The sequence below is a fragment of the Kushneria sinocarnis genome (genome assembly GCF_003633775.1).
In the GTDB taxonomy this organism is placed as follows: Bacteria; Pseudomonadota; Gammaproteobacteria; order Pseudomonadales; family Halomonadaceae; genus Kushneria; species Kushneria sinocarnis.
The window spans coordinates 1-183,187 of record NZ_RBIN01000008.1; the positions used below are offsets into that span (position 1 = coordinate 1).

156 protein-coding genes and 2 riboswitches are annotated in these 183,187 nt (G+C 64.4%); of the genes, 66 read left to right on the forward strand and 90 right to left on the reverse strand.

Translation table 11 applies throughout. The annotated features are described in order from the left end of the window. Positions 1-251: 251 nt before the first annotated feature. Positions 252-614, forward strand: coding sequence for a hypothetical protein (locus C7446_RS13295; RefSeq protein WP_121173613.1), 363 nt, complete (start codon positions 252-254; stop codon positions 612-614). 42 nt (positions 615-656) lie between these two features. Here the strand turns inward: C7446_RS13295 and C7446_RS13300 are convergent, their stop codons facing one another. The 5 genes from C7446_RS13300 to cysC form a co-directional block, all read right to left on the reverse strand. Beyond that, positions 657-1,547, reverse strand: coding sequence for a hypothetical protein (locus C7446_RS13300; RefSeq protein WP_147408779.1), 891 nt, complete (start codon positions 1,545-1,547; stop codon positions 657-659). Positions 1,548-1,847: 300 nt separating this feature from the next. After that, entirely contained in the window at positions 1,848-3,017 is a 1,170-nt protein-coding gene (locus tag C7446_RS13305) for a glycosyltransferase (RefSeq protein WP_121173615.1), read from the reverse strand. Next, a complete protein-coding gene (locus C7446_RS13310) occupies positions 3,014-4,081 on the reverse strand; it encodes a sulfotransferase family protein (protein WP_121173616.1) in 1,068 nt (355 codons plus the stop codon). Before C7446_RS13310 ends, C7446_RS13305 begins: the two co-directional genes overlap by 4 nt. Next, on the reverse strand, positions 4,082-5,059 hold the full coding sequence (locus tag C7446_RS13315) for a sulfotransferase family protein (protein ID WP_121173617.1): 978 nt from the start codon (positions 5,057-5,059) through the stop codon (positions 4,082-4,084). Positions 5,060-5,141: 82 nt separating this feature from the next. After that, positions 5,142-5,777: an adenylyl-sulfate kinase gene (gene cysC / locus C7446_RS13320; protein ID WP_121173618.1), complete on the reverse strand. Its 636-nt coding sequence runs from the start codon at positions 5,775-5,777 to the stop codon at positions 5,142-5,144. Positions 5,778-6,008: 231 nt separating this feature from the next. Here cysC and C7446_RS13325 point away from each other — a divergent pair, with 231 nt between their 5' ends. The 4 genes from C7446_RS13325 (at position 6,009) to C7446_RS13340 (ending at position 12,942) form a co-directional block, all read left to right on the forward strand. Next, a complete protein-coding gene (locus tag C7446_RS13325; RefSeq protein WP_121173619.1) occupies positions 6,009-6,725 on the forward strand; it encodes a 2OG-Fe(II) oxygenase in 717 nt (238 codons plus the stop codon). 164 nt (positions 6,726-6,889) lie between these two features. After that, on the forward strand, positions 6,890-9,322 hold the full coding sequence (locus C7446_RS13330; protein ID WP_147408780.1) for a mitochondrial fission ELM1 family protein: 2,433 nt from the start codon (positions 6,890-6,892) through the stop codon (positions 9,320-9,322). Between the two features lie 177 nt (positions 9,323-9,499). Then, complete coding sequence (locus tag C7446_RS13335; RefSeq protein WP_121173621.1) at positions 9,500-11,905, forward strand: mitochondrial fission ELM1 family protein; 2,406 nt, start codon at positions 9,500-9,502, stop codon at positions 11,903-11,905. 5 nt (positions 11,906-11,910) lie between these two features. Further along, on the forward strand, positions 11,911-12,942 hold the full coding sequence (locus C7446_RS13340) for a glycosyltransferase family 2 protein (protein ID WP_121173622.1): 1,032 nt from the start codon (positions 11,911-11,913) through the stop codon (positions 12,940-12,942). On the opposite strand, the gene C7446_RS13345 is transcribed toward C7446_RS13340, so the two are convergent. Genes C7446_RS13345 through lptF form a run of 3 tightly spaced genes read right to left on the reverse strand, consistent with a single transcriptional unit; the run spans position 12,931 to position 16,111 of the window. After that, on the reverse strand, positions 12,931-13,971 hold the full coding sequence (locus C7446_RS13345; RefSeq protein ID WP_147408781.1) for an AarF/UbiB family protein: 1,041 nt from the start codon (positions 13,969-13,971) through the stop codon (positions 12,931-12,933). The two genes, C7446_RS13340 and C7446_RS13345, sit on opposite strands and share 12 nt — an antisense overlap. Next, the gene (gene lptG, locus C7446_RS13350; protein WP_121173624.1) at positions 13,968-15,029 is read right to left on the reverse strand and encodes an LPS export ABC transporter permease LptG; all 1,062 of its coding nucleotides are present in this window, start codon (positions 15,027-15,029) and stop codon (positions 13,968-13,970) included. Before lptG ends, C7446_RS13345 begins: the two co-directional genes overlap by 4 nt. Next, positions 15,026-16,111 (reverse strand): LPS export ABC transporter permease LptF, encoded by a 1,086-nt coding sequence (gene lptF / locus C7446_RS13355; protein WP_121173625.1) that lies wholly within the window; start codon positions 16,109-16,111, stop codon positions 15,026-15,028. Before lptF ends, lptG begins: the two co-directional genes overlap by 4 nt. A 213-nt stretch (positions 16,112-16,324) precedes the next feature. Here lptF and C7446_RS13360 point away from each other — a divergent pair, with 213 nt between their 5' ends. From C7446_RS13360 to C7446_RS13375, 4 genes are all read left to right on the forward strand, one after another. Further along, entirely contained in the window at positions 16,325-17,821 is a 1,497-nt protein-coding gene (locus C7446_RS13360; protein ID WP_121173626.1) for a leucyl aminopeptidase, read from the forward strand. Positions 17,822-17,941: 120 nt separating this feature from the next. Then, complete coding sequence (locus C7446_RS13365; protein ID WP_245977850.1) at positions 17,942-19,042, forward strand: branched-chain amino acid aminotransferase; 1,101 nt, start codon at positions 17,942-17,944, stop codon at positions 19,040-19,042. A gap of 70 nt (positions 19,043-19,112) precedes the next feature. After that, positions 19,113-19,859 carry a glucose 1-dehydrogenase gene (locus C7446_RS13370; RefSeq protein ID WP_121173628.1) on the forward strand — a complete coding sequence of 249 codons (747 nt, stop codon included), beginning with the start codon at positions 19,113-19,115 and terminating at the stop codon, positions 19,857-19,859. Between the two features lie 136 nt (positions 19,860-19,995). Further along, positions 19,996-20,427 (forward strand): DNA polymerase III subunit chi, encoded by a 432-nt coding sequence (locus C7446_RS13375; RefSeq protein ID WP_121173629.1) that lies wholly within the window; start codon positions 19,996-19,998, stop codon positions 20,425-20,427. 3 nt (positions 20,428-20,430) lie between these two features. Here the strand turns inward: C7446_RS13375 and C7446_RS13380 are convergent, their stop codons facing one another. Continuing rightward, positions 20,431-21,093: a TenA family protein gene (locus C7446_RS13380; RefSeq protein WP_121173630.1), complete on the reverse strand. Its 663-nt coding sequence runs from the start codon at positions 21,091-21,093 to the stop codon at positions 20,431-20,433. 161 nt (positions 21,094-21,254) lie between these two features. Between C7446_RS13380 and C7446_RS13385 the strand changes: the two genes are divergently transcribed. Further along, entirely contained in the window at positions 21,255-24,104 is a 2,850-nt protein-coding gene (locus C7446_RS13385) for a valine--tRNA ligase (RefSeq protein WP_121173631.1), read from the forward strand. Between the two features lie 182 nt (positions 24,105-24,286). After that, positions 24,287-24,988 carry a phosphatase PAP2 family protein gene (locus C7446_RS13390; RefSeq protein ID WP_121173632.1) on the forward strand — a complete coding sequence of 234 codons (702 nt, stop codon included), beginning with the start codon at positions 24,287-24,289 and terminating at the stop codon, positions 24,986-24,988. Positions 24,989-25,088: 100 nt separating this feature from the next. On the opposite strand, the gene C7446_RS13395 is transcribed toward C7446_RS13390, so the two are convergent. Continuing rightward, positions 25,089-25,532, reverse strand: coding sequence for a VOC family protein (locus C7446_RS13395; RefSeq protein WP_121173633.1), 444 nt, complete (start codon positions 25,530-25,532; stop codon positions 25,089-25,091). A 180-nt stretch (positions 25,533-25,712) separates the two neighbouring features. On the opposite strand from C7446_RS13395, the gene C7446_RS13400 reads away from it, so the two are divergent. Together C7446_RS13400 and C7446_RS13405 are read left to right on the forward strand one after the other, a co-directional pair. Then, positions 25,713-26,117 carry a DoxX family protein gene (locus tag C7446_RS13400; RefSeq protein ID WP_121173634.1) on the forward strand — a complete coding sequence of 135 codons (405 nt, stop codon included), beginning with the start codon at positions 25,713-25,715 and terminating at the stop codon, positions 26,115-26,117. Between the two features lie 148 nt (positions 26,118-26,265). Further along, positions 26,266-28,548, forward strand: a complete 2,283-nt coding sequence (locus tag C7446_RS13405) for a TonB-dependent siderophore receptor (protein ID WP_121173635.1) — start codon at positions 26,266-26,268, stop codon at positions 28,546-28,548. Positions 28,549-28,622: 74 nt separating this feature from the next. Here C7446_RS13405 and C7446_RS13410 read toward each other — a convergent pair whose 3' ends face one another. Beyond that, on the reverse strand, positions 28,623-29,315 hold the full coding sequence (locus tag C7446_RS13410) for a uracil-DNA glycosylase family protein (protein ID WP_121173636.1): 693 nt from the start codon (positions 29,313-29,315) through the stop codon (positions 28,623-28,625). 107 nt (positions 29,316-29,422) lie between these two features. Here C7446_RS13410 and C7446_RS13415 point away from each other — a divergent pair, with 107 nt between their 5' ends. Both C7446_RS13415 and C7446_RS13420 read left to right on the forward strand, forming a co-directional pair. Beyond that, positions 29,423-30,505: a metal-dependent hydrolase gene (locus tag C7446_RS13415; RefSeq protein ID WP_121173637.1), complete on the forward strand. Its 1,083-nt coding sequence runs from the start codon at positions 29,423-29,425 to the stop codon at positions 30,503-30,505. A 171-nt stretch (positions 30,506-30,676) separates the two neighbouring features. Continuing rightward, positions 30,677-31,609 carry a LysR family transcriptional regulator gene (locus tag C7446_RS13420; protein ID WP_121173638.1) on the forward strand — a complete coding sequence of 311 codons (933 nt, stop codon included), beginning with the start codon at positions 30,677-30,679 and terminating at the stop codon, positions 31,607-31,609. 10 nt (positions 31,610-31,619) lie between these two features. Here the strand turns inward: C7446_RS13420 and C7446_RS13425 are convergent, their stop codons facing one another. Beyond that, the gene (locus C7446_RS13425; RefSeq protein ID WP_121173639.1) at positions 31,620-33,245 is read right to left on the reverse strand and encodes an ATP-binding protein; all 1,626 of its coding nucleotides are present in this window, start codon (positions 33,243-33,245) and stop codon (positions 31,620-31,622) included. Between the two features lie 73 nt (positions 33,246-33,318). Beyond that, positions 33,319-34,029 (reverse strand): winged helix-turn-helix domain-containing protein, encoded by a 711-nt coding sequence (locus C7446_RS13430; RefSeq protein WP_121173640.1) that lies wholly within the window; start codon positions 34,027-34,029, stop codon positions 33,319-33,321. A 254-nt stretch (positions 34,030-34,283) separates the two neighbouring features. Between C7446_RS13430 and C7446_RS13435 the strand changes: the two genes are divergently transcribed. Beyond that, positions 34,284-35,909, forward strand: a complete 1,626-nt coding sequence (locus C7446_RS13435) for a ribonucleotide reductase N-terminal alpha domain-containing protein (protein WP_170150092.1) — start codon at positions 34,284-34,286, stop codon at positions 35,907-35,909. A gap of 360 nt (positions 35,910-36,269) precedes the next feature. Then, positions 36,270-36,611 carry a hypothetical protein gene (locus C7446_RS13440; RefSeq protein ID WP_147408782.1) on the forward strand — a complete coding sequence of 114 codons (342 nt, stop codon included), beginning with the start codon at positions 36,270-36,272 and terminating at the stop codon, positions 36,609-36,611. A 53-nt stretch (positions 36,612-36,664) separates the two neighbouring features. On the opposite strand, the gene C7446_RS13445 is transcribed toward C7446_RS13440, so the two are convergent. From C7446_RS13445 to crcB, 11 genes are all read right to left on the reverse strand, one after another. Continuing rightward, a complete protein-coding gene (locus C7446_RS13445) occupies positions 36,665-37,783 on the reverse strand; it encodes a 5-(carboxyamino)imidazole ribonucleotide synthase (protein ID WP_121173643.1) in 1,119 nt (372 codons plus the stop codon). Positions 37,784-37,828: 45 nt separating this feature from the next. After that, complete coding sequence (gene purE, locus C7446_RS13450; protein ID WP_121173644.1) at positions 37,829-38,329, reverse strand: 5-(carboxyamino)imidazole ribonucleotide mutase; 501 nt, start codon at positions 38,327-38,329, stop codon at positions 37,829-37,831. Between the two features lie 106 nt (positions 38,330-38,435). Beyond that, positions 38,436-39,074, reverse strand: a complete 639-nt coding sequence (locus C7446_RS13455; protein WP_121173645.1) for a glutathione S-transferase family protein — start codon at positions 39,072-39,074, stop codon at positions 38,436-38,438. A gap of 112 nt (positions 39,075-39,186) precedes the next feature. Continuing rightward, on the reverse strand, positions 39,187-39,627 hold the full coding sequence (locus C7446_RS13460; RefSeq protein ID WP_121173646.1) for a VOC family protein: 441 nt from the start codon (positions 39,625-39,627) through the stop codon (positions 39,187-39,189). A gap of 278 nt (positions 39,628-39,905) precedes the next feature. Next, positions 39,906-40,622 carry an extensin-like domain-containing protein gene (locus C7446_RS13465; protein WP_121173647.1) on the reverse strand — a complete coding sequence of 239 codons (717 nt, stop codon included), beginning with the start codon at positions 40,620-40,622 and terminating at the stop codon, positions 39,906-39,908. Between the two features lie 296 nt (positions 40,623-40,918). Beyond that, positions 40,919-42,589 carry a BCCT family transporter gene (locus C7446_RS13470; protein WP_121173648.1) on the reverse strand — a complete coding sequence of 557 codons (1,671 nt, stop codon included), beginning with the start codon at positions 42,587-42,589 and terminating at the stop codon, positions 40,919-40,921. Between the two features lie 178 nt (positions 42,590-42,767). Next, on the reverse strand, positions 42,768-43,706 hold the full coding sequence (pstB, locus tag C7446_RS13475) for a phosphate ABC transporter ATP-binding protein PstB (RefSeq protein ID WP_121173649.1): 939 nt from the start codon (positions 43,704-43,706) through the stop codon (positions 42,768-42,770). 24 nt (positions 43,707-43,730) lie between these two features. After that, the gene (pstA, locus tag C7446_RS13480; RefSeq protein ID WP_121173650.1) at positions 43,731-44,567 is read right to left on the reverse strand and encodes a phosphate ABC transporter permease PstA; all 837 of its coding nucleotides are present in this window, start codon (positions 44,565-44,567) and stop codon (positions 43,731-43,733) included. A gap of 16 nt (positions 44,568-44,583) precedes the next feature. Beyond that, positions 44,584-45,531: a phosphate ABC transporter permease subunit PstC gene (gene pstC, locus C7446_RS13485; RefSeq protein ID WP_121173651.1), complete on the reverse strand. Its 948-nt coding sequence runs from the start codon at positions 45,529-45,531 to the stop codon at positions 44,584-44,586. A 107-nt stretch (positions 45,532-45,638) separates the two neighbouring features. Continuing rightward, the gene (gene pstS, locus C7446_RS13490; protein WP_121173652.1) at positions 45,639-46,685 is read right to left on the reverse strand and encodes a phosphate ABC transporter substrate-binding protein PstS; all 1,047 of its coding nucleotides are present in this window, start codon (positions 46,683-46,685) and stop codon (positions 45,639-45,641) included. A 146-nt stretch (positions 46,686-46,831) separates the two neighbouring features. Next, positions 46,832-47,230, reverse strand: a complete 399-nt coding sequence (crcB, locus tag C7446_RS13495; protein ID WP_121173653.1) for a fluoride efflux transporter CrcB — start codon at positions 47,228-47,230, stop codon at positions 46,832-46,834. A gap of 100 nt (positions 47,231-47,330) precedes the next feature. After that, positions 47,331-47,411, reverse strand: a riboswitch (Fluoride riboswitch). Positions 47,412-47,496: 85 nt separating this feature from the next. On the opposite strand from crcB, the gene C7446_RS13500 reads away from it, so the two are divergent. Both C7446_RS13500 and C7446_RS13505 read left to right on the forward strand, forming a co-directional pair. Next, positions 47,497-48,336: a CvfB family protein gene (locus C7446_RS13500; RefSeq protein ID WP_121173654.1), complete on the forward strand. Its 840-nt coding sequence runs from the start codon at positions 47,497-47,499 to the stop codon at positions 48,334-48,336. 118 nt (positions 48,337-48,454) lie between these two features. Further along, the gene (locus C7446_RS13505) at positions 48,455-50,149 is read left to right on the forward strand and encodes an NAD-dependent malic enzyme (protein ID WP_121173655.1); all 1,695 of its coding nucleotides are present in this window, start codon (positions 48,455-48,457) and stop codon (positions 50,147-50,149) included. A gap of 86 nt (positions 50,150-50,235) precedes the next feature. Here the strand turns inward: C7446_RS13505 and C7446_RS13510 are convergent, their stop codons facing one another. The 9 genes from C7446_RS13510 to C7446_RS13550 form a co-directional block, all read right to left on the reverse strand. Then, entirely contained in the window at positions 50,236-51,645 is a 1,410-nt protein-coding gene (locus C7446_RS13510) for a sugar porter family MFS transporter (protein ID WP_121173656.1), read from the reverse strand. A 317-nt stretch (positions 51,646-51,962) separates the two neighbouring features. Continuing rightward, entirely contained in the window at positions 51,963-52,643 is a 681-nt protein-coding gene (locus C7446_RS13515) for a nucleoside/nucleotide kinase family protein (RefSeq protein ID WP_121173657.1), read from the reverse strand. Positions 52,644-52,785: 142 nt separating this feature from the next. After that, positions 52,786-53,754, reverse strand: a complete 969-nt coding sequence (gene tal, locus C7446_RS13520; protein WP_121173658.1) for a transaldolase — start codon at positions 53,752-53,754, stop codon at positions 52,786-52,788. 131 nt (positions 53,755-53,885) lie between these two features. Beyond that, positions 53,886-55,388 (reverse strand): xylulokinase, encoded by a 1,503-nt coding sequence (gene xylB, locus C7446_RS13525; RefSeq protein ID WP_121173659.1) that lies wholly within the window; start codon positions 55,386-55,388, stop codon positions 53,886-53,888. 27 nt (positions 55,389-55,415) lie between these two features. After that, a complete protein-coding gene (locus C7446_RS13530) occupies positions 55,416-56,891 on the reverse strand; it encodes a mannitol dehydrogenase family protein (protein ID WP_121173660.1) in 1,476 nt (491 codons plus the stop codon). Between the two features lie 77 nt (positions 56,892-56,968). Further along, on the reverse strand, positions 56,969-58,126 hold the full coding sequence (locus C7446_RS13535; RefSeq protein WP_121173661.1) for an ABC transporter ATP-binding protein: 1,158 nt from the start codon (positions 58,124-58,126) through the stop codon (positions 56,969-56,971). Positions 58,127-58,184: 58 nt separating this feature from the next. Next, a complete protein-coding gene (locus tag C7446_RS13540; RefSeq protein WP_121173662.1) occupies positions 58,185-59,006 on the reverse strand; it encodes a carbohydrate ABC transporter permease in 822 nt (273 codons plus the stop codon). Beyond that, on the reverse strand, positions 59,003-59,848 hold the full coding sequence (locus C7446_RS13545; RefSeq protein ID WP_245977856.1) for a carbohydrate ABC transporter permease: 846 nt from the start codon (positions 59,846-59,848) through the stop codon (positions 59,003-59,005). Before C7446_RS13545 ends, C7446_RS13540 begins: the two co-directional genes overlap by 4 nt. A gap of 195 nt (positions 59,849-60,043) precedes the next feature. Further along, positions 60,044-61,360 (reverse strand): ABC transporter substrate-binding protein, encoded by a 1,317-nt coding sequence (locus C7446_RS13550; protein WP_121173664.1) that lies wholly within the window; start codon positions 61,358-61,360, stop codon positions 60,044-60,046. Between the two features lie 423 nt (positions 61,361-61,783). Between C7446_RS13550 and C7446_RS13555 the strand changes: the two genes are divergently transcribed. After that, positions 61,784-62,809: a LacI family DNA-binding transcriptional regulator gene (locus C7446_RS13555; protein ID WP_121173665.1), complete on the forward strand. Its 1,026-nt coding sequence runs from the start codon at positions 61,784-61,786 to the stop codon at positions 62,807-62,809. Here the strand turns inward: C7446_RS13555 and C7446_RS13560 are convergent. Further along, positions 62,793-65,147, reverse strand: a complete 2,355-nt coding sequence (locus C7446_RS13560) for a mechanosensitive ion channel domain-containing protein (RefSeq protein WP_245977851.1) — start codon at positions 65,145-65,147, stop codon at positions 62,793-62,795. The genes C7446_RS13555 and C7446_RS13560 overlap by 17 nt on opposite strands. Positions 65,148-65,415: 268 nt before the next feature. On the opposite strand from C7446_RS13560, the gene C7446_RS13565 reads away from it, so the two are divergent. Then, entirely contained in the window at positions 65,416-65,673 is a 258-nt protein-coding gene (locus C7446_RS13565; protein ID WP_121173667.1) for a type B 50S ribosomal protein L31, read from the forward strand. A gap of 111 nt (positions 65,674-65,784) precedes the next feature. On the opposite strand, the gene C7446_RS13570 is transcribed toward C7446_RS13565, so the two are convergent. Beyond that, positions 65,785-66,843, reverse strand: a complete 1,059-nt coding sequence (locus C7446_RS13570) for a tellurite resistance/C4-dicarboxylate transporter family protein (protein WP_121173668.1) — start codon at positions 66,841-66,843, stop codon at positions 65,785-65,787. 48 nt (positions 66,844-66,891) lie between these two features. Then, complete coding sequence (locus C7446_RS13575) at positions 66,892-67,632, reverse strand: potassium channel family protein (RefSeq protein WP_342768382.1); 741 nt, start codon at positions 67,630-67,632, stop codon at positions 66,892-66,894. Between the two features lie 312 nt (positions 67,633-67,944). Here C7446_RS13575 and C7446_RS13580 point away from each other — a divergent pair, with 312 nt between their 5' ends. Together C7446_RS13580 and C7446_RS13585 are read left to right on the forward strand one after the other, a co-directional pair. Then, the gene (locus C7446_RS13580) at positions 67,945-68,265 is read left to right on the forward strand and encodes a hypothetical protein (protein ID WP_121173669.1); all 321 of its coding nucleotides are present in this window, start codon (positions 67,945-67,947) and stop codon (positions 68,263-68,265) included. 231 nt (positions 68,266-68,496) lie between these two features. Then, positions 68,497-69,492: an LLM class flavin-dependent oxidoreductase gene (locus C7446_RS13585; protein WP_121173670.1), complete on the forward strand. Its 996-nt coding sequence runs from the start codon at positions 68,497-68,499 to the stop codon at positions 69,490-69,492. Positions 69,493-69,561: 69 nt separating this feature from the next. Here the strand turns inward: C7446_RS13585 and C7446_RS13590 are convergent, their stop codons facing one another. The 3 genes from C7446_RS13590 to C7446_RS13600 form a co-directional block, all read right to left on the reverse strand. Next, a complete protein-coding gene (locus C7446_RS13590; RefSeq protein WP_170150093.1) occupies positions 69,562-70,302 on the reverse strand; it encodes an alpha/beta fold hydrolase in 741 nt (246 codons plus the stop codon). Positions 70,303-70,467: 165 nt separating this feature from the next. Continuing rightward, positions 70,468-71,844, reverse strand: a complete 1,377-nt coding sequence (locus C7446_RS13595; protein WP_121173672.1) for an NAD-dependent succinate-semialdehyde dehydrogenase — start codon at positions 71,842-71,844, stop codon at positions 70,468-70,470. Between the two features lie 221 nt (positions 71,845-72,065). Next, positions 72,066-72,638 carry a TMEM165/GDT1 family protein gene (locus tag C7446_RS13600; RefSeq protein WP_121173673.1) on the reverse strand — a complete coding sequence of 191 codons (573 nt, stop codon included), beginning with the start codon at positions 72,636-72,638 and terminating at the stop codon, positions 72,066-72,068. Positions 72,639-73,142: 504 nt separating this feature from the next. Here C7446_RS13600 and C7446_RS13605 point away from each other — a divergent pair. After that, entirely contained in the window at positions 73,143-74,030 is an 888-nt protein-coding gene (locus C7446_RS13605; RefSeq protein ID WP_121173674.1) for an MBL fold metallo-hydrolase, read from the forward strand. 147 nt (positions 74,031-74,177) lie between these two features. On the opposite strand, the gene C7446_RS13610 is transcribed toward C7446_RS13605, so the two are convergent. The 3 genes from C7446_RS13610 to dgcN are packed head-to-tail and all read right to left on the reverse strand — an operon-like array spanning position 74,178 to position 77,064. After that, complete coding sequence (locus C7446_RS13610) at positions 74,178-75,047, reverse strand: D-amino-acid transaminase (protein ID WP_121173675.1); 870 nt, start codon at positions 75,045-75,047, stop codon at positions 74,178-74,180. 35 nt (positions 75,048-75,082) lie between these two features. Further along, positions 75,083-76,069 (reverse strand): N-acetyl-D-Glu racemase DgcA, encoded by a 987-nt coding sequence (dgcA, locus tag C7446_RS13615; RefSeq protein WP_121173676.1) that lies wholly within the window; start codon positions 76,067-76,069, stop codon positions 75,083-75,085. Continuing rightward, positions 76,066-77,064 (reverse strand): N-acetyltransferase DgcN, encoded by a 999-nt coding sequence (dgcN, locus tag C7446_RS13620; RefSeq protein WP_211327958.1) that lies wholly within the window; start codon positions 77,062-77,064, stop codon positions 76,066-76,068. The genes dgcA and dgcN overlap by 4 nt, the downstream gene beginning before the upstream one ends. Positions 77,065-77,273: 209 nt before the next feature. Between dgcN and trhO the strand changes: the two genes are divergently transcribed. Further along, a complete protein-coding gene (gene trhO / locus C7446_RS13625; protein WP_121173677.1) occupies positions 77,274-78,224 on the forward strand; it encodes an oxygen-dependent tRNA uridine(34) hydroxylase TrhO in 951 nt (316 codons plus the stop codon). A gap of 24 nt (positions 78,225-78,248) precedes the next feature. Here the strand turns inward: trhO and glnE are convergent, their stop codons facing one another. Beyond that, positions 78,249-81,176 (reverse strand): bifunctional [glutamate--ammonia ligase]-adenylyl-L-tyrosine phosphorylase/[glutamate--ammonia-ligase] adenylyltransferase, encoded by a 2,928-nt coding sequence (gene glnE, locus C7446_RS13630; RefSeq protein ID WP_121173678.1) that lies wholly within the window; start codon positions 81,174-81,176, stop codon positions 78,249-78,251. Positions 81,177-81,344: 168 nt separating this feature from the next. Between glnE and C7446_RS13635 the strand changes: the two genes are divergently transcribed. The 4 genes from C7446_RS13635 (at position 81,345) to C7446_RS13650 (ending at position 84,347) form a co-directional block, all read left to right on the forward strand. Further along, positions 81,345-82,163 carry an amidohydrolase family protein gene (locus C7446_RS13635; protein WP_121173679.1) on the forward strand — a complete coding sequence of 273 codons (819 nt, stop codon included), beginning with the start codon at positions 81,345-81,347 and terminating at the stop codon, positions 82,161-82,163. A 90-nt stretch (positions 82,164-82,253) separates the two neighbouring features. Beyond that, on the forward strand, positions 82,254-83,357 hold the full coding sequence (locus C7446_RS13640) for an AbrB family transcriptional regulator (RefSeq protein ID WP_121173680.1): 1,104 nt from the start codon (positions 82,254-82,256) through the stop codon (positions 83,355-83,357). Positions 83,358-83,453: 96 nt separating this feature from the next. Continuing rightward, positions 83,454-83,885 carry an NUDIX hydrolase gene (locus C7446_RS13645; protein ID WP_121173681.1) on the forward strand — a complete coding sequence of 144 codons (432 nt, stop codon included), beginning with the start codon at positions 83,454-83,456 and terminating at the stop codon, positions 83,883-83,885. 3 nt (positions 83,886-83,888) lie between these two features. Continuing rightward, the gene (locus tag C7446_RS13650; protein WP_121173682.1) at positions 83,889-84,347 is read left to right on the forward strand and encodes a hypothetical protein; all 459 of its coding nucleotides are present in this window, start codon (positions 83,889-83,891) and stop codon (positions 84,345-84,347) included. Between the two features lie 19 nt (positions 84,348-84,366). On the opposite strand, the gene C7446_RS13655 is transcribed toward C7446_RS13650, so the two are convergent. From C7446_RS13655 to C7446_RS13665, 3 genes are all read right to left on the reverse strand, one after another. Continuing rightward, complete coding sequence (locus C7446_RS13655) at positions 84,367-85,557, reverse strand: multidrug effflux MFS transporter (protein WP_245977852.1); 1,191 nt, start codon at positions 85,555-85,557, stop codon at positions 84,367-84,369. 130 nt (positions 85,558-85,687) lie between these two features. Beyond that, a complete protein-coding gene (locus tag C7446_RS13660) occupies positions 85,688-86,071 on the reverse strand; it encodes a diacylglycerol kinase (RefSeq protein ID WP_121173684.1) in 384 nt (127 codons plus the stop codon). A 138-nt stretch (positions 86,072-86,209) separates the two neighbouring features. Further along, positions 86,210-86,782: a GNAT family N-acetyltransferase gene (locus C7446_RS13665; RefSeq protein WP_121173685.1), complete on the reverse strand. Its 573-nt coding sequence runs from the start codon at positions 86,780-86,782 to the stop codon at positions 86,210-86,212. 131 nt (positions 86,783-86,913) lie between these two features. Between C7446_RS13665 and C7446_RS13670 the strand changes: the two genes are divergently transcribed. Beyond that, the gene (locus C7446_RS13670; RefSeq protein ID WP_121173686.1) at positions 86,914-87,735 is read left to right on the forward strand and encodes an MBL fold metallo-hydrolase; all 822 of its coding nucleotides are present in this window, start codon (positions 86,914-86,916) and stop codon (positions 87,733-87,735) included. Positions 87,736-87,779: 44 nt separating this feature from the next. On the opposite strand, the gene dacB is transcribed toward C7446_RS13670, so the two are convergent. From dacB to trmB, 3 genes are all read right to left on the reverse strand, one after another. Beyond that, a complete protein-coding gene (gene dacB / locus C7446_RS13675; RefSeq protein ID WP_245977853.1) occupies positions 87,780-89,297 on the reverse strand; it encodes a D-alanyl-D-alanine carboxypeptidase/D-alanyl-D-alanine endopeptidase in 1,518 nt (505 codons plus the stop codon). 78 nt (positions 89,298-89,375) lie between these two features. Continuing rightward, positions 89,376-89,714, reverse strand: a complete 339-nt coding sequence (locus tag C7446_RS13680; protein ID WP_425454114.1) for a DMT family transporter — start codon at positions 89,712-89,714, stop codon at positions 89,376-89,378. Next, complete coding sequence (gene trmB / locus C7446_RS13685; RefSeq protein WP_121173687.1) at positions 89,711-90,412, reverse strand: tRNA (guanine(46)-N(7))-methyltransferase TrmB; 702 nt, start codon at positions 90,410-90,412, stop codon at positions 89,711-89,713. Before trmB ends, C7446_RS13680 begins: the two co-directional genes overlap by 4 nt. Before the next feature lie 190 nt (positions 90,413-90,602). On the opposite strand from trmB, the gene C7446_RS13690 reads away from it, so the two are divergent. The 3 genes from C7446_RS13690 (at position 90,603) to C7446_RS13700 (ending at position 93,409) form a co-directional block, all read left to right on the forward strand. Further along, the gene (locus C7446_RS13690) at positions 90,603-92,477 is read left to right on the forward strand and encodes a beta-ketoacyl synthase (RefSeq protein ID WP_121173759.1); all 1,875 of its coding nucleotides are present in this window, start codon (positions 90,603-90,605) and stop codon (positions 92,475-92,477) included. Between the two features lie 137 nt (positions 92,478-92,614). Beyond that, on the forward strand, positions 92,615-93,097 hold the full coding sequence (gene coaD / locus C7446_RS13695) for a pantetheine-phosphate adenylyltransferase (RefSeq protein WP_121173688.1): 483 nt from the start codon (positions 92,615-92,617) through the stop codon (positions 93,095-93,097). A 57-nt stretch (positions 93,098-93,154) separates the two neighbouring features. Next, the gene (locus tag C7446_RS13700) at positions 93,155-93,409 is read left to right on the forward strand and encodes a YfhL family 4Fe-4S dicluster ferredoxin (protein ID WP_121173689.1); all 255 of its coding nucleotides are present in this window, start codon (positions 93,155-93,157) and stop codon (positions 93,407-93,409) included. 72 nt (positions 93,410-93,481) lie between these two features. Here the strand turns inward: C7446_RS13700 and C7446_RS13705 are convergent, their stop codons facing one another. Beyond that, on the reverse strand, positions 93,482-94,888 hold the full coding sequence (locus C7446_RS13705; RefSeq protein ID WP_121173690.1) for an alginate export family protein: 1,407 nt from the start codon (positions 94,886-94,888) through the stop codon (positions 93,482-93,484). 233 nt (positions 94,889-95,121) lie between these two features. On the opposite strand from C7446_RS13705, the gene C7446_RS13710 reads away from it, so the two are divergent. Continuing rightward, positions 95,122-96,450 (forward strand): MATE family efflux transporter, encoded by a 1,329-nt coding sequence (locus C7446_RS13710; protein WP_121173691.1) that lies wholly within the window; start codon positions 95,122-95,124, stop codon positions 96,448-96,450. Between the two features lie 134 nt (positions 96,451-96,584). Next, positions 96,585-99,467, forward strand: a complete 2,883-nt coding sequence (locus C7446_RS13715) for an MASE3 domain-containing protein (protein ID WP_121173692.1) — start codon at positions 96,585-96,587, stop codon at positions 99,465-99,467. A gap of 80 nt (positions 99,468-99,547) precedes the next feature. Here the strand turns inward: C7446_RS13715 and C7446_RS13720 are convergent, their stop codons facing one another. Next, on the reverse strand, positions 99,548-99,853 hold the full coding sequence (locus tag C7446_RS13720; RefSeq protein ID WP_121173693.1) for a hypothetical protein: 306 nt from the start codon (positions 99,851-99,853) through the stop codon (positions 99,548-99,550). Positions 99,854-100,161: 308 nt separating this feature from the next. Here C7446_RS13720 and C7446_RS13725 point away from each other — a divergent pair, with 308 nt between their 5' ends. The 12 genes from C7446_RS13725 to C7446_RS13780 all read left to right on the forward strand — a co-directional run bounded on the left by C7446_RS13725 (position 100,162) and on the right by C7446_RS13780 (position 112,548). After that, positions 100,162-101,289 (forward strand): 2-keto-3-deoxygluconate permease, encoded by a 1,128-nt coding sequence (locus C7446_RS13725; RefSeq protein ID WP_121173694.1) that lies wholly within the window; start codon positions 100,162-100,164, stop codon positions 101,287-101,289. Positions 101,290-101,368: 79 nt separating this feature from the next. After that, complete coding sequence (gene larA / locus C7446_RS13730) at positions 101,369-102,631, forward strand: nickel-dependent lactate racemase (protein WP_121173695.1); 1,263 nt, start codon at positions 101,369-101,371, stop codon at positions 102,629-102,631. 33 nt (positions 102,632-102,664) lie between these two features. Further along, positions 102,665-103,591: an ATP-dependent sacrificial sulfur transferase LarE gene (gene larE, locus C7446_RS13735; protein ID WP_121173696.1), complete on the forward strand. Its 927-nt coding sequence runs from the start codon at positions 102,665-102,667 to the stop codon at positions 103,589-103,591. Continuing rightward, positions 103,584-104,324 (forward strand): nickel pincer cofactor biosynthesis protein LarB, encoded by a 741-nt coding sequence (larB, locus tag C7446_RS13740; RefSeq protein ID WP_121173697.1) that lies wholly within the window; start codon positions 103,584-103,586, stop codon positions 104,322-104,324. The genes larE and larB overlap by 8 nt, the downstream gene beginning before the upstream one ends. After that, entirely contained in the window at positions 104,321-105,562 is a 1,242-nt protein-coding gene (gene larC, locus C7446_RS13745; protein ID WP_121173698.1) for a nickel pincer cofactor biosynthesis protein LarC, read from the forward strand. The genes larB and larC overlap by 4 nt, the downstream gene beginning before the upstream one ends. Before the next feature lie 172 nt (positions 105,563-105,734). Next, positions 105,735-107,108 carry a four-carbon acid sugar kinase family protein gene (locus tag C7446_RS13750; protein WP_121173699.1) on the forward strand — a complete coding sequence of 458 codons (1,374 nt, stop codon included), beginning with the start codon at positions 105,735-105,737 and terminating at the stop codon, positions 107,106-107,108. After that, a complete protein-coding gene (gene pdxA, locus C7446_RS13755; RefSeq protein WP_121173700.1) occupies positions 107,105-108,112 on the forward strand; it encodes a 4-hydroxythreonine-4-phosphate dehydrogenase PdxA in 1,008 nt (335 codons plus the stop codon). The genes C7446_RS13750 and pdxA overlap by 4 nt, the downstream gene beginning before the upstream one ends. A 48-nt stretch (positions 108,113-108,160) precedes the next feature. Further along, positions 108,161-109,066, forward strand: a complete 906-nt coding sequence (locus tag C7446_RS13760) for an NAD(P)-dependent oxidoreductase (RefSeq protein ID WP_121173701.1) — start codon at positions 108,161-108,163, stop codon at positions 109,064-109,066. A gap of 66 nt (positions 109,067-109,132) precedes the next feature. Then, positions 109,133-109,909 carry a DeoR/GlpR family DNA-binding transcription regulator gene (locus C7446_RS13765; protein WP_121173702.1) on the forward strand — a complete coding sequence of 259 codons (777 nt, stop codon included), beginning with the start codon at positions 109,133-109,135 and terminating at the stop codon, positions 109,907-109,909. A gap of 130 nt (positions 109,910-110,039) precedes the next feature. After that, complete coding sequence (locus C7446_RS13770) at positions 110,040-110,552, forward strand: CinA family protein (protein WP_121173760.1); 513 nt, start codon at positions 110,040-110,042, stop codon at positions 110,550-110,552. A 39-nt stretch (positions 110,553-110,591) separates the two neighbouring features. After that, the gene (nadE, locus tag C7446_RS13775) at positions 110,592-111,422 is read left to right on the forward strand and encodes an ammonia-dependent NAD(+) synthetase (protein WP_121173703.1); all 831 of its coding nucleotides are present in this window, start codon (positions 110,592-110,594) and stop codon (positions 111,420-111,422) included. A 64-nt stretch (positions 111,423-111,486) separates the two neighbouring features. Continuing rightward, complete coding sequence (locus C7446_RS13780) at positions 111,487-112,548, forward strand: ion transporter (RefSeq protein WP_121173704.1); 1,062 nt, start codon at positions 111,487-111,489, stop codon at positions 112,546-112,548. 8 nt (positions 112,549-112,556) lie between these two features. On the opposite strand, the gene C7446_RS13785 is transcribed toward C7446_RS13780, so the two are convergent. The 3 genes from C7446_RS13785 to C7446_RS13795 form a co-directional block, all read right to left on the reverse strand. Continuing rightward, positions 112,557-113,921, reverse strand: coding sequence for an APC family permease (locus tag C7446_RS13785; RefSeq protein ID WP_211327959.1), 1,365 nt, complete (start codon positions 113,919-113,921; stop codon positions 112,557-112,559). Continuing rightward, positions 113,908-114,801 carry a methyltransferase domain-containing protein gene (locus tag C7446_RS13790; protein ID WP_121173705.1) on the reverse strand — a complete coding sequence of 298 codons (894 nt, stop codon included), beginning with the start codon at positions 114,799-114,801 and terminating at the stop codon, positions 113,908-113,910. Before C7446_RS13790 ends, C7446_RS13785 begins: the two co-directional genes overlap by 14 nt. Before the next feature lie 158 nt (positions 114,802-114,959). After that, the gene (locus C7446_RS13795; RefSeq protein ID WP_121173706.1) at positions 114,960-115,817 is read right to left on the reverse strand and encodes an SDR family oxidoreductase; all 858 of its coding nucleotides are present in this window, start codon (positions 115,815-115,817) and stop codon (positions 114,960-114,962) included. Positions 115,818-116,154: 337 nt separating this feature from the next. Between C7446_RS13795 and C7446_RS13800 the strand changes: the two genes are divergently transcribed. Both C7446_RS13800 and C7446_RS13805 read left to right on the forward strand, forming a co-directional pair. Then, a complete protein-coding gene (locus C7446_RS13800) occupies positions 116,155-117,378 on the forward strand; it encodes an EAL and HDOD domain-containing protein (protein WP_170150094.1) in 1,224 nt (407 codons plus the stop codon). A gap of 106 nt (positions 117,379-117,484) precedes the next feature. Further along, positions 117,485-118,516 (forward strand): acyltransferase family protein, encoded by a 1,032-nt coding sequence (locus C7446_RS13805; RefSeq protein WP_121173708.1) that lies wholly within the window; start codon positions 117,485-117,487, stop codon positions 118,514-118,516. Here C7446_RS13805 and C7446_RS13810 read toward each other — a convergent pair. From C7446_RS13810 to C7446_RS13835, 6 genes are all read right to left on the reverse strand, one after another. After that, positions 118,494-118,883 (reverse strand): I78 family peptidase inhibitor, encoded by a 390-nt coding sequence (locus C7446_RS13810; protein ID WP_211327960.1) that lies wholly within the window; start codon positions 118,881-118,883, stop codon positions 118,494-118,496. The two genes, C7446_RS13805 and C7446_RS13810, sit on opposite strands and share 23 nt — an antisense overlap. Positions 118,884-118,954: 71 nt before the next feature. Beyond that, complete coding sequence (locus tag C7446_RS13815) at positions 118,955-120,577, reverse strand: amidase (protein ID WP_170150095.1); 1,623 nt, start codon at positions 120,575-120,577, stop codon at positions 118,955-118,957. 215 nt (positions 120,578-120,792) lie between these two features. After that, positions 120,793-121,107 carry a hypothetical protein gene (locus C7446_RS13820; protein ID WP_121173710.1) on the reverse strand — a complete coding sequence of 105 codons (315 nt, stop codon included), beginning with the start codon at positions 121,105-121,107 and terminating at the stop codon, positions 120,793-120,795. Then, complete coding sequence (locus C7446_RS13825) at positions 121,107-123,389, reverse strand: FdhF/YdeP family oxidoreductase (protein ID WP_121173711.1); 2,283 nt, start codon at positions 123,387-123,389, stop codon at positions 121,107-121,109. The genes C7446_RS13820 and C7446_RS13825 overlap by 1 nt, the downstream gene beginning before the upstream one ends. A 37-nt stretch (positions 123,390-123,426) precedes the next feature. Further along, positions 123,427-124,221, reverse strand: a complete 795-nt coding sequence (locus C7446_RS13830) for a formate dehydrogenase accessory sulfurtransferase FdhD (protein ID WP_121173712.1) — start codon at positions 124,219-124,221, stop codon at positions 123,427-123,429. Between the two features lie 135 nt (positions 124,222-124,356). Continuing rightward, positions 124,357-125,022, reverse strand: coding sequence for an HAD family hydrolase (locus tag C7446_RS13835; RefSeq protein WP_170150096.1), 666 nt, complete (start codon positions 125,020-125,022; stop codon positions 124,357-124,359). Between the two features lie 150 nt (positions 125,023-125,172). On the opposite strand from C7446_RS13835, the gene fhuF reads away from it, so the two are divergent. Further along, on the forward strand, positions 125,173-125,943 hold the full coding sequence (gene fhuF / locus C7446_RS13840; protein ID WP_170150097.1) for a siderophore-iron reductase FhuF: 771 nt from the start codon (positions 125,173-125,175) through the stop codon (positions 125,941-125,943). Between the two features lie 12 nt (positions 125,944-125,955). Here the strand turns inward: fhuF and C7446_RS13845 are convergent, their stop codons facing one another. Genes C7446_RS13845 through C7446_RS13865 form a run of 5 tightly spaced genes read right to left on the reverse strand, consistent with a single transcriptional unit; the run spans position 125,956 to position 133,004 of the window. Further along, positions 125,956-127,263 carry a lysine N(6)-hydroxylase/L-ornithine N(5)-oxygenase family protein gene (locus C7446_RS13845; protein ID WP_121173714.1) on the reverse strand — a complete coding sequence of 436 codons (1,308 nt, stop codon included), beginning with the start codon at positions 127,261-127,263 and terminating at the stop codon, positions 125,956-125,958. Continuing rightward, positions 127,256-129,160, reverse strand: a complete 1,905-nt coding sequence (locus C7446_RS13850; RefSeq protein ID WP_121173715.1) for an IucA/IucC family protein — start codon at positions 129,158-129,160, stop codon at positions 127,256-127,258. Before C7446_RS13850 ends, C7446_RS13845 begins: the two co-directional genes overlap by 8 nt. After that, positions 129,160-130,056 carry a GNAT family N-acetyltransferase gene (locus C7446_RS13855; RefSeq protein ID WP_121173716.1) on the reverse strand — a complete coding sequence of 299 codons (897 nt, stop codon included), beginning with the start codon at positions 130,054-130,056 and terminating at the stop codon, positions 129,160-129,162. The genes C7446_RS13850 and C7446_RS13855 overlap by 1 nt, the downstream gene beginning before the upstream one ends. Then, the gene (locus C7446_RS13860; protein ID WP_121173717.1) at positions 130,053-131,762 is read right to left on the reverse strand and encodes an IucA/IucC family protein; all 1,710 of its coding nucleotides are present in this window, start codon (positions 131,760-131,762) and stop codon (positions 130,053-130,055) included. Before C7446_RS13860 ends, C7446_RS13855 begins: the two co-directional genes overlap by 4 nt. A gap of 36 nt (positions 131,763-131,798) precedes the next feature. Further along, positions 131,799-133,004 carry an MFS transporter gene (locus C7446_RS13865; RefSeq protein ID WP_121173718.1) on the reverse strand — a complete coding sequence of 402 codons (1,206 nt, stop codon included), beginning with the start codon at positions 133,002-133,004 and terminating at the stop codon, positions 131,799-131,801. A gap of 332 nt (positions 133,005-133,336) precedes the next feature. On the opposite strand from C7446_RS13865, the gene C7446_RS13870 reads away from it, so the two are divergent. Then, entirely contained in the window at positions 133,337-133,765 is a 429-nt protein-coding gene (locus C7446_RS13870) for an HIT family protein (protein WP_245977854.1), read from the forward strand. Here C7446_RS13870 and C7446_RS13875 read toward each other — a convergent pair. Together C7446_RS13875 and C7446_RS13880 are read right to left on the reverse strand one after the other, a co-directional pair. After that, complete coding sequence (locus C7446_RS13875; RefSeq protein WP_121173719.1) at positions 133,748-134,170, reverse strand: hypothetical protein; 423 nt, start codon at positions 134,168-134,170, stop codon at positions 133,748-133,750. The two genes, C7446_RS13870 and C7446_RS13875, sit on opposite strands and share 18 nt — an antisense overlap. Beyond that, on the reverse strand, positions 134,167-134,763 hold the full coding sequence (locus C7446_RS13880) for a hypothetical protein (protein ID WP_121173720.1): 597 nt from the start codon (positions 134,761-134,763) through the stop codon (positions 134,167-134,169). The genes C7446_RS13875 and C7446_RS13880 overlap by 4 nt, the downstream gene beginning before the upstream one ends. A 296-nt stretch (positions 134,764-135,059) precedes the next feature. Between C7446_RS13880 and C7446_RS13885 the strand changes: the two genes are divergently transcribed. The 5 genes from C7446_RS13885 to ahcY all read left to right on the forward strand — a co-directional run bounded on the left by C7446_RS13885 (position 135,060) and on the right by ahcY (position 143,821). Then, positions 135,060-137,072 (forward strand): BCCT family transporter, encoded by a 2,013-nt coding sequence (locus C7446_RS13885; RefSeq protein ID WP_121173721.1) that lies wholly within the window; start codon positions 135,060-135,062, stop codon positions 137,070-137,072. A gap of 142 nt (positions 137,073-137,214) precedes the next feature. Next, entirely contained in the window at positions 137,215-138,351 is a 1,137-nt protein-coding gene (locus tag C7446_RS13890) for a glycerate kinase (RefSeq protein WP_121173765.1), read from the forward strand. A 987-nt stretch (positions 138,352-139,338) separates the two neighbouring features. Continuing rightward, positions 139,339-140,985, forward strand: coding sequence for a glycine/sarcosine N-methyltransferase (locus tag C7446_RS13895; RefSeq protein ID WP_121173722.1), 1,647 nt, complete (start codon positions 139,339-139,341; stop codon positions 140,983-140,985). A gap of 125 nt (positions 140,986-141,110) precedes the next feature. Next, positions 141,111-142,271 (forward strand): methionine adenosyltransferase, encoded by a 1,161-nt coding sequence (gene metK, locus C7446_RS13900; RefSeq protein WP_121173723.1) that lies wholly within the window; start codon positions 141,111-141,113, stop codon positions 142,269-142,271. Between the two features lie 13 nt (positions 142,272-142,284). Beyond that, positions 142,285-142,374: riboswitch (S-adenosyl-L-homocysteine riboswitch) on the forward strand. Between the two features lie 22 nt (positions 142,375-142,396). Continuing rightward, positions 142,397-143,821, forward strand: coding sequence for an adenosylhomocysteinase (ahcY, locus tag C7446_RS13905; RefSeq protein ID WP_121173724.1), 1,425 nt, complete (start codon positions 142,397-142,399; stop codon positions 143,819-143,821). A gap of 96 nt (positions 143,822-143,917) precedes the next feature. On the opposite strand, the gene C7446_RS13910 is transcribed toward ahcY, so the two are convergent. The 7 genes from C7446_RS13910 to C7446_RS13940 form a co-directional block, all read right to left on the reverse strand. Further along, the gene (locus tag C7446_RS13910) at positions 143,918-144,811 is read right to left on the reverse strand and encodes a polysaccharide deacetylase family protein (RefSeq protein WP_121173725.1); all 894 of its coding nucleotides are present in this window, start codon (positions 144,809-144,811) and stop codon (positions 143,918-143,920) included. Positions 144,812-144,939: 128 nt separating this feature from the next. After that, positions 144,940-147,156 (reverse strand): xanthine dehydrogenase family protein molybdopterin-binding subunit, encoded by a 2,217-nt coding sequence (locus C7446_RS13915; protein ID WP_121173726.1) that lies wholly within the window; start codon positions 147,154-147,156, stop codon positions 144,940-144,942. Between the two features lie 31 nt (positions 147,157-147,187). Beyond that, a complete protein-coding gene (locus C7446_RS13920; protein ID WP_121173727.1) occupies positions 147,188-148,171 on the reverse strand; it encodes an FAD binding domain-containing protein in 984 nt (327 codons plus the stop codon). After that, positions 148,171-148,848: a (2Fe-2S)-binding protein gene (locus C7446_RS13925; protein ID WP_121173728.1), complete on the reverse strand. Its 678-nt coding sequence runs from the start codon at positions 148,846-148,848 to the stop codon at positions 148,171-148,173. Before C7446_RS13925 ends, C7446_RS13920 begins: the two co-directional genes overlap by 1 nt. 320 nt (positions 148,849-149,168) lie before the next feature. After that, the gene (locus tag C7446_RS13930) at positions 149,169-151,415 is read right to left on the reverse strand and encodes a xanthine dehydrogenase family protein molybdopterin-binding subunit (protein WP_121173729.1); all 2,247 of its coding nucleotides are present in this window, start codon (positions 151,413-151,415) and stop codon (positions 149,169-149,171) included. Positions 151,416-151,430: 15 nt separating this feature from the next. After that, complete coding sequence (locus tag C7446_RS13935) at positions 151,431-152,414, reverse strand: FAD binding domain-containing protein (RefSeq protein ID WP_121173730.1); 984 nt, start codon at positions 152,412-152,414, stop codon at positions 151,431-151,433. A gap of 1 nt (position 152,415) precedes the next feature. After that, positions 152,416-153,021 (reverse strand): (2Fe-2S)-binding protein, encoded by a 606-nt coding sequence (locus C7446_RS13940; protein ID WP_121173731.1) that lies wholly within the window; start codon positions 153,019-153,021, stop codon positions 152,416-152,418. Positions 153,022-153,297: 276 nt separating this feature from the next. Here C7446_RS13940 and C7446_RS13945 point away from each other — a divergent pair, with 276 nt between their 5' ends. Beyond that, positions 153,298-153,960 carry a TetR family transcriptional regulator gene (locus C7446_RS13945; RefSeq protein WP_121173732.1) on the forward strand — a complete coding sequence of 221 codons (663 nt, stop codon included), beginning with the start codon at positions 153,298-153,300 and terminating at the stop codon, positions 153,958-153,960. 39 nt (positions 153,961-153,999) lie between these two features. On the opposite strand, the gene C7446_RS13950 is transcribed toward C7446_RS13945, so the two are convergent. Continuing rightward, complete coding sequence (locus C7446_RS13950; RefSeq protein WP_121173733.1) at positions 154,000-154,986, reverse strand: aldo/keto reductase; 987 nt, start codon at positions 154,984-154,986, stop codon at positions 154,000-154,002. A 317-nt stretch (positions 154,987-155,303) separates the two neighbouring features. Here C7446_RS13950 and C7446_RS13955 point away from each other — a divergent pair, with 317 nt between their 5' ends. Then, positions 155,304-156,152: a formate/nitrite transporter family protein gene (locus tag C7446_RS13955; RefSeq protein ID WP_121173734.1), complete on the forward strand. Its 849-nt coding sequence runs from the start codon at positions 155,304-155,306 to the stop codon at positions 156,150-156,152. Positions 156,153-156,222: 70 nt separating this feature from the next. Here the strand turns inward: C7446_RS13955 and C7446_RS13960 are convergent, their stop codons facing one another. The 8 genes from C7446_RS13960 to gndA form a co-directional block, all read right to left on the reverse strand. Next, a complete protein-coding gene (locus C7446_RS13960) occupies positions 156,223-156,636 on the reverse strand; it encodes a hypothetical protein (protein WP_121173735.1) in 414 nt (137 codons plus the stop codon). Positions 156,637-156,733: 97 nt separating this feature from the next. Then, positions 156,734-158,236: a fumarate hydratase gene (locus tag C7446_RS13965; protein WP_121173736.1), complete on the reverse strand. Its 1,503-nt coding sequence runs from the start codon at positions 158,234-158,236 to the stop codon at positions 156,734-156,736. Positions 158,237-158,351: 115 nt separating this feature from the next. Next, the gene (locus tag C7446_RS13970; protein WP_121173737.1) at positions 158,352-159,635 is read right to left on the reverse strand and encodes a TRAP transporter large permease; all 1,284 of its coding nucleotides are present in this window, start codon (positions 159,633-159,635) and stop codon (positions 158,352-158,354) included. After that, positions 159,632-160,282 (reverse strand): TRAP transporter small permease, encoded by a 651-nt coding sequence (locus C7446_RS13975; protein WP_121173738.1) that lies wholly within the window; start codon positions 160,280-160,282, stop codon positions 159,632-159,634. Before C7446_RS13975 ends, C7446_RS13970 begins: the two co-directional genes overlap by 4 nt. 29 nt (positions 160,283-160,311) lie before the next feature. After that, entirely contained in the window at positions 160,312-161,328 is a 1,017-nt protein-coding gene (locus C7446_RS13980; RefSeq protein ID WP_121173739.1) for a DctP family TRAP transporter solute-binding subunit, read from the reverse strand. 151 nt (positions 161,329-161,479) lie between these two features. Then, positions 161,480-162,340: an HpcH/HpaI aldolase/citrate lyase family protein gene (locus C7446_RS13985; protein WP_121173740.1), complete on the reverse strand. Its 861-nt coding sequence runs from the start codon at positions 162,338-162,340 to the stop codon at positions 161,480-161,482. A gap of 298 nt (positions 162,341-162,638) precedes the next feature. Next, complete coding sequence (locus tag C7446_RS13990) at positions 162,639-163,799, reverse strand: hypothetical protein (RefSeq protein ID WP_121173741.1); 1,161 nt, start codon at positions 163,797-163,799, stop codon at positions 162,639-162,641. A gap of 139 nt (positions 163,800-163,938) precedes the next feature. Then, positions 163,939-165,354, reverse strand: coding sequence for an NADP-dependent phosphogluconate dehydrogenase (gndA, locus tag C7446_RS13995; protein ID WP_121173742.1), 1,416 nt, complete (start codon positions 165,352-165,354; stop codon positions 163,939-163,941). Between the two features lie 317 nt (positions 165,355-165,671). Between gndA and C7446_RS14000 the strand changes: the two genes are divergently transcribed. Together C7446_RS14000 and C7446_RS14005 are read left to right on the forward strand one after the other, a co-directional pair. Continuing rightward, complete coding sequence (locus C7446_RS14000; RefSeq protein WP_170150098.1) at positions 165,672-166,400, forward strand: Crp/Fnr family transcriptional regulator; 729 nt, start codon at positions 165,672-165,674, stop codon at positions 166,398-166,400. Between the two features lie 143 nt (positions 166,401-166,543). Continuing rightward, entirely contained in the window at positions 166,544-167,281 is a 738-nt protein-coding gene (locus C7446_RS14005; protein WP_245977855.1) for a Crp/Fnr family transcriptional regulator, read from the forward strand. Positions 167,282-167,350: 69 nt separating this feature from the next. Here C7446_RS14005 and C7446_RS14010 read toward each other — a convergent pair whose 3' ends face one another. After that, positions 167,351-167,995 carry a hypothetical protein gene (locus C7446_RS14010; protein ID WP_121173744.1) on the reverse strand — a complete coding sequence of 215 codons (645 nt, stop codon included), beginning with the start codon at positions 167,993-167,995 and terminating at the stop codon, positions 167,351-167,353. Positions 167,996-168,142: 147 nt separating this feature from the next. Beyond that, positions 168,143-170,923, reverse strand: a complete 2,781-nt coding sequence (gene polA, locus C7446_RS14015; RefSeq protein WP_121173745.1) for a DNA polymerase I — start codon at positions 170,921-170,923, stop codon at positions 168,143-168,145. A 158-nt stretch (positions 170,924-171,081) separates the two neighbouring features. On the opposite strand from polA, the gene C7446_RS14020 reads away from it, so the two are divergent. The 6 genes from C7446_RS14020 (at position 171,082) to C7446_RS14045 (ending at position 178,044) form a co-directional block, all read left to right on the forward strand. Next, positions 171,082-171,387, forward strand: coding sequence for a DUF2782 domain-containing protein (locus C7446_RS14020; protein ID WP_121173746.1), 306 nt, complete (start codon positions 171,082-171,084; stop codon positions 171,385-171,387). Positions 171,388-171,504: 117 nt separating this feature from the next. Beyond that, positions 171,505-172,461, forward strand: a complete 957-nt coding sequence (locus C7446_RS14025; protein ID WP_121173747.1) for a homoserine kinase — start codon at positions 171,505-171,507, stop codon at positions 172,459-172,461. A gap of 131 nt (positions 172,462-172,592) precedes the next feature. After that, the gene (locus C7446_RS14030; RefSeq protein ID WP_147408783.1) at positions 172,593-173,216 is read left to right on the forward strand and encodes a hypothetical protein; all 624 of its coding nucleotides are present in this window, start codon (positions 172,593-172,595) and stop codon (positions 173,214-173,216) included. Between the two features lie 239 nt (positions 173,217-173,455). Continuing rightward, positions 173,456-174,430, forward strand: a complete 975-nt coding sequence (locus C7446_RS14035) for an NAD-dependent epimerase/dehydratase family protein (protein ID WP_121173749.1) — start codon at positions 173,456-173,458, stop codon at positions 174,428-174,430. A 64-nt stretch (positions 174,431-174,494) separates the two neighbouring features. Then, a complete protein-coding gene (speA, locus tag C7446_RS14040) occupies positions 174,495-176,420 on the forward strand; it encodes a biosynthetic arginine decarboxylase (RefSeq protein WP_121173750.1) in 1,926 nt (641 codons plus the stop codon). A gap of 274 nt (positions 176,421-176,694) precedes the next feature. Further along, positions 176,695-178,044, forward strand: coding sequence for a GntP family permease (locus C7446_RS14045; RefSeq protein ID WP_121173751.1), 1,350 nt, complete (start codon positions 176,695-176,697; stop codon positions 178,042-178,044). Positions 178,045-178,190: 146 nt separating this feature from the next. On the opposite strand, the gene C7446_RS14050 is transcribed toward C7446_RS14045, so the two are convergent. The 5 genes from C7446_RS14050 to C7446_RS14070 form a co-directional block, all read right to left on the reverse strand. Beyond that, the gene (locus C7446_RS14050) at positions 178,191-179,006 is read right to left on the reverse strand and encodes a peptidylprolyl isomerase (RefSeq protein WP_121173752.1); all 816 of its coding nucleotides are present in this window, start codon (positions 179,004-179,006) and stop codon (positions 178,191-178,193) included. A gap of 29 nt (positions 179,007-179,035) precedes the next feature. Continuing rightward, complete coding sequence (narI, locus tag C7446_RS14055; RefSeq protein ID WP_121173753.1) at positions 179,036-179,716, reverse strand: respiratory nitrate reductase subunit gamma; 681 nt, start codon at positions 179,714-179,716, stop codon at positions 179,036-179,038. 17 nt (positions 179,717-179,733) lie between these two features. After that, positions 179,734-180,483 carry a nitrate reductase molybdenum cofactor assembly chaperone gene (gene narJ / locus C7446_RS14060; RefSeq protein ID WP_070981354.1) on the reverse strand — a complete coding sequence of 250 codons (750 nt, stop codon included), beginning with the start codon at positions 180,481-180,483 and terminating at the stop codon, positions 179,734-179,736. Beyond that, positions 180,476-182,050: a nitrate reductase subunit beta gene (gene narH, locus C7446_RS14065; protein ID WP_121173754.1), complete on the reverse strand. Its 1,575-nt coding sequence runs from the start codon at positions 182,048-182,050 to the stop codon at positions 180,476-180,478. The genes narJ and narH overlap by 8 nt, the downstream gene beginning before the upstream one ends. A gap of 630 nt (positions 182,051-182,680) precedes the next feature. Then, positions 182,681-183,034, reverse strand: coding sequence for a DUF488 domain-containing protein (locus tag C7446_RS14070; RefSeq protein WP_121173755.1), 354 nt, complete (start codon positions 183,032-183,034; stop codon positions 182,681-182,683). Between the last annotated feature and the right edge of the window lie 153 nt (positions 183,035-183,187).

The window sequence follows — 183,187 nt, forward strand, 5'->3', positions numbered from 1 at the left end:
ACGGACCACCTGAGGTGGTCAGAAAATGATCGCTGACGCGATGGTTGTGCCACTCTGAGCCCTTCAACCGCTCAGAGACGAATTGATCAGCGATTCCTAAGGGACCCTGGAGGCAACCGAACAAAAAACCCCTGTTTGCTTTCGAGCACTTCAATTATCTCGGCCTGATTCGACATTACCAGCAGCTCTTTGGTATCGACAGGGTACATGTCTTTGCCTATGAGCAGCTGCGTCATGACCCTCAGTCATTCATGCGTGATTTTTCTGCCCGTACAGGCCTGGATTTCGATCCTGATTCAATCAGGACAGGCAGCGAAAACTCTTCATATCTGCACCGAACCCTGGCTCTGGCGCGTTTTCTCAACCATTTCACTTATCGGGATGTCGCTGACAAGAAATATCTCGTGTCGCTGTTTCCCAAGCACAAGCCCATCAGAAGAATTCTGGAAAGATTCAATCATAGTGCTCTTGCCGGACGCCGACTCTCCTCCGAGGAGCTACTGGGCAGCCAGATCAGTGATGACATTGAATCGATTTATAACGAAACCAATCCTGCCCTGGCTCGCGAAACAGGTCTGCCGCTTGCCGAACTCGGCTATCCCGGCCTTGCCTGACGCAGGAATTGGCAGACGATCCCGAGGCGAATCGCAACAGCATCAATCCGATCCGGCAAATACGGAGGATTGTTCATCCAGGGGGCTTCCGAGCGGACGACTCATATCCGTCCTGTTTCTGACAACTTCCTCAGAGTAAAGAAACCGTTCGAAGGCTTTAACGTCTACCGAGTGCCCCTGATCCACCAGGATCTTCTTCTTGGTCCAGCGTGCCAGGGTACACAGCTCTATAAAGGGTAGCCCGGCCTCGAAGGCAGGCAGGTCAAGCCTCTCCAGCAGCCGGCGATGGAACAGGTCCCAGAAGGGTTCCGGCCATCGCCAGCGCGCCTTCATCAGCCCGGTGCCCAGCAGCTGGCCGGACTGCAGGCTTTCGGCATCGATGGCGCAGACCCGACCATCCGGTCGCTGCACGAAGTTCTTGAAGCCCGGGTCCGTATAGTCGTAGCCGAGCCATAACTGTCCCGGCATCAGACGCTCGGCCGCCTCCGTCAGCTCTCCGTGAAGTCGGCCATCGAGCAGCCCGACCTGATGGAGGAATTTCAGATCCTGCTGCAGCTGCCGGGGAAAGGGCGTTTCCCGCGGCGGCATTCGTTCCGGATCATGGTCATAAAGCTCAACGTAGATATCCAGCAGACGGTCCACGAGCGCGTGATCGGGCCTTTGCAGCGTTTCGCCTTCGACATACTCGAGCCAGAGGGCACTTTCATGGCGGAAGATGACTGTCGGGAAGAGCTCACTGCTTTCGAAGGCCCTGAGGCGGCGCTCGATGTCGGCAGCAATCGATGAGTCATCAAAGGTCAGATACTTGGTGTACAGGCCATTGACCGAGAGCAGGGAGACATCCTGACCTTTCTGCTGTCGCCTGGCGGACAGACGCCTGACCACGCGGGTCATGCCGAAGCGGCTTTTACCTTGCAACAGTGATCTGATCATGATCGATGGCCTCGAGCGTGCCTCTGATCGCACCCTGGTCGTCTATCGCAGCTCATGAGTCCCGCCCATGAAGGGCACCATGAAAAGCGGCGAAGGGTGTCACCCACCCGGTGGATGGCAGAGCAGGGGCTATTACCCCTTATTTGAAAACAGCGTTCACGTTAAGTGTCCATTAATACCTGTATAAAAGTAACAGAAGCTGTCATCAAGGCCCAATCGGGTCGATAGTCACAAGGCAAGCGGTCGGAACAGTCCGCCAGGCGTCAGCCAGCGAGCATTACGGACAGGCATGGCGCTTGATCAGCGCGGCCGGGCCAGCAGCACTTCGACATACTGGTTGATCGCGCCGCCCACCGAGAAATCATCCGCCCGCTGTGCCAGCAGGGCGCCGTTGACCGGCTCACACAGGGTTGCTTCGATGGCATCGGCCAGCGCCGGCTCATCGCCGACCGGTACCAGCCGACCATAACGCCCCTGCCCCAGGATTTCCGCCGGCCCTGCCGGGCAGTCGGTGGCCACTACCGGACAGCCGCAGGCCATGGCCTCGATCAGCACACTCGGCATGCCCTCCGAAATCGAGGAGAGCACCAGCAGATCGGCGCGCGCCATCCACGCAAAGGGGTTATCGATCCGCCCGGGCAGGGCCACGGCCTGCTCGAGACCGAGTTCACTGCGCAGGGCCTCCAGATGACTGCGCTGGTCGCCCTCCCCCAGAATGATCAGGCGGACCTCACCCATGCGTTGGCGCAGGCGTGCCAGCGTGCGCAGCAGGGTGGGATAATCCTTCTTGGTCACCAGCCGGCCGACCGCCAGCAGCACCGGCACCTCGGCATCCTCCAGCCAGCTACACTCAACCGGCTCGGCTGCCCGCTCCTGCAGTTCGGGACCCACCACCTGATTGTAGATCACGCGAATGCGCTCGGCGGGCAGCGTCGTCACCCGCTGCAGGTTATCCGCCACGCCATGGGAGACGGCAATGGCGCCCTCGGCCGACGGATAGAGCAGCGGAATCAGCCGGTCCCGCCGGCGGGCGCGCACGTTGCGATACGCCTCGCTCGAGGCCAGATGGACCACATTGCTCTGTCGAATCACCACCGGCACCCTCGAGCCCGCCAGCCGTCCGGCCGCCAGCCCGGCAAGATTGGGCGGAATCGACATGGTAAACAGTACATCAGGGCACTCACGGCGCAGATAACGCGCGATCAGCGGTACACAGAGCGCCAGACGCTGCTTGTTGCGCAGGCGATCCACGAAACCGCGCCCCAGCTCGAGTAGCCGGGCACCCTCGGGGACGGCTTCACGCCAGTGCGGACTGCTGCCCGGCACCAGCAGATCGACCCGATGCCCGGCTGCCATCAGGGCCCGGGCAACGCTGATCATCATGCGCTCACGCGATCCCAGCGGCAGCGCACCCATCAGCATGGCAATGCGTGCGGGTCGATTCGATCGGGGTTCGGCAGATGAGCTCACGGCTCGGCTCCGGCACGCCCCGGCTGTCGAGATGTCGAAGTCTGCTCCCCGGCAGCAAAGCGCCGAAGGAAGTCATGGCGCGACAGGTAGCCTTCCACCTCATCCGCCAGCTCGGGAGGCCAGCTCACCTGATCACCGGTCCGGCTGGGCTTCTGAAAGACGATCGAAGCGCAGTCGTCCAGGTAGCGATCGGACACCGGGGTACAACCGAGCGCTTCCAGCAGGGCGCGCAGCTCCCGCCGCGGGTCCGCGATCAGATCATCAAGATAGACATCCCGCACCCGGTCCGGGTAGCGCGCCTTGAGCTGCGCCATCAGGTCGGTATTGGCAAAATAGCCCCGTGCCGCGGCGTCCAGGCTGGTGTGCGTGCGACGGGCCCGGGTAGCGATATTGTCCCACGGGTTGCGGATGACATGAATGAACTCGAAGGGAACCGGCAGCAGCGAATCGAGCCGATCGATCAGCTCGGGATGGCGACGCAACAGGCGCAGGGTGCCATTGCCCTTCTTGTCGCCGGCCACGGTCAATTGCTCATAGCGCCCCTGGTACTGGTTCGGGACCTGATAGTCGTACCCGGTATATTCGCGGCCGAGGTAGTCAAACAGCATGGCATTGAGCTTGATCGCCCGTACCACCCGCTCGAAGTCATGCCCGTGGTGAAAATGCTTGAGCGCATGCATCTCATGGGCAATGACCACCGCGGGATGCGCATCCAGCAGTGAGCCGACCAGCGAATGACCACTGCGGCTGTAACCGACGAAGAACACGAAGCGCGCCGGGGACTGCGCATCAGGGCACCAGTCGGCCAGCGCCGGGCCGCTGCGCGCGAGCAGACGATCCACCAGCCGGTAGCTCTGCATCGACTCCCGGGCGGGCTGCACGCCCCGCACGATGCGGGCGGCATCACTCAGCGCAGCAGCATGATCCTGACGCAATAACTGCCAGCCGCCACTCAGCGCCCAGCCGGCGCCGCGTGCCAGCTCTCCGGTCAGCTGCCGGGCACGTTCACGCCGCTTGGCGGTCAGCCCCCGCGAGGGCGTGCGGGCCGTCTCGAAAGCGGTCATTCAGGCAGCACCCCGACTGGTGAGACGCCCCCGACCGAACCGGCGCAGTTTCGACACCGGCGAGTCCAGACTCCGCTCGAGATAGTCGATGTGTCGCAGTGCCGGCCCCATGGTCAGGAACTCCTGCTGCACGCGTGCCATGTCACGCCAGAGCTCGGGGGCCTCGGTCGACACCCGATCGCTGGCCAGCCCCTCCAGCCACTGCCAGACCTGGTCGATCAGCGGATTGAGGCGGGCCCGGGCATCCGGGTCCTCCCCCTGATGGTGGCGCAGCGCGGGATTGACGAATTCGCGACCGAAGACCCCGATCTCGCGTTCGACTTCCTCGGTGACAGGTAGCGACAGTCGCGCCGCGAGCCGATGCATCTGCTGCTCCGGTTCACTCATCAGCCGATCGTAATCCACCACTGTAAAGCGATGGCTGCGCAGCAGATGAAAATAGGGCACCAGCCGAATCAGGCACTCGAGATCGCTTTTCTCCTGGCGGCCGCGCACTTCACTGAGCTTGGCACGCGAGCGCGCCACCGATAGCGGATGGCGCGCGGCAATCACATAGCTGACCTCTACACCGAGAGTCGCGAACACCTGCTCCCAGAAGGGCAGCAGGCGCATGACACCACCGGATTTGAAGCCCCACAGCGGCGAGTTGCCGAAGCGCTCGCGAATCACGCGCACGGCTTCATCATGCAGCGCGTGCCAGTGACGGGTCTGCCACTCCTGCTCATCGATCAGGCGCAGGCTGGTGCCGGTGCCCTGCAGTTCGAATTCGTGATGCAGGCGCTTGTTGATCGAAAGCAGCGCCTCGTCCTCGAAGAACCCCTTGGGGTTCTTCGACGTGCCGCGCTTGAGCTGACCCCCGAGGTCCACCCCCAGCGATTGCACGCCGCGGGTCAGGGTACTGGTCCCACTGCGACCGGCGCCGATCACCACGATCGCCCGCTGGGGGGCGTCCCCGGTCGCACTTGTTTCAACAGTCATGCCTGCTCCTGTTATGGCTGTCCGGCAAGCAGGGGCGAAGGCACGGTCGCCCGATGCATCACCCCGGCCCGGCCCCCATGGCTCAGCCGACGCTACCTGCGCTGTCGGATGCCCCGGACAGACAGAGTGCCAGCAGCTGTTCGATGTGGCGCTGCGGGCTGTCCGTGGCATGCAGGCTCAGCTCCGGCTGCATCGGCGGCTCATAGGGGCTGTCGATGCCGGTAAAATCATGAATCTCGCCCGCCCGGGCACGACGATAAAGCCCCTTGGGATCGCGCTGTTCACAGAGCCCGAGCGGCGTATCAACAAAGACTTCCTGAAACTCTCCGGGTCGGAACAGGGATCGGGCCTGCTGACGGTCACGGGCAAAGGGAGAGATGAAGGCCGTCAGCACGATCAGCCCGGACTCGACGAACAGATGCGCCACCTCACCGATCCGGCGGATGTTCTCGCTGCGATCGGCCCGACTCATGCCGAGATCGCGACACAGTCCGTGACGGATGTTGTCGCCATCGAGCAGCATGGTATGGCAGCCACGCCGGTTGAGCTCGGCCTCGAGCACATTGGCCAGCGTCGACTTGCCGGAGCCGGAAAGCCCGGTAAACCAGATGCAGCGCCCGGCATGGGGCTTGAGTCGCCCGCGCATCTCGGGCGTGACGCTACCGGTATTCCAGACCACGTCCGCAGGGCTGTCGTTATCGCGATACTCGAAGGCCATGAACCCATCGCTACAGGTGAGTGTGGCGGCAGTATAGCCGTGAAGCGGGAATAGATGAGCTCATTACGCTGACAGACCGACATTATGGAAAACTTAAAATGCCGTCGAAAGGCGTCAGCGACCTGCCACTGTCATGCCAATGGAGACGATAGTCCGGGCAAGGTTGATTTCGCAGGGCGCAGACCGGATGATCGGCTCATTCAATCCCGAAGCCAGATCAGGTTTTCCATCATGAGCTATCTCGATTTCGAGGCCCTGGAGAAGATGGATGAACGGGCCTTCCTGAACCGGCATCCCTATCCCTGGGCCAATCCGGCGGGCCTGCTGACCGATGAAGGTTTCCGGGCCCTCAAGGAGAGTCTGCCGGAAGAGGAGCGCTTTACCCGGATCTTCGGCAAGCCGCGTCAGCACGGCCAGAAGCCGCATGATCGGCTGTCGCTGGATTACGAACCCGGCATGGAACTCTCCCCCCACTGGCAGGCCTTCATGGAAGAGCTGCACGGGCCGCAGTATCGGCGTTTTCTGGCGCGCATGCTGGACACGAACCAGTTCAGCCTGAAGTGTCACTGGCACTATACGCCGGCCAGCTGCTCCGTATCACCGCACTGCGATGCCAACTGGAAGCTCGGCTCGCACATCTTCTATTTCAACACCGAGGAGGACTGGCGGCCCGAATGGGGCGGTCAGACGGTGGTGCTGGACGATCACGGCCGCTTCAAGACCCGAAGCGCCCCCGAGTTCGAGGATTTCGACGAAGAGATCGAATCGACCGCCATGGGCAACCAGAGCTTTCTGTTCACCCGCCGCGGCAACTCCTGGCACGGCGTGCGCGAAATCACCTGCCCGCCGGAGTACTACCGCAAGGTCATGATCGTGGTCATTCGCGATGCCCGCCCGCTCCGGCAGTTCACCCAGACGGTCAAGGGGTGGCTCCGGCGCGCCGCCTGAGAGCCGGCCCGACCATGCGCCGCTTGCAATCCCGACGGGGCCGGCAGGATGTCATGCCGGCCCCGATCGCTTCGTCGAAAGATATCGTCATGGCTGGCAAAGGCCGTTAACCCCGTCTTAAAATTCTCCGGGCACCATCGCAGCCATTGCCACCGGATGCCAATGTGACACGCTTGTCCAGCCCCTCGCTTGCCTCGCGCCCGGTTCGGGTCGAACGCGCTGCCTCGTCCGATACACCGCACTGTATCGTCCTGCCGATACTGGAGGATGGCGGCGAACAGCACCCGCCGGTGCGCATTTTCGTCGGCAGTGAAGCCGCCCAGTTGCGCGCCCAGCGGGTGCTGCTCTTCTCCATCGAGCGGGTGCGCGATCCGCGGCGGGAGTATCGCATCCATCTGCTGAAGGAGATCGAGGGGTTCGATCGCTCCCGCTGGCGCACCGGTTTCACCAACTACCGCTATGCCGTCCCCGGCTTTGCGGGCGGCCACGGGCGTGCCATCTACAACGATGTGGCCCAGATCTATCTCGAAGACCCTGCTCACCTGTTCGATCTGCCGATGGGGGAGCACGGCTATCTCTCCATCACGCCGGAGGACACCTCGGTCATGCTGCTCGACTGCGAGCGCATGTCGCCCTACTGGAACGCCACCACGGCCGGCGCTGCCGACAAGCAGACCCTGCTGCAATACGCCAGTGAGGTGCCGGGACTGCGTGGGCCGCTTGATGCCGGCTGGAATACCCGGGATGAGGAGTACGCCGAACAGGTACCGCATCTGCTGCACTATACGTCGCTGCACCAGCAGCCCTGGCAGCCGAGGCCGGACCGCTACTCCTATCAGCCTCATCCGCTGGCGGACATCTGGTTCGCGCTCGAGCGTGAAGCGGATCAGATCGGCTATGGCCCGTTCAGCGCCGAGACGCCCAGCCCGTGGTTCGAATCGGCACTGCAGAAAGCGGAGGCTCACGCCGCGGGTCCGCTACCGGTCAGCGAGACCGCCCGCGAAACCGCTCGTCAGCTCTCGCTCGATGAGCTGCTCTGGTGTCATCCCGACACAAGCCGGTCGGCACCGCCGCCCCTGCCGGCGGCCCGATGCCGGGAGCGCTCACCGCGTCAGCTCATTGCCGGCTTGCAGGACACCTCGAACGATGACCCCGGGGTCCATGACGGTATCTCGGTCACCGATTTCCTCGAACATCTTCCCGGCGAAGACATTCCATGGCTGCTCGAGGAGCTGGCCCGGCGTAGCCAACGACTGCTCCATGTCGGTCTGCAGCTGCCCGCCGATGCTTATGCGTCCCCGCCATTGAGCATGACCCGCTGGTGGCGGCGAGAGCTGCGCAAGCTGACCCGACGCCATCCGCAACTGAGCTGGCTGCTGGATATCCGGCGTGGCTCGGCGTCACGGCCGGAGAGCGTCAGCTCCACCCTGACCGGCGCCCGCCGGCCCGACGCTCCCGAACACGAGCAGCCCCGGGTCTGGGTACTGACCGGTGTTCATCGCGGCGACAACGCCCAGCTGCGGCTGCTGGCCGACCGGCTGGGCTGGCCCTGGGAGGAGAAACCGCTGGTCTTTCGCCCCCGTTCGATCCGGATTTTGCAGGGCGCCCGCCCGACCCTGCAGATCCTGACACCCGACAACCGGACCCGGTTCGCTCCGCCGTGGCCGGACATCGTGCTGGGCATCGGCCGGCGCAGTGTCAACGTGGCCCGCTGGATCCGCCGGCAGTCGCGCGGCCATACCCAGCTGTTCTGGCTGGGGCGCCCCCGGGTGGCACTCGATCATTTCGACCTGATTGCCACCACCCCGCAGTATGGCCTGCCGGCGCGCGACCACATCATTCACAATCTGCTGCCGCTCAATCGACCGAATCTCGATGACGTTGCCCGTGATGAATGGGCCCGGCGGCTGAGTGCGCTGCCCCGCCCCTGGCTGGGCGTCATGATCGGCGGGGCCACCCGGGTCAAGCCGTTTTCGGTGGAGGATGCCGTGCGCATGGCCACCCGGGCCTGCGAGCTGGCAAGACAGCGCGGCGGTACACTGCTGATCTCGACCAGTCCGCGTACCCCGTCACGGGTCACCGAAGCCTTTTTCGCCCGGATCGATGTGCCCTGCCATACCTATGACTGGCAGGCCCACCAGGGCGCCGACAATCCGCACCAGGCGTTCCTGGCACTCTGCGACGGCTTCATCGTCTCGGATGACAGTGCCTCGATGATGGCCGAAGCCATCACCACCCGCCGGCCCACCTGGCTACACACCCTCGATGGCGCTTCCCCGGACCGCCTCGACCGACTGCTTGCCGGCATCCACGGCTGGCTCTGCCGACGCACCCGGCAACTCAACAGCCGCGGCGTGCATCGCCAGCAGGACTGGCAGGGCCGGTTCTACGACTATCTCTTCACGCGAGGCCTGATCGCCCGCCCCCGCGATCTCTACCGGCTTGATCAGACCCTGCGCATACGCGGTCTGGCGCGCTCACTGCCTACCTCGGCCTCACAGCCTGCCGATCCCCGGGAAATCATCCCCATGGCGGATGAACTCGAAGCCACGGTCGAGGAAATGCGGCTGCGGGCCGGCGAACGCCAGCGGCGCTAGTCGGCTCCGCCGCGGCGGCCGCTGCCACACCCCTTTCCACCGGCGCGACTGCTCCTGCCCGAAACACCCCGGCTCGGCCCGGCCACGCCCTCGGTGGCGAAGCGCTTCCGTTCCCCTGAAGGAGTTGTTAATGTTTTCTTAATCTTCATGAACAACGTTTTATAACCCGGATCTCCCATGCCGCTACCAGGAAACTCTCCCACCCCGGACCGCCCTTTCCGGATCGAACGCGCCACCAGCCCCGAGATGCCGCACTGCGTGGTGCTGCCGGCCATGACCGCCACACCGGCCGAAGCGCCACCGGTACGTATCTATCTGGGCACCGAGCAGGCGCAGATCCGCGCCCAGCGCGTCTTCCTCTTCTCGGTCGAGAAGCACCGTGACCCCGCCCGGGAGTATCGGATCTATCTGATGAAGGATCTGTCGGGCTTCAATCAGAGCCACTGGCGCACCGGCTTTACCAATTACCGCTATGCCATCCCGGCGTTTGCAGGCGGTGAAGGGCGCGCCATCTACAACGATGTCGATCAGATCTATCTGGAGGACCCGGCCCATCTGTTCGATCTTGCGCTGGAGCAGCACGGATATCGGTCGATTTCGCCGGAAGATACCTCGGTCATGCTGATCGACTGCGCCCGCATGCTGCAGCTGTGGAACCTGAAAAGCGCCCGCAGCGGCCGCAAGCGCGAGCTGATCAACACCGCGGCCAGAACCGCCGGGCTGTGGGGCAAGCTGGAGGATGGCTGGAACACCCGCGACGAGGAGTACTCGCAGCTCACCGCCCGGGTGCTGCACTACACGGCGCTGCACAAACAGCCCTGGCAGCCGACCCCCGCGGTCTACTCCTACCACCCCCACCCGCTGGAAGATCTCTGGTTCGAGCTCGAACGGGAAGCGGATGCCCTCAATTACGGCCCCTTCACCGCCGAGATGCCGAGCCCGTGGTTCGAGGAAGCCCTGAATGCACTCGACCAGCGCCCGCCGGCGCCCTTCACCGCCAGCGAAGGGGCGGCTCGACTCGTTTCCGCACTCGACCTGCATGATCTGTACTGGTACCACCCCCCTGCACAGCCGGCAGCAGAGGCACCGCTGGCAGTCGAACAGGTCACCTCGTGCGCGCTTCACGGAACCCGGGAGGCGCACGCCGATGGGGTCGCCGTGACCGGTCTGCTGGAACATCTGCCCGGCGAAGACACGCCATGGCTGCTGGAACAGCTGGCCCGCCATGCCCGAAAACTGCTCTACATCGGTCTGGAACTGTCGGCGGAGGCCGAAGCCGCCGATACCGGCCTGGACAGTACCCGCTGGTGGCAACGCCAGCTGCGCACCCTGACCCGGCATCATCCGCGGCTCGCCTGGCAGCTGGATATCCGCCGCGGCCGAAACGGCGGCGTGGCAGTCATTCAGTCCGCCATGACCGGCGCCCGGCTCACGCAGGGCGCCGAAGCGTCCTCACCGACCGTCTGGCTGCTGCTGAGCGAGCATGTCGGCGACAATGCCCAGCTGCGCACGCTGGGCACCGAACTGGCGTGGCCGGTGATCGAGAAGCCACCGCTGATCGATTTCAAGCCGGCCCGCATGATGCCGCTGACCCGCCCGTCGCTGCGGGGAGTGAATCAGGCGCGACGGGACGAACTGCAGGCGCCGTGGCCGGACATCGTCATCAGCACCGGCCGGCGCAACGTCAACCTGGCCCGCTGGATCCAGCAGCAGTCGGGCGGCCATACCCAGCTGATCTGGGTGGGGCGCCCACGCGCACCGCTGCACTGGTTCGACCTGATCGTGACCACGCCCCAGTACGGGTTGCCGGCACGCGAGCATATCCTGCACAACCTGCTGCCGCTCAATCGGCCACCCGAGGTGGCCGAGGATGTGCTGAAGGCCTGGCAGGCACGTCTCGGTGACCTGCCGCGCCCCTGGTATGGCGTGCTGATCGGGGGGACCGGCAGCCTGAAGAAGTTCGATGCCGAGGATGCCCGACGGATGGTCGAGGCAGCCGCCGGGCTGGCACGGCGCGACGGTGGTTCGCTGCTGATCACCACCAGTCCGCGCACCCCGACCGAGGTTCGCCGGGTGCTGCAGGCCGAGCTGGCCGTGCCGAATCACCTGCACGAATGGCACCTCGGGCAGCAGGATCATTTTTATCCGGCCATGCTGGCACTGGCCGACGGTTTCATCGTCTCCGATGACAGCGCTTCCATGATGGCCGAAGCCATCAGGACGCATCGACCGGTCTGGCTGCATCAGCTCGAGCCACTCCCCCTCTCCCGGCACGCCAGGCGTCAGGCCCGATTCGCCCACTGGATGCACCAGCGCACCCGTCAGACCAGCGCCCGCGGCACCCATCGCCAGCAGGACTGGCGGGGTCGCTTCTTCGATCGACTGTATATCAACGGCATTGTGCGCACGCCCCGCGACCTCGGCCAGCTCGACGAAACCCTGCAGATCCGTGGCCTGTGTCAGCCGCTGCAGGGCGCGGGTGAACCGGCATTCCGGCCCCCCGCCATACCTGTGCCGGACGAGATCAGGGCGACCGTCGAGGAGATCCGACGAAGGGCCGGCGAACGTTACTGGAAGGAGTGAAGGCCATGAGTTCGTCCCCCCGGGTAACTGTCTTCATTCCCGTCCACAATCGCCAGCACTACATCGTGACGGCAGTCGACAGCATTCTCGCCCAGACCTTCACGGATCTGGAGCTGCTGGTCATCGACGATGGCTCGACCGATGCCACCCTGGAGGTGCTGTCGCGCTATCGCGATCCGCGCCTGCGCATCGAGACCAACCCGCGCAACCTGGGCATTCCGGCCACTCGCAACCGGGGGCTGGGGCTGGCGCGGGGCGAGTATATCGCGCTGCTCGACAGCGATGACCACGCCTGGCCCGAGCGCCTGGCCCGTCAGGTGAGCGTGCTCGATCGTCATCCCGAGCTGGCCCAGCTCGGCAGCGCCTGCAATTTCATGGATGCCCGGGGGCAGCTGCTGAAACGCGTGCGGCGCCGTCCCGTCGACGCCGCCGAGGTGGATGCCAGCCTGCCCTTCTACTGCGCCCTGACCAACCGCACCCTGCTGGCGCGCACGGCCGTCCTGCGGGAGGCCGGCGGCTATGACGAGAGCTTCCCTCGCTGTCAGGATTACGAGCTGCACCAGCGGCTGTCGCGCACCCACCGCATGGCCAACCTGCCGGACATTCTGGTCTGCGGTCGGGAGCATGCGGCGCGTTTTACCCGCCAGACCCGCGATGTCGGCCGCGAGCGCAAGCAGGCGATCTGTCAGCGGGCGCTGGAAGAGCTCGGCATCACGCCGACGCCCGAAGAACTGGCCGGCCACTACGACCTCTCCCGCCCTGCCGGGCTGGGCGAGGCACTGGACGCCGATTACCTGGCATGGGCGGAGCAGTGGCTGCGCCGGATCGAGACGGCCAACCGGCGCAGCCATCGTCACCACCCCGAGGCACTGGCGGCGGTAACCAGCGAGCGCTGGGCCAATGTCTGCTGGAGCGCACGCCGTACCCTCGGCCATCGCCTCTGGCGGGAGCTGCTGCGCTCTCCCCTGACACGCCGCTGGCCGGCACGCCTGAAGCACTACTGGCAGCACCGCAACCCTGCGGCATCAGGCCTCTGAGACAAGGGCGGCGGCAATCGCTCTGGCCAGTGCCGCACTCGGCATGACCGGTCGGCTCGCCTGCGCCGCGCGGTGACCGGTCATCTGTTCAAGCGTCTGCTCGATACGCCCGAGCGACAGTCGCTCGGGCGCTCGGCCCAGCAGCGTGTGGCGGGAGAAGGGCTTCTTGGTGGAGTAGCGCAGCAGCATGATCAGCAGCCGCTCGGCCGCCGGCCGCGAGTGACCGATGATCGCTCGCAGCAGGCGCGTTCCCGCCTGTTCAAGCCCGGGCTCGATACCGCCGCGCTTGCCGTTCAGTTCATGCATCAGCACGCCGAGGTGGATGGCAGCAGCCGCGTCGGGGTCGGCATCGAGGCTGACCCGGGCACAGTCGATCACCTTCAGCGCAGGCAGGCAGTTGCCCCGGCCGGAGGGCGCCGGAGATGCCAGCAGGTTGCCGGGATGAAGATCGAGGTGACAGAAGCCGGCGCGGTACAGCTGGCGGAGGGTCTCGAGCAACGCTCTCAGCAGCTGCACCCGGCGCGTCCCGTCCGCCTGTAGCAGCGCACTGGTCAACGTCGGCCAGTCACCCAGCCAGCTGCTGATCAGCACCTGGCGAGTCGGCAGGCCGAATTCGAGCTGCTCACCCAGCGCCAGCATGCCCACGCCGAGGGAGGTGCGCTGCTCCAGTGCCAGCGCATGACGAAATTCGGCACTGCCATGGGTCAGCCCCAGCCAGCGGTGACTCACTCCCAGCAGCGCCCCGAGGCGATGATGCCGGGGCAACACCATCCGCTTGGCGAACCAGTGGCGCTCGGCGGTGTCCGCATCGTCGATGCGATAGCACCAGCGCGAGCGGGTCTGTTTGGCGCGCAGCGCCACCACCTGCGGGGAGTCCTGCCGGAGGAAGTCATCGAACAGCTCGGCGGGCCGCCGGCCGGCCGGATCGGCCAGCCACCACTGCCAGCCCGACCCCGACCCGCGCCATGGCCCCTCGAGCCGCCGGCGCATCCAGCGCGGACGCACCAGCGACCAGCCTGCTCGCGTCATGCCGAACGGCGCAGCAGATAGAAGCCGAGCAGGAAACAGCCCAGCGTCGGCGTCAGGATCGCCCAGATGGGCGAAAAGCCGAACACGGTCGCGGCCGGTGCCAGCAGGTCCTGCAGATACTTGAATACCAGCCCCACGATGGTGCCGTAGAACACCCGGGTGCCGGCTGCCACGCTGCGCAGCGGACCGAACACGAAGGACGCGGCGACCAGCACCAGCGAGGCCAGCATCAGCGGCAACAGCAGCTTCTGCCAGAAGTAGAGCCACGAGCTGGTCGCCGACAGCCCCTGGCTGTTGAGGTAGTGGGCGTAGCGCCACAGGTCCTGCATCGAGCGGCTGTCCCGGTCGGTAATGATCAGCCGCAGCAGCTCGGGCGTCAGTGAGGTCTGCCAGGTGGCACTGTCCTGCGTGGTGGTGGTCGTGGCATCGTCACTGAAGTGGGTCGTGCGGATGCCCTGCAGCTGCCAGTGATCACCCTCGCGCACCACCCGATCGGCATGCTGGGCGGCCACCAGCTGCTGACCGTCATAGCGGTAGCGGTTGAAGTCGATCACCGTATCGTCGGTCCGGATCGAGCCGAAGCGATAGAAGCTGTCGCCCTCGCGCTGCCAGCCGCCATCCTCGGAGGCAACACTGCTGCCCTGGCGCTGTTCGGCGCGAAACGACTGGGCGTACTGCTCGCTCCAGGGCGCCGCATACTCGCCCACCAGCATGGTAATGATGATCACCACGCCCAGCGGCTTGATGACGCTCCACAGGATGCGCAGCAGCGAGCGCCCCGCGGCCCGCATCACCGTCAGCTCATTGTTCGAGGCCATTGCGCCGAGCCCGACCAGCGCGCCGATCAGTACGCTGACCGGTGCATACTGGTAGAAACGCCACGGCAGGCGCAGAAAGGTGTAGAAGAGCACATTGAGCGTGGTATAGGAGTCGGTGACATCCTCGATGTCGCTGATGAAGTTGATCACGAAGTCCAGGCCCAGCAGCAGCACCTGTACCACGAACATCGACATCAGCACGGTGCGCGCGGTGTAGCGATCGAGTCGGTTGAACATCAGCGTCTTCCTCCCACGACGCCATCACGCCACGACAGCCACAGCCCCAGCAGCAGGAAGACGGCATGAATCGGCCACATGCCGATGGCGGCACTGTAGCGGCCATTGCTCAGGGCGTCCTGTGCGGCCAGCAGCAGACTCATGTAGGCGATATAGATGAATATGGCCGGCAGCAGCTTGGCAAACCGCCCCTGACGCGGACTGGCACGCGACAGTGGCAGCGCGATCAGGGTCAGGATGGGCACCATCAGCGCCAGCGACACGCGCCACTGCAGCGCGGCCGTGGCCCCCTCGTCATCGCGCGCCAGCAGATCCGGAGTGGAGAGCAGCTCGGTATCATCGTAGCTCGCCTGGCCGCTCCGGTTCTGCAGCCGCAGGGCGTAGGTCTCGAACTTCAACCGCTCGGCACGATGGTCACCGGGCGTGACCGCATAGCGGGCCCCTTCGGAGAGCACCAGATAGCGGCTGTCGCTGTTGTCGCCGCTGCCGCTGGTCTGATAGCCGCTCTCGCCGCGGGTCAGGATCTGACGCCGGCTGCCGTCGGCGCGCTGATCGCTCTCGGCAATGAAGACATTGTTCATGCGACTGTCATCGCCGTTGGTGCTTTCGGCATAGACCGTACGGTCCCCGATCTCCTGAAAGCGCCCCGGCGCCAGCGCACTGAAATCGGCCTGATCCTCCTGCTGGGTCAGCATCGTCTCATTGTGTGCCAGCCCATAGGGCGTCAGCCACAGGCTGCAGGCCCCCACCAGCACCGCCACCAGTGCTGCCGGCCAGAGCGTGGCGCCCAGCACGGCCCGCGGGCTGATACCGCAGGCCGCCAGCACCGTCATTTCACTGTTCAGGTAGAGCTGTCCGTAGGCCAGCATGATGCCGAGAAAGAAGGCCAGCGGCAGAATCAGCTGCACGAAGCTGGGCATGTTGTAGAGCATCAGACTGCCCAGCAGGCCGGCCGGAAACTCGCCTTCGGCCACGTCACTGAAATAGCGGATGAACTTGTTGCCCATGATGACCAGCAGCAGCACGCCGGTCACGGCGCCCATGGTGGTCAGGATTTCACGGGTCAGATAGCGATAAACGATCAAGCCGTGGCTCTCCGTTGCGTCGGCTCCAACCGGGAGATGTTCGTGTCGGTCATGCCTGCCGGTCCCGTCCGGATGCATGCAAGAGCGCGTGCCATTGCGTAAACTGAGGCCATCATGCGGGAATCGACCCCGGAGGGTCCCCCGATGCCGTTGCCGGCGTCGACGGCGCCGGCATTATCGCCAATCCAGGTTTTCCTGTCTCGTGGAGTCGTCATGGAATTTTCAGTCCTTACCGTCAATCCGGCGCGCGCGGAGGCCGATTGTATCGTCGTGCCCGTCATCAGGGGCAGCCAGCTGCCTCCGGCGGCAGCCCGGCTCGACGACGCCAGCGAGCGCCTGATCGGTCAGCTGATCGAACGCGGCGACTTTGTCGGAGACCTCGGCACCACCCAGCTGGTTCCGTTCGCGCCCGGACTCAATACCGCTCGCCTGCTGCTGGTCGGCTGCGGCGAGCAGGAGAAGCTCGACGAGGCACGCCTTCGCACCGCCCTCGATGCGGCCATGAGCGCCCTGCTCAGGCTGCCGATCGAGGAGGCCGCCATTGCCTTTACCGATACCGAGCTGGGCCCGCGCGGGATCGACTGGAAATCGCGCATGATTGCCGAAGCCGCCCGACGCGCCGCCTACCGCTTCGACGAGTGCAAGTCCCAGCGTAGCGAACCGGCCTCGCTGCGCCAGCTCGCCCTGCTGGTCAGCGACCCCAGCGAGGCCGAGCGCGCCGAGGCCGGCATGCGCATCGGCGCCGCCATCGGCAATGGCATCAACGTGGCGCGCCGCCTCGGTGACCTGCCGGGCAACATCTGTACGCCCACCTACATGGCCGAGCAGGCCCGGGCCATGGGTCGCGGCAGCGGGCTTACGGTTACCGTACACGATGAGCAGGCCCTCGAGGAAATGGGCGCCGGTGCCCTGCTCGCCGTCGGCCGCGGCAGTGCCGAACCCTCGCAGCTGATCGTGATGGAGTACCGGGGTGCCGATGATCCCGACGAGGCGCCGCATGTGCTGATCGGCAAGGGCATCAGCTTCGACAGTGGCGGCATCTCGATCAAGGGCGGTGCCGACATGGACGAGATGAAGTACGACATGGGCGGCGCCGCCGGGGTCTTCGGCACCATGAGCGCGGTCATGGAAATGAAGCCGAAGCTCAATGTCGTCGGCATCGTGGCCTCCGCGGAAAACATGCCCGACGGGCATGCCATGCGGCCGGGCGACATTCTGACCACTCTCAGGGGGCTGACGGTCGAGGTGCTCAATACCGATGCCGAAGGGCGGCTGGCGCTGTGCGATGCCCTGGCCTATGCCGACCGCTACCGGCCGGCTTCGGTGATCGATATCGCCACCCTCACCGGTGCCTGCGTGATCGCGCTCGGCTCGCACGCCATCGGCATGATGAGCAACGAGGATACCATGGCCGAGCAGGTCACCGAGGCCGGAGTCACCGCCTGGGACCGCGCCTGGCGCCTGCCGCTGTGGGAGGAGTATCAGGGTCAGCTCGATTCCGCCTTCGCCGACCTCGCCAACATCGGCGGCCGCAAGGCCGGTGCCATTACCGCCGGGTGCTTCCTGTCGCGCTTCGTCGGCGAGTGGCCCTGGGCCCACCTCGATGTCGCCGGCACTGCCTGGAACGGCAAGAAGGGGGCGACCGGCCGACCGGTGGGGCTGCTGTCGCAGTATCTGCTCGATCGCGCCGAACACCGCTTCGGGGAGTAACTCCCCTCGCCCCGCCCGGCCGGGGCGAACTTCCCCGCATGCAATGCCTTGTGTCATTCTGAACGGATTGGTCGGAGCGCCCTGTGCTCCGGCATTCGCCCGGCAATGGAGAACGATGCAGTGACCACCCCTGCCTTTGACGTCCGCCCCACCACCCAGGCCACCGAAGCCAATGTGCGAGCCGAGATCCTGGCCAACCCCGGTTTCGGCCGCTACTTCACCGATCACATGGTGCATGTCCGCTGGACGAAGGACGATGGCTGGCACAGTGGCGAACTGCGCCCCTATGGTCCGCTGACGCTGGACCCGGCAGCCTCGGTACTGCACTACGCCCAGGAGATCTTCGAGGGCATCAAGGCCTATCGCCATGCCGATGGCTCGGTATGGACCTTCCGCCCGGAGAAGAACGCCGCCCGCTTTCGCGATTCGGCGCGCCGTCTGGCCCTGCCCGAGCTGGATGATGAGACCTTCATCGAGTCGCTGCGCACCCTGGTCCGTCAGGACATCGACTGGGTGCCGACACCGGCCAGCGAAGCCGAGGAGTCCAGCCTCTATCTGCGCCCCTTCATGATCGCCAGCGAGAAGTTCCTCGGCGTCAAGCCGTCGAAGGAAGTCGACTACTACGTCATCGCCTCGCCGGCCGCCGCCTATTTCAAGGGGGGCGTCAAGCCGGTGTCGATCTGGCTCTCCTCGAACTACAACCGCGCCGCCCCCGGCGGTACCGGTTTCGCCAAGTGCGGTGGCAACTATGCCGCCTCGCTGGCCGCCCAGCAGGAAGCCGAAAACCACGGCTGCGATCAGGTCGCCTTTCTGGATGCGGTCGAGAACAGATGGGTCGAGGAACTCGGCGGCATGAACCTGTTCTTCGTCTATCGTGACGGTCGGCTGGTCACCCCCGCACTGACCGGCACCATTCTCGAGGGCGTGACCCGCGACTCCATCCTGCAGCTGGGCCGGGACGCCGGCCTGACCCCGGAGGAGCGCCCGATCAGCATCGACGAATGGCGCGAGGGCGTGAATTCCGGCGAGATCAGCGAGGTCTTTGCCTGCGGCACGGCCGCGGTAATCACCCCGATCGGCGAACTGGTCACCGAGCATGAGCGCATCGGTGGCGGCAGCGAGGAAGGCGGCAGGATCGGCCGGCAGCTGCGCAAGCAGCTGCTCGATCTGCAGTATGGCCGTACCGAGGACCCCCACGGCTGGCTGACCCGGCTCGCCTGAGGCCGGTCCGGAGCAGGGTCCATGCGCCCTGCTCTCCTCGCGATTGATCATGCAACCAGGGAGAGATGTGATGAGCGGGATCATGGTGATTACCGGTGGCAGTCGCGGGATCGGAGCTGCCACCGCGAAACTGGCCGCCGAACGCGGCTATCAGGTGGCCGTCAACTATCGCAGCGACTCGGCCGCCGCCGAACAGGTGGTCAGCGAGATCGAGCAGGCCGGGGGGCGCGCCATTGCCGTGCAGGCGGACATGGCGGTCGAGGCCGATATCGTGCGGCTGTTCGAAACCGTCGATCGTGAGCTCGGCCGACTCGACGTGCTGGTCAACAATGCCGGTATCATCGACCGGGTCGCCCGCGTCGACGAGATGAGCTTCGAGCGCGTCGACCGCATGATGCGCATCAACGTCACCGGCCCCTTCATCTGCGCCCGGGAAGCCGTCAGACGGATGTCCACGAAGCATGGCGGCCGGGGCGGCGCAATCATCAACATCTCGTCGGCGGCCTCGCATCGCGGCGGCTCCGGCGAGTATGTCGACTATGCCGCCTCCAAGGGCGCCATCGACACCTTCACCGAAGGGCTGGCGAAGGAAGTGGCCGCCGAAGGCATTCGGGTCAATGCCATCCGCCCCGGGGTGGTGCGCACCGAGATTCATGCCAGTGGCGGCAACCCCGACAAGCCCGACAACTCGAGCTCGGGGATTCCCATGGGGCGCGCCGGCGAGGCCCGCGAGATCGCCACCGGCGTGCTCTGGCTGGCCAACGAGGAAGCCTCCTTTACCACCGGCGCCCGGCTGGATATCGACGGCGGGGTCTGAACGGGAAGTACCACGAAACCACGCCGCTGCGTGAGCGGAAGAGGGAGAAACGGGCCGGAGCCTGGCGCAGGCGGCCGCTGCTGCCGTTTCCTCCCTTTTCCACCCTCCTCTTGCCGCTGCCCGTCCGGAAACAACCATGACCCGCATCGATTTCTATATCCTTCCCCAGACCACGCTCGACGCCCGACTGGAGTTCGCCTGCCGGCTGGCCGAAACCATTCATCGCAAGGGCTATCGGCTGCACGTGCACACCGAGGATGAAACCATGGGACGGGACTTCGACGACCGCTTGTGGAACTTCCGCTTTGATGCCTTCGTGCCGCACCACCTGCTGGGGGAAGCCGGCGATCATCCCGCACCGGTCACCATCGGCTGGCAGGATACGCCCGAACCCGGCATCGAGGCCCTGCTCAACCTGCATCCGGAGATTCCGCCCTGGTTCTCACGCTTCGAGCGCGTCGCCGAGATCATCAACCAGCACCAGGGCATTCTGCATGCCAAGCGCGAGTGCTGGCAGACCTACAAGAGCCGCGGCTATCAGGTCGAGGCTCACCACCTCGAGGGCTGAGGGCTACAGCGAGGGCGCGAGGGTGACATAGGCCGCATCGAAGAACTGCAGCTCCAGCTCAACGGCGCGGTTGAAGGCCTGCACGACGGCCGTCGGGTAGCCCTGCTCGCCCAGCCGGTCGAACTCGGCGCGCAGCCAGGCCACCCACTGCTCGAAGTCGGCGTTGTTGTGCAGCACGATCCAGTCGCGCTGTTCGAAACGCTCCGGCAGGGTATCGGCGCGGCGTGCCCAGTCGAGATAGAGCCACTCGGCAACCGTCAGCACGGCCAGGATCCGTGCATAATCCTGCGACCGGCGGACCTCGTCCATCAGGTCGATGAAGGCCTGGGTCGGTGCGGCGCGCTGCGGCCCGGTACGCTCGGCAGACGGCACCCCGAGGGCGTCGAAGGCATTGTCGAAATAGTCGTTCTCGTCGCCGGACACCACCCCGAGCTGGCGCGCCAGCACCCGGCGCGAGTCGGGCCGGTCGGCACAGGCCACCGCCGCACCGAGCAGCGCCGTAAAGGCGTCCACGAACTGGTAATCCTGTACCAGATAGTGCGCCAGCACCTCATCGGCCACCTCGCCACTGATCAGCTCATCGACAAACCGGTGGTGAACCGCACGACCCCATTGTGGTTCACTGCCCTGGCGCAGGCGCTCGCTCGGCCGTTCACTGTCGCTCATCGGGGCTTGCTCCATTGTGGGGAATTGCGCACCCAGTGTAGTGCACGGCAGTGAGTGCGTGGCGGGCAGGGTTAGAACGCGGCCCGGGCTGACGTTATACTCGGGGCCATTTCAGCGATCCGCTGCGCCCTTCGAGCCCACTTCACAACGCCGCGAGCCTCATGGACAAGACCTACCAACCCGAATCGATCGAAACCCGCTGGTATCAGCGCTGGGAAGCCGACCAACGTTTCGTACCCAGCGGTCATGGCACACCGTTCTCGGTCATGATTCCCCCGCCCAATGTCACCGGCAGCCTGCACATGGGTCACGCCTTCCAGGATACGCTGATGGATACCCTGGTACGCTTCCGGCGCATGCAGGGCCATAACACGCTCTGGCAGGTGGGCACCGATCACGCTGGTATCGCCACCCAGATGGTGGTCGAGCGCAAGGTCGCGGCACAAGAGGATAAAACGCGTCATGACCTGGGGCGCGAGACCTTCATCGACCGCATCTGGGACTGGAAGCAGGAGTCCGGTGGCCACATCACCCGCCAGCTGCGGCGCATGGGGGCCAGCGTCGACTGGTCACGCGAACGCTTCACCATGGATGACGGCTTCTACAACGCCGTGCGTGAAGCCTTCGTGCGCCTGCATGACGAGGGGCTGATCTATCGCGGCAAGCGGCTGGTCAACTGGGACCCCAGCCTGCTGACGGCCATCTCCGACCTGGAAGTGGAAAATCGCGAGCAGCAGGGGCAGTTCTGGCACTTTCGCTACCCCCTGGCCGATGGCGAGCGCACCGCCGCCGGCGAGGACCATCTGGTAGTCGCGACCACGCGTCCCGAAACGCTGCTGGGCGACACCTGCGTGGCGGTCAATCCGGCGGATACACGCTACGCCTCGCTGATCGGCAGTCATGTCGAGCTGCCGCTGGTGGGCCGGCGCATCCCGATCGTGGCCGATGAACACGCCGACATGGAGAAGGGCTCGGGCTGCGTCAAGATCACCCCGGCGCACGATTTCAACGACTACGCCGTGGGCCGGCGCCACGACAGCGCGCTGATCAACGTCTTCACACGCCAGGCGCACATCCGCGACGAGGCCGAGGTCTTCACGATCGAAGGGCGCCCCAGTGACGCCATCGATCCGACCCTGCCCGAGGCCTATCGCGGGCTGGCACGCTTCGAGGCCCGCGAGCGCATTGTCGCCGACATGGACGCGCTGGGGCTTTTGGAGAAGGTCGAAACCATCACCAATACCCTGCCCTATGGCGACCGCTCGGGCGATATCATCGAGCCGCTGCTGACCGATCAGTGGTTCGTGGCCGTCGAGGAGCTGGCGAAGCCGGCGATTGCCGCCGTCGAGAACGGCGACATCCGCTTCGTGCCGAAGAACTACGAGAACATGTACTTCGCCTGGATGCGCGATCTGCAGGACTGGTGCATCTCGCGCCAGCTCTGGTGGGGCCATCGCATTCCGGCCTGGTATGACGCCGAGGGCAATGTCTTCGTGGGTCGCACCGAGGAGGAGGTCCGCGAGAAGTACGGCCTGGCCACCGATATCGCGCTTTACCAGGATGAGGATGTGCTCGACACCTGGTTCAGCTCGGGACTGTGGACCTTCGCCACCCTGGGCTGGCCGGAGCAGACTCCGGAGCTGGCTACCTTCCACCCGACCAGCACCCTGGTCACCGGCTTCGACATCATCTTCTTCTGGGTCGCCCGGATGATCATGATGACCCTGAAGTTCACCGGCGAGGTGCCGTTCGAGACGGTCTATGTCCATGGGCTGGTGCGCGACAGCCAGGGCCAGAAGATGTCGAAGTCCAAGGGCAACGTGCTCGATCCCATCGACCTGATCGACGGTATCGAACTCGATACCCTGGTGGACAAGCGCACCGACAGCATGATGCAGCCGCAGAAGGCCAAGGCGATCGCCAAGGCGACGAAGACGGAGTTTCCGGCCGGCATCGAGGCCCACGGCACCGACGCCCTGCGCTATACCTTCCTGTCGCTGGCGACCACCGGTCGTGACATCAAGTTCGACATGGGCCGGCTGGATGGCTATCGCAACTTCTGCAACAAGCTGTGGAATGCCGCCCGCTATGTGCTGATGAACACCGAGGGCGAGGATTGCGGACTCGACGGCGAGGTGATGCTGTCGCTGGCCGATCGCTGGATCATCTCGCGCCTGCAGCAGACCGAAGCCCAGGTGACCCGGGCGCTCGAGGAGTACCGTTTCGATCACGCCTCCCAGGCGCTCTACGAATTCGTCTGGAACGAGTACTGCGACTGGTATCTGGAGCTCTCCAAACCGGTACTGTGGGACGAAACCGCACCGCTGGAGTCCAAGCGCGGCACCCGGCGTACCCTGGTACAGGTACTCGAGGCCATCCTGCGGCTGGCGCATCCGATGATGCCGTTCATTACCGAAGAGATCTGGCAGAAGGTCTCGATCCTGGCCGGTGTCGATGTCGAGCGCCTCGGCACCTCGATCATGGTACAGCCCTGGCCGGTGGCGGAAACCACCCGTATCGATGAAGCCGCGATCGAGGATATCGAGTGGCTCAAGGGCGTGATCGTCGCCATTCGTGAAATCCGGGGCGAGATGAACATTGCGCCGGCGCGCACCCTCTCGGTCCATCTGACCCATGGCGATGAGCGCGACCGCCAGCGGCTGGAAGACAACGCCCGGTTCCTCGGCAAGCTGGCGCGGCTGGAGAGCATCCGCTTCACCGACCCCGCCGATGTACCGGTCTCCGCGGTGCAGCGGGTTGGTGCCATGGAGATCCGGGTACCCATGGCCGGGCTGATCGACCGCAATGCCGAACTGGCCCGTCTTGACCGCGAGCTGGAAAAGCAGGAAAAGGTGATCGCCGGCATCGAGAAGAAGCTCGCGAACGAGAGCTTCACCGCCAAGGCCCCCGCCGAAGTGGTGGAAAAGGAGCAGGGCAAGCTGCGCGAGGCGCAGTCAAACCGCGAGGTATTGCGCGAGCAGCGTGCCACCATCGAGACGCTGGACGCCTGATCCGGCACGGGCTTCGCCCGACCGGCCCCGCAGTCATCGACTGCGGGGCCTTTTTGTTGATGACATCCGCCGCAGGATGGCAACGGGCCGTGCTATCGCTGCCATTGTTAAGAAACACTGTTCCTTAATCAGGCTTTAAAATATACTCGACCTTATTCATTTGCTGACATGTCGAGCCTGCCATGCACCTGCGCCGCATTCTGATCTTCAATCTGCTGGGCGCCGCCCTGCTGTTCAGCTGGGGCTGGCCCCACCTGCTGCTCTGGACCGATCTCGATGAGCGGATCTTCTGGTTCTTCAACAACCTGATCACGCCACAGGGAGGTACCTGGGACACCCTGCTGGCCGCCCTGAACAACCGGCTGTTCGATATCGCCTCCTTCGCGGTGATGGGCCTGCTGTTCCGGCGGGCGATGCGTCACGATCCGCGCCCACTGCGTCATCGCAACCGCCGCTGGCTGGGGATCGGCCTGACCATGCTGCTTACGGCAGGAGTGATGGCCATGCTGACCGACAAGGGCATCCGCTATGGCCATCCCAGCCCGACCCGCTTTTTCGAGCATGCGCGTCATCTGGCCGATGTGGTCACCTTTCCCACCAAGGATGGCGCCAGCAACAGCTTTCCGGGGGATCACGGCCTGATGCTGATGATCTTTGCGGCCTTCATGCTGCGCTTCGCCGATCGTTACACGGCGTGGCTGAGCATGGCGTTCGTGGTACTGCTGAGCGCGCCACGCATCATGGTGGGTGCGCACTGGTTCAGCGATGTCTACATGGGCTCGCTGTCGATTGCCCTGCTGATCCTGCCGTGGCTGTTGTGCACGCCGCTGGCCTCGCAGCTGGCCACCCGAATCGGGCGGCTGCTCCCCATGCGCTCCGCCTGATGCGCGCCAGCCCCATCCCTGGACGACCCTGCCCGCGCGACACAAAAAACCGCCCGATACAGCGTATCGGGCGGTGATCGGCACTGCGGCAGGCGCGGGTTTACCAGCTGCCGGTATTTTCCATCGAAGCCCAGGGCTCGCTGGGCTCCAGCGCCTCACCCTTCTGCAGCAGCTCGATCGAGATGCCATCCGGCGACTTGACGAAGGCCATGTGACCGTCACGGGGCGGCCGGTTGATGGTCACACCGTTGTCCATCAGCTTCTGGCAGGTGTCATGGATGTTGTCCACGCGATAGGCCAGATGGCCGAAATTGCGGGCATCCTTTGTCAGTTCCTCGGGATCCCAGTTCCAGGTCAGCTCCAGCTCCGGGCTCCTGAGCTCGCTGGAGCGCTGCTCATCCTCGTCCGCGGCGAGGAAGATCAGGGTAAAGCGACCCTTTTCACTCTCCCGGCGCCGGACTTCCTTCATGCCCAGCAGATCGCAGAAGAAATGCAGCGACTCATCGATGTCGCTGATTCGGATCATGGTGTGCAGGTATTGCATAAGGGGCTCCATGCGATTGGATGACCGAAACCACTCGGTCATGCTCGTGACAGGCCCATGATAGCAGGCCCGGCCAGTGGTCGCTGGCATGCCATGGGCAGGAGTGGCAAAGTAACTGCCGACCGATGAAGGCCTTTTCATTGATGGGCGGTTCCATGACCACCCTGCGGGAGCAGACCCATGATGACCCTCTTCTACAACGAACCGGCCGGCAAGCTGCTGCTGCGTCTCGGCCTTGCCACTACCCTGCTGCTGCACGGCATTGCCAAGGTGGGCAACAGCGATGCCGTCGCGCATATCGGTACCCGGCTGCAGCAGTGGGGCGTACCCGGCCAGGGCGCCTGGCTGGTGTTCGTGGGCGAACTGGTCGCACCCTTGATGATTCTGCTGGGCTGGCGGGCCCGACTGGGCGGCGGGCTGGCCGCCATCAACATGCTGGTAGCCATCGTGCTGTTCAAGCTCGACGCCCTGTTCTCGCTCAACCGGGTCGGCGGCTGGTCGATCGAACTGGAAGTGCTGCTGCTGTGTGCAGCGCTGGCAGTGCTGTTCATCGGTAGCGGGCGTTATGCCGTTCGCCCGGACTGAACACCAACGAGGGGATGCGTAAAGAAGTCAGCGAGTGTAGGATTGATTTCCGAATGAGACTAACTATCAATTCCATTCGTCTTCGCGCATTCGGCTCTTTGATCAACAACCCGCCCGGCGGGATCTTATTCCAGGGAACAACGCGATCATGTCGGCTTCATCGCTCAATTACGTTTTCCGTCCACCTGTCGGCCGCTCCCTGCTGCTGACGGCGCTCCTCGGCACGCTGGCCCAGCCGGCACTGGCCGAGGGTGAAACCACCACCTCCACAGCCAATACCTCGGCACAAGCCACGACCGCCGAGACGGTTACCGTCACCTCGGATCGGCTGCGTGATGCCCTTGCACCCACCGAAGGCTACACCGCTGACAGCAGTACCAGTGCCACCAAGACCGATACGCCGCTGAACGAGACGCCGCAGTCGGTTTCGGTGGTGACCCGGGAGCAGATCGAGGATCAGGGCTCGGAATCGGTCCAGCAGTCGCTGCGCTACAGCCCGGGGGTCTTTGCCGGTGGGCGCGGTGCCGGCAACAGCCGCTACGATTTCATTCGTCTGCGCGGCTTCGGCGGCACCAGTAACCTGGATAACGTCTATCTCGACGGGCTGAAACTGCTCGGTGATGCCGGCGCCTACAATACGCCGCAGATCGATCCGTACTTTCTCGAGCGGGTCGATGTCTTCAAGGGCCCCTCATCGGTGCTCTACGGTCAGAACCAGCCCGGCGGCATGGTCTCGCTGACCAGCAAGCGTCCGCGCTTTCAGCCCTTTCATGAACTCCAGACCGAGTTCGGCAACAACGGCCAGCGCGCCGCCCGCTTCGACTTCACCGGCCCGCTCAACGATGAGCAGACCATCGCCTACCGGCTGGTCGGCCAGGCCGACGCCTCGGACACCATGTATCACCACAGCGAGCAGGAGCGCTACACCCTCGCGCCCTCGGTGACCTTCGCCCCCGACGAGGACACCACGCTGACCCTGATGGCCTATCTGCAGCACGATCCCGAGAGCGGCTTCTACGGCTTCGTACCGGCGGACGGCACCATCCATGATCATAACGGGCGAACGATCAGCCGCCACTTCTTCGATGGTGACCCCGACTACAACCGTTTCGACCGCTACCAGCGGATGTTCGGCTATCACTTCGAGCACCGCTTCAACGATGTCTTCACCGCGCGCCAGAACTTCCGCTACCTGTCGATGGATATCGATTACGACCAGGTTTACGGTCGTAATTTCGCCGCCGACGACAGCAATATGCTTGAGCGCGGTGTCGCCAGTTCTACCGAGTCGCTGAAGGCCTACGCCGTCGACAACCAGCTGCAGGCCGATTTTGACACCGGCCCGGTCACACATACCGTACTGGTGGGGCTGGATTATCAGCACCGTCGGAATACCGGAAATCAGCAATTCGGAAGTACTGATGATTATGCGGACGAATACGGTTGCCCACAGGGTCAAACAAGCTGCGGTTCTGTCTCGCCCATCAACGCCTTTGACCCCTCGTATGATGACATCCAGCTTGCTTATGGGGCTGGCAGTAGCTTCATCCACAAGGTCGAGCAGACCGGGGTCTATCTGCAGGATCAGCTGGCCCTCGGCGGCTGGCGGCTGAATCTGAGCGGCCGCGAGGACTGGGCCCGGGCGACCACGGAAAGCAGTACGACCGATACTTCCCGCGATAATCAGAGCCATTTCAGCGGTCGCGCGGGACTGCTGTACGCCTTTGACAACGGGGTTTCCCCCTACCTCAGTTACTCGGAATCGTTCAATCCGAGTACCCGCGCCGACGAAAATGGCGACATCCTCGGCCCGACCGAAGGCAACCAGTACGAGGCCGGGGTCAAGTATCAGCCGCCGGGCACCCGCGATCAGTACACCGTCTCGGTCTACCGGCTGACCCAGACCGATGTGCCGTCAGCAGTCGATGATCCGACCTATGACGGGACGTATTACGAATCCATCGGCAAGGTGCGCACCCATGGGGTAGAGCTCTCGGCGAAGACCCACCTCACCGAGCAGTTCGCGCTGATGGCCTCCTACACCTATACCGACATGGAATTCGCCAAAACCAACGACAGTACCGAAGACAACACTCCCCCCGAAGCGCCGCGGCACATGGCTTCCGCCTGGGGCAAGTATGACTTCGACAGCGGCAGCCTCAACGGGCTGGCGCTCGGCGCCGGGGTGCGCTATGTCGGCAGCAGCTGGGCGGACGATGAAAACACCGTCCAGGTACCGGCCTACACCCTGGTGGATGCCATGGCCTCCTATGACCTGGGCAGGCTCACGCCCGATCTGAACGGGCTGAATGTTCGGGTCAACGCCAACAACCTGCTGGACAAGGATTACGTCGCCTCCTGCACCAGCCTGCGCAACTGCTTCTACGGCCAGGAGCGCAACGTGACCGCCACCGTCAGCTACCGTTTCTGACCGGCCGATCGCCGGCTCTTCGGGCGCCATTGCATCGCAATGGCGCCCTTTTCATGCCCATCGCCCGGAGCCGGTCAGAAGGTCAGCGAATCGGGCGTCAGTTCGACCTGCTCCAGCCGCTGCTTCAGCAGCCCCGGAAAGCGCGCATACCAGGTCTGGTTGAGCGGCGAGGGGTGCGGCAGCGGGTAGAGCGTAAAGGTCTGTTGGCGCCCCTCGGGATCTTCCAGGGTCACCTCGCAGTGGGATTCGAAACGATCCTCGCGCTTCCAGAACGCCTCCAGCCGGTCGCGCTCCTCCTTCGGCTGATCGATGCCGAACCAGAGAAAGGCTTCCCGCCCCAGCGTAATCAGGGTGCGCCCCTCCCAGAGGGTCACCAGCAGTTCGCGCATCAGCGGATGAAAGCGCCTCTTGACCTTCATCGACCACGCCTTGTTACCCGTGGGCTTGTAGGGCACCGTATTGATCCAGAAGAAGTCGCGCCCCAGCCGCTGCGCTGTCTCGAAGTCGGCCGGCGGCTCGCCGTAGAGATGCTCACCGAGCACCCGACGCACGATCTGCCCCCCGGCGCCGATGAAGGGCTCCCCGTGCCGGACTTCTTCACGACCGGGATCGCGGCCGAAGAAGCCCAGTCGGGCGTTGCGCTGGCCCAGCCCGATGATGGGCTCCTGCGGATCGCGCCCGAAGCGCTGATAGACTGCCGTGTCGATTCCCTCGGTCTCTGCTGACAACTCCCTGAAGGCTTTTAGATGGCGCTTGTCGAGCGGCATGCCACACTCCCTGAAACCGATGGATGCATTCAGCGCAGGTCCTCGTTCCCCTGCCGTGACAAGGGTAGCGGGCCGAGCACAGCTTCGCGCTCTGACAAGGAGAACACATGGATTCGGTAACCCAGGCGTGTCTGGGCGGCACCATCGGCGGTGCCGTACTGGGGCGCCAGCTCGGCCGCCGTGCGCTGGTGGCGGGTGCGGCTCTGGCCACCCTGCCCGATCTCGACAGCTTTCTCGACTTCGGTGACGCCGTTGCCGACTACACCTATCACCGCAGCTTCAGCCACTCCCTGCTGGTGCTGACCGGCGTGGCCACCCTGCTGGCCGCCCTGCTGTCCCGCTGGCGGCGTACCCGCGCCATCGGCTTTCGGCACTGGTGGTGGTTCTGTGCCCTGATCCTGCTGACCCATCCGCTGCTGGATGCCTTTACCACCTATGGCACCCAGCTGCTGTGGCCGATCCCGTCGCCCCCGGTGGCCTGGAAAACCATCTTCATCATCGATCCGCTCTATACCCTGCCGATGCTGATTGCGCTGGTCGTGGGCCTGATTCGGGGCGCCCCCCGGCGCGCTTCCATCATCGGACTGGGTCTGGCGACGCTCTATCTCGCCTTCACGGTGGGCGCCAGGGCCGAGATCATGGCGCGTCTGGCGCCGCAACTGGCCGAGCGCGGACTGGACGATCAGGCCGTCATGGTGCAGCCGGCCCCCCTGACCAGCCTGCTGTGGCGGGTCACCGTCATCGATGACGAGCGTCAGCTCGAAGGCATGATCAGCCTGTTCGATGAGGCCGATGAGCTGCGGCTGGACAGTTTCTCCCGCTCGACCGAACTGGCCCCGGCCTCGCTGGAATTTGCCGCGGGCCGCCGGCTGGCCTGGTTTGCCGGGCCATTCCGACGCTACGATGTGGTCGATGACCGGCTGGTGGTCACCGACACCCGGATGGGCATGCCGGGCCATCACTTCTTTGCCTTCGCGATTGCCCGGCGCCCTGACCCTGCAGCCCCGTGGCAGGCGATGCCGGCCCGCTCGGCCGACAGCAGCAGTATCTCGATGGCTATGCTGCAAACCCTGCTGCAGCGCATCCTTGATCCGGACGCCTTCTGCCCGGCCGATCTGGCGCTGCAGGGCGAGGTTCAGGGCGAACTGTTGCAGTCACAATGCCGGCCCGAGCACATGGCGACAGGGTGACCGCAGGGCTTCACCACGACAGGCCTGCCGAATGAAACCGATGACAAATCGGCGCTGGCCTGTCAGATTCATGCAGGAAGAGATTCATGCCGCGGTTGGCATTCGAGGTTCCGAGCAGGCAGGATTGAGTTGTGCTCAATCTTTCAAATCCGATAATGAACAAAATTCACCATGCTCGAGTTTCGTCATCTACGCACCCTGATTGCACTGCGTGACACCGGCTCGCTGGTCGAGGCTGCCGAGCGGGTCCATCTGACCCAGTCCGCCCTGTCACACCAGCTCAAGGATCTGGAAGAGCGTATCGGCAGTCCGCTCTTTCATCGCAAGACCCGCCCGGTGCAGTTCACCCGGGCCGGCCAGCGCGTGCTGACACTGGCCGAACAGGTCCTGCCCCAGATCCGTCTGGCCGAACGCGATCTGAGCCGGCTGGCGGGCAGCGAACAGGGCCGGCTGCACATGGCCATTGAATGCCACAGCTGTTTCCAGTGGCTGATGCCCACCATTGATCAGTTTCGCGACCACTGGCCGGAAGTGGAGGTCGATATCCCCAGCGGTCAGAGCTTCGATCCACTGCCGCTGCTCTCCAGCGAACAGCTCGATCTGGTCATCACCGCCGATCCCCAGCCGCTGACCGGGATTCACTACGCCCCCCTGTTTCGTTACGAGGGGCTGCTTGCCGTCGCGCGTCAGCACAAGCTGGCCGGCCGCGACTGGGTGGAACCGCCGGATCTGCGCGATGAAACCCTGATCACCTATCCGGTGGAACAGTCGAGGCTGGATGTCTTCTCGCACTTTCTGATTCCGGCCGGCATTGCACCGCGCGAGATTCGTACGGCCGAACTGACCATCATGATGATGCAGCTGGTGGCCAGCGAGCGGGGCGTCAGTGCCCTGCCCAACTGGGCACTGACCGAGTATCTCGAACGCGGCTATGTGCGCGCCCTCTCGCTGGGGGAACACGGCCTCTGGCGCACGCTCTACGCGGCAGTGCGCGAAGAGCAGCTGACCCAGCCGTGGATGGAAGACTTCCTGCGCACCGCCCGGGAGACCTCGTTTTCGGTGCTGTCGGGCATTCGCCCGACCGGTGACAGCGGCTTTCACTGAGCCGACCGGTCTACTCCGGGCTGTCGGCGGCCCTGTGCTGTATCGGCAGCACCAGCGAAAAGCGGGCCCCGCCCAGGGTGGTGGAAGTGTCGATGGCAACCTGGCCCTGATGCCACTGGGCCACCCGCGCCACGATCGCCAGTCCCAGCCCGTAGCCGCCCTGACGCTCACCGCGACGGGTACGGCTGTCATCGAGCCGGGTAAAGGGCTTGAAGATGCGCTCGCGATCGCGTCGCGGCACCCCCTGGCCATCATCCTCGACATCGAACATGACCGAGTCCTCCTCGTTCAGGAGCGTGACCGTGACCCGGCGACGGGCATGATGACAGGCGTTGGCCACCAGATTCTGCAGCGCGCGCTGGATATAGCGGGCATCCACCACGGCGTCGGCGGGCTCGCCCTTTACCGTGATCTCGAGTGCGGGGTACATCGGCGCCAGCGAATCGACCACCTGCTCGGCCAGCGGCATCAGCGCCGTGGCGGTCGGCTCGAACATCAGACCGGTTTCGGTGGCGCTATCAAGGCGTGCATAGGCCAGAATCTCGTCGATCAGCCTGTCGATCGACTCGATGTCGCGATCGACCTCGCCGAGCTGACGCCGGATGGTCGGCGAATCGCTCATGTCCTCGACCATCTGCAGCGCAAAGCGAATGCGTGCCACCGGTGTGCGGAACTCATGGGAGACCGCCCGCATCATCTCCTGCTGCGCCGACAGCACGGCCTGCACCTGGGCGGCCATGCTGTTGAAGGCGGCGCCGAACTGGCCGAGATAATCGCTGCCGCGCGCCTCGACGCGGGCATCGAAATCGCCCGCGGCAAAGCGCGAGGCTGCCTGCTCCATATGCCGCAGGCGCGACTCGACGCCCCGCACCAGCAGGTACACGATGATGCCCATCAGCATCAGCATGACCACCATCACCGCGCCGATGGAAACAACCGGCAGGGGCTCGAAAGGCCTGACCGGCCCGACCGTGATCCAGCGACCGTCCGCCAGCCGGGTATAGAGCGCCAGGCTGGGCCGCTCGGGCTCGACGTTCATGACCACCTGACCGGCATCGAGCTGCTCCAGCTGACTCGATGACAGCCCGGCCGGACTGCCGCTGCCGATGCCCATGGTCAGGGCGGTCTGATCACGCAGCGTCTGAAAGCGTGCCTCGCGCTGATCCTCGGGCACCGCATTGAGCCACTGGCGCAGCATCAGCATCAGCTGCTGTGGCTGACGCTCGGAGAGGCCGGTGAAATGCGCCACCAGCAGCGTGTCGGAGTCGGGCATGCGGCGAAACAGCCGCCACCCCGAGTCACCGCTGGCCGGCCGGGTCACCACATCACCGTGATCGAGCTGGCGCCGCTCCCAGTAACCCAGCGCCAGCATTTCGGTATCAGTCAGCGCCAGGCCCATGCCGGTGCGATCCTGTTCCTGCTCCAGCCACGCGTTGCGACGCTCTTCGGGCTGGGCGGCGACCAGCGCCGTCAGCAGTGCCATCGGCGCCTCGGCAAGCCGCTCGCGATACTGCGCAGCCCGCCAATCGTTGACCATCGAGATGCCGAACAGACCCACGGCAAGGATCAGCAGCAGAGCGGCTACCAGGGCGATATAGACACGCAGGAAGACACCACCGGTCGACGCTCGGGACATCAGCCGTTGCCCCCGCCAGGACGCATCGAAGCGGCTTCAGTCAGGCCAGCGAGGCGAGCAACGGGCAGCATGGTTACAGCTCCCGGACAAACAGATAGCCCTTGCTGCGAACCGTCTTGATGCGCTGGGGATGGTGGGGATCGTCACCGATCTTGGGACGGATGCGCGACACGCGCACATCGATCGAACGATCCTGACCGTCGTAACGGATACCGCGCAGGGCGGAGAAGATCTCTTCCCGGGTCAGCACCCGGCCGGCATTGGAGGCCAGCAGCCAGAGCAGATCGAACTCGGCACTGGTCAGGTCGATACGCTCGCCGTTGAGCCAGGCCTCGCGGGTGGAAGAGTCCACCACCAGGTCGCGGAACTCGAGCCGGGTTTCGCCACCGGCCGCCTCGGCGGCATCGGAACGGCGCAGCAGCGCTCGCATGCGTGCCAGCAGCACGCGCGGCGGCACCGGCTTGGGCACATAGTCGTCGGCCCCCATCTCCAGGCCGAGCACCTGATCCATGTCATCGGTGCGCGCCGTCAGCATCAGGATCGGTCCGGTATACTGCTGACGTACCCGTCGGCAGATCGACAGACCATCCTCGCCCGGCAACATCAGATCGAGAATCACGAGATCAGGGCGCAGGGCCAGAATACGTTCCGCTCCGTTGCTGCCATCATGCTCGACGGTGACCTGGAAACCGTTGCCTTCCAGATATTCGCGCGTCAGGGCTGCCAGACGTTCGTCGTCCTCGATGATGAGAATGTGTTCCTGAGCAGTCGTGGGCGTATTCAAGGCTGTATCCGTCCGATCGTCTTGAAAGAGGCATCCGTGCCATCATCAGGCGCGGCGCTTGTATGAAGTAATCCGCGCGGCCGAGCGCGATAGCCATCAACTGGGCACCTTAATGGATTTTTCAATCAGGCCCAATTGCCGCAGCGGATATTGCATTATTCCACATGACCCTTCCCCGCTCATGGTGCGATCGTGCCATGCAAGGGCAGGCCATACTACCCGTTCCTCGTTCCACCAGCCACCGGGAGCCGCCGATGTGCGCTCATTCACACCCGTCGGACAGCCATTCGCATACCGGCGCAGGATCATTCGCTGACACCATTGCGCAGGGTATCGAAACGGGTCGGCTCGACCCGCACCTCGAGCGTTTCGAGCTGCCCCGGCTGGCCCGTGTCGTACAACGGCGTGAAACCACCATCCTGGACAATACCGATTGCCGAACGTTCCGGGCCCTGTCCAACGAATCCCCCGCCGGGCTGCTGATGCGCACTGCCATGGGACTGGCGTGTCATGAGTCACGGCCCGACGAGCAGGCGCTGCACTTCTTTGAGCTGATGGCCGATGGTGACTTCCTGCCTGCACCGATGGTGCTGCGCCATGCCGGTACCCGAACGATAGCGGCGCCCGAGGGCGTGATGGACCCGGCGGCCACCGCCGCCCGGGGAGCCAATGACTGGCGGGAGGGAGACACCCTGGTGCTCTCCTCGCTCGCTGCCGAGCAATGGCCGCGCCCGCCTGCAGGCTGCTGCCTCGCCCTGAGCGCCTGGCACGCCGATCTGGATACCTTTCTCTCGCGCCTCGTACCGACACCGGGCATTGCCACCATGATCTGGCTGCCCGACCTGTTCATGAAGCGCCTCGCCGAGGATGGCGAGTGGAGTCTGTTCCCGCCGGCGCAATGTCCGGAGCTGAATGTGCTCTACGGCGCCGCCTTCGAGGCGCGCTATATCGAGCATGAGCGCCACGCGGCCCGGACCCCCGGCCAGCATGTCGAACGTCTCCGGGCCCGCGAGCTCTGGCAGCGGCTGATGCAACTGCTGAACGAATGTGGCGGCCCCTGGCCGGCCTTTCGTGACACCTGCAATCTGGCCAGCCTGCAGCGCCACGCCGGCGTGGTGCAGGCCACCAGCGCCGATGGCGCGCTGCTGCTCAACAGCGATGCCGATACCACCGCAACCGCCGTACGGGGCGTCATCAACCTTGAACGCCATCTTCACGGTGACCTGCCCGATGCAGCACGCCTGCGGGAGATCGCCCGGAGCGCCGTGCGCATGCTCGACAATGCCATCGAGCTGCTGGCAGCCGATCCCCGGGCGGCTCGCTCGCTCCGCTACTACCGGGCACTGGGCATCGCCCCCGGCGGGCTGGCCGAGGCCCTTGCCGGCCCGGAAGCGCATGACCGGTCTCAGCAGCTCGACGCCCTGGTCGGCCACTTTGCCCGGGCAGTCATCGAGGCCTCGCGGATACTGGCCGTTGAGCGCGGTGCCTGCCCCGCCTTCGCCGGCTCGCTCTGGCAGCAGGGGGCACTGCCGCAGGATGCGCCCGCCATGATCCGGCGTGAACGGGGCGATGAGTGGTGCGACTTCCCGGATGACAGCGAGGTACCGAGCGCGACTGCCGGGCTGCGTGACGAAATTGCGTGTCAGGGGCTTCGCAACCTCGCCCTGATGGCCGCAGGCGCACACGGCGGGTTGTCGCAATTACCGATTTCACTCGCCGATGGCTCGGCCTTTTCACTGGAGCAGATGGCCGGCGCACAACGCCATCTCGATCAGGGCTGGGCAGTAGCAGGGCCCCTCCGAAGGGAAGGCGGGGAAGCGCCGAGCCTTCGAATCCAGCGCGCCTGGCGGCTGGGCATTCGAACCCTGCCGGCACCGTGAAACGATGACACGCCCCGGGGAAGTGCAGATGGAGAAAACGGCCCGATTCGAAAAATTCCGCTCGATCTTTGCCAGCCATACTCCGGCACGACTGCCCATGTTACCGGAAATTACCGACAGCAAAAGAATAAACGCCTTGAAAACAGCAACCTGCCAGAGGTTTGCCAAACGGGAGAGGAGCCGGTACAAACGAGCAACACCCCGGCGTTGGCGCGCCGGGGTGTCATGAATACACGTCGAAAGTTGGCGCTTTCGCGTGCCGAGCAGGCGATGGCCTACCCACTGGTGATCAAAGTTTGACCGCCATCCCTGTTCGAGTCAAGGCAATCAATCACTTAACCGATCGACTCGGGGGAACAGATGTCAATGCCGCTCAACGCCTATATCGTGACCTGTACCGTGGAGCCCGAAACCCGGCGTTTCGAACGCATCGAACGCGAGCTCGACCGCTGCGTGTCCTGGACCGCCCTCTCCTCCACGACATGGCTGGTCGCCACCGAGCAGTCCGCCGAACAGCTGATGCGTCAGCTGCGCCTGCACGCCGAGAACACCGAGGCCGTCTACGTGATGGGGATGGCCGACCCCATGGAAGGCTATGGACCGCAGCGCATCAACCGATGGCTCAATCGTCACGTGCCGCATGGCAACGTGGTGCCGCTGCGTGCGGTGCGAGGCCGTGACGCAAGCCTCTCCACACACTGAGCCATTGCATCGCATGATCAACCGAACGCCCCGCTTGCCGGGGCGTTACCGTTTCAGTCACGCTCGAAGCTGAACGCCACCGGCGGGGCATCGGGCAGCTGCGCCACGCACTCACGCACCCCTTTCAGCAGGGCGGTATGGTCCTCGGCCACCACATTGACATGCCCGAGCTTGCGCCCCGGGCGCTCGCCCTTGTCGTAGCGATGCAGGTGAACATCGGAGCGCGACAGCAGCGCAGCCGGGTCGCCCTCCCGCCCGATCATGTTGATCATGCAGCTGGGAAAGCGCGCCGCGGTATCGCCCAGCGGCAGGCCGGCCACCGCGCGCAGATGATTTTCGAACTGACTGGTGACTGCACCGTCCTGGGTCCAGTGGCCCGAGTTGTGCACCCGGGGCGCCATCTCGTTGGCCAGCAGCCGGCCGTCACGGGTCTGGAACAGCTCCAGCGTCAGCACCCCGACATAGTCGAGCGCTTCAAGCAGCGAGCGGATGTAGTCGTTGGCACGCTGCTGGGTCGCGCTATCAAGATCCGGCAGCGGCGCCAGCGAGTAGCGCAGGATCCCCTCGGCGTGCTGGTTCTCCGCCATCGGATAGCAGCGTACCTCACCATCGCGGCCGCGCACGGCAATGATCGACACCTCGCGCACGAAATCGACCATGGTCTCCACGATCAGTTGCGTATGACCGATACCGTCCCAGACCTGCTCGGCCTCCTCCGGCTGACGCAGGATTCCCTGCCCCTTGCCGTCATAGCCCTCGGTCACCGACTTGGCAACCACCGGCGTGCCCAGTTCGGTCGCGGCATCGCGCAGGGCCTCGGCACTATCGACCAGCCGGTATTCGGGCGTGGGAATACCGAGCCGATCGAACAGCGCCTTCTCCTCACCCCGGTGCTGGCAGACCGCAAGCGCCCGGCTGCCGGGCAGTACCGGCTTGCGCGCCTCGATGAACTCGACCAGATCCAGCGGCAGGTGTTCGAACTCGAAGGTCACCAGATCGACCTGATCGAGAAAGGCCTCGACCCGGGTACGCTCCGGATCACTGATCACTTCACCGATGCCGGCGCTGGGTGAGCCGGTGGTGTCATAGAGTACGAAACGCTGCCCCAGCGGCATGCCGGCCAGCGCCAGCATGCGTCCCAGTTGTCCCGCTCCCAGAATTCCGATACGCATGGCGCGTGCTTCCGTTGTCCGCATGGCCTCAGGTTGGCCGTATGTTCACGAATCGCGCGGGTCGCGCGGATCGGGCTGCTCCAGCACCTGCCGGGTCTGCTCGGTGCGAAAGTGCTCGACTGCCTCGCGTACGGCGCTGTCATGGTTGCCGATGATCTGGGCTGCCAGCAGCCCGGCGTTGGTGGCACCGGCCTTGCCGATGGCCAGCGTACCGACCGCGACGCCGCCCGGCATCTGGACGATCGACAACAGCGAATCGAGGCCGTTGAGCGCCTTCGATTCGACCGGCACCCCCAGTACCGGCAGCGGCGTGCGGGAAGCCACCATGCCGGGCAGATGAGCGGCTCCGCCGGCGCCGGCAATGATCACCTCGAGACCGCGCTCGGCAGCCCGGCCGGCATAGTCGAACAGCAGCTCGGGCGTACGATGGGCAGAGACAATCCGCGTCTCGCACCCGACGCCCAGCCGTTCGAGCATGTGGACGGCGTGTTCCATGATCGGCCAATCCGACGTGGAACCCATGATCACTCCGACGCGTGCCTGCATGATGCGATCCCGTAATCCGTGTCAGCGCATTGGCCGCCCGAGGCGGCCGGGAAACCGAGCAGCATACCCTCAGGCGGGCCCGCGGGGAAGAGTTCTGCTGCCGGGATCAGCGCCCGGGCGCGGTATGCCGAAAGCTTTCGCGCTGCTGCATGGCCTCCCACCAGCCGCGTACGCCGGCATACTCCTTCAGTAGCGCTCGCCCCTCCTCGAGCCGGTCGACATGGGCCACGATCGGTGCCAGTAGCAGATCGGCATAGCTGAGCTGACCGGCCACCAGGGCGGTCCGGCCATTGATCGCCCGCTCGAGCAGCGAGAACTGATAATGGGCATCGGGCAACGCAGCCTCGACGATCGCCTCGTCCACCGGCTGCCCCAGCTGCGGGTTGATGAGGCGTTGGCGCACCAGCCGGCCGATCAGGGTGGGATAGAGATAGTTGTGGATGACCGCTGCCCACTGACGCATGTCGACACGATCATCAAGGTGGCGGGGAAAGAAGGCCGGGGCCGGATAGTGTCCTTCGAGGAATTCGGCGATGGCATCAGTCTCGTAGAAAATGCGCCCGCCCGTCTCCAGCGCCGGCACCCTGCCGAAGGGATGGCGCGCCAGATGCGCCTCGCTGTGGGTTTCGCCACCGAGAACATCGACCGGCACCTGCTCGTAGCGTACTCCCTTCTCGGCAAACAGCATGCGCACGGTGCGCACATAGGTACTGTCATTGAAACCGTAAAGAACCAGCGTGCTCATGATCCGCTCCCTGCCAGATTGCTTGCAGTGCCGACCCTGGGAATCGGCACTGCAAGCCTGGCACACTGGCCGGCCGAAACCATTCGAACGATGCCGGCCCCGACCGGCGGGTTCAGACCGACTGGCTCATCAGTTCGCCACCCGAGAGCTGGGCTTCAAGCCGCTCGGCATGGGCAAAACAGAGCTTGTTGCCTTCCGGATCACGACCGTAGGCGGCATAGAAATCCGGCCCGTAGTTGGGACGCAGATCGGGCACGCCCTCGCTGAGTCCACCCTGATCCACGACCCGCCGCCAGGCCAGATCCACGGCTTCCCGCGAAGGCGCGGAAAAACTGACCTGGGAGCCATTGCCCCAGGTCGCCGGCAGACCGTTCCAGGGGTACTGCAGAATGAAAAGCGGCCAGCGAGTGCCCGGACGGTGCCAGACGATATCCGGAGGGCCACCATCACTGACGGATTCCAGCCGCACGAGACCGATCGGCTCCAGGACATGATCATAGAAAGCGGCCAGCCGCGGTAGATCCCTGGCGCCAAGCTGGATATGGCTGAACATGCACGGTACTCCTCTCGTCCGTAATCGGGCCCTACGTGCCGACTATTATGGCCAGTAGAACACCCCGTTGTTACGGGACTTGTGTGACAAACGGTGAGCGTGCCGCAGTGGCAGCATCCTCCTGCCCATGCAGTAATCCTGCCAGGTAGCGCTTCGCGCGCCGGGATGCTCCGGGAGGCGTGCGGTCACTCTCGCAGCGCCGTGCCCCGGCACACTTCTGGCGCAATGGCGCCCGGCGTGGTCGACGACCGCCCCGCCTTCGGTCATGACCGGACTCATCAGCGACAGACACTGTAACCACCGACCGCCAGATGGAAGTGATCAGCGTGGGCGGCATTGTAATCCGGGCCCAGCACGGTGGAGAACTCGTGACAGGCGCCGTCGCGAATTTGGTGCAGAAAGCGGCTGCGCCGATCGTCCTGCTGCCAGTCATGGCGAACGGTAATGCGGGTGCCGTTATCGAGTTGCAGGCCGGCCAGGTCGAGGGCATCGGCAGTCGCATGCCGGCTGCGCCGGGCATCGCTGCGATTGTAGATATTGCGACAGGCGAAGCTGCCGTAATGATTGACCCGGCTGACCGGCGCATCGAAAAGCTTCCGTGCAGCCGGCTGTAAATGGTGCTGCTCGAAGCGCAGCCACGCCACCGCCAGCGGGCAGGAGGCCAGAAAGGAGTTGTTGAACTCGACCCCGGTCGAGTGAATGCGCACCGCGTCCTGCAGCTGACAGTCACCGATTTCGGGACTGCCGACACTGCGATACACCACCTCACCGGCCTGCTGCGCCTGTTCGAGCGTCGTCCGGCACGCCTGCGGGTCCCCGGCAATCCGCTCACGCTTGAGACGCGTGATCGGCGACGGCGGATCAGCAACATGCAGGGGCGCGAACGGATTGTAGCGTCTGGGCACCTCCTGCCACGGCCATGCACTCCAGTGCTGCCAGAGCCCGAGCAGAAACACGCCTGCAGCCAACACGATCACAAGCAGGATATAGCGCATGTCTCCGTCCGCTCAGCCGGATCCGTGGCGGCTCGCCGCGTATGGCGGGCGGCTGCCCCCGGGCAATGTCCGGACAAAAAAATCCCGCGTAGGGGGTACGCGGGACAGGTGGGGGTGTTGCAATGCATCAAGGATGCAGGAAACGAAGCATTTCCGGGTCTGGCGTCCCGGACGCTGATCAATATAGGGTGACATCCATTAACCTGCTAATTGTTAGATTGAATTCTTTCCATTGGCGCTTTCTATCAAGGGCAAGCGACGCCAGCCGAGGCCCGCCGTCGCTTGCCATGAAGGCCTCAGTCCTCGCCGGAGCTGGTACCACCGCGGAAATTGATCTGGCGATTGCGAATGGTGCCCGGACTGCGCCGGATACGCTCCTCGTGGGTACCGGCCAGCTCGTCGGCTTCAAAGGGATCAGCCCCGACCGGCGTATCACCATGCTGACGATAGAGATTGCGCAGCATGGCGCGGCGATCGGCGCGCAGCTCCCGGATGGTCATGTAGATCATGCCGTAGACGATCAGCGTGAACGGCAGCGCCGAGACCACCGCGGCCGACTGCAGTCCGGAGAGACCGCTCTTGCCCCCGGCAGTAATCAGGATCAGGCAGATCGCGGCAATCAGCACCCCCCAGGTCACCTTCTTGTACATCGGCGGGTTGAGCGAGCCCTTGTCGGTCATCTGGGCGACGATATAGGCTGCCGAATCCGCCGACGTCACCAGGAAGATGAAGATCAGCAGCATCACCACCAGCGAGATCACGAACGAGAACGGCATCAGGTCCAGCATGTTGAACAGGGCCGAGGTAATGTTCTCGCTGGTCGCCTGCGCCAGACCGGCATTCTGGTAGAGATCCATGTGCAGGGCAGCCCCGCCGAACACCCCGATCCAGAGGCAGGCCAGCAGCGGCGGCACGATCAGCACGCCGAAGACATACTCCTTGATCGTCCGGCCGCGCGAGACACGCGCCACGAAGGTGCCCACGAACGGCGACCAGGCGATCACCCACGCCCAGTAGAAGACCGTCCAGCTGTCGACCCAGCTGGTATCGCTGTAGGGTGACAGCCGCAGGCTCATGATGAAGAAGTTCTGCAGATAGTCCCCGATGCCCAGGGTAATGGTTTCCAGAATGGCGACCGTGGGGCCGGTCACCAGCACATAGAGCATCAGCGCAATGGCCAGCCCCATGTTGAGGTTCGACAGCCGCTTGATGCCCTTGTCGAGACCGGAAATGGTCGAAAACATGTAGCAGACGAACATGGCAAACAGGATGATCGCCTGCCACATGAACCCTTCCGTCACGCCGAAGACGGCGTGCAGGCCACCGTTGATCTGCAGCACGGCCAGCCCGATCGAGGTCGCCACCCCCATCACCGTCGCCACCACGGCAAAGGTGTTGAGCACCCCGCCGGCGAGTACACGGCCACGTCCCAGCTTGGCCGTAAGCGGTGACATTACCGTGGAGACCAGCCCGCTCTGCCCCTTGCGGAACTGGGTATAGGCGATGATCAGCCCCACCACCGAGAAGGCGGCCCACTGATGCACGCCCCAGTTGAAGAAGGCGTACTGGATGGCATACCGCGCTGCCTGGGGTGTTTCACCCTCCATGTCGCCATAGGGTGGATTGGCGAAATGGGTCATCGGCTCGGCCATGCCGTAGAACACCAGCCCTACCCCGAAGCCGGCGGCCAGCAGCATGCTGACCCAGGAGAAAAAGCTGTAGTTGGGCTTGCTCTCCTGGGGACCGAGCCGGATCTTGCCGTACTTGCTGAAGGCCAGTACCAGCAGAAAGACCACGAACCCGAATACCGAGAACATGTAGAACCAGCCGAACAGATGTGTCACTCCGCTCAGGGCTGCCGATGCCGCGGCACTGAACCCTTCGGGAAAGATGGCCCCTGTCGCCACCAGAACCGCAATCACGAGTGCCGAAGCGATGAAGACACGCTGACGTGGAGGAATGGCCATGAAGCGCTGGCTCCCCTTTCATTTGAATGATCGTTACCACTCTAGTCATCTTCCCCTGAACGTCACGATGACACCTTTGTCACCCGCCGGACACCAGGGGACCGACCGGGCCCGATGAAAAGGGGACGCCTCATGGCGTCCCCTCTTCCCTCATTCAACCTGGCTTATTTTCCAGGAATTATCCATAACGCCCTGTTATGTAATCCTCGGTCTGCCTGTGGGCCGGATGGGTAAAGATGGTATCGGTTGCATCACACTCGATCAGTTCGCCCAGGTACATGAAGGCGGTGATATCCGACACGCGCGCCGCCTGCTGCATGTTGTGGGTCACGATCACGATGGTGTAGTCACGCTTGAGCTCGTTGATCAGATCCTCGATATACCCCGTGGAGATGGGATCGAGCGCCGAGGTCGGCTCATCCAGCAGGATCACCTCGGGCCTGACCGCGATGGTACGGGCAATGCACAGGCGCTGCTGCTGACCGCCGGAGAGCGCCTGCCCGCTCTGCCTGAGCTTGTCCTTGACCTCGCCCCACAGGGCGGCCTTCTTCAGCGCCCACTCCACGCGCTCATCCATCTCGCGCCTCGACAGCCGCTCATAGAGCTTCACGCCGAAGGCAATGTTGTCGTAGACCGACATCGGAAACGGCGTAGGCTTCTGGAACACCATGCCGATGCGCGCCCGCAGCAGATTGACGTCGACCCTGCGATCCAGCACGTTCTGGCCATCGAGCAGCAGCTCGCCTTCGGTCTTCAATCCCGGATAGAGATCATGAATGCGATTGAAGCAGCGCAGCAGGGTCGACTTGCCACAGCCGGACGGGCCGATGAAGGCAGTTACCCTGTTGGCCGGCACCGTCATGGAGATATCCTTCAGCGCCTGAAACTTCCCGTAGTGGAAGTTCAGGTTCCTCACCAGCAGCTTGGCCTCGTGCTCCGACTGTTCGCTGCCCGGCGTGGCCGAGTCGCCCCGGGATTGCGTGGCGCTGTCGCTGCCTGCAGCCGAGCCTGCCACACTCCGGTTGCCGGGCGCCTGTCGCTCGCCGGAACGCTCCCTGACCGTGGTGGCGCCGTCATCGGCAAAAACGGGCGCGAAGTATGCTTGAGTTTGGGTCATGTCAGGACTCCCGAACCTGGTGGTTCATCCTTTTCTGGCGGAAATGACACGCGCCAGGATGTTCAGAATCAGTACGGCGGCGGTAAGAATCAGCGCCCCTGTCCACGCCAGCTCCACCTTGGCCGGTATGAAGGAATTGATGGTCATGTTCTGGTAGAGCACCATCGGCAGGTTGGGCATCTCGCTGTTCAGGTTGAACACCCACTGGTTGGAGTTGAGCGCCGTGAACAGCAGCGGTGCCGTCTCCCCGCTGATCCGCGCACAGCCCAGCAGGATGCCGGTAATGATGCCGGCGCGGGCGCCGGTGTAGCAGACCCGGATCACCACCCACCAGCGATGGGCACCCAGCGCCGAAGCCGCCTCGCGCAGGGTGCCGGGCACCAGCAGCAGCATGTCCTCGGTCGAGCGAATGACCACCGGAATGATCAGCACCATCAGTGATGCCGCACCGGCCCAGCCGGAGAAATGGCCCATCGGCAGCACGATGATGGCGTAGATGTAGAGCCCGATGATGATCGATGGCGCCGACAGCAGTACGTCATTGATGAAGCGGATGGTGTTGGCCAGATGCGAGCGGCCGCCATACTCCGCAAGCCAGGTACCGGCAGCAATACCGACGATCGAGCCGCCGGCGGTGGCCAGCGCGGTCATCACCAGGCTGCCCAGGATGGCATTGCCCAGTCCGCCGTCGGACATCCGGGTCCGCTCGAAGAAGACACTCGGAGAGAGCGCCGGCAGCCCTTCGATCAGCAGCGACACCAGGATCATCAAAAGCCAGGCAATGCCGAACAGGGCAGCAGAGAGACAGAGCACCATCACGAAGCGATTGAGTCGGCGGCGACGTTGGTAAACGGGATTCATCGCGGTTCTCCTCGCCTCAGGGGGCCCGGTTCTCGATGCGCCGCAGCATCAGCCGGGCGATGGCCAGCACAATGAAGGTGATCACGAACAGCACCAGCCCCAGCAGCAGCAGGGCCGAACGCTGCAGGCCGTCCGCTTCGGGGAACTGGTTGGCAATCAGCGCGGCAATCGAAGTGCCCTGCCCGGTCAGGGTGGGATTCAGGAACAGGCTGTTGCCGATGACGAAGGTGACCGCCATGGTCTCGCCCAGCGCCCGGCCGAGACCGAGAATGACGCCGCCGACGATGCCGCCGCGTACCGAGGGGAAGATGACGTTGCGCACCACCTCCCAGGTGGTACATCCCAGCCCATAGGCGGATTCGCGCATCATCGGCGGCACGGTGACCATGACATCCCGGGTGATGGCGGTAATGAAGGGAATGATCATGATCGCCAGGATCAGCCCGGCCGTGGTCAGTCCGGTGCCGGCAGGAAACAGGGCCGGAAAGTGATCGCGCAGAAAGGGGCTCAGCACTTCCACGCCCCACATGCCATAAATGATCGAGGGCACGCCGGCCAGCAGCTCGACCATGGTGCCCAGCGGGCGGCGCAGCGCTACCGGGCACATTTCGGTCAGGAAGATGGCGATTCCCAGCGAGACAGGTACTGCGATGATGATCGCGATGAGCGAGGTCACCAGCGTACCGTAGATGGCGGGCAGGGCGCCGAATCGCTCGATGTTGGCGGCCCAGCGATCACCGGTGAAGAAGGACCACCCCAGCTCCTGAAAGGCCGGCCAGCCGGCGGCGACCAGCGACCCCATGATGGTGGCCAGCAGTACCAGTACGGCAAGCGCCAGGGTCAGCGTGCCCTTCTCGAACAGCTTGTCGATGACTCCGTTACGCCTGAGTGCGCTCTGTTCACGCTCGTTGGCACCCAGCAGGTCCTGCTGCTGACGGGCACTGACGTTACGGGAAGAGGTCATGGCATTCCATCGTTACTGTACGCGCTCCCCGGCACCGAAGCCGGGGAACCATGGAAAAACGGCTGCAGGCACCCGCCCGCAGCCTCCGCGTGAGCTCAGCAGCGTGCTTACTGCTGCCAGACCGGCTGGCCATTCGGCCCCTTGATCTGCGACCACACCTGCTGGCGCACCATATCCGCCACGTCCTGGGGCATCGGGATATAGTTCAGTTCGGAAGCGGCCTGATCGCCGTTCTGATAGGCCCAGTCGAAGAAGTCGAGTGCGCGTCTGGCAGCATCGGCATCCTGCACCTGGGTGTGCATCAGGATGAAGGAGGCCCCCACGATCGGCCAGCTGTTGTCACCCGGCTGATTGGTCAGCACCAGATACATGCCCTCTGCATTGGCCCAGTCGGCATTGGAAGCCGCCGCCTGGAAGCTGTCGGGGCCGGCGGTCACGAAGTTGCCGGACCGGTTTTCGAGCTGCGCCACGTTCAGATTGTTCTGTTCGGCATAGGCCGACTCGACGTAGCCGATGGCACCGTTGGTGTTGCCGACCTGGCTTGCCACCCCGGCGTTGGCCTTGGCGCCGACACCGCTCGGCCAGGCCACCGACTTGCCTTCGCCTACATTATTGGCGAAATCCTCGCTGACCTGCGCCAGGTAGTGGGTGAACAGAAAGTTGGTGCCCGAACCTTCCGCGCGATAGACCGGCGTGATCTGCTGGTCCGGCAGCTCGAGATCCGGGTTGAGCTCGGCAATCGCCTCATCGTTCCAGTTCGAGATGTTGCCCTGATAGATCCCGGCCAAGGTCTCGCCATCCAGTTTCAGCGCCCCGTCCTCGATGCCGTCGATGTGCACCACCGGCACCACGCCGCCCATGATCTGCGGCCACTGCACCAGGCTGTTCTTCTCCAGCTCCTCCGGCTTCATGGGGGCATCGGAGGCACCGAAGGTCACGGTTTTGGCGGTGATCTGCTGAATGCCGCCTCCCGAACCGATGGCCTGGTAGTTGAGGCCAATGCCGCTTTCATCCTGGTAGGCATCCGCCCACTGGGAGTAGACGGGGTACGGGAAGGTGGCCCCGGCACCGGTGATCGTTTCGGCGGCGGCGGCCGAAGTGGCGCCCAGTGCCAGCGAAGTGGAGAGCAGTGTGGCTGCAACACGCTTCAACATGATGACTTGACTCCTTGAGACCTTGCCCTGCGATGGTGAGGGTCGTTGCCTTTCCGGCTGCACAAAAGCTAGCAAGTCAATGTGTCAGTTTTATTGCAGCCACCCCGCCACACATCCCGCCATGACCTCCCGTTCGGGGCGCCCTGTCATCTGAAGGCGCCCCCGAGCTGGCGCAGGACATTGAAGGTGGCCATGCCCACGCCGGTCATGAGCAGTGAGCCCGCCACGTGAATGCCGATGCCTGCCAGCGCCATGCCGTAACGGCCGGCCTGCAGGTTGGAGAACATCTCGGCGGAAAAGGTGGAAAAGGTCGTCAGCGCGCCCAGAAAGCCGGTCACGACGAACATGCGCCACTGTGGCGGGAGCTCCGGCAGCGCGGCAAACAGTGCAATGGCGAGCCCGATCAGCCAGGCCCCGAGCAGGTTGGCCGCCAGGGTCCCCGGCGGAATGGCCGGAAACAGCGCATTCAACCCGAGCCCCAGCAGCCAGCGCAGGTTGGCCCCCACGGCGGCGCCGGCACCAATGGCAAGCATGGATAACCACATGAAGAGTCTTCCTCCGACGGTAGCGAAACCGGTGAATCGTTCGTCGAAGCACGCACCCTGAACAGGTAGGAGGGTCCTGCCTGCAGACGCACTTCGACCGTGCTCTGCAGGCATCATCAATCACGCAGGTGATGGTTCGAGTGCCAGCACACTCGGGAGGCATGCCATCTCCGGGAGCCTTCTTTTGCCACACTTGCGCTGCGGGCACAAGTCATGCCCCGGAATGCTGTAGAATGACGGGCCGATTCAACCAGGAGAGCCCGGTCATGCTGCAGATGGGTCGCTTCAATACGCTGAGGATCGTCAGGCGGGTCTCCTTCGGACTCTACCTCGACGGCGACCGCTTCGGTGAAATCCTCCTTCCGCGCCGCGACATGCCGAGTGAGGATGACTGCCGCACGGGCAGCATGCTGACCGTCTTCATCTATCTGGACAGCGAGGACCGGCCGATCGCCACCACCCGGCAGCCGGCCATTCAGGTAGACGAATTCGCCTCGCTCAGGATCATCGAGCGCACCCCGGTGGGGCTGTTCCTCGACTGGGGGCTGCCCAAGGATCTGCTGCTGCCGCACTCGGAAGTGCGCGGCAACCCTGCCCCGGGCGATTACCGGCTGGTCCATGCCTATCTGGATGAGCGCACCCACCGGATTACCGCCACCATGCGGCTCAATCGTCATCTTGATCTGGTACCGCCCCGCTATCGCAACGGTCAGCCGGTCGAACTGCTGATCACCGGCCCCACCGACCTGGGGTTCAATACCATCGTCGACAATACGCATACCGGCCTGCTGCATCACTCCGAGGTCCACGACCCGCTGCGTACCGGCATGCGTGTGCAGGGCTATATCCGGCGCGTGCGCGATGACGGTCGGATCGATCTCGGGCTCACCCCGCCCCGCGAGCAGATTGCCGATGCCCTGGGCGAGCGCATCCTGAGCCGGCTGGAAGAGAATGGCGGCACCCTGGCGATCAGCGACCGCAGTTCACCGGCGCTGATCCAGCAGTCCTTCGGTGTCAGCAAGGCCACCTTCAAGAAGACCATTGGCGGCCTCTACAAGCGCCAGCTGATCACCATCCTGCCCGACCACATCGAACTGCGTCGCTGAGTCCGGGGCTGCCGACCATGGGATATGGCCTCTGGACCGCCACCGCCATCTCCCGTAACGTTCCGTTGCGTTATACTCGAAATCGTGAGCCTCAATTTACCATGCCGTGAGTCGTCCCATGTCGCAGACCTCATCCCGCCCGCTCTACATCGTTCATTCCGGCCCCACGCTGCTCGAAACGCCGCTGCTCAACAAGGACAGCGCCTTTACGCTCGAGGAACGGGTGGCCTTCAATCTGGTGGGGCTGCTGCCGCAGAACATCGAAACCATCGAGGAGCAGGCCGAGCGCGTCTATCAGCAGTACAGGCTGCAGACCACCGATCTCGATCGCCACATCTATCTGCGCTCGATCCAGGACAGCAACGAGACCCTGTTCTTCCGCGTGCTGGAAGAGCATCTCGAGGAGATGCTGCCGATCATCTACACCCCGACGGTCGGCGAGGCGTGCCAGTCCTTTTCACAGATCTATCGTTCCCACCGCGGGCTCTTCATCTCCTATCCGCACCGCGATCACATCAACGACATCCTGCACAGCGCCACCAAGGATAACGTCAAGGTGATTGTCATCACCGATGGCGAGCGCATTCTCGGGCTCGGCGACCAGGGCATCGGCGGCATGGGCATTCCCATCGGCAAGCTCTCGCTCTATACCGCCTGCGGCGGCATCAGCCCGGCCTATACCCTGCCGGTGGTAATCGATGTCGGCACCAACAACCCCGATCTGCTCGATGATCCGATGTACATGGGCTGGCGGCACGAGCGCATTACCGGCGACGAGTACTACGACTTTGTCGATCAGTGCATCCAGGGCATCCGTCGGCGCTGGCCGAACGCCATCATCCAGTTCGAGGATTTCGCCCAGGCCAATGCCATGCCGCTGCTGGAGCGCTACCGCGACGAGGTCTGCTGCTTCAACGATGACATCCAGGGCACCGCCGCGGTCTCGCTGGGCACCCTGCTGGCGGCCTGCAAGGCCAAGAACGAGAAGCTCTCCGAGCAGACCATCACCTTTGTCGGCGCCGGCTCCGCGGGCTGCGGCATTGCCGAACAGATCGTCGAGGCGATGCAGGAAGAGGGGCTGGAAGAAGCCGAGGCGCGCCGTCGCATCTACATGATCGACCGCTACGGCCTGCTCACCGACGACATGACCAACCTGGTCAATTTCCAGCGCCGGCTGGTCCAAAAGCGCGAGGACCTCGCCGACTGGGATACCGACGACGAAGGCGATCTGGCACTGATCGACGTGGTCCGCAATGCCAGACCCACCATCCTGATCGGGGTATCCGGCCAGCGCGGGCTGTTCACCGAGGAAGTCATCACCACCATGCATCAGCACTGCAGTGCCCCGCTGGTGATGCCTCTCTCCAACCCCACTTCCCGCGTGGAAGCAACGCCCAAGGAAATTCTGGAGTGGACCAACGGCGAGGCGCTGGTGTCTACCGGCAGTCCCTTTCAGCCGGTAACCGTCAACGATCGTCGCATTCCCATCGCCCAGTGCAACAACGCCTATATCTTTCCCGGCGTAGGGCTGGGGGCCATCGCGGTCAACGCTTCACGCATCACCGATGGCATGCTGACAGCCGCTGCCCGGGCCCTGTCCGACTGCTCACCGGTCGCCATTGACGGCTATGGCGCGGTACTGCCGCCGCTCTCCGACATCCAAAGCGTCAGCCGTACCATTGCCTTTGCCGTGGCCAAACGTGCCCAGGAAGACGGCGTTGCCCTGCAGAGCAGCGACGACGATATCACTCAGGCGATCGAGACCAATTTCTGGCTACCCCGCTATCGCCACTATCGTCGCGCCTCCTACTGATCCCCTGTCCGATCGGACCATCGGCGCCCCAAGGGGCGCCGATTAAGGTACTGATCACTGCGGCATGGCAGGCGCTGTGGAGTGCGCTACTGCGCCCCGACACGCCCCCGGCCGCGATCCTTGGGATAGAAGGTCCCCGCCTTGAGATCCGCCTCGATCTGCTCCAGCGTGCGCCCTTTCGTCTCGGGGATGTAACGCACGATAAAAACCACGGCCAGCGCAGTAATCGCGGCATATAGCCAGAAGGTACCGGAAGTGCCCAGGGCGTTGATCAGCGACAGCGTGCTCAGACTGACCAGCAGGTTGAAGATCCAGTGGCTGAAGGCCCCGACACTGGCGCCCTTGCCGCGCACGAACAGCGGATAGACCTCGGCATTGATCAGCCACAGGCAGACGCCGAAACTGCAGTTGAGCGCCATGTAGATGGCCAGGCAGGCCACCAGTATCCACTGGGCCGGGCCGGACTCCGGTGCACCGCCCATGAACAGTATGCCCATGACGACCAGTGCCACGGCCGAGCCGGGCACCATCCACAGCAGAAAGCGCTTGCGGCCGATGCGATCGACCATGAGGATGCCGAAGATGGTCGCCAGATTGATCATCACGGCGCCCCCCACTGCCGCCAGCACCGAGGCACTCTCGTCGAACCCGGCATTGCTGAGGATGGTCGGTGCATAGTAGATGATGGCGTTGTTGCCGGTAATCTGCGAAAACATGGCGATACCGAAACCGGCGATCAGCGCCGGCCGGATCCAGCTGCTGAACAGATCGCGCCAGCTTCCTTCCGGACGGGCGGCAACCTCCTTGATCTCGTCGATTTCCTGGCGCGCACTCTCGCGGCTGCCGCGCACCCGTTCGAGGATGCCCAGCGCCTGCTCCTCCCGGCCGTGGCCGAGCAGCCAGCGGGGGCTCTCCGGCAGCAGCAGCATGCCCAGCATCAGGATCACGGCCGGAATCACCCCGAGCCCGAACATCCAGCGCCACTGGTCGCCCAGGCTGTAGCCCACCAGATAGGCCGTCAGAATGCCGAACACCACCATGAACTGGAACATCACCACCAGCTTGCCGCGATGCGCCGGCGGCGTGACCTCGGCGATATAGACCGGAATGATCTGCGTGGCACTGCCGGCCGACAGCCCCAGCATGAAGCGGGCGGCGATCAGCACGCCGACACTCGGCGCCAGCGCCGAGAGCACCGAGCCGATGCTGAATACCAGCCCGACCAGCACGATCGACCAGCGACGTCCCAGCCGATCCGACAGCGGACCGGTACACAGACACCCCACCAGCGCACCGAGAATGATGGCACTGGTCACCACCTGCTTGAGAGTGTCATCAAGGGCGAACTGTTTCGACAGCCCGAGCAGGGCCACACCGATGATGCCGGTATCATAGCCGAACAGTAGTCCGCCCAGAGCCGCAATGACGGAGACCAGGATCACCAGTGTCCGACCGCCGGGGCCTCGCTGAACGGCCGAGGCAGATGACTGATTCATGAGTTGCTCCCGCTTGCTGAATCGTTTCAGCTTTCAGCTGACAATAGTTTTGAATGAATAAGCAGACTATCAGCCTAGTGAACCGACCCCGGTTTCTGCCAGTTCGATACCATCATTTGCCGAGCATCGGCCGCCCTCCATGATGGGCCGCAGGCTACCGCAACGGCTCGCGAGCCGGCGACACACGCCCCCGGCACGCCATGTGGTCACTTTGACTGCAGCAAAGCGCCATGCGACCAGGGTAGAATGCGGCGCCTGCCGACTTTACCGCGAAGCGACAGCACGATCCGGGCGGCCATTCACTCTCGACCCGGCGGCTACGCCTCGGCAAGGGCAATCCCCGTGTCGCTCCAGCGCAGCCGGCGATCGGCGCGATGCGCCACCGCCTCGACCCGTTCGGCATTGGGGCGATCGGTGGCTGCTACCCAGGCCCGGGCCTCCTCTTCGCTGCGGCCGAAGTGCACGTGCCGATTCACCAGCCACTGCTCGCGCAGCGTGCTCTCCACCTCCAGAAACCAGACCTCGTCGAGCAGCTCACGCACCCGCGACCAGGCGCCCTCCTCCAGCAGCAGATAATTGCCCTCGGTAATCACCAGCGGCACTTCGGCGGGGACGGCAATGCTGGCGGCGATCGACTCCTCGAGTTCGCGGTAGAAACCAGGCGCGTAGATCGTGGCATCAGTCTCGTCCGATTGACGCAGTCGCGCCAGCAGCGCCCGATAACCATGCGCATCAAAGGTATCCGGGGCACCCTTGCGCTCGCTGCGTCCCAGCCGGGCCAGCTGACGATTGGAGAGATGAAAGCCGTCCATCGGCACGCTCTGCGCCCGACCCGCCAGTCGTGCCACCAGTCCCTCGGCCAGTGTCGACTTGCCCGAACCGGGGGCGCCGACAATGCCCAGCAGCCGGCGCCGCCCGCCATCGAGCATGGCGCCGGCTGCCTGCACCACTGCGTCATCGATCAGTGCGCCATCATCGGGCACGTTTTCCGAGGCCATTAGCCGCTCCCTTGCTCGTCCTGAAGTTCATTGCGAACAGCACCGGCCCATCATGACACCACTGTCGCAGCATGAAATACCGACATTAAAAAACCGGCCCCTGGGGGCCGGTTTTTCAGCGTCTGAGGTATCACCGCGGTGATTACAGCCGCTTCTCGATGAGACCTTCGAGTTTTTCCTGGTCTTCGGCAAACTTGCGGATACCCTCGGCCAGCTTGTCGTTGGCCATGGGATCCTGGTTGTGCCCCCAGCGAAACTCCGTTTCGGTCATCTTCGCGGGGCGCTGTTCGCCGCCACCATCGGAAGCGTTGTCGGTCAGCTTGCGCTCGACCGTCCCTTCGCTGTTGGCCAGCTCCTCGAGCAGGTTCGGCGAGATGGTAAGACGGTTGAGACCGGCCAGCGCCTTGATCTGATCGGTATTGCGGAAGCTGGCGCCCATCACCACGGTGTCGTAGCCGTAGCGGTTGGAGTAATCCGCCACGCTACGCACGAACTTCACACCCGGATCATCGTCCGGTGCATAGTTTTCCACACCGTCGCGCTGCTTGTACCAGTCGGTGACACGGCCCACGAATGGCGAGATCAGGAATACGCCGGCCTCGAAGCAGGCACGCGCCTGAGCGTCGCTGAACAGAAGTGTCAGGTTGCAGTTGATACCTTCCTTCTGCAGCACTTCAGCGGCCCGGATGCCTTCCCAGGTCGACGCCAGCTTGATCAGGATTCGATCACGGCTGACACCGGCCTTCTCGTAGAGATCGATCAGCTTGCGTGCCTTGTCCATGCTGGCCTGCTGATCGAAGGAGAGCTTTGCGGCCACCTCGGTGGAGACCCGGCCGGGCACCAGTTTGGTGATTTCGGTACCGACCACGACCGACAGCCGATCAACCGCATGCTCGAGCCGCGTTTCGCGGTCCTGACCTTCGGTCTCCTTCTTGACCTCGGCGAGCGTCTTGTCGATCAGCTCCTGATAACCCTCGAGATCGAAGGCCTTGAGCAGCAGCGACGGATTGGTAGTGGAATCATAGGGCTGATACTTCTTGATCGCCTCCAGGTCACCGGTGTCGGCCACGACCTTGGAGAGTTCCTTCAGGGATTCCAGCTGCGTTGCCATATCGCCTCCTGATTCGATGTCAGCGGCCGGGTACCCGAAGTACCCGCACCGCGGAAACTGTTCGTCCGGCACCGACCATCGCGGGGCCGGCGGCGGCCGTGCCCCCGGATGCACCGGATATTGTAGCAGAACTACACGGCCATACCCTGAGGATAGCGCTCCCTGAGCGTCTTGAGATAGTCACGATACACTTCGCGATAGCGGCCAGCGCTCTCCTCATCCGGTATTGTGAGGGTGGATTCGTCAATATCAACCGCCTGCTCGCACAGTTCGTGCAATTCTATCGTTTCCCCCTGCTGACGCCGCTCGCACCACTGGGCCTGCAGAGCCGCGCCCAGCGCCGCGGCCTCGCCCACTACCGGACAGACCAGCTCGACATTCATCACGTCCGCGACCATCTGGCGCCAGACCCGACTGTTGGCCCCCCCACCGACCAGTCGCAGCTGCTTCGGCCGAATATCGAACTCGGCCAGCAGATCAAGCCCGTAGCGCAGCCCGAAGGTGGCCCCTTCCATGACCGCCCGGCAGAGGTTGTCGCCGGAGAAGTTGTGACTCGACAGATTCAGGAAGCTGCCGGTGGCCTGCGGCAGCATGGGCACCCGCTCGCCGTTGAAGAACGGCATGACACGCACGCCCTCGGCACCGATCGGCGCGCGCTCGACCGCCGCATTGAAGGCGTTGACATCATGGCCGGTCAGCTCACGGATCTGATTGGTCGCCGAGGTCACGTTCATGGTGCAGATCAGCGGCAGCCAGCCACCGTGACTGCCGCAGAAATTGGCGACCAGACCATTGCGCGACACCGTCGGCTGAGTCGAGCAGCCATAGATGGTGCCCGAGGTGCCCAGGCTCATGGTCACGGCTCCGGGCGTGATGTTGCCGGTACCGATCGCGCCCATCATGTTGTCGCCGCCGCCCGAGGAGACCACCACGTGCTCGCCCAGCCCCAGCCGCTCGGCTACCTCGCGGCGGACCCGACCGGCCGGCTGATCGGGCTCGACCAGGCGCGGCAGTACCTGCCCGGCATCCAGCTCGGGGGCCACCTTCGCCAGCACATCGGGCGCCCATTCACGCCTGCGGGTATCGAAATATGCCGTGCCGGACGCATCGCCATACTCGGCGGTCCGCTCACCGGTCAGATGAAAGTTGAGATAATCGTGCGGCAGCAGCAGGGTGGCAATGCGGTCATAGGCCTCGCGATGATGCTCTCTCAGCCAGGCGATCTTGGGCGCGGTATACCCCGCCTGGGGGATGATTCCCAGTCGATCGAGACAGCCCTGCTCACCGCCCAGCGCCTCGATCAGCATCTCGTTTTCGTGCGAGGCCTCGGTATCATTCCAGAGCTTGCCGGGATAGACCGGCTCGCCCTGCTCATCCAGCGCCACCATGCCGTGCTGCTGGCCGGATACCCCGATGGCGCGCACCTCGCCGGCGCTGATGCCGGCCCGCTCGATGGCCTGGTGAAAGGCCGTTTCAAAGGCCTCGATCCACCATGCCGGCTGCTGTTCGCGCCGGCCACTGGCGGCACTGATCAGCTCGTGGGCGCTGGACGCCTCGCCGATGAGGGCACGACGCTCGGGATCGAAGACCACCACCTTGGTACTCTGGGTACCGCAGTCCACGCCGATATACATGAAACTCTCCCGTTATCGTGATCGTCGTCAGTCGGCCTGACGCAGCGCCTCGACGGTGGCCTGCGCGCCCTCGCGATGCAGATGCGACAGCGCTTCGCTGTAGGCCTCGACAAAGCGCGGCTCATCGACCAGATCACCGAACAGCTCGCGATTCTCGATGAAGGCCGTTGGATTGTCGCGATTGTGCTGCGCGATGGCGTGCAGCTCGTCCTTCAGTCGATCGACGATCTCGATCGGTTCGCCCTGTTCATCCACCCCCTCGGCATAGCGTGCCCAGCTGGCGACCACCGCCGCCGAGCGCCTGATCTCGCCATCACGCTCGAGCTGCTCGCGAATCACCGGCAGCAGCCATTTGGGAATCCGGTCCGAGCTCTCCGCACAGAGCCGCGCCAGGGTATCGCGGATCTCGGGGTTAGCGAATCGCTCGATCAGGGTGTACTTGTACTCATCCAGGTCTACCCCGGGCACCGGTGACAGGGTCGGTGTCGCCTCCTCGTTCATGTAGTCGAGCAGGAAATTGGCAAACAGCTCGTCCTGACAGACCTCGTGGGCATAGCGATAGCCGGCGAGATAGCCGAAATAGGTCAGGGCCTGGTGGCTGGCATTGAGCAGACGCAGCTTCATCAGCTCATAGGGCATGACATCGTCGACCACCTGCACGCCGACCTCCTCGTAGGGCGGGCGGCCCTGGTTGAAGTGGTCCTCCAGCACCCACTGGGTAAAGGGCTCGCAGACCACCGGCCAGCCATCGTCGATGCCGAAGCGCTCGGCCACCTCGCGGCGGTCGTCATCGGTGGTCACCGGCGTGATGCGATCCACCATCGAGTTGGGAAAGTGGATCGTCTCGTTCATCCAGCGGCCGACCTCGGGCGCCTTGCGCTCGGCATAGGCGGAAAACATCTTGCGCGCCACGTCACCGTTGCCCTGGATATTGTCGCAGGACATGATCGTGAACGGCGCCATGCCCCGTTCGAGCCGGCGCCTGAGCGCCTCGGTAACCAGCCCGAAGGTGGTCTTCGGGGTTGCCCCCACCTCGAGGTCATGCTGCACATCGGGGTGTTCGAAATTGAACTCGCCGGTCACGTGGTGGAAGTTGTAGCCCCCTTCGGTAATCGTCAGCGAGACGATCTTCGTACTCCCGGCCGCCATCTGCTCGATCACTGCCTCGGGATCTTCGGGGGCATACAGATAGTCCAGAATCGAACCGATCACCCGCGGCTCGTACTGGCCGTCGGCGTGCTTGAGCACCAGGGTGTAGAGCCCGTTCTGGGCATCCATGATCTCCTTCATGCGCTTGTCCGCGGGCAGCACCCCGACCCCGCAGATGCCCCATTCCAGTGCCTTGCCCTCGTTCATCAGGGCATCGAGGTACATCGCCTGATGGGCACGATGAAATCCACCCACGCCGAAGTGAACAATACCGATTTCGGCATCACCGCGGTTGTACTGCGGGGTCGCGACGCCTTCGAGCTCCGCCAGCGTGGCTGCGTTGAGCGACTTCATGTGTCCTGCTCCCGAAAGATTGAATGGATCGTACCTTGCAGCACCGCACGGGACAGCACTTCGGGCTGCCCCGGGGGTCAGGCGGTTGCTGCCGACTCGACCGGCTGCCGTGCCAGCGCCTGCTCGGATACCACATCGAACAGATGCAGCCTGGCAGACTCACAGGTCAGCGTAATCGTATCGCCCGAACGGGCCCGGGTATCCCCTTCCAGCTGGGCAGTAATGCGATGCCCGTCGATCTCGAGCTGTACCATGGTGACCGATCCCAGCGGCTCGACCACATCGACGGTGCCGGAAAGACCGTTTTCGAGTGCGCCAGCATCGCCTTCGTGATGCTGCAGGTGCTCGGGGCGGATACCGACCCAGACCTCCTGACCGCGATGGGAGTCGAGCAGGTCACCGGTAAAGGCATCACCGGCGCGGAAACGGGCCGTCTCCCCCTTGAGCGAACGGGTATCGTCGCCGACCCGCATCTTCATGAAGTTCATCGACGGCGTGCCGATGAACCCCGCCACGAACATGTTGGCCGGCCGGGCATAGAGGGCATTGGGCGTGTCGATCTGCTGGATACGCCCGTCGCGCATGACCACGATGCGCTGCCCCATGGTCATCGCCTCGGTCTGATCGTGGGTGACGTAGAAGGTGGTCACCCCCAGCTTGCGGTGCAGCTTGACGATCTCGGCGCGCATGTCGACGCGCAGCTTGGCATCCAGGTTGGAGAGCGGCTCATCCATCAGAAAGACCTGCGGCTGACGCACGATTGCCCGCCCCAGCGCCACCCGCTGGCGCTGCCCGCCGGAGAGCGCGCGCGGCTTGCGGTCCAGCAGATGGGTGATGTCGAGAATCGAAGCGGCCTCATTGACCCGCTGGTCGATTTCACTCTTCGGCGCCTTCTTCAGCCGCAGCGAGAAGGCCATGTTCTCGAATACCGACATGTGCGGATAGAGCGCGTAGCTCTGAAAGACCATCGCGATGTCCCGATCGCGGGCCGCGACATCGCTAACATCACGCCCGCCGATGCGGATTTCGCCTTCGGTATTGTCTTCCAGCCCGGCGATCATGCGCATGGTGGTGGACTTGCCGCAGCCGGAGGGGCCGACCAGCACCACGAACTCGCCATCCTCGGTCACGAGGTTGAAATCATCCACTGCCGGGGCTTCCTCGCTCCGGGCCGCCTTGCCCGTCAGACCGCCACCGTAGCGCTTGACCACGTTTTTCAGTTCCACGACTGCCATGAGAGAGCTCTCCTGTCCTGCCGCCCCTTCGCGCACTGCCCGCAGGGACGACGAGTGGCTATTTGACGGCGCCGAAGGTCAGGCCCCGTACCATCTGACGCTGGGCAAACCAGCCCAGCACGACGATCGGTGTCACGGTCAGTACCGAAGCGGCCGACATCTTGGCCCAGAACAGGCCCTCGGCACTCTTGAACGAGGCGATGAACACCGCCAGCGTCGCCGCGTTGTGGTCGGTCATGGTCAGACTCCAGAACGACTCGTTCCATGCCAGGATCAGCGCCAGCAGCCCGGTGGAGGCCAGCCCCGGCAGTGCCAGCGGCAGGATGACCCGGAACATGGTCTGCATGGTGCTGGCGCCATCGATGTCGGCGGCCTCGACGATGTCCTTCGGCACGTCGCGAAAGTAGGAGTACACCATCCACACCATGATCGGCAGGTTCATGGCGGTGAACAGCATGATCAGGCCCCAGTCGTTGTCGATCAGTCCCAGACTCTTGTAGATCAGGAAGATTGGAATCAGCACCCCCACGGCCGGGATGAACTTGGTCGAGACCATCCAGACCAGGGTAAAATCGGTGCGCTTCGAGGGGTAGAACGCCATCGCAAAGGCGGCCGGCACGGCCAGCGCCAGTCCCAGCAGGGTCGAGACCATGGCGGTGAAGAACGAGTTGAAGGCGTAGTGCCAGTAGCCGGCTCCCTGCGCCAGCGCCGTGCGAAAGCTCTCCAGGGTCGGCGAGAAGAGGAACTCGGGCGTCGTGCTGAAGGCCGTCTGCTCGGTCTTGAAGGCCGTCAGCACCATCCACAGGATGGGAAAGAACATGATCAGCGCGACCAGCCAGCCGACCACCGCCAGTCCGATATTGGAGCGTTGCGCGTTCATCGTGCACTCCCTGCGTTGAGATTGCCGGCCACGAAGCGGATCAGGAAGATGGCGAAGATGTTGGCCAGGATCACCGCCCCGATGGCGGCTGCCGACGACAGGCCGATGTCGTACTGGAAGAAGGCATTGAGATAGATGTAGTACGGCAGGTTGGTAGTCGCCGTGCCCGGCCCGCCGCTGGTGGTGGCGTAGATCTCGGCAAACGAGGTCAGGAAGAAGATGCTCTCCAGCATCACCACCACATAGAGCACCTGCCCCAGGTGGGGAATCACGATATGGCGGAACTCCTGCCACCGGTTGGCGCCGTCAAGGCGGACCGCCTCGATCTGATCCTCCGGCAGGGACTGCAGCCCGGTCAGCAGGATCAGCAGCGCAAAAGGCGTCCACTCCCAGGAGATCATGATGATGATCGACAGCATGGGGTGGTGCGCCAGCCAGTCGATCGGCTCCAGCCCCAGCGAGCGCATGGCCCAGGAGATCAGCCCGTAGACCGGATGAAAGAGCATGTTCTTCCAGATCAGTCCGGTCACCACCGGCATCACGAAAAACGGCGAAATCGCCAGAGTGCGCGCCACGCCGCGGCCGATGAAGGTCGCATTGAACAACAGCGCCAGCAGCAGCCCCAGCCCCACCGTGACGGCCAGGCAGGCCACCACCAGTACCAGGGTATTGCCCAGCGCATCCCAGAAGGTGGCATCGGTCAACAGGATGGCGTAATTGCCGATGCCGGCGAAGCCTCGCATCATCGGCATCATCAGATTGTAGTTCTGGAATGAGTAGTAGATGGTCATGCCCAGTGGCACGATCATCCACACCAGCAGGAAGATCACTGCCGGCGCCATCAACCGCTTGACCGGTGCCCGGCGCCGGCGACTCGCGCCCTGTCCTGACGCGCTCCCAGCCGTTCCGGTGCCCTTTGCCGTCACTTCGCTCGTCATGACGAGGCCTCTTTTGCACGAAGCCGGATGGGCATGGGCCGCATCCGGTCATCACTCACCGGCGCGCGGGCTCCCCCGCGCGCCACGCACGCTTGCTGCTTACTTGTCGTAGCCGGACTGCTTCATCAGCCGCGCAGTAAACTGCTGCGCCTGGTTCAGGCCCTGATCGACACTGGTCTGCCCGGCCAGCACACCCGCCATGATCTGGCCTACCCGGGTCCCGATGGCCTGGAACTGCGGAATGCTGATGAACTGGATGCCGGTATAGGGCACCGGGTCCGCCGTGGGATTCTCGGGATCGGCACTGCTGATGGCCGTCCGCACCAGTGACGAGAAAGGCGCGGCCTGCTGGTAGCCCTCACTGTCATAGGTGGACTGACGCGTTCCCGGCGGCACTGCCAGCCAATCCTTCTTCTCGGCAACGCTCTGGATATACTGCTTCGAGGTTGCCCAGTCGACGAAGGCCTGTGCTGCATCGCTGTGCGGCGCTGACTTCGGCACGGCCAGTGCCCACGAATAGAGCCAGTTGGCGCCATTTTTGGTGGTCTGATAGGGCGCCTGGGCAAAGCCCACGCTGTCAGCCACCTTCGAGTTGTCAGGGTCGGAGACATAACCGGCAGCCACCGTGGAATCCACCCACATGCCACACTGCCCATTGGCGAATAGCGTCTCGGATTCGGTGAACCCGTTGGAGGTCACCCCGGGCGGGCCATACTTGTTCATCAGCATCTTGTAATCGCTGGCCGCCTTGTGCCATGCCTCGGAGGTCAGCTGCGGCTTCCATTCCATATCGAACCAGCGTCCGCCATAGCTGTTCACCATGGTGTCGAAGAAGGCCATGTTCTGACCCCAGCCCGGCAGACCGCGCAGACAGATGCCATAAACACCGTTGGAGGGATCATGGAGCTTCTGGGCAAACGCCTTCATCTGGTCCCAGGTCGGCCGGTCAGGCATTTCGATGCCGGCCTTTTTGAACAGATCCTTGCGGTAGTAGGTCATAGAGGATTCGGCATAGAACGGCAGCGCATAGAGCGTGCCGTCATACGAGAGCCCCTGCCGCACCGTCGGCAGCAGATCATCGACCTGGTAATCGTCAGGCAGGTTGTCCATCGGCTTGAGCCAGCCGTTCTTCGCCCAGATCGGTGTCTCGTAGTTGCTGACCGTAATCACGTCATACTGACCGCCACCGCTGGCAATATCGGTGGTAATCTTTTGCCGTAGCTCGTTCTCCGGCAGGGTGACGTAGTTGACCTTGACATCCGGATGAGCCTTCGTGAACTCATCCGTCATCTTCTGCATGGTCACCATGTCGGGATTGTTGACGGTGGCCACGGTAATGGTGGTGGCCGCGCCGGCACTGGTGGCCAGCCCCAGCCCCGCTACCCCGGCACCGATGATGACAGCTCCCCATCTCATGATCCGTTTCTCCTGATTGAGCCGGCGCGCAAGCGCCCTTTTCCTGTTCATCGAACGCCGCGCTCCAGCGCGCGCCAATGGGTCCCTGTTGAATGTTGCGCTGCGTGGGGACGGGATTCTTTTATCATTTCGTATCATTTCCGTTCATGGCACGGCGCCGCAACGGACTCCTACACGCAAGGCCCCTTCAAACCGTCGCAGACTCAGCGAGTTACACCATATTGAAAGTGATACTACATGCCTTTGAACTTAAGTCCAGGCGACCAAAGAGATGCCCGGCAGCCCTGCCCGGGTCTCGCTGCATCCACTAAACTGATACGGCAATGATACACCAATGACACATTTGCTCAGCACGGTATCATTTCGCTCTTCCGGGCGACGGCGTATCGTTCCGGTTTTGTACGAGAGGCAGCCTCGAGCATCATGTCCACACGATCCCGCGCCCGGCTTGAAGATGTCGCCAGCGCCGCCGGAGTCAGTCGCATCACGGTATCGCGTGCCTTTTCGGCGCCCGAACGAGTGCATCCCGACACCCTCGAACACGTGCTGAGACTCGCGGATCAGCTGGGCTATCGACCCTCGCGTCACCACAAGAAGCATGGCGGCGCATCACAGCGAGTGACGCTGGGCGTGGTCAACCCCAATATGAGCAACCCCTTCTTCAGCGGTCTTACCCGTGCCATCACCATGATCGGCCAGCAGCACGGCTTCGAGGTGGTCATGTTCGACTCCTACGAGTCGGAGGCTCAGGAGATGACCGCCATCGAGCGCATGATTCAGATGGGGGTATCAGCGGTCATCGTCTCGGTCATTTCCTCCAACTCCAACTACCAGCCGAAGTGGCGTCAGGCGCTTGCAGAAGCGAACATCCCACTGATTCTGGTAGACCGGGAGATCGACACCGCGCCCTATGCCGGGGTCTACATCGATAATCTCGACTGCGGTTACAAGGCGGGGGCATGGATGGCCCGGCAGCAGCCGGAGAGTGTGCTGGCCATTTCCGGCCTGCCCGGCTCCCGGGTCTCGATCGGCCGGACCTCGGGCATTCGCGAAGCACTGGGAGAGATCCCGCTGGATGTGCGTTACGCCGACTTCAACATGGAGCTGGCCTATCACCGGATGCGCGCACGGCTCGGAGAGGGCCCGCCGCCGAGCGGCGTGATCGGCCTCAACAACCAGATCACGCTGGGCATCATCCGGGCCTGTGTCGAAGCCGGTCTGCGACCGCTGCAGGACATCCTGCTGTTCAGCATCGACGAGGTTCAGCACGCCGATATCTTCGGCCTGCCGATCCCCTGCCTGCGTCATGACATCGACGAAATCGCCTATCGCACCGTGGCGCTCGCCCGCCAGGCGCTGGAGATGCCCCAGGCGGGCGGCTCACGGGTGGTGGTGCGCAGCACCCTGAAGGTGCCCGAAACGCACGCCCCGGCTAGGGGTGCGGAGTGACCGGGGCATCGCCTGCCCCGCTGTCACCAGGGGCATCGGTGGCGCGTCCGTGGCGCTCCTCGATCCCGGCACGCTCGAGCTCTTCACTGCTCAGCGTGGCGCCGGCGCGCAACCGATAGCGCGGACGTGCCGACGGCTGCGACGACGCCTCCGCTTCGGACCTCGCCGGACGCAGGGCTTCGGCATTCTCCAGCGTCACGCTCATGCGCGGCATGGCCAGATCAACGCCCGCGGCATCCATGCGCCGCTTGAGACGCAGGTTGAACTCGCGTGCCACGTCCCACTGCATCACCGGTGCCGTGCGGAAACGCGCCCGCACGATGGCCGCGCCCTGATCGAAGCTCTCGATCCCCTGCAGCTCCAGCGCCGACCAGATCTTGAAGCGGAACAGCGCATCCTCGCGCATCTCATCGGCTACCGCCTGGATCATGCCGATGGCGTCATCGATCGGCATCGCATGCGGCACCCGGATACGGAACAGCGCATAGCCGAACTCCCGGGAGTAGTTCTGGACCGCCTTGATCTGGCTGAACGGCACCGCATGGACGATGCCGTCGAGATCACGCAACCGCACCGTGCGCAGACTGAGCTTCTCCACGGTACCGACATTGCCCCCCACATCGACGAAATCATCGATCGCCAAGGTATCCTCGACCAGGATGAAGATGCCGGTAATCAGATCCTGCACCAGCGTCTGGGCACCAAAGCCCACCGCCAGACCGATCACCCCGGCACCGGCGAGCAGCGGCGTGACATTCACGCCCAGATTGGCCAGCGCCACGATGGTGGCGATCACCACGATGGTGGCAAAGACGATGTTGCGCAGCAGCGGCGTGATGGTCTCCGCCCGGGCCCGCCGGGCCCGGCCGCGCTGGGAGCGTGAGGTCGAGGTCATGGCGCGGTGGATGGCGGTGTCGGCAATGATCCAGACCAGCCACGCCACCAGCAGGGTCACCCCGACACTGATCAGGGAGAGGATGATCCGTTCGCCCAGCTGACCGCTGCTGGCATTGAGCAGCGAACCGCCCCAGATGCGTGCCGCCAGCTCGGCAAACACGATCCAGCTGGCCAGGTGCGCCAGCGCATAGCCGAAGCGGATCAGCCGCTTGCCGTAGCGGGTACGCCGCCGTTCGGGAGCGCGCTGCGAACTGCGATAGAGCAGCCCGCCAACGATCAGCATGACCACCAGCAGCCCGGCCGTCAGGATCGCACGGGCAAAATCGCTGCGAATGTCGCCGCTGTAGCTGACCACGGCAATCAGCGACGCGCCCACCACCAGCAGCGCCGGAATGTGCCAGATGTTGCCGAGCACCAGCAGCAGCTCACTGACCAGACTCTGATCCCGGCGCAGGCGATAGGGGCGATTGCGGATCAGATGGCGCACCGGCCGCTTGAAGCGAATGATGAAGGCGCCGGCAATCAGAATGGCGCACAGTCCGATGAACTCGGAGAGAAAGCCGGCCAGGTCATCCCCCAGCGCACGGGTAATGATCGCCGAGTTGGTGGCATCACCCAGCGCCCCCAGCGCGCCGATGGCAAACAGCGGCCAGCCCGCCTGACGCCGCAGGATCCGCAGCGCCACCCGGCGGTGCCCCCAGGTGAACATGGCAAACACCACTTCACAGACCGAGGCAAAGATCATGCCGCAGACGGTGGCATAGCCCAGCGTCAGCGCCAGCAGCATGCCGGGCGAGCTCTCGAGCCAGGAAGTAACCGCCAGCGTCAGCCCGAATGCCCCGCCCCAGGGCACGACGCGGCGCAGACAGTAGCGCAGCATGGTCAGGGCCGTGGGCTGATCGGTCAGCGTCAGCCGCAGCCCGTAGTGATGCAGCACCCGGCGCAGCAGGAAGTAGAACAGCGTGGCCATGCCGGCCCAGGCCAGCAGCGTCAGCGCGAAATCCCGCAGCCCCGACCACCACTGCCGGCCACTGCTGAAGTCGGCGCGCAGATCCTGCCAGGCCGCTGCCGCCCGGTCACGCCAGGTCGTCAGCAGGGCCTTGCCGTTGTCCTGCCCCTTGCCGGACTCCAGGCTCGAGGCCAGCGCCCCCAGCAGACCGCCGCCGGCCTCTTTCCCCTCGCCGGAGGCGGCTTCCCGGCTGGCCTGACGCAACTGTCTGAGCTGCTCGAGCAGCGCCGAACGCTGCTGTTCGCTTTCCAGCACGCCAATCACCTGATCCAGCGAGGCCTGCAGCTCCTTCGGCGAGGGCCCCTGCTGCTCCTGCGAACCGCCGCCGCTCATGCCGGGCAGCCCGGCCGCCTCGACCTGCAGCGGGGACACCAGACACAGCATGACCAGCAGCATCCCCAGCCAGCGTGTCCACACGATTGCCGTTCTCATTTGCCGTTCGCTCACCGCATTGCATTCATTCATTACCCGGCATGCTCGCTGCCCCCTCCGGGCGCAGGCACTTCATGTTCCAGCAGGTGGCCCCTTCGACAGGTCAACGCGCGAAAAGACTCCTGCTGCGCACCGATTCTGCCTGAAGCAGCCGGCGCAGGGTACGAATTCAACGTAGAGATTGAAAAATCAGGCCGTTTGTCGCATCATTTCGCACCCTTGAAATACCCGGTTTGTCATTTTCGCAACGCCCGCGGAGCCAAACGCCATGAAATCAGGCATTCATCCCAACTACCGTACGGTGATCTTTCACGACACCAACGCGGACACCTATTTCCAGATTCCGTCGACCATCGAAACCGACGAGACCATCGAACGTGAAGGCCAGACCTTCCCGCTGGTCCGGCTGGATATTTCTTCGGCCTCGCATCCGTTCTATACGGGTCAGCAGCGTCAGATCAGCAGCGAAGGTCGTGCTGCCCAGTTCCGTCGGCGCTTCGGCAACTTCGGTCGCCGCCAGAGCTGAAGACCGCTCTACAGGTCGAGCGAAGGGTGTCGAACCGGCCGCTGCCGTGACGTCGGGGTTACTGCCCCGACGCCCGGTCTGCGGCTTTTTCGTGTCACGCACCGGCAATCTTCAGGCGCTCGACCGCTTTTGCCTACTCCGCCGTTTCAGCAGCCAGACCAGCAGCCCGACGACCGATACCAGCCACGCCAGCGAGGCCAGCGCACCGACGCCCAGGGCCAGCTCGTGCAGCAGTCCGAAGTGCTCGGTCGAGGCCAGCCGTCCGGTGGCCAGGGCATACATCGCCACCGGAAACACGCTCGCCCAGACGGTCGGCCTGAAATCCAGCGGCTCCCGCCTGACCAGATGCTTCCAGCCATCGAGCATCAGCAGTACCGGAATCAGCCAGCTGCTCCACCACCACAGGATCATCACCGCCGCCTCGAGCAGCATGGCCGCGCTCTGCCACATCGGTGCCCGAGGCAGCGCCGGCAGCAGCTGGGCGCCGGCCTCGACGCTGATGGCCGCCGAGCCCATCACCACCCAGTAGACGGGGTTGATGTCGCGCTCGTTGAGTTTCAGGAAGCTGACCCGATTGAAGAAGATGGTGATGAAGATGGCGTACCACATCACCCCGAATCCCCAGGCGCCGAACAGCAGCAGTGCTGCCAGCGAAGAGCTCCCCTGGTCGAACTGGAACAGCCGGGTAGCGAGAATCACCATCGACTGGGTAGCCACGATCCACAACAGCCAGCCACCGTGCGTCACATCGGCCTGCTGCTCGTCGTTGCGAAAGGCCAGCACGCCGAAGCTGACGTAGCCCAGCACCAGCCATAGCACACCGGCCACGATCAGCAGCAGGGTCGCCGTTGCCATCCAGCCGCGATAGCTGATCTCGACCCCGAATACGCAGCTGGCCGCGACCAGCGTGAAGAAGGTGAAGACCTGGCGGGGGTCGAGCAGATCACGGTACACCGCCCGCGGAAAACACAGCGCCCGGGCCAGCAGAAGCACCAGCAGCAGCGGATAGATGCCCCCGTTGAGCGCATGGAAGAGCCCCGAGGCGGTTTTCATGTCTAACTGCCAGAAGGCGTTGGAGAGCGTCCCGGTGGCCATCGCCAGCGTGAACCAGGCCGGCGACATCTTGCGCAGCCAGCGTCCCGTATCACGCCCGGAGTCCTGATCGGTCAAGTGAACCTCCCTGTCGACTGACCCTGCCCGACAACGGCCCCTCAGGCCTCACTCCCCGGGCGGGGAGGAGGGCTGCCTTGATGCCTCCGACGGGAACACCTCGGACGGGCCGGTATCGGCTGTGTGGTGGCGACCTCGCTCGCTGACCGAGGCGTGGTGCAGCTCTGACCTGAGCCCACGCACCTCCTCGGTCAGCTCCTCGACGCGGTGGTTGAGATGCCGGATCATTTCGCGGCTGGCACGATGCTGGCGGTCGTCGTCCTCGCTCTCCTCGCTGACGTAGAGCGAGCTGACATAGGCTGCGAAGCTGCCGAACAGCCCCACCCCGGCGATCATCAGAAAGACCGCGATGACGCGCCCGGCAGTAGTGACGGGATAGTAATCCCCGTAGCCTACCGTGGTGATGGTGACAAAGGCCCACCACAGGGCATCCCCAGCGGTCTCGATGGGGCTTTGCGGCGCCGGGCCCTCCACCAGCAGGATGGCAATGGCACCGAAGACCACCAGCAGCACGGTCATCGAGGCCACGCTGAAGAACATTCCTTCGGCGCGATTGCGGAACATCACGCCCATCACGCCATTGATCGAGCGTAGCGCCCGGATCAGCCGGAAGATCAGGATCACACGGAAGATACGCGCCGCCTGCAGGTGCCAGAGCACCGGAATACTGGCAATCAGGTCGATCCAGCCCCATTTCATGTATGCCATGCGGCTGGGTGCCCGGGCCAGGCGCAGACAGAAATCGATGAAGAAGAAGATGCAGACAAAGGCGTCCAGGTAGTACAGCAGTCACGTCACTTCCGCCGGTAGTGCAAAGAAGGTTTCCGCAGCCAGCGCCCCCAGCACATACAGCGACAGGATGAAGAGGAACAGCTGAAAGGGTGTGACACGCTCGGGTGGTGTGGACATGATGTCTTCCGGCGACGACTCGGCGGGTACTACCGGACGGTGTTACCGTCCGATCCACGAAACCGCTACTCTTTCACGAAACCGCTATTCTTTCACGAAACCGCTACTCTAGCTTAAAGGCCGGGGGTTGCCGAACCCGGTGGGTCATTTGATGTCATAATGACCAGGCCATAATACTACGGAGCATTCGACATGGCAGATCCCCGCCACAACGCCGCCTGGCGCATGGCCGAACAACTTCGCACCCGTGCCCGGGGCTCCACCCGCAATACCGGCGGATTCAAGCTGCTCGTCACCTGGCTTGCCTTCGGCATGCTGCTGATCGTGGGTACCGTGTTTGCCCTGTGCTTTCTGCTGGTCGGCTGGGCGATGATGCCGCTGCTGCGCCATCGCATGAAGCGCCAGGCCGAACGCTTCGGGCAGACGCACGAAGGCCACTACACCACCCCGGAGGGTGACCGACGGGTCCTTGAAGGCGAGTATCACGTGCACACCCGGGCACCCCGCCGCTAGGCGTCACCTCTCCGCGCTGACGGCTCATTCCCCGGGTAACGTCAGCCCGCTCCCCGCCACCCTTTCTTCAGTGCATGGCCCGTCGAATCGGCGCATGTCGATTCATCGGGCCCGACAGGCTTGAAAAGCGGCTTTCTGCCCTCAACTCCTGCATGATAATGAGGACGCTAATGACCGTCACGGAATCACCTCGTGCCACGGCCACGTCCGCCTACCGTATGGAGCCTTGCCATGTCACGACTCAGCGATGTTCGCCTCTCGGTGCTCGATCTGGCGCCCGTGCGCCAGGGTGGCAGCATCAGCGAAACCTTCGCCAATACCGTCAGTCTCGCCCAGCACACCGAGGGCCTCAGCTATACCCGCTTCTGGCTGGCCGAACATCACAACGCCGCCGGTATTGCCAGCGCCGCCACGTCTCTGCTGATCGGTCACGTGGCCGGCGCCACCTCGACCATCCGCGTCGGTTCAGGCGGCATCATGCTGCCCAACCATGCGCCTCTGGTGGTTGCCGAACACTTCGGTACGCTGGCTACCCTCTACCCCGATCGCATCGATCTGGGCCTGGGACGCGCGCCGGGCACCGACGGCATGACGGTCCGTGCTCTCAAGCGCGACCCCATGAGCGGCGTCAGCGACTTCCCCCAGCAGGTTGCCGAACTGCAGCGCTTTCTCGGCGACGGTCAGCCCGACCAGCAGGTACATGCCTGGCCCGGCGAGGGCACCCATGTGCCGATCTGGCTGCTCGGCTCCAGCGGTTACAGCGCCCAGCTGGCTGCGCAGATGGGGCTGCCGTTCGCCTTTGCCGGTCAGTTCGCGCCCGGTCACATGCTCGAGGCGCTGCGCCTCTATCGCGATCAGTTCCGGCCCTCGGCGGTGCTCGATCGACCCTATGTGATTACCGGCATCCCGATCGTCGCGGCCGACAGTGACGAACTGGCGCAGTATCACGCCACCACCCAGCAGCAGAAGTTCCTCGCGCTGGCCCGCGGCCAACGGATACAGCTGGCGCCACCGGTCGAGCAGATGGACTGGAGTGCCCGGGAGCAGGCCGCCGTGCAGCAGAATCTCGGTGCCTCCATCGTGGGCGGCCCCGAAACCGTGCGCGCCGAACTCGAGCGCTTCCTCGAGCTGACCGGTGCCGATGAGGTGATGGTCAACTCCGACTTCTATCACCACGAGGATCGGCTGCACAGCTACGAGATCCTGGCCAATCTCTGCCTGCGCTAGCACACGACCACGGCACACCAGCCGCCCGGCCGATGCCGGGCGGCTGTCATGCGCTTGCGGCAGGCGGGCTCACCCGATGAAAGTGCGCATCTCCTGCGCCAGCCGTTCGGGAATTTCCAGCGGCAGCAGGTGCCCGCACTGCTCGATGACACGCAGCTCGCCCTGCTCAAGATGCGGCATCACCAGCCGCTGCTGGACGTCGGGTGGCAGCGAGGGATCACGATCACCGACGATCACGCGGACCGGACAGTTCAGCCTGCCGACCGTGTCCGCATGATCCTCGGCATAAGTGGTGCGCGGCCAGCGGTACCAGCCCTCGCGCGAGGCGCGCATGGCGTCATGCACGGCGTGTTCGAAGCCGGCTTCCGACAGCGGCTGGACCACTGCCCCGCGAATGAAGGCCTCGGCCTGTTCGCGGCTGAAGTCGAACGCGAGCTGAAACCGGCGCTCCTCGTCACTCACCGGCTGCGGCCCGGGGGGCGCCGGTGCCACCAGCACCAGTGATTCCAGCCACGCCGGCCGGCGAGCCGCCAGCAGCATGGCGGTACGGCCGGAAAAGGAGTGTCCTGCCAGCACCACGCGCTCCAGCCTCAGTTCGCGCACCGTCTCCTCGACCTGATCGGCCATCGCCACGCTGTCCAGAGCCTCGTTCAGGCCGGCATCGCCGAACCCCGGCATGTCGACGGCAATACAGCGGTAGTGGCTGGTCAGATGCGGCATGACCTCGGCCCAGTCGCGGTGCGAATTGCCGAAGAAGTGCATCAGCAGCAGGGTCGGTTCGCCCTGCCCTTCGTCGATCAGTGGCAGCATTGTTTCATTCCATGTTCGTATCATTTCAGGAGTGTAGTGATCACGGCGGAATTGTCAGCGCTACCGCCACTTTTGATGACCCTTGAAGGCAAGCGTGCCCCATCGAAAAAACCGCCGTCAGGGACGGCGGTTTTCGACAGTTTGCGACCAACGGTCAAAAGCGATTCATTGAGCAATCATCAGTGACTTGACGTTCACGAATTCACGCATGCCAAAACCACCGTGCTCGCGGCCATAGCCACTGTCCTTCACCCCGCCAAATGGCAGATTGGGCTGAGCGATATAATACCCATTGACGCTGACCATGCCGGTATCGAAATGGTCACGCACCAGCTTGACCGCACGCGCCTCATCCTCCGAGAAGATACCGCCGCCAAGTCCATAGACAGAATCGTTGGCGATGGCAATGGCGTCCTCTTCATCGCTGGCCCGGATCAGCGCCGCCACGGGGCCGAACAGCTCGCCGTCATAGGCCGGCATCCCCGGTTTGACCTCTTCCAGCACGGTGGCAGGATAAAAGAACCCATCCGTGTCCGGCAGCTCGCCTCCGACCGTGCAGACGGCGCCATTGGCGATCGACTCCTTCACCTGCTCATGCAGATTATCGCGCAGATCCTTGCGTGCGATCGGGCCAAGCGCCGTGTCCTCGTGCATGGGATCGCCAAACGTGGCCTGTTTCATTTTCTCGACGAAAGCATCACGAAACTGCTCATAAACGGCATCCACGACCACGAAACGCTTGGCAGCGACGCAGGTCTGACCGTTATTGTAGTTTCGCCCCATCACACAAGCGTTCACCGCTTTTTCGATGTCGGCATCCTCCAGTACCAGGAAGGCATCGTTACTGCCGAGTTCCAGCACACTCTTCTTGAGATGCTCGCCAGCAGCCGCTGCCACCTTGCGACCGGTCGCTGCACTGCCCGTGAAGGTCACCCCACGAACCCGCTTGTGCGCCGTAACCCGGCTTGCCTGCTCATCGGCAATGAACAATACGCTGAATACATGCTCCGGAAAGCCAGCCTCGCGGAAGATATCCGCCAGCGCCTCGGCGCAGCCCCAGACATTGGGCGCATGCTTCAACAGCACGGTATTGCCAGCCATGATGTTGGCAATGGCGTAGCGGATCACCTGGTAAAATGGGAAGTTCCATGGCTGAATACCGAAAATCACACCCATGGGCTGGTAGGTCACCAGGGCGCGGCCGCCCTCGAGGGCACGCGCCTCATCGGCCAGTACACCGGCGGCATTCTCGGCGCTATAGTCGCAGATCGCCTTGCACAGGTCGATTTCTCCCGGCCCCTGACTGATCGGCTTGCCCATCTCTTCGGTCATGAGCCTGGCCAGGCGATCCCGGTGCTCGACGAGCAATTCGCCTACCCGGCGCACCAGCTCGGCACGATCATCGAATGAACGCTCCTTCCAGTCGAGAAACGCCTGGTGGCTCTGCTCGACAAGCTGATCGAGCTGCTGATCGGAAAGGGTTTCGAACTCACGAATGACCCGGCCCGTGGCCGGATTGACGGTCTGAATGGTACTCGACACGGTTACTCCTCGGAAATGGTAATGCAATCACCATCAAGGATGGGTGCCACGTGCCGGATACGCCGTATTGATTTCTCTCGATGTATTGCCCGATCCTCCATTCATCGCTGACATGCTCCCGCAGTGCTTGCAAGGCGCGCCGATCATCAGCCGGGAAGCGAATGCAGGCCATCTTTCAGGCGAATCGATACCCTGCAACGCCCCGCCCCCCCCGAATGTACTCAGGTCACACCGGCAGCGCCCAGCAGCGTCCAGCCACCGAGCATCATGAACAGCAGGGTGGCCGCCACGTGGATCGGGCGGGTGGGCAGGCGACTGGCAAAGCGGGCGCCCAGCCAGAGCACCGGCGTGTTGGCGACCATCATCCCCAGCGTGGAGCCCAGCGTGACCATCGGGAAATCGTGAAAGCGCGCCCCCAGCAGGATGGTGGCAAACTGCGTCTTGTCGCCCAGCTCGGCGAAGGTGAACAGCACGAAGGCCGAACCGAAGACGCCAAGCCGCAGCCGCTCCTCGGAAAGCTCGGGATCCTCGTCCGGCTTGAGCATCCACAACCCGATGGCAATGAAGGCAAAGCCGGTCACGATATCGAGGGTATGGCGATCGATCAGCGTGGAGAGGGCACCGCCCAGCCAGGCCGACACGGCATGATTGAGAACCGAGGAACCCAGAATGCCCCAGAAGATCGGCCAGGGGCGACGAAAGCGGATCGCCAGCAGCAGTGCCAGCAGCTGGGTCTTGTCCCCCAGTTCGGCAATGGCGACCGAGCCGAAGGAAACGAGCAGAGCCTGTACCATCACATCTCCCGGGTCGAATGCCCGCTCGCTTGATCGAGCGGGAGCGGTGTGCCCCGGGTCTCGTCAGGCCGCATCGCCGGGGCGATCCGGTCATACCGGCCACAACGCTGCCCACGGCGGCGTCGAAGATGTTGACGGGTATCTCCGGTCGGGCAGACCGGAGCGACTACTCCCCCACAGCGCGAATCACCTTAGCGCACCGGCCCTCTCCCGGCAACCGCCGAACTCAGAATAACCTCTTCAAAAACAGGCAGTTAAGGAAAACTTTCTTCACCCGGGTGGAGAATGACAACCCCGGTTCAATGACATGACCCGGGGTCGGGCCCCACATCCGCTGTCCGGCACACCCCGATTGCGACGCCGGCTGCCGCAACCCGCGCGGCGCTGGCACCGGGGCGCATGTGACGCGACACTTTTAGCACGCTAAGCTGTCGAACACTGCATGGGCCAGGTGCTGCCCCATTGCGCCGGTTTTCAACGCGACAGTTACAGGAATCCCTATTCATGACAGGCCATAGCGAGCTCCCCCGCCCCCGGCAGCAGTCCACCGGGGCGCATCATCTTGCCGTTGGCGAGATCGTGGTCACTACCCTGCAGGACGCGCTGATGAGCGGCTCACTGGGTCTGATTCAGAATCTCGACGAAGATACGGCCTCCAGCCTGCATCGGCGCAGCCTGCGTCCCGACCCACCGCGGATCACGCTCAACGCCTATCTGCTCTGGCTGACAGATCGACTGGTGCTGGTAGATACCGGGTTCGGCGTGCTGGCCGGCGAGGAAGGCGGGCGCATGAGCGCCGCACTGGCGGAGATCGGCGTCCTCCCGGAAGCCATCGATGATGTACTGATCACTCATGTCCATCCCGATCACACCGGTGGACTGATCAATCACGATGACCAACCCGCCTTCCCCAATGCCACCGTGCATATCCCCGGCGGTGAACTGGATTTCTGGATGGGCAGGGAACCCGAAGGCATCAGTGAAGCCTTGCAGCAGCATTTTGCCGCCGCACGGCGCATTCTCGGTGCCATCGAAGCCCGCACCGAGCGTCTGGACGGAGACGAGGTCATGCCCGGTATTACTCGCGTGCGGCTCCCGGGGCATACCCCCGACCACAGTGGCTACCGGATTGAATCCAACGGTGACTCCCTGCTGATCTGGGGCGATATCGTGCACCTGCCGCACATTCAGCTGGCCCGCCCGGAGGCCGGTGTGCTGTTCGATGTCGAGGGTGATCAGGCGCGCCGTACTCGTGAGACCCTGCTTGAAGAGGTCAGCGAGCAGCAGCAGCTGATTGCCGGCCATCATCTCGATTTCCCGGGCGTGGGTCATATCGTGCGTGATGGAGACGGCTACCGCTTTCTGCCGCATGTCTGGTCACCCGTGGTGTAACTTCAGCGGGGTAACCTCAGCGGTATCACTGCAGCCATGGCGCCCACAGGCCGGGGTCGGCTCAGACAAGCCGCCCCGGTCTTTGCCAACGGGCGATCGCGGCTTGTCCGCTGTATCAGCAGGAGACGCGCCTCTGCGGGCCATATTTCAGATCGCGCGCCGGCGACTCTCTTCAATGAAGCGTTCACGCAGTCGGCTCATCGCCGGCAGCGGCCGGCCGTCGCCGATCGGCTGCCCATCGATCTCGACCACCGGGGTGACAAACGAGGTCGCCGAGGTCACGAAGGCAGCGCGGGCAGCCTGTGCCTCCTCGATGGTAAAACCGCGCTCCTCGACCCGCATGCCCTGCTCCTCGGCAAAGGCCATCACCGCACTGCGGGTAATCCCCGGCAGGATCGAGTGCGACAGCGCCCGGGTCACCAGGGTGTCATCATGATCGAGCAGCCAGGCGTTGCTGGAGGACCCCTCGGTGACCTGCCCTTCCTCGACCAGCCAGGCATCGTCGGCCCCGCGCCGCTTCGCTTCCATCTTTGCCATCGAAGGGTACAGCAGCTGCACCGTCTTGATGTCACGGCGATTCCAGCGCAGATCGGGCAGCGAGACCACGCGCAGCCCATCGCGGGCCGCCGGGGCCTCGAGCAGCGCTTTCTGCTGGGTAAACAGTACCAGCGTGGCCGGCGTACCCGTGGCGGGATAGACAAAGTCGCGATCGGCGGCCCCGCGGGTCACCTGCAGATAGACCAGTCCCTGATCGACGCCATTACGCTGTACCAGTTCACGATGAATGGCGAGCAGCTCGGACTCCGCCATGGCCAGGCTCATGCCGATTTCACCCAGCGAACGATGCAGCCGCGCCATGTGGCTCTCGAAGTCGACCAGCCGGCCATCCAGCACCGTGGTCACCTCATAGACCCCATCGGCGAACAGAAAGCCGCGATCGAAGACCGAGACATGCGCTTCATTTTCCGGCAGATAGTCGCCGTTGACATAGACGGTACGCAGGGAGTTATTGCTCATCGCTGTTCCATGAAAGATCGCTCCACAAGCTCATGTCAGCCCCAAAGGGCCGTGTCGGCCGGATGAATACCCGTTTCATCGAACTGCATGCCGCCGGGCCGGTCCTCGGCCAGCAGCAGCGGTCCGTCAAGATCGACCACGCGGGCCCCCTGGGCGACCAGCAGCGCCGGCGCCATGGAAAGCGAAGACCCCACCATGCAGCCGACCATGATCGAATAGCCCACAGCGCGGGCGGCTTCGCGCAGCGCCAGTGCCTCGGTCAGGCCGCCGGTCTTGTCGAGCTTGATGTTGATCATGTCATAACGCCCGGCCAGCTGATCGAGAGAGGCCCGATCATGACAGGACTCATCGGCACAGACCGGCAGCGTCCGCTCGAGCCAGGCCAGCGCGCTGTCGTCAGACGCGGGAAACGGCTGTTCGACCATCGCCACCCCGAGACGCGCCAGCACCGGTGCCAGGCGCTCGTAATCCGCCGTTGACCAGCCCTCGTTGGCATCGACGATGATGCGCGCCGAGGGAGCGCCCTCACGCACCGCTTCCAGCCGCTCCAGATCGCCCTCGCCGCCCAGCTTGATCTTCAACAGCGGGCGATGGGCGTTGGCGCGCGCCTTCTCCCGCATCCTCGCCGGCTCGGCCAGCGACAGGGTGTAGGCGGTAATTTCCGGCTGCGGCTCTTCAAGCCCGGCCAGCTGCCAGACCGGCTTGCCGGTCCGTTTGGCAGCCAGATCCCAGAAGGCGCAATCCAGCGCATTGCGCGCCGCGCCGGGCGGCAGCCGGGTCTGCAACTGCTCGCGATCAAGCCCCTGCTCGATCTCACCGGCCAGACCGCGTACCGTCTCGATCACGCTGGCCACCGTCTCGTGATAGCGGCTGTAGGGCACGCCCTCCCCATGGCCCTGGTGAGTGCCGTCATCCAGGGTAACGTGCACCACCCGCGCCTGGCTGCGCGACCCCCGGGAGATAGTGAAGACTTCCGCCAGCGGAAAGACTTCCTCGGTAACCGTGACACTTGGCCGGCTCATGCGATCAGTGCCTCTGCCAGCCGCTCGGCACCCTGCCGGAAGGGATCGACACAGGGTAGCCCGAGTGTCGTTTCGAGTCCGGCGAGATACTGTTCAGCTTCCTGCTCGTCCAGCCCTGCCGTATTGACCGACACGCCAACGACCCGGCACGCCGGATTGACGATCTGCGCCATCGCCAGTGCCGTCCCGCGCAGCTGCTCGAGACTCGGCAGCGCATACTCGGGCAGGCCGCGCATGTGGGTACGGGTCGGCTCGTGACAGAGAATCAGCGCATCGGGCTGGCCACCGTGAATCAGCGCCAGCGTCACGCCCGAAAAGGAAGGATGGAACAGACTGCCCTGGCCCTCGATGATGTCCCAGTGATCGTCGTCACCGGCCGGCGTCAGCCACTCGATCGCGCCGGCCATGAAATCGGCCACCACGGCATCGAGCGGCACCCCCTCACCGGTGATCAGGATGCCGGTCTGGCCGGTGGCACGGAAGCTCGACTTCACGCCGCGCGCCTTCAGCGCGCTGTCCAGTGCCAGCGTGGTATACATCTTGCCCACCGAGCAGTCGGTACCCACTGCCAGACAGCGCTTTCCGGCCCGCGGCCTGCCATCGGCAATCGGATACTGCACCTGTGGCACCCGCACATCGATCAGCTGGCCACCGTATCGTTCGGCGGCCGCGACCAGGCGCGGCTCGTCACGCAGCAGGTTGTGCAGCCCGGAGGCGATATCCATGCCGGCGGCCAGCGCCTGCTCGAGCACTTCCAGCCACTTTTCGGAGATCACCCCGCCCCGGTTGGCCACGCCGATCACCAGCGTTTTCGCCCCCTGGGCCACGGCCTGGTCGATACCCAGCTCCGGCAGCCTCATGTCGGCCTGACAGCCCGCCAGCCGCAGCTGACCCAGGGCGTACTCCGGACGCCAATCTCGAATGCCCTGGGCCACCTTGGCAGCCAGAGGATCGGGCGCATCGCCCAGAAACAGCAGATAGGGGGTCTTCAGCACGGCCGGTGGTCTCCTGTGGCAAATGGCAGTCACCCAAGTTCGTGTATCAGACGATAGCATGACCATCGCCCTCGATCAGCGCCTCTCCCCGTCGGCAGATGCACTGCCGCAACCCGGCCGGTAGAATGGGGCGCCTGCCGGCAGCGGCCGGCCTCCCCGAACCATCGTCCCGGTCCGCCCTTTACGCGGGCGACTGCCAGGAGTTCTGCATGTCACGCGATACCGAAGCCGCTACCCCCTTCGTGGTGGCGGCGCTGTACAAGTTCGTTTCCCTGCCCGACTACCGGGCGCTGCGCGAGCCGCTGCTGGAAGTCATGCGCGCGCATGCGGTCAAGGGCACCCTGCTGCTCGCCGAGGAGGGCATCAATGGCACCGTGGCCGCCACGCGCGAGAACATCGATGCGCTGCTGGCGTGGCTGAAGGCCGATCCGCGATTGAGCGATCTCGAGCACAAGGAATCCCATGCCAGCGAGCGCCCCTTTCATCGCACCAAGGTCAAGCTCAAGCGCGAGATCGTCACCATGGGGGTGGAAGGCGTTGATCCCGGTCGCCTTGCCGGCACCTATGTCGAGCCGCAGGAGTGGAATGCCCTGATCGAGGACCCGGAAGTGCTGGTGCTCGATACCCGCAACGAGTACGAGGTCGAGATCGGCTCCTTCGAGGGCGCGGTGGACCCGCACACGCAGTCGTTCCGGGAGTTTCCGGAGTATGTGAAGCAGCACTACGACCCTGCGCAGCACCGCCGGGTTGCCATGTTCTGCACCGGCGGCATCCGCTGCGAGAAGGCCTCGAGCTGGATGCTCGAGCAGGGCTTCGAGGAGGTCTACCACCTGAAGGGCGGTGTCCTGAAGTATCTGGAAGAGGTGCCCGAGGAGCAGTCGAAATGGCGCGGCGACTGCTTCGTGTTCGATGACCGGGTCACGGTGCGCCATGACCTGTCCGAGGGCGACTTCGACCAGTGCCACGCCTGCCGCCGGCCGATCTCGGTCGAGGATCGCCGGTCACCGGATTACGAGCCGGGCGTGAGCTGCCCGCACTGCCGGGACAGCCTGCCGGAGAAGACCCGCGCCGCGGCCCGCGAGCGCCAGCGCCAGATCGAACTGGCCAGGGCCCGCGGCGAGCCGCACCCCATCGGCCGTGATCCGCGCGGCGGCGAGTAGCCGGCGGGCGCCGGCCTGCCGGTCTCAGTCGCCGGCGGGCTCGCTGTCGGCACCGAACAGCGCCTGCCAGTGGGCCGTGACCACATTGCGATGTTCGCGAAAGCGGCCGGCCTCCACCAGCGAGCCGGCCCGGGTCAGCGCCGCGCGGTGGGTCGCATTGCGATAGTCCAGCCACGCCGCGCGCAGCCGCTGGGTCTCTTCGGTGGAGAGCTGGCCGGCCGACTCGAGGGTCTCGAGGATGCGCATGTTGTCGGTAAAGGTCATCAGCTCCGGGAAGCGCTGGCTCAGCGCCAGCACCGAGTACTGGTTCATGAACTCGATATCGATCATGCCGCCCGGGTCCTGCTTGATGTGAAAGCGTCCGGCACGCCGCTCGCCGGCACTGCTGCCGAGGTGCTCGCGCATCCGGTGGCGCATGGCCAGCACTTCCTCGCGCAGCCTGTCGGGATCGCGCGGGCGGGAGAGGATCTCGCGCCGCACGCACTCGAAACGTTCGGCCAGCGCATGGCTGCCGGCGACCGCCCGTGCCCTGACCAGCGCCTGGTGCTCCCAAGTCCAGGCCTGATGACGCTGATAGTCGGCAAAGGCCTCCAGCGTCGACACCAGCAGCCCGGACGCGCCCGAGGGGCGCAGGCGCATGTCCACCTCGTAGAGCACGCCGGCCGGGGTGGTGGTGGTCAGCATGTGAATGATGCGCTGCCCCAGCCGGGTGAAGAAGACATTGTTGTCGATCTGCCGGGCGCCATCGGTCTGCCCGCGGGGCTCGGCATCATGCAAAAAGACCAGGTCGAGGTCGGAGCCGTAGCCCATTTCGATCCCGCCGAGCTTGCCGTAACCCACCACCAGAAAGTCGGCCACCTCATCGTTGCTGTCCGCTGCCGGCCGATCGGCCCGAGCCTGCGGGTAGCCGTACTTGCGGGTCAGATGGCGCCAGGCCAGGCGTACCACGGCCTGCAGCACCACCTCGGCGATCAGGGTGAGGTAGTCGCTGATGTGCATCAGGGTGCGCGTGCCGGCAATATCGGAGGCCGCCACGCTGAGTGCCTGGGCATGCCGGAAATGACGCAGCGCCTCCATCTGCGCCTCCTCGTCATCCTCGGCCAGTCGCGCCAGCCGGCTGCGCAGCTCGTCATCGAGCTGATCGCGCTCGGCCGGCGAATAGAGGGTACGCGGATCCAGCAGCTCATCGAGCAGCATCGGGTGGCGCGCCAGCTGTTCGGCAATCCAGGCACTGGCGGCGCACAGATTGACGAACTGCGCCAGTGCCCCCGGATTCTCCCGCAGCAGCGACAGATAGGCGGTGCGTCGCAGCACGGCCTCGATCAGGGTCAGCACCCGCTCCAGTGTGACATCGGGATTGTCGACCTCGGCGACGGTGGAGAGCAGCGCCGGCATCAGCGCCTCCAGCCGCTCGAAACCGATCCGCTGCATGGTGGTCACCGCCCGCGACTCGCGCAGCCGGCGCAGCCGGCGCAGGGCGCCGCTGGCGTCGCTGAAACCGTGACGATCGAACAGCGCCAGCGCCTGCTCTTCATCCAGCGCCGACTGCCATAGCGCCCGCCAGTCGTTGAACGCCTCCTCTTCGCTGCTCTCGCTGGCGTCATCGGGCGCAATCACGCTGTCGAAGTGCTGACGGATCCTGTGGCGCACGCCCTCGAGCTGCTCGCAGAGTTCCGCCCAGCCGTCGGCTCCCAGCGCAAAGGCCAGCCGGCTGCGCTCCGGTTCGGTCTCGGGCAGGGTCTGGGTCTGACGGTCATGCAGCGCCTGCAGCGCGTGCTCGAGATCGCGCAGGAAGACGTAATCGGCTTCCAGCGATTCGGCGTCGCGCCTGCTCATCATGTCGAGGGTGACCAGCTGCCGCAGCGCCTGGCGCAGTGACGGTGTCTGCAGCTCGGTCATCTGACCGCCGCGGATCAGCTGAAAGGCCTGCACCACGAACTCCGCCTCGCGGATGCCGCCGGCACCCAGCTTGATGTCGTCCTCGCGGCCACGGCGGCGCACTTCCCGATTGATCAGGCCTTTCATCTCGCGCAGCGATTCGATCGCGCCGAAATCGATATAGCGGCGATAGACAAAGGGACGCAGCGTCTCGAGCAGCTGATGACCGGCGTCAAGATCACCGGCAATGGGGCGCGCCTTGAGCATGGCATAACGCTCCCACTCACGCCCCTGATCCTGATAGTAGTTGACCAGCGTATTGAAGCTGCCGACCAGCGGGCCGCCCTCGCCCAGCGGCCGCAACCGCATGTCGACACGAAAGACGAAGCCATCCTCGGTCACCGCGTCCAGCGCATTGATCAGCTTCTGCCCCAGCCGGGTGAAATACTCCTGATGATCCAGGCTGCGCCGGCCACCACTCGTCTCGCCGCCTTCGGGATAGGCCAGGATGAGGTCGATATCCGAGGAGAGGTTGAGCTCCCCGGCCCCCAGCTTGCCCATGCCGAGCACCACCAGGCGCTGGGGGTGGCCCGCCTCATCGTCGGCGGGATGCCCCCAGCGGGGCGCGTAGTACTGCTCGCACCACTGCAGCGCGCCCTCGACACAGACCTCGGCCAGCCGCGAGACCGCCGCTGCGGTCGACCAGCCATCGGCGCGGTCGTTGCGATCACGCCAGATGATGCCGACCATGCGCTCGCGCCGGAAACGGCGCAGCACGGCCTGCATCGCGGCCTCGTCTTCGGCATCGGCCAGCGCGCCGGCAAGCCACTCGCTCAGCCGGGCAGCGGAAGGCGCGCCCTCGAGCTCACCGCTCTCTTCCAGTCTGGCCAGCAGCGGGGCATCACGCCGCAGGGCTTCCCCTGCGAATACCGAGCCCGCCAGTACCGTAACCAGTTCACGCAGCCGATTTTCACCGAGTCCGGCGCACAGCGCTTCCTCCAGTTGCGAGAGCGTGTCACGCACCGGCGCCTGAAGGCTTGCGGGCAGGATGGCGAGCGCGGTCTCGAGCGACATGCCAGCACTCCTCGAACAGTGATCGTTGATGAATAATGCCACCTGAAGCAGGGTTTATCATACGTCCGATCACTGGCCTGATGTCGCCTGCTGTTGCAGGCTGATGGTCTGGATCATACTGATGATCGGTCAGCTCGACCTGCCATGACGACGATCGGGAGAGGCGCCATGACCTCGGGTAACGTTACCCCGCTGAACCGCCACCACCATGCCGGGGCTGCCAGCACCTGCTTCGATGCCCACTGTCACATCATCGACCCGCGTTTCGGCCTGGTCGACAACCACGGCTATCGGCCCGAGCCCTTCACCATCGCGGACTATCACCGGGCCACCCGGGGGCTGGGCATCATCGGCGGCGCGGTGGTCGCCGGCTCGTTTCAGGGCTACGACCAGCAGTGGCTGCGCACCACCCTGCAGGAGCTGGGGCCCGGTTTCGTGGGCGTGGCACAGCTGCCCTTCGAAACCACCGATGAAGAGATCCGCTCGCTGGCCGAGGCGGGCGTGCGCGCCCTGCGCTTCAATCTGCATCGCGGACCACCCACCGATTTCGGTCAGCTCGAAGCCATGGCCCAGCGCTGTTTCGAACTCGCCGGCTGGCATGTCGAACTCTACTGCGACGTGCGGGACCTCGCCCCGCACCAGACCCTGCTGTCACGGCTGCCGCGGGGGGTCATCGACCATCTCGGCCTTTCGCGCGAGGGGCTAGGGACGCTGCTGGCACTGGTGGAGGCGGGCTTCAAGGTCAAGGCCTCCGGCTTCGGTCGAACCGATCTCGATATCCCGGCGACCCTGGCCGCGGTGGCCGAGCGCAGTCCGCACGCCCTGATGTTCGGCACCGATCTGCCCTCGACCCGCGCCCCCCGCGCCTTTCATGCCGATGATATCGGCCTGATCCGCCACGCGCTGGGCCCCGAGGAGGCACGCCTGGCCCTGCGTGACAATGCGCTGGCGCTCTATCAGCCCGAGCAGGCACCCTCGACCGCCTGACAGGTTGTCGACAGCAGCCGGAGGCGTAAAAGCAGACCCGGCCTCGGCGTGTTATGCTGCGGACTTTCAGGGAGTCCGGCAACGCTGAACATGGATCGTCTACAATTCTCCCTGCTCGGGATCCGACGCTGGCTGATACTGATCCTGGCCTGCACCACGGCCAGCCTGCTGCTGCAGTACATCCACATGCCGGCCGGTGCCTTCATCGGCCCCATGGCAGTCGCCATTGCCTTCGGCGTGGGGGGCACCCGGCTGAGGCTGCCGCGCACCCTGTTCAAGTGCGGCCAGGGCGTGGTGGGCTGCCTGATCGCCCAGACCATGACCCTGCCGATATTGTTGACGATCCTGCAGGGCTGGCCGGTCATGCTGCTGGCCATCGCGATCACCCTGCTGCTGAGCCTGCTGGTGGGCATCGCGCTGGTGCGCTATGGCGGTCTGCCCGGCAGCACCGCGGCCTGGGGCACCACCCCGGGGGCGGCGGCCGCCATGGTGGCCATGGCCGAGGATGCCAACGCCGATCCACGGATCGTGGCCGCGATGCAGTATGTCCGGGTCATCTGCGTGATCCTGGTGGGTGCACTGGTCAGCCACTGGCTGGGGGCCGGCGGTGGCGATCACCATCGCGGCACGCCGATGCCCTGGACGCTTTCCGGCGTGGGCGGCTTCAGCGTCTCGCTGGCGGTGATCGCCCTCGGCGTATGGGTCGTCGATCGTCTGCTGCCGGCCGGCGCGCTGCTGGGGCCGATGCTGCTCGGCACGCTGTTGCACGTGACCCAGCTGCTGCCGATGACCCTGCCGGGCCCGGTGCTGCAGATCGCCTACGCCCTGATCGGGGTCTATGTCGGGCTGCGCTTCGATCGCCAGACGGTGCGCAATGTCACGCACGCCTTCAAGTGGATGCTGCTCGCCTCGCTGAGCCTGATCGCCATGTGCGCCCTCTCGGCCGCCGCCCTGTTCTCCCTGCTCGGTACCGATTTCGTCAGTGCCTATCTGGCGACCAGTCCGGGTGGGCTGGATGCGATGACCATCATCGCCCTGGATACCCATGCCGATATCGGCATCGTGGCGGCACTGCAGACCCTGCGCCTGTTCACGGTCATCCTGGTCGGGCCGGCCATGGCGCGCTTCATTACCCGCTTTGCCAGACCCTCGCAGCCATCGTCCGCGGCTGATGACTCCCCGCCTTCCCGATGAACCGGATGCAGTCGGGCGGACACCGGCAGGCAGGACAGCAGGCGTACCGGTACGCTATGCTGACGCCTGTCGAATCACCTGCCGATGGTTGCTTCCATGACGGATCGTATCCATGTTGTCGCCGGCTGCCTGCTCGATGCCGACCGGCGGTTGCTGATCGTGCGCAAGCACGCCACCGATGTCTTCATGCTGCCCGGTGGCAAGCCGGAGAGCGGTGAGACACCGATGGCCACGCTCCTGCGGGAGTGGCAGGAGGAACTCGGCGGCGAGCTGGCCGAGCCGCATCTGGTACTGCTGGGCCGGTTCAGCGCCCCCGCCGCCCATGAACCCGACACCGTGGTGGATGCCGACGTGTTCGAGATCGACCACGCCATCCTGGACCTGATGACGCCGGTAGCCGGCGGCGAGATCGAAGCGGTGGACTGGCTGGCGCTGGATGACACTGACGCTTCGCACCAGCTGGCACCGCTCCTGCGCGATGCCATCCTGCCGGCACTGAGAGAACGTCACGACATCGGAAGCGACTGAATCATGCGTACCATCCGACGCTCCATTGCGACGGCCTTCATCAACGAACGCCACGAGCTGCTGGTCATCCAGCCCCAGGCGCAGGGTCGCTTCACCCTGCCGCGAGTCGCCCATGAGGATGAGCGCGATCCGCTCGACATCGTCGCCGGCCTCTCGCGCACCATCCTCGGTACCACGATCGATACCCGGGAGGCGATGTGGATCGGTCGCTTCTCCGATCTCGACGATGATCAGCCCGAACTGCTCGAGGTCGCCGAGGTGTACGTGGTGCCGGTGACCGAGGCCAGCGTGGACGTGCGCGCCTCGGGCCTGCCGCCCGCCTGGGCGGCCATCAATGCCCGGCCCCCGGCCGACACGCTGAATTCGCTGGTCGAGATCCAGATCCTGCCGGCACTGGCCAGCGTGCTCGGCCATGGCGCTCCGCGCCCGGAAGACGAGCCACAGCCACCCGCCGGCGAGTGAGCTGAACGGGCGCCTCGCCCTATCGGCCCAGCCCGCAGCGATGCGCGACCCGCGGTGCGGCCAGCAGCAGCGGCGCCACCAGCAGCAGCCCCACCGCCGCCATCGCAAGCGCCGGTGACAGCAGCGAGTTGACCAGCAGGGTCGACAGCGCCGCACCTCCGCTGAGCTGGAACAGGCCGATCAGCGCCGCTGCCGTTCCGGCCCGGTCGGCAAACGGCTCCAGCGCCAGACTGACCGTCGCCCCCAGTGCCAGCGAGAAGCCGATGGTCAGCACCGCGACCGGCGCCATGAAGGCGAGCGCGCTGACCGCCAGCCACTGATCGGCCAGCAGCTGCATCACGCCCGATACCACCATGACCGCCACCCCCAGCTGCACCGTGGCCAGCCGCCCGTAGCGGCGGATCACCACCGGCGCCGTCAGAAAACTCAACACGTTGAGCAGGGCATTGCCACCGAACCAGGCACTGAAGCCCAGCTGGCTGTACCCCAGCCGCTCGACCAGCACTACCGGCGCCGAGGTCACGTAGACAAAGACCATCGACATCCCTGCCAGGGCAATCAGTGCGCACCACCAGAAACGCAGGCTGCGCAGCATCGGCGCATAGCGGGCACGCCGGTAGAGCGGCTCCCGGCTGCGCTGCTGCGTATCCAGCGTTTCGGGAAAGCCCGCCAGGCTGGCGACACCGACCAGCAGGCCGAACAGCACCATGAACAGGAAATTGCTGCGCCACCCCAGCGAGGTGGCCAGCACCCCGCCCAGCGCCGGCGCCAGCGCGGGGATCGCGCACAGCGCACCGTTGAGATAGCTGTAGAGATGGGCACCCCGCTCCGGGGTAAAGCGATCGCGCACGGCCGCAAAGGCCACCACGGTAGTGCTGCAGGCGCCCAGCCCCTGCAGTACCCGGGCGGCATAGAGCAGCGCAAGGTTCTCGAGCATCATCCCCAGCCCCGCCCCCAGCACAAAGGCCAGCAGTCCTCCCAGCGCCACCGGGCGCCGGCCGAAGCGGTCGGAGAGCGGCCCGATCAGTACCTGCCCCACGCCTACCGTGAACAAGAACAGGGTTACCGTGATCTGCAGGGCGGCCATGGAATACCCCAGCGAGCGGGCCATGTCCGGCAGCGAGGGGAGATAGATATCGACGCCGATGGGCGTCATCATCACGAAGGCGATCAGCAGCGTGATCAGGATACGGGTGCGTTGCGGCGACACGAGGACTCCGGCCATCACGGAACGGAACCGGCCAGCATAGCAGCTCCGGCAGCACGCTCATGAAGGGTGGACAGGACAGGCAACAGGCGGGAGAAGCTCCGGACCCGCCAGCGCCCGGAGCGCAGGGACATCATGCGTGCAGCGGCAGCCCCAGCCGCGACAGCAGCAGTCCGCCCCATACCAGAAAGGCGAACAGTACCGCCAGAAAAACGGCCGCCGAGCCCAGATCCTTGGCGCGTCCGGAGAGCACATGATGCTCGACGCCGATACGATCGACAATCGCCTCGATGGCGGAATTGAGCAGCTCGACGATCATTACCAGCAGTGCACTGCCCAGCAGCAGCAGCCACTCCAGCAGTGAACGCCCCAGCCAGAAGGTGGTGGGCAGCAGTACCAGTGCCAGCACCAGCTCCTGGCGAAAGGCCGCTTCATTGCGCCAGGCCGCACCCAGCCCCTTGAGCGAATAGCGAGTCGAGTACAACAATCGCCTGAAGCCGGAATGACCGGGTTTCATCGCACGTTCCTGTTGTCAGGCGCTTGTCCTGCGATTCCGGGAGTCTCCCGCCCGAAACCGATGAGATTCGAACAGACTATCATCCTAGCAAAGCCCGGCACTCCGAAACCACGCGCCGCCACGCTCTTTATCCCCATTTCAGCCCCGGCGCTCATGAGACCCGGCCGGCGCGGCCGTTTCATCAAGCGTCAGCTGCAGCAGGGCCAGATCCAGCCAGCGACCGAACTTGCAGCCGATCTGCGGCATCAGCCCCACCTGACGAAAGCCCATTCGCTCGTGCAGCCGGATCGAACCCCGGTTGCCCGCCTCGATGCCACCCACCATGGCGTGATGGCCCTGTGCCCGGGCACGCTCGATCAGCATCTCCATCAGCTGCCTGCCGATCCCCTGGCCATGCTGCTCGGCATGCACATAGACACTGTGTTCAACGCTGTGACGGTAGCCGTCATGCGGGCGGAAGGGACCAAAGGTGGCATAGCCCAGCACGCGGTCATCTGCCGGCCGCACGGCGACCAGTACCGGAAAGCCGGCCCCGGTGCGCTGCTGCCACCAGTCGAGCCGATCGGCCAGGTCGACGGGGCGTTCATTCCAGATGGCAGTGGTGTGTTCGACTGCCTGATTGTAGATCTCCAGAATGCCGGCCAGATCGGCTTCGGCGGCATCGCGCAGCACGAGTCCGGTTGCATCGGCGGATGAGCAGGTCTGAGACATGAAAGCGTCCACGAACGAATTGAATCGGATACATGATCTGTATTGTCGACAGAAGCGGCCCGCCGCACCATACTTCAAGGGCAGATTCGTTCATGTCACTGCATACCGCGGTCGGTCACGGAGGACCTGTCATGGTATTCAATCCGCTGCACGATACTCACCTGCCCATGACGTCGCTCAAGAGCGGCGACGGCCATGAAGTCATCAGCGACGTCTACTGCCTGCCGGACAGAATCGTCAATGTCTATCTGGTCGGCGCTCCCGGCAGCCGGGAGTGGGTGCTGATCGATGCCGGCATGCCCGGCAGCGAGGAGCGCATCCGCCATGCGGCCGAAGAGCGCTTCGGCGCCGATACGCCGCCCCGCGCCATCGTACTGACCCATGGCCACTTCGACCATGTCGGTGCTGCCGTCGAACTCGCCGAACACTGGGATGTACCGGTCTACGCGCATGCCCGGGAACTTCCCTACCTGACCGGTCGGGAGTCCTACCCCGGCCCCTGGACGGATGTCGGCGGCGGGCTGATCAGCCGGCTGGCACGCTTCTTTCCCGATCAGCCCGTGGATCTTGGCGAGCGGGTACGGTCCCTGCCGGAAGATGGCAGCATCCCCCCGCTGCCGGAGTGGCAGTGGGTGCCGACCCCGGGCCACACGCCGGGGCACGTATCACTGTTCCGCCCCGCGGATCGCGCCCTGATCGCCGGTGATGCCTTCGTTACCGTTCAGCAGGAGTCGCTCTACAAGGTCTTCACCCAGCATCGCGAGCTCAGCGGCCCGCCACGCTACTTCACCGTTGACTGGGATGCCGCCCGGGCCTCGGTCGGGCGGCTGGCAGCCCTGGGGCCTTCGGTGGCCATGACCGGACACGGCATGGCCATGGCGGGCGATGAGCTCAACCAGCGCCTCAACGACCTCTATCTGCGCTTCGATGAGCTGGCCGTGCCACGGCACTGAGCACGGCCATTACCGGCCGGTGGCGCCATCACCACCGGCCGGCCTCAGTGATTCGCAATCATCGGCGTGAGATCCTCGGAGACCGCCTCGAGCGTCTTGCGCCAGTTCAGATAGGGCGTTGCCGCCCGGCCGTTGAGCATGACCGCAAAGGCCCCCCAGCGGCCGGATTCGGTGCGGAAGTAGCCGGCGATGGCGCGCACCGGGACCGGCTCGTTGAGCGTGCCGGTCTTGACCATGACATGGCTCTGGAAGAGATCGCTGCCACGGCGAATGAAGTGCATCGGGCCGTTATCCGGCACCTGCATGCCGGCCACGAACAGCGGAAACAGCGTCGGCCGGCGATACATCGTCGACAGCAGGGCCACCAGACCGTGCGCACTGGTACTGCTCTCCGGCGTCAGGCCGCTGCCGGACGCCAGGCGGACCGGGCCGTGATCGGGGACTTCACGGCTCACGAACGCCTCGAGGGCCGCCCGGGCGTCGGTCAGCTCGGCCGGCTGCCGGTTCGCCAGATCGAGCGCCAGCATATCCGCCATGAAGTTGTTGGAGTAGTTGAGCATGCGCAGCAGCAGTTCCTGCAGCGGCTTGCCATCGACCGAGGCCAGGGGCCGGGCCCCATCCGCCGGTGGCGTATTGGTCACTGCCACGCCACCCTGCAGGGTGATATCCGCTTCCTGCAGCCGCTGCTGCAGGGTGGCGGCACTCTGCAGGGCCGGTTGGGATCCGGAACGGTAGACATTGCGCGGCCAGGTATCGCGATTGATCCGGCCGGAGAGCACCAGGGTATCCCGGCCATCCGTGGTGGTGCGCTCGGCGCTGATGCCGGTACTGCCACTGGCGACGGTCTTCACGTTGTTGACGACCCGGGGCAGCGGCCTGGCGCTGAAGCAGCCGCTGACCCGGGCATCGGCTCCGGCGGCCTCCCCCGGCATCACCCGCACGCACCAGGTGGCGAAATCCACGCCGGCCGAACTGAGGCGGGCATCATAGGCGTGACGCGAGCGCTCCCGCGCCCGACAGCGATCGGTGGTCACGCATTCAACCGGACCGAAACGCCACTGGCTGATCAAAAGCCGCCCGCTGATGTGCTCGATCCCGCGCTGACGCAGCTGCTGCACCAGGCTCCAGTAATCCTCGCTGGTCAGCCCCGGGTCGCCGGCGCCCTCCAGCACCAGGTCGCCCTGTAGCGTGTGACCGCTGACGCTGCCATTGGTCAGCAGACGGGTGGTAAAGCGTTTCTGCGGCCCCCAGCGATCCAGCGCCGCGGCCGCCGTATAGAGCTTCGATACCGAGGCCGGGGTCAGCTGATTGGTCGGCGTCAGGCTGCCCAGCGTCTCGTCGCTGTCCAGCAGCCGGGCTTCGGCACTGACCCGGAAGCCCTCGTGCGCCAGCTCGGCCGTGGCCGGAAAACCTGCCGCACGGGTCATGCTCGTGACCCCCATCAGGGCCGCCAGGGCACTCCAGCGCAGCAACCGCCGCCCTCGCGGGGAAATGGTCAGGTGTCGTGTCAGCCTGACCGCGTGTTCATGCAGCGCGTGAGCGCCGGGAAGAGATGACCACATGAATAAGGAAACCCGAACGGCGAAACTTCAAACGAAAACATGTACGGCACTACCGCACGTAAAAAAACGTGTCCCAGCTTAATGGGCATGCATGCCGGAAAACAATTGCAGCACCGTGACGCCGGCAATGATCAGGCCGATACCGATGAAGGTCGGCAGATCCGGGCGCTCCCCGAACACCACCATCGCCACCAGCAGGGTCAGCACCATGCCGAGCCCCGCCCAGATGGCATAGGCCACGCCCACCGGCAGGGTCTTCAGCACCAGCGAGAGCAGATACATGGCCAGCCCGTACCCGCCCAGGGTCACCAGGCTCGGGCCCAGCCGGGTAAAGGAGGCCGAGGCCTTGAGCGCATTGGTGGCGATCACTTCGGCCACGATGGCCACCGCCAGATAGCCGTAGGGCAACCAGTTCACGTGTCCTCCCTGCCATAGGGTCGTTCGCGCCGGGGTAACCGGCAGACCAGCCGCCAGAGCGACTGGCCGCTCTGCTGGTACTTGCGCTCGAACGGTGTCAGCGGTGCCGGCGGCTGCCAGTGCTCTACCGCGGATGCCATGCCGCAGACCTGCTCGATGGCCAGCGCGAACTCTTCGACATAGATACGCCAGTTGGAGCGCAGCTCGAACTCGCCCCCCAGCGCCAGCAGTGTGGGCAGAATCGGATGACCCTGCCAGCGCCGCTTGAGCTGGGAGGCCTTGGGCCAGGGGTTGGGATAGAGCAGATAGTGCTGCTGCGGCTGCCAGCCGGCGGCCAGCGCCAGCCGCCAGAAATCGACCAGATCGGCACGCAGCAGCATCGCATTTTCCGGTGTTTCCCCCCAGCTGCGCGACAGATCACGTCCCAGCCGCTCGGCGCTGCGATCAACGCCGATCACGGCGTGATCCGGCCGGTGGCGCGCCAGCTCACGGGTCGACAGTCCGACGCCGCAGCCGGCATCGATCACCAGGGGACCGGGATGACCGGCCCGCCACTGCTGCGCCCGCTCGAAGGCTCGGCGGGTATGGTCGGCGATCGGCCGCTGCCAGGGGCTTTGCAGGGCGCGCTCGATACGTCTGGCAAGATCCTCGTGGGGCCGCTGCTGGGCGGTACGAACGGGCGTGGAATTGGCGTGCATGACACATCCATTGCGGGCGCGAAACGAAACGGGGGCGCCGGGCACGGGAGCTTCGCAAGCCCGGCATGACGGCCCGCCGAAGGGAATGGTATCATTTCCCGATTACAAGGGCGGGCTCTGCGGGCCGCCTTTTTCATTCCCCTGTATGAGCGAGGGACGCGACTTGTCACAGCTACCGGTGATCGTCGGCATGGGCGGCGTCAATGCTGCCGGCAGAACCTCGGGGCATCAATCCTTCCGTCGTACGGTAATCGATGCCCTGCCCGAGTCTTCGCGTCACCAGACTCTGCTGGGGCTGACTTCGCTGATGCAGCTGGCCCGGCGCTCGCCGGACTGGGTCAACGCCGATGGTTCGGCCACCGATGCCGAGACCCTGCTCGCCCGGCACCAGCAGCATGTGCTGGATCACACCCTGATTCGCCGGCTCGAGGACGAACGTTACAACGAGGCCGGCATTCCCGCCAACCGCGCCGCCCGGCTCGAGCTGGGCGAACCGGCCACCGTGACGCTGCGCCGGCGTCAGCTGCCCGAGCGCCCACCGCAGCACTGGCAGATCCGGGAGCTGGACAAGCGTCACGCCGAGGTTACCCTGCCAGCCGGCGAACTCGAGGTGCTGCTGCCGGATCGCCGCGAAGCACTGGTGCGCTGCGCCGGTCAGCTGCCGAGCGGCTTCGATCCCACTTCGCTCTATCACAGCGTGCACCACCCGCGCGGCCTGTCGATGGCGATCTTCGGCGCTTCCGACTGCCTCGGCCAGAGCGGTTTCGACTGGCAGTCACTGGCCGATCGGGTCGACCCCGACGAGGTGGCCGTCTACGCCGGCAACTCGATCGGCCAGCTCGACAACGAGGGCTGGGGCGGCCTGCTGCAGAGCTATCTCTCCGGCAGTCGCGTGACCTCCAAGCAGATGCCGCTGGGCTACGGTCAGATGCCGGCCGATTTCCTCAACGCCTATGTGCTCGGCAACGTCGGTGCCACCGGGGCGATGCAGGGGGCCTGCGCCAGCTTCCTGTACAACCTGCGGCTCGGGGTCGATGACATCCGGGCCGGCCGGCGGCGGGTCGTGCTGGTCGGCTCCTCCGATGCCCCCATTACCCCCGAGATCATCGAGGGCTTCCGGGCAATGAGCGCACTGGCCGATGATGCCAGCCTCAAGGCGCTGGACGCACTCGAGGTGCTGACCGACGCCGACTATCAGCGCGCCTGCCGCCCCTTTGCGCGCAACTGCGGCTTTACCATTGCCGAATCCGCCCAGTTTCTGATGCTGATGGATGACAGCCTGGCGCTGGAGACCGGCGCCGACATCCTGGGCGCGGTCCCCGAGGTTTTCGTCAATGCCGACGGCAACAAGCGCTCGATCTCCGCGCCCGGCATCGGCAACTACATCACGCTGGCCAAGAGCGTCGCGCTGATGCGCGACATGCTGGGCGACGAGGCGGTACAGCAGCGCAGTCACGTGCACGCCCACGGTACCAGCACGCCCAAGAATCGCACCACCGAATCCCATGTGCTGGATGCCGTAGCCCGCGCCAACGGCATCGACGCCTGGCCGGTAGTCGCGATCAAGGCCTATCTCGGCCACTCCCAGGGCGCCGCCGGCGGCGATCAGCTGATGAGCGCGCTGGGCAGCTTCGCCCATGGCCTGCTGCCCGGCATCTTCACGCTGGATGCGGTGGCCGAGGATGTCCACGCCGAGCGCCTGGAGTTCTTACGCGAACACCGCCAGCACAAATCCGACATCTCGTTTGTCAATGCCAAGGGCTTCGGTGGCAACAATGCCACGGCGCCGGTCATCTCGCCGGAGGTCACCGAGCGCCTGCTGCGCCAGCGCCACGGCGAGGCCGCCATGCAGCGCTGGCGCCAGGCACGTGAAGCGGTACGCGACCGTCAGGCGGCCTACGAATCGCGGGCCCAGAGCGGCGATTTCAATCCGATCTATCATTTCGGCAAGGATGTCCTCGAGGGCCCCGAGCTTCGGGTACACGCCGACCGGATCGAGATCCCCGGTTATGCCAGACCGGTTTCGCTGAAGGTCAGCAATCCCTTTGGCCGGCTCGACTCCTGACGCCGGCTGCCGTGCCGACCGGCAGGCCGGCACCTGCGGAGGATGACTATCATGGGCGCCGCCTCCTGCGCTAGAGTGGCTGTCCTGCAGGCCGGCAGGGCGTCATCGTTCATTCGACCATGCAACAGGACGTCGGCATGAATATCGTGGTCTACCCGGGCACCTTCGATCCGATCACCAATGGTCACACCGACCTCATCGAGCGCGCAGCCCGGCTGTTCGACCGGATCATCGTGGCCGTGGCCGACAGCCCGCGCAAGCATCCTTCGCTGACGCTCGAGCAGCGGGTAGGGGTGGCCCGCGAGATCCTGGCCCATCTCGACAACGTCGAGGTGACCGGTTTCAGCTGCCTGCTGACCGAACTGCTCGAGCGACACGGCGCCCACATCATCCTGCGAGGCCTGAGAGCGGTCTCGGATTTCGAATACGAGCTGCAGCTGGCCAACATGAACCGCGCCCAGGCGCCGCATGTGGAGAGCCTGTTTTTGACGCCGGAAGTCCAGAATTCCTATATTTCATCGACAATCGTTCGTGAAATCGCCCGCCTCGGCGGTGACGTGTCGAAGCTGGTTCATCCTCGCGTTGCCGAGGTGCTTGCCGAGACGTTTGCCGATCGCTAATCTCCCTTCCGCCCGGGCACATCCGGTGCCGGCGGAAGTTCATACGAGGTACAAGCCATGTCCCTGATGATCACTGACGAGTGCATCAACTGTGACGTCTGTGAACCCGAGTGCCCCAACGGCGCCATCTCACAGGGCGAGGAAATCTACGTCATCGATCCCAATCTGTGCACCGAATGCGTCGGGCATTTCGATGAACCCCAGTGCCAGCAGGTCTGTCCGGTGGACTGCATCCCGCTCGACCCCGGCAACGAGGAGAGCCATGATCAGCTCTACGCCAAGTACGAGCGCATCATGGCCGTCGAGGGCTGATTTCCGTCCGACCACCGGACAGCTTCTGTCAACAGGGCGCCGCAAGGGCGCCCTGTTGCTTTCGCGGGGACTTCAGAAGGAGTAGGTCGCCAGCACCTCGAACAGCTGCGAGGTGTGATCATGGCCGAAGGTCTGCTCGGCGCCATCCTCCGGAAAGGCCACGGCATAGACCCCCGACAGCGAGAAGCGGTCGGTCACGGTCCAGTCGGCGTAGAGATCGAGCTCCTTGGCAAAGTCGCTGTCGGTGATGTTGCCGGAGCCGCTGCTGGTCGAGGCCGCGCTGGCATTGTGATAGCGGAAGTTGTAGCCGATCACGCCGGTTTCCAGCGAGTCGGTCGGCTGGATCGAGGCCTTGAGCATGTCGGCATCGAGGTTGCTGTTGAACAGCATGTACTCACCGACGATCTCGCCCATGAACCAGTTGCCCCAGCCGCTGACGAAGTCGTAGAAGACCGTATCGTAGTTGCTGCTGAATTCGGCGTGACGGTAGGCCAGTTCGGGCGTCCAGCGGACCCGGCTGAAGCGGTAGGTCACCTGGGCATACCAGGCATCATCGCTGATTCCGTTGTCGTCGTTGTCCTCGTAGACGTACTGACCGCCGATCGACAGGTCCGGAATGGCGGCAAACGGCTTGCCCTTGGCCCGCAGGTTATAGATGTCGGTACCGTCCAGCGCGGTGTTGTCGCTGTTGTAGGTGTGCATCACCGCCGCACCGAACTTGGCGCGATCGCCCAGCCGGTAGCTGGCGTTGACGCCGTTCATGCTGGTTTCGGTATCCGGCCCGTTGCGCACGTACTGATCCTCCTTGAGGTGGAACAGATCGCCGTGCCAGCCGTGGGTATCCAGTGAGACCACGGCCGAGTTGTGAAAGCCCTGGCTGGCGCCGATGTAGTAGCCGCCATACTTGCCGGTATCGAGAAAGCCGTCACCGACCAGAAAGCCCTCGCCGAACTCGAACTGCTGGCGGCCGAACGAGACGGTCAGGGCATCCTCGCCGAGCGACTCGGCAAACAGCCCGCCACTACGCCAGCCGGCATAGGCCCGGTCGATGCGGGCATCCTCGGGGTGATCCGGGGTGGCCCCGCTGGCATCACCGTAGGCATTGCCACGGGTCATGTTGCCCACGGCCGTTACCCCGGCAAAGGCCGTACCGGCATTCGGCAGATCCACCTCCCCGGTCAGGGTCGGCATCGCCGTCGCTTCCCACCAGGCGGGATGACGGCTGGCAGGCGTGCCACCGATGCTTTCGGAGGCACCGAAATTGGCATTGCGAGTGGCCGCGCCAAAGCCATAGAGGGTCAGCCCGCCATTGAGACGTACCCCACTCTGTTTGTTGTTGTAGAGCTCGATATCGGCACTCGGCACTTGAATACCCGGAGAGAGATAATCGACATCGGTCACAGCGGCCTGAGCCGGCACGGCCAGCAGCAGCCCCCCCAGCGAGGCCCCCAGACCGGCGTAAAACCTTGCATGAGGCATGTTTCTGTTCCTTCTGGTTGTCGGATTCGGACAGCGGGAGCGATCGTTGTCGGTTATCCTGCCCCCTGCCCCGGGTTCCCTGAACGACCCGCAAGGCGGCATATTCGTGTACGCCGTTTCTGAATTATCGCTACCTTAACAAAGTAGTTCAGGAATCAAAGGGGTTGCAGGACAGACGCCGGCTCGCCACCATCGCCCCTCGCCGTGATTGCCCGCCCCCGTCAGGAGTCTTCGTGAGTACTACGCCCGCGGCGTCCCGCCAGCGTTTCGGTGAAATCCGCCGGCTGGCCTGGCCGATCATCATCTCCAACATCAGCGTGCCCCTGCTGGGGCTGGTGGATACCGCCGTGGTCGGCCACCTGCCGGACGCTCGCTACCTCGCGGCGGTGACCCTGGGGGCCACCCTGTTCAGCTTCCTGTTCTGGGGCTTCGGCTTCCTGCGCATGGGCACTACCGGCCTCGCCGCCCAGGCCTACGGCGCCGATGACGATCAGGCCCTGCGCAACCTGCTCGGCCAGTCGCTGGTCATTGCCCTCGGCCTGGGGGCAGCGCTGATCGTGCTCTCCGAACCACTGATCGATGCGGGCCTCTGGCTGCTTCACGGCGAGCCCGACACCCGGGCACTGGCCGAGGGTTATGCCCATATCCGCATTCTTGCCGCCCCCGCGGTGCTGATCAATTACGCCATCATCGGCTGGTTCCTGGGCCAGCAGAACAGCCGGGTCACCCTGATCCTGATGCTGACCACCAATGGCCTCAATATCGTGCTGGATCTATTGTTCGTGCTCGGCTTCGGCATGACCAGCAACGGTGTGGCCACGGCTTCGGCACTGGCCGAGTACGCCACCCTGGGCGTGGGCATCATGCTGGTCCGGCAGCGTCTGGGCCGGCTGTCCGGGGGGTTCGATGCGCGTCCGCTGAAGCAGCTGAGCGCCTATGCCACGCTCTTTCGCGTCAACCGTCATCTATTTGTGCGCACCCTCTGCCTGCTGTTCGCGATGGCCTTCTTTACCTCGCAGGGCGCACGCCTCGGGGACACCCCGCTGGCCGCCAATGCCGTGCTGATGCAGCTGGTGATGATGACCTCCTACGGTCTGGACGGCTTCGCCAATGCCGCCGAAGCACTCACCGGACGGGCTGCCGGCCGGCATGACTGGCAGGATTTTGCGATCACGGTACGCGCCTGCCTGCTGCTGTCGCTGCTCACGGCCGGCGGCGCCTCCCTGATCTTCGCCCTGTGGGGCAGCGATCTGATCGCGCTGCTGACCGATCTTGCCTCGGTGCGCAATTTCGCCGACCGCTATCTCGGCTGGATCATCCTCATGCCGCTGGTCGCCGTCTGGAGCTACCTGTTCGATGGCGTGTTCATCGGTGCCACCGCAACCCGCCCCATGCGGGATACCCTGATCCTGGCCGTGGCCTTCTATCTGCCGACCTGGTGGCTGACCCAGCCCCTCGGCAATCACGGTCTCTGGCTCGCCTTCACCCTGTTCACGCTGGTGCGCTCGGCGGGGCTCGGCGGCGTCTATCTTTATCGCCGGCGTCATGACTGGCGGGAGTAGCCCCGGCACCCTGCCCCGGCCGACCCGCCGACAAAAGCACGAGCTGATGGTCCGTCAGGCCCTTTCTCTCGCTCCGGTCGTGGCAGCCGGTTCATTATCATGTGCCCTCAAGCCCTTCCCGATCCGTCGCTGACATGACTTCACTTCCTGCCGTTCTGCGCCATGCCCTCGCCGGTCGAGCCGGCAGCCTGCTGGGCGCGCTGACAGTGGCCCTGCTGCTTTTGAGCCTGCTGCCGGAGAGGGCGCTGTTTGCCTCGCTGAGGGCCTATCTCGGCTTTCATACCCTGGTCGAGCTGGTCTGCATCATCGTCGCACTGCTGGTGCCGCTGTCGATCTTCAACGGCTATCGTCAGCCTGTGCCCGGGCCCTATGTCGTCATGGGCACCCTGTTCGCCCTCTCGGGGCTCGGCGACGTGCTGCATGTACTGACCATGGAGGGCATGCCCGGCCTGTTCCGGGCGGGCTCGCTGAATCAGAGCATCTACTTCTGGCTGATCGCACGGCTGTTTGCCATCAGCGGTCTGCTGGCGCTCGGGGCAATGCCGTTGCGGGAGTGGGGCCCCGCACGCGTGCGGCTTGTCGTCACCTGTCTGACCCTGGTCGGCCTGGTGCTGCTGTACGGCGGCTTCCGGCCGCCGGGCCATCTCCCGGCGCTGTTCGTGCCCGGGCAGGGGCTGACCCCGCTCAAGGTCGAAGCCGAGTGGGGGCTGGCCCTGCTCAGCCTGTGCGCGGGGGCGGCCCTGCTGCAGGGCCGGGCGCCGGGCGACCGCAATACGCGCCGGTTACTGGCAGTGGCAGCCTGGATCACGGCCCTGGCGGAAATCTGCTTCACGCTCTACAGCACCGCCACCGATGAGTTCAATGTCATCGGTCATGTCTACAAGGCGATCTCCTATACCCTGGTGTTCCGGGCGGTATTTCTGGCCCGGATCCGGGCTCCCTATCAGGCACTGGAGGAAGCACGGCACGCCCTGGCCGATCAGGAGCAGCGCTGGCAGCTGGCCCTGACCGGCTCCGCTACCGGCGTCTGGGACCAGTCCCCCCAGCAGGGACTGATCCATACCTCGCGGGAGTTCGCCCGGCTGCTCGGCTATGAGACGCAGGGCCTGCCCCACCAGCTCACCCGGTTTCGCGAACTGGTTCATCCCGATGATCGCGAACGTGTCCGACGCAGCCTGCAGGATCATCTGGCGGGTCGTACCGATCACTGGCGTTCGGAGCATCGCCTGCTCGACAGCCGGGGGGAGTGGCGCTGGCTGCTGGTCAACGGCCGGATCATGGCCACCGACACCGCCGGCCACGCTACCCGGGTCGTCGGGGCCGCCATCGACATCCAGGCCGGCAAGGAGCGGGAACAGGAGCTCGGCAACGTCCGCAGCCGACTTCAGGCCATCTTCGACATGGCGCCCATGGGGCTGGTGGTGTTCGATGAGCAGGGCCGACTCGAACAGCACAACACGGCCCTGCAGCGTCTGCTCGGCGAAGCCTCGGATCAGGCCCCACAGGAGATCTGGCAACTGGTGGGCAACGACCAGCGCCCGGCCATCCGGCGCCACTGGCAGCGCTGGCAGGCGGCCGTGGCTGATGGCGACACCACCCCCTTCAGACACGAGATCAGCCTGGCCGGTCACCACCCCGCGCCACTCTGGACCCGCTGGCTGATCACCCCGCTACCCGATGGGCACCATCTCGGGGTCATCGAGGACATCAGCAATCAGCGTCAGGCCATCACCCTGCTGCAGGAGAACGCCGAGCTCTATCGCAGCACCTTTGAAAGCGGCAACGCCATCAAGCTTTTGATCGACCCCGACAACAATCGGATCGTGGACGCCAACCCGGCCGCGGTCGAGTATTACGACTACCCCCTGGCAACCCTGCGCCGGCTGCACCTCGACGAGCTGGTCATGACGCCGCTCGAGGTGATCCGTGAACGCATCCAGCGTTCGCTGGAGCACGGCGGCAGCCACTTCGAATCCCGGCATCTCGGCCGAGACGGCCAAATCCGTGAAGTGGAAGTCTTCACGGCTCCGATCACGCTGGGCGGACGCCGGCTGATCTACGAGATGGTGCATGACATCAGCGCCCGCAAGCAGGCCGAGAACGAGCTTCACCTGCTCAATCAGCGTCTGGCGCGTTACGGTGAAAACCGCCGCCATCTCAACCAGCTGAGCGCCCGGCTTTACGGCCTGACCGATCCCTCCGACCTGCCGGCCCTGCTCGAGCAGGAACTGCCGGGCTGTTTTCCCGAAGTCTGCGGCGAACTGGCACTGCGCTTCGAGGAGCTCGAAGGTGAAGCCCATCGCATCCACTGGGGAAGCGCCGGCTGCGAACAGCACGTCTTTCATCATGAAGAACGACTGGAGAGCGCCGCCGGCGCCATCGGCAAGCTGACCCTGCGCGGTACTCCGGAGGATGACGAGGATCGCGCGCGCCTGGAGCGCATGGCCAGCGATGCCGCACGGGCCATGACACTGGCCGTGATCAATCTGCGGCTGCGCCAGCAGCTGACCCGGGACGCCTATCGGGATGCGCTGACCGGGCTTTACAACCGCCGCCATCTGGAAGCCGAACTGCCCGGTCTTTTGAGCCGCGCCACAAGCGAGCAGCCGCTCTCGCTGGTGCTGCTGGATCTGGACCACTTCAAGCAGCTCAACGACACCTGGGGGCACGACATCGGTGATGAGGTACTGCGCGCGATCGCCCGCCTGATGGAAGGCATGCTGCGCACCAGCGATATTGCCTGTCGCTATGGCGGCGAGGAGTTTGTGGTGGCCATGCCCGGCGCCAGCGCTGCCGTCGCCGAGCGGCGCCTGGGCATGATTCTCGAACGGTTTCGCGACTGGCGGCTGACAGTGGCCGGGGGCGTGATCGAACAGCGCAGCTTTTCGGCCGGGCTGGTCGAAGCGCCGCATCAGGGCAGCAACATGACCCAGCTGCTGGAACAGGCCGATCGCGCCCTCTACCGCGCCAAGCGCGCCGGCCGTGCCCGGATCGTCGTGGCAGCCGAGACTGACTGACAGGACGCCGCCGAAAGACGGCCGTCATGGCCGCCACCCCGCTCGGCCACGACGGCCCGTGCACACGGCACTGAAGCCGCTCAGTTCCTGTCGGGCGTAAAGTCGGGCGGGTCACTGGCAGGGAAGGTCTCCCGGGCAGCTTCATCGACCCGACCCGAGCCGTTGCCCATATCAATGGCGGGATCCACATCCTCGATCCGTGCCTGGCGGTCGATCGCCTGATCGGCCACCAGCCCCTCATCCTCTTCACGTACCAGCTTGCGCGGCACCCAGCGATGCTTGCCGGCCCCGGTCTCGATCTTGACGTAGTGCTCGTTGGCACTGATCACCCGTCCGAGCGTTTCGCCTTCGGGAGTGCGCATGGCACTGTCCGTGCGAATATCCATGAAAGCCTCCTGCTTTCCCGGTTCGACAACAAACAGTGTAGTTCAACCATCGATTTGCCAAAAAATCGAGGCAGGCCCTTCGATCGGTTCGATCAATAATCCGGAAGCCTATTGGACATTGGTCTTACTAGAGCAATCTCACACTCACTTGAAACCGTTTATTTACAGCTATATACGGAAAAACCATCCATCATGCGGCGATAGTGGCATTGCCTGTAATGATCGAATCAATCATTTTTATATTGTTCCGATCAATATCAATGACCAGCGCAATACCGGTTTGACGATCACAGTCAGGAGGTTCAGTCATGCGCCTGCTAGCCAATGTCGAGAAGGTCCCTGGCGGCCTGATGGTAATACCACTGCTGCTGGGTGCCACACTCAATACAGTGGACCAGCAGCACCTCCCCTGGGTGACATCATCTCTGCAGTGGCTCGGCGCCGGTCAGACCGGTGACGGGCACTATGAGTTTCTGCGCATTGGCGGTTTCTCGCAGGAGCTTTTCAAGGATGGTGCGCTGGTATTGATCGCGCTGTTCCTGTTCTGCTCCGGCAGTCAGATGAATCTGCGAGTAGGGGGCCATGCGCTCAAGAAAGGTGTGCTGCTGGTTGCCGCCAAGTATCTGACCGGTCTGGCAGTCGGGATCACCCTGGGATGGCTGTTCGGACCCTTCAATGGTCTGCTGGGACTGTCAACGGTGGCCATCATAGCCGCCATGACCAACGGCAATGGAGGTATGTATGCTGCATTGACCAGTCAGTACGGAAACCGTTCTGATACTGGCGCCGTTGCCATCCTGTCACTCAACGATGGCCCCTTCTTCACCCTGATGTCACTGGGTCTGCTGGGCTCCCAGTTTCCAGTCATCGCTTTCATTGCCGTACTGCTGCCGATCGCACTGGGCATGCTACTGGGCAATCTCGACGAAGATATTCGCAACTTCCTCAAGCCCGGCGAGATTCTACCGGTTCCCTTTTTCGCCTTTGCGCTTGGCGCCAACATGAACCTGGCGGCCTTCTTCAACCCGGAGGTCGTGGGCGCCGGATTGCTGCTTGGGGTAATGACCACGGTACTGACCGGGGGGATCGGCATCCTGGTCTTTCGGCTGTTCCGTGAACGCAGCGTAATCGCACCAATTTCGGAGGCAACTACTGCCGGCAATGCTGCTGGTACACCGGCCGCCATCGCAGCGGCTGCTTCGGTAGCTGCCGGTTCCGGCATGATGAGCGCTGCAGAGGCGCAGCAGTATCAGGATCTGGTGTCCATTGCGACGTCGCAGATTTCCATTTCGACCCTGACCACTGCGCTGCTGGGGCCAGCTGCCGTCATGCTGGTGGATCGCTGGCAGCGCCGCCGCGGGATCGATGGTACCGTCGAGCGCGATGCCACAAACGCTTCGGAGGAGGCGCCCCGCCCCACCGCGGACAGCGCCTGAACGGCCCGGCGTCAATCATGCAGGCTATGCTGAACGAAGCGGCCACCGAGCCGGCCGCTTCAATCCGGCAGGAGACAACATGCAGACATCACTGCTCTACGGTCGGGGCGAACTCCCCCTCGACCTGCCCGAGGACACCTTCGTGGTCGAGCCACCGGTCCAGCACGCCCTCGCAGCGCCCGAGGACGCCATTCGCGCCGCGCTCGACGCGCCCATCGACACGCCAGCGCTGAAGGAGATGGTGCGGGCCGAGGATCGGGTCGCCATCGTCATCAGCGACATCACCCGCCCGACGCCCAATCATCTGCTGGTGCCACTGCTGATCGACACGCTCGCTCATGTCCCGCATGACCATTTCGTCATCATCAATGGCACCGGCACCCACCGCGATCAGACCGAAGACGAGCTGCGCGGCATGCTGGGCGACTGGGTGGTCGATCACATCGAGATCATCAACAACCACTGCGACAATTACGACGAGCTGATCAACGTCGGCGACAACAGCTTCGGCTGCCCCTCCTGGCTCAATCGCCGCTATGTCGAGGCCGACTTTCGCATCGTCACCGGCTTCATCGAGCCGCACTTCTTTGCCGGGTTCTCCGGCGGGCCCAAGGGGATCATGCCGGGCATTGCCGGGCTCGAGACCATCATGACCTTCCATAACGCCCGCATGATCGGCGATCCGCGCTCGACCTGGGGCAACATGGCGGACAATCCGCTGCAGGCGATGACCCGCGAGATCAATGCGCTCTGCCCACCGCACTTCATGCTCAATGTCACCCTCAATCGCGACAAGGCGATCACGAAGGTCTTCGCCGGCGACATGACCGAGGCCCACCGCCGCGGCTGTGAACATGAACTCGAACACGCCATGGTGCGCTGTGACGAACGCTTCGATGTCGTGATCACCGGCAACTCCGGCTATCCGCTCGATCAGAACCTCTATCAGGCGGTCAAGGGCATGAGCGCGGCGCACAAGATCGTGCGCGAGGGCGGCACCATCATCATGGCGGCAGAGTGCTCGGATGGCATTCCCGAGCACGGCAAGTTCGCCGAAATTCTGACCATGGCCGATACCCCGCAGGCCCTGCTCGAGATGATCGAGGACCCGGAGTTTGCCATGCTCGATCAGTGGCAGGTCCAGAAGCAGGCGGTCATCCAGAGCTTTGCCAACGTGATGCTCTACTCCACCCTGAGCGACGACCATACGCGCCGGGCCCTGCTGGAGCCGACGCACGACATCGAAGCCACCCTCGCCACGCTGCAAAAGCGTTATGGTAACGGCATGCGAGTCGCGGTCATGCCGCTGGGGCCGCTGACCGTTCCCTATGTGGATGAATGATCACCGGATGCGCACAATCCCGGAAGGATTTTCATGAGCGATGTGAGCTTTAGCAATCGGATCGAACATGTCTCGGTCGACCCACCCGCTGGCCCGAGCGGACCACAGCTGACCCATGACGTCAGCGAGGGCACGGCGCTGGAGGCCAGGCTCGAGCAGCTGCGCGCAGTATTGCGTGAAATGGGCGATGTCGTGGTGGCCTTCTCCGGCGGTGTCGACAGCACCTTTCTACTGGCCGTGGCGCTGGACACGCTGGGCAGGGAACATGTACTGGCGGTAACTGCCGACTCCGAATCCTACCCCTATGAGGAGCTCGATGCTGCCCGCGAGCTGGCGCGGCAGCTGAACGCACCACATCGGGTGATCCGGACCTCGGAGCTCGACATCCCGGGCTACGCCGACAATGACGCCAGTCGCTGCTACTACTGCAAGTCCGGGCTGTTCACTCATCTGGCACCGGTCATGGTCGAAGCCGGCCTGCACAATATCGTGTTCGGCCTGATTGCCGACGATATCGGCGAGCATCGCCCCGGCACCATCGCCGCGCGTGAACACGGCGTGCGCGGGCCGCTGCACGAGGTCGGGCTCTACAAGGCCGAGATTCGCGAACTCTCGCAGGCCATGGGCCTGCCCACCTGGAACAAGCCCTCGCTGGCCTGTCTCTCTTCCCGGGTGGCCTATGGCGAACGGATCACGCTGGAAAAGCTCGAGCGTATCGCCGAAGCCGAGCGCCGGGTACGTGCCCTGGGCATCGGGCAGCTGCGGGTACGCCACCATGGCGAACTCGCCCGTATCGAAGTCGCACCCGCCGACATGCCCCGCCTGCTCGAACATCATGACCGGCTGGTCAGCGAGCTCACCGAACTGGGTTATCACTGGGTCACGCTCGATCTTGCCGGCTATCGCAGTGGCAGCATGACCCGCATGCTCGAGCCCGACACACGGACCACCCATGAGTGAACACAGCGACAACGAGCGCATCGCCGATCTCGGCTTTGCCCGCGTCGACCATGACCGCGAGGCACGCAACGGTGTCCCTGAAGTCATCTTCGGCGAAGGCAAGCGGGCCGAACAGATCAGCGCCATCGTGACCTGCCTGCGCGAGCGTCACCGGCGCGCGCTGGTTACCCGGCTCGATGCCGAGCGCGCCGAATGCGTGCTGCGTGATCATCCCGGGGGCACCTATGACCCTGCCAGCCGGCTGCTGCGCTGGGGAGAGGCCCCCGGGCGCCTGCCGGGTCGGGTCGCCGTGATCTGCGCCGGCACCTCCGATCTGCCGGTCGCCGAGGAAGCGGCCCAGACGCTGGAGTGGCTGGGTGTGGAAGTGGCCCGGCTCAGTGACGTCGGCGTGGCCGGGCTCGACCGGCTGCTCGCCCATCGCACCGCGATCGCCCGCGCCGACGTGCTGATCGTGGTCGCCGGCATGGAAGGCGCCCTGCCCAGTGTGGTCACCGGGCTGGTACGCAATCCGGTGATTGCCGTCCCCACCTCGGTGGGTTACGGCGCCAGCCTGCAGGGCGTCACCGCCCTGCTCGGCATGCTCTCGGCCTGTGCCACCGGCATGAGCGTGGTCAACATCGACAACGGCTTTGGCGCCGCCTGGCAGGCCGCCAGCATTCTCGGCCTGGTGGCACACGGCGTGAACCCGGCACCGGTCGACTTCTCCCACAACGCGGACGCCCCGGGGTCATGAACCGACTGCATATCGACTGTACCTTTGGCATCGCCGGCGACATGCTGCTGGCGGCGCTGATCGATCTGGGCGCCGATATCGGGAGCATTCAATGCGACCTGCAGCGCCTGCCGCTGGATGACTTCGAACTGGCCTGCGAACGGGTCGACCGCTGCGGCATCAGCGCCCGACTGCTGCACATCCAGCCGGGCAATCATGGGCACGAACACGCTCATCATCACGCTCATGCCCATGACCACCCCCACCGCCGCGCCGGCGACATCCTCGCCATGCTCGCAACCGCCGACCTGCCATCACGGGTACGGCAGCGGGCGCAGGCACTGTTTACCGCCATTGCCGAAGCCGAAGGACGCATCCACGGCATCGACCCGGCCGAGGTGCACCTGCACGAGGTCGGGGCAATGGATTCGATCATCGACATCCTCGGCGTCTGCCTGGCGCTGGAGCAGCTCGACATCGACATCCTCACGGCCTCCCCGGTCCCGGTCGGTCATGGCGTGGTCAGTATGGCCCATGGCCGCTTCCCGATTCCGGCGCCGGCCACCCTGGAGCTGCTGCGCCATGTTCCGCTGTCGGCTTTCGACGCTCCCGGCGAGCTGACCACCCCCACCGGCGCCGCCTTTCTGCAGGTGCTGGTCGGGCAGTTCGGCACACTGCCGGCGGCCACCCCGCTGCGGATCGGCTATGGCGCCGGCCGTCGCGACTTCGATCACCCCAATGTGCTGCGTGCGGTACTGTTCGAGCAGCAACCCGTCGAGCAACAACCCGCTGCGCCTGCCCGCGAATCGATCACGGTACTGGAGTGCCAGCTCGATGATGCCACCGGCGAGCAGCTGGGCCATGCGCTGTCACTGCTGCTGGAGGCCGGCGCACTGGACGTGTTCCATACACCGGTCACCATGAAGAAGTCCCGCCCCGGCACGCTGGTCACCGTCCTTGCCCGCCCGTCCGATGTCGCAGGACTGGAAGGGCTGCTGCTGAGACATACCCCCACCTTCGGTGTGCGCCGGCATGAATGTGCACGACTGGCGCTCGAGCGGCATACCGAGACGGTGACCACGCCGCTGGGCGAAGCCCGGATCAAGATTGGTCTGCTCGATGGCCATGAACTGCACGTCGCCCCCGAATTCGACGACATACATCGCCTCGCGTGTCAGCACAGCCGCTCATTCGAGGAGGTGAGGAGGCTGATCCTCGAAGCCCGACGGCCCGATTCCCCTCCGGATGCAGACGCATGAACCAGGACACAAATGATCAAAACAATCAAAAATGACCGATCCCAAAATATCCTGAAAAGCTCCGGTTAACAAAGGTTCCGAAGTATTTCCAGGCGATCACCCTGCGATGGTCTACTTGCCAATATTGATCAATTCAATCATTTTATGATCAATCATTGATCGGACACTTGCCATGTCGACCGCTACTCCTGCGCCCCGGAGCAACCGAACTGCTTCGCCGCCGTCCACCACTTCACTGCTGATCCTGGCCGACGACCTGACCGGCACGGCAGACAGCGCAGTCGGCTGTGCCAGCCGGGGACTGCGCACCCTGATCTCGCTCTCGCCCGATGCGGGGGCAGCGGCCGACGTGGTCGCCATCGATACCGACAGCCGCCGCCTGTCACCCGATGAAGCGGCTCAGCGCTGTGTCGACGGTTGGCAGCAGTGGCAGGGAGGCTATCGCCATCTGTTCAAGAAGCTCGACTCCACCCTGCGCGGCAATGTGGCCGCTGAAATTGCCGCACTGGTACCGCTGGCCGGTATGGCGATTGTCGCTCCGGCCTTCCCCGCCACCGGGCGCACCACACGCAACGGTCATCAGTGGCTGCACGATCAGCCGGTGGAAGAGAGTGAAATATGGCGCAACGAAGGGCTCGCCGGGCGCGCCGATCTGGTCGCCATGCTGCAGGCCGTCGGGCTGAGAACGGTTCATCTTGATCTGGAGCAGCTGCGTCACACCATTCAAGAGCTCGCCCGACAGCTGCAGGCGTTCCGGCAGCAGGGCTATCAGGCCGTGATCTGCGATGGTGAAAATGATGGTGATCTGGCCCGGCTCGCGAGCGCTTCAGCTGCCCTGACGGGGGTCTTCCATGTAGGATCGGCCGGACTGGGCCGGCACCTGCCGGAAGCATTCGGTCTGATGGGCAGCGCCGAGCCCCCCACGCAACCCCTGCCGGATCGCCAGCGGCCTGACACGCATCGGCCGATGCTGAGCGTCGTTGGCAGCATGACCGAGGTTTCCCTGCAGCAGGCGCAACAGCTGAAGCAACGGGCCAGCAGCCGGCTGCGCGTTTTCGAACTCACCCCCGATCAGCTGCGCCGCACACCTGATGACGCCATCCGCAACGCGACGGGGCACGCCCTGGGCGAGGCCCTCGCACAGGGACTCGATGTACTGGTGACCATCGCCTGCAGCAGTGATCGCAATCCGGCCGAGGGGCCACTGCTGGCGAGGCATCTCGGCGAGCTGCTGGCGCCAACGCTTTCCCGGGTCGGCACACTCTTCGTAACCGGCGGAGAGACCGCCCGCGCCCTGCTGACCAGCGCCGGGATCGACACGCTGCAGTTGATCGAGGAGCCCGATACCGGCATGGCCGGGCTGCTGACCGAACTCGAGGGCGCGCCGCTGCGCGTCATCACCAAGGCCGGCGGCTTCGGTGATGAAACCGCACTGGCCCGACTCTGGCAGCGCTATCGCGGCAGCGCGGCTGCTTCCACCCCGGACGAACATGGCTTCAGTCAGCAGGGACCCGGCACGATGACACGCAACGAGGAAGAGACATGAGCGAGCGACCCGTAGTCGGCATTACCATGGGCGACGCCGCCGGCGTTGGCCCGGAAATCATTATCAAGAGCCTCGCACACGCCTCGGTTCACGATCTCTGCCGTCCGCTGGTGATCGGCGATGCCGGCCGTCTCGGAGAGGCCGCGCATCGGCTGGAGAGCCCGCTGGAGGTACGAGCCATTACCCGGCCCGATGAGGCCCGGTTCGACCCGGGCACCGTCGACTGCATCGATCTCGGTCTGATCCCCGCCGATCTGGCCTGGGGGGAAGTCTCGCCCATCGCCGGTGACGCCGCCTATCAGTATATTGCCCGTACCGTCGAGCTGACCCGGGCCGGCGAGCTCGATGCCATCTGCACCGCGCCGCTCAACAAGGCGGCACTGCATGCCGGCGGGCATATCTTTCCGGGACATACCGAACTGCTGGCTCACCTGACCGGCATCGATGAAGTCTCGATGATGCTGGTCACCCCGAAGATGAAGGTGATTCACGTCACCACTCACATGGGCCTGCTCGATGCCATCGCTCGCATCGAACCCGGCCTGGTCCAGCGCACCATCGAGCGTGCCCATGCCACCCTGACGCGCGCCGGCATCGAGCGTCCACGCATCGCGGTGTGCGGCATCAATCCGCATGCCGGGGAGAACGGCCTGTTCGGCCATGGCGAAGAGGAAGAGAAGATCGTTCCCGCCATCAATATCCTGCGTGCCCGCGGCTGGGACGTCGAAGGGCCTCTGCCGGCGGACACTCTCTTCTTCCGCGCCGGGCGCGGTGACTTCGACTGCGTGGTCGCCATGTATCACGACCAGGGACATGGCCCGGTCAAGGTCATGGGGCTTGAAGCCGGCGTCAACGTCACCGTCGGCCTGCCGGTCATTCGTACCTCGGTCGACCACGGCACCGCCTTTGATATCGCAGGCCAGGGCCTTGCCGATGAACGCAGCATGCTCGAAGCGCTGCGCCAGGCCGTGGAACTGGCCACCCGGTATGCCGATACGGCCTGAGCCCCGCCCGAACCGCATGTCCGACACCACACGAAAGGAGCTGCCATCATGGAAAGAATCGGATTCATCGGTCTGGGCCTGATGGGTGAAGGCATGGCCCGCAATCTGCTCGGTGCCGGCTATCCGCTGACCGTCATGGGTCACCGCAACCGCCGTCCCGTCGAGGAACTCACCGCCCTGGGCGCCGAGGAAGTCAGCTCCCCGGCCGAAATGGCCGCCCGATGCGATATCGTCTTTCTCTGCCTGCCCGGCGCCCCGCAGATCGAGCGGATCGTGACCGGTGATGACGGTCTTCAGACCGGGGCACGTCAGGCCGGCGGACGCGATCTGATCATCGTGGACTGCTCGACCTCACAGCCCACCCTGACCCGAGAGCTCGCCCGATCGCTGGCCGAGGACGGCATTACCTTCATCGATGCGCCGCTGGGGGGCATTCCGGCTCAGGCCCAGAGCGGGGAACTGCAGGCCATCGTGGGCGCCGACGACGCCACGCTCGCTCGGCTCGAACCGGTTATCTCGACTTGGGCGGCACGCATCATTCATGTCGGGCCTACCGGGGCCGGCCATACCATGAAGCTGCTCAACAACTTCCTTGCCATGGGCTATGGCGCCATCTTCTCCGAAGCACTCGCCATTGGCGCCCGGGCGGGTATCACCCCCCAGGTGTTCGATAGCGTGATCCGGGGGTCACGCATGGACAGCGGCTTCTACCGCACCTTCTTTCAGTACGTGCTCGAACGCGATCGCAACGCCCATCCCTTTGCGCTGACCAACGCGCACAAGGACACCCGCTATCTGGTCGAGCTGGCGGAAAGCCTGCAGATGGAGGCCGGTGTTGCCCGGGCAGTCCGCGATCTCTATGCCCAGGCCGAAGCCGATGGGGAAGGCGAGCGCTATGTGCCGGAACTTTCCGATATTGTCGCTGCTCGCCACGGCATTTCCCTGGGTCAGTGATCGACACACTGCAGCGAACAACATGCCACAATCGGTCACGACTCGGGGTTGTTGCGGGAGAAGAAGATGAAGGTTGCCCGACGCCGTCAGGCCATGCTCGATGCCGTGCTTGCCGGCATGACCGAAGTGGAAGCCCTGTGTGCCCACTTCGGGGTCTCGGAAGCCACGGTGCGACGCGATCTGGGCGCGCTGGCCGAACAGGGGCTGGTCGTGCGTACCTACGGGGGCGCCACGGCGCGCCTCGGCCCTCGCGAACCCGAACTCACCCTGGAGCAGCGTCGCGAGCGTCAGGGGGACATCAAGGCCCGACTGGCCCAGCTGGCGCTGGAGCAGGTGCATGATGGCGAAACCCTGCTGCTCGATGGCGGCACCACCACCGCGGCACTGGCCGACTGCCTGCGGGCCAGACGCGGCCTGCATGTGCTGACCAACAACCTCACTGCACTCGCCGCGCTCGGTGACCTGCCGGAAGGACACGTCACCGTGCTCGGCGGCGATCTGCGCGTGCCGAGCATGACCACCCATGGCCGTCTGGCCCACGCTGCGCTGGGGCGGGTCAGCGTGGATCGGGTATTCATGAGCGCCGATGGCGTCGTGGCCGGGATGGGGCTGTGTGAAGCCAGTCCCGAGCAGGCCTGGCTGAAGGAGGCGATGATCCAGCGCGCAGCCAGGCTCCACGTCATGGCCGATGCCACCAAGCTCGGGCGGGCCAGCCAGCAGCACTGGACCCCGCTGCCGCGGCGCTGGAGCCTGATTACCGATGCCGATGATGACACCCTGCTGGACACCTTTCGTGCCCAGGGGGCCGAGATCTGCAACGGCCTGCCCGCCACCGGGCCCTGAAGTACCGTGATTTGCCGCCGTGCTCCCCGGTCATGGCGAGCCAAGCCTAACCTGGGTAATGGCCAACGCCCGCCCGGGCTGGGACAGTAGTGGTCATGAATCGACAATGACCGTCACGGAGGCCGGTTTCATGGATGAACGGGAACTCAATCGTGTCGTGGAGTTCATGACCGAGCAGCAGCTGGTCATGGCCACGGCGGAATCCTGCACGGCAGGTCTGATCGTCTCGGAGCTGGTCAGCATACCGGGCACCGGCCAGCTGCTGGATTCCGGGCTGGTGGTGTACTCGCCCGAGGCCAAGCAGCGCTATCTGGATATCGACGATAGCCTCTTCGAGCAGTACTCGCTGACCAGCGAGGTGATCGCCCGCGCCATGGCCCAGGGCGCCCTGAACAATACCCATGCGACCGTCACGCTGGCCAATACCGGCGTGGCCGGCCCGGCGGCGGGAGATGATGGTACGCCGGTGGGTACGGTCTGCTTCGCCTGGGGCTTTCGCTTCGATTCGGGCGATATCGTGCTCTCCGAAACCCGCCGTTTCGACGGCGATCGCAATGAGGTGCGCATGGCAGCAGCCCACTACGCCCTCAATCGCATCAGCGACTACCATCGGCAGGCCAGTCAGTCCTCGCAGGCCTCCTGAGTCGCCGTTACATTTCTGCAGGAAGGGAGTCATCAGGCAATGAGCACCGCGACCACCTCGCAGCAATCGCAAATCATCGAAGCCCTCGGCGTCGAAGGCAGCTTCGAAGCCGAGCAGGCCATCGAGCAGCGCATCGAGTTCCTCTGCCACCAGCTCCGGGACAATGGCCTGAGTGCCCTGGTACTGGGCATCAGCGGCGGTCTGGACTCCTCCACGGCCGGGCGTCTGTGTCAGCTTGCCGTGGAGCGCCTGCGCGAGCAGAGCTACCCGGCCACCTTTTACGCACTGCGCCTGCCCTATGGCGAACAGGCCGATGAAAGCGACGCCCGACACGCGCTGCAATTCATTCGTCCCGACCGGGAACTGGGCATCAATGTAAAGCCTGCCAGCGACGCCCAGCTCGATACGCTGAAACAGGGGGGGCTCGAGTTCCGTGACGCGTATCACGAGGATTTCGTGCTCGGCAACATCAAGGCGCGTCAGCGCATGATCGCCCAGTACGCCGTAGCCGGCACCCACGACGGTCTGGTGGTGGGTACCGATCATCCCGCCGAGGCGGTGATGGGCTTTTTCACCAAGTTCGGTGACGGCGCCTGCGATATCACCCCGCTGGGCGGACTCAACAAGCGCCGCATCCGCGCCGTGGCCGATGCCCTGGGGGCCGACGAGTCGATCTCCGGCAAGACCCCGACCGCCGATCTGGAGTCACTGACGCCGCAGCGCTCCGACGAGGACGCCTTCGGTATCAGCTACGATGACATCGACGACTATCTGGAAGGCCGGTCGGTCAGCGAGCATGTCGAGCGCACCATTGTCGAGGCGTATCGCAAGACGGCACACAAGCGCGAACTGCCTCGCGCCCCGGAATGAACGCAACTGCTTGACGCCACGGTCGTGAGCCTCTGAGATACTGCGAGCAATCAAGGAGGCTGACATGACCGAACAACCAGGCGACGCCCGTCGCGAGACCCCCGGCAGATGGCAGACGCAGCGTGCCGATCGGTCATTGCCCCGCTGGCGCGAGCTGTTCTATATCGGCTGGGACAGTGCCATCGTGGCCCTGGTGTCGCTGAGTCTGGCACTGATCCTGCTCGATACCCTCTATGTGCTGACGCCACTGCCGGCGCTGCTGCAGTCCCTCTCACCCCAGCTGCACCAGGCCGGCGAGTGGCTGCACCGGCACTTCACCACCATCGATCTCTGGTTCGTTGCCATTCTGGCGTTCGATGTACTGGCCAGCTGGGCGCTGGCCATCCTCGAGCGCCGCTATTACCGCTGGTTCTACTACCCCTTCATTCACTGGTACGACGTGCTGGGCTGCCTGCCGGTCGGTGGCTTTCGCATGCTGCGTATTCTGCGTGTGATCGGACTGATGGTCCGGCTGCAGCGCATGGGCATCATTGATGTGACGCGCTGGCGCATCTTTCTGTTTTTCAATCACTACTATCAGATCCTGCTGGAGGAGCTCTCCGATCGCGTGGCGCTCAAGCTGCTGGGCAACCTGCAGGAGGAGATCCGCGAGAGCAACCGCCTGCCCGAAAAGGTGGTCGAACGGGTACTGCGGCCACGCAAGCAGCAGCTGATCGACGATATCGCCCAGCGGGTCAACACCATCGTCAGCGAAGGCTACGGGCACAATCGCGACCATGTGGAGACCTGGGTGACCGGGCTGATTCACCGCGCCGTCACCGAGAACCCCGGCATGCGCCGGCTGTCCCGCATGCCGATGGGAGCCAGCGTGGTCGAGGCACTCGACGAGACGCTGGCCGATGTGGTCAGCCGCCTGATCCGCGAAGCGGTAATCGGCATGCGCTCGCCGGAATTCCGGGAGCTGGCCGGCGAGCTGGCCGACAGCGGTTTCGATGTCATGACCCGGATCGGGCGCGATGACAGCCACTCGCTCGAGGAAGCCATGGTCGAGGTGCTGGAGATCATCAAGGAGGAGGTGGCCACGCAGCGCTGGAAGGAAGAGCCCGGCCAGCCCCCTGCCGGATAGACCACGGCTCAGGAGGAAGCCGGCGTACGCCAGCGGATCAGCAGCGGGCAGCCCAGCGCCACGATGGCGATGCCCAGCAGCCCGCCACTGCCGGCATGCTGCAGGCTCGAATATACCAGTCCGGCACAGACCAGGCAGAACAACAGGGGAACCAGCGGATAACCGGGCACCCGGAAGGGGCGCGGATGCGCCGGCTCGCTCCGGCGCAGCACGATCAGGGCAATTCCGACCATCATCAGAAAGAACCAGAACACCGGGGCGGTATAATCCACCATGGCCTGAAAGCCGTCCCGGCTGGCGCTGCCGATCAGTACCAGCAGCAGGGCCATGACCGCCTGAACGATCAGGCCGCGGGCAGGATGGTCTCCCCGGGCATTCCATCTTCCCAGATAGCGCAGGAGTGGCAGATCACGCCCCAGGGCATAGTAGACCCGGGCGCCGGTAAACAGGGTGGCGTTGAGCGTGGACAGGCTCGCCACCAGGATCACCGGGGTCAGGATCATCGCACCTCCCTCGCCCATGGCCCGGCGCATCATCTCGTCGGCGACGGCCTCGCTGCTGCGCAGGTCCTCCAGCCCCAGCACACTCAGATAGGCCAGATTGATCGCCCCGTAGAGCAGCACCAGGATCAGCGTACCGAGCAGCAGCACCCGGACCATGCTGCGTCCGGGGTCGCGCATGTCGGCAGAGAGATAGGCGGCTTCGTTCCAGCCTCCGAAGGTCAGCAGCACGAACACCATCGCCATTCCCAGTGCCGGGAATTCCAGCTCCGGCAGCGCGGGACGTACGGTCCCGACCGGCAGCGACGCGGCCAGCCCGCCATGATGCCAGCCGGCCAGAATCACCATCAGACACGCCATCAGGGTCAGCAGGGTCAGCCAGCGCTGGGCGAGCCCGCCCTGCCGGGTACCGCGCAGATGCAGCAGCGTGAGCAGCGCGATGGCGAGCGCCGCATACCAGCCTGCGCCATGCTCGCCCAGCGGCAGCAGGCGCGTGGCGTAGTCACCGAAGACAAAGGCGACCGCAGCAATGGCCCCCGTCTGGATGACCACGCCCCGCGCCCAGCCGAACAGCGTGGCCATCCGGCGGCCGAAGGCCCGGGAAAGAAAGTGATACTCGCCCCCGGCATGCGGATAACTCGATGCCAGCTCGGCATAGCACATGGCCCCCAGCAGGGTGATGATACCGCCGATCAGCCAGCTTGCCAGGAACAGCCATTCACTGCCCGCATACGCCGCCACCAGCGGCGGGGTTCGAAAGATGCCGACCCCGATGACCACCCCCACCATGATGGCAATGCCATCCCGCACGCGCAGGGCACCACGGGGGCCCGCTCCCTGCGCCGGCGGCTCGGCTGCCTCAGGTGTTGTCACGGCTTGCCTGCCACGCCTGTGCGGGCTGCACCGGCGATGCGCCCGTCATGGCCGGCACCGGTTCGGCGGCACGCATGCGATCCCCCTCGACCCGGCCGTGAAAACGCATCGGTGTGCCGCCATCGTCCAGGGTAAAGGCAATACGATCGCCCCGCAGTTCAGCCTCGGTCAGCGTGACCTGGCGACCGTCGATTCTGGCGCCCCCCTGAAGCCGCTGGAAACGCTGGCTGAACTCGAGTGCAATATCGCGGCCCTGATGAGTGAGCTGCCAGCGTCCGGCCACATCCGCCGGCACGATCCACAGGTAGATATCCCGGCCGGTGGTGGTATCGTGCACATCCGGCTGCCAGTCATCCATGTCGAAGGCGTGCGAGACCACCCGGCTGCCGGGCTGCATGTCATGCAGGATCTTCGGACGCAGATCACGATTGACCGAAGGCAGCAGATAGAGCGTCAGGACATCGGCTTCGGCGATCGGCGTTTCAAACAGGTCCTGGCGGCGGAATTCGACCTGCTCCGCAACGCCCACCCTTTCGGCCCTCATGCGCCCTTCACGAATCCGATCCGGATCGATATCCACGCCCAGCACCCGGTCGGCACCGTGCTCGGCGGCCGCCACCGCAATGCGGCCATCGCCGGACCCCAGGTCAATGACATAGTCCGCCGCCTCGACTTCGCCGAGCGCCATCATCCGCTCCACGACCACCTCGGGCGTCGGCACGAAGGGGACATCCAGCTCGACCGGCTGGATCATCTCCCCGGCGCCCTGTCCGTCCTCTTCCGGCAGCCGGGGCTCGCCATGGGCCTGCGAAAGGAGTCCGCCGGCCAGCAGAATGGTACCGATCAGCGCATGCCACCGCGGGGAACGCCCGATGATCATAGCCTCTTCTCCCGTAATTCCGATCACTCGACGCTGCCGGCACTGCCACCCCGGCAGACAGGTTCGCCGGCTACCGATTCAAGAGTGGTTAACCCGGGGGAATCCGGCCACGACCGAAGGCCGTGTTTAAGGCCCGCCCAGGACCGGGCAGGCAAAATTCAGTTTCGCTTATGAAGGCCGAAATAGCGGATCAGCAGCCGCTCACGCAGCGCGCCGGGCAGCCATCGTGCCGCCAGCGCGACCGCGACACCGCCCTGACCGGCCCGGATCAGCCGGGGCCGGCGTCTGCGGGCCACGGCCGCCACCAGCTGCCGGGCGAGCCGGTCAGCCGGCGTGGGCTTCAGGCGCTCCGAGGAGATGGCCCGCCGGTCGATGGCCTCCTGCCAGGGCTGCCAGGGCGAGTCCGGCTGCAGCCGGGCATGAAATTCGGAGAGCGCCCGCTGGCCGAAACTCGACGCCACGGCGCCGGGCCGTACCAGGATGACATCGATGCCCAGCGGATCGAGCTCCATGCGCATGGCCTCGGTCAGCCGGTGCAGCGCGGCCTTGGAAGCGCAGTAGGCGCCGGCAAAGGGCGAGGTGAGCAGCCCGGCCACACTGCCGATGTTGATCACGCAGCCCTGCCGGGCGCTCAGCAGCGGCAGACAGGCGCGTGTCAGGGCCACCGGGGCGAGCACATTGGTTTCGAACTGGGCACGCAGGCGATCGCGCTCGAAATCCAGTACCGGCCCCATGGCGCCGTAACCGGCGTTGTTGATCAGCACATCCAGACCGGTCAGCTGCGTTCGAAGGGAGTCGACGGCCGCGTCGATGGCGCTGTCGTCGTTGACGTCGAGCCGGATCGGCGTCCAGCCGGAAGCCGCCAGCCGGGTCAGATCCTCTTCCCGTCGGGCGCCGGCAAGGACCCGGTAGCCTGCTGCATCGAAGGCGCGGCACAGCGCCTGCCCGATACCGCTGGAGCAGCCGGTGATCAGTACGGTGGGCTGTCGGCTCGGCTCGGTAGGCGCGGTCGACATGGGTTTTTGTCCTCCCTGGGCGGTGTCATGACAACAGTCCGAGCGAACGCACGCTACCGGGAAGCTGCGCCATGCGCAGTGCGTGTCGGCCGGACATCGCCTTTCTTTAATGTTTCAGGCCGCTTGCCGCGCCGTCGGCCGGTCGTTGTCATGCGGCATCATGAAATTGCATGTATTTTTGCCGATATGGCCATTCGGAACGCCACAGGGAACCGGCGCTGGACAGATACCCGGGCATGGAGTAGCCGTTACGCAAGCCCGTGAAGCAGTACAGGATAGCAGAGCTGCCTTCACGACCCACCCGATCTCAGCTCGTGCAAAACCCGAAAGGAATATCATGACTGACGCCATTCGCCAGGGTGTGCTCTACGCTCGTCAGCCCATCTACAACCGCAGACTCGAACTGGCCGGTTTCGAACTGCTGTTTCGTCCGATTGACAGCTCCGCACCAACACTGAGCGAACTTGATGGCGATCGCGCCACCAGTCAGGTGCTGCTCAACGCCTTCACCGCCACCGATATCGGCGAAGTATGTGAAGGGCAGCCGGCCTTCGTCAATTTCACGGCCGAAACCCTGAGCCACCACATCCCGTTCGATCCGGCCACCATTGTCATCGAAGTGCTGGAGACCGTGACCCCCAGCGACAGCACCCTTGCCGCCCTCCAGACCCTGCATCAGCGCGGCTATACCATCGCGCTGGATGACTATGTCCTGACCGACAGCAACCACCCCTTCCTGCCCTGGGCGGATATCGTCAAGCTCGAATATCCGGCCTATGACGCCGGCACCCTCCGGGCGACCGTCGCGCAACTTCACCGCTACAACCCGAAGCTGCGGGTGCTGGCCGAAAAGATCGAAAGTCATCAGGAGTTCCAGCACTGCCGTGACGCCGGCTGCGACCTCTTCCAGGGCTATTTCCTGGCCCGTCCGGAAGCGGTGCATGGCAGCATCATGCCGATCAACCGGCTCAGCGCACTGAGCGTCCTGGCGGAACTCAACCGCCCACGGCTGGGCATACACGAGATGAGCCGGCTGATTCGCAATGATCCCTTCCTGAGCCTGCGGCTGCTGCGCCTGGCCCAGTCCGCCCTCTACCAGCGGAGCCAACCGATCACCTCGCTGGAGGGCGCGGTCATGTCACTCGGCCTGAACCGCATCCGGGGGCTGGCCAGCCTGCTGGTCCTCTCCCAGCTCGACGACAAGCCCCATGCCCTGCAGCGGCTGGCCATCCTGCGGGGCCATTTCTGCCAGCGGCTCACCGAGCATCTTCCCGGGCTTGCCGAAATGGGCTTTACCACCGGACTGTTCTCCTGCCTCGACAGCCTGTTCGATCAGCCACTGGACGACATCATCGCCCAGGTCCCCCTGCATGAGGAGATCCGGGCCGCCCTGCTCACCAGAGAAGGCCCCCTGGGTCTGGTGCTGGAAACGGCGCTTTTGTTCGAGCAGGACCGCTGGGCCGCCATCGACTGGCCGCGACTCGACACCCTCAATCTCGACGCCATCGCCGTCGCCGAAGCCTATGACAGCGCCATCGCATTGATGCACAACGCGACCTGATCCCGCCGAAAGCGTAATTTTTTGTATCACCGGCGATAAAAAAACGGCGTTTACCTGTCTTTGTCCGTGAAGGTTTCGAGCAATATGGGCAACGGGAAGGCTTTCCATGCTGATTTCGGTACAGGCATTACGGGCACTGGCGGCATGGATGGTGGTCTGTCATCACGTCATGCAGGTCTTTTTCGGCTTCGATGCCAGTACGTGGCTGGGATACATGCTGTCGACCCGCGGTCAGATGGGCGTGGATATCTTTTTCATCATCAGTGGTTTTGTCATCTACATCACCACCCAGGGCCGCGACATCGGCAGTGGCCGGTTTCTCTGGAGCCGCCTGGCACGGGTGGCGCCGGCCTACTGGCTCTGCACCCTGATCACCGCGGTCATGATCTGGCTCGGCCACGATCTGATGCCGGTCTATGGCGTCGACTGGCAATCGCTGCTGATGTCGCTGGCCTTCATACCCCATGAAAACCCGGCCGATTTCGGCTACTACCCGGTGCTGCCGGTAGGCTGGACCCTCAACTTCGAGATGCTCTTCTACAGTCTGTTTGCGCTGGCCTGCACCCTGCCGTCACGCTTTCGCGCCATCACCGTTACCCTGCTGGTGGTGGTGGTATGCCCGGTACTCGCGCTCAATACGCCATTGAGCAGCTTCTACGCCAACCCGGTCATCTACGAGTTCCTGCTCGGCATCGGCGTGGGCATCCTGTACCGCAGGGGCTGGCTGAACCCGACCGGACACTACTGGCCGGCCCTGCTGGCCGCCCTGGCGGCAATGGCCACCATGCTCTGCTTTGCCGATCGCCATCCGTGGCGGCTGCTGGTCTGGGGCGCGCCGGCCGCGGTGCTGGTGGCCGCGCTGATCCGGCTGGAACCGCTGTTCCGCGGTCAGCACTGGCTCAGAAAGCTGGGCGATCAGTCCTATTCGGTCTATCTGATCCACATCATCGTGCTGTGGACCGGCCACCGGGTGCTTTACGAACACTACGACTGGGATCTGCTGGCAACCCTGGTGCCCTGCATCGCCCTGATCGGCCTGCTCTCCTGGGCCAGCTTCGAGTGGATCGAGACCCGCCTGTCACGCTGGCTGAAACGGCAGTTGCCGGTGGCGCGGCTCAGCCGCAGTCAAAGCCGCTAATCTGCTGGTTGTCATCGACTCGGATGTCCAGACGCTGCGGATTGAAATCCATGGTGACCATGGTGTGAGGGCCGACCACCCGATACTGCTCGGCTCCGGAGCGGTCGACGATCTGCTGGCGCACGCCCGGTTCCAGCGACCGGCCGGCCAGTTCCTCCAGCCGATCGGCACCGCAGGTGGTCGGATCGGCCTGCTGCGGCAGGGTACCGGCAGGGACCGGAGCGCCCTGGCGGGCGGCATCACCGGTCTGTTGCGAGCGATCATTGCCGCCCCCGAACCAGCTGCAGCCGGTCAGCAGGGTCATCATTCCCAGTACAAGAATCCGGCTCCGCGCTGCATTGCCGATGCCGGCAGCATCACCCGCCATGGTGGTCTCCCGCTATTGATGCGCCATTGCGGGACGCATTCTGCGCCCTTGACGGCGATCACGGCAACGTTTCAGGGATCCCGTGGCAGCGCCGGCGTAGCCGCCGCCACCGGCAGGTTTGGCAGCAGCTGCTCCAGTGCGCCGGCCAGCTCGAACAGCTGGCGCTCATCGAAATCGCGGCCGAGCAGCGATACGCCCACCGGGATCCGGCTGTCGAGCGTGCCCATCGGCAGGGTAATCTCCGGAAATCCGGTCGCCGTGGCAATATACCCCAGCGCAAAGGGGTGCTGGCTATCACAGTCATATCCCTGCACCGACACCCCTTCGCGCGGCGGCGCCGCACACGCCTCGGTGGGAAAGATCAGTGCATCGAGCCTGTTTTCCTGCATGAAACCGCGAAGACGGTCGCGCAGTTTCGGCAGCCGGTGGGTCAGCACATCCAGATAGCGGGGCGAGCCTGCCATGCTCTCCTCCAGCCGCTCCTTCATGCCGCGGATGCGACTGATCGAGATGGGCGGTTCCTGCGAAGCACTGCCCGGCTGCTGCTGCCGGCGGTGATTGATGCGCTCGCAGCGCGCCAGCAGCTGCCTGAGATCATGAGGCTGGTGCTCTCCGAACTGGCGCAGATAACGCTCCAGCTGTGGCTCGAACTCGGCCTCGTGGACCGGCGCCACCACGCTCGGCCAGAGATCGTAATAGATTTCCCCCAGCCGCACATCGACCAGCCGGGCACCTGCATCCTCCATCTCGTGCAAGGCGCGGCCGAACCGCTGCTCGATGGCCGGATCGCCATGATCACGCTGTCGGATCACCCCGATCCGGGCCTGCTGCAACTGCTCTTGCGGAGATGGCGTCGCTCCCTCGCGGGGGCCTGTGAAGCGGGGAGGATGCTGCTGATTGACATTAGTGGCATCGTCGGCCTTGTCGGTGCCACTCATGGCTTCCAGCACCCAGGCCGCACCGGTGACGCTGCGGGTCAGCGGGGCCGGGGTATCGAAGGACAGCGCCAGCGGAATGACGCCATCGCGGGAGACCCGGCCCAGCGTGGGCCGCGCGGCCACCAGGCCGGCGGCATGCGCCGGTCCCCGGGCCGAGCCTTCGGTATCAGTGCCCACGGCAAAGGCCGCGAAATTGGCCGCCACCGCCGCCGCCGGGCCACTGCTGGAGCCGAGCACGCTGTAATCGGGATTGCGCGGATTGCGCGATACCCCGCCCAGCGAACTGTAACCGGGCTGACCGTAACTGGCGGCGAACTCGGTCATGTTGGCCTTGCCCAGCACGATGGCCCCGGCGTTCTGCAACCGTCTGACGAGGGTAGCGCTGTCTTCGGGCATGGCCGATTTCAGCGCCATCGAACCACCGGTGGTGGGGTGGCCGATGACATCGATATTGTCCTTGACCACGAACGGGATACCGTAGAGGGGGCCATGCGCCTGCTGATCGCGGCGCGCATCCAGCCGCCGGGCGCGCTCGAGCGCCTGTCGGTTGTGCTGGTGCAGGATGGCATTGATGTGCGGCCCCTGATCGTCATAGGCCCGCATGCGGCGCTGATAGAAGCGTACCAGCTCGGCCGAGCTGATCGCCCCGCTGTCCAGTGCTGCCTTCAGCTCGGGCAGGGTGGCGTTCAGCGGATCGAACCCCGAACCGGCCGCCACCGGGCCGGCATGCAGGAAACCGATGCTCGCCAGAACCATGAGCACTCCCCCCGGCAGTGCCCATCGACGCAGTCGCGCCAGTCGCATACGACCCTCCCCCGGGGTATGGCATGCGTGTATGTGCCAGAGATATCGACGCTGTCACTCGGTTATCCGGCGATATCGATGCCCAGGGTAACGAAAGGCACACTCTGATGCCAACCGGGGGGTGCCGGCAGGCGCGTGATGGCGCAATCGGCACAGCAGGAAGGTCGTCAGCCCGCCTCAAGGGTCTGCAGCAGATCGGGCAGGGCCGATTCGAGCCGCAGCGCCGGACTGCGACCACCACGCGGGGCGGTGGTCAGCCAGCCGGCCGCGGACAGGGCTGCGGCGCTGCGTCGAACCAGCGCATGCTCGATTTCAAAACGGCGCGCCAGCCGACCGGTATCCACGCCCGTTCGGCGCCCGTCGCCCGCATCCTGCTGCGCCTCGATCACGGCAGCGAGCAGCACCGCTTCCAGTGGCTGCAGCGCCGGCCGGGCTGCCAGAATCCGCCCGACCAGCGCCTCGAAGGCGGCCTCGTCTGCCATCAGGCCAGCCGTGCGCTCTTCTCCAGCCGAATCGCGACCGACTTGGAGGTCGGCGTATTGCTCTTCAGACCGACACTGTCGAGCGGAATCAGCGGGTTGGTTTCGGGATAGTAGGCTGCCGCACAGCCGGCCGGGGTATCATACTCCACCACCCGGAAGCCGTTGGCACGCCGCTCGCGGCCGTCCGCGGCATCGCCGATCAGGTCAACCCAGTCATTCTTCGCCAGCCCCAGGCGGGCCATGTCGGCACTGCTCAGAAAGACCACCCGCCGCGTGCCTTCGACCCCCCGGTAGCGGTCGTTGTAACCGTAGACGGTGGTGTTGTACTGATCGTGACTGCGCAGCGTCTGCAGCGTGACCCAGCCTTCGCGATCGCGCAGCTGCTGATGCATGATCGCCTCGGGCAGAGGCGCATCCGAGAACTCGGCGCACCCACTGGCGGTGGGAAACTCCCGCCGGGCGCCCGGATTGCCCAGCCAGAAGCCACGCGGCTGACGGACCCGGTTGTTGAAGTCGGCAAATCCCGGAATCACGGCGGCGATCTGCTCGCGAATGCGGTCGTAATCCTCGGCCAGCGACAGCCAGTCGACCACTTCGCTGCCCACGGCGCGATGAGCGATATTGGTCAGAATGGTAATCTCCGGGCGCAGATCCGGTGACGCCGGCTCGTGGATGCCGGCCGAACCGTGCACCATGCTCATTGAATCCTCGACCGTGATCAGCTGCGGCGCCCCATCGGCGCGACGGTCGATCTCGACCCGGCCCACGCACGGCAGGATCAGCGCATCGCTGCCGGTCACCAGATGGCTGCGGTTGAGCTTGGTGCTGATGTGCACGGTCAGGTTGCAGCTGGAGAGCGCTTCTTCACAGACTTCGGAGTCCGAGGTGGCGCGGGCGAAATTGCCCCCCAGTCCGATGAACACCTTCGCCCTGCCAGCGCGCATGGCACGGATGGCGTTGACGGTATCGACACCATGCTCACGCGGCATGGGGACGCCGTAGTAGGCCTCCAGCGCATCCAGCAGCGCCGGCTTGGGACGCTCGAAGATGCCCATGGTGCGATCACCCTGCACATTGGAGTGACCGCGTACCGGACAGGTGCCGGCGCCGGGCTTGCCGATGTTGCCGCGCAGCAGCAGGAAGTTGACGATCTCGCGGATCATCACCACCGAGTGCTGATGCTGGGTAATGCCCATCGCCCAGCAGCAGATGGTGGCATTGGAGCGGATGTAGACCTCGGCGGCCTGGGTGATCTCTTCCCGGCTCAGGCCGGACTGATCCTCGATCGCCTCCCATGACGTGGCCTCGACCGCCTGCTGCCAGCCCTCGAACCCGTGGGTATACTGCGCGATGAAGTCGTGATCGATGATGTTGCCGTCGCGCGCTTCCCGTTCGAACACCACCTTGGCCATGCCGCGAATGGCGGCCATGTCCCCGCCCAGATGGGGCCGGAAGTAGAGCGAACTGATGCGATGGCTGCCGCCGCGCAGCATTTCGAGCTTTTTCTGCGGATCGGCGAAGCGCTCCAGCCCGCGTTCGCGCAGGGTATTGAAGGCGACGATCTCGCAGCCGCGCTCGGCCGCTTCGCGCAGCGTGCCCAGCATGCGCGGATGGTTGGTGCCCGGGTTCTGACCGAAGGTAAAGATGGCCTCGGCCCGCTCGAAGTCATCCAGCAGCACGCTGCCCTTGCCGATCCCCAGTGACTCGCTCAGCGCGGTGCCGCTGGCCTCATGACACATGTTGGAGCAGTCCGGCAGGTTGTTGGTGCCGTACAGCCGGGCCAGCAGCTGAAAGACATAGGCCGACTCGTTGGCGGCCTTGCCGGAGGTATAGAACAGGGCCTGATCGGGATGATCGAGGGCCTTCAGATGTTCGGCGACCAGCGCATAGGCGTCCTCCCAGCTGACCGGCTCATAGTGGTCGGTCCGGGCGTTGTAGCGCATCGGCGAGGTCAGCCGGCCCTGATCCTCGAGACGGTAGTCGTCCCACTGTTTCATCTCGGCGACGCTGTAGCGCTCGAAGAACTTCGGCGTCACCCGCTTGGCGGTGGCCTCCCAGGTGACCGCCTTGACCCCGTTCTCGCAGAACTCGAACGAGGAGCCGTGCTCGGGATCCCCCCAGGCACAGCCGGGACAGTCGAACCCATCGGGCTGATTCATCTTCAGCAGCGAGCGCACATTGGCAAGCGGTGCCCGGCTGTGCCGGATGTGCTGGCCGACCGCGCGCAGTGCCCCCCAGCCGGCAGCCGGGTGGGTATATTGAAAGATGCGTTCCCTGGACATGTAACGTTACTCCGGTGAATCAGGCAGGCCGCCCGGGTCAGTGGTTGCCGCTGAGCAGGGTCAGGCGACGCCCCCGATGGCAGCAGATCAGGTTGAGCGCACACAGTCGGGCGATCTCCACCGCCAGGTTGGAAGGCAGCGACAGTGTGGCCAGAGTGGGTATATCGGCACGAACCGCCTTTTGCACCAGCTCCAGGCTGCAACGGCTTGAAATCAGTACCAGTGCCGGCCGCCGCCCCTCCCTCAGGCCGGCGCCGATGAGCTTGTCGAGCGCGTTGTGACGGCCGATGTCACGCCCGGTGCCGAGACGTGCGCCGTGCTCGTCCAGCGCCAGCGCCATGTGCATGCCGGGGCTGGCCAGCTCCTCGAGCCATTCGAGGGCAGCGTTGAGCCGGGGCACCGACGGGGGCGGCGTGGGCGGCAGCCGCCTGAGCCCCTCCAGCATCTGCGCCTCCTCGGCGCTGCCACAGCGGCCGCAACTCGAGGCCGAAGCCGTCACCCGACGGCGATCGGCGGCCAGCTGCTCGATGTGAGCCGGCACGGCCAGGCGGACTCGTACGCCGTGGCGGAGTCGATCCACGGTGATATCGCGCACCTGGGCGGTACGGGTGATCAGGCCTTCACTCCAGGCAAAGCCGAGTGCCCAGTGCTCGAGCGCTTCCGGCGTGGCAAGCACCGAAGCGAAGGCGGTGTCATTGAAGGACAGCGTGACCGGCTGTTCAACCGGCCCGGCCAGGGTATCGCTGGGGGTGGCGGTGGCATCCTCGAGCTCGGCGGGACGTTCATCGGCTCGTGATGCGGAGGCAACCTGCGAACGGGTGCAGGCAGTCATTGTGACCTCCCTCCGGGTTCTCGACCGCGGCATACGGGTCGAACCGGGTCATGGTGCAACATGGCGTTACATCATACCCGAGTCATCATCAGCCTGCTAATCGGTTAGCCATATCGTCTAATGAAAGAACCTGCATCAGGCCGGCAGACGCTGTGCCTGGAGCCAGTCACGCGCCTCCGACAGCGACTCGCAGACCCGGGTGGCAGCACTGAAGTCATGATCGCTGCTGTAGGCGTTGGGAATCGCCAGCACCTCGAGACCCGCCGCTGCAGCAGACATCACCCCGTGATGGGTATCCTCCAGCGCCACGGCCTGCGCGGCACTCAGCTGCATCTGCTCGAGCCCGCTCAGATAGCTTTCCGGATGCGGCTTGGAGTGGGTGACCTCGTTGCGGGTCACGATCGCCTCGAACCAGTGGGCCAGATCATGATGCTCGAGCGTCGGCATCAGCTCCTCGCGACCGCTTCCGGTAATCAGTGCCAGTCGCAGTCCCTGCTCACGTGCCCAGCCGAGGATCTCCGTGGCATGCGCCATCAGCGCAATGGGCTGCTCGCTGAAGCGCTGGCGGGTCAGCGATACCTTGGCCTGGATCAGCGTCTCGTCGGGGACCGTCAGACCGTGATCCTCGCGTACCATGGCGACACAGGTCGGCACCGGATTGCCCGAGTAGCGCCGCTTGTACTCCGCGTCACTGATTTCGACCCCGTACGGCGCCAGTATCTCGTTCCAGACGAGATGGTGCGCCCGTTCGGAATCCGCCAGTGTGCCATCGAAATCGAACAGCAGCCCTTCAAGCGCCATGGCTCTCTCCTCTCCCTGCGCCAGCATGAATCCGCGACCATAGCATACCCGCCAATCGCCGGGGTCATGCCCTGCCGCATCAGCGCACCTTTTGCTAGAATGAGAGTAGTTTTCATTTGTCATCGAGTCCGACGCGACTCCGGGAGACTCATGTTCGCCGCCTACTATCCCGAACGCTTCAGCGGCTACCGGGAAGCGCTGGTGCTGCGCAGTGAACTGCGGGCCTCGTCAGCTCCGGACAGGGTGATCGCCGGATCCGATCTGCTCGAACCGGACGTTCTCCAGCCACTGCTGGACCGCTTCGCCGGGGACCAGGGACTGAGCGATCCCCGGGCGATCGCCACCCAGTGGTCGAAACACTACCTGAGCCGGCTGCTCATCAGCGTGGTCATCATCGAACTGCGCCTCGACCGCCATCTGCCCACGGCTCTCGATGAGCTCGATATCGCCTTCGACGAACGCGGCATCGCCACTGCCTTCGGCCTGACCCACGCCGGCACGCAGAGTCTCGACAACGGCTGTGCCCGCTTCTGCAGCCTGATCTCTGCGCACATGACGCCGCTGATTGCCAGCCTCGCGCGTCAGGTGCGGCTTTCCCCCCGGGTGCTCTGGAGCAATGCGGCCGGATATTTCGAGTTCGTGGTGGGGGCCCTGGCGGAGTGCGATGACATCAGCGAGTGGCAGCTGAGTGGCGCGCGCGAAGTGCTCAAGCGACGCTGGCTGCCCGACCGTCAGCGCAACCCCTTCTATCAGCCGGTCGAGTACGTCGATACCGTGGACAACGCCGGTCAACCGGATATCTGGCGCTGCCGCCGCATGTGCTGCATGCGCTATCTGGATGAGTCACTCGGCGAATGCGGCAACTGCCCGCGCCTCAAGCCCCGTCGTGGCACGGAGGAGCGTCAGGCCGCCACGACCTGACGCCCGCGCCGGCTACGGGTCCCGGGCTTCGAGCGGACGCCACTCCACCGGCCCCGGGTCATCCCCGATATCGAACACCTCGCGGCCGGTCACGTGGTTGAGGATCACCGCCGAGCGCCACGCCATCAGCGAGAGCTGGGGCTCGGCAATGCCGTAGCGGGTCCGGCCGGCATTGACGGCATAGAGATGGTGCTGCGAAGGGCCATCCCAGTCGATCATGAAGTGATCACCCACCGTAATGCTGCCATCGTCATTGAGCGCCAGTCGCTCGCGCAGCGGCGCCATGCACTCCGGCAGACTGGACTGAAAGCCGGTGGCAAAGATCACCACATCGGCGTCGAAGCGCTCGCGGTCCCCGGTCAGGCCATGCTGGGTCCACAGCCGGAAGCCTTCGCCCACCGACTCCATGTCCACCGCCTCGCGATGCGGCAGCAGATGTGCCCAGCGCGGTTCGCCCAGCACATCGAAGCGGTGATAGAGCTGCTGGTGGATGTTCAAAAGTGCCGCCGGGGTAATCCCGTCACTGGCATATTTCTGCGCCAGTACCTCGCGTTGGCGCGTGGCGTCATCGAGCTCGGTAAACCAGTTGGTATAGTCCGGCGTGAAATACTCGTTGGTAAAGGCCGTTTCATCCAGCGGCTGGAAATTGCGCCGCCGTGACAGCCAGTGCAGCGATGCCGGCGTGCCCCAGTGGCCGTTGAGGGCATTGATGAAGATATCCGCACCGCTCTGCCCGCCGCCGACAATGACCACTCGCTGCCGGCTGAAATCGCGGGAGCGGTGGGCAATGTTTTCGGCATGCAGGCAGCGCGGTCCCGTCAGGGGCTCGGCAAAGGCCGGCAGCCAGGGTCGCTTGCCGGTCCCCAGACAGAGGTGGCGGGCACGATGGCTGCCGTGATCGGTGACCAGGCGGAAGTGGTCATCGACGAAATCGACCTCGCGCACGCCGCAGCCCAGCGAGACATTGGGCAGGTGCTCTGCCACCCAGCGCAGGTAGTCCGAAAATTCGGCGCGGCTGACCGTCGACAGTTCGGCGTTGAGAAAGCGGTAAAAGCGCCGGTGCGCGACCAGATAGCTGAGAAAGCTGTGCGGGCTGGTGGGTGCCACACCGGTCACCAGATCCTTCAGGAAGCCGGTCTGCAAATGGGTATCCGGCAGCAGCATGCCGCCGTGCCAGACATAATCACGCTGGCGATCGAAGAACTGCGCCGTGAACGATGGCACATGGCTGTCGGCCAGTGCCGCGATGCTGAGATTGAAGGGGCCGGCCCCGATTCCAGCCAGATCGAGACGGCGCTCGTCATGCAACGGTTCACTCATGAGGTATACGATCCCCGCCCTGGCTCTGGTGGCGTTCTCCCGGACCGAACGGCCGGCTGGCGCGGGTCACAAGCGCCAGCGGATTGTCGATCTCGTAATCCATGTCGGGCAGCATGCGGCCCGCGGCGCCCTCGGCATCGTGCAGGAACTTCGAGCGGTTGAGCCCCAGCCGCAGGATGCGCGGCCGGAACAGGCTGAACTGCGCAAACCGCTCGGCCATGTCGGAATGACGCGCCATGTAGGTTTCCAGCACCTCGGCACAGAGCTGATAGAAGCGCCGCTCCGAGATCCCGACCGCCGGAGCCAGCGGCGCCACAAAGCGCAGCAGGGTGACGAAGTGCCCGGTCTGCAGATCATGGATCAGCTTGTCGGCCGGCAGCCGCACGGTCACCTCGAGCAGTTCGCGCGGCAGGTCGGCGGCTTCGGGGAAATCCTCGTCGATCAGACGCAGGTCTCCCTGGAAATCCTTCAGTGCCAGCCGGTGCGGCAGGCCGTCGCGCAGGATCAGGGTCAGGTTCTGGCCATGGGCGATGATGGTCATGCCGTAGCGGCACAGCAGGTGGTACATGGGGATCAGCGTCGCCTCGAACAGCCGCGACAGCCAGAGTTCCGGATCGCAGTCGGCAGCATCGATATAGGCCGCCAGCCAGGGCCTGCCATCGGCATCGCTCTGCATCAGCTCCGCCATCAGCAGCGCCTGCTCATTGCTGCCGACGCGGGGCATCAGCCCTTCCCGCCAGATCACCCCGCACAGCTCACGGTAGCGATAGGGGGCGCCGGGCAGCCGGGCATACTGATCGTGCTCGAGTACCGCCGAGGCCGGCTCGGCCAGAATCTCCAGCCCGGCACGCACGAACTCGTCATCGTCGCCGGCGCGCGCCCTGAGCCAGTGCGATACGGCCGGCCCGGCCAGCATGTAGCGGCCCGGAATGCCGCGATAGCTCGAGGTATTCATGATCGACAGCGGCAGCTTGACGTCATACGTCCCGGCGCGGTCGCGCTCGCTGACGTTGGTCAGGGTCCGCAGCGACTGCTGGGCGATGAACTCGTCCCCGAAACTGCCCAGGTGAATCATTTCACCGCGCCCGATGTCGCCGGCATGCAGCATGGCCAGCATCTGCTGCCACTGCCAGGGGTGGACCGGCATCAGCGCGAACTGCTCGATCCGGTAGCCGGTTTCGGCCACCCGGCGGGCCAGCGTCGCACGCAGCTCGGCCAGCGCATCCTCGTCGAGCACCGAAGCCAGCAGTCGGTCGCTGTCCACCGCTTCGCCGCCGGACTGCAGACGCGCGCGCAGAATTGCGACCCAGTCCAGCCGGATACGCTCGCCGTACTCGGGCGCGTAGGCGCGCAGCGCCTGCAGCCCCCAGCCGCGCCGACCCTTGTTGAACAGGAACTTGGGATGACCATCCAGCAGCGCCTGGCGCTCCGCCTCGGGCAGGCCGATGGCGCGATCGGCCGGCAGCTGCCGGTGCGCCTCGATCAGCTCGCAGTCGGCGCGCAGGGTATTGAACAGATCCTCCAGCGACTCCGCCAGCCGGGCATCATCCATGCCCAGTCCCGGACCGAGCGCCAGCAGCAGATCGGCCGCCTCCATGCGCGCATCCTCGGGAGGGGTGAGCGAGTCGATATCGATCAGCAGCTGCCCCCACAGGTTGAGCTGGGCGAGAAAGGTCCAGCGACCGCGCGGGTCGGCATCCAGCGCGAAGTCGTACTGCTGCTCGCTGCCCATGGCGCCCAGATCGTCGAACACGCAGGGCGTGGAGAGCTCGACGATCGCCAGCACCTGCTCATAGGCCAGCTCGCTGATCATCTTGGCGATCAGCGCGCGATTGGCCGCCTCCCAGTGACGACGGAGCGCGACATCCGCCACGGCGCGTTCGGAAAGCTCATCCATCACATCACCTCACTGAAGAACCGTGGGCGCCAGCCCATGACCAGCGCCGCACGCTTGTCGGGCAGATCGAATTCGCGCTGCCGGAACAGGCCCAGCCGCTCCAGATGTCGAAACAGCCGCTCGTTGGAGGCCGCGGGCTCCAGCACCAGCCGGCCGGTCCGCGGTTCGGCCAGATAGGCGTAGTGCTGCAGCCCGCTCAGCCAGGCAGTGACGAAGTCGGCACCGCGAAAGTGCTCTTCGCCCACCAGCACGTGCAGGCCGCGATCGAAGCCCTGCCAGACATACCAGGGCGCGATGACGTCCTCCGCCGCCCAGTAGAGTTCGAAATAGCCGAACGGCTCACCATCGAACTCGCCGATTAGCCCCAGCCGATGCGGCTGCGCCAGGCGATGGGTGAACCACTCGGCCAGCTCCTCGCGCGGACGCGCCTGCTCCCAGAATCGCGCCACCCGCGGGTTGTTCATCCAGCCCACCAGGCGCTCGAGATCGCATTCGAGTTCGACGGTGCGCAGGGTAAAACGGCGCCCGAGCTGCAGATTGAAGCGTTCGTAGACTCGCCCCTCCGGGTTGAGCGGGCGCTCGGCGCGGCCCAGCTCGCTATCGAAGCGGGTTTCGGGACGATCATGATGCAGCCAGTGCCAGGGGTACTGGTAGAAGCCCTCCCGCGGGATGCGCGGCGCCCCGAAGAGCTCACACAGCATCTGCCAGTGTGGTCGATCACGCCAGGCGTCTTCCAGCACCAGCGTGGTCAGCTGCGGATTGAGCGCAAAGGCCGCATCGAGCGCCTCCACCGGATCCAGCGATTCGATCAGGGGCAGGCGCGCTGCGCCATCACCCAGCGCAGCCGGCTCGATGCCCTTGAGCGGATTGTCCATGGCAGCCCGGGTCACGGTCATGCAGCGGTCTCCAGCAGCGGATTGGGAATATCGATATAGATCCGGGCGGGATCATCGAGCGTGGACTCGTTGATGCCGGCCAGATAACAGAAGAAGTTGCCTTTCACCTCGAGGGTCGGCGAATGCAGCAGATGCTCGAGCAGCGCATGGTCCCCCTCGAGGGTGGCCGAGAGGTGCTCCAGATGATGGCGCAGGCTCGCCAGCAGACGATGCTCATCGATCAGGCCATCCTCGGCCAGCGCTCCGGTCACCGCCATGGTCGAGTTGATCAGCACATAATAGGGGAAGTAGCGCCGCAGCATCGCTGTACTGATGCGATGATCGTGACTCACTTCGGCGCCGGGACGGCGCTCGAAAAAGCGCGCCGTGACCCCGCTGCCCTGGCAATCGCGGTAATCGGTGGCCACCGGCAGCCCGTCGTCCAGGCGCAGCACGATGTTCTGCTGATGCGCCAGCAGCACGATCCCCTCCTCGACCACCAGCCGCAGCAGTGGCGTCAGCACCCGCTCGCAGAATGCCCTGAACCAGTCGAGCGCGGCGCCATCAGGCGCCATCCCGGTCACCCGGGCGTAGTGCTGTACCCGGGCGGCCAGCAGGGTCGTACCCTCGCCATCCAGCCGCTGGGTCAGGGTGGCCAGTACCGAGCGCTCGGCCGCCGGGTCGATGATGCCGTTTTCACGCAGCAGCATCAGGCTCGCCTCGTCGACCCTACCCTGCTCATCGTACCAGCCGAGCCAGGCGGGCTCCTGCATCAGCTCAAAGTGCGCCGTCAGCGTCTCCGGCAGCGCCCGCCACCAGCGGTCCAGCCGCAGGCCACGCGCTACCTCGCCTTCATGCAGCTCCCGCACCGAATTGGTCAGGCGCGCCGACAGCGATCCCTTGAGCTGCCACTGCGCTCCGGGAACGTACAGCGAACGGTGCGAGGAGGTCGGCGCCCAGCGTTGCCCGCTCTCCCCCAGCCGGATCAGCCGACCCGCAGCCACCCGGGCGCGGATGGCATCGCGCTGCATCATCTGCTCGGCCTGCCAGGGGTGCATCGGCAGCGCCACAAAACCGGCCGGCACCTCGGCCGCCAGCGAGGCCGGCAGCAGCGTCGCCATCAGTGCCGCCGCAGTGTCGTCGCGGCTGGAATCGCTCACCGCCAGCTCCGGCGCCACGGCCCACCAGACCAGATGAAAGGTGGCACGGTACTCGGGGCAGTACGCCTGTGCCTGACGAGTGGTGAAGGGCGCCCGCGACTTGGGCGCGGGATGAAAATCGTGCCCCGTCAGCAGACCCTGTTCGGCCTGCAGGAAATTCAGCGGGCCCTGCCCCAGTTCGGCCAGATCATCGCGCCGGGCCAGTGAGTCGGCAATGTTGTGGTGACTCTCCTGCACCCGCTCGATGAAGCTCCGGCGCAGCGTCTCATCGACCTCTTCGAACAGCGGCGATTCGCTCATCAGCCGCCTGATCGCCCCGGTGAAGGAGATCTCCCGGAGTGCGCCATCCGCGGCGGCCACCTGCAGTGGCAGGGCCAGCCGGCAGCGGCCGTTGCGACTGCGATGGCGCAGCGTCACGCACAGCTGCTCCCCTGCCGTCAGCGGCAGTCGCACGACACCACCCGAGCCGGTGGTGGCCGGCAGGAACTGCCAGTCGGCGGTTTCACGCAGCAGCGCATTGAAAAAGCTCGTGGCCGCGAGCAGATCGGGGTCCGGCGCCAGCGCCATGTTGCAGAATCTCCTTGTCAGTTTCGAGACAGGGCGTCACTCACCGGCCCGGCGCGCATCGCGTGCGATCGGCCAACCGAGAAGAGCGCCACAGCCACAGGCCGCCAGTGCCAGCGGCAGCAGGCTCGTGGCCGGCGCCAGCGCCACGATGGCCGTCGCCATGCCATATCCCAGGGTATGCATCATGCCCATGAGCCCGGAACCCGCGCCCTGCCCCTGCAGCTGGCCGGCCCGGCTATTGTAGCCCGGCACGGCCAGCGCGATGCCGATACTGGTCGCGATCGTGCCCAGCGCCAGCCAGAGTGCGGTATGCGCCAGGGTCAGCAGCAGTGTGCCGAGCAGGGCGGCCAGAATGCCACCGGCCACCAGCCCCGGCCACGGCAGCCGTCGTCGGCGTACGGCCAGCAGCTGCACCAGCAGACTGCCCAGGGCGCCCAGCGAGAGCATGATCCCCATCAGATGGCTGGCACGATCAGGGGTGATCGCCAGCCGATGCTGCAGCGCATCCGGCAATCCCAGCTGCATCAGGGAGAGTGCCATCGATACGGCCAGCGCCAGACCGATATAGGGCCACAGCTTCCGGTTGAGCCGACGCCCGCGCCACGTGGCCGGGGCAGAGGAAGCATGCAGGTCACGCCCGGGATCGGCCACCCCGGCCACCAGTAGCATCGCCAGCACACCGGCCATGACCATGATGACGAACGGGGCATAGAACGACAGTCCCAGACTGGCACCGGCGACCAGCGGGCCCATCAGCCGGCCGGTCGACAGGCCGGCACTGATGGCCGCCAGCGCCCGGGAGCGCTGGTTTTCCGGCTCCAGCGCCACGGCCCAGCGCTGACAGCCGGGCACCATGCCCGCCACGGTCAGGCCGTAGATCACCCGGGCCATGGCCACCACCGAGATCAGTGTCAGCCCCTGCAGCAGGCCGGCCATCGAGGCTGCCAGGGCAGAAGCCACCAGCGTGAAACTGACGATATAGCCGACCAGCGCCTGCAGCACGACCGGTCGGCTGCCGTGCCGATCACTGAAACGGCCCCAGAAGGGGCTGCCGACCACGAACAGCATCGAGCCCAGCAGCAGCAGTCCCGCCCACTCTTCCAGCGCCAGCCCGGAGTGGGCGACCAGCATCGGCAGGGCCACCAGAAAGCCGTTCTGTCCCAGCCCCAGCAGCGCTGCCGCAGCGCTGATACGCCAGACGGCCAGTCGCTGACCGGACGATCGGGGTACATCCGGCATCATGGCGCCACAGGAATTTGCAAAGGGTAAAGCATGACTCGCGTCTACCGGTTGACCCGACTGTCACGGTATAAAGCCGACAGCCGGGCGTCGTTCATGGAGCAAGCGTAGCCCCCGCGACCGAAAGCACCAACGGAACACTTCGGTCGATGACTGAATGATTCTGATAATACTTCTCATTAACAACCAAGTAAATCATTTCCTCCTTTCCCGGGTATCATCCGGTACCCGCTACTCACCGGAAAACGGCCAGCGCCGGCCGGCCATGGGCGCCCTGGACGGCGAGCGGGCGACGCGGCAGGCTGACCCTCACCGATCGAAGGGATTGAAACGCAATGCACCAGGAACACATGGATTTCGAACTGCATCCACAGCTGGCCACCGACAGCCTGCTGATTCGCGAACTCGCACTATCCCAGTGGCGCCTGATGAACGACGCCCGCTTCATCTGGACACTGCTGATTCCCCGGCGTCCGGAGATCCGGGAGAGCTTTCAGCTGCCTTCGCCGGAACGTGATCAGCTCTGGCGGGAGGTCGATGCCGTGGGCGCGGCGCTGCACGGGGCCTTCCCTGCCGACAAGGTCAACATCGGCGCGCTGGGCAACAGGGTGGCGCAGCTGCATGTGCATGTGCTGCTGCGCCACCGGGAGGATGCCGCCTGGCCCGGCCCGGTCTGGGGCCACGGCCAGCCGGAGCCCCTGAGCGAGGCCCGGCGCGATGAGCGGCTGGCCGCCCTTGAGAAGCTGTCACTGGACGACATCTGAGCCGGGATGGCCGAAAACGCCCTCGCCCAGCCGCTCGTGAATGGCCGTCATGAGATTGTCCAGCTCGGGCGGTGCCAGTGCCTGACTGCCACTATGGGCGGTTACCGAAAGAAGGGTACCGCCGACCTGCGCGCTGACCCGGGCGTTCAGCGTCAGAGGCGGCCGCCGGGGATACTCCGCGGTCAGGCGCCCCAATGCGCGATCCCCGTGGAGAATGACGAAACCCTGCTCGATCAGGGTCGCCTGGGTGGCCTTCAGTACCTGTTGTGGAGCAGCCCGGAAAGACGCTATCCGGGGTTCGGACGGCAGCGTGGCGGTCGCACAGCCATACAGCAGCCAGCCGACCATCAGCAGCAGCCCGCCATGGCGGAGCAGTCGCCCGAGCGCTGTCAATGCACGCTTCATGTCGCGGGCTCCACGGTATGGTGGGCGGTCTGCAGCTGCTCGTCGATCGACTGATGCAGGCGCTGACAGAAGTCCTCCGGCAGCTCGAGGTCGCGATAGCGCACATAACCGTCGGGCATGACCACCGACACCTCCCGGGTGACGGCCAGCGCCGGATCGGCAGCCGTGCCGGCAGTCTCGTCGACCGGGGCCACCGAGACCCGCTCCAGCCTGACAGGGTCCCCTTCGAATACGCCCCAGGGGCTGTGATAGCCGCCAAAGCCGGCGCCGAACCCGAAACCGTGCCGATAGCGCCCGCCCCAGCCGGTCACATAGGGCTCATCGACCGCCCCCAGCCCCGGCATCGAGGTGCGCCGCTCGGCTGTCACCAGCCCCAGGTCGGCATCGGTATTGCGCACCTGATAGCCCATCGACTCCAGCGCACCGGCCGCGGCCGATACCTGCTGCAGCCGGGAGCCCGGATGCGGCTGCCGACAGCTGGCGGGCAGCACCTGGCTGCCCGCGAAAGCCAGCGGGTCTTGAGTGCGATAGGCGGCACAGCCGCTCATCCCGGCCAGCACCCCGAGCAGCAGAAGGATCCATGCGTCACGCATCGCGTTTCTCCCGGCAGATGGCCCCGGCGCTCCGACGATTTGTCACCGGTGGCTTCAGCATGGCAGCTCGATCGCCCGCTGCCCATACACCCTTCGCCATCCGGGGTCGCGGGGACCCGGAAAGGGGCACGGGAAGCGCCCCGGTGGACGCTTTTGTATAAACGCCTGCCATGAGCCCGGGCTACTCAAACGTTGACACGTCATCTATGGTGGAGATGTCAATTCGCACGTCGTGTATACTGCGTTTCAATAAGATATAATTATCGTCTATAACCCTTAAACAGGATGTCTTCCTTATGGCAGAAGCCGAAAAGCCTACCAAGGCGGGGATCAATCCGCCCGTCTTCTACCCTTCTGCAGCAGTAATCCTGGCGTTTGTACTGTTTGGTGTGATTACGCCGAGCACTGCGGGCAAGGTATTCAATGCTGCCCAAGGCTGGATTATCGATACCTTTGGATGGTTCTACCTCCTGTCCATGGGTATTTTTCTGATCTTTTCATTGGTGATGGGGCTTTCCCGCTACGGTCAGTTCAAGCTGGGCCCCGATCATAGCGAGCCTGAGTTCAGTTATGGCTCATGGTTTGCAATGTTGTTTTCGGCCGGCATGGGGATCGGCCTGATGTTCTACGGCGTGGCCGAGCCGGTCATGCACTACGCCAACCCGCCTCTGGGTGAAGGGGAAAGTGCCGCTGCGGCCAAGCAGGCCATGCAAACCACTTTCTTCCACTGGGGCCTGCATGCCTGGGGTGTGTATATTGTAGTGGCCCTGTCGCTGGCCTATTTCGGCTTTCGCCACGGTCTGCCGCTGCGGATCAGCTCGGCGCTCTATCCGCTGATCGGTAAACGTATCTATGGCCCCATCGGTCATACCGTGGATGTGTTCGCTGTATTCGGCACCATGTTCGGCGTGGCGACTTCGCTAGGCCTCGGGGTTCTGCAGGTCAACTCCGGCCTGAACTATCTGTTTGACGTCCCGCAGAACATCTTCGTGCAGTTCATTCTGATCGCTGTCGTCACCGTCATGGCCACCACCTCGGTGGTACTCGGTCTGGATGGCGGCATCCGCCGTCTGTCGGAGTGGAACCTGTGGCTGGCGGTCGTTCTGCTGGCTTTTGTACTGATCGTGGGCCCGACCCTGTTCATCTTCCAGTCGCTGGCCCAGAACATCGGTAACTACTTCTCCTCGGTGGTCAGCGACACTTTCAACCTCTTTGCCTATACCGGCAACAGTGATACTGACAGCTTCCTGAGCAGCTGGACCCTGTTCTATTGGGCCTGGTGGATTGCCTGGTCGCCCTTTGTCGGCATGTTCATCGCGCGTGTATCGCGTGGTCGTACCATCCGCGAATTCGTCATGGGTGTACTGTTCGTTCCGGCAGGCGTGACCTTTATCTGGCTATCAGTCTTCGGCGATACCGCCCTGCACGGCATCATGAGCGGCGCTGCCGACAATCTGATCAGCCAGGTTCAGGCTAATAGCTCGACGGCACTTTTCCACTTCCTGGATCGCTTCCCGCTGGCCTGGATTTCGTCGATCATCGCCACCGTGCTGGTCGTAACCTTCTTCGTGACCTCGTCGGACTCCGGTTCGCTGGTCATCGACATGCTGACGTCCACGGATGGCGAAGAGTCGCCCACCTGGCAACGGGTTTTCTGGGCGGTCTCCGAAGGTATTGTGGCCTTTGCGCTCCTGCTTGCGGGCGGTCTTTCTGCATTGCAGGCCGCATCGCTGATGTCAGCACTGCCTTTTGTGTTCATCCTTCTGGCAGTCTGTTACGGACTGTTCAAGGCATTGCGTATAGAAGCGCTCAAGCAGGACAGCATGCGCCATATGATGAATACGCCCAGCAACGTCTCCCGTGTCGGCAGCGGCGGTGCCGAACGCGGCGATTACTGGCAGGATCGCCTGCAGACGCTGGTTTCTTCGCCGCGCCGTCAGCAGGTCAACAAGTTCCTGCATGAAACAGTAGCGCCTGCCATGAAGGAGGTCTGTCAGGAGTACGAGAACCAGAATCTCGAAACTTCGGTGAGCGAAGAGGACGACCGCTGCTATCTGCGGGTCGGCCATGGCGAAGAAATCGATTTCGTTTATGGCGTGCGGGTACGCTCCTATGCCCCACCCTCTTTCACGCTCAACAGCGTGCGGCGCAACACCAGCAACGAGAAGCGCAGTCACTATCGTGCCGAGGTGTTCCTGCGTGAGGGTGGCCAGCAGTACAACATCATGGGCTACTCCAAGCAGCAGGTGATCGGGGATATCCTCGACCAGTACGAGAAGCACCTGCACTTCCTGCATCTGATCCGCTGATTTCAGGCGGCATCACTTTCTCCAGCCCGCGGCCCTGCCGCGGGTTTTTTTATGCCCGTATCCGGCCCTCTCCGGTTGCGGCAGGAGGCAGGAGCGGGTGTTATCCTGGAGGAAGCATTCGATGATCAAAGCGAGCGAGCCCATGCACATTCTGATTGCCCCCGACAGTTTCAAGGATGCCCTCTCTGCCCGCGAGGCGGCCGAAGCGATACGCCGGGGACTTGCGCGTGCCCTGCCGGATGCCGAGCTGACCGCCTGTCCGCTGGGCGATGGCGGCGAAGGCACGCTCGAGGCCGTGCTGGCCGCTACCCGGGCCGAACGGCGCGAATGCCGGGTACACGATGCCCTGGGCCGTCCGCGTCAGGCCGGCTGGGGGTGGATCGGAGAAAGTCGCACTGCCATCGTCGAGCTGGCCGAGGCGAGTGGTCTGCAGCATCTCGCCCGCGAGGAACGTGATGCCACCCGGGCCTCGACCTTCGGCGTCGGCGAACTGATCCTGGAAGCCCTGGATGAGGGCGCCGAACATCTGGTCCTGACGCTGGGCGGCAGCGCGACCAACGATGGCGGGACCGGCATGATGACGGCCCTGGGCATGCGCTTTCTGGATGCCGATGATCAGCCGCTGCCGCCGGGAGGCGGCGCACTGGACCGGCTGCACCGGATCGACGATACGCAGCTCGACCCGCGGCTGGCCGGGCTGACCATGGAAGCGGCGGTCGACGTCGACAATCCGCTGTGCGGCGCGCGCGGGGCGAGCGCCATCTTCGGCCCGCAGAAGGGCGCCGACGCCGGGACCATTCATCATCTCGATCACGGCCTGGCCCGGCTTGCCGACTGCATGGCGGAGCGGCTCGAGCGCGATCCGCGCAACGACCCCGGCGCGGGCGCGGCCGGGGGCATGGGCTATGCCGCACTGGCCTTTTGCGGCGCCCGGCTCAGACCCGGCATCGAACTGGTAATGGAAACGGTCGGCTTCGATTCACTGCTGCAGCTGGCGGATCTGGTGATCACCGGTGAAGGCCAGCTCGACGGCCAGAGTCTGGCCGGCAAGACCCCGATCGGGGTTTCCCGGCGGGCTTGCCGCGACGGCATCCCGACGGTGGCGCTGGTCGGTCGACTCGGAGAAGGCTGGCAGGCCGTACATGAAGAGGGCATGACCGCCGCCTTCGCGCTGGCCGATGGGCCGCTGTCACTGGATGACGCCCTCTCCCGCTGCACCGAGCTGCTGACCGATCGCGCCGAATCGGTCGCACGCCTGTTCACCGCCCGTCCGGCCTGAATCCGGCGCACGCAGCACCTGCACCGGGTCAGCAGGTTCAGACCTGCCACCCGGTGATCCTGCCACTGAAGGCCGGCGCAAGACGCTCCTTCACGCAGGCCTTTTTTATATTGAACCCCTGATCAGAAACCGGACAACACATTGCCAATCGTCCGGCCACTGTCAGGCCATCATGACAGCCTGCCTGCCGTAACCTCCGGCTGTCACTACCGATTTACGGGCACCCTTCGTGAAGCAAAACGGCCACGACAATGTCATTAACATGACAGAAAAGGGAGAATTACCGGATACGATCCGACTCTTCCCTGAGGCGTTATTTCACCATTGGTGTGCATCCGCATTGCATTATGCACCAGTAACAGGGCATTTTCTCAAACGCTAGATTCGCCCTCCGGCCGCGCGGTGACAGCGTTCATTCCACGATAACTGAACGATCGTTCAGTCCAGTAACTTCCACCCTCTACAGATCAGGCACCGTATAGCGTCACCAGTCTCCGGGTCAATCCGATCCGGTCACGGCTGTATTCGTGCGGCTCATTTTCAACTTTTTTCGGATTCATTCTGACGCGGAAAAAGACGCTTCTCATGGGCACTTGCGTCATTTTCGAGGTTGCCAAACCGTGATCCGGTGCCTACGGGGGTATTGAATTCCCCGAAAACCTTATCCAGGTTAAGAAACGTTCCTCGGTCGTGCTGCGGGATGAATTCTGACGGAAGCATCATCTTCGGGCCCACCCTCACTCGGGGAACAGGACACATCAATTTCATCCGGGCTGCCGCGGCTGTGACAGGGCCGGCACCGGACAGCAGGTCGCAACAAGCGCAACACAGGCAGGCCGAGCCGGTTCGGTGCGATTCCGACCGTGCCGTGGAGTGGGCCCATGGGTCCGATCCGGGAAACATTGTGCCCTGCCGATCGCGATCCGCTGTCCCGGCCGGAGCACGGCGGACATCGCCACAGTCCAACAACCCGGAAAGGAGACTTCGATGGCCACAGCAGAAAAACAGCAGTTCGGCAGCGATCCGGTCGCCTGTCGCGATTCGGAGCACTATCAGCAGGAGTACATCGAGGGATTCGTCGACAAGTGGGATCAGCTCATCGACTGGGAGAGCCGGGCCGAGAGCGAAGGCGATTTCTTCATCGATGTGCTGCGCCGTCGCGGCGCGCGCAAGGTACTGGATATCGCCACCGGCACGGGTTTTCACTCCACGCGCCTGATCGAGGCCGGCTTCGAGGTGGTCAGCTGTGACGGCAGCCCCGAGATGCTCTCCAAGGCCTTCGAAAACGGTCGACTGCGGGATCACATCCTGCGCACCGTGCAGGTCGACTGGCGCTGGCTCAATCGCGACATCCACGAGCACTTCGATGCCATCATCTGTCTGGGCAACTCCTTTACCCACCTGTTCTCGGAAAACGATCGCCGCAAGGCGCTGGCCGAGTTCTACGCCACCCTCAAGCATGACGGCCTGCTGATCATCGATCAGCGCAACTACGATGCCATGCTCGATCACGGCTACTCCAGCAAGCACACCTACTACTACTGCGGCGACAACATCTCGGTCTATCCCGAATACATCGACGAGGGGCTGGCGCGCTTTCGCTACAACTTCCCCGACGAGTCGGTCTACTACCTCAACATGTTTCCGCTGCGCAAGGAGTACCTGCGCCGGCTGCTGCGCGAGGTCGGCTTCCAGAAGGTCACCACCTACGGCGATTTCCAGCAAACCTACCGCGACACCGAACCCGACTTCTTCATTCACCTGGCCGAAAAGAGCTACGACACCGGCGGCAGCAGCGAAGAGCGTTACACCGCCGCAGGCGAGAAGGCGCGCGAGTATTACAACAGCCGCGACGCGGACAACTTCTACCACACCTTCTGGGGTGGCGAGGATATCCACATCGGGCTCTACACCACGAAAGACGAATCGGTCTTTGACGCCAGCCGACGTACCGTGGACCGCATGGCCGCCTCTATCCCCGGGCTGGGCCGGGAGTCGAAGGTGCTCGACATCGGCTCCGGTTACGGCGGCTCCGCTCGGCATCTTGCCGGTACCTACGGTTGCCGGGTGACCGGCCTCAACATCAGCGAAACCGAAAACGAACGCGGCCGGGAAGCCAATCGTGCCCAGGGGCTCGATCAGCTGGTCACGATCATCGACGGCAGCTTCGAGGATCTGCCCTTCGAGAACAACGCCTTCGATGTGGTCTGGTCACAGGATGCCATCCTGCACAGCGGCAACCGTCGCCGCGTGCTCGAGGAGGTGGTCCGGGTGCTTCGCCCCGGTGGCCACTTCATGTTCAGTGACCCGATGCAGACCGACAACTGCCCTGCTGGTGTACTGCAGCCGATCCTCGATCGCATTCACCTCGACACCCTCGGCTCCCCCGGTTTCTATCGCGAGACGCTCGGTGAACTGGGGCTCGAGGAAGTCTCCTTCGAAGAGCACTCCGACATGGTGGCCCGGCACTACGGGCGCATTCATGACGAGCTCACCGCCCGCGAGCAGGAGATGGCCCGCGCCATCAGCCAGGACTATACGATCCGCATGAAACAGGGTCTGCAGCACTGGGTGGATGGTGGCAACAACGGCCATCTCGCCTGGGGTTTCTTCCTGTTTCGCAAACCCGCCTGACGACACTGCACCAACGCCCCTGCCGGCCGCTGCCGGGAGAGGCCCGGGCGGCCGTGTCCGCGGATCACGTCGTCAGTCATGGGCACGGCCTCATTCGATAACGAGACCACAGAGAGTCGAACCACATGGGTAAACAGCATCTGTTCACTTCCGAGTCCGTCTCCGAAGGGCATCCGGACAAGCTGGCCGATCAGATCTCCGATGCGATCCTCGACGCCGTACTGGCCGAGGACAAAAATGCCAAGGTGGCCTGCGAAACCCTGGTCAAGACGGGGTTGACCATCATCTCCGGTGAGCTGACCACGACCGCCAGCGTGGACTACGAGGATCTGGTGCGTCGCACCATCAACGACATCGGCTACGACAACCCCGAGGTTGGCTTCGATGGCGATCTCTGCGCCGTGATCAACGCCATCGGCAAGCAGTCGCCGGATATCGCCCAGGGCGTGGATCGCTCGAAGCCCGAGGATCAGGGTGCCGGCGACCAGGGGCTGATGTTCGGCTACGCCTGCAACGAGACCGACGTACTGATGCCGGCGCCGATTACCTACTCGCACCGTCTGGTCGAACGTCAGAGCCAGCTGCGCCGCAATGGCACCCTGGACTGGCTGCGCCCCGACGCCAAGAGCCAGGTCACCTTCCGCTACGACGACGGCAAACCGGTCGGGGTCGATACCGTGGTGCTCTCCACCCAGCACGCCGACAGCATCTCCGAGGGCAATCTCCGGGAAGCCGTCATGGAGGAGATCATCAAGCCGGTGCTGCCCGGGGAGTGGCTCGATCGCAATACCCGCTATCACATCAACCCGACCGGCAACTTTGTGATCGGCGGGCCGGTGGGCGACTGCGGTCTGACCGGGCGCAAGATCATTGTCGATACCTATGGCGGCATGGCCCGCCACGGCGGCGGTGCCTTCTCCGGCAAGGATCCTTCCAAGGTCGATCGCAGTGCCGCCTATGCCTGCCGCTACGTGGCCAAGAATATCGTCGCCGCCGGGCTGGCCGAGAAGTGCGAAATCCAGGTCTCCTATGCCATCGGCGTAGCCGAACCCACCGCGGTCACCATCGACACCTTCGGTACCGGAAAGATTGCCGAAAACAAGCTGGAAGAGCTGACCCGCGAGTTCTTCGATCTGCGTCCCTACGGCATCCTGCGGATGCTGGATCTGCAGCGTCCCATCTATCAGCCGACAGCCGCCTACGGCCACTTCGGGCGTGAGCACGCCGCCTTCAGCTGGGAGCGCACCGACCGGGCCGAACAGCTCAGATCCGCCGCGGGCCTCTGAGCCCGTCGGGGTCTGCGCCGAGGAGCGCTGCAGCCGGTTCGACCGGCCAGGCTCGGCAGCAGAAGCCACCCCCTTACCTTGCCAACAACGGCGCTCGGCTTTCATTTTCATCAGGGAGTGAAACCATGAACGCTGTAGCCGAAGCAGTGAAGGAAGATTTCAAGGTCGCCGATCTGTCACTGGCCGACTGGGGCCGCAAGGAAATGAAGATCGCCGAGACCGAAATGCCGGGGCTGATGGCACTGCGCGACAAGTACGGCACCGACAAGCCGCTCAGGGGCGCGCGCATCGCCGGATCACTGCACATGACTATCCAGACCGCGGTACTGATCGAGACCCTCAAGGAGCTCGGTGCCGAGGTGCGCTGGGCATCGTGCAACATCTACTCCACTCAGGATCACGCTGCCGCCGAGATCGCCCGCTCCGGCATCCCGGTCTTCGCCTGGAAGGGTGAGAGCACCGAAGAGTACTGGGAGTATACCCACGCCATCATGGACTGGCATGACGGCGGCACCCCGAACATGATTCTCGATGATGGCGGTGATGCCACCACGGTCGTTACCCTGGGGGCGAAGGCCGAACAGAACCCCTCGGTGCTCGACAATCCGGGTAGCGACGAGGAGAAGGCCCTGTTTGCCGCCATTCGCAAGCGCCTCGAGGAGAAGCCGGCCGGCTACTACCAGAGGCTGCGGGACGCCATCCGGGGCGTTACCGAGGAGACCACCACCGGGGTCAACGGCCTCTATCGGCTGGCGCGCAACGGTGAACTGCCCTTCCCTGCGATCAACGTCAATGACTCGGTGACCAAGTCCAAGTTCGACAACCTCTATGGCTGTCGCGAATCGCTGGTCGACGGCATCAAGCGCGCCACCGACGTGATGATCGCCGGCAAGATTGCCGTGGTGGCCGGCTACGGTGATGTCGGCAAGGGCTCGGCTCAGAGCCTGCGCGGTCTGGGCGCCACCGTCTGGATTACCGAAATCGACCCGATCTGCGCCCTGCAGGCGGCCATGGAGGGCTTTCGCGTGGTGACCATGGACGAGGCCGCCGACAAGGCGGATATCTTCGTCACCGCCACCGGCAACTTCCGGGTCATCACCCATGAGCACATGAAGGCCATGAAGGACGAGGCAATCGTCTGCAACATCGGTCACTTCGACAACGAGATCGACGTGGCCAGCCTGCGTCAGTACGAGTGGGACACCATCAAGCCGCAGGTGGATCACATCACTTTCCCCGACGGCAGGAAGATCATCCTGCTGGCCGAGGGTCGGCTGGTAAACCTGGGCTGCGCCACCGGCCATCCCAGCTTCGTGATGTCCAACAGCTTCACCAACCAGGTGCTGGCGCAGATCGAGCTGTTCCAGCACAACCGCGACGGCCGCTATCAGCAGGAGGTCTACGTGCTGCCGAAGAAGCTCGACGAGGAAGTCGCCGCGCTTCATCTGGAGAAGATCGGCGCCTCGCTCACCGAGCTCTCGGCCTGGCAGGCGGAGTACATCGGGGTGGCCACCGAAGGCCCCTACAAGCCGGAACACTACCGCTACTGAGAGAGCGTCAGCCGCGTGCAGGCGGGCCACTGTCCTGTTCGCGGCCCCTGACCGGCGAAGCCCGGACCCGTGGGTCCGGGCTTTCTGCGTTGCCGCTCAGGCGGCGCCCTCCGCCACATGCCGCTGAATGGCGCCGGGGGTGGTCCACCACAGCAGCCCGCGGTCGCGGTAACCTGCCAGGGTGTCGAGCAGGGCGCGCAACCGGCGCAGCCGGAACGGCTGACCGACGATATAGGGGTGCAGGGCGATCCCCATCACCAGGGGCTGATGACGCGCCTGTTCGAGCAGCTCGTCGCACTGATCGTGCACCATGGTGACGAACTCCCCCATGCTGACGCGATGCGGCACGATGGTGGGGATGTCATTGAGCTCCTGGGGATAGGGAATCGACCAGAGTGCGCCATGCGTGGTCGCCATGCGCCCGGGGCGCTCGTCATGCGCCCAGTTGAGGGTATAGTCGAAACCGCACCCCGCCAGCAGATCGGGGGTGTGCTTGCTCTCGGAGATCCAGGGTGACAACCAGCCCTTCGGTGCCCGGCCGTAGCGCTCGGTCAGTCGTTGCTGGCAGGACTCGATCAGTGCCTGCTCGTCCGCCCGCGCCAGCTGCCCCTGGCGCTCGGCATTGGTATGCCCGTGCGCGATGATTTCATCGCCGCGCGCCTCGAAGGCATCGAGCAGTGCCGGGCAGTGATCGAGAATGGCGGTGTTGGCGATCGCTCCCACCGACAGCCCCAGGGTGTCAAACAGCTCCAGACAGCGCCAGGCGCCGACCCGGTTGCCGTACTCGCGCCAGCCGTAGTTGAGCACATCCGGCTCGCCCTCCGGGGCCGGCGGCGCGATACCGGCACCGCGCCCGCAGCCGAAGGCGAAATGCTCGAGATTGAACCCGATGTAGACCGCAAGCCCTGCCCCGTTCGGCCAGCGCCAGCGATCCCGATCGGTGATCGGTCGATAGTCAAAGCGACCATGATGACGCGGTGGTGGCGGCATGCAGCGCTCCCTGCCAGTGGATGCCGCCGCACCGGCGGCAGGCGCCGGCAGCACGACGGCAGATTCGGCCATGAAAAACCGCAGGTGCCCGGAGGCAGCCTGCGATAGCGGTTCCTTCCCGACCCGGTTCAGGCACGCTGCGGTTCGGGAATACCCTCCATCAGCTTGTCCTTGCTGATCGGCAGCTCGCGGATCCGCTTGCCGGTCGCGTGATAGACCGCATTGGCGACCGCCGCGGCCATGCCGGTGATGCCGATCTCACCGATGCCGCGGGCCCCATACTCGTTGAACTCATAGTCCGGATTGTCGAGCAGGATGACATCGATCTCCGGCTGATCGGCATGGGTCGCGACCAGATACTCGGCGTAGTTGTTGTTGACCGGCCGGGCATTGCGATGGTCGTAATCGGTAGCCTCGAAATGCGCCATGCCGAGCCCCATGACCACGGCGCCTTCCACCTGGTTGCGGGCAGTCAGCGTATTGATGGCCCGTCCCACATCGATGGCACTGACCACCCGGCTGACCCGCAGGTTGGAGATGCCGGGATCCCAGCGCACCTCGACAAAGTGGGCGCCGAAGGAGCGGAACGAGTACTTGCTGGTATCCGCCCCGCCGGTATGCGCCTCGCCGTCGGCACTGGCCAGCCGCTGGGCACCGAGCACCTCGGTGTAGTCCATCGCGCGGCCGTTGTGACTGAGCTGACCGTTTTCGAAGCTCAAATCTTCGGCGGCCACGTCGCTGAACGCGCCCTGGCCGGAGGTGGCATGACTCTTGAGCTGCTCGATCGCCTTGCGGCTGGCTTCGGCAACGGCCGGCAGCGTGGTGGCGGTGGTCCAGGAGCCGCCCGAAAGCGGCCCCTCGGGGTAGGAGGTATCGCCCAGCTTGACGGTGATCCGCTCCAGCGGCAGTCCGGTCACATCGCTGACCGCCTGAGCGACGATGGTATAGGTGCCGGTCCCGATATCCTGGGTGGCGCAGGTCACATAGGCCGTGCCATCGGCACGCAGCGAGACCCGGGCATCGCAGGGGAACCGCATCGCCTCCCAGTTGCACGCGGCCATGCCGTAACCGACAAACTCGTTTCCCTCGCGCATCGAGCCCGGCTCGGGCGTGCGCTTCGACCAGCCGAACTTCTCGGCCGCCTGGCGGGTGGCGTCCTTGATGTGGTTACTGGAAAACGGCAGATCCTGGCTTTCATCGCGGTCGGCATAGTTGTTCAAACGAAACTCGACCGGGTCAATGCCCGCCTCGATCGCCATCTCATCAATCGCCGACTCCAGCGCAAACAGTCCTGGCGCCGCTCCGGGAGCGCGCATCGAGGTTGGTGTCCCGCGATTGACCCGGGTGGTTTCGTGACTCACCAGCACGTTGTCACAGGAGTAGAGACTCTTGGTGACGCTGCCGCAGGTCTCAACGTATTGATCAGTGAACGAAGTCGCGTTGATCGATTCGTGCCGGACCGAAACCAGCCGCCCCTGATTATCCGTTGCCAGGCGCAGACGCTGACGGGTCTCGGGTCGATGCCCCGTGGTGGTAAACATCTGCTGACGTGGCACGACCACCTGCACCGGGCGGCCGGTCTCGCGTGACGCGGCCGCCGCGGTGACCGCATGGGGCCACATCCACAGCTTGCTGCCGAATCCCGAGCCGATGAAGGGCGATTCCACCTCGATCTGATTGGGCGCAATGCCGAAGATCTTGGCCAGTGCGCCCTTCTCCTGCAGCACCCCCTGGGAGGACTCGTAGACATGCAGCCGATCGCCCCGCCACGAAGCGACGGTTGCATGCATCTCCATCGGGTTGTGGGTCTCCACCGGCGTGGCATAGGTATAATCGATGCTGTGAGCGGCGCTTTCGAAGGAGGCCCCGGGATTACCGCGTGAATGGTTTCCCTTGCCCTTCTGCGTACCGTGCGCCTTGACGCCCTGATCGAGGTTGGCAATCGCCTTCTCCTCATCATAGCTGACCTTCACCTTGTAGGCCGCGGCCCGGGCGTTCTCCAGGCTGTCCGCCACCACCAGCGCGACGAACTGACCCTCGTAGTAGACGCGATCATCCTCGAACGGCAGCCGGGTCTCCTCGACCTTGTTGCCCTGCATCATCGAGGAAGGCGTGTGATAGAGCGAGGGGAAGTGACCGTGATGGAAGATGTCGATCACGCCCGGTGACCTGCGGGCCTCACTCAGGTCGATATTGGTGACACGACCGCTGGCAATGGTACTGAACACCCCGTAGCCATAGGCCATGTTGTCGGGATAGTGGTCAGCGGCATAGGGGGCGGCACCGGACACCTTGAGGCGCCCGTCGATACGTCTGGGACCAGCGCCGATAATGCTGTCACTCATGGGACATGACTCCTGTAAGCGATGAACCGGCTCAGGCGGTCTGAGTGGTCAGATTGCGAATCACTGCCTGCTTGCCCAGCGGGATCTTGAAGGCGTTGTGCTCATACGGCGTGGCATCGCGCATCACGATATCCGCTGCCTTCTGAAAGCTCTGCTCATTGGCCGGCTGCCCCTTGAGCGCCTGTTCCGCCTCTTTCACCCGCCACGGTTTGGTCCCGACGCCACCCAGTGCGATCCGGGCCTCACGGATGGTGTTACCCTCGAGTGCCACGATCACCGCGCTGGAGGCCAGCGCAAACTGATAGGACTCGCGATCACGCAGCTTGAGATAGCCGGAGCGACTGCCCTGAATCGGCGCATCAAGAGTGACATGGGTGATCAGCTCATTCTCCTTCAGCGCATGCTCTTTCCAGGGGGTATCGCCCGGCAGCAGGTGAAAGTCGAGAAAGTCGATCTCCCGCTCGCCCTCCGGCCCCTGCACCTGGACCGTGGCCCCGATGGCCGCCATTGCCACGCACATATCGGAGGGATGCGTGGCAATGCACTTGTCACTGGTGCCCAGCACGGCATGCACGCTGCGGTTGTAGCCACCAATGGCCGCACAGCCCGAACCCGGCTCACGCTTGTTGCACGGCGAGACCCCGTCGCGGAAATAGGGGCAGCGCACCCGCTGCATCACGTTGCCGGCGGTGGTGGCCTTGTTGCGCAGCTGGGTGGAAGCCCCGGACAGCAGCGCCTCGCTGAGCACGGCGTAGTCGCGCGTGATGCGCTCATCGCGGGCAAGCGCGGTGTTGGTCACCAGCGCGCCGATGCGGGTGCGGCCATCGTTGAGGGTTTCGATCTCATTGAGATCGAGCCGGTTGATATCGACCACCTGCTCAGGGCGCATGATGTCGATCTTGACCAGATCCAGCAGCGTGGTACCGCCGGCCAGATAGGCAGCCTGTTCATTCGTACCATGGCTGGACACCGCCTGTCGGGCACTGTCGGCACGTGCATAGTCGAATTCGCGCATCAGCTCGCTCCCTTCATCTTGCCGCGGGCATCCTGCACGGCCGCGAGAATGTTCTTGTAGGCGCCGCAGCGGCAGATGTTACCGCTCATGGCCTCGCGGACTGAGGCATCATCGCTGCCGATATTGTCATCGTTGAGAATCGCCACGGCGCTCATGATCTGACCCGAGGTGCAGTAGCCGCACTGGTAGGCATCGTGCGCCCAGAAGGCGGCCTGTACCGGATGCAGTTCATCACCCTGTGAGAGCTCCTCGATGGTGGTGATCTCGTCACCGTCATGAGAGACGGCCAGCGACAGGCAGGAATTAATCGCCGTGTCGTTGACCAAGAGCGTACAGGCGCCGCACTGGCCCTGATCGCAACCCTTCTTGGTGCCGGTCAGCTCAAGGCGGTCGCGCAGCACATCAAGCAGCACAGCGTTGGGCTTGACGTTGAGGGTGTGCTCGACGCCGTTGACGATCAGCTGAATCTGCTGCTCGCCCTCGCCGGGTGCGCCATCGTCACGGGGTTCGACAGGCTCGGCCTGCGACTGGCTTGCCTGGGCAATCTGCGCCCAGGCCGGTGCCGTGGCCGCTGCCAGCCCCGAGGCGCCCATGGATTTGAGAAAACGTCGCCTAGAAGGCGACCGAGCATCGAAGGTCTCGACCCTTGATCCATCATCCTTGTGGTGATCACTCATGTGTCACTCCTCATTGCATCAGGGCATTGGTGTTGTATCGCACCCTGTCTCGTCACGGTCGATATGAGTTCTGGCAGTGTCGGCTGCCAGTAATGGCGCCTTCGGGCGCTCTGAAATGGTGTGGAACATCAGTGGTGGCCGGGCAACTCGTTTGCTGGCGAACGATTCAAGCCTGGACCGGCAGCAGCAAGATTGCCAGCGACAGGCCAGGGGCTTTCAGACCCTGTTCAGGCCGACTCATCCCGGGAAGATGGCATTTGATAAAAGGGCCGGCTCCTCTGCAGGAGCCGGCCCGTTGGTCACGAGTTACCGCGTAGGACTCAGGAGGCCAGCAGTTTCTCGATCGAGATCGGCATGTCACGAATGCGCTTGCCGGTGGCGTTGTAGACGGCGTTGGAAATCGCCGCCGCCACGCCGGTCAGGCCGATCTCGCCCACGCCGCGCGCACCAAACTCGTTGCGCAGGTAGTCGGGATAGTCGAGCAGCTCCACTTCAATCTGCGGCATGTCGGCATTTACCGGCACGATGTAGTCCGCCAGACTGTTGTTGTAGGGATAGCCATGAGCGTCGTATTCGATCTGCTCGAACAGTCCCATGCCCATGCCCATCACGATGCTGCCTTCGACCTGGTTGGTTGCCGTGAGCGGGTTGATGGCGCGGCCGATATCGATGGTCGAACAGATGCGCGCCACGCGCAGGCGCGAAATGCCCGGATCCCAACGCACCTCCACGAACACGGCGCCAAAGGAGCGGAAGCTGTACTGATCCTGCTCGTCGCCGGGCTTCGTGCTCGCCTCGCCATCGACCAGTCCGATCCGGTTCTGGCGCAGCAGTTCGGCAATCTCGATGCTGTTGTCACCGCTGACCAGCCGGCCGTCACGGAGGGTGATACTGTCCTGATCGACGTTTTCAAACACGCCGCCTTCAGCCGTGGCCAGCGTTTTGAGCTCGGCAAGTGCTTCCTTCATGGCCGCGGAGACTGCCGGCAGCACGGTCGCCGTGGCAAACGAGCCCCCGGAAAGCGGACCCGAGGGCAGCGAGGAATCCCCGAGGCGCACATCGATCATCTCGATGGGCACGCCGGTCATCTCACTGGCAGTCTGCGCCACGATCGTATAGGTGCCGGTACCGATATCCTGCGTGCCGCAGGCGACCAGCAGTGTGCCGTCATCGCGAAAGCCAAAGCGTGCGCTGCAGTGCTGACGCATCGCTTCCCAGCTCTGGGTCGCCATGCCGTAGCCGATGATTTCGTCACCGTCCTTCATCGCCCCGGGCGTCGGGTTGCGCTTGTTCCAGCCAAAGCGCTGGGCCGCGTTGTCCCAGCACTCCTTGAGATGGTTGCTCGACCAGGGCAGGTCGGCCGCGGGGTCGCGGTCAGCGAAGTTTTTATGGCGCAGTGCCAGCGGGTCCATATCAAGTTTGACCGCCAGCTCATCCAGCGCCGTTTCCAGTGCGAAGGCACCGGAAGCCTCACCCGGGGCCCGCATGGAGGTCGGCGTGCCCTTGTTGACCGTTACCAGCCGATTGGTCACGGCCACGTTGTCGCAGGCATACATGCTGGGCGTGGCGCCGTTGACGCTGTCATCGTGCAGCCCGGCCGGCGAGGTCTCGTTGCAGCCGTCGTGATGGATGGACAGCAGCTTGCCGCTGTCATCGGCACCCAGACGAACACGCTGCAGCGAGGTCGGGCGATAGCCGGTGTTGAGATATTCAAGCTCGCGCGGCACGACCGTCTTGACCGGACGACCCAGGCGACGGGCAGCCACGGACGTCATGACGGCGTGTGGCCACATGAAGAGCTTGCTGCCAAAGCCCGAGCCGATAAAGTGCGAGATGACCGTGACCTTCTCCTGCGGGATGCCGAAGATCTTTGCCAGCGCATTGCGCTGAAAGACCACGCCCTGGGAGGATTCGTACACGGTCAGCATGTCGTTTTCCCACTGCGCCACCGAGGCGTGCATTTCCATGACGCTGTGGTTTTCGTGGGCGATCGAGTAACGCTGATCGAGTTGAATACTGGCTGATTCAAACGCCGAGTCGGCATCCCCACGGCTGCTGGCGTCTCCCGGGACGTCCTCGCCCGGCAGATCACCCTGACCGCTGTCGAGAGCGAGGATGTCAGTGAGCTGATCATCGCTTTTCTCGTACTGCGCCCTGACCTTTCTGGCCGCCGCGCGGGCATGCTCAAAGGTGTCGGCCACGACCAGCGCAATGTACTGGCCGTGATAGTAGATCTCGTTGTCTTCAAACGGCAGACGCAGTTCACCGACCTTGTTGGCCGCGGCGAAATCGTTGGGTGAGCGGCTGAGCTTATCGAAGTTGTCGTGGTGGAAAATATCCAGCACGCCTGGCATTGCCAGCGCCTCATCCAGCTCCAGCGCGACCAGTCGCCCCTTGGCGATGGTGCTGGAGACCGGATAGCCCCAGGTCTGGTTGGGCAGATTGCGGTCGGCGGCATAGTCGGCACCGCCGGTCAGCTTGAGCGTGCCATCAATGCGCGGCTTTTTCTGACCGATGCTGGTCAACGTGCCGTCAACGCGCTGCGGCTTTTGTGTTTCGGTAGTCATGTGATCTCTCCGTGATCAGGCGCGGGCGGCAGCGGTAGCGTCTCTGAGCGCACGCACGATGGCCTGCTTGCCCAGCGTGATCTTGTAGCCGTTGTGGCTGTAGGCCACGGCATCCTGCATGACCGCCTCGGCAGCGCGCTCGAAGGTCTCGCGCGTGGCCGGCTGTCCCTTCAGGGCCTCCTCGGCTGCGGTGGCACGCCAGGGTTTGGTGGCCACGCCGCCCATGGCGACTCGCGCTTCGCTGATACGATCTCCCTCCAGATTGACGATTGCGGCGCAGGAGGCGAGCGCAAACTCGTAGGAGGCGCGGTCGCGCAGCTTGAGATAGCTCTGGCCGCCGCCACGGGGCGGATCGAGGATCACATGGGTAATCAGCTCGCCCGCCAGCAGGTCATGCTCCTGCTCGGGCGTTTCGCCGGGCAGCAGGTGATACTCCTCGAAGGGAATCTCGCGCACCCCCTGGGACCCTTCCACCACCACGGTGGCACCGGCGGCCACCATGCCGACGCACATGTCGGAGGGGTGCGTGGCGATGCAATGCTCGCTGGTACCCAGTACCGCATGATTGCGGTTGATGCCCTCTATGGCCGAACAGCCCGTGCCCGGTTCGCGCTTGTTGCACGGCATGGCCGGATCACGGAAGTAAGGGCAGCGGGTGCGCTGCATGACATTGCCACCAGTGGAGGCCATGTTGCGCAGACCGGTCGAGGCACCGGAGAGCAGCGCCTCGCTGAGCACCGGATAGTCGCGCATCACGATCTCGTGTTTGGCAAGCTCGGTATTGGAGACCAGCGCGCCCACCTTGAGACGGCCATCTTCCAGTGTCTCGATGCGCTTGAGTGGCAGTCGGCTCACGTCGACGACCTTCTCGGGCTGCATGACATCCAGCTTGACCAGATCCAGCAGCGTGGTGCCACCGGCGATCAGGGCATCGCTGCTGCCGTGGCGGTTGATCGCCTGCTGGACGTCGTCGGCCTGTTCGAATTCGAATCCGCGCATGTCAGCCCTCTCCCGTCATTCGGGCCCTGGCACTCTGGACCGCTTCGAGAATGTTCTTGTAGGCGCCGCAGCGGCAGATATTGCCGCTCATCGCTTCGCGCAGCGAGACATCGTCGCCCTCGACATTGCCTTCATTGATCACCGCGGCCGCCGTCATCATCTGGCCGGCCGTGCAGTAACCACACTGATAGGCGTCATGCTCGAGGAAGGCCTGCTGCACGGGGTGCTGCCCCTGTTCGAAGCCGGCACTCTGCGCCAGGCCTTCAATGGTGGTGATTTCGACGTTCTGCTGCATGACGGCCAGCAGCAGGCAGGAATTCATCGAACGACCATTGATGTGCACGGTGCAGGCACCGCACTGGCCATGGTCGCACCCCTTCTTGGTACCGTGCAGGCCGAGAATCTCGCGCAGGGCATCAAGCAGGATGACATTGGGTTCGACATCAAGGGTGTGCTCGGTCCCGTTGACCTTCAGGGTGATGCGCTGCCGGCCCGGCGCTGCTGCGCTCCCGGCGGCCGTCTGTCCGGCGGTACGGGCGGGCGCGGCCGTACCCGGATCGGCATGCCCCACGGGCGATGCCGGTGAGCTGTACTGAATGGATACCATGGAAGCCTCATCAGGCCATCACACAAGGACGGCGCTATTGTCTGGAGTGAAATATGCCCGGGGCGGAGCGGTCAGGTTCCGTTCCGGGCGTCACGGATCACATCATCAAGGTAGGCAAGGCATCCGGGCGCTTCAACACGATTATTTCGATGCTCAACCGGCACATGAAAAATATACAAACCTGGACGTATAATTGCGCCGTAAGGGTGGCGGCTCGATCATGGCCGGCAGTACCATCCCGACTCCCATTTTTCAGGTCAACGTCGAGAGACGCCCATGCGCAAGACGAAGGAAGAAGCCAAGCGCACTCGCCAGGCGCTGCTCAATGCAGCCGAACACCTGTTCATCGAGAAGGGGCTGAGTCGCACCACGCACAACGACATCGCCCAGCGAGCGGGGGTTACCCGTGGCGCGCTCAACTGGCATTTCGCGGAGGGCAAGCTCGATATCTTCTCCGCGCTTCTCGAGCGCAAGCGCCAGATGCCCGAGCGCCTCGCCGAACACATGGCGTGCTGCGAACGCAGCATCGCATGCCCGGCAGCCACCATGCGCCGCATCCTGATCGGTGACCTGCAGGAGCTGACTCATGATGCCCAGCTGCAGCGCATCCTGCTGATCTGTACCCAGCACTGCGAATTCGCCGGCGAGTTCGCCTGGGTACGCACCCAGCTCGATGCCAGCGTCGACCGCTTTCTGGAAATCGTCGGTGACACTCTCGAGCGCGCTCAGGCACAGGACGAGATCAGGCTGGCGGATTCCTTGACCACCACTCAGGGGGCACGACTGATCTACATCCACCTCAAGGGCCTGGTCGAGGAGTGGATCCACCGCCGCGAGATGTTCGATCTCGAGCACAATGCCGAACTGCTGGTCGACAGCATCCTGCGCAGCGTGATCCTCTGGCAGCAGCCCCGCGAGCTGCATGCACCAGCCGAGTGACCCGCCGCATCGGCGGCGGATCATCATGCCGGGGGCGGCTCAGACGAAGCCCACGACCTCGTGCGGCACATACGGCGACTCGAGCGCCTCTACCTCTTCGGCCGTCAGGGTGACCTCCAGGGCACCGAGCGCCTGATCGAGGTGACGTGACTTGCTGGCGCCGACAATGGGCGCCGTGATCCCCGGCTTCTGCAACAGCCAGGCCAGCGCGATCTGCGCCTGTGATACCCCGCGCGCCTCGGCCACGCGCTGCAGCGCCTCCAGTACCGGCCGGTCACGCTCCAGACCCAGCTTCCAGTTGCGCATCTGCTCGTCGCTTTTCGCCCGGGTGGTCTCCCCTTCACTGCCGATCGGCTTGCTGCCGGCAAGGATGCCACGCGCCAGCGGGCTCCACGGAATCACCCCCACGCCCTGATCGATGCACTGCGGGATCATTTCGCGCTCTTCCTCGCGATAGATCAGGTTGACCATCGGCTGCATGGTCGAAAACGGCGTCCAGCCGTTCTCGCGGGCAATCCGCTGGGCCTTGGCAAACTGCCAGGCGTGCATGCTGGAAGCGCCGAGATAGAGCGCCTTGCCCGACTGCACGACCTCGTGCAGCGCCTCCATGGTCTCCTCGATCGGGGTATCGTAATCCCAGCGGTGGGTCTGATAGAGATCGACGTAGTCGGTCCCCAGACGCGAGAGCGAGTCATCGATGGCATGGCGAATGTGCTTCTTCGACAGCCCCCGCTCGTTGGCGGTCTTGTTGCCGGTGGGATTGTAGACCTTGGTGGCGATGACCACTTCCTCGCGCCGGGCGAAGTCGTTGAGGGCCCGGCCGACCACGCTCTCCGAAGCACCATCGGAGTACATGTCGGCGGTATCGAAGAAGTTGATGCCCGCCTCCAGCGCCTGCTTGATGAAGGGGCGGCTCTGCTGCTCGTCGAGTACCCAGTCCCGCCACTCGGGGGTGCCATAGGTCATGGTGCCCAGGCACAGGGGCGAAACCCTGAGCCCGGTTCGGCCCAGATTGCGATAGTTCATGATGCGCGCTCCTGAATGTGCAGCGGTGCGTCGGCAGCCCTGCCGGCACCTGTTCGGCCGGATCCGGCCCTGTTACAGGCTGTAAAGCCATGCAGGCTGTGCTAGTGTGTGCGGCAACGCGTCGCACTCTTCAGTGTCGCTTAAGACCTGCCGATATGCCTCGGCGGATACGACTGTCGATCCCGCAGCTGACCCTCCTTTTAGCAGACTAATCATCTGCACGACAGGTTCGTTCATGATCGACAGCGGTATCCATGGGCCCATTCACCGCATCGAGTACCCGGCCTCGGGCCGTCGCTCAGCAGGAGACAGTTTCAATGTCGTTTTATACCCCCAGTGAAACCGCCGGGCTGACCATTGCCGCCGGCGTCAAGAAGGACCAGACACCGATGGCATCGCTGCTGGTGCTCGGCTTTCTGGCCGGTGCCTTCATCGCCTTCGGCTTTCTGCTCGACATTCGCGTGACCGGCACCATGCCGGCCGAGTGGGGCTCCTTCAAGAGCTTCATCGGCGCGGCCGTCTTCCCGGTGGGACTGGTACTGACCGTACTTGCCGGCGGTGAACTGCTGACCGGCAACATGATGGCGCTGCCGATGGCCCTCTTTTCGAAGAAGGTGGGCGTGGCCGGACTGGTACGCAACTGGGTCCTGGTCACCATTGCAAACTTCGTCGGCAGCGTGTTCGTGGCCTATTTCTTCGGCCACTTCCTCGGCCTGACCGAAGGGGCCTTTCTCGAGTCGACCGTGGGCATCGCCCAGGCCAAGGTGAGCGCCGATTTCGCGCACGCCTTTGTCTCCGCCATAGGCTGCAACTGGCTGGTCTGCCTGGGCGTCTGGCTGGCCTACGCCAGCAAGGACTTCGCCGGCAAGGTGCTGGGCATCTGGTTTCCGGTCATGGCCTTCGTGGCGATCGGCTTCCAGCACGTGGTCGCCAACATGTTCGTGGTGCCGGCCGCCATCTTTGCCGGCAGCGTGACCTGGGCGGAGTACCTGCCCAACTTCATCGCCGTCTTCCTGGGCAATGTCGTGGGAGGAGCCATCTTCGTCGGCCTGGCCTATTACGTGGCCTATCGTCCGAACGAGGCCGAAGCCGCCAGTGCAGCCGTCACCCAGCAGTCGCTGGATGCCCGGCCGCTCGAGCGCGGCAGCGAAGCCATCTCGAAATAAGGCGCCCGTTCGCACGGCAAGACCCCGGCCACTGCCGGGGTTTTTTCATGGTTACCCCGCACGGGGCCGGTCAGCGCTGCTTCAGCTCGGCCAGATCCGGCGTCATGGTCGACATCCGGCGCGAGATGAACACCGCCAGCGCAATGCCGAGCACGGTCAGCAGTGGCGGCAACAGCTCCAGCGTGACCGCCGAGGAGAGATAGAGGAACAAAAAGAACACCATCATCACCACCGAGCCCATGATCCTGCCGGCTCTGGGACCCGCCAGATAGATGGTCGCCAGCACGCCGAGACAGGGAATCGCGACGCTGAGCAGGTTGATCACGAACAGCCTGCCGCTGTCACCTGCCCGGGGCAGCAACAGATCGGCGGCCAGCTGCCAGAGCACCAGATAGAGCAGTGGCGCGGCCAGAAAGGCGCCGATGAAGCGGGCCAAACGAATCAGCGCATCGGTGGAGTTCGGATTGCCGGGTGGTTGGGACATCGGACTGCGTCTCACTGCATCGAAGACAAGAAATCGGGGAGCGCCCTCCCCGCATGATGAGTGCGGCGCCCTGCCGGGCCCCGCACGCGATCCGGCCTCAGCGCCGGGCGATGATCTCCCGCCACTTCGCCGGCCCCTGCTGATGGACACTGGTGCCACGGCTGTCGACCGCCACCGTGACCGGCATGTCGCGGATCTCGAACTCGTAGATCGCTTCCATGCCGAGATCCTCGAACGCCAGCACTCGGGAGGCCCGGATGGCCTGGGCCACCAGATAGGCCGAGCCCCCCACCGCCATCAGATAGGCCGCGCCGTGATCGCGGATCGCCTCGATTGCCATGGGGCCGCGCTCGGCCTTGCCGATCATGCCCAGCAGTCCCGTCCGCTCCAGGATCGGCCGGGTAAACTTGTCCATGCGGGTGGCCGTGGTCGGCCCCGCAGGCCCCACCACCTCGTCACCGACCGGATCGACCGGACCGACATAGTAGATGAAGCGCCCTTTCAGCTCGACCGGCAGCGTCTCCCCGCGTTCGAGCATGTCGACCATGCGCTTGTGGGCGGCGTCGCGGCCGGTCAGCAGACTGCCGGAGAGCAGCAGGGTATCGCCCGGCTGCCAGCTGGCGACCTCCTCCGGCGTAATGCCGTCGAGATTCACCCTCTTCACGCCCTCTCCCGCTTCCCAGGCGATCTCCGGCCAGTCGTCGATCTCCGGGACCGGCAGCTCGGCGGGGCCGCTGCCCGTCAGGGTGAAATCGACATGCCGGGTGGCGGCACAGTTGGGGATGATCGCCACCGGCTTGTTGGCCGCATGGGTCGGATAATCCATCACCTTGATATCGAGCACGGTGGTCAGCCCCCCGAGCCCCTGGGCGCCGATACCGAGCCGGTTGATCTTCTCGAACAGCTCCAGGCGCAGCTCCTCGGCCCGGCTGGAGGGGCCCCGCTCGGCCAGCTTCTGAATGTCGATGGGCTCGAGCAGCGACTCCTTGGCCATCTTCATCGCCTGCTCGGCGGTACCGCCGATGCCGATCCCGAGCATTCCCGGCGGGCACCAGCCGGCGCCCATCTTCGGCACCTGGTCGAGCACCCAGTCGACCACGCTGTCGGAGGGGTTGAGCATGGCGAATTTCGTCTTCGCCTCGCTGCCCCCGCCCTTGGCGGCCACATGCACCTCGACCTGATCCCCCGGCACCAGCCGCTGATGGATCACCGCCGGCGTGTTGTCGCCGGTGTTGCGCCGGGCCCCGTCCGGGTCGGCCAGGATCGACGCCCGCAGCACGTTGTCGGGATGGGTATAGGCGCGCCGCACTCCTTCGTTGATCATCTCCTCCAGGCTCAGGTCGGTCTCCCAGCGCACGTTCATGCCAATATTGACGAACACGGTGACGATGCCGGTGTCCTGGCAGATCGGTCGGTGCCCGGTGGCGCACATGCGCGAGTTGATCAGGATCTGGGCGATGGCATCCCTGGCGGCCGGATTCTCCTCGCGCAGGTAGGCCTGATGCATGGCGTCGATGAAATCCTTCGGGTGGTAGTACGAGATGTACTGCAGTGCGCGGGTCACGCTGTCGATGAGGTCGGCCTGGCGGATCACGTTCATGAGCGGCTCTTTTTCTGGTGGGCTCGTGCAGCTGCCGCGCTGCGACAGCCCGGCAATGATACGCCCGTTCGCCCACTGCGGCGAATGGCCGCGGCAGGCGAACGGATGATCACCGTCACGGCATGCCCAGCCAGTTCGGCAGCCCCAGCGACAGCGCCGGCCAGTAGGTCACCAGCATCAGAAAGGCGAACATCAGGATCAGCCATGGCGCCACGGCGCGGATCACGGTAGTCAGCGGCTGCCCCGTGACGGCCGAGGCCACGAACAGGTTGAGGCCGGTCGGCGGTGTCAGCAGGCCGATCTCCATGTTGACCACCATGATCACGCCGAGGTGAATCGGATCGATGCCCAGCTGCATGGCAATCGGGAACAGGATCGGCGCCAGAATCAGGATGATCGCCGAAGGCTCCATGAAACTGCCCGCCACCAGCAGCAGCACATTGAGCACCAGCAGGAAGGTGATCGGCGAGAAGCCCTGCTCCACGACCCACCGGGTAATCGTCTGCGGAATCTGCTCGGTGGTCAGCACATGGGCAAACAGCATGGCGTTGGCGATGATGAACATCAGCACCACGCTGAGCCTGCCGGCATCCCGCAGCACGCGCGGGCACTCCCGAAGGCCGATGTCGCGATAGACCACCAGCGACACGAAGGCGGCATAGACCGCCGCCACGGCCGCGGCCTCGGTCGGCGTGAACAGCCCCGAATAGATACCGCCGAGGATGATCACGATCAGCAGCAGGCCCCAGACCGACTTGCGCGCCGCGGTCAGCCACTCGCCGAAGCTGGCCCGGGGCTGGGCCGGCATGTCCTTCAGCCGGGCGATCACGTAGATCGCCACCATCAGCAGCAGCCCCAGCAGGACACCGGGCACCACGCCGGCCATGAACAGCTTGCCGACCGAGGTCGAGGTGGCCGCGGCGTACACCACCATCACGATCGAGGGCGGAATCAGGATACCCAGGGTGCCGGCGTTGCAGACCACGCCGGTGGCAAAGCGCCGGGTATAGCCCGAGCGCACCATGCCGGCGATCACGATCGAGCCGACCGCGGCCACGGTCGCCGGTGAGGAGCCGGACAGCGCGGCAAACAGCACGCAGGCGAGCACCGAGGCTATCGGCAGCCCGCCCCGGATATGCCCCACCGAGGCATTGGCGAAGCTGATCAGGCGCCGGGCCACCCCGCCGCTGGTCATGAAGGCGCCGGCCAGCAGAAAGAACGGAATCGCCAGCAGGGTGTAGTGATCGGCCGTGGCGAACAGCTTGATGGCCAGCGACTGCAGCGAGTCCTGACTGAACAGCATGATGGTCACGGCACTCGACAGTCCCAGCGAGACGGCAATCGGCACGCCGATGGCCATCAGCACGAACAGTGCCACAAAGAGAAAGGCAATGGTCATGATCGCGACTCCCCGTGCTCGCTGCGTTCGGCCTCCTCGGAGAGCCGGAGCGCATCGCTGGTTTCATGTGACAGATCCAGCCCCTCCTGCCTGCCCTGCAGGATATGGATCAGCACCTCGATCAGGCGCGCCACCACCAGCGCAAAGCCGACCGGCATGACAATGGCCACATGCCACTCCTCGATGCCGAACTGATCGAGATCCTCGACCCCGACCCGGCCCTTCATCAGCGAGCTCACCCATTCGGCGCTGGACACCAGCATCAGGGCCGCATAGCCGATGAAGATCAGGCAGGCGAGGATGCCGAATACCCGCCGCAGCTTCGGCGGAAACAGCCGGACCAGCAGATCGACGCCGATGTGCGCCCCCAGCCGTACGCTCCAGGCGATGCCGATGAAGATCAGCCACGCAAACAGGGCGCTGGTCATCGCCACGTTCCAGGTCATCGCCTGGGTCAGATCGAGCAGGAAATCGCCGACCGCAAAGGCGGGCGTCTCCAGCCACGGCACGGCATCGGCCAGGTCATAGAACAGGTTGTAGAGATTGGAGATCGCCACGTAGGCGAAGGTCACCAGGGTCATTGCCGCCAGCAGGAGGGCCACCAGACCCTCCTCCAGCCGGTTCCAGACACGCATCACAATGGCCATGTGCGGCTACTCTGTTGGCAAACGCGGGATCAGTCGGTCGAGCCCTGATTGGACTGCTGGGCCGCCCTGATCAGATCATCACCGATTTCGTCGCGGTACTTGTCGATGACGCTGTCGGTCGCCTCGCGCCAGTCGGCCAGCTGATCGGCCGAAAGCGTGGTGATGGTGGTGCTGCCGGAGTCGGCAATGGCCTGACGGGCCTCGTTGTTGAGCCGGTCGGCATTGTCGTTCACCGATTCGGTCACCTCGGCGATGATGTCGTTGAGCTCGGTGCGCACCTCCGCCGGCAGCCCCTTCCAGAAGCTGTCATTGGTAATCAGCACATAGCTCAGCACGCCGAGATTGGCCTCGGTGACATACTGCTGCACCTCGGGCCACTTTTGGGTCTGGATATTGGACCAGGTATTGCCGGCCTGACCGTCGATGACGCCGGTCTGCATCCCCTGATAGACCTCACCGAACGCCATCTTGCGCGGAATCGCCCGCAGCGCCTTGACCTGATCGGCCAGCACGTTCGAAGGTTCGACCCGCAGCTTCAGACCGCGCATGTCACGCGGTTCCTGCATCTTGGTATTGGCCGTCGGCTGACGCATGCCGTTGTGCCAGTAGGCCAGGCCGAGAATGCCGTGCCCCTCCATCGACTCGAGCAGCTTCGTCGCCTCGGGCGTCTGCTCGAAGCGCGACACGGCCTGCATGTCATCGAACAGGAAAGGCAGGTCATAGAGCTGCATGCTCTTGCTGTACTGGCCCAGCTTGGCCATCGACGGCGCCAGCAGCTGCACATCCCCGGTCAGCAGGGCGTTGAGTCCCTTGGTATCGTCATACAGCGAGGAGTTGGGATAGACCTCGATCTTCACCCGGTCGCCGAGACGCTCCTCCACCAGCTGCTGCAGCATCTGGGCCCCCTGCCCCTTGGGGGTGTCGTTGGCCACGACATGCGAGAACTTGATCACGATCGGATCGGCGGCCAGCGAGGGGCCGGCGGCGAACAGCAGCAGCGAACAGCCGGCCAGGCCGAGGGCACGCTTGAGAGAGGATCTGGACATGGTGGTATTCCCCGTGAAAGTGGTCTCGCCGACTGAATGGCGTTATTCGTCTTCACAGCCGGGCTGCTACAGCGTGTATCACGGCTGCACGGGAAAAAGTATTAGCCTTTGGCGCCTGGTCATTGGTCGCATGATCCCGGGCGGCAGGCCGTCATGGCGCCGGGAGGCGCCCGGCCCGGCCCCCCTCGCCGCGGGCCAGCAGCCGTCTGGCCCGATGCACCAGCGACGCACTCATCGGTTCGCCGTCGATCATGAACCCGGCCGTATCGGCATCGGCCAGCACCCGTCGGGCCCACTCCAGCTGCGCGGCGCTGGGCGTGAAGGCCTCATTGACGGCTCCGGGCTGGGCGGGGTGCAGGCACAGCATGCCGCCGAATCCCATGTCGAGTGCCCGGCGCGCCGTCGCCCGCAGCGCTTCGCTGTCACTGATGATCGGGGAGACTTCCGCCAGCGGCGCCATCAGTCCGGCCAGTCGCGACTGCAGGATCAGTGTAAAGCGGGCCTGATCCAGCAGGATTTCGCCACCTGCCGTGCCTGCTGCGATATCGAGATCGAGCGCCAGGTCAAAGGCGCCAAATGCCAGCCGCTCAACGCCCGCGACGCGCGTGATTTCAAACAGATGCTGCAGGCCGGAGGCACTTTCGATCAGCGCCCAGATCGGCCGCCCCAGGGCGGCCGCGGGCGCCAGTGAATCGGCCGATGCCACGCCGGGGATCATCACCCGGATGATGGTGTCAAAGCACCGGCACAGCGCCAGGTCAGCCTCGTGCTCGGGGCTGTCGGGGGCATTGATGCGTACCACGCATTGCACCCCGGGGTGTGACTGCAAAAACCGCGCCAGCGCCTCGCGGGCGTCCTGTTTGTCGGTGACAGGTACGGCATCGTCCAGATCGATGACCACCGCATCGGCCATGCCGGCCAGTGCCTTCTCGATGCGATCGGATCGGGCTGCCGAGACCAGCAGCGCCGAGCGGGCAGCAGCCCGGATGGAACCCTCGAACTCGGCATTCATCGCTATTCCTTGCTCCATGCCTCGGGGTGGCGCCCCTGTTATCGTTATGGTCGTCATTCCGGACCGATCGCGAGGCACTCCCTGCCCGCACGGTCATTCCCCTCCTCCGGGACATGCCGGCACCCGGCTGCGAGGGCTTCGGACGTCACGTCACCCCGGCAGCATGGCCGAAGCGGGCCACAATCGACATTCGCTTTTAGGCAGGGGCGACGAAAGGAGAAGCCGCCGGCTGCCTTCCGGCCGGCGGAAGGGCGTACGCCATGGCAGCGCCGCCCGGTATCGGCCCGGCTGCTGCCGGTCAGCCGGCGGAGTGGCGAGTGCGGGCCGCAGCCCCCGTCAGACGGTCGAGCACGCCCAGCAGCGGGGCAATCAGCCAGCGATAGAGCAGCCCGGCCAGCCAGAGCACGGGGGTCAGGATGAGCGCCCAGACCCCGAACTGCACCAGTTTCACCGGCCAGTCCAGCCAACGCGCCAGGGTCGCGCCGAAGGCACTGACCAGCGAGGGGTGGCGCACCACCAGCCAGCCGGTGGCGCCAAGGGCGGCAAACTTCGCCGGTCGCGACAGGCGCGCAAATTTCAGCCCCGGCAGCAGCCCGCGCGAGGCCCGCGAACCGGTGCGCGCGCTCTGCGCCTCGGCTCCCGCCACGCGTGCGCCGCGGCCGACGCGCAGCACCTTGATCGCACTGGTCATGGCCAGCAGATCGACTCCCGCCCAGGCGGCATCGCTTGCCCGGATCGGCTCGCCCTGCTGCCACTTACGCTCCAGGTCACGAAGGCCGCTGGTGAAGAAGTCGCTGACGTCACTGACCACCCGCTCCCCCTGCAGCCAGGCCACCCGGTGGCGGTCATCGACCACGAACTGATCGAGCACACCGTGCCCCTCGCGGTTGAGCCAGGCCACGGCGTAGTCACCGCGCTGATGCGGCGTCAGGCTGCCCTGCGCACCGCTGTCGGTCGTATTTCCGGATGGCGAACCGGGCGCTTCAGCCCCGGCCTGACCCGGCGCCTGCCGCGAGGCGTCGTCGTCCGACCACCAGTCGGAGAGGGTCCGGCTCGCCTGCCGGTAGCGCTGCGCCATCCAGTGGCGCAGGTTGAGCGTGGTGATCTCGTGATCATGAAAATACGCCACCGGTAGCACGGCGTCGGCGTCGAATCGGCTCAGCGCCCGCTGGAAATCACCATCGAGACCATATTCGCCGAGCACCCGGCGGGCGATATCACCATGACGCAGCACCGCCAGCCGGGCAGCCAGCAGCAGGGTCGGTTCGTTGGCATAGGCCAGCAGGACGGTCTTCAGCGCGGTCGACTCCACGTTCAGCGAGCGCGTCACCGCCGGCGCCAGGGCATCATCGAGCTCGGCATCGAGCAGCCGTTCGCGAAACGGCGTGGAGCCAGCCGTGGCCCCCAGCACCCCGGCCATCAGCAGCGCCACCAGCACACAGAGGGCAAGACGTTTCATGACAGCCGATCCTTCGGAATGACGCGCCAGTATCCCACATGCGCGCCCGGTGGAAATCAACCCATGATGCACCGGGCCCGACAGCAAAGCGCCCCGCTCATCGGAGCGGGGCGCTGACAGCAGCCGACGGGCTCAGCCGTCAGTCTTCCAGCCATTCGGTGTGGAAGGTGCCTTCCTCGTCGATGCGCTTGTAGGTGTGCGCGCCGAAGAAGTCACGCTGGGCCTGGATCAGGTTGGCCGGCAGCGTCTCGGAACGATAGCTGTCGTAGTAGGCGATCGCCGAGGAGAAGGTCGGCGCCGGTACGCCATTCTGCACCGCATGGCTGACCACATCGCGCAGCGCCTGCTGGTAGCGATCGGCAATATCGGCGAAGTAGGGATCCATCAGCAGATTATCGAGCTCCGGATTGTTCTGGTAGGCATCGGTAATCTTCTGCAGGAAGCGCGCGCGAATGATGCAGCCGGCGCGGAACAGCTTGGCGATCTCGCCGTAGTTGAGGTTCCAGTCGTGGGCCTCGGAGGCGGCGCGCATCTGGGCAAAGCCCTGGGCGTAGGAGGCGATCTTGCTGAGATAGAGCGCCTTGCGCACACTCTCGATGAAGGCCTTCTCGTCGCTGCCGAGCGGCTTCTGCTCCGGTCCGGTGAGCACCTTCGAGGCTGCCACGCGCTCATCCTTCAGCGACGAGATGAAGCGGGCAAACACCGATTCGGTGATCAGCGGCAGCGGCACGCCGAGATCCAGCGCGCTCTTGCTGGTCCACTTGCCGGTACCCTTCTGGCCGGCGGAGTCGAGGATGATGTCTACCACATCGTGGCCGGTCTTGTCATCCTTTTTGGTGAAGATGCGCGAGGTGATGTCGATCAGGTAGCTGTCGAGCTCGCCCTCGTTCCACTCCGAGAAGATCTCCGCCAGCCGGGCATTGGAGAGCCCGAGGGTGCCCTTGAGGATCGAATAGGCCTCACTGATCAGCTGCATGTCGCCGTATTCGATGCCGTTGTGCACCATCTTGACGTAATGGCCGGCACCGTCGGGGCCGACATAGGTCACGCAGGGCTCGCCATCCTCGGCACGGGCGGCAATCTCCTCGAGAATCGGCGCCACCATGTCGTAGGCTTCCTTCTGCCCGCCGGGCATGATCGACGGCCCCTTGAGGGCGCCCTCTTCCCCGCCGGAGACCCCGGTACCGATGAAGTTCAGGCCCAGCTCGGAGAGCTCCTGATTGCGCCGGATGGTGTCCTCGTAGGGCGTATTGCCGCCATCGATGAGGATGTCACCGTTGTCGAGATGCGGTCGCAGCGCCTCGATGGTCCTGTCGGTGGCTTCACCCGCCTGAACCATCAGCAGGATACGGCGCGGCTTCTCCAGCGACTCGACGAACTCCTCAACGCTGTAGAGCGGGACCAGCCTGCTGTCCGGATTCTCCGCCATGACCTCATCGGTCTTGGCGCGCGAACGATTGTAGATCGACACCGTATAGCCCCGGCTTTCGATATTGAGCGCCAGGTTACGCCCCATGACCGCCATGCCGATGACACCGATCTGCTGTTTCGCCATTGGACTTTCACTCCATGATCAGAAGACGGCCGCCTCATGCGGCGGCCACTCGATAATCCGGGCAGTGTAACGCACTCGCTGCATCAGGGCCCGCCCCGATTGAAACGATTATCGTCACCAATAACCGCGCCCGGAAGCAGGGTGAAATCATGCTGCAACGCGCATGGCCGAAGCGGTCGATGGACGCTCATGTGCCCCTGCGCCATCTTGTATCGATGGCATCCTGCAGGCCGGCAGGGAGCGCCACGGCACGATGCCACTGCCACAGCCGGAAACGAACGGTCGATGTATCGCTTCAGGCACGTCAGGGAGAGTTCATGACCGGAAGCTGCATTGTCAGACACTTCAACCACTTTTTCCCCCTTGATGACGGGGATGAGGCGCTGCTGGAAGAGTTCGAGCGCCATCCGGAACCGATGCGCCGCCATCAGCACCTCTGGCGCATCAACGAAACCGCCTGCATGCTGTATACCCTGAAAAGCGGCTGGGCCTATGCCTATCGCACCTCGCCCCGGGGCGAGATGAAGGTCCTCGAGGTATTCCTGCCCGGCGATATCATCGGCCTGCACGACTTCACCTTCGGCCACCACCTCACCGGCGTGCGCATGCTCACCGACGGTTTTGCCTGCGCCTTTCCGTATCAGGACATCCTGGCCGCCTGCGAGCAGTCCCGGACCCTGACCGCCGCCTTCTTCGCCGATTCGGCACGCGAGCGGGCGGTCATGAACGAGCGTCTCACCACCCTGATGCACTGCAGTGCGCGCATGAAGCTTGCGCATTTCATCATCGAGATACGTCTGCGCCTGGCCGGGGTCACCCCCGACCTCGAGCAGCGCTTCGAATTCCCGTTCAACCAGAAGATCCTGGCCAGCCTGCTGGGTTTGACCAATGTGCATGTCAGCCGGGTACTGAGCGAACTGGAACGCGACGGCCTGCTCAGCAAGCAGCGTCGCACGCTGGAGATTCACGACTATGATCGGCTCCATGAAGAGGCCCAGTTCAACGATGCCTGTCTGCATCCGGACATGCACAGGCTCTGTCAGTAACCGGCGATCGCCGCTCGCGTCATAACCTGGTTAAGCGGCATCTGCCGGACGCACCGATTATGCTGTCGCCATGCCTGCAAAGCCGGCAGTGTGGGCCACGCTTGTCCGGCATTCGACACCCACGGGGCTCAGGGAGGAACGCCGTGTCACATACCGAAAGCTGCATGGTGCGTCAGCTTCAGCATTACGCCAGTTTCAACGAGCGCGAGATCGAGCTGCTCGGCACGCTCGAACGTTCGCCGGAAGAGGTTCAGGGAGGGGCCACCATCTGGCAGGAGGGTGAACAGGCCAGCGAGATGGCGGTCATCAGCAAGGGCTGGGCATGCAGCTATTATACGCTGGAGGATGGGACCCGGCTGATCCTGGACATCCTGCTGCCCGGTGATATTGCCGGACTGCGCGAGTTTGCCCAGTCGGCGCACCAGGCCGGGGTCAGGGCCGTGACCGACTGCACGATCTGCCGCTTTCCCTATCGCCATCTGGGAGAGGTATTCGATCAGTCCGGCAAGCTGACGCGGGTCATCTTCGCCGCGGCTGCCACCCAGCAGTCGATCATGGTGGAGCGGATGATCAATCTGGGCCGACGCGATGCCGCCACCCGTATCGCGCACCTGCTGTGCGAGATGTACACACGCCTCAGCCGCATGAACAACCACATGAAGCTCCAGTTCCGGCTGCCGCTGTCACAGGAAGTGATGGCCGATGTCACCGGCCTCTCCACCGTGCATGTCAGCCGCACCTTTACCCATCTCAACAGTGAAGGCCTGGCACGCCGCTATCGCCATCAGATCGACATTCCCGATCTGGCACGGCTCAAGCAGTTCGCCGGCTTTTCGGAAGGCTACCTGGGTATCCCCTCGATCATCGACAGTCACCGGTAGCAGCGAACGCACTACCGGCATGACCAAAGGCGCCATCACCAAAGGGGCCACCGCCCGGGCGGTGGCGCTCTACTGGCGCGCGCGATAACGCCGGCTGCTCTGATGCGTCACCATGGCCTCCGGCTGAACACTGAATGCCCCCTCGGTGTTCTTCAGCAGAAACCGCCGCCGCGCCAGCAGATAGCGCTTTTCGGCGCCATGAAAGGCGCCCAGCCGCAGTTCGACATCATCCACCCGCAGCTCCGGATGATCCAGCGGATGCGACCGCTCCCCCCACTCCACGCCGTGCGCCTCGGCTGCGCGGCGGATCAGGGTATTGAAGGTGATGCCGGCCAGACACTGCCCCTGACTGAGAGTACGCCGTCGCGTCGCCCGGTGGGAGCGGTCCCCCTCCGCCTCGTCGATCACGATATTGTCTTCGAAGACATCGGTCACATCCAGCTCCCAGACCCCCTGCGAGGTCCTGACCCGGGCCGTGATCGAGTCGACAAAGGCCTCGCCGCTGCTCATGTTGCCGATCAGGAAATAGGCATTGATGTGATTGCCGAGCACGCGATTGATGACAAACCGGGGGCGCCGACCGATCTGCACCTGATGCAGAAAGACCTGGAAGAAACCGGCCCAGACCAGCAGCGTGACGAAGGTCGTCAGCGCATTGAATACCTTGACGTTGGCGACCAGCCACTGCCACGGCAACTCCAGCCAGTTGATCAACTCTATCCCCTGCCATTCGCGTGTTGACGACCGCGGCCCGCGATCGTTCCGGGCCCGTGCTTCAGCAACAAGAGCATGACAGAAGCCGGCTGGCAGCCGCGCTAAAGCAGGTTATATGAGCAGCCCCGGACGTCATCCTGCCCCCGCTCAGTGCGCCTCGTCCCAGTTGTCGCCGGCGTTGGCCTCAACCAGCAGCGGCACATCGAGCCGGGCGGCCTCCTGCATGCGCTGACGCACTTCCTGCATGAAGGCATCGGCCTGCTCGCTGCGCACCTCGAAGATCAGTTCGTCGTGCACCTGCATCACCATCACGGCATCGAAGCCGCTCGCCTGCAGCCAGCCATCCACATCGATCATGGCGCGCTTGATGATATCGGCGGCAGTGCCCTGCATCGGCGCGTTGATGGCGGTGCGCTCGGCGGCCTGACGACGGTTGTGATTGCTGCTGGTGATGTCGGGCACATGGAGCCGGCGGCCGGACACGGTCTCGACGAAGCCATCCTCCGCCGCCTGCGCCCGAACCTGTTCCATGTAGCGCGCCACGCCGGGATAGCGCTCGAAGTAGCGCTCGATGTAGACCTTCGCCTGGCCCGGCTCGATGCGCAGCTGCCGTGACAGCCCCCATGAGCTCATGCCGTAGATCAGCCCGAAGTTGATCGCCTTGGCACTGCGGCGCTGCTCACCGGTCACCTGCTCGACCGGCGTGCCGAACACCTCGGCGGCGGTGGCGGTGTGGATATCGCGATCCTCGGCGAAGGCGGCCAGCAGCCCGGCATCGCCGGAGAGATGCGCCATGATGCGCAGCTCGATCTGCGAATAGTCCGCGGCCACCAGCCGGTAACCCGGCTCGGCGGTAAAGGCCCGGCGAATCTTGCGCCCCAGCTCGGTACGCACCGGAATGTTCTGCAGGTTGGGGTCCGACGAGGAGAGCCGCCCGGTGGCGGTCACCGCCTGATGATAGCTGGTATGGATGCGTCCGGTGGCAGCATTGATCAGCTGCGGCAGCTTGTCGGTATAGGTCGATTTCAGCTTGGTCAGCCCGCGGTGCTCCATGATGGTCTTCGGCAGCGGGTAGTCCAGCGCCAGTTCCTCGAGCACCGCCTCCGCCGTGGAAGGTGCCCCCTTGGGGGTCTTCTTGATCACCGGGATCTTCAGCTCGTTGAACAGGATCTCGCCGAGCTGCTTGGGCGAGCCGAGATTGAACTCTCGCCCGGCCTGCTCGAAGGCATCGCGCTCCAGCAGCCGGATGCGCTCGTCGAGCTCGCGGCTCTGACTACCCAGCAGCGCGGTATCGATCGACACCCCGGTGCGTTCCATGCGCGCCAGCACCGGTATCAGCGGCCGCTCCAGGGTATCGAGCACCTCGGCCAGCCGCCCTTCGCGTTCCAGTCGCGGGCGCAGGTGGGCGTGCAGGCGCAGCGTCACGTCGATATCCTCGCAGGCATATTCGCCGGCGGTCTCGAGATCAACCTGATTGAAGGTGAGCTGCTTGACGCCCTTGCCGGCAATCGACTCGAAGCTGATGGTCCTGTGCCCCAGCCAGACCTGCGCCAGCGAGTCCATGTCATGCCGGGTCGCCGTGGAGTTGAGCACATAGGACTCCAGCATGGTATCGGTCAGCGCCCCTTCAACCCTCATGCCGTAACGCGCCAGCACCTCGATGTCGTACTTGAGGTTCTGGCCGATCTTGCCGATCGCGGCGTTCTCCAGCAGCGGGCGCAGCGCGGTCAGCACCCGTTCGCGTTCGAACTGCTCGGGAGCATCGAGATAATCATGCGCTACCGGCACATAGACCGCTTCACCGGGTACCAGACCCAGCCCGATGCCGACGATCTCGGCCTCCATGTAGTTGAGACTGGTGGTCTCGAGATCGAAGCAGAACGCCTCGGTCTCGGCCAGCCGCTCAAGCCAGGCTTCGAATTCGGACCACTTGAGCAGCGTTTGATAGTCACGATGCTCGCTGGCCAGCGCGGTGGCCTCGCTGGTCATCGCCCCCCGGTCGGATTCGCCATCACCGCTCGGCACGTCGGGCGCCGGCTCGCCTTCGCTGCCGCCCTCCAGCAGCTCGTTGAGCCAGCCCTTGAATTCGAGACGCTGATAGAGCGCCATCAGCGCTTCGCGATCGGGGTGGGCAATCTCCAGCTCGTCGAGCCCGACCGGCAGTGCGCAGTCGGTCCGGATGGTGGCCAGCCGATGGGAGAGCCAGGCCTGCTCGCGATTCTCCTCGAGCTTTTTCGGCAGGGTTTTGGCACCACGAAAACCGAGCGTGGTGACGCGCTCCAGGTCGTCATAGATGGTCTCCAGACCGCCCCCCATGCCGGTCAGCAGCGCCAGTGCCGTTTTCTGCCCCACGCCCGGCACCCCGGGGATGTTGTCGACGCTGTCGCCCATCAGCGCGAGATAGTCGATGATCAGCCGCGGTGGAATGCCGAACTTCTCCTCCACCCCGGCGACATCGAGCGTCTCGTTCTTCATGGTGTTGACCATGGTGATGTGCTCGTTGACCAGCTGCGCCATGTCCTTGTCGCCGGTCGAGATGATCGCATCCCGCCCCTGCTCGGTGGCCATCCGCGCCAGGGTGCCGATGACATCGTCGGCTTCCACGCCCTCGATGCACAAAAGCGGTATGCCCAGTGCCTTCACGCACTCGTGCAGCGGTTCGATCTGGGCCCGCAGGTCATCCGGCATCGGCGGACGGTGCGCCTTGTACTGTTCGAAGAGCTCATCGCGGAAGGTGCTGCCCCCGGCATCGAAGACCACCGCCATGGGGCTTTGCGGATACTGCCGGATCAGGCTCTTGAGCATCGCCACCACGCCGCGCACCGCGCCGGTGGGCTCGCCGGTGGAGGTCGACAGCGGCGGCAGGGCGTGAAAGGCGCGATAGAGATAGGCGGAACCGTCAACGAGGACGATCGGGGCGTCAGCCATGAGGACTCCAGCATCAGGGGAAATCGGAGTGACATGATACGCAAGCCGGCGCGACGAGGCGAAACGCAGCCGTTCCCGACTCGCCACCGCGCTTACAATCGGGTAACATTCAACCACCCTGTCCATCCTGTTTCCGACCTCGTCATGAGGGTGCCGTCATGCCCGTCGTGTCTCGCCATGCCTGCTTCCCCGGCCTTCGAACGTGGCCGATCCTGCTGCTGGGCCTGCTGCCGGCACTGCCGGTCGCCGCGGATGAGACGCCCCGGCCCCGGATCACCACCCATCACGAGGCCGACCGGCTCATTCGTGAATACCGCATCGATCACCGGCTCTATGCCATCGAGGTGGTCGATGAGGACACGGCCGTGACGCTGATCGACCGGGACGGCGACGGCAACTTCCAGCGCGCCGCCGGCGTCGAGGGCACGCCACCGGTACCGGACTGGGTCCGCCATGATGAGTGATCGCTCGTCATGAGCCTGCGGTAACCATTCAGCCCCCTGTAAAGAGAGTGTTAGACTCCCTGCAATGCGCCACTGTAGCGCGCTTGTCCCTTCGTGCAGCAGCCCTTCAGGAGTCCCATGGCGGTCTTTACCCCCCTGAGCGACGATCAGGTCGCCGATTTTCTCGAACGCTTCGATGCCGGCCGACTGGTGCGGCTTGAAGGGGTAAGCGGCGGTACCGAAAACAGCACCTTCTTCGTCACGACCGATCGCCATGCGCTGGTGCTGACCCTGTTCGAACAGGGCGATCAGCGCGAGCTGCCGTTCTTTGTCGAGCTGCTCGATCACCTCGCGGCGCACCAGCTGCCCGTCCCGGGCCCGCTGCACGATCGGCAGGGCATCGCCCTGCAGCGGCTGGCCGATCGTCCGGCACTGCTCTTCCCGCGGCTGCCCGGCGAGCACCCCGAGCAGCCCACGCAGGCCCAGTGCCACGCCATCGGCCAGACGCTGGGGCAGATGCACGCCCTGACCCGCGACTTCCCGGTGAACCGCGCCAATCCGCGCGACCTGAGCTGGATCGAACAGGCCGCCAAACGGGTGATGCCGTATCTCGACGCCGACGAGCAGCAGCTGATGCATGAACAGATTGCCGACTTCGGCCGGCTGCTGACCCCGCATGTGCTCCCCCGGGGCGCCCTGCACGGCGATCTCTTTCGCGACAACACCCTGTTCGATGGCGAACGACTCGGCGGGGTGATCGACTTCTACAACGGCTGCACCGGCGATCTGCTGTTCGATCTCGCCATCGTCATCAACGACTGGTGTGCCACCGCGCAGACGGCGCTGCATGAAGCGCGCTACCACGCCATCCTCGACGCCTATGCCGCGCAGCGGCCCTTTACCGCCATCGAGCGGGAGGTCTGGCCGGTCATGCTGCGCATGACCGCCCTGCGCTACTGGCTGTCGCGCCTGCTGGTGGTGCATGTCGATCCGCCGGCCCACACCCTGACCCCCAGGGATCCCGGTGAGTATCTGAGACTGCTGCGCCAGCGCATCGAGGTGCCCGTGCCACCGCTGCCGACGGCCGCGCGGTAGTGCCCGGATAACAACGGTAACTGCAGGATCACCCGATTTTCATGAAACATTAAGAGAACAAGGGCAAGCTAGGGGATCCGAAGGCACTTCGAATGATCGAATGGCTTCACAGCCGAGAGGAAACCTCCGTGATGCAACGATTGCTGAGCCGCTATGCCCTGCCTGTTCTGGGCAATCACCGGGACAGCCTGTCACTGGCCCTGTTCGGTGTCATTGCGCTGAGCCTGTGGCAGCCGTTCTACCAGCTGGCGGATGCCCTGTCGCTGCAGGTGCTGGGTGAAACCGCCCTGTTCGAGGCCATGGAACACGCCGAGGCGCCCTTCGATGCGGCCGCGGTCAACTGGCTGACCACCGCCATGACACTGCTGACCGCCTTTCCCTTCTATCGCATCATGCGCCGCTTCGGCTATATCAAGCGCACTGCGGTACGCGCCAGCTGTGTCTGGCTGACACTGCTGGCCGTAACCCTGACCGGTGATGTCGACACCTTCGATATCATGGTCATCGGCACCCTGCTGGCCGCCACGGCGCCGCTGATGCGTGGCGAGTTCCACTGCCGCCGCGCGGTCGAAACGGGGCTCTGGATGACGCTGGCCGTGCTGCTGTTCGGCCCGGGTGCCATTTTCATGCTGCTGCTGGCCGTGCTCTCCGCCCCGCTGTGGCGGCGCACCGCACTCAAGCATGCGGACTGGGTCAACCTGCGCCGCAGCTGCGCCTGTGCCGTGATTGCCGCGCTGCCCCTGCTGCTGAGCTGAGGGCCATGTCGGAGGTGCCCTGCACACCTCCGGCCTGCCACCGGGGCCCGCCGGCGCGCAGCCTTCGCCGCCTCTCTGCCAGGGCTCCCGGCCTCCTTGCGGACGCCTTCACTGCCCTGCCATCACCCGCACGATTGGCCCTGTTCATTCATTGACGGTATCCTTTCGCTCACTCGACCGATAACCGGGCCCGATGCCTGCATTCGCGCCAATTCCAGCAACCGACAAGACGATATGCCATGAAAGTGCTCGTAACGGGCGCTGCCGGGTTCATCGGCGCCTGGCTGATGCGACGCCTGCAGCAGGAGGGCATCGATGTCGTGGGCATCGACAGCTTCTCCGACTATTACAGTATCGATTACAAGCAGGCCCGGCTCGAGGCGCTCGGCGTCTCGCCCTGTCACTCCCTGGCCATCGAGGACCGGGAGGCGCTGGAAGCCCTGTTCATCCGTGAACGCTGCACCCATGTGATTCATCTCGCCGCCCAGGCCGGAGTGCGTCACAGCGTCGAGCACCCCTATGTCTATGGCGATGCCAACCTGGCCGGCTTTCTCAACGTGCTCGACACCTGCCGCCGTCATGGTATCGAGCATCTGATCTATGCCTCGTCGAGCTCGGTCTACGGACGCAGTGAGGCCTCGGTCTTCCGCGAGGCGGATCGAGTCGATACACCGGCCTCGCTCTACGCCGCCACCAAGCGCGCCAATGAGCTGATGGCGCGCAGCTATGCCGACCTGCACGGCATGTCGGTCACCGGGCTGCGCTTTTTCACCGTCTACGGCCCGTGGGGTCGGCCGGACATGGCACCGATGCTGTTCGCTCGCAGCCTGATGAATCAGCGCCCCATCGAGGTCTTCAATCACGGCCGCATGGCGCGCGATTTCACCTGGATCGAGGATGTGGTGGAAGCCATTCGCCTGCTGATCGCGCATGCTCCCGAGCCCGACGCGCATGGCGCGGCGCACGCCATCTACAATATCGGTCGGGGGGCGCCCACCGAACTGATGGCCTTCATCGAGCTGCTGGAGCAGTCGCTCGGCCGCCGGGCAGAGAGACACTGGCGCCCGATGCAACCCGGCGATGTCGAACGGACCTGGGCGGATACGTCGCGGCTGCAGGACGCCACCGGCTTTGCTCCGCAGGTTCCGCTGGAGGAAGGTATCAGGCAGTTTGCCGAGTGGTGCCACGCCCACCCGCAATGGATCGGTGAATGATACGCCAGAGATCACTCCCCTGAAGCCGGGCGACCCGGCTCAGGTCACACCCTTCGGAGCACCCATGTCGGATTCCCAGACCTCCCGTTCCCTGCAGGAAGCGCTGCACACCTGGAACATCGATCAGTGGGGCAGCGGTTATTTCGATATCGACGACCGGGGCCGGGCGGTAGTGCGTCCGCACGGCAACGCTGCCGACCAGCAGCGCCCGGCGCTGCCGCTGACCGAACTGGCTGGCCGCCTGCAGCAGGCCGGGCTGCGTCTGCCGGTGCTGGTGCGCTTTACCGACATCCTTCACGATCGGGTCGAGCAGCTCTGCGCCGCCTTCGACCGGGCCATGCACGAACAGGGCTATGACGGCCGCTACACGGCGGTCTACCCGATCAAGGTCAATCAGCAGCGCCGGGTGGTCGAGGAGCTGCTGGCCACGCCCGAGCGCGGCCGTGGCCGCGTGGGGCTGGAAGCCGGCAGCAAGCCGGAGCTGATGGCGGTGCTGGCACTCTCCTCCGAACATCCCTCGACCATCGTCTGCAACGGCTACAAGGATCGCGAGTACGTCCGCCTGGCGCTGATGGGCGAAAAGCTCGGTCACCGGGTCTATCTGGTGGTGGAGAAGCACGCCGAGCTGGAGCTGATCCTCGAGGAGGCCGACCGGCTCGGTGTCGCCCCGCGCATCGGCGTCCGCGCCCGGCTCTCCTCGATCGGCAAGGGCAACTGGCAGAACACCGGCGGCGAGAAGTCCAAGTTCGGTCTCACCGCCCGCCAGGTGCAGGCCGTGGTCGATCACATGCAGGCCCTCGGCCGGCTCGATGCCCTGCAGCTGGTGCACTTCCATCTCGGCTCGCAGATCGCCAACATCCGCGACATCCAGCGTGGCCTGCGCGAGTGCACCCGCTTCTACCAGAGCCTGCGCGAGGCCGGCGCGGCGGTGGAAGTGGTCGATGTCGGTGGTGGCCTGGGGGTGGATTATGAAGGCACCCGCTCGCGCAGCTACTGCTCGATCAACTACTCGATGGACGAATATGCCAACAACGTGGTCAGCGCCTTCCATCAGCTCTGTCAGACGACCGGACTGCCACACCCGCACATCATCTCCGAGTCCGGCCGCGCGCTGACCGCCCACCACGCGGTGCTGCTGACCAACGTGATCGATGAGGAGCGCCACGACGACGCCCTGCCGGAGCGCTCGGTCGGCAGCGACGCCCAGCTCGATGTACTGTGGCGCACCTGGCAGTGGCTCGGTGAATCCGCCGACCCGCGCCTGCTGGTGGAGTACTATCACGATATCCACCAGGCGATGACCGACCTGCAGGACCGCTTTGTGCTGGGCGATGTGTCACTGGCCGTACGCGCCGAGGGCGAAGCCGTGCATGCGGCCGCCAGCCGGCGTCTGCGCGCCCGGCTCGACCCGCGCAACCGGGCCCATCGCGAGATCCTCGACGAGCTCAACGAGAAGCTCGCCGACAAGCTGTTCGTCAACTTTTCGCTGTTCCAGTCGGTGCCCGATGTATGGGGCATCGACCAGATCTTCCCGGTGATGCCGCTCTCCAATCTCGATCAGCCGCCCGTCCGCCGCGGGGTCATCCAGGACATCACCTGCGACAGTGACGGGCGGATCGAGCGCTACGTCGATGGCCAGGGGGTGGAAACCACCCTGCCACTGCCGGAGTGGACGGACGGCGAGGAGAAGCTGCTCGGCATCTTCCTGGTGGGGGCCTATCAGGAGATCCTGGGCGATCTGCACAACCTGTTCGGCGACACCGACTCGATCGACGTCAGCCTCGACGACCAGGGTGAGTGGCGCTTCGGCACGCCGATCACCGGCGACAGTGTCGCCAACGTGCTGCGCTACGTGAACTTCGATCCTGACCGGCTGCGCGCCCGCCTGCAGCGTCAGCTGATCCGCAGCGACGTCACCAGCCGCGAGCGCGAGCAGTTCCTCGAGGAACTGGAAGCGGGGCTCGAAGGCTACACCTACCTGGAACGGTAGCGCCCGCCTGCAGCAATGGCATGACGTCACCGGCCCGGAACCAGCGCTCTTTGCCGGTGCCCGGGCCGTGCTGCCGCTCACGGCGGCGATGCTGCTGACCCGCGTGACCGGCGCCGGCCGCCCCCGTGCCTGCGCTTCCTCCCGCTCCCGTGCGCCGTTACCACGGATGCTCGACGAATGGCGAATGGTCGGCGCCCGGCAGCCCCTTCCATGATGTATGACATCCTACATATTACCTGTCATGCACCTGTCGGGTTTGCCCCGAGGAGTTCCCATGTCGCCACATGACCTCTGGCTGATCGGTCTGACCGCAGCCAGTATCGTCGTTCTGCTGATCCTGGTCATGGTCGTGCGCATTCACGCCCTGGTCGCCCTGCTGCTTGCCAGCATCTGCGTTGCCGTCGGCAGCGGCATGCCGCTGGCCGAGATCATGGATACCGTTGAAAAGGGCATGGGCAGTACCCTGGGGTCGGTGGCGATCATCATCGGTCTGGGCGGCATGTTCGGCAAGATGCTGGAGGTCTCCGGCGGCATCGACCGGCTGGCCTCGAGCATTACCGCCCGGCTGGGCGAGGAGCGCGCCCACTGGGGCATGGGCCTTGCCGGGCTGCTGGTCGGCATCCCGGTCTTCTTTGATGTCGGCTTCATCATTCTGGTGCCGATGATCTACGCGCTGCAAAAGCGCACCGGCAAGTCGCTGCTGCTGTACGGCATCCCGCTGCTGGCCGGCTTCTCGGTGGCGCACAAGTTCATCCCGCCCCAGCCCGGGCCGATCACCGTCAGCGGCATGCTGGGGGCCGATCTGGGGCTGGTGGTGCTGTTCGGGCTCATTACCAGCCTGCCGGTAATGGTACTGTGCGGCCCCATCTTCGGGCGCTTCATCGCCCGCCGCATGCACGTCGAGATTCCCGAGTACATGCACAGTGCCAGCAGCGAGGCCGCCAGCGAGAACAGCCCCGGCGTCGGCACGGTGGTCGGCCTGATCCTGCTGCCGCTGATGCTGATCCTGCTGCATACCGTCTCCAATGCCGTGCTTGCCGATGAGAGTGCGCTGGCCCACTTTCTGATCTTCATCGGTGACCCCATCTCGGCACTGATCATCACCGTGCTTGCCACGGTCTACATGCTTCGGCGGCGGTTCGCCATGCCGCGCGAGCAGGTCATGGAGATCTGCACGCGGGCGCTGGAACCGGTCGGCATCATCATCCTGGTGACCGGCGCCGGCGGGGTCTTCAAGCAGACCCTGGGGGATTCCGGCGTGGGCGACGTGATCGGCAGCGCCATGGCTGGCACCCACCTGCCCCCGCTGCTGCTGGGCTTCCTGATTGCCGCCGTGATCCGCGTGATCCAGGGCTCCGCCACCGTGTCGATGATTACCGCGGCGGGACTGATTGCGCCGCTGATGAACAGCCTGCAGCTGGACGCTGCGATGACGGCCCTGATGGTGATTGCCATCGGCGGCGGCTCGACGGTACTCAGCCACGTCAACGATTCAGGGTTCTGGCTGGTCAACCGCTATCTCGGACTTTCCGAAAAGGACACCCTTAAAAGCTGGACCGTCATGGAAACACTGATCGGCCTCAGTGCCCTGGTGATGGCCATGCTGATCGCCCTGTTTGTATAGCAACGCATGATGAGACGCAGCACAGCACGCACGTCATCACCATTGATGCAGCGATATTTTCAAAAGCGTTTCAGGCGCCTTCGATACCGTTGAGGCAGCTTGCCGGGTATACCATCAGCTCTGGCTGAAGCGACCGGCCGGCCGGGCTACTGCATCAACGCGCCCGCTGCGTCATCGTCCAGGCAAATGCCCTCGACACCGATTTCCTCTGCCAGTGCCAGCAGATAGTGACGCAGCGCCCGTCGAGTCGACTGCTCGTGGAGTACCCTGCGAACCCGCTCCCGAACTGTTTCGAAATCAGCGGGTTGGCCATCCAGACGCTCATCGAGAGAGACCAGATGCCAACCATAACGCGAGGCCAGTGGTCGTTTGCAGAGTCCTTCGGGCAGGCGCTTCAGGATGTTGTCGAGCTCGGGTACGGTCTGACCGGGGCGCAGTTCCCCCAGTGCTCCGCCGCTCTCTTTCGAGGGGCAGGCCGAATAGCGCTGCGCCAACTCGTCAAAGCGTTCGGGATTGTGTGACAACTCGGCCAGCAGCTCATTACCCAATGCCCGAGCCTGATCACGTGCCATCTGATCATCCGGCGCCGCCGGCAGCAGAATATGACGCACGCGATACCGGGGCGGCTGTGAAAAGCGATCGCGGTTAGCCTCGAAGTAACGACGACAGGCTGCGTCATCCGGCTCGGGCACATCGATTTCACACTCCAGAAGCTGGCTCACGCAGTGTTGTTCATTCTCTTCGGTGATCCTGAAGCCAAGCATTTCGGCACGCCGGGCCATCAACTCCCGCACCACCAATGCTCGAGCAGCCTCCAACTGAGCTTCATGCGACGATGCAGCAGGATGATACTGCATTTCCGCGGCGATCATGGCGGGCTCGAGTACGCGCCCACCCACCCTGACTTCAGGCAGCGACAGCGTCGGTTCAGCTGGTAACGAACGGGTTTCAATCAGTTCCATGTGGGCTTCCTGACACCATGACTTGCGTTTCAAGCACGCCGACGTACCAGTTGATAACGGCGACCGACATACCACAGCGGTGCGCTCCAGACATGCACCAGACGGGTAAACGGAAAGACCAGGATAATGGTTAATCCGACGAAGATATGAAGCTTGTAGATCACGCCAACCTCGGAGAGATGCGCTGCCGCATCGCCACGAAAGAAGACAATCGATTGCGCCCACTCGGCCAGCTGCAGCATCACGCTACCGTCCAGGTGGTGCACAGCGAAGGCAATGGTCAGAAGGCCCAGTGTGACCTGCACCATTAAAAGCGACAGAATCGTGATATCCGCCACACTGGAGCTGGCACGCACACGAGGATCGAACAGACGTCGATGGAGCAGGATCAGCCCGCCGGCCAGACACATCACTCCGGCAATCCCGCCAACCACGATGGCCATGATCTGCTTGTGTCCCGGTGTGATCATCCATGCATAGGCCCAGTGCGGCGTTAGCAGACCCACCAGATGTCCGAAAAAGATCACCAGTACACCAATATGAAAAAGATTGCTTCCCAGGCGCAGGCGACGCTTGCTCAGCAGCTGGCTGGAGCCCGTTTTCCAGGTGTACTGCCCATGATCAAAACGCACCAGACTGCCGATCAGAAAGACCGAGCCGGCCAGATAAGGATAAAGCCCGAACAGCAGGGTATTCAGATAGTCCAGCATGATAATGCTCCTGTGACTCAGTGGGAGTGAGACTCCCTGCCGACCGAGGTGGCGGGATCGATGATACGCACTGGCTCGGCACGCTCTTTTTCGTTCTGACGCTGTCGGGCGCGACGCTGGCCGGCAGCGGAGCGCACCGCGCAATCCTGATCCGAGCTGGCCGAAAAACGCACCGCCTCTTCTTCCCATACCGCATCCAGGGCCGCGGGGGTGTCATCGCGCTTCTCCTCGCGCACCTGCTTTTGATGCTCGGTGATCTCATCCTCGGCACCAATAAGTGCCAGCAGCGTCGCCGTAGCCAGTGCCTGATCGGCTTCCCGCTCCTCCAGCCGCGCAGTCAGACGCGCCAGGATGTGGGCAATATCGCCCAGCTGTTGAGCAATGACTTCTTCGGGGCGAGTGGAGAGATATTCCAGAAAGAGCGGCAGATAGTCCGGCAGCTCCCGGGCGTCGAGTTCAAACCCGGCCGCACGGTATTGCGCCAGCAGATCGACCATCGCCTGACCACGATCACGGGATTCACCGTGGACGTGTTCGAACAGCAGCAGAGACGTCGCGCGACCGCGATCGAAAAGCGCCACATAATCAGCCTGCAGATCGAGCAGGTCGCTTTCGGCAATCCGCTCGATCCATTGCATCAACGACTGGCGCCGTACCCACGGCAGATGGGATTCGGCTTCGATGACCGCCCTCATTTCATCGGCTGCCTGCTGCAACGCCAGGGTGGGATAATCCAGTAGCCGTGCCAGAACGATCAGGCTACGCATGGCGATCCTCCCGCTCATCGGCGTGAGTCACTTCAGGCTCGTAGCAGGAGACCGGCTTCACCAGGGTGGACGTCTGGCGGCGCCCGCCGAACAGGCTGGCGGCGCTATCCCCCCCGTTGCACCCCTGGCCAAAGGAGAAGCCGCAGCCGCCGCGCTCCGGGAAGGCCTCACGGGCCTGCTCGCGGTGGGAGGAGGGAATCACGAAACGGTCCTCGTAATTGGCCAGCGCCAGATAACGGTACATCTCTTCGATCTGTGCTGCCGTAAGCCCCACCGCCTCCAGGATCTCGGTGGCCTCATACCCCTCGACCTGCTGGGCGCGCTTGTACAGGCGCATTGCCATCAGACGCCTGAGGGCCCGCACAACGGGCGCTTCGTCACCAGCGGTAAGCAGATTGGCCAGATAGCGCACCGGGATACGCAGCGATTCGATATCCGGCAGCACGCCATCTGACGGCATGCTATCGAGATCGAAGGCGGACTGAATCGGCGAAAGTGGCGGCACATACCAGACCATTGGCAACGTTCGGTACTCGGGGTGCAAAGGCAAGGCCAGTTGCCAATCGATGGCCATCTTGTAGACCGGCGATGCCTGAGCGGCCTTGATGACGTTATCGTCAATACCGTCGCGCCGCGCCTGGGCGATCACCTCGGGATCATGTGGATCGAGAAATATCTCACACTGACGATGATAGAGATCCTGCTCATCGGTGCTTGAGGCAACTTCCTCGATTCGATCGGCGTCATAGAGCAACACACCGAGCGAACGAATGCGGCCCACGCAGGTTTCCGAACAGATGGTCGGCTGACCCGATTCGATGCGTGGGTAGCAAAAGATGCATTTTTCGGATTTACCGCTTTTCCAGTTGTAATAGATCTTCTTGTACGGGCAACCCGAGACGCACATGCGCCAGCCGCGGCACTTGTCCTGATCGATCAGTACAATACCGTCTTCCTCGCGCTTGTAGATCGCCCCACTCGGGCAGGAAGCGACACAAGCCGGGTTAAGGCAGTGTTCGCACAGCCGGGGCAGATACATCATGAAGGTATTTTCAAACTGACCGTAGATATCGGCCTGGATGCGGTCGAAGTTTCTGTCGCGGCGGCGTTTTTCAAACTCGGTGCCGAGGATCTCCTCCCAATTCGGGCCCCATTCGATCTTCTGCATACGCTGACCGCTGATCAGCGAGCGAGGCCGCGCCACCGGCTGGTGCTTGCTCTCACCGGCACGATGCAGGTGCTGATAGTCGAAATCGAATGGTTCATAGTAATCATCGATCTCGGGTAGATCAGGGTTGGCAAAGAGTTTGGCCAATACCCGAAAGCGCCCACCGATACGGGGTTCGATACTGCCATCTCGGCGCCTGAGCCAGCCGCCCTTCCACTTCTGCTGATTCTCCCACTCTTTCGGATAACCGACCCCCGGCTTGGTCTCAACGTTATTGAACCAGGCGTACTCTACCCCCTCGCGACTGGTCCAGACGTTCTTGCAGGTCACCGAACAGGTGTGGCACCCGATGCACTTATCGAGATTCAGTACCATGCCCACCTGGGAGCGAATTCTCATGATCACGGTCTCCGGCTGACGCGCGGGCGGCGTGTCAGGGCCCGCGCTGTTTCATGGGCACACCATGTGCGCTTGCAGCGGAAGGGGTTTTGATTCAGATCAAGACGAAAAAGCAGGAGCACGCCGAACTACCTCTTTGGTAATAGCTCCCAGGATCACCAAGAAACCCTTTTAATTCAATAACCTGATAATGGGAAGCAGTCTCTCCGCCATGACTTGCAGGGACAACAGGTTCTTTGGGAGTAAGGCCGAATGATTTCACTTACTGCCTTCAGGGCCTTCTTCAAGGGTTGAGCAAAGAGATGTCAGATGAGCCATCAGTTGAAAGCTGGCACCTTCCTGATCACCCATGGCTGAGCCGGCATGACCTGCAAGCTGCTTCAGGTCTTGCCCTTCAGTGCGAGAATGCCCGAAGAGACGACAGTGATAACCTCATTGGAAGTGGCCATGCGGATAAACATGGACTCGCCAGTCATGCTGGAGATTCTGCGATCGGCACCGGTGACACTCGAACAACACTCTGTCCCCTGTCCGGTGTTCGAGTCTGGCCGTCGGACGACCTGCCAGGGTCGATGATCTTATGGCTTGAACCCGGAGGCTGGCCCGGGCAGTGGCTGCCCGACACAGTGCTCAATGGGTACGTTTCAGAAAATCCCTGAGGACCACGGCGTTGTTGCATTCTTCATCCTTCGCCGCAAAAAGTAGCGTCAGCCCTTCATTTCGGGCGTGCTCTCGAAGCGTCTGCGACAGCGTTGAATCCCTCTCGCGCAGTTCCCTGCGATAGGCCTCGTAAAAGTCGTGCCAGCGGTCGCGATCATGACCAAACCATTTGACCAGTGCCTTCGAGGGTGCAATGTCGCGATACCACTCATCGATATGGGCGTCTTCCTTCGCCACACCTCTTGGCCACATGCCATCGACCAGCACGCGGTAGCCGTCATTCCTGTCATATGGGTCGTAGATGCGCTTGAGCTGAATATTCATTATCGGTGCCTGTGATCTGCTGAACGATAAGCGTGACGTTCTTCACCCTTTAAACGTAGGCGGTCTCAATGACCAAGCGCAACACGTGACCCATCAGGTACGGTGTTGCCATGAACCACTGCTATCGCCATCTTTCTGCTGAAGACCGGGCCG

Bases quoted from the DNA above. Each gene is read 5' to 3' on its own strand.
- crcB (WP_121173653.1), bottom strand. From the start codon at position 47,230: ATGTGGTTATCCATGCTTGCCATTGGTGCCGGCGCCGCCGTGGGGGCC.
- speA (WP_121173750.1), top strand. From the start codon at position 174,495: ATGTCGGATTCCCAGACCTCCCGTTCCCTGCAGGAAGCGCTGCACACC.
- C7446_RS13580 (WP_121173669.1), top strand. From the start codon at position 67,945: ATGGCAGATCCCCGCCACAACGCCGCCTGGCGCATGGCCGAACAACTT.
- C7446_RS13895 (WP_121173722.1), top strand. From the start codon at position 139,339: ATGGCCACAGCAGAAAAACAGCAGTTCGGCAGCGATCCGGTCGCCTGT.
- C7446_RS13975 (WP_121173738.1), bottom strand. From the start codon at position 160,282: ATGGCCATTGTGATGCGTGTCTGGAACCGGCTGGAGGAGGGTCTGGTG.
- C7446_RS13810 (WP_211327960.1), bottom strand. From the start codon at position 118,883: ATGGCGGGTGATGCTGCCGGCATCGGCAATGCAGCGCGGAGCCGGATT.
- pstS (WP_121173652.1), bottom strand. From the start codon at position 46,685: ATGTTGAAGCGTGTTGCAGCCACACTGCTCTCCACTTCGCTGGCACTG.
- C7446_RS13980 (WP_121173739.1), bottom strand. From the start codon at position 161,328: ATGTCCAGATCCTCTCTCAAGCGTGCCCTCGGCCTGGCCGGCTGTTCG.
- C7446_RS13950 (WP_121173733.1), bottom strand. From the start codon at position 154,986: ATGAACTATCGCAATCTGGGCCGAACCGGGCTCAGGGTTTCGCCCCTG.
- C7446_RS13815 (WP_170150095.1), bottom strand. From the start codon at position 120,577: ATGGTTCTGGCGAGCATCGGTTTCCTGCATGCCGGCCCGGTGGCGGCC.
- C7446_RS13780 (WP_121173704.1), top strand. From the start codon at position 111,487: ATGACCGAACAACCAGGCGACGCCCGTCGCGAGACCCCCGGCAGATGG.
- C7446_RS13800 (WP_170150094.1), top strand. From the start codon at position 116,155: ATGACTGACGCCATTCGCCAGGGTGTGCTCTACGCTCGTCAGCCCATC.
- C7446_RS13870 (WP_245977854.1), top strand. From the start codon at position 133,337: ATGCACCAGGAACACATGGATTTCGAACTGCATCCACAGCTGGCCACC.
- C7446_RS14070 (WP_121173755.1), bottom strand. From the start codon at position 183,034: ATGAATATTCAGCTCAAGCGCATCTACGACCCATATGACAGGAATGAC.
- C7446_RS14000 (WP_170150098.1), top strand. From the start codon at position 165,672: ATGACCGGAAGCTGCATTGTCAGACACTTCAACCACTTTTTCCCCCTT.
- dacB (WP_245977853.1), bottom strand. From the start codon at position 89,297: ATGTGGTCATCTCTTCCCGGCGCTCACGCGCTGCATGAACACGCGGTC.
- C7446_RS13935 (WP_121173730.1), bottom strand. From the start codon at position 152,414: ATGCGCGGATTCGAATTCGAACAGGCCGACGACGTCCAGCAGGCGATC.
- C7446_RS13835 (WP_170150096.1), bottom strand. From the start codon at position 125,022: ATGGCGCTTGAAGGGCTGCTGTTCGATTTCGATGGCACACTGGCGGAT.
- C7446_RS13985 (WP_121173740.1), bottom strand. From the start codon at position 162,340: ATGAATGCCGAGTTCGAGGGTTCCATCCGGGCTGCTGCCCGCTCGGCG.
- trhO (WP_121173677.1), top strand. From the start codon at position 77,274: ATGTCACGCGATACCGAAGCCGCTACCCCCTTCGTGGTGGCGGCGCTG.
- pdxA (WP_121173700.1), top strand. From the start codon at position 107,105: ATGAGCGAGCGACCCGTAGTCGGCATTACCATGGGCGACGCCGCCGGC.
- metK (WP_121173723.1), top strand. From the start codon at position 141,111: ATGGGTAAACAGCATCTGTTCACTTCCGAGTCCGTCTCCGAAGGGCAT.
- C7446_RS13720 (WP_121173693.1), bottom strand. From the start codon at position 99,853: ATGGATATTCGCACGGACAGTGCCATGCGCACTCCCGAAGGCGAAACG.
- C7446_RS13650 (WP_121173682.1), top strand. From the start codon at position 83,889: ATGCGTACCATCCGACGCTCCATTGCGACGGCCTTCATCAACGAACGC.
- C7446_RS14035 (WP_121173749.1), top strand. From the start codon at position 173,456: ATGAAAGTGCTCGTAACGGGCGCTGCCGGGTTCATCGGCGCCTGGCTG.
- C7446_RS14030 (WP_147408783.1), top strand. From the start codon at position 172,593: ATGCAACGATTGCTGAGCCGCTATGCCCTGCCTGTTCTGGGCAATCAC.
- tal (WP_121173658.1), bottom strand. From the start codon at position 53,754: ATGGCAACGCAGCTGGAATCCCTGAAGGAACTCTCCAAGGTCGTGGCC.
- C7446_RS13830 (WP_121173712.1), bottom strand. From the start codon at position 124,221: ATGACTGCCTGCACCCGTTCGCAGGTTGCCTCCGCATCACGAGCCGAT.
- C7446_RS13845 (WP_121173714.1), bottom strand. From the start codon at position 127,263: ATGAGTGAACCGTTGCATGACGAGCGCCGTCTCGATCTGGCTGGAATC.
- C7446_RS13445 (WP_121173643.1), bottom strand. From the start codon at position 37,783: ATGCGTATCGGAATTCTGGGAGCGGGACAACTGGGACGCATGCTGGCG.
- C7446_RS13590 (WP_170150093.1), bottom strand. From the start codon at position 70,302: ATGCTGCCACTGATCGACGAAGGGCAGGGCGAACCGACCCTGCTGCTG.
- C7446_RS13715 (WP_121173692.1), top strand. From the start codon at position 96,585: ATGACTTCACTTCCTGCCGTTCTGCGCCATGCCCTCGCCGGTCGAGCC.
- C7446_RS13805 (WP_121173708.1), top strand. From the start codon at position 117,485: ATGCTGATTTCGGTACAGGCATTACGGGCACTGGCGGCATGGATGGTG.
- C7446_RS13825 (WP_121173711.1), bottom strand. From the start codon at position 123,389: ATGTCCAGGGAACGCATCTTTCAATATACCCACCCGGCTGCCGGCTGG.
- C7446_RS13315 (WP_121173617.1), bottom strand. From the start codon at position 5,059: ATGACTGTTGAAACAAGTGCGACCGGGGACGCCCCCCAGCGGGCGATC.
- C7446_RS13850 (WP_121173715.1), bottom strand. From the start codon at position 129,160: ATGGATGAGCTTTCCGAACGCGCCGTGGCGGATGTCGCGCTCCGTCGT.
- C7446_RS13300 (WP_147408779.1), bottom strand. From the start codon at position 1,547: ATGATCAGATCACTGTTGCAAGGTAAAAGCCGCTTCGGCATGACCCGC.
- C7446_RS13325 (WP_121173619.1), top strand. From the start codon at position 6,009: ATGAGCTATCTCGATTTCGAGGCCCTGGAGAAGATGGATGAACGGGCC.
- C7446_RS13725 (WP_121173694.1), top strand. From the start codon at position 100,162: ATGCGCCTGCTAGCCAATGTCGAGAAGGTCCCTGGCGGCCTGATGGTA.
- C7446_RS13910 (WP_121173725.1), bottom strand. From the start codon at position 144,811: ATGCCGCCACCACCGCGTCATCATGGTCGCTTTGACTATCGACCGATC.
- larE (WP_121173696.1), top strand. From the start codon at position 102,665: ATGAGCGATGTGAGCTTTAGCAATCGGATCGAACATGTCTCGGTCGAC.
- nadE (WP_121173703.1), top strand. From the start codon at position 110,592: ATGAGCACCGCGACCACCTCGCAGCAATCGCAAATCATCGAAGCCCTC.
- C7446_RS13635 (WP_121173679.1), top strand. From the start codon at position 81,345: ATGACCTCGGGTAACGTTACCCCGCTGAACCGCCACCACCATGCCGGG.
- C7446_RS13560 (WP_245977851.1), bottom strand. From the start codon at position 65,147: ATGAGAACGGCAATCGTGTGGACACGCTGGCTGGGGATGCTGCTGGTC.
- C7446_RS13875 (WP_121173719.1), bottom strand. From the start codon at position 134,170: ATGAAGCGTGCATTGACAGCGCTCGGGCGACTGCTCCGCCATGGCGGG.
- C7446_RS13860 (WP_121173717.1), bottom strand. From the start codon at position 131,762: ATGGCGCTGGCGCCGGACCCCGATCTGCTCGCGGCCACGAGCTTTTTC.
- C7446_RS13340 (WP_121173622.1), top strand. From the start codon at position 11,911: ATGAGTTCGTCCCCCCGGGTAACTGTCTTCATTCCCGTCCACAATCGC.
- C7446_RS13865 (WP_121173718.1), bottom strand. From the start codon at position 133,004: ATGATGCCGGATGTACCCCGATCGTCCGGTCAGCGACTGGCCGTCTGG.
- C7446_RS13530 (WP_121173660.1), bottom strand. From the start codon at position 56,891: ATGAAGTCGCTCAACGCAGCCACGCTGGCGGAGCTCGAAGGCGTCGCG.
- C7446_RS13535 (WP_121173661.1), bottom strand. From the start codon at position 58,126: ATGGCAGTCGTGGAACTGAAAAACGTGGTCAAGCGCTACGGTGGCGGT.
- trmB (WP_121173687.1), bottom strand. From the start codon at position 90,412: ATGCACGCCAATTCCACGCCCGTTCGTACCGCCCAGCAGCGGCCCCAC.
- C7446_RS13600 (WP_121173673.1), bottom strand. From the start codon at position 72,638: ATGGTACAGGCTCTGCTCGTTTCCTTCGGCTCGGTCGCCATTGCCGAA.
- C7446_RS13470 (WP_121173648.1), bottom strand. From the start codon at position 42,589: ATGGCCATTCCTCCACGTCAGCGTGTCTTCATCGCTTCGGCACTCGTG.
- C7446_RS13515 (WP_121173657.1), bottom strand. From the start codon at position 52,643: ATGGCCTCGGAAAACGTGCCCGATGATGGCGCACTGATCGATGACGCA.
- C7446_RS13645 (WP_121173681.1), top strand. From the start codon at position 83,454: ATGACGGATCGTATCCATGTTGTCGCCGGCTGCCTGCTCGATGCCGAC.
- C7446_RS13760 (WP_121173701.1), top strand. From the start codon at position 108,161: ATGGAAAGAATCGGATTCATCGGTCTGGGCCTGATGGGTGAAGGCATG.
- C7446_RS13880 (WP_121173720.1), bottom strand. From the start codon at position 134,763: ATGCGTGACGCATGGATCCTTCTGCTGCTCGGGGTGCTGGCCGGGATG.
- C7446_RS13605 (WP_121173674.1), top strand. From the start codon at position 73,143: ATGACAGGCCATAGCGAGCTCCCCCGCCCCCGGCAGCAGTCCACCGGG.
- C7446_RS13420 (WP_121173638.1), top strand. From the start codon at position 30,677: ATGCTCGAGTTTCGTCATCTACGCACCCTGATTGCACTGCGTGACACC.
- C7446_RS13665 (WP_121173685.1), bottom strand. From the start codon at position 86,782: ATGTCTCAGACCTGCTCATCCGCCGATGCAACCGGACTCGTGCTGCGC.
- C7446_RS13380 (WP_121173630.1), bottom strand. From the start codon at position 21,093: ATGAGCGACAGTGAACGGCCGAGCGAGCGCCTGCGCCAGGGCAGTGAA.
- larA (WP_121173695.1), top strand. From the start codon at position 101,369: ATGCAGACATCACTGCTCTACGGTCGGGGCGAACTCCCCCTCGACCTG.
- C7446_RS13310 (WP_121173616.1), bottom strand. From the start codon at position 4,081: ATGACCGCTTTCGAGACGGCCCGCACGCCCTCGCGGGGGCTGACCGCC.
- C7446_RS13795 (WP_121173706.1), bottom strand. From the start codon at position 115,817: ATGTCGACCGCGCCTACCGAGCCGAGCCGACAGCCCACCGTACTGATC.
- narJ (WP_070981354.1), bottom strand. From the start codon at position 180,483: ATGCGTAGCCTGATCGTTCTGGCACGGCTACTGGATTATCCCACCCTG.
- C7446_RS13295 (WP_121173613.1), top strand. From the start codon at position 252: ATGCGTGATTTTTCTGCCCGTACAGGCCTGGATTTCGATCCTGATTCA.
- C7446_RS13460 (WP_121173646.1), bottom strand. From the start codon at position 39,627: ATGTTCAGCCATATCCAGCTTGGCGCCAGGGATCTACCGCGGCTGGCC.
- C7446_RS13465 (WP_121173647.1), bottom strand. From the start codon at position 40,622: ATGCGCTATATCCTGCTTGTGATCGTGTTGGCTGCAGGCGTGTTTCTG.
- C7446_RS13400 (WP_121173634.1), top strand. From the start codon at position 25,713: ATGATGACCCTCTTCTACAACGAACCGGCCGGCAAGCTGCTGCTGCGT.
- C7446_RS13640 (WP_121173680.1), top strand. From the start codon at position 82,254: ATGGATCGTCTACAATTCTCCCTGCTCGGGATCCGACGCTGGCTGATA.
- C7446_RS13890 (WP_121173765.1), top strand. From the start codon at position 137,215: ATGCACATTCTGATTGCCCCCGACAGTTTCAAGGATGCCCTCTCTGCC.
- narH (WP_121173754.1), bottom strand. From the start codon at position 182,050: ATGAGAATTCGCTCCCAGGTGGGCATGGTACTGAATCTCGATAAGTGC.
- C7446_RS13435 (WP_170150092.1), top strand. From the start codon at position 34,284: ATGTGCGCTCATTCACACCCGTCGGACAGCCATTCGCATACCGGCGCA.
- C7446_RS13500 (WP_121173654.1), top strand. From the start codon at position 47,497: ATGCTGCAGATGGGTCGCTTCAATACGCTGAGGATCGTCAGGCGGGTC.
- C7446_RS13790 (WP_121173705.1), bottom strand. From the start codon at position 114,801: ATGATCATCGGGCGTTCCCCGCGGTGGCATGCGCTGATCGGTACCATT.
- glnE (WP_121173678.1), bottom strand. From the start codon at position 81,176: ATGTCGCTCGAGACCGCGCTCGCCATCCTGCCCGCAAGCCTTCAGGCG.
- C7446_RS13585 (WP_121173670.1), top strand. From the start codon at position 68,497: ATGTCACGACTCAGCGATGTTCGCCTCTCGGTGCTCGATCTGGCGCCC.
- fhuF (WP_170150097.1), top strand. From the start codon at position 125,173: ATGTTCGCCGCCTACTATCCCGAACGCTTCAGCGGCTACCGGGAAGCG.
- C7446_RS14020 (WP_121173746.1), top strand. From the start codon at position 171,082: ATGCCCGTCGTGTCTCGCCATGCCTGCTTCCCCGGCCTTCGAACGTGG.
- C7446_RS13545 (WP_245977856.1), bottom strand. From the start codon at position 59,848: ATGGCGCCGGCAGTGATCTTCCTGCTGGTGTGGATGATCGTGCCACTG.
- C7446_RS13510 (WP_121173656.1), bottom strand. From the start codon at position 51,645: ATGAATCAGTCATCTGCCTCGGCCGTTCAGCGAGGCCCCGGCGGTCGG.
- C7446_RS13930 (WP_121173729.1), bottom strand. From the start codon at position 151,415: ATGACTACCGAAACACAAAAGCCGCAGCGCGTTGACGGCACGTTGACC.
- C7446_RS13565 (WP_121173667.1), top strand. From the start codon at position 65,416: ATGAAATCAGGCATTCATCCCAACTACCGTACGGTGATCTTTCACGAC.
- C7446_RS13375 (WP_121173629.1), top strand. From the start codon at position 19,996: ATGACCCGCATCGATTTCTATATCCTTCCCCAGACCACGCTCGACGCC.
- larC (WP_121173698.1), top strand. From the start codon at position 104,321: ATGAACCGACTGCATATCGACTGTACCTTTGGCATCGCCGGCGACATG.
- C7446_RS14025 (WP_121173747.1), top strand. From the start codon at position 171,505: ATGGCGGTCTTTACCCCCCTGAGCGACGATCAGGTCGCCGATTTTCTC.
- C7446_RS13920 (WP_121173727.1), bottom strand. From the start codon at position 148,171: ATGCGCGAATTCGACTATGCACGTGCCGACAGTGCCCGACAGGCGGTG.
- dgcA (WP_121173676.1), bottom strand. From the start codon at position 76,069: ATGAGCCGGCCAAGTGTCACGGTTACCGAGGAAGTCTTTCCGCTGGCG.
- C7446_RS13970 (WP_121173737.1), bottom strand. From the start codon at position 159,635: ATGACCATTGCCTTTCTCTTTGTGGCACTGTTCGTGCTGATGGCCATC.
- C7446_RS13750 (WP_121173699.1), top strand. From the start codon at position 105,735: ATGTCGACCGCTACTCCTGCGCCCCGGAGCAACCGAACTGCTTCGCCG.
- C7446_RS13550 (WP_121173664.1), bottom strand. From the start codon at position 61,360: ATGAGATGGGGAGCTGTCATCATCGGTGCCGGGGTAGCGGGGCTGGGG.
- C7446_RS13425 (WP_121173639.1), bottom strand. From the start codon at position 33,245: ATGTCCCGAGCGTCGACCGGTGGTGTCTTCCTGCGTGTCTATATCGCC.
- cysC (WP_121173618.1), bottom strand. From the start codon at position 5,777: ATGGCCTTCGAGTATCGCGATAACGACAGCCCTGCGGACGTGGTCTGG.
- pstA (WP_121173650.1), bottom strand. From the start codon at position 44,567: ATGAATCCCGTTTACCAACGTCGCCGCCGACTCAATCGCTTCGTGATG.
- C7446_RS13385 (WP_121173631.1), top strand. From the start codon at position 21,255: ATGGACAAGACCTACCAACCCGAATCGATCGAAACCCGCTGGTATCAG.
- C7446_RS13820 (WP_121173710.1), bottom strand. From the start codon at position 121,107: ATGGCAGACGAGGCCGCCTTCGAGGCGCTGGTCGGGCGGATTCTGGCA.
- C7446_RS13410 (WP_121173636.1), bottom strand. From the start codon at position 29,315: ATGCCGCTCGACAAGCGCCATCTAAAAGCCTTCAGGGAGTTGTCAGCA.
- C7446_RS13915 (WP_121173726.1), bottom strand. From the start codon at position 147,156: ATGAGTGACAGCATTATCGGCGCTGGTCCCAGACGTATCGACGGGCGC.
- pstB (WP_121173649.1), bottom strand. From the start codon at position 43,706: ATGACCCAAACTCAAGCATACTTCGCGCCCGTTTTTGCCGATGACGGC.
- C7446_RS13440 (WP_147408782.1), top strand. From the start codon at position 36,270: ATGTCAATGCCGCTCAACGCCTATATCGTGACCTGTACCGTGGAGCCC.
- xylB (WP_121173659.1), bottom strand. From the start codon at position 55,388: ATGTATATCGGCGTGGACTGCGGTACCCAGAGTACCAAGGTGGTGGTC.
- C7446_RS13415 (WP_121173637.1), top strand. From the start codon at position 29,423: ATGGATTCGGTAACCCAGGCGTGTCTGGGCGGCACCATCGGCGGTGCC.
- C7446_RS13885 (WP_121173721.1), top strand. From the start codon at position 135,060: ATGGCAGAAGCCGAAAAGCCTACCAAGGCGGGGATCAATCCGCCCGTC.
- C7446_RS13345 (WP_147408781.1), bottom strand. From the start codon at position 13,971: ATGACGCGAGCAGGCTGGTCGCTGGTGCGTCCGCGCTGGATGCGCCGG.
- larB (WP_121173697.1), top strand. From the start codon at position 103,584: ATGAGTGAACACAGCGACAACGAGCGCATCGCCGATCTCGGCTTTGCC.
- C7446_RS13700 (WP_121173689.1), top strand. From the start codon at position 93,155: ATGTCCCTGATGATCACTGACGAGTGCATCAACTGTGACGTCTGTGAA.
- C7446_RS13945 (WP_121173732.1), top strand. From the start codon at position 153,298: ATGCGCAAGACGAAGGAAGAAGCCAAGCGCACTCGCCAGGCGCTGCTC.
- C7446_RS13855 (WP_121173716.1), bottom strand. From the start codon at position 130,056: ATGACCGTGACCCGGGCTGCCATGGACAATCCGCTCAAGGGCATCGAG.
- C7446_RS13505 (WP_121173655.1), top strand. From the start codon at position 48,455: ATGTCGCAGACCTCATCCCGCCCGCTCTACATCGTTCATTCCGGCCCC.
- C7446_RS13955 (WP_121173734.1), top strand. From the start codon at position 155,304: ATGTCGTTTTATACCCCCAGTGAAACCGCCGGGCTGACCATTGCCGCC.
- purE (WP_121173644.1), bottom strand. From the start codon at position 38,329: ATGCAGGCACGCGTCGGAGTGATCATGGGTTCCACGTCGGATTGGCCG.
- coaD (WP_121173688.1), top strand. From the start codon at position 92,615: ATGAATATCGTGGTCTACCCGGGCACCTTCGATCCGATCACCAATGGT.
- C7446_RS13555 (WP_121173665.1), top strand. From the start codon at position 61,784: ATGTCCACACGATCCCGCGCCCGGCTTGAAGATGTCGCCAGCGCCGCC.
- C7446_RS13660 (WP_121173684.1), bottom strand. From the start codon at position 86,071: ATGAAACCCGGTCATTCCGGCTTCAGGCGATTGTTGTACTCGACTCGC.
- C7446_RS13940 (WP_121173731.1), bottom strand. From the start codon at position 153,021: ATGGTATCCATTCAGTACAGCTCACCGGCATCGCCCGTGGGGCATGCC.
- C7446_RS13610 (WP_121173675.1), bottom strand. From the start codon at position 75,047: ATGAGCAATAACTCCCTGCGTACCGTCTATGTCAACGGCGACTATCTG.
- C7446_RS13965 (WP_121173736.1), bottom strand. From the start codon at position 158,236: ATGAACGTGATCCGCCAGGCCGACCTCATCGACAGCGTGACCCGCGCA.
- C7446_RS13395 (WP_121173633.1), bottom strand. From the start codon at position 25,532: ATGCAATACCTGCACACCATGATCCGAATCAGCGACATCGATGAGTCG.
- pstC (WP_121173651.1), bottom strand. From the start codon at position 45,531: ATGACCTCTTCCCGTAACGTCAGTGCCCGTCAGCAGCAGGACCTGCTG.
- C7446_RS13690 (WP_121173759.1), top strand. From the start codon at position 90,603: ATGGGCGGCGTCAATGCTGCCGGCAGAACCTCGGGGCATCAATCCTTC.
- gndA (WP_121173742.1), bottom strand. From the start codon at position 165,354: ATGGCGAAACAGCAGATCGGTGTCATCGGCATGGCGGTCATGGGGCGT.
- C7446_RS13765 (WP_121173702.1), top strand. From the start codon at position 109,133: ATGAAGGTTGCCCGACGCCGTCAGGCCATGCTCGATGCCGTGCTTGCC.
- C7446_RS13390 (WP_121173632.1), top strand. From the start codon at position 24,287: ATGCACCTGCGCCGCATTCTGATCTTCAATCTGCTGGGCGCCGCCCTG.
- C7446_RS13360 (WP_121173626.1), top strand. From the start codon at position 16,325: ATGGAATTTTCAGTCCTTACCGTCAATCCGGCGCGCGCGGAGGCCGAT.
- C7446_RS14045 (WP_121173751.1), top strand. From the start codon at position 176,695: ATGTCGCCACATGACCTCTGGCTGATCGGTCTGACCGCAGCCAGTATC.
- C7446_RS14050 (WP_121173752.1), bottom strand. From the start codon at position 179,006: ATGGAACTGATTGAAACCCGTTCGTTACCAGCTGAACCGACGCTGTCG.
- C7446_RS13770 (WP_121173760.1), top strand. From the start codon at position 110,040: ATGGATGAACGGGAACTCAATCGTGTCGTGGAGTTCATGACCGAGCAG.
- C7446_RS13925 (WP_121173728.1), bottom strand. From the start codon at position 148,848: ATGAGTGATCACCACAAGGATGATGGATCAAGGGTCGAGACCTTCGAT.
- C7446_RS13405 (WP_121173635.1), top strand. From the start codon at position 26,266: ATGTCGGCTTCATCGCTCAATTACGTTTTCCGTCCACCTGTCGGCCGC.
- ahcY (WP_121173724.1), top strand. From the start codon at position 142,397: ATGAACGCTGTAGCCGAAGCAGTGAAGGAAGATTTCAAGGTCGCCGAT.
- C7446_RS13705 (WP_121173690.1), bottom strand. From the start codon at position 94,888: ATGCCTCATGCAAGGTTTTACGCCGGTCTGGGGGCCTCGCTGGGGGGG.
- C7446_RS13540 (WP_121173662.1), bottom strand. From the start codon at position 59,006: ATGAACGCGCAACGCTCCAATATCGGACTGGCGGTGGTCGGCTGGCTG.
- C7446_RS13370 (WP_121173628.1), top strand. From the start codon at position 19,113: ATGAGCGGGATCATGGTGATTACCGGTGGCAGTCGCGGGATCGGAGCT.
- narI (WP_121173753.1), bottom strand. From the start codon at position 179,716: ATGCTGGACTATCTGAATACCCTGCTGTTCGGGCTTTATCCTTATCTG.
- C7446_RS13960 (WP_121173735.1), bottom strand. From the start codon at position 156,636: ATGTCCCAACCACCCGGCAATCCGAACTCCACCGATGCGCTGATTCGT.
- C7446_RS13670 (WP_121173686.1), top strand. From the start codon at position 86,914: ATGGTATTCAATCCGCTGCACGATACTCACCTGCCCATGACGTCGCTC.
- polA (WP_121173745.1), bottom strand. From the start codon at position 170,923: ATGGCTGACGCCCCGATCGTCCTCGTTGACGGTTCCGCCTATCTCTAT.
- C7446_RS13335 (WP_121173621.1), top strand. From the start codon at position 9,500: ATGCCGCTACCAGGAAACTCTCCCACCCCGGACCGCCCTTTCCGGATC.
- C7446_RS13990 (WP_121173741.1), bottom strand. From the start codon at position 163,799: ATGAAACGTCTTGCCCTCTGTGTGCTGGTGGCGCTGCTGATGGCCGGG.
- C7446_RS13455 (WP_121173645.1), bottom strand. From the start codon at position 39,074: ATGAGCACGCTGGTTCTTTACGGTTTCAATGACAGTACCTATGTGCGC.